Below are 224694 nucleotides of genomic sequence, written 5' to 3'. Positions count from 1 at the left end.
AGCCCGGCCGGGTGGACCGGGTCGCCCCCGACCTGCCGATGCGGCGCGGCGGGCAGCCGGAGGAGGTCGCCGAGGCGATCCTCTTCCTGCTCTCCCCGGCCTCCTCGTACATGACCGGCGGCTTCCTGGACGTCTCCGGCGGACGCTGAGGCCGGGCCCGGCCGGCGCCCACGGCAACCGGGGTGCGGGCCCGGTAGCGCCGACGGCAGCCGGGTGCGGGCGCGGGGACACGGACACCGAGACCTCGTGTTCCGTTTCCTTCCCGCGGCGCCGCTCCCGCCCGTACGGTGGAGCGCATGACCGACGCCTTGCCGGACCGTGAACCCGACCTGCCGTCCGCCTTCATCGACATCCCCGGTGTCCGCAACTTCCGTGACGCCGGCGGCGTCGGCACCCTGCGCAAGGGGGTGCTCTACCGCTCCGGGTCCTTCCACGCCCTCGCCCCGGAGGGCGCCCAGCGCCTCAAGGCGCTCGGCCTGCGCCTGGTGATCGACCTGCGCAGCCCGTTCGAGCTGGAGGTCTGGCCTGACCTGCGGCACGGCCTCGACCACGAGGCGGTCAACCTCCCCACCCTCCCGGCCAACCGGGAGGACACCGACCGCCCCTGGCCCGAGGACCAGGCCGAGCTCTACCCGTTCATGGCCCAGACGGGCGGCCCGTCCCTGGTCGCCGCCGTCCGCCGGCTCGGCGCCCCGGGAGGCGTCCCGGCGGTCGTCCACTGCGCCGTCGGCAAGGACCGCACCGGCCTGACCATCGCCGTCGTGCAGTCCCTCCTCGGTGCCTCCGACGCCGACGTCATGGCCGACTACCTGCTCTCCAACGCCGGCCTCGGCCTGCTCGACGGCCCGACGCCCTACATCGACGAGACCGGCGCCGAGCGGATCTCCCGCCCCATCTCCGCGCCGCTGCTGGCCTCCTCGCTCACGTGGATCCGGACCAACCACGGCTCCATCGCCGACTACCTCCGGGCCCACGGCACCACCGACGAGGACCTCGCCGCCCTCCGCGACAACCTCTCGGCCTGAGGTCCCGGGGTCGCCCCGGTCCCGGACCGGGGCGGCCCCCGACCCCTACCCCTGCGGCTCCAGGCGCCACCACTGCGCCGGGGAGTCCTGGTCCTCCCGCTGCTCGACCGGCTCGCCCTGGGCGTTGGCCGTCAGCGGCTTGCCGGCGATGAAGCTGACCAGGGTGTAGGTGCCGGGGGCGTCGAGGTGGTGTTCGAGCAGCCACTCCTGGGCGCCGAAGGCATTGGCCGACCACTGCTGGATCGGGACGCCGTCCTCCGTGGAGGCCCCGGTGACGTCGAGCCGCTTGCCACTGCCGGCGTTCTCGACGTGGAAGAGCGCCCCGCCCGCGTGGACGGCGGTGAAGCGCCAGAGCTGGGCGTCCGAGCCGTCGTCCACGCCCAGCCCGACCTTGGCACCGCTGCGGCGGCTCCCGTCGGCGACCTCCAGCAGCAGGTTGCTGCCGACGTTGCGCACCCGGTAGAGGCCGTCCTTGATCGCGTAGTCCGTCACGGTGCGAGTCTGCCACCGAGCACCGACCGGCCCCGGAGCCGCGCGGCCTCGTAGCCGAAGGCCCCGCCGAGCACGGCCGCCACGGCGGCCACCTCCGCCAGCGCCGACACCCCCGTACCCAGCGGGACGGCCGCCACCAGCAGACCGGCGGCGAGCAGCCGCGGCAGGTTGGGGGTCAGCGCGAAGCTGCGGCGGATCGCGGTGTTGACCGCGAGGAAGAGCGCGACCCCGCCGGCCAGGGCGCCGGCCTGCGCGGGGGTGATCGGCGCGCCCGGGTGGGCGACCGCGGACTTCACCCCGGTCGCGAAGAGCAGCACACCGAGCAGCAGCCCGTAGTGCCCCAGGTTGTAGACGCTGACCGCGAGCAGGTTGCGGCGGTCCGAGGGCAGCGCCGCCATGTGGTGCTCGGCGCGGCTGTCGTCGTCGTGGCCGAAGTACGCCCACCAGAGGCCCACGCAGACGGCCAGGCTGAGCACGGCGACTGCGACCAGCGCGGCGCCGAGGTCGGCGGTGCCCGCACCGACGCCGATGGCGATCACCGACTCGCCGAACGCGATGATCACGACGAGGCCGTGGCGCTCGACGAAGTGGTCGGCGCGGAGCTGGAAGCTCGGCAGGTCGACCAGCCTGGGTATCGCGAACTGCAGGGCGAAGGCGGCGGCCCAGAGGCCGAGTTGGGCGGTGCCGGTGAGGTAGCCGCCGGACACCACCAGGCCGGTGTTGACCAGGTTGAGCCCTCCCATCCGCAGCACCGGCCCGAGCGCCACCCCGGAGGCCGCGAACATCCCGGTGTGCACGGCGACCACCAACAGGTACGCCCAGCCGAAGGCGACGCCGCTGCCCTCGAAGGCGTGCGGGACGGCGAGCGAGATCACCAGGAAGCCGGCCATCGCCAGCAGCAGCAGGCCGCGGCGGCCGTGGCTGGTCGGCGGCATGGCGTTGGTCAGCCAGATGAACGCGTCGTACATCCACCAGATCACCGCCAGCATCACCACCACCTGGGCCAGGCCACCGGGGGTGAGGTGGTGGACCAGGCTCCCGGTGAGCTGGGTGATCGTGAAGACGAAGACGAGGTCGAGGAAGAGTTCGAGCGGGGCCACCCGCAGGGCGGGCTCCGCCTCGGCCGCCAGGGGGGCCGGCAGGGCACGGGGCACGGTCACCGCGCGAGTATGCGGCACGGCGACCGCTCCCCGCGGGTGTTTTCGACAGCCGGACGCACCGGCGACCCCGGCCGGACGATCCGTCAGGGTGGCCGCCTATGCTGCGGCGAATGGTGTCCGACCGAATTCCCTCGCCCGACGGGTCCGCGGATCCGTCCGACCGTCAGCAGCCGACCCTCGACAGCGCGATCGCCGCCCTGGAGGCCGCGAACGCGGTCGCCGACATGGAACGCTTCGATGCCGCGTTCCGGCTGGTGGGCGGGCTGCTCGGACCCGCCGGGGAGCGCGAGTCGGCGGCGGTCGGCCCGCGGCTGGCCGCCCTGCTGCCGGACTCCCCGCCCTTCGAACGGGCCCACCTGGCGATGATGGTGGGCGCCTGCGTGGAGCGCGGCGCCGACCCGGTGGCCTGCGCCGACCAGGTGCTGGCCGGCCTGCGCGAGGCGCTCACCGGCGCGCTGCTGCTGATCGAACGCTGGAAGGAGACCGGCGGCGGGGAGCTCCCCGACCCGGACGCCGACAATCCGGGGCACGCGCACGCCCGGATCGCCGACCCGGACGCCCCGGACGCCTGGCCGGCCCATCGCGCGGTGATCGGCTGGTGGACGCTGCACCTGTGGCAGCTGGCCTCGTTCGCGGTCTGCACGCACGCCGCCGTCCGCACCTCGGCCCGGGCCTCCGGCGTGACGGACGTCCTGGCCGAGCTGATCGAGCGGTACGGCGACGGCCACCACGACCTCAAGGGCCTGCTCTACCTGATGAAGATGCTGGACGACGAGCCGCTGCTGGTGCTCGACCGTCCGAGCGGCACCGGCTACCTGGTCCGGATGGACGGGCTGGCCGACAACTTCCAGCTGCACACGCTGCTCGCCGAACTGCTGATCGGCGGCGGCCACCTGCCGGGGACCCGCCCCGACCCGGAGGTGGTGGCGCTCAGCCGGACCGCGGAGGTCGACGGCCGGCGCCGGGTGACCGCGCTGGGCGCGTTCAACCTGCTCGCCCCGGACGGCTCGTGGATCTGGAACGAGGGCACGCCCGCCGACATCCCGGTGGTGGACGGCGTCCGCACCCTGGTGCTGGACCCGCAGCCGTACGAGCGGAGCTGGTCGGCCGGCCGGTTCGTCCAGCAGGTCCCGGGGGACCTCCGGCTGGACCGGGTGCTGGACCCCGCCGAGGCCGCGGCCAAGCTCGCCGCGGCGGCGCCCGCGCACCCCTTCGAGCAGGCATACCGCTGAACCCCGGCGCCGGGCGGGGCGGTCGGCCGGATCGTCCCGCCCGTCCCGGACCGGCCGGCCCGCCCGGCCCGGGTGAGCGGATCGGCCGGCCCGGCGGGCGGGTTATGGTCGGGGGACCGGAGGAGCCGGAGCGGCCGGCGGCCCCGGGCCGAACCCACAGGAGTGGAGTCGACCATGGCGAGGATCCCCGACGTGCTCTCGGCCGCGGCGCCCGCGGCGCTCACCGCGGCAGGCGGCCTGGTCGGCGGCTACGGCGTCGCCCGCTGGAGCGGCCGGCGTGAGCTGGGCGGCGCGGTCCTGGCCGCGGCCGGGGCCGGTGCCGCCGTGCAGTGGCACCGCCGCTCGGGCGCAGCCACCGCGGCCGCGCTGACCGGGCTGTACGTGGCCGCGTTCGGCGGCTCGCACCCGCTGGCGAAGAAGATCGGCGCCTGGCCGTCAGTCTTCGCGGTCACCGGGGTGGTCGCGGCCGCCTCGACCGCCGCCACCGCCCTCACCGCCCGCAGGGGCTGATCCGGCGGCCCGCCGGGGCCGTCGACGGACGCCCGGCCGTCAGCGGGTGGCCGGGCCGAACCGCGCCTCGAAGGCGGCCCGGTTCGCCGACACGGGCGTGCGGTCCCAGACCGCGAACACCACCCGCTCGAAGGCCGCGCCGTACTGCCCGAGCGCCCCCTCGAAAGCCTCGGCCACCTGCGCCGGGTCGTTGCCGAACACCCCGCAGCCCCACGCCCCCAGCACCAGCGTCCGGATCTCGTGCCGGGCGGCCGCCGCGAGCACCCGGACGGCCCGCTCGGCGAGCACGCCCCGGACGTCCGTCCCGGCCGAACGCCGTTCCAGCTGGCCCGCGTTGGGCGCGGGCGAGGTGAGGAAGGTCACCGGGTAGGGCCGCGCCAGCAGCTCGCCCCTCCCGTCCCGGATCACCGGCACGTCCGGCGAGACGATCACCCGGTGGCTGTACCGCAGGTCGGTGGAGGCGCGGTGCGCCTCGTAGTAGTCCGGCGCCTCCAGCAGGCAGGTGTACAACAGGGCGCTGCGGCAGAGGTCCTCCTCCTGCGCGCGGGCACCGCGCAGGTAGCCGCCCCCCGGGTTCCGCGCGGAGGCGAAGTTGAGCACCCCCACCCGGCCGGTGCCGGCCCCGACCAGCCGCCGGGCCGCCTCGATGCTGCCCTCGGCGGTCACCTCGACGGCCCCGGCCGCACCCGCCAGCGGGCCCGGCCCGCCCGTCCGGACCAGCGCGTCCAGCGCCTCCGGGGCGTACGACACCGTCCCCTCCCTGGCCGCGGCCAGTCGCTCCCCCACCTGCACGAGCTCGCCCCCGGTCGCCCGGTAGCTCCCCCGCGCGGCGATCTCCTCGTTCACCGCTGCCACGTGATGCAGTCTGCTGCTCATGACCGCGACCGTAGAGGACGCAGCCGCCTCCGCGCCACAGGTTATTCTCACCAGCAGAACAACCCCGCCCGAGCGGTCGGGAGCGCCCCGGAGCGCCCCGGCCCCGCCCCGGTCGCCCCGGGCGGACGGGTGCGGGAACGCGGACGGGCCCGCCCCACCGAAGTGGAGCGGGCCCGTCGAGCCGGTGCCGGCCGGGTCAGTTCTTCCAGCGCGGCTTGCGGTCGTCGCGGTTGAAGCCACCGGAGTTGAAGCCGCCGGAGCGGCCGCCGCGGTCGTCGCGGTCACGGTTGAAGCCACCGGAGGCCTGCGGGCGGCCACCGGAGCGGTGGTCGTCGCGGCGCGAGAACGGACGGCTGCTGCCGCCGCGCTCGTCGCGGTCCCGGCCGAAGGACGGGCGGTCGCCGAAGGAGCGGGCCGGACGGTCACCGAAGCCGCCGGAACGGCCGCCGCGGTCGTCACGGTCACGGTTGAAACCGCCGCGGTCACGGTCGCCGAAGGAACGGCCACCACGGTCGTCACGGTCACGGTTGAAGCCACCGCGGTCACGGTCACGGTCGCCGAAGGAGCGGGCCGGACGGTCACCGAAGCCGCCGGAACGGCCGCCGCGGTCGTCACGGTCACGGTTGAAGCCACCGCGGTCACGGTCGCCGAAGGAACGGCCGCCGCGGTCGTCACGGTCACGGTTGAAACCGCCGCGGTCACGGTCGCCGAAGGAACGGCCACCACGGTCGTCACGGTCACGGTTGAAGCCACCGCGGTCACGGTCACGGTCCCGGCCGAAGCCGCCGGAACGGCCGCCCCGGTCGTCACGGTCACGGTCGCGGGTGAACGCCGGGCGCTCGGTGCGGGCCTCGCGGTAGGACGGGGTGCGCTCCTCGGCCACCGGCGCGGCGGTCTCGGCCGGGGCCTGCGCGGCCTCGGCGGTCTCGCCCGCCTCGGCGTCGGCGGCCGGCGCCTCGTCCTCGATGCCCAGCTCGGCCCGCTCGCGCGCGGCCCGCGCGGCCAGGCGGTCGGCCTCCTCGCGCAGCTCGGTGGCGCGGCGCTGCGCGCGCTCCAGCTGGCGGGTCATGTCGGCCAGCTCGCGCTCGGCGGCACCGGCGATGCCGGCCGCGCTCTCGGCCTGGACCTCGATCAGCGAGCGGGCGCCGGTGATCCGGGCGACCTCGGCGTCGAAGGCGTGGTCGAGGATGTGGCGCGAGGCGTCGACGCCCGCGTCCTCCATCAGGCGGAAGACGCCGCGGCGCTGGTGCGGCAGCACCAGGGTGACGACGGTGCCGGAGCGGCCGGCACGCGCGGTGCGGCCGGAGCGGTGCAGGTAGTCCTTGTGGTCGCCGGCCGGGTCCACGTTGAGGACCAGGTCGATGCCGTCGACGTGGATGCCGCGGGCGGCGACGTCGGTGGCGACGACGACGTTGACGTAGCCGTCCTTGAAGTCGCCGAGGACGCGGGTGCGGGCGCCCTGGGTCATGCCGCCGTGCAGCGCGTCGGCCTTCACACCGGCCTCGATCAGCTGCTCGGCGACGCGGTCGGCGCCCATCTGGGTGCGGACGAAGATGATCGTGCGGCCCTTGCGGGCGGCGATCGCGTTGGTGATCGGCGCCTTGTCCTTGGGCTTCACCACGAGGATGTGGTGGGTCATGGTGGTGACCGCGCCGGCCGACGGGTCGACCTCGTGGGTGACCGGGCTGTTCAGGTAGCGCTTGACCAGGGTGTCGATCTCGTTCTCCAGGGTGGCGGAGAACAGCAGGCGCTGGCCGCCGGCCGGCACCTGGTCGAGGATCTCGGTGACCTCGGGCAGGAAGCCCATGTCGGCCATCTGGTCGGCCTCGTCGAGGACGGCGACCTGGACGTCGTCGAGCTTGGCGGAGCCGCGGTTGATCAGGTCGCGCAGGCGGCCGGGGGTGGCGACCAGGACGTCGACACCGCGCTCCAGCGCGTAGATCTGGTTGGACATCGAGGTACCGCCGCAGACGACCTTGAGGCGCAGGCCGAGCACCGAGCCGAACGGCTCCAGGGCGTCGGCGACCTGCATCGCCAGCTCGCGGGTCGGGACCAGGATCAGACCGCGGGGGTGCTTGGCGCGGGTGCGCTCGCCGTCGGCGAGGCGGGTCAGCAGCGGCAGGCCGAAGCTGAGGGTCTTGCCGGAGCCGGTACGGCCGCGGCCCAGGACGTCCTTGCCGGCCAGCGCGTCCGGGATGGTCGCGGCCTGGATCGGGAACGGGGTGGTCACACCGCGCTTGGCGAGGGCCCGGACGACGTCGTCCGGCAGGCCCAGGTCGCCGAAGGTGATGGTGGGCTCGGCGGGCTCCGCGGCCTCGTCGGCGGCGGCCTCGGTGATCTCGGCGGCCTCGGCGACGACCTCGGCGGCGTCCGCCTCGGTCAGTCGGGCGTCGGCCTCGGGGGTGGTGGCATCGGCGGCGGACTCGTTCGCGGGCATGGCGAAGCGGGCGTCGTCAATGAGAGACATCTAAAACCTTCCGGAAGTGGCACGCGCCAAAGTCCGGGGTTCTGTTTCACAACCGCCTCTATGCGGTCAGCCACGGATCGCCGGAACGCGCCAAGGGCGCCGATGGGAATAGGGCGCCAGTCAAATGGATCAAACGAACGATCTACCACCATAGAGGAACCTCGGGATCGGAGGCAAATGCCCTGGCCAGACTGCTAATGCCCACCCGGGCCGGCGGTCGGGGCCGAAGATCCGGAGCTTCCGGCGGAGGGTTCCGGGGTGCTCGGCGCGGGCGGGGCGGAGGTGGTGTGCCCGGGCTCCGGGGTGCTCGACGGCCGCGTGGTCGGGCTCGCCGCCGGGGTGGTGGCGGAGCCGCCGCCGGACCGGCCCTCGCCGGTGCCCGCGGTCCCGCCGGAGCCTCCGGTGCCCCCGGCGCCCCCGGCGCCTCCCGGGCCGGTGGCACCGCCGGTCCCGGCCGGGCCGCCGGTCGCGCCGCCGCCGGACGAGCCGGTGCCCGGACGAGGTGCGGTGCCGGCGCTCACGCCCCCGGCGGATCCGCTCGCTCCGGGCGCGGGCTCGCCCGTCACGGCGCCCGGGGCGGATCCCGCGCCCTCGGCCGACCCGTTCACATCGTTCGGACCGGCCGTGCCGCCCGTCCCGTCCGTGCCGCCGGTACCCGGGGAGGCCGCACCCGGCGTCGGGGTCAGGCCCGCCGTGCGCGCGCCGTCGGCCGATCCGCTCCCGGGACGCTCCGACTTCCCGGACGGCCCGCCCTGGTGACCGCCGCCCGGCGCGGCCGTACCGCCGGAACCACCCGCCCGGCCCGGCGTCCCGGCCTGTCCGACCGGCACGGTGCCGTGTTTCCCGTCCGCCGCACCCGGGCCCACCGACATGCAGCCCGTCAGGCCCAACCCGGCCACCGCCAGCACCGCGGCCGCCCGCACCACGCCACTGCGCACCGCCACCGCCCGCGGCTCGGCCCGCCGGACCGCCAACGCCCGCACCACCGCCGGACGGCCCTCCCGGGCGCCCACCTCGCGCACCGCACGCACCGAACGCATCGCCGCCACCGAGCCCCTCTTCCACAGCCCCACCCGGCCGCCCATGCGCACGGCCCACTCGTGGTGACCAACGCGCGCCCGGCCCGGCGGGACACGGTCGGCCCGTCAGGAAGCCCCGGACGCCAGCCGCCCGGCGCAACGGCGGCGGTTCAAACCTCCCGACCGGCCCGGCTCCGGGGCGGTCCCGGGGCGGTCCCGGGGCGGCTCCGCCCGATGCGCCGCCGGCCGGGGTTCCGGGGCGCCCCGGAACCGCTCAGCCCCAGAGCGCCGAGGCCAGCCCCGCCCCCGCGTAGACGGCCGCCAGCCCCACCGCGATGCTCCCGAACACATTGGCCAGCGCGTACCGCCCGGCACCGCTCTCGGCCAGCCGCAGCGTCTCGTACGAGAAGGTCGAGTACGTGGTCAGCGCACCGCAGAACCCCGTCCCGACGAGGAGTTGGACGTCCGAGGACGCCGCGCCGGCCGCCGCCGCACCGGTCAGCAGCCCGAGCACCAGACAGCCGCCCGCGTTCACGGCGAAGGTGCCCCAGGGGAACACCGAGTCGTGCCGGGACTGCACGGCACGGTCGGTCAGGTACCGCAGCGGCGCGCCGACCACCGCACCCACCACGACGAGCAACCAGTTCACTCCCCCGCCCCCCGCTCCTGCTCCGCGCCCCGCCCGCGGGCGCCCGGCCGGACCACCTCGCACGCGTCGAGCACCACCAGGCCGTCCGCCACCAGCCCGTCCAGTCGGGGCAGGAAGGCCCGCACCCGCTCCTCGGTGTCCACGACCACCACCGCCACCGGCAGGTCCTCGCTCAGCGAGAGCAGCCGCGCGGTGTGCACCAGCGAGGACGCCCCGAACCCCTCGATCCCCCGGAACACGCTCGCCCCGGCCAGCCCGGCGGCCCGCGCCCGGTGCACGATCTCGCTGTAGAGCGGGCGGTGGTGCCACCGGTCGCTCTCGCCCACCAGCACGGTGAGCCGCAGCGCCGGCCCGCTCAGCGCCGGCCCGTCCGGCGCCGGTCCGTCCGGCGCCGTCCCGCCCGATGCCGGTCCCCCGTCCGACCGCCCGGTCATCCCGACACCCCTTCCCCGCGCCGGGCCAGACGGCGGATCAGGCCGCGGGTCAGCCCGGCCGACGCCCACACCGCGGCCATCGCCGCCAGCAGCGTCAGCCCCAGGTAGAGCGCTCCGGCCCCCGGCCGCCCCTCGGCCAGCAGCCGCCGGATGTCCACCTCGTAGGTGGAGAAGGTGGTGAACCCGCCCAGCACCCCGGTCCCGAAGAACGGCCGCAGCAGCGGGTGCGCGGGCCGCCCCTCGGTGACGGCCACCAGGAACACCCCGATCACCGCGCAGCCCACCACGTTCACCGCCAGCGTGGTCCACGGGAACGCCGCCGGACCGGCCGGCCACAGCAGCCCGGCCCCGTACCTGGCCGCGGCGCCGACCGCCCCGCCCAGCGCCACCGCGGCCACCGCCCGCCCCTGCCCGCGCAGCACCGGCGGCCGCGCCGGCCGGACCGGCGCCGGCCCCCGCCGTTCCGCACGCTCCACCGCGCCGCCCGAGGTCGTCATAGGCCCATGAAACACCGGCGCCGACCGCCTGGCACACCGTCACCCCAGACCCGACAATGATCCGGTGGAGATGACCCGGGAAGAGTTCGAGACGCTGGTCGGCGACGCCCTCGACCAGATTCCCCCGCAGCTCGCGGCCATGATGGACAACGTCGCGGTCTTCGTCGAGGACGAACCCGACGCCTCCGACCCGGAGCTCCTCGGCCTCTACGAGGGCACCCCGCTCACCGAGCGCGGCGAGTGGTACGCGGGCGTCCTGCCCGACCGGATCATCATCTACCTGGGCCCGACCCTGCGGCACTGCGACACCCGCGAACAGGTGGTCGAGGAGGTCCGCACCACGGTGATCCACGAGGTCGCCCACCACTTCGGCTTCGACGACCACGAGCTCGACGAGCTCGGCTGGTCCTGACCGGTCCGCCCCATCCGTCCCGCCCGTCCCACCACTCGGCCGAAAGCCGTTTTGGCGTTCGGCTCGACATCCCATATGCTTCTCGACGTCCCCGAACGCTGGAAACAGCGGGACAGGCCGCAAGCCCTCATCGTCTAGTGGCCCAGGACGCCGCCCTTTCAAGGCGGTAGCACGGGTTCGAATCCCGTTGGGGGCACGCAGTACCGTAGTAAAGTGCAGTGCCGCAAGACCTAGTGGAGAAACACCACACAAGGTCCCGTGGAGCAGTTGGTTAGCTCGCCACCCTGTCAAGGTGGAGGTCGCGGGTTCAAGTCCCGTCGGGATCGCTCGTCTCGCAAGAGACGGTGCAGTACGGCCAGGTAGCTCAGTTGGTACGAGCGTCCGCCTGAAAAGCGGAAGGTCGCCGGTTCGACCCCGGCCCTGGCCACATCGCCTGAAAAGGCACGATGCCCTCGAAGCAGATCGCTTCGGGGGCATTTTTGTGTCTCTTGACACCAACGGCACAGCGGACGGTCGCACCCCGAGAGCAATAGCGCTGAATTCAAGGCTGAGCAGCGCTATTATGCATGCATGGCTACTGTGCAGATCAGGAACCTGAACGACGAGGCCTACGCGATACTGCGTCGGCGCGCAGACGAGTCGGGACGATCGCTGCAGGAGTACCTCCGGCTACGACTTGAGGAGGAGGCTGCGCAGCCCACCGTCGAGGAGGTGTTGACCACCGCCCGCGAGAACCTGTCGAGCAGCGTCTCCATGGCCGACATCCTCGCCGCACAGCGGGAGGGCCGGGGCGAGTGATCGTCGTCGACAACTCCGTGCTCGTGGCCGCGCTGGTTGATCGGGGTCCGGTCGGGAAGGCCTGCGCGAGCCGGATTTCCGGAGAACGCCTCGCCGCACAGCGGGAGGGCCGGGGCGAGTGATCGTCGTCGACAACTCCGTGCTCGTGGCCGCGCTGGTTGATCGGGGTCCGGTCGGGAAGGCCTGCGCGAGCCGGATTTCCGGAGAACGCCTCGCCGCTCCAGCGCTGATCGACATCGAGGCCACGAGTGCCATCCGAGGACTGCTGCTCGGCCGAAAGATCGAGTTCGCCGACGCGGATCGCGCACTTCGACTGTTGCCCTCATTGCCGATTCTGCGAGCCCAGCACACGGAGCTCCTGCCGCGGGTCTGGGAGCTCCGCGGCAACTTCACCGCATATGACGCCGCGTATGTAGCCCTTGCCGAGCATCTGGGCGTACCCCTGGTCACTGGCGACGCCAAGCTGCAGCGAGGCTCCGGGGCACGATGCGTCATCGAAGTGATCAACTGACGGACGGGCGTCAGCCCCGCAGGGCCCGGTCGTCGAGCCGGCGCAGCAGGCCGGGCAGGTGCCGGTACCGGTCGCGGAGCGCGGCCAGCCGCTGCCGGAACTCAAGGCCGCGCCCGACGTGGTCGCAGGCGTCACGGAGCTCGACCAGGAGGGCTGTGGCGGTGTCGTAGCGGGCCGTCTGCTTGCGGGCGACGTGGCTCTCGACCTCACGCCAGATCGCTTCCTCGTCGGCGGCCAGGGTAGTCAGCTTCTTTGCCCGCGTCTCGGCTCGGACCCGCTCGGCGCGCTGCCGGCGCTCGGTGGCGAGTGCGTGCGCGGCGTCCAGCAATTCGGCGGCGGAGCGCTGCCCCGGCACCGTCGCGACAGGCGGCTCGCCGCGCAGGCGGCGCAGAAGTTCGGCCCCCAGCTGAAGCTCATCGCCCAGTGCCAGGCGCAGCAGGAGGTCGTTCTTCTCCGTCTCGGGAAGTGCGGCGATCAGCGGGGCCAGCTCCTTCTTCCCGGGCCGCTCCCGAGGGGCGGGGGCGGGCGGGCTGGCCTGGGCGGCGACCGCCAACAGGTCGGCGTCGACGCGCAGGAAGTCCGCGAGCGCTCGCTGCGGCGCGGTGAGCCGGTCGAGCCCAGCCGGGACCGGGGGCTCGACCGTTGCCCGGTAAGCCTCCTCGTCGTCGTCCTGGAGTGCCCATGCGCCGATTCCGGACAGCCATGCGAGGTACAGGGCTCGATGGTCCCCGGAGGCCAGCTCGGCCCGTACCCCGGCGATGGCGCCGAGTGAGTCCTCGGCACTCTCGTCCCAGTCTCCGCTCTCGTCCTCACTGCGCAGGTCGAGGATGAGGTGGGTCTTGGTCGTCCATGCCTCGAAACACTCGTCGAAGCAGTACCGCTCCACCGCTCGCTGTGTGAGCTGTCCCTTGGGCACGCGCAGGATCACCTGGTGGGTGCCCCAGTTGGTCAGGTAGAGGTGAGCGTCGTAGTACCGCTCCACCATCCGCCTGGGGTCGCCTCGAAAGTTGCCCCACTGGTAGTCGTTGGTGAAGCTGGTCGCGGTGATCCGGGCCCGGGTCGACAGCGATCGCAGTTCTTCCTGTTCCTCGCGGGTCAGCGGGCGGTCGATCGCCAGGAACTCGTAGTACTGGTACTCGCTCATCGCCGCGACCCTAGCGGGTCTGCCGGTCCTCGATGATGGAATCCGTCAAGTCCAAGGCAGACAGGAACCGATGATGGAACCCGAGCAGCCACTCACCGTCGAGCAGATCCGAGGTCTCGTCAGCTGGATCGACGCGGGGCGCAAGCTCACCCAGACGGGCAAGGTCACCCTCGCCGACGCGCGGGCCCTGGTCGCGTTCCTGCGGACCGGCGACACCATCGACCCGGCCATCGGTGACAGGATCTTCAAGACCAAGTCCAGCCAGGAGCTGTACCACCTGAACCTGCTGGTGGAATGGGCCAAGGCGGCCCGGCTGCTTCGGGTCGCCAGCGGCCGCCTGGTGCCCGTCAAGAAGAACGTGCGCGCGCTGGAGGACCCCGAGCGCATCCTCGACGCTCTGTTCGAGGCCCTACCGCGCATCAGCGAAGCGGTGCTCCCCTCCGGGTGGCTCGGCTCGCTCTTCGCCGAGGAGTACCCCGCCGGGCTTCGGGTGCTGCTGATGAGCCTGTATGCCGCCGACGACCTGCTTCCCGAGCAGGAGCTTCAGGCTGCGGTGTGGGACAAGGTCTCCGGGTTCTACGTCCTCGACGATCTTCCCGAGGACCGCCTCCGGACGCTGCGCCAGAGCAACGACCGCGACGTGGACCGCCTGCTCGCGACGCTCCTCGGCCTCGGCTCGGTCCAGCGCGTCGGCGACGCCGTCGCCCTCACCTCGCGGGGCCGTCAAGCCATGGCCCGGCTGCGCCGGGAAGCACGCCCCGGCGATCCCGTCTACCAACTCCGCATCGAACTCGCCGATGTGGAACAGCCCGCCGTCTGGCGCCGCGTTCAGGTCCCGGCCGGATTCCGCCTCGACCGACTGCACCTGGTCATCCAGGCCGCCATGGGCTGGCAGAACTGCCACTTGCACGCGTTCGACGTGAAAGGCGTCGACTACGGCCATCCCTCCTCCGAACTCGACTTCGTCGACGAGACCGCCGCCGCCCTGGACGCCCTGGTCAAGGAGGGAGACTTCCTCGACTACACCTACGACTTCGGTGACTCGTGGGAGCACCGCATCCTCGTCGAGCGCCAAGTGCCTGCCGAGGCGGGCCACCACTACCCGCTGTGCGTCGACGGGGCAGGAGCCTGCCCGCCCGAGGACTGCGGCGGCGCGGGCGGATACGACGACCTCAAGCAGGCCCTCAGCGACCCCTCCCACCCCGAGCGCGAGGATCTGCTGTGCTGGCTCGGCCTCGAAACGGCGGCTGGCTTCGACCCGACCCGCTTCGACCTGCACCGGACGAACCACCGGCTTCGCGCTCTCGACTGGTGAGTCCAACCGGCTCATCCGTGCCGGTGGACGCCAACGCTGACGCCAACCGGCATGGACGACGAGGGCCGAAGGCGGCCTTCCGCGGACGACGGAATCACCCGAACCTGGGCATGTCGCGCCCCCAGGTTGGCCTGAAGAGCGGAAGGTCGCCGGTTCGACCCCGGCCCTGGCCACCGTTGGGAAAGGCCCCGGAGAGTTCACTCTCCGGGGCCTTTCGCGTTCCCCGGAGCTACGCTGAGGTGCCGCCGGTCCACCGTCAGGAGACGCCGCGCATGAACCCGGAGCACTTCGCCCTCCTCGACGAAGCCCGCAGAAGCCTGCCTGACGGGTTCAAGGTCGAGATCTCGGGCGACACCATCGTGATGATGGTCGGCCCCACGGGCATCCACCAGCGGAACCTCCTGGTGGTGCGCCGCCAGTTCGACGCCCGTGTGCCGGCCGAGCTGCTGCCGAGTGAGAACACGGACCTCGTGTCACCGAACGTCGGCAAGAGCCGCAACCCCGATCTGACCTACCTCCCCGCGGAGGCCCTGGAGAGCACCGAGAACCAGGTCCCCGCCGAGTTCGCCGCCATCGCCGTCGAACTCGTCGCCCCCTCCAACCCGGAGAACGACTGGGTCGGCAAGGTGCGTGACTACCCGCTGATGGGGATCCCGCTCTACCTGCTGGTCGATGCCCGGCAGAAGACGGTCACCCTGTTCAGCCGCCCCGACGGCACCAGGTACCACCGTCGTGAGGACATCGAGTTCGGCGAGACACTGCACCTCCCTGAACCGTTCGACTTCGAGCTGGTCACCGACGGGCTGCTCGGCTACTGAGGACCCGGCGGCCCGGTCACCGGGCTGACGGGGTGGCGAGGCGGGTGGTGAGCCAGTCGGCGGTGGCGGGGAGCCAGTCGGCGAGGGCGTTGCCCAGCAGGTGGTGGCCGTGCGGGACGAGCAGGAGCTCGGCGTGTGGGGCCCGCTCGGCGAGGACCTCGGCGTTGGTGACGCCGGGGATCCGGTCCTCGCCGCCCTCGACGACGAGGAGGGGGCCGGCGACCGCCGGGGCGAGGCCGGTCAGGTCGACGCGGGCGGCGAAGGCGCGGGCCGCCTCCGGGGTGCCGCAGCGCTGGATCAGGGTCGCGGTGACGAAGGGGACCAGGGCGTCCCAGTCCAGCCGGTACGGGCCGCTGACGACGGCCGTGGCGCGGATCCGGGGCTCGTGGGCGGCGGCGGTCACCGCGTAGTAGCCGCCCAGGCTGAGACCGATCACGCCGACCCGGTCGGTGTCCACGCCGCCGTGCGCGGTCAGGGCGTCGATCACCCGGCCGACCACGCGGTGGTAGTCCGGCTCGGGTGCGCTGGTCGCGGCGAGCACGCCCTGCCCCGGCCCGTCCATGGCGAGGACCGCGGTGCCGCGGGCCAGCAGCGCCTCGGCGACGGCGTGGAACTCCTCCTTGCCGGAGTCCATCCCCGGGACGACCAGCACCACCGGCGGGTGGGCGACACCGGCCGGGCGGCGGAGCCAGCCGGCGAAGGACCCTCCCTCGACCCGCTCGGCCGCCGGGTCGAGGTGGGTCAGCGCCCGGCGCATCGCCTCGTCCGCCTCGGCGGCCGCTTCGGCGGCGGCCGCCCGGTCGGGGTGCGGCAGCAGCCCCGCGGCGTGGAACCAACGGGCGGCCGCCCGGTACGCCTCGCCGGCCGACACCGTGCGTCCCTCGGCGGCGGCACGGTCGGCGGCGGCCAGGTGGCGGCGGCCGGCCGCGCGGCAGGCCCCGGGCCACTCGTGCAGGGAGCGCAGCGGGGCGGTGACCCGGGCGTACTCGTGCGGGTCCAGCCCGGCGCCGGTGGCGCGGGGGCGGTTCTCCTCGACGAAGGCCGGGAGCAGCGCCGGGTGGTCGAGGAAGGAGAGGTCGGGGAGGGCCGAGGCAGGGGACGGGGACGGGGTGCCGGTCATGGGTGCGGTTCGCTCCTCTGCGGGTTCGGGTACAGCCGGCGGTCCAGGCAGTGGGTCCAGCCGGTGGGTCCAGATGGTGGGTCCAGATGGTGGGCCGTTCGGGCGCACGGCCGGCGCGCGGGGTCAGGCCAGGGTGAGCACGGCCTTGCCGCGGATCCGGCGCTCCCGCAGGTCGGTGAGGACGGCGGCGGTCTCCGTCCAGGGCGCGACCCGGCCGATCTCCGGGGTCAGCCGCCCCTCCCCCACCAGGCGGACCAGGGTGGCGAGGTCCACGCCGTCGGGCACGTCGGAGTCGGCGTAGTGGAAGTGCCGCAGGGTGGCCGACTCCGGGCCGGCGAAGAAGCCGAAGAAGTCGAGCGTCGCGGGCGTCCGGGAGGCCTGGCCGAACCAGATCAGCGTGCCGCGCCGGGCCAGCCTGGCGAGCGCCAGCGGCAGGTTCGGGCCGCCGGTCGACTCCAGCACGAGGTCGTACGTCCCGCGCGCCGCGGCGAGCTCGTGCACCACCTCCGCCGCGCCCAGCTCGGCCAGGCGGCGGCCGCGCTCCGGCGAGGCGGTGACGGCGGTCAGCTCGGCGCCGGCGGCCGCGGCCAGCTCGGTGACGTAGTGGCCGACGCCCCCGGAGGCGCCGGTCAGCAGCACCCGGCGGCCGGCCAGGGCGCCGGCGGTGCGCAGCAGCCGGACGGCGGTCAGGCCGGCCAGCGGCAGGGCCGCGGCCCGGACGCTGTCCAGCTCGTCCGGGATCTCGGCCAGCGACGCGGTGGGGACGCAGACGTACTCGGCCCAGCCGCCGGCGGGCGGGTGGCCGACCACGCGGCGGCAGACGCCCGGGCCGGACCCGTCGGCGGCGGCCTGCACGACCAGTCCGGCGATGTCCTTGCCGGGACGCCAGCCGGGCCGGGGGGCCTCCAGCTGGAAGGTCTCGCCGCGGTTGACCGAGAACGCCTCGACCTTGACCAGGGCCTCGCCCGGGCCCGGCCGCGGCTGCTCGACCTCGGCGAACCCGACCGTGGCGTCGGCCCGTCCGGTCGGTGTCAGCGCCTTCATGGTCCTGCTCCCTCCCTCGGCCCCGCGCCGGGCGGTCCGGCGGCCGCGACGGCGGTCCCCGGGGCGGTTCCCAGCAGACCCCGGCCGTCCGGGCCCGGTCCAACAACCGCTCAGGTGGGAGGACAACCGATCGTTGTCGCCCCTACGCTGGGCGGCCATGGATCTCGATCTCGCCCAGGTCCGCGCCTTCACGGCGGCGGCCGAGGAGCTGCACTTCGGGCGCGCCGCCGCGCGGCTGGCGATCAGCCAGCAGGCGCTGTCCAAGCGGGTCGCCCGGTTGGAGGCCGCGCTCGGCGCCCGGCTGCTCGACCGCGACGCGCACGGGGTCGGACTGACCCCGGCGGGACGGCGGTTCCTGGAGCCGGCCCGCCGGCTGCTCGTCCACGGCGACCGGGCGGTGGCCGCGGTGGCCTGTGCTCGCCGGCCGCTGCGCATCGACGTGTGGGGGCACCTGTACGCGCCGATGCGGACGGTGGCGCGGGCCGTCGAGGGGGTGCCGGGGCTGGAGGTGGAGCCGGTGCCGGGACGGGACCTGCCGTCGGTGGCGGCGGCCGTGCTGCGGGGCGAGTCGGACGCCGGGTTCGGCCGGGTGCACCCGCTGCCGGACGGCCGGGACGCGGGGCTGGCGCACCGGCTGGTCCGGCTGGAGCCGGTGGACGCGCTGCTGAGCACCGACCACCCGCTGGCCGGGCGGGACGTGCTCCGCCCGGCCGACCTGCGCGCCGGCGTGCTGCGCTACCCGGCCGCGGTGGACCGGCTGGACTTCCTGACGCGCTTCGCCGACCGGTTCGGCGTCGACGACCGGACCGGCTCGACCAACCTGGGCCTGGAGCACTTCGTCGAGCGGGTCCGCACCGACCCGACCTGCTTCTCGCTCCTCCCCGCCGACTGCCCGCTGCCCGACCTCCCGGTGGCGACCGACGGTCGGCCCGGTGTGCGGACCGTCCCGCTGGTCGACCCCACCCCGCTCTACGCCTGGTCACTGGTCTGGCGCGAGGACGACGCCCAGCCGCACCCCGGGCTGGAGCGGCTGCTGGCGGCGTTCGGCGAGGAGGCGCGGCGCAGCCGCTGGCTGGAGTACGACCCGGCGCGGGACTGGCTGCCGGGCCCGGACGAGGACGCCCTGGGACGCTGAGCCCGGCGCGGCCCGCCCGCACCTGCCCGCCCGCACCGGCCTGCCCCGCACCTGCCCGCCCCGCGCCTGCCCCCGCTTGCCCCCGCCTGCCCCCGCCTGCCCCCGCCTGCCCGCCGTTCGAACGACCGCCCGCCCGGGGTTCGCGCGTCCGCACCGGCGGCTGTGACACTGGAGGGGCTCGAAAACCGGGGTGCACACCACCCCGCCTCCTTGCGAACCTAGAGGGATGCCCGCAGTGAGTTCTCCCGCAGTCCAGTCCGCCGACGCATCCGCCCAGGCACCCGACACGGGCCCGGGCATCGGCGAGCTGGCCGCCCGTCTCCCCGCGCTGACCCTCCGCGACGAGGTGCGGATCGGGCGCCGGCTGGAGGGCGCTCGCCGGGTCCGCAAGCCCGAGGCGCGCGCGCAGATCGCCGCCGAGATCGCCGGCGACATCGAGCGCGCCGAGCTGCTGGTCGAGCAGCGCCGAGCCGCCGTCCCGACCATCACCTATCCCGCCGAGCTCCCGGTCAGCCAGAAGAAGGACGAGATCCTGGCGGCCATCCGCGACCACCAGGTGGTGATCGTGGCGGGGGAGACCGGCTCCGGCAAGACCACCCAGATCCCGAAGATTTGCCTGGAGCTGGGCCGCGGCGTCCGCGGCCTGGTCGGCCACACCCAGCCCCGCCGGATCGCCGCCCGCACGGTGGCGGACCGGGTCGCCGAGGAGCTGCGCACCCCGCTCGGCGAGGCGGTCGGCTGGAAGGTCCGGTTCACCGACCAGGTCGGTCAGGACACCCTGGTCAAGCTGATGACGGACGGCATCCTGCTCGCGGAGATCCAGACCGACCGCGAGCTGCGCCAGTACGACACCCTGATCATCGACGAGGCGCACGAGCGCAGCCTCAACATCGACTTCATCCTGGGCTACGTCAAGCAGCTGCTGCCCCGCCGCCCGGACCTCAAGGTCGTCATCACCTCCGCGACCATCGACCCCGAGCGCTTCGCCCGCCACTTCGGCGACGCCCCGATCATCGAGGTGTCCGGCCGGACGTACCCGGTCGAGGTCCGCTACCGGCCGATCCTCGACGAGGACGCCGAGGACGACTCCACCGACGCCGACCGCGACCGCGACCAGATCCAGGCGATCTGCGACGCCGCCGAGGAGCTGCAGTCGGAGGGCCCCGGCGACATCTTGGTCTTCCTCTCCGGCGAGCGGGAGATCCGCGACACCGCCGACGCGCTCAACCGGATGAAACTGAAGTCCACCGAGGTCCTCCCGCTCTACGCCCGGCTGAGCTCCGCCGAGCAGCACAAGGTCTTCCAGCGCTCCAGCAGCCGCCGGATCGTGCTGGCGACCAACGTCGCCGAGACCTCGCTGACCGTCCCCGGCATCAAGTACGTGATCGACCCGGGCACCGCCCGGATCTCCCGCTACAGCCACCGCACCAAGGTGCAGCGACTCCCGATCGAGGCGATCAGCCAGGCCAGCGCCAACCAGCGCAAGGGCCGCTGCGGCCGCACCTCGGACGGTATCTGCATCCGGCTCTACTCGGAGGAGGACTTCCTCTCCCGCCCCGAGTTCACCGACGCCGAGATCCTGCGCACCAACCTGGCCTCGGTCATCCTCCAGATGACCGCCGCCGGACTCGGCGACATCGCCGCCTTCCCGTTCCTGGACCCGCCGGACTCCCGCAACATCAAGGACGGCGTCAACCTGCTGCACGAGCTCGGCGCGCTGGACCCGGACGAGAAGGACGCCCGCAAGCGCCTCACCCCGCTCGGCCGCAAGCTGGCCCAGCTCCCGGTGGACCCGCGGATGGCCCGGATGGTCCTGGAGGCCGACCGGAACGGCTGCGTCCGCGACGTCATGGTGATCGCCGCCGCGCTCTCCATCCAGGACCCGCGGGAGCGCCCGACCGAGAAGCGCCAGGCGGCCGACGACCGGCACCGCCGGTTCCAGTCGGAGACCTCCGACTTCCTCTCCTACCTGGCCATGTGGCGCTACGTCCGGGAGCAGCAGAAGGAGCTCTCCTCCTCCGCCTTCCGCCGGATGTGCAAGGCCGAGTTCCTCAACTACCTGCGGATACGGGAGTGGCAGGACATCTACTCCCAGCTGCGCACGGTCGCCAAGCAGCTCGGCGTGACCATCGAGGAGCCCCACCCCGACGCCGAGCCGGACGCCGACCGGATCCACCAGTCGCTGCTGGCCGGCCTGCTCTCCCACATCGGCCTGTTCGACGTGGAGAAGCGCGAGTACGGCGGCGCCCGCGGGGCGCGGTTCGCGGTCTTCCCGGGCTCCGGCCTGTTCAAGAAGCCGCCGCGCTGGGTGATGTCGGCCGAGCTGGTCGAGACGTCCCGGCTCTGGGCCCGGATCAACGCCAAGATCGAGCCCGAGTGGGTGGAGCCGCTGGCCGGCCACCTGATCAAGCGCAGCCACAGCGAGCCGCACTGGGAGAAGAAGGCCGGCGCGGTGATGGCCTTCGAGAAGGTCACCCTGTACGGGATGCCGGTCGTCGCCCAGCGCAAGGTCAACTACGGCCGGATCGACCCGGAGCTCTGCCGCGAGTTGTTCATCCGCAACGCGCTGGTGGAGGGCGACTGGGAGACCCACCACCGCTTCTTCGCCGAGAACCGCAAGCTGCTCGGCGAGGTCGAGGAGCTGGAGAACCGGGCCCGCCGCCGGGACATCCTGGTCGACGACCAGACCCTGTTCGACTTCTACGACAGCCGGCTGCCGGACGACGTCGTCTCCACCCGGCACTTCGACTCCTGGTGGAAGAAGGCCCGGCACGAGCAGCCGGACCTGCTCAGCTTCGAGAAGTCGATGCTCATCAACGACGCCGCCGACGGCGTCACCGAGGCCGACTACCCGGACTACTGGCAGCAGGGCAAGCTCCGCTTCAAGCTGACCTACCAGTTCGAACCGGGCAGCGACGCGGACGGCGTGACCGTCCACATCCCGCTCCCGGTGCTCAACCAGGTGACCGCGGAGGGCTTCGACTGGCAGATCCCGGGCCTGCGCGAGGAGCTGGTCACCGCCTGGATCAAGTCGCTCCCCAAGGCGGTCCGGCGCAACTTCGTCCCGGCCCCGGACTTCGCCAAGGCGGCGCTGCGCCAGGTGAGGGAGCGCCAGGCCGCGAACACCTTCGGGTCCGCCGAGCCGCTGCTGCCCACCCTGGAGCTCGTCCTCAAGCGGCTGACGGCGGTCACCGTGCCGCCGGAGGCCTGGGACGAGGAGCGGGTGCCGGACCACCTCAAGGTGACCTTCCGGGTGGTGGACGGCCGCCGCAACCTCGCCGAGTCGAAGGACCTGGAGGAGCTGCGGCTGAAGCTGAAGCCCAAGCTCAAGGAGACGCTCTCCTCGGCCGCCTCCGGGCGCGGCATCGAGCAGTCCGGGCTGACCGCCTGGCCGGCCTCGCTGCCCGTCCTGCAGCGGACCTTCGAGCAGCGCTCGCGCGGCCACTCGCTGCGCGCCTACCCGGCGCTGGTGGACGAGCAGGACGCGGTCGGCATCAAGCTGTTCGACACCCCCGAGGCGCAGGCCGCGGCGATGTGGTCCGGTACCCGGCGGCTGCTGATGCTCACCACCACCTCCCCGGCGAAGTCGATCCAGGGGCGCCTGGGCAACCAGGCGAAGCTCGCCCTGTCGTACAACCCGCACGGCTCGATCCCGGCGCTCTTCGAGGACGTGGTGGCCTGCGCCGCCGACCGGCTGATGGCCCTGGCCGGCGGACCGGCCTGGGACGAGGCCGCCTTCGGCAAGCTGCACGACAAGGTGCGGGCGGACCTGTACGACCTCTCGGCGGACACCACGCTGAAGACCGCCTCCGCGCTGATCGCCTTCCACAAGGCGTCGACCCGGCTGAAGTCGGTGAGCAGCCCGGTACTGCTCTCGGCGGTCAACGACGTCCGGCTGCACCTGGCCTCGCTGGTGCACCCGGGCTTCGTCACCCAGACCGGCTGGCAGCGGCTGCCGGACCTCAAGCGCTACCTGCTGGCGGTGGACCGCCGGCTGGAGGCGCTGCCCAACCACCCGCAGCGGGACGCCCAGCAGCTGCTGAAGGTCCAGCAGGTGCAGCAGGAGTACGGGGAGCTGCTGGCGGCGGTGCCGGCGGGCCGGCAGCCCTCGCCGGAGGTGCTGGCGATCCGCTGGATGATCGAGGAGCTGCGGGTCAGCTTCTTCGCCCAGTCGCTCGGTACGCCGACTCCCGTCTCGGAGAAGCGGATCACGAAGGCGATGGAGGCGGCCCGGGCGACGCTGTGAGGCCGCCCAGCTCAGCGGGCCGGGGGCCCTCAGGAGCCAGTTCGACCTGGGGGCCCCACATGGGCTACGATCTGTCTTGTTCGCAGCGCGGCAAGCAAAGCGAACGGATCAGAAATCTCTGGTCCCGTGGAGCAGTTGGTTAGCTCGCCACCCTGTCAAGGTGGAGGTCGCGGGTTCAAGTCCCGTCGGGATCGCCGTAGCCGAGAGGCCCGGAACCGTTTGGTTCCGGGCCTCTCGTCGTTTCACCGCCGGCCGCTTATACCCCGGGCCAGGTCTGGACCACAAGTGACTGTCCGTGTGATGGTCGCCACCCACCCTTCCCAGCGAACACACAGTCTTCACCCCCTCCGCGCGGCCACTAATTTAATATGTAAAATTGCACTGCTATTCACAGTAAATCCCCCCCGCCCCACGCCCCTCAAATCGTTATGTGGAGTTCAACATTCCGGCCGACCGGGATGCTCTCCGGCACCACTGCGCCGATCGCGCCGGGGCATGGCAAAGGGGCCGCTTACCGGACCCGGCGGAGTCCGGTAAGCAGCCCCTTTGAAAGAGCCTTCGGCCGTCAGGCCTCGGTGCGCTGGGCGGGAATACCGGCCAGCAGAGCGCGCACCTCCGCCTCGCGGTACCGGCGGTGGCCGCCGAGGGTGCGAATGGACGTGAGCTTGCCCGCCTTGGCCCAGCGGGTAACCGTCTTCGGGTCCACGCGGAACATGGTGGCTACCTCTGCCGGCGTCAGCAGGGGCTCAGCATCAGGGGTACGAGCGGTCATGAGCGGCCTCCTCGGGAGAACCGAACCAGGGCGGTTCTATCCTTCAAATTCTGCACCTTGGCCCGCGATGCCCGAAATGGCATAGACGGGCCGAGTCGGTTATAGGACGAACGGCTTGTCCTGGTGTCTACAACTACACCATCCGTCCAGCCCTATCGACCAAACCGCCAAAATTGACCCCTCACGGGTTCAAGGCCGACGGATGGCGATGGACCACCCCATAACGGGCAGTCACCTTATAGTGACATCTAGTTACGAGGGGACCAGGCCCGCCGTTTCCCCGCAAAGCACGCATCGATTCCAGAACCACCCAAAAGTGGGCACGCTCACGTGAAGTTGGGCTGGTTGTCCCATTTTTGCACATAGGGGTAAGTTCGCGTCAACGGTGAGTAGTGTCACGTTCGACAGCTATTGACCCGAACCAGGACCTTGGTCATACCACTCGGGCCGAAGGACCCGTTCAGTCTTACAAGTACCACCCACAGACCCCGGGCCCGCGGTGACGCCCGCTCAGGACCGCCGCTCAGGACCGCCGCACGGGCCCCGGAGCGCGGCTCAGTTCGCGTTCCGCAGCGCCAGCACCCGCCGCCAGCGGACCGTCAGCTCCTCGTACGCCCGCGCCGCCTCCGCCGCGTCCCCCGCCCGCAGCGCGCGCAGCCCGTCCTCCAGCTCCCCCGCCGAACGGTCCGCCAGCAACCGCTCCGGCCCCAGCAGGTGCACCAGCCCCCCGTAGTCCAGCTCCACCAGCGAGCGCGGGTGGAACTCCTCCAGCCACCGCCCGACCTGCTCCGCGCCGCGCACCAGCTCCCCCTCCGGCACCGCCTCGCGCAGCGCCCGGTACGCCCGGGCCACCCGCCGGCGGGCCTGCGCCATCGGCGTCAGGTAGAAGAGGGCCGGCCCCTCCCCCTTCCCCCCTCCGGCGGGAGCCCCGGCCGGTGCGGCCCCGCCCGGCCCCCCGCCCGGCCCCCCGCCCGGCCCCCCGGCCGGCTCCCCGGCCGGCACGAAGCAGCGGTCCTCCTCCCCGAACGGCAGGAACCAGCGGACCGGCACCTCCCACCGGCTGGTCAGGATCCACGGCCGCGCGTCCGGGTGCTCCGCCCGCCAGCGCTCCCGGTCCGCCTCCGCGGCCGCCCGGGAGGCCGGCGGCAGCGCGGTGTCCACCAGCGCCACCGGGGCGGCCCCCTCCAGCTCCTCCAGCGCCTGCCAGCTGCGCAGCCTGGTCGCCCACGGGCAGACGTACAGCACGCCGTCCAGCGCCCGGACGAAGGCCCGCTCGCTCTCCCGCTCGGGCAGCGGCCTGGGCGTGCGGCCCACCAGCTCCGCCAGCGCCGCCCGCTGCTCCTCCAGCGCCGCCGCGGCCACCGGACGCCCGGCCTCCGCCGCGTCCGGGCCGTGTTCGGCCGCGTAGGCCTGCCAGCGCACCCGCTCGGCCTCCGGGTACGCGGCCAGCGGCTCGTAGACCCGCAGGTGGGCTGCGTAGGGCGGCTGCACGGAAGTGCGTACGACGGTCACGGCTGCATCGTCGCACGCACCGGCCGCCCGCCGGGAGGGCTCCGGCCCCGAGCCGTTCGCGGACGCACTCCGCACGCCCCGGTCTCACCACTCGGACAAGTGGCCCGAGCTCGGACAAGGGGGCAGATCGCGGGCGCCCCCGCGACTACTCTTCGCCTTAGGCGCCCGCACCACAGCAGCGGGCCTCGAATACTGGAGTCACCACAGTGACCGACGTACAGACCTCCGCGACGCACCCCGCACCCGGCGTGCTCAGCAGGATCTTCCGCACCGAGCAGGACGGCGCCCCCGGCGACGGCCACGAGCAGGTCGTGCTCTGCCACGACCGCAGCTCCGGGCTCAAGGCGATCATCGCCATCCACTCCACCGCGCTGGGCCCCGCCCTCGGCGGCACCCGCTTCTTCCCGTACGCCTCCGAGGAGGCGGCGCTGGAGGACGCGCTGAACCTGTCGCGCGGCATGTCCTACAAGAACGCGCTGGCCGGGCTCGACCTCGGCGGCGGCAAGGCCGTCATCATCGGCGACCCCAACAAGGACAAGAACGAGGCGATGCTGCGCGCCTACGGGCGCTTCGTCGAGTCCCTGCGCGGCCGCTACATCACCGCCTGCGACGTCGGCACCTACGTCCAGGACATGGACGTGGTCGCGCGCGAGACCCAGTTCGTGACCGGCCGCTCCCCCGAGCACGGCGGCGCCGGCGACTCCTCCATCCTGACCGCCTTCGGCGTCTTCCAGGGCATGCGCGCGAGCGCCCAGGCCCGCTGGGGCCAGCCCACCCTGCGCGGCAAGCGGGTCGGCGTGGCCGGCGTCGGCAAGGTCGGCCACTACCTGGTCGGCCACCTGGTCGCGGACGGCGCCACCGTCGTCATCACCGACGTCTCGGAGGCCGCCGTCAACCGCGTGCGCGCCGCCCACCCGGAGGTGGAGGTCGTCGCCGACACCGCCGCCCTGCTCCAGGCCAAGCTGGACGTCTACGCCCCCTGCGCCCTCGGCGGCGCCCTCACCGACGCCTCGGTGGCCGCGCTCGGCGAGTTCGGCACCTCCGTGGTCTGTGGTGCGGCCAACAACCAGCTGGCCCACCCGGGCGTCGAGAAGGACCTCGCCGACCGCGGCATCCTCTACGCGCCGGACTACCTGGTGAACTCCGGCGGCGTCATCCAGGTCGCCGACGAGATCGAGGGCTTCAACTTCGAGCGGGCCAAGAACAAGGCCACGAAGATCTTCGACACCACCCTGGAGATCTTCACCCGGGCCGCCACCGACGGCGTCCCGCCGGCCGTCGCCGCCGACCGCCTGGCCGAGAAGCGGATGCGGGAGATCAGCGCGCTCCGCTCGGTGCTGCTGCCGGGCGCCCGCCGCGCCTGATCCGGCCGACCCGGCCGTGATGCGCGGGGGACGCTCGTCCCCCGCGCATCACAATGTGGAACCGGATTCTCACTTCTGCGCCCGATCGGGTGATCCGAGGTCCCCCTTGGGGGGATAATCAATCCGGGAACGACGGACCTCAGATACCTCCGGACAGCGTGCAAACTGCCGCAAAACCTCCCCTGACCTGGGAAGACCCGGTCGCGGGTGCTGTCGGTGCGCGCCACGTCACACCGACGACGTACCGTCCGGCGGCGGAAACAGGTACCGTTAATGCTCCAAGGGACGGTTCTCCCCATTCGGGCAGGCCGCTCTTGATCATAAACACGTGTCAGACTCGGGGCCGTGAGCCCCATCGTTGAGGGGGTCGACCCATGGGGCGCGGCCGGGCCAAGGCCAAGCAGACGAAGGTCGCCCGCGAGCTGAAGTACAACAGCGGCGGGTTCGACGCCAATCGTCTCTCCAGCGAGCTGGGCGTATCGCCCTCCACCGCCTCGATCGAGCCTGAGCCGATCGAGGAGGACGAGGACGACGACCCCTACGCGGAGTACGCGGCTCGCTACGCCGACGTCGACGAGGACGACGGCGCGGATTCCGACACCGGGCCCTCCCAGGCCCGCCGTCGCGCGTAGTCACCAGTCTGGCCTGACCGGTCCGGGCGCCCAGGGCGCCGGGCCGGTTTTCGGCGTTCCCGCGCACGGTCGGCCCGGGCGCGACGCTCGGTAGCGCGCGCGTGGGCCCGCGCACCGGTCCCGCGAGGAACCCCGCGAGGAACGCCGTCGGATGCACGGAAGGGCCTCCCCGCAGCTGCGGGGAGGCCCTTCGTCGTTGTTGCCGGCCGCGGCCCGGCGGCGGGTCGGCTCAGCCGGCCGTGAAGCCCTCGTACGCGTTGTAGAGCGCCGCGCCGCCGTCGTGCTCGTCCGTGCGCTCGACGATGTCGCCCAGCAGCCACGCCTCGACGCCGCGGTCCTCCAGGATCGACAGCACGACGTCCACCGAGTGCGGCGGGACGACCGCGACCATGCCGACGCCCATGTTCAGCGTCTTCTCGATCTCCAGGGTGGCGACCTTGCCGACCGAGGCGACGGTCTGGAAGACCGGCAGCGGGGTCCAGGTGCCGCGGTCCAGGCGGGCGTGCAGGCCGTCCGGGATGACTCGGGCCAGGTTGGCCGCCAGCCCGCCGCCGGTGACGTGCGAGAAGGCGTGGACCTCGGTGGCGCGGGTCAGCGCCAGGCAGTCCAGCGAGTAGATCCGGGTCGGCTCCAGCAGCTCCTCGCCGAGCGTGCGGCCGAACTCCTCGACCTTGCGGTCCAGCTTCCAGCCGGCCTCGTTCAGCAGCACGTGGCGGACGAGCGAGTAGCCGTTGGAGTGCAGGCCGGAGGCGGCCATGGCGATCACCACGTCGCCGGCGCGGACGCGGTCCGCCCCGAGCAGCGCGTCCGCCTCGACCACGCCGGTGCCGGCGCCCGCGACGTCGTACTCATCCGGGCCGAGCAGGCCCGGGTGCTCGGCGGTCTCGCCGCCGACCAGGGCGCAGCCGGCCAGGGCGCAGCCCTCCGCGATGCCCTTGACGATCGAGGCGACCCGCTCCGGGACGACCTTGCCGACGCAGATGTAGTCGGTCATGAACAGCGGCTCGGCACCGCACACCACCAGGTCGTCGACGACCATGCCGACCAGGTCGTGGCCGATCGTGTCGTGCTTGTCCATGGCGGCGGCGATGGCGACCTTGGTCCCCACACCGTCGGTGGCCGAGGCCAGCAGCGGCCGCTCGTAGCGCTTGAAGGCGGACGCGTCGAAGAGCCCGGCGAAGCCGCCGAGGCCGCCGACCACCTCGGGGCGGTTGGCCTTCTTGACCCACTGCTTCATGAGCTCGACGGCGCGGTCGCCCGCCTCGATGTCGACGCCGGCGGCGGCGTAGGTGGCGCCGTTCTGGTTCGTGGTCACTGCGGTGCGGCCCTTTCGGGTCGAGGTGGGGGGTTGGAACAGCGGTGGGGCCCCGGGTTCCGGGACCCCACCGAGAGGTACTACGGGCGGCGCAGGGCGTCGGCCGCGCCCGCTCCGCCGAGCAGCGACTGGACGCCGTCCAGGTCACTGCCGCTGGTCGGCTTGCCGCGGACCGCCGGCGGCTGCTGGCCGCCCTTGATCTCGGCCTCCAGCAGGAGCTTGCCGAGCAGCGCCGGGTCCGGCAGCTCCATCGGGTACTCACCGTCGAAGCAGGCCCGGCAGAGCCGGTCCTTCGGCTGCTTGGTGGCCTCGATCATGCCGTCGATCGAGATGTAGGCGAGCGAGTCGGCGCCCAGCGTGCGGCCGATCTCCTCGACCGTCATGCCGTTGGCGATCAGCTCCGCGCGGGTGGCGAAGTCGATGCCGAAGAAGCAGGGCCACTTCACCGGCGGCGAGGAGATCCGGATGTGGACCTCGGCGGCGCCGGCCTCGCGCAGCATCCGGACCAGCGCCCGCTGGGTGTTGCCGCGGACGATCGAGTCGTCCACGACCACCAGGCGCTTGCCCTCGATGACCTCGCGCAGCGGGTTCAGCTTGAGCCGGATGCCGAGCTGGCGGATGGTCTGGCTGGGCTGGATGAAGGTGCGGCCCACGTAGGCGTTCTTCACCAGGCCGGAGCCGTACGGGATGCCGCTGGCCTCGGCGTAGCCGATCGCGGCCGGGGTGCCCGACTCGGGGGTCGCTATCACCAGGTCGGCCTCGACCGGGGCCTCCTTCGCCAGGCGACGGCCCATCTCCACGCGGGAGAGGTGCACGTTGCGGCCGGCGATCGAGGTGTCGGGGCGGGCCAGGTAGACGTACTCGAAGACGCAGCCCTTGGGCTTGGCCTCGGCGAACCGGGAGGTGCGCATGCCGTTCTCGTCGATGGCGATGAGCTCGCCGGGCTCGACCTCACGGATGAACGAGGCGCCGCAGATGTCCAGCGCCGCCGTCTCGGAGGCGACCACCCAGCCGCGCTCCAGCCGGCCCAGCACCAGCGGGCGGATGCCCTGCGGGTCGCGGGCGGCGTAGAGCGTGTGCTCGTCCATGAAGACCAGCGAGAACGCGCCCTTGACCTTGGGCAGGACGACCTTGGCCGTCTCCTCGATGGAGAGGTCCGGGTGGCCTGCGAGCAGAGCGGTCACCAGGTCTGTGTCGTTGGTCGCGGCCGTCCGGCCCGAGCGGGAGACGTGCTCCTCGCCGGGGAGTTCGGCGACCATGGCCGCCAGTTCGGCGGTGTTCACCAGGTTTCCGTTGTGGCCGAGGGCCAGCGAACCGTTGACGGTCGCCCGGAAGGTCGGCTGGGCGTTCTCCCAGACCGAGGAACCGGTGGTCGAGTAGCGGGCGTGTCCGACGGCGATATGCCCGTGCAACGACCCCAGCGAGGCCTCGTCGAAGACCTGGGAGACGAGTCCCATGTCCTTGAAGACGAGAATCTGGGAGCCGTTGCTCACTGCGATGCCCGCGGATTCCTGACCGCGGTGCTGCAGGGCGTAAAGGCCGAAGAACGTGAGCTTGGCGACCTCCTCGCCGGGAGCCCAGACCCCGAAGACGCCACACGCGTCCTGGGGGCCTTTCTCACCGGGAAGAAGATCGTGGTTGAGTCTTCCGTCACCACGTGGCACGCCTTCGAGTCTAGGGCAGTTGGCACAGGCTTCCGGAACCCGGCCGGCCGGGTTTGCTGGGCGATCGCTCGGCAACGCGCGTAGACAAAACCCCTTACCGCGGCCGGATTTCGGGATGCCGGAATTCGGCGGAGGGGCGCTTGGCCTTGTGGTTCGCGCTTGTTGGGGCGTTCCGTGTGCGGACGGCGCTTCGCCCGGCGTTCGCCGGGCGTTCGGCCAACGTGAGCCTGCTCACCCGGGGCGAGCGGCTGGTCGGGCGGGGTGGGGGCGCGGCCGGTCGGGGCGGGGCCTCGCCGTCCCGGGCGGGGGGCCTCCCCCTTCCGGGCGGGCGGGCGGCGGGCGCCGCGGGGAGGCTACCCGGTGGGGCCGGCTACCCGGCCGGGAGCAGCAGACCCCAGGCGCTGGGGTGGACCGTCCAGGTGCGCGCCCGCACCGGCCCCACCGGGTGGCCGTCCACCTCGTAGCCGAACCCGCGCCCGGCCACCGAGACGGTCGCCGCCCGGGCGCGCACCAGGGCGCCCGGTGCGCGGACGACGATCTCCATCACGCCGGCGCCCGCCCCGTCGCCGGACGGCAGGGTCACCTGGACCACCCGCACCGGGCGGTGGACGTCGGCGAGCAGCCTGCCGTCCGCCTCGACCCGGAGTCGGGAGCCGTGCTCGGCCCGCCCGCCGGCGAGGTCCTGGCCCCCCCGGTCCCGGGCCGCGGACGTGAGTGAGGTCCCCTGCTCGGCCGCAGCCAGTTTCGCCCATAGCGAACGCCAGCCACTCGTGCGGCCCATCGTCCGGCGCACTCCGCCGCCCGCGATCCGCACGCCGCCGAGCGCCACGCCGCCCCCGTCGTCCACCAGCAGGTCCAGCTTGCGCGGCACACCGGAGAGCACCGCCCGCGCCGCCGCCACCGGAGCCCCCGGCACGCCCAGCGCGCGGGCCGCCGTCAGCTCGCTCGCACGGCCGACCGGAACCACGCCCACCGGATCCGAGCCCAGCTCACGCTGCCGGTACAGGGCTTGGAGCACTCGCTGGAGTGCGAGATCGGAACCGATCACGACCGGTCGCCGCCGACCCCGGTGCGAAAGGACCCGGTCAAGCTCGGACGGGGTCTCCGGATAGGCCACCTTGACGTCCGCCCCTCCGCAGAGGACGTCCTTCGCGATCCGCACCGACTCGCCGTCGGTCTGCCGGGCCGCCGGGTCGAGGAGCAGCAGGAGCGGCTCGGGGCCGCCGGATGCAGGCGTGGACAGGGACGACACGACCGGTCCTTCCTCAGGTAATCTCTCGGTGCAAGAGCCCCTTGCGCTATTGCGCCAGGGGCTTCGTCTATCTCGGGGCAGACTGCGGCCTACGCAGGATGCCCCAACCGGAAGGGGTGTACGCCTGTGCCGGCACTCGTGCTCGTTGGCGCTCAGTGGGGGGACGAGGGCAAGGGGAAGGCGACCGACCTCCTCGGTGGCTCCGTCGACTACGTCGTCCGCTACCAGGGTGGCAACAACGCCGGTCACACGGTGGTCATCGGCGACCAGAAGTATGCCCTGCACCTGCTGCCTTCCGGCATCCTCAGCCCGAATGTGACGCCGGTGATCGGCAACGGCGTCGTCATCGACCCGGGCGTACTGCTCTCCGAGCTCAACGGTCTCAACGAGCGCGGCATCGACACCTCCAAGCTGCTGATCTCGGGCAACGCCCACCTGATCACGCCGTACCACCGCACCCTGGACAAGGTCACCGAGCGCTTCCTCGGCAAGCGCCGGATCGGCACCACCGGCCGCGGCATCGGCCCGACCTACGCGGACAAGATCAACCGCGTCGGCATCCGCGTGCAGGACCTCTTCGACGAGTCGATCCTGCAGCAGAAGATCGAGGCCGCGCTCCACGACAAGAACCAGCTGCTGGTCAAGCTCTACAACCGCCGCGCCATCCCGGCCGAGCTGGTGCTGGAGGAGTACCTCGGCTACGCGGACAAGATCAAGCCCTTCCTGGCCGACACCACGCTGGTGCTGGACGAGGCGCTGAAGGCGAACAAGGTCGTCCTGCTGGAGGGCGGCCAGGGCACCCTGCTGGACGTCGACCACGGCACGTACCCCTTCGTGACCTCCAGCAACCCGACCGCGGGTGGCGCCTGCACCGGCGCCGGCATCGGCCCGACCAAGATCGACCGCGTCATCGGCATCCTGAAGGCGTACACCACCCGCGTCGGTTCGGGCCCGTTCCCGACCGAGCTGCTGGACGAGGACGGCGAGGCGCTGCGCCGGATCGGCGGCGAGCGCGGTGTCACCACCGGCCGCGACCGCCGCTGCGGCTGGTTCGACGCGGTGATCGCGCGCTACGCGACCCGGGTCAACGGCCTGACCGACTTCTTCCTCACCAAGCTCGACGTGCTGACCGGCTGGGAGCAGATCCCGGTCTGCGTCGCGTACGAGATCGACGGCCGCCGCGTCGAGGAGCTGCCGTACAACCAGTCGGACTTCCACCACGCCAAGCCGATCTACGAGACGCTGCCGGGCTGGAACGAGGACATCAGCAAGGCGAAGACCTTCGCCGAGCTGCCGAAGAACGCCCAGGCGTACGTGAAGGCGCTGGAGGAGATGTCCGGCGCGCCGATCTCGGCGATCGGCGTCGGCCCGGGCCGGGACGAGACGATCCAGATCAACTCGTTCATCTGAGCCGACCGAGGTTCGCGAAGGCCCTGCGGGATCCGTCCCGCAGGGCCTTCCCCTTGCCTGGACGCCTTTGCACTAGTGCAGAGATCCATTGCATCTAGTGCAGAGTCCCGCTACCTTCGGGATCATGACTGCGAAGCTGCCTGCATCCGTGACCCTGACCGGCCGCCACGTGCGACTGGAGCCGCTGAGCCGGGACCACCTGCCCGACCTCTGGGCCGCCGTCGGTCCGGACCCGGACGTCTGGCGCTGGATCCCGTTCCTCCCGCCGACCTCCGAGGAGGAGCTGGGCGCGGTCCTCGACATCCGACTGGCGGAGGTCGAGGCGGGGACGGCGGTGAAGTTCGCGGTGATCGACCTCGCGAGCGGGCGCGCCGTGGGCATCACCGGGTTCTACGACTTCAGCGCCGTCGACGAACTGGTCGAGATCGGCGGCACCTGGTACGCCCGGTCGGTCTGGCGGACGGCGGTGAACACCGAGTCCAAGCTGCTGCTGCTCACGTACGCCTTCGACGAGCTGGGCATGGGCCGGGTGATGTGGAAGACGGACGCGCTCAACGACCGCTCCCGCAACGCGATCCAGCGGCTGGGCGCGCAGTACGAGGGCACCCACCGACGGGAGAGGCTGCGGGCGAACGGCGTCTGGCGCGACACCGCGTACTTCTCGATGCTGGGGGACGAGTGGCCGGCCGCGCGCGAGCGACTGACCGAGCGCCTCGCTGCCGGCTGATCGCGCCTACTTCTCCCCGGAGGTGGACGAGCGTCTCGTCCGGGGCTGGGAGTTGACCACCCAGGCCAGCCAACCCATGAAGAGCAGCGAGACGAACAACCCGGCCAGCAGCAGGACGGCCATCAGACACTGACCGCCGAAATGGCCCAGACTGCCTTGCCATACGACCCGATGAGTTCCACACCCCATTCATCGGCAAGCGCGTCCACGAGGTCAAGCCCCCGGCCGCCGGTTCGTGCGTCGTCCGGGGCCCGGCGGACGACGGGGACGGGGGAGGCGTCCGAGACCGTGATGTAGAGCCTGCCGCCGCGGAGTTCGAGCACGACGGCCGGTGCGCCGCCACCGTGCACGAGGGCGTTCGTCACGAGCTCGGAGAGGATGAGGCAGGGCGCGTCGTGGTCGAGCCCGACGGAACCGAGCATGTCCCGCAGGAGCCGGCGGAGCACCCCCGCGACTTGCGGGGCGGTTGGCGGGAAGAGGTCGAGCCTGAACTCCCCGGCGGACTCGGCCGAGGGAGGGCGAAGGCAGGGAAGGGACATGGCAGTTCTCCAGTCCGGTTGAGGTGAAAACGCTTACGCGGGGCTGTCGCCCGTGGCCTGCCCCTGCCGACGACATGCGGGCAGGCGTCGGCCGCCTGCAACCACCAGTCCGGCGTGCGCTTCGGGATTCTCCGACGATGCGTCAGTAACCCTTGCCCGACCGACGATAGGTTCTTCAGTAGAAGATTTGCTACTGAGCTAGGTTCAGTTCACCCCATCGGGGGACCCCTCTCCAAGGGGGCCCCATTCCGGTGGACCCCCAGCGGCTCTGACGGCAGACTGCACCGGAACCATCGCCAGAAGGGAGAGAAGCGTGCCCCCACGCCTGTCACCGACCGTGCGCCAGCAGCGCCTCGGCATCGAGTTGCGCAAGATGCGCGAGCACGCAGGAATGACCCCCGCGGCCATGGCAACGGCTCTGGGCACCGACGCGCCCAAGATCTCGCAAATGGAGAACGGGAAGTCGGGGATCAGTGCCGATCGTCTCCGCTCGTGGGCAGTCGCGTGCAAATGCACCAATGTCTCGCTCATCGAGGCGCTCGGCTTGATGACACACGACCGCGGCAAGTACTGGTGGCACAGCTTTCGAGGCCGAGTCCCCCACGGGATGCTCGACATCGCGGAGCTGGAACACCACGCCGAGTCCCTGCTCGTCCTGAATACGACGTCGATCCCAGGGCTGCTTCAGACCGGCCGATACGCATCGTCCATGTTCGCGAGGCTCCGGCCGCCACTACCTCGCCATGATGCCGACGTCCGGACCGCCTTCCGCGTCGAGCGCCAGCAGATCATCGCCGACGGGCGGAAACCGCTCGTCGCGTTCGTTCACGAGGCCGCCCTGCGCATGCAGTTCGGTGGGCCCGAAGTCCTTCGCGACCAACTCGGGAGCCTGCTCGACGACAGCGACCGTCCCGGGGTCACCGTCCGCGCCATCCCGTTCAGCGTCGACACGTACCCCGGCTCCGGAGAGGACCTGTTCCTCGCGCAGGGGCCAGTGCCCGAACTGGACACCGTGCAGATCGACCTCACCCAGGGCCCTCAGTTCATCCACTCGGCAGCGGAGCTGGAGTCGTATCGGGCAGTCGTTGCGGAGTCCGATGCCACTGCCCTCAACTCCGAGGACTCCCGCGACTTCATCCACCGGATACTCACGGAGCTGAAAGGCTAGTACGACATGACCAACTGGCAGAAGTCGTCCATAAGCGGGAACAGCAATCAGTGCATCGAGGTCCGCGCCGCCGACGACGGCATGATCGAGATCCGTGAGTCGGACACCGCCGAGATCATCGTCCGCACCACCCCCCAGAAGTGGGACGCCTTCGTCAAGGGCGTCCAGGCCGGCGAGTTCGACCACTTCGTCGACCTCTAGCCGAATCATTCGGCGGCCCCTTGCGCCTCGCAAGGGGCCGCCGGCAGACAGAACCCGGCGTAACTGCCGACATTCGGGCCGTCCGCGCCGACCGCGGACGGCCCGGGTTCCTGCACTGAGGGGCAGCGGGTGGCCCTCCCGTACCGCTCCCGGTGTCCGAGACGCGAAATGGGCGGGAGCACCGCCCCCGGCCTCGATAGACTCGGGGCTGCCCACAGTGGACTTCCGCTCTGTGAGGCAGCCCGGGAGTCGGCGCGTGTGCCGGGCTCCCGTTGCGGCCCCCAGACCCTGCGCCTGTCACGGCACTCCGGGGTAGGGGTGCGTGCAGGAGAAATTGGAGCATCCGAGGATGGCTCGGCACCTGATCACCAGCGCCCTTCCGTACATCAACGGGATCAAGCACCTGGGCAACATGGTCGGGTCCATGCTCCCCGCGGACGTCTACTCCCGCTACCTGCGCCAGCGCGGGCACGACGTGCTCTACATCTGTGGCACCGACGAGCACGGGACGCCGGCCGAGCTGGCCGCGCAGGAGGCCGGGCTGCCGGTGGCGGAGTTCTGCGCGCAGGCGCACGACCAGCAGAAGGCGGTCTACGACGGCTTCCGGCTCTCGTTCGACTACTTCGGGCGCAGCTCGTCGCCGCAGAACCGGGAGATCACCCAGGAGATCGCCCGCGAGCTGCACGCCAACGGTTTCATCGAGGAGCGGGCGATCCGCCAGGTGTACTCGATCACCGACGGCCGCTTCCTGCCGGACCGCTACATCGTCGGCACCTGCCCGCACTGCGGCTACGACAAGGCGCGCGGCGACCAGTGCGAGAACTGCACCCGCGTGCTCGACCCGACGGACCTGCTGGAGCCCCGCTCGGCGATCAGCGGCAGCTCGGACCTCGAAGTCCGGGAGACCAAGCACCTGTTCCTGCTCCAGTCGAAGCTGACCGAGCAGGTGGAGGCGTGGGTCGGGGAGCACGGCGACCAGTGGCCGGTGCTCGCCTCCTCGATCGCCCGCAAGTGGCTGACCGAGGGCCTGCAGGACCGTGCGATCACCCGCGACCTGGAGTGGGGCGTGCCGGTGCCGGCCGACGTGTGGCCGGAGCTGGCGGCCGAGGGCAAGGTCTTCTACGTCTGGTTCGACGCCCCGATCGAGTACATCGGCGCCACCAAGGAGTGGGCGGACGCGGCGCCCGCCGGCGAGCTCCGGGACTGGAAGTCCTGGTGGTACGAGGCCGACGAGACCGTCCGCTACACCGAGTTCATGGCCAAGGACAACGTCCCGTTCCACACGGTGATGTTCCCGGCGACCATCCTGGGCTCGCGCCGGCCGTGGAAGAAGGTCGACTACGTCAAGGCCTTCAACTGGCTGACGTACTACGGCGGGAAGTTCTCCACCAGCCAGAAGCGGGGCATCTTCACCGACGTCGCGCTGGAGCTGCTGCCGGCCGACTACTGGCGCTACTTCCTGATGGCGCACGCCCCCGAGTCGGACGACTCCAGCTTCACCTGGGACCTCTTCGCCTCCGTCGTCAACAAGGACCTCGCCGACACCCTCGGCAACTTCGTCAACCGGGTGCTCTCGTTCAGCCGCAAGCGGTTCGGCGACGACGTCCCCGCCGGGCACGCGGCGGGCGAGGCCGAGGAGCGGCTGGGTGCGCAGATCGCCGAGCTGCTGGCCGAGTACGAGGCCCAGCTGGACGCGCTGAACTTCCGCAAGGCCGCGCAGAGCCTGCGCACGCTGTGGAGCGCGGGCAACTCGTACCTGGACGAGAAGGCGCCCTGGAAGCAGGTGAAGACGGACCCGGAGGCGGCCGCGCTGACCCTGCGGACGGCGATGAACCTGATCCACCTCTACGCGGTGGTCTCCGAGCCGTTCATCCCGACCGCGGCCGGCGCGATGCGCGACGCGTTCGCGCTCGCCGAGGACGCCCCGGCGCGGACCCGGCGGTGGGTGAGCGCGGACGAGGCCCGCGCGCTGGACGCCGTGCCGGCCGGGACGGCCTTCACCGTGCCGCCGGTGCTCTTCGCGAAGATCACCGACGAGGACCTGGCCGCCTGGACCGCCCGCTTCGGCGGCGGCGAGTAGGCCCGAACGGGGCCAGGCCCGAGAGCAGGGCTCCCGGAGGAACGAGAACGGCCCGGCCTCCCCGCCGTCGTGCACGGCGGGGAGGCCGGGCCGTTTCCGGTCGGTTCAGCCCGCAGCGGTCTCCGCGGCCACCCAGTCGAGGTAGGCCGGGCTGCCGGCGGTCACCGGGACGACGACGACCTCCGGGGTGTCGTAGTCGTGGTGCGCACCGATGAAGGCGGTGAGGCGGTCGGCGAGGTCGGCGCGGGTCTTGAGGTCCACGCGCCACTCGGGGCCGTCCTGCACCTCGCCGTCCCACCAGTAGAGCGAGCGGACCGGGTGGATCTGCGCACAGGCGGCCAGGCGCGCGCGGACGACGGCGGCGGCGAGGGCGCGCGCCTTGTCCTCGGTTTCGTGGGTGGTGGTCACCACGACGACGTCAGGGGTGGTTGCCGGCATGCCGCGACCGTACCGCGCGCCGGTCAGCCGAGGGAGCGGCGAGCGGTGTCGAGCAGCGGGGCGAGGTCGGGGGCGGCGGCGGCCGCCTCGTCGAGGGCCGTGCCGAGGGTCTCCTCGTAGGTCGCGCGGGCCTCCTGGCGGCGGGCGCGGCCTGGGTCGGTGATGACCGTGTAGACACCGCGCTTGTCGTCGGGGCACGCGTCCCGGTAGGTGAAGTCCGCCGCGTGCAGGCGGGCGACCAGGCGGGTGACGGAGCTCTGGTTGAGGCCGAGGCCGGCGGCGAGGTCCTGCATCCGCAGCTCGCCCCTGGGCGCCTCGGCGAGCAGGCCGAGGGCGCGGTACTCGGAGAGCCCGAGGCCGTGCCGGCGCTGCAGCGCGGCGGCGAGCCGGGTCTCCACCTGGGCGTGCAGCGCGGTCAGCCTGCTCCACATCCTGGCGTCCGAATCACCGCTGGTGGGGGTGGGTTCCGTGGGCATCGGGGCGGCTCCTGACGGCTGGGACGGTTGACACAGGTTACTTGTACATGCATGCTCTTGCCCAGTTCCAATCAATTTGCACATACATGCATGCAAGGACAGTGAACCCGGGGGGTTTCGTTCCATGGCCTGGATCCACCTGCTCATCGCCTCGGTCTTCGAGGTGGTCTTCGCCCTCGCCACCAACGCCACGCACGGCTTCACGGAGCTGGGCCCGTCCCTGCTGACGGCCGCGGCCGCCGCCGGCGGGATCTTCTTCCTCAGCCTCGCCCTCAAGACCCTCGACGTCGGCGTCGGCTACACCGTCTGGACCGGGATCGGCTCGGTGGGCACCGTCGTCCTGGGCACCGTGATCTTCGACGAGTCGATGAACGCCGGGAAGGTCGCCGCCTTCGTCCTGATCATCGGCGGAGTGCTCGGGCTGAAGCTCTCCGACCGGCTCGGCGCGAACGCCTGACCCGCCCCGTCACCCGCGACCCGCCACCCCACGCCCCACTCCACCAAGGAGCACGCCACCATGGCCTGGACCTTCCTCGCGATCGCCGTCGTCTTCGAGATCGCCTTCGCCCTCGGCACCAACGCCACGCAGGGCTTCACCAAGCTCTGGCCGTCCGTCCTCACGCTGCTCGCGGCCGCCGGCGGCATCTTCACGCTCAGCCTCGCGCTGCGGACGCTGGACGTCAGCGTCGGCTACACCATCTGGACCGGGCTCGGCTCGATCGGCACCGTGCTCTTCGGCGCCCTGATCTACAAGGAGCGGATCACCCTGCCCAAGCTGCTCTCGTTCGCCTCGATCATCGCCGGCGCCATCACCCTGAAGCTGGCGTCCGGCATCTGACCGGCCGTCGGTTTCACTCGATCGTGGACTCGACCCGCCCTCCCCCGTCGGCAAGACTGGCCGGGGCCGACGTGAGGGAGGTGGCGGTGAGCGCCGAGGACGAGCCCCTGGCCGAATGGTACGCACGGCGGGCGGGCCGCCGGCGCGCGCCCGGCACCCGGGACGCCATCACGCTCGCCACCGGGCCGCGCCGCGGGGCGCACGTCCACCTCGACGTACCGCGGCTGGTGGTCGAGTGGGACGGCTACGTGTGGCGGCCGGTCGGCGTCGCGGCGAACTACGCGGCGGCGTACGCGCTGATCACCCGCTCCGGGAGCGGTGCCGGGGCAGACGCCGGAGCCGACACCGACACCGACGCCGAGGCCGACGCCGGGGCGGACTCCAAGGACGACTCCGAGGACGGCAGAGCCCCCGGGGCCGACAGCGGCGCCCGGACCGGCAGCGCGGGCGCGATGCCGCAGGGCGACACCGTCCCGGTGGTGCCGGTCCCGCGCGAGGGCACCGGCCGGCACCGCAAACCGGAACGCTAGGCGCTCCCCCTCGGGCCCGGGTCCCGGACGCCCCGCGGCGTCAGGACGCCTCGCCCGCCCGGGCGGTGTGCACCGTGACGGCGACGAGGAAGAAGGCGTCCGGACGGGCGAGGATGCCGGCGGGCGCGTCGGGGTCCAGCAGGGCGTCCAGGGTCGCGAGGTCCTCCGCGTCCAGCTGCCCGGTGAGCTGGTCCCGGCGCCGGAGCAGGTGCCCGTGCAGGTGCTCGCGGGCCTGCCGGTCGAGCGGGGCCGGCCACTCGGCCAGGAAGGTCCGGCTGCCGGCCGGGACCAGGCCGGCCTCGGCCAGCATCGCCGGCCAGTCCTCCACCACGGGGGTGGTGTCGGGGAGTTCGGCGCGCATCAGGCTGAACGCGTCCTCGTGGGCCGCGTCCAACCGGGCCTGCAGACCGGGGCGGCCGAGTCCGATGTCCCGCGGCAGGAACCGCAGCGGCAGCCCGCGTTCGGCGACGGCCAGCAGACCGCCGGGGCGCAGCGAGCCGGCCAGCGCGGTCAACGCGGCCTGTTGGTCGCCCAGGTGGTGGACGGCCTGCGAGGACCAGATCAGGTCGGCCGCCCCGAGCAGACCGAAGTCGGCCGGGAGGTCGGCCTGCCGGGTGGCGACCCGACCGGACGAGCGGGCCCGGGCCCGCTCCAGCAGGGCGGCCGACCGGTCGACGGCGACCACCTCGGCGCCCGGGAAGGCGTCCGCCAGCAGGCCCGCGACCACGCCCGGGCCGCTGCCGACGTCCAGCACCCGCTCGACCACGGCGCCGCCCCGCAGCTCGTGCAGCCACCCGGCGGCCCGGGTGAACGCGGGAGCGTGCAGCTCGCCCTCACGCTCCAGGTGGGCGGCGAGGGCGTCCCAGTCCGGTTCGACGCCGGCCGCCCCGCGGCCGCAGGCATGGGTGTGTCCGTGGGCCTGCCCGTGGCCGTGGCCGTGGCCGTCGCGCTGCTCGTGGTTGGTCATGCCGTCCTCCCTCACGGTGGGTGGGGTGCCGCCCGTACCGGCCACCTCCACCGCCAGGCTGCGCCCGCCCCTGCACCAGCGGCAAGCACAGTTGCCACTTCCGCAAAACCGGCCCGACCCGGAGCCCCCGAGCGGCGGGCCTCAGCGCTCCCGGAACTCGGCCTCGAACCCGGGATCCTCCCGGAAACCGCGGCCGAGCAGCGCCGCCCGGCGCCGGGCCCGGTCGGCCCGGTCCGTCACGTGGAACCAGGCCAGCACCCCCGTCGCCAGGACCGCCAGTCCGGCCGGTGCGAAGGCCCACACGGTGTGGGAGTACAGCCAGAGCAGCAACGCGAGCGCGGCCGAGCCGAGGACCGCGTACGAGAGCCCGAGCCGGCTGCCCGGCAGGCTCCGGTGGATCTCCTCGATCTGCGCGGCCGCGTCCCCCTCGCCGCCGCTCCCGGTGAACTCCCCCGGGTCGAAGAAGTAGGGCTCGATGTCGCCCTCCTCCCAGTCCCGCTCCACCCGGACCGCCCGCCGGCGGAAGCCCCGCCGCCGCGGCCCGTCGGGCACCGCGTTGTAGCCGCTGCTCACACGCTCCTCCTCGCGGATCCGGCGTCGCCGGCCCCTCGTGGTCTCGGGTTCAACGGGCCAGCCCACCGGCGAGCAGATCGGCCAGCACCAGCAGCTGCCGGACGTTCTGGTCGCTGAACTCCTGCTGGTCTGGCTCGCTGAAGACGTCGCTCCAGGAGTCCGTCTTCGCGTCCACGGCGAGCACGCCGAGCGGCACGTTCCCCGCCTGCACCCGGACGATCACCACCGCGTCGTCGGCCGGAGTGCCGGGGACGTTGCCCCGGAAGTAGGACTTCGTGCGGGTGCGGCGGAACACCCGGCCGGTGGTGACGACCTTGCGCAGGGCGCCGATGCCGAAGTCACCGGGGCCGATCCGCTCCACGGGGGACGCCGAGTCGAGGGAGCGCCCGCGGCAGGTGAAGGTCGTGGTCGCCGGGTCCCACGAGTAGTAGGCCCCGCGGCAGGAGTGGTGGATCCGCGCGGCGGCCGCCGCGACGGCCTGGTCGAGCCGCCCGCGCTCGGCTCTCGGATCCCCCGAAGCGGCCAGGATGCCGCTGATGTTGGCGGTGAAGGTGGCTCCCGGAGCGAGCGCCGTCACCAGCTCGTTCAGACCGCGGGACGTCTCCCGGGCCAGCGCCTCGACCCGCCCGTGCACCGTCCGCGCGCGCCGTGCCTCCACCGATCCGACCAGCACGGTCAGGCCGGTGGTGGCGATGCCGTAGAGGATGAACTCCACCTGCCGCCCGCTGTTGGAGCCGGCCAGGGTGCTGAAGACGAACGCCCCGGAACCGAACACGAACGCGAAGAACTTCAATGTGCCGTCGACGATCCGCATCCGCTGAGTAGCCGTCACTCGCGCCCCTCGCCCTCGCCCCGCCCCACTGACCGCTCCGCGATCCTAGGCACGCCCGGGGGTGGGCTCAAGGGCTCGTGGCGGAAGGGGGCCGGTGGCGGTGCGGTGCCAGTAGGAGCGGGCGGCGGCGGCCAGGGCGACGCCGTAGACGGCGAAGGCGCCGAGGCCGATCCAGCAGACCAGTAGGACGTCGGCCTCGGTCGGGAAGTCGCCGAGCGGGACCGTCACCAGACCGGTGGTGGCCAGCGCCGCGTAGCCGATGCCGACGAGGCCGTACGGGGCGAGCGTGGCGGCGCCGAGCAGGGCGGGGGTGAGCGGGAGCCAGCGGGGGACGCGGCGCCCGTGCAGGAGCAGGGTCCAGCGCGGGAAGACCTGGCCCCACGGCCGGACCAGGCCCCAGAGCAGGAAGACGCCGAGCGCCGCCAGCAGGGCGGTGGCGTCCACGCCCCAGGACTCCAGGGTGAGCCAGAGGCCGGAGGCGCCGTTGCGTTCGGCGGCGGCCCGCATCTCGGCGCCGCTGACGCCCGCGAAGGTGCCGCCGAACGCCCAGGTCAGTTTCATCCCGACGTAGGGGACGAAGGCCAGGCTCGCGGCGAGTGCGGCCAGTTGGACCGGGCCGGAGGCCGCCGACGGCTGCGGCCGGCCGGTGCGGGCGGCCGCAGCGGCGGCACCGGCAGCCGCGGCACGGGCGTCGGCGGCACCGGCGGTGCGGGCCGGGTGGGCGGTGGCCGCCAGCAGCAGGGCGCCGAGTGCCGACAGGGCGTGCAGGGCCGCGCCGGGACCGCTGTCCACGGCCTGGCTGAAGAGCAGCGTGATCACGTCCATCAGCAGGCCGAACGCCGCCGCGCCGGCCAGGCCGCAGAGCGTCAGCAGGACCGGGCGCAGCACCCCGCGGTGGGCCGGGGCGGCGTGGGCCGAGCGGGACGCGACCGCCCCGGCCGCCGCCGCGGCCGCGCCCACCGCCGCGACCGCCCACCCCAGCCGGTCGGTGCCGAACAGCGGTGTCCCGGTCACCGCGCAGACCGTGCCGAACACCGCGTAGGCGACGCCCCACACGGCCACGCCCGTACCGCTGCCGGTCAGCCCGGTCCGCCCGGTCGCGCCCGGCTGCGCCGTCCGCCCCTCGATCGCTGTCATGCGCCCAAGCTCGCACCGGCCGCCCGCCGGCGCCCTCCCCCGGGGAGGGGAACCCGCTCCCCCGCCCGGGGGACGGCCCCACCGGAAACCCCTTGCGTTGGAGCGCACTCCAACTCCTATGGTCGGAGCCACCGGACGGCCCCGAGCGCTCCCACCGCGCGGGCACCGGCAGCGGCGGCGGACCGCTGCCGACGGGGCTGCCACCGGCGGACTCCGGACCTCGGGCTCCCGGCACCCCGGCTCCCGGCACCGGACTCCACTGAGCAGATTCCTGACTAGGGGGACTTGAACCATGCGATACCGCGTCCTCGGCGGCACCGGCATCGAGGTGAGCGCCTACTGCCTCGGAACCATGATGTTCGGCGCGATCGGCAACCCCGATCACGACGACTGCGCCCGGATCATCCACACCGCACTCGACCAGGGCGTCAACTTCGTCGACACCGCCGACATGTACTCGGCGGGCGAGTCCGAGGAGATCGTTGGCAAGGCGCTGCAGAGCCGCGGCAACCGCGACGACGTGGTGCTCGCGACCAAGGTGCACTTCCCGATGGGCGACGGCCGCAACCGCGGCGGCAACTCGCGGCGCTGGATCGTCCAGGAGGTGGAGGAGAGCCTGCGCCGGCTGCGCACCGACCGGATCGACCTCTACCAGGTGCACCGGCCCGACCACCGCACCGACATCGAGGAGACCCTCGGCGTGCTCGGGGACCTCGTCCGGGCCGGCAAGATCCGCGCCTTCGGCTGCTCGACCTTCCCCGCCGAACAGCTCGTCGAGGCCCACCACGTCGCCGAGAAGCGCGGCCTGCCGCGCTTCCGTACCGAGCAGCCGCCCTACTCGCTGCTCGCCCGGGGCATCGAGCGGGACGTGCTGCCGGTCGTCCAGCGGCTCGGGATGGGCGCGCTGACGTGGAGTCCGCTCGCCTCCGGCTTCCTCACCGGCCGCTACCGCAAGGGCCGCCCGATCGACCTCGGCACCGGCCGGGCCGCGCTGCACCCGGCCCGCTTCGACCCGGCGCTCCCCGGCACGGCCGCCAAGCTGGACGCGGTCGAGGGACTGGCCGCGATCGCCGAGGACCTCGGCCGCACCCTGCCCGAGCTGGCCCTGGCCTTCCCACTGGCGCACCCGGCGGTCACCTCGGTGATCATCGGCCCGCGCACCGCCGAGCAGCTGGCGGCCGCGCTCAAGGGCGCCGACCTGGTCCTCGACGACGCGGTGCTCGACCGCATCGACGCCGTCGTCCCGCCCGGCACCAACGTCTACCACCCGGACGGCGTCTGGCAGCCGCCCGCGCTGAACGACCCGGCCCTGCGCCGCCGCCCGGTCACCGACCGCGCCGCCGGCGACCCGGTGGTCGGGGAGACCGCCGCCGGGGAGACCGCGGCCGGCTGACGCGCCGGGGACGACCGGGGCGGCCGGGCGGCGGGGAGGCCGCGGCCGGGCCGCCGCCCGCCCGGCTACCGCCGCAGCAGGTCGACCACGCCCACGAGGTCCTCCTCCCCGCTGCCCGCGGCGAGCCGGCGCCGCATCAGCCGGAAGTACGGCTCCAGCAGCTCGGCGCTGACGCCCTGCTCCTCGGCGGTGCGCATGAAGGTCGGTGTGCCCGCCACCTGCATGGCGAGGTTGGAGACCACGCCGCTGGTGTAGTCGCCGCTCTCCAGCTGTTCGGCGGTCTTCGCCACCGACCCGGACATCGCCGTGAGCCAGGACGACAGCAGCGGGGCCAGCTCGGTCGGCGCGACCTTCTCCTCGCCGATCAGCGCGAAGGCGTGCGCGACCCCGGCGAACATCCCGTACATCGCGCTCAGCAGCGCCACGTCGTACAGCGCCGCGAAGCCCGGGTCCTCGCCGACCCAGGTGGTGCCGGCCGGGACGGCCAGGGTGTCGCGGTGCTCGGCGAACAGCCCGGGCGAGCCGCTGTAGAAGACGTACGGCCCCGCCGCCGGGATGCCGATCATCGGCGGGACGGCCATGATCCCGCCGTCGAGGTAGCGGGCGCCGCGCTCGCGGACCCACTCGGCCCGCGCCCGCGCCTGGGCGGGGGTGCTGGTGACGAGGTTGACCACGTCCCGGCCGGCCAGGGAGGCGCCGTCGAGCGCCTGCGCCACGGACGCGTCGTCGAGCAGGCAGACCACCACCAGCCGGCCGGCCGCGACCGCCTCGGCGGCCGTGGCGGCGACGGCGGCGCCCAGGGCGGCGAGCGGCTCGGCCCGGGCCGGGGTGCGGTTCCAGACGGTCAGCGGGTGGCCGGCGGCCAGCCAGGTCCGGGCCAGGGCGGCGCCCATCGCGCCGAGTCCGAGCAGGGTGACGGGGGTCTTCGCAGCGTGGTCAACGGTGTTCTCTGCCATGCCGATCAGCCTCGCCGCGGCCCGACCGGCCATCAAGTACCCACTTCGGAGTGGGTGGTTACCCTGGGGTGAGCGAGCAGGTCGGGAGGGTGGGGCATGGCGACGGTGCCGAGGCCGGGTGCGTACGTCTGCGGGATCGACGCCGCGATGGACGTCATCGGCGGCAAGTGGAAGGTGCTGATCCTGTGGGCGCTCGGGGAGCGGCCGGGCTGCCGCTTCGGCGAACTGCGGCGCCTGGTGCCGGGCATCACCGAGAAGGTGCTCGCCGCCCACCTGCGCGAGCTGGAGGCGGACGGCATCGTGCACCGCGAGGCGTACGACGAGGTGCCGCCGCGCGTGGAGTACACGCTGACGGGGGCCGGCCGGCAGCTCAACGAGGCGCTGGCCCCGCTGGGCGCCTGGGGCCGCGCGCACGTACGCGGCGTACCTGCGCACCCGGCCGAGGCCCGGGGCGCGGCGGCACGGGCCGCGGCGCCCCGGGCCGCGGAGGCGTAGCGCGCCCGGCCGGGCCGGACGCGCCGCCCGGGCCGGCTCAGGCGATCGAGGCCGCCACGATCGCCGCCACCGCGAGGTTGCAGCTGGCCGACACCCAGACCGCGGGGTGCGGCTCGGGGTCGACCAGGATGGCACCGAGCTTGCCCGGCGTCAGCAGGTCCACCACCCAGAACGCGACCGCCATCAGCACCAGTCCGAGCAGGCCGAAGCAGGCGGTGGAGACCAGGCCCTTCCCGAAGTCCTCGTAGGTGTAGAGGATCGCGGTGAAGACGATGCCCCCGATGCCGAGCAGCGCCGAGCTGAGCAGCACGGCGGCGTTGCGGTTGCGCTCGGTCCAGATCTGGTGGCCGAGCTTGCCCGGCGTCAGCACGTCCACCAGGACGATGCCGAGGAGCAGCAGCACCACGCCGACGGCGCCGAAGGCGGCGGCCGCACCGAGGCCGTGCAGGATGTCGTTCATGGGTGTCTGACCCCCCGGGTCCAACGGTCAAGGATCGGCAAAAGATATCCCATGCCCCCCGGATCCGGTCAGGGGACCGGGGCCCCTGCCGTACCATCCCACCCCACGCGTACCATCGAGCGCCATGACGCCGCCACCGCCCGCCACCACGGCCACCCGGGCCACCCCGACCGCCGCGACCACCGCCGGAGCCGGCGATCCGGCGCCGCTGGCCCGCCGCCGCTCGGGATTCGTCACCCTCGGCATGGTCGGCACCCTCGCCCTGGCCCTCTCCGGCTGCGCCTCCTCCGGCGGCGGCAATCCGCCGAGCCGCTGCGTCGACCCCTCCACGCTGAAGGTGCTGGACAGCCACTCCTGCACGGGCGGCGGCACGAGCGCGGCGGCCGGCCGCTGGTACTACTGCGGCTCCGGCGGCACCACCGCGATCGGCGGCACCTTCGACAAGGCCGCGACCAAGCGCGGCGGCTTCGGCTGCCCGTCCGGCTCCAGCGGCTCGGGCGGGGGCTGACCGCGATGCGCCGACGCACCGTCCCGCCGCGCCCGGACTGGCTGGCCACGGTCGAGTCCCAGGGCCTGATCTACGCCATGTGCTCGGACCCGTGCAACCAGGGCGGCCCGCACGCCTACTGGGACGAGAGCGCGTACTACGAGTTCTCGCTGCCCGAGGTGGAGGCGCTGGAGGAGGTGGTCGAGGAGCTGCACGGGATGTGCCTGGCCGCCGCCGACCACGTGGTCCGCACCGGCCGCTTCGCCGACTACGGCATCACCGACCCCCGGCTGGCCGCGGCGGTCGCCGAGTCCTGGCGGCGGCGCGCCGAACAGCCCTCCCTCTACGGACGGTTCGACCTCGCGTACGACGGCACCGGCCCGGCCAAGCTGTTCGAGTACAACGCCGACACCCCGACCTCGCTCATCGAGGCGGCCGGTCCGCAGTGGTTCTGGATGGAGGAGCGGTTCCCGCACGCCGACCAGTGGAACTCGCTGCACGAGCGGCTGGTGGAGTCCTGGGCGCGGCAGAAGCACCTGCTGCCGCCCGGCCCGGTGCACTTCGCGCACTCGCGCGGCGACACCGAGGGCGAGGACTGGATGACCACCCTCTACCTCCAGGAGTGCGCCGAGCAGGCCGGCATCGAGACGGTCGGCATCGCCATGGAGGACATCGGCTGGGACGGCCTCTCCGGCCGCTTCGTCGACCTCGAACACCGCTTCGTCCGCGCCGCGTTCAAGCTGTACCCGTGGGAGTGGCTGGCCTCGGACGAGTTCGGCGAGCAACTGCTGGACGTCCTCGACCACGGCGGCCGGACCGGCTCCACCCTGTGGATCGAGCCGGCCTGGAAGATGCTGCTCTCCAACAAGGCGCTGCTGGCGGTGCTCTGGGAGCTCTACCCCGGCCACCCCAACCTGCTGCCCGCCTACCTGGACGGCCCGCGCGAACTCGCCGACCCGGGCGGCCCCGGCTACGCGGCCAAGCCGCTGCTCGGCCGCGAGGGCGCGGGCGTCCGGATCGTCGAGCCGGGCGGCCGGGAGACCCGGCTCGCCGACTGGGCCGGCGACCCGGACCGCTACGGCGCCGAGGGCCACTGCTACCAGCAGCTCCACCCGCTGCCCGACTTCGACGGCAACCGCCCGGTGCTCGGCACGTGGGTGGTCGACGGCGAGGCGGCGGGCCTGGGCATCCGCGAGACGGACGACAGCCCGATCACCCACCAGGGTGCCCGCTTCCTGCCGCACATCATCGTCTGAGGCCGGGGTGCCGGGGGGGCCGGGGGCCGGGGCCCGGGGCACCGCCTCCGGCGCCCCACCGGGGTCAGTCCTCCTCGGCCAGGTGGTCCACGCAGGCGGCGACCGCCAGCAGTAGCGCCGTGTCGGCCCCGTCCGCGATCTCCACCCCGTAGCTGTCCCGGATCCGGAACCACTTACGGGAGATCCGGGCGAGCTCGGCTCCGTGCTCGTCCTCGATCCGGTAGTCCTTGTCGATCAGGTCCCCGTGGATCTCCAGCTCGCCGCCGCCGGCCAGCTCCACCCGGTACTTGTCGCGGAACGGCGTGAACAGCTTCTCCCGCACGGTGGCCACGGTGTCGCCGTCGGCGTTCTCGATCCGCATCGCGTCCCGGACGGTGAAGGCCTTCTCCCGCACCACCGCGACCACCCGGCCGTCGGCGTCCTTCAGCTCGAAGGTGTGCCGCAGCCGCAGCACCTTGCCGTCCACCAGGAACGCCTTGTTCCCGCGCTCGTCCTCGATCCAGTAGTCGTCGCCGATCGCGAACAGCTTCTCCCTGACCAGGTACCGCACAGTGCCTCCTCGGGCGTGGACGTGCCCCCGCCCGCCATTCGACCCGATCCACCCCGATCCGGGAAGCACCGCCGCGCGCGTCAGCTACGGGCGGGCCGCCTTGATGCGGGTATGGCCGGAGACCTCGACGAGTTGCCCGATGTCTCCGAGATCGTCGGTGAGGATCGGCGCGTCGAGATGCTCGATGGCTGCCACGACGACACTCGCGTCCACCACGTCGCGGCTGCCCGCACGGTGACAGAGTTCGGCTGCCGCCTTGGCCCGCTCCTCTGTCAGTGCAAGGACCTCACAGCCCCGCAGCACCCGGTGGAGGACCGCCGAGGACGGCCTGGCGCTCCACACCTGAGCCAGGACGCCCGCTGGCACCAACGGCCGGACACGGGCGGAGAGAAAGGTCTCGTGCAGGGCCACGAAAGCCCGGTCGTTCTTCTCCGCGGCGATCAATGCCCCGGAGTCATAGACGATCGCGTTCACGCGCTTTGCCGCTCCGATGTGGCGGTCCAGCCCATCAGCTCGTCGACCCGTTCTGAAGCGGCTCGGCGCTCCTCGGTGGTGAAAGCCCCGTACTCGTGCTGGTACTCGGCCATGGCCGCCAAGCCGTCCAGTCGACGTTCCTCATTGGTGAAGTAGTCCACCAGGGCGTGAGTCACCACGGTGGAGATCTGCTCTTGGCGCTGCGCGGCGACGGCCCGCAGTCTCGCCCCGAGCTCCTCTTCGAGGCTGATGCTCAGCTTGGCCTTCTCACTCATATTCCAACCGTAATACAGCCCCGGACCGCGGTCCACCCACTTCACTCGGAATGCTGACCCGAATCGTGGGGTTGGATGTGTCCATGGCTTCTCGTGCACGTGTCCGCGCCCCTGAACTGGTCGGCGCCGGTGGATGGCTCAACACCGGCGGCAAGAACCTCACCCTTGCCGACCTTCGAGGTCGCATTTTGGTACTGGACTTCTGGACGTTCTGCTGCATCAACTGCCTGCACGTCCTGGACGAGCTGCGCGAGCTGGAGGAGAAGCACCGCGACACCGTGGTGATCGTCGGCGTCCACTCGCCCAAGTTCGTCCACGAGGCCGACCACCAGGCCGTGGTGGACGCCGTGGCGCGGTACGAGGTGCACCACCCGGTGCTGGACGACCCGGCACTGGCGACCTGGAAGCAGTACGCGGTGCGGGCCTGGCCGACGCTGGTGGTGATCGACCCGGAGGGCTACGTGGTCGCCCAGCACGCCGGCGAGGGGCACGCGCACGCGATCGCCCGGCTGGTGGAGGAGCTGGAGGCCGAGCACGCCGCCAAGGGCACGCTGCGGCGCGGCGACGGCCCGTACGTGGCTCCGGAGCCCACCGCGGGCGACCTCAAGTTCCCCGGCAAGGCCGTCCGGCTGCCGAACGGGCACTTCCTGGTCGCCGACTCCGGCCACCACTCGCTGGTCGAGCTGGCCGAGGACGGCGAGACCGTCGTCCGCCGGATCGGCGACGGCGTGCGCGGCCTGGTCGACGGCACCAGCCCGCGGTTCAGCGAGCCGCAGGGCCTGGTCCTGGTGCCGGCCGGCGCCGGACTCGACCACGACGTGATCGTGGCCGACACCGTCAACCACGCGCTGCGCGGCGTCCGGCTGAGCGACGGCCGCACCACCACCCTGGCCGGCACCGGCCGGCAGTGGTGGCAGGGCTCGGCCACCGAGGGGCCGGCCCGCGAGGTGGACCTCTCCTCGCCCTGGGACGTCGCGTGGTTCGACGGCAGGGTCTGGATCGCCATGGCCGGCGTCCACCAGCTCTGGGCCTTCGACCCCGCCGCCGGCACCGTCGCGGTCGCCGCCGGCACCACCAACGAGGGCCTGGTCGACGGCCCGGTCGACGAGGCGTGGTTCGCCCAGCCGTCCGGCCTCGCCGTCTCGGCGGACGGCGAGCGGCTCTGGGTGGCCGACTCGGAGACCTCCGCGCTGCGGTGGGTTTCACGTGAAACCAGGACCGTCCACAGCGCCGTCGGCACCGGTCTGTTCGACTTCGGCCACCGGGACGGCGCCGCCGACCAGGCGCTGCTCCAGCACCCGCTGGGCGTCACCGTGCTGCCCGACGGCTCGGTGGCCGTCAGCGACACCTACAACCACGCGCTGCGCCGCTTCGACCCGGCGAGCGGCGAGGTGACCACGCTGGCCACCGACCTGCGCGAGCCCTCCGGCGCCCTGCTGGTGGACGACGACATCGTGGTGGTGGAGTCGGCCCGCCACCGGCTGACCAGGCTGCGGCTGCCCGAGGAGGCCGTCCGGGTCAAGTCGGTCGCGCACCGCACCCAGCGGGCCGCCACCGAGGTCGCACCCGGCGCGTTCACGCTGGACGTGGTCTTCCGGGCGCCCACCGGCCAGAAGCTGGACGAGCGCTACGGCCCCTCCACCCGGCTGCTGGTCAGCTCCACCCCGCCCGAGCTGCTGGTCTCCGGCGCGGGCGCCGACACGGCGCTCACCCGCGAGCTGGTGCTCTCCGACGAGGTGGCCGAGGGCGTGCTGCACGTCTCGGCGATGGCCGCGTCCTGCGACGACGACCCGGAGATCGAGTACCCGTCCTGCCACGTCCACCAGCAGGACTGGGGCGTGCCGGTGAAGCTGGTCGCCGACGGCGCGAGCCGGCTGCCGCTGGTCCTGGCCGGCATGGAGTAGGCACCGGACGAAGCACGTCGAAGGGCCCGGCGGAGGTTCTCCCCTCCGCCGGGCCCTTCGGCACGGAGCGTCCGGCGCCGTCAGCCCTCCAGGAAGGCCTTGATCGCGCTCGCCAGCAGGTACGGGTCCTCCGCGCCGCACAGCTCGCGGGCCGAGTGCATGGAGAGCGCGGCGATGCCGCAGTCCACCGTGGCGATCCCCAGCCGCGCCGCGGTGATCGGGCCGATCGTGGTACCGCAGGGCATGGCGTTGTTGGAGACGAAGGTCTGCCACGGCACGCCGGCCTTCTCGCAGGCCGCCGCGAACACCGCCCGGCCGACGCCGTCGGTGGCGTACCGGTTGTTGACGTTGACCTTCAGGATCGGGCCGCCGTTGGGCATCGGGTGGTGCCCCGGCTCGTGCCGCTCGCTGTAGTTGGGGTGGACGGCGTGGCCCATGTCGGAGGAGAGGCAGACGGTGCCGGCCAGCGCCCGGGCGCGGTCCTCGCGGCTGCCGCCGCGGGCGTGCACGGTGCGCTCCAGCACGTTGCCGAGCAGCGGGCTCTGGGCGCCGGTGTCGGACTCGCTGCCGGTCTCCTCGTGGTCGAAGGCGGCGAGCACCGGGATGTACGGCAGCTCGGCACCGGCGGCCGCGGCGGTGGCGACGGCGGCCAGCGCGGCGGTGGCGGCGTGCACCGAGAGCAGGTTGTCCAGCCGCGGACCGGCCAGCAGCTCGCGGTCCCGGCCGAGGTAGGAGGCGGGCTGCACGTCGTGGGTCATCAGGTCCCAGCCGGCCACGTCGGCGGCCTCGACGCCGGCGCGCTGCGCGACGTACGCGATCAGGCCGCCCTCGTCGACCGGGCCGAGGCCCCAGATCGGGGTGAGGTGGCGCTGCTTGTCGAGCTTCATGCCCTCGTTGACCTGGCGGTCCAGGTGGATGGCCAGCTGCGGCACCCGCAGCAGCGGTTCGTCCAGCTGCACCAGCCGCACGCTGCCGTCCCGCAGCGCCAGCCGCCCGGAGAGGCCGAGGTCGCGGTCGAGCCAGGTGTTCAGCGGCACGCCGCCGTAGATCTCCACCGCGACCTGCCGCCAGCCCGCCGCGCCGGTGTCCGGCAGCGGCTTGACCCGCAGGTTGGGCGAGTCGGTGTGGGTGCCGACCACCCGGAACGGCGTCTCCGGCCCGGCGCCCTCCGGCACGTACCAGGCGATCAGCGCGCCGCCGCGGACCAGGTACCGGCCCCCGGCCGAGGCGTCCCAGGCGTCCGTTTCGGCGACCTGCCGGAAGCCCGCCTTCTCCAGCCGCTCCGCGGCGCTGGCGACCGCGTGGTACGGCGACGGTGAGGTACCGAGGAAGGCGATCAGATCATCGGTGTGCTTCCGGTCGAAGTAGGCCTGACGGGCGGCGGTCGACATGCTGCTCCTGAGTCGAGGGAGGGCCGGAGCCGGATGGGGGGTCGGCTTCGCACCTTGAGCATATGCCCGTACACGGACATGACACTCGGAACGTCCCAACGGATGCAGAACACAGACAGAAACGTGAACTGACACCGCGCCGGGAGCCGGGCACCCAAGGGCACCGCCCGGTCGCGGACGGTCGCCCCGGGGGCTCGCCGGCGGGGAACGACGAAGGGCCCGGTGCGGTACCGGGCCCTTCGTCGTGAGGGTTGGTCAGGCGGTCAGTGGGGTGCGCGGCGTCAGAACGCCTCCTCCGCCAGCTCCATGATCTCGTTGTCGATGCCCTCGGCGATCAGGCGCTGCGGGGCGACGGTCGGCAGCACGTTCTTGGCGAAGAAGCGGGCCGCGGCCACCTTGCCCTGGTAGAACGCGACGTCCTTCTCGGAGGCGCCGGCCTCAAGCTTGGCCAGGGCCACCGCGGCCTGGCGCAGCAGCAGCCAGCCGACCACGACGTCGCCGGAGACCAGCAGCAGGCGGGTGGTGTTGAGGCCCACCTTGTACATGTTCTTGACGTCCTGCTCGACCGAGGAGAGGTCCGCCAGCAGCTTGCCGACGATGGCCTCCAGGTCGCCGGCGGCCTTGGCGAGCAGCTCGCGCTCGGTGGCCAGGGCGTCGCCGCCCTCGGCGGTGGCGAGGAACTTCTGGATCTGCTCGGACAGCGCGGTCAGCGCCTGGCCGCCGTCCTTGACGATCTTGCGGAAGAAGAAGTCCTGGCCCTGGATCGCGGTGGTGCCCTCGTAGAGGGTGTCGATCTTGGCGTCCCGGATGTACTGCTCGATCGGGTACTCCTGCAGGTAGCCGGAGCCACCGAAGGTCTGCAGGGACTGGGCGAGCTGCTCGTAGGACTTCTCCGAGCCGTAGCCCTTGACGATCGGCAGGAGCAGGTCGTTCAGGCGCTCGGCGGCCTCGTCGCGCTCACCGCGCAGGCGGGCGGCCAGCATGTCGTCCTGGGTGGACGCGGTGAACAGGACCAGCGCGCGCATGCCCTCGGCGTAGGCCTTCTGGGTCAGCAGCGAGCGGCGCACGTCCGGGTGGTGCGTGATGGTGACGCGCGGGGCGGTCTTGTCCAGGAACTGCGAGATGTCGGCGCCCTGCACGCGCTCCTTGGCGTACTCCAGCGCGTTCAGGTAGCCGGTGGAGAGGGTGGCGATGGCCTTCGTGCCGACCATCATGCGGGCGAACTCGATGATCTTGAACATCTGGCGGATGCCGTCGACGGTCTCGCCCAGCAGCCAGCCCTTGGCCGGGTGCTTGGCACCGAAGGTCATCTCGCAGGTGTTGGAGGCCTTGAGGCCCATCTTGTGCTCGACGTTGGTGGCGTAGGCGCCGTTGCGCTCGCCGAGCTCACCGGTCTCCCAGTCGAAGTCGAACTTCGGGACGATGTAGAGGCCCAGGCCCTTGGTGCCCGGCTTGCCGCCCTCGGGGCGGGCCAGCACCAGGTGGATGATGTTCTCGGACATGTCGTGCTCGCCCGAGGTGATGAAGCGCTTCACACCCTCGATGTGCCAGGAGCCGTCCTCCTGCTTGATCGCCTTGGTGCGGCCGGCGCCCACGTCGGAGCCGGCGTCCGGCTCGGTGAGGACCATGGTGGCGCCCCAGAGGCGCTCGGTCATCAGCTGGGCGACCTTCTTCTGCTCCTCGGTGCCCTCGTCGTGGACGACGCCCGCGAAGGCCGGGCCGGAGGAGTACATCCAGATGGCGGGGTTGGAGCCCAGGACCTGCTCGGCGTAGGCCCAGATCAGCGACGACGGGGTGACCTGGCCGCCGATCTCCTCCGGGATGCCCAGACGCCACCACTCGGCGTCCATGTAGGCCTGGTAGCTCTTCTTGAAGGTGGCCGGGACCGGCGCGGTGTTGGTCTCGGGGTCGAAGACCGGCGGGTTGCGGTCGGCGTCGGTGAAGGACGCGGCGAGGTCGTTCTCGGCAAGGCGCGTGATCTCGCTGAGGATGTTCTTCGCGGTCTCGACGTCCATGTCCGCGAACGGTCCGGTGCCGTAGACCTGCTCGCGGCCGAACACCTCGAAGAGGTTGAACTCCACGTCCCGCAGGTTGGACTTGTAGTGACCCATGGCCGTTTTCTCCGGTTCGTCGCTTCCGGGAGACCGCCGCGTTCGGGCGCCCCGTACCCACCAGTAGGCATCATGATGCTACCCAGCGGTAACTTGTTCAAGCCCCCGGCAGTGAATCCGCTATGAACGTGGTCACGTCCCACAAGGCGGGACGACCACTCCTTGTCAGGATCGACGCCAGCACGGGTGGCGGCGCTCCCGATAGCCTGTCCGTGTGTACGGCTATGACCAGAACGCATACCCGGGCGGCTCCTACCAGCAACAGGCGGGACCGCAGCCGGGCATGAGCGGCATGCCCGGCCCCGGCCCGTACGGCGAGCAGCCGCAGGGCCAGCAGTCCCTCTACCCGGAACCGTCCCCGCCGTCGCTGGCGGACGCGGTCCGGGCCTTCACCACCGGGTCGATGGCCGTGGAGGACTTCCAGGCCATCTTCATCACCTCCAAGGTGCACTGCCCGCGCGGCGACCGGCCCGGCTTCCTGGCGCTGCACAACACGCCGACGCCGGTGATCCCGATGTTCAGCTCGCTGAAGGAGCTGCGCCGCTACGCCGGCAAGGACTCCAAGCACTTCACCGTCACCGGCGCGGAGGTCCTCGACCTGCTGCCCACCGGCTACGGCTTCGCGCTGGACATGGAGGGCGAGCACCGGATGGTGTTCGACGCCAAGGCCGTCGAGCAGATGGTCGACTTCACCATGCGCCGGATGTACGGCTAGGAGCCGCCGGGACCCCGTCCCGGCGGGCGGCCGGCCCGCCGGGCAACCCCCGGCCGACCCGTCGACACATAGTTCAATCTTCAACTTGCTTCTTGTTGAGGATTGAACTATTCTCGTGGACGTAGGCCAGAGGAACCCCCGAAGGAGGCCGACATGCCCGCCGTGACCGTCGAGAACCCGCTGACCCTCCCGCGCGTCGCCACCCCCGACCCCGCCGCCACCGGCGCCCGGCCGGTGCTCACGGTGGTCACCGCCCCCGAGGGCTTCGAGGGCGAGGGCTTCCCCGTCCGCCGCGCCTTCGCCAAGATCAACACCAAGTACCTCGACCCGTTCATCATGATGGACCAGATGGGCGAGGTGGACTACGCGGCCGGTGAGCCGAAGGGAACCCCCTGGCATCCGCACCGCGGCTTCGAGACGGTCACCTACCTGATCGACGGCGAGTTCATCCACAAGGACTCGCACGGCGGCGGCGGCCACCTCGGCGGCGGCGACACCCAGTGGATGACCGCCGGCTCGGGCATCCTGCACATCGAGACCCCGCCCGAGTCGCTGGTGATGACCGGCGGCCTGTTCCACGGCATCCAGCTCTGGGTCAACCTGCCGGCCGCCGACAAGATGACCGCGCCGCGGTACCAGGACATCCACGGCGGCCACGTCAAGCTGCTCTCCTCCCCGGACGGCGGCGCGGTGCTGCGGCTGATCGCCGGCGAGCTGGACGGCCACGAGGGCCCGGGCATCACCCACACCCCGATCACCCTGCTGCACGCCAGCATCACCCCGGGCGCGCAGGTCACCATCCCGTGGCGGCCGGACTTCAACGCGCTGGCCTACGTCCTCAACGGCGACGGCAAGGTCGGCGCCGAGGGCCGGCCGATCCACGGCGGGCAGGCCGCGGTGTTCGGCGAGGGCGACACCCTCACCGTCTCCGCCGACGCCAAGCAGGACTCCCGGCACCCCAACCTGGACGTGATCATCCTGGGCGGGCAGCCGATCCGGGAGCCGGTCGCCTGGTACGGGCCGTTCGTGATGAACAGCCACCGCGAGCTGGAACAGGCGATGCGGGACTTCCAGTCCGGCTCGTTCGGCCACCCGATCGACTGACCGCTCGGCAGCCGGGTGCAGGGGCGAGGCGCGGCCCCACCCCTGCACCCGGCAGCCGGGGCGCCACGACGCCTCGGTCCGCTGCGCCTGCGCTACAGCAGTGCGTAGAGGGCCGAGGCGTCGTCGTGCGCCTTGCCCCGCGGCCAGCGCTCGCAGTCGGCGTCCGTGCGCTCGACCGCCCGCACCTGGGCGATCAGCTCGCCCGGCCCCGACTCGGCGAGCAGCCGCAGGGCGTCGCCCCAGCTGCCCAGGCCGAACCGCTCGGTGTAGCGCGAGGCGCCGTCGGTCAGCGCGGCCACCGCGTGCAGCCGGTCCAGGCCGACGAAGCCGGTCTCGGCGTGCTGGGCCGCCTTCGGGCTGGCCGCGGCGATCCACGGCCCGCCGCCGTTGTTCCGGGCGGCCCGGACCGCCAGCGCGTACTCCAGGTGCAGCGCGGCGCGCTCGGCCGAGCCGGGCACCGTCGACCAGACCTGCCGGCGCAGCCCCTCCCCGCCGGGGAAGCGCTGGTTGTCGCCGATCACCCTGGGCGGGCCGTCCTTGAACTCCAGCACCAGCAGCGAGTCGCCGAGCACCAGGTACTCCAGCGCGGTGCCGTGCCGGCGGGCCGCGACGACCATGGCGGCCGGCGTGTTGGGGTGGGCGAGGTCGCACCGGCCGCCGTGCAGCGCGGCGGTCTCCACGATGGCGTCGGCCAGGCACTCGGCGATCGAGCGGTCCGCGCGGTCGGTGAGCCGGGCCAGCAGATGCACCCCCAGCCGCCGTACGTACCAAGGGGTGCCGTGGCGGCATCCGGACTCCAGGCCGGTCGGCGAGCTCGAACCGTCCAGGAGGACGAGCGCCTCCGGCGAGGCCGCCGCGAAGTCCTCGCTCTCGCGGCCCGGCCGCCGTGCTTCTCCTGCGAGCTGTACCTGCATCCCGACAGTGTGGCCGCCGGGCCGGGCGCAGGCCCAGACCCCTGCACGCGGCACGCTGCGCCGTCCGGTGGCAGCGGGGGCAATTCGGCCATACCGTCGGATAGCGAGTGGACAATTCGGCCAATCGGGGCCCGCCGGGTTTGGGATTCCCGTTCGGGTGCCCGAGCCTCCCGGGGCTGACGGGGCGCCACGGGCGGGACGACCGACGAGGACGAGGAGCGACGGATGTTCTGGCAATTCATCGTGCTGCTGGCCGCCTCGATCGGCTTTCCGATCGCCGCGCTGTTCTACCTGATCGGCGGGCCGCGGTTCCCCGACGAGCCGCGCGACGACGGCTGAGCGGCCCGAGCCGCGGCTGAGCGGCCCGGCCCGGGCCCGCCGCCGTACCGCACGCGGGCCGGTTCGGGCCGGGCCTGCGCGGGCGCTACCGCGCGGGCAGCGTCCAGGCCGGGTCGCGGCCCAGCAGGGCGAGCACGCGGTCGAACGGCCCGGCGGCGTCGCCGGGCTCCCGGCGTTCGCGGAAGGCGCGCCCCGGCGCCCGGTCCGCGGGCCCGGCGGGCACCCGCTCGGCCACCGCCAGCAGGGCGTCGGCGAGCCGCGGCTCGCCGTCCACGGCCGCGGCGACGCCGGCGCCGACACCCAGCGCGGCCGCGGCGTCCCAGGTGTGCACCAGGGTGTCCAGCAGGTGGAAGCCGATCGCCAGGCGCAGCGGGAAGGCCCCGTCCGGGCGGATCTCCGGCAGCCGGAGCCGCCGTTCGCCGTCGGCCGCCGCCTCGGCGAAGGCGGCCGCCAGCTCCATGGCCGAGCGCCGGAACGCACCGGCCGGGTCGTTGCCGACCGGCACGGCCGCGAACAGGGCGAGGTCCGGCCCTGCACCGCGCGCCGCGGCGGCGAAGCCCCGGTGCTGGCCGACCGTGTGCGCCAGCAGTTCCCGCAGCGTCCAGCCGGCGCACGGCGTCGCCAGCACCAGCTGCTCCGGCTGCACGGTGTCGACCAGCCGGGCCGCCGACTCCAGCGAGCGGGCATGCAGGTCGAGCAGGTCGGGGAGGTCGGGGAGGCCCGCGACTCCGGGGCGGCCGGCGGGCTTCACGCGGCACCCGCCGTGCGGTCGGCGGCGGCCAGGAAGCCGACCGCGTTGTCGAGGACGGCGGGCTCGCCGAGGATCCGCCGGTGGCCCAGCCCACGGGTGACCAGCAGCTCCAGCCGGTCTCCGTACGCGGCCTTGAGCCGGTGGGCGTGGTCCAGCGGGACGACGTCGTCGCCCTCGTCGTGCGCCACCAGGATCGGCAGGTCGATCTCCTCGGGACGGCGGGTGGCGTCGAAGTACTCCGCGACGTCCGCGACGCCGGGGAACATCTCCCGCTCCACCAGCCACCGCAGCCGCCGCTCGATCCGGGTGTTCAGGCCGGCCCCGGCGCAGAAGGCGGCGGGCATGAAGGAGACCTCGGCCGCCCCGGCGACGGCCACCAGCCGCCCGGCCTTCAGGCCCCCGCGCAGCGCGAGGAAGGCCGCGTTGACGCCGAGCGAGTGCGCCACCACGGCTTCGAAGTCGCCGTACCGCTCCTGCAGCCGGAAGGCCAGCTCGCGGTACTCCAGCACGTCGGTGGTACGGCCGCCGGACTCGCCGTGGCCCGGGGCGTCGAAGGCGACCGGGGTCAGGCCCAGCGCCCGCAGCCGCGGCACGAGCGGGGCGAACCGCGAGGCGCGGGACCGCCAGCCGTGCAGCAGCAGGACGGGCCGGGTGCCGTCGCCCCACCGGTAGACCACCACGGGCTTGCCGCGGACGGCCAGCCGCTCGGTGACGGCCTGTGCGTGGACGTGCCGCTCGTGCGGGCGCAGCCGGCCGCGCCGGAGCGGGTGGCGGAACAGCGCGAACGCGGCGCGGCCGGCCGGGCCGGGCGCGAGCAGCGAGGCGGTGTTGAGGGTGGTGCGGATCAGTGCGACGGCCGGGTCCATCGGGGTCTCCCTGTCGGTGCTGACGGGTCTGCCTGGGTGCGGGGGCCGAACTCGCCGAGATATTAGCACGATCGTTCGTGCAGTTTTCTGGTCCGGGGAAGGTCCGGACGGAGCAAGGTGGCGCGGCGAGGTGGCGCGGCGAGGTGGCGCGGCGAGGTGGCGCGGCGAGGTGGAGCGAGGTGGACCGGGGCGGCGGGACGGCCGGGTGGGTCGGTGGCGGAACGGCGCAGCTGCCGGGCGGGGCGGGCCGGTCAGCCCTCCGGCAGCAGGTCCGGGTCGCTCGCCTCGGCCCGCAGCAGGCCCCGAGCCGCCCTGGCCGCCCGGTCGTACGGGGCGTCCTCGTCGAACAGCAGCGCCTGCGAGTTCGCCGTCTCCATGAAGCTGGTCAGGGCGAAGACCAGCTGGTCCGGATCGGCGTCGGCACGCAGCTCACCGACGTCCCGGGCGCCCTCCAGCCGGTCGCGCACCGTCTGCTGCCACTCCCGGGCGCTGGTCGCCAGCAGGTCGCGCACCGGCCCCGGCCGGGCGTCGAACTCGGCGGTGACGCCGTAGAAGAAGCAGCCGCCGGGGAACACCCGGGCCCGCGAGTAGGCGATCCAGGACTCGAAGAGCCGCCAGACCGCGGCCAGGCCGGGGCGATCGCCCTCGACCGGGGCGATCACCGCGTCGTAGTAGATCCGCCGGGCGGCCCGGACGGTGGCGAGCTGCAGTTCCTCCTTGGAGCCGAAGCCCGCGAACACCCCGCTCTTGCTCAGGCCGAGGTCGGTGGCGAGCCGGCCGATCGAGAGCGCGTCGAGCCCCTCCACCGAGGCGATCTCGACCGCCCGGCGGAGCACCGCCCGGCGGGTCTCCTCGCCGCGCTGGACCCGGCCGTCGACGCGGCCGCCCGCCTGGCCGCCCTGGCCGCCGGTGCGTCGGTCGGTCGCGGAGCCGGTCACGGTGCACCTCAGCTGTCGATCGGGACGGCGGCGCCGTCGTCACCAAAGGGCGGCGGGCGGTCCACAGTCGTGAGCCGCCCGCCGCGTCTGCGTCCCGCCAGGGTATCGCCGCCCGCCCGCCGGGCGGAGGTCCCGCGGGCCGGGCGCTACCCCCGGGCCGTTCCCCCCGAGGCCGTTACCCCCGGGCCGCGAGCGCCGGGCCGCGCAGGGCCGCCCGGCCCGGCAGCGCCGTCGCGGCCAGGGCCAGCACCGCCGTCACCGCCAGCACCCCGGCGTAGTCCGCCCACGGCCAGGCGGGCTCGGCCGAACCGGTCATCCCCACGCTGAAGGCGGTCAGCACCGCGCCCGCGATCGCCGTGCCGAGCACCGCCCCGGTGACCGCCACCGCCACCGCCTCCAGGCGCAGCATCCGCAGGATCTGGCGCCGGGTGGTGCCCGCCAGCCGGAGCAGGGCGAACTCCCGCCGCCGGTCGGCGGTGGCCATCGCCAGCGTGTTGACCACGGAGATCCCGGCGAAGCCCAGGACCAGGCCCATGCCCAGCAGGTTGACCTCGGCACCGGTGCGCCGGCCCTCGGCCGCGATCTCCCCGGCCTGCGCCCGGTCCAGCACCCGCACGTCGGGGTAGCCGGCCACCGCCGCGGTCAGCCGCTCCCGGGTGACGCCGCCGTCGGCGGCGACCAGGACGGCCGCGGCCAGCGGGTCGTCCACGTGCCGGGCCAGCAGCGCGTGCGAGAGGGTCAGGTCGCCGAAGCCGAGGCCGCGGGCGTAGACGGCCCGGACGGTCAGCTCCGCCGGGGTGCCGTCGCCGAGGGTCAGCCGGACCACCGAGCCCGGGTGCACCCCGAGCGCGCCGGCCGCCGTCTCGCTGACGGCGAGGTCGCCGTCGCCGAAGCCGGTGAGCGTGCCGGCCGTCACCCGCGGGTCCCACGCCGCGGTCAGGCCCGCGGTGGTGACGCCCTGCGCGGAGTACTTCTCCAGGTCGATCCGGACCGAGCTGCGGACCACCTCGGTCACCGCCGCCACCCCGGGCAGCGCCCGGACCGCCTGCGCCGCCTCACCGGGCACGCCCGGGGCGCTCGCGGCCAGCGTCCACGGGGCCCGGACGCCCTCCTCGGCCTGCCGGCCGGCGGCACCGTCGAGCGTGGCCTGGGTGAACAGCACCGTGCAGACCATCGCGGTCAGCAGGGCCAGCGGCGCGGCGACGGCACCCGTCCGGCGGGCCTCGGCGCGCAGGTTGGCGGCGGCCAGGTGCCCGCTCACCCGGGAGAGCCGCAGCACCCCGCCGATGACCGCGGCGGCCACCCGGGCCAGCACCGGGCCGAGCAGCGACACCGCGATCGCCAGCACCAGCACGGTGGCGAAGGTGACCGGGGTGGAGGCCTTCTCGGTGTCCAGCGCCGACAGGACGGCGACCAGGGTGACGCCGCCGGCCAGGGCCACCAGGCCGGCGGCCGTACGGATCCCGCCGCCGGTGCGCACCTCCACGGCCGCCTCCGCCAGCGCCTGGCCGGGGCGGATCCGGGACGCCCGGCGGGCGGAGATCCGGGCGGCGGCCCAGCCGCCGAACAGCGCCGCCAGCACGCCGACGGCCATCGGGAAGACGCTCTGCGCGAGGTTCAGCGTGCCCGGGACCGCGCCGAGGTCGACGAAGCCCTCGTGGAGCAGGCGTCCGGCCGGCAGGCCGGCGAGCGAGCCCAGCACCCCGCCGGCCATGCCGAGCAGCAGCGCCTCCCGGCCGATCAGCCGCCGCACCTGGGCCGGCGTCGCCGCCACCGCCCGGAGCAGCGCGATCTCGCGGCTCCGCTGCTGGATCGTCAGGGCGAAGGTGCCGCTGACCACCAGCACGGCGACCAGCAGCGCGGTGCCGCCGATCGCGCCGCCCATGCTGACCAGCTTCACCCGGGCGTTCGCGGCATCCGGGAACTCCGCCAGGCCGCGGTCGGCACCGCGGTGGACGACGGCGCCGCTGCCGGCCAGCACCGGTCCCAGCCGGCCGGCCAGCGCGGCGGCGTCGGTGCCGGGTGCGGGGAGGACGCCGATCGCGCTGACCCGGCCGGGGTGGTCGGCCAGCCGGCGCGCCTCGGCCGGACTGAAGAACAGTGCGTTCTGCTCGGCGAGTTCGACGCCACGCGGAACGGCGAGGCCGGTGATCCGGTACTCGACGGGGGCGCGGGTGGCGCGGACGGTCACCCGGTCACCGACACGCAGGCCCGCCCGGGCCGCCGCACCGGTGTCCAGCACCAACTCGTCGGCCGCGACCGGCTCCCGGCCCTCGGCCAGGGTGAACGGGGTCAGCGCGGCGGACTCCCAGGAGTGCCCGTACGAGGGGCGGTCGTCGCCGGGCCGCCCACCGGCGGCCACCGTGCGGGCCGGGAAGTCGAGCTCGGGCACGGCCGCCCGCACGCCCGGCACCGCGGCGATCCGGGCGGTCAACTCCTCCGGCAGCCAGACCCGTTCGGCGAGCGGCTTGGCCTTCTCCTTGGTCTTGGTCTTCCCGTTGCCCTTGTCCTTGACGATGGTCTTGTGCACCTGCTGGTCGCCGGCCACCACGATCGGTGTGCCGGCGAACCGCTCGGCGCGGACCTCGCCGCGCAGGCCGGTCTCCAGCAGGGTGCCGCAGGCGGTGACGGTGAGGGCGGCGAAGAACAGCGCGACGAAGGCGCCCGCGAAGCTCGCCCGGCGGGTGCGCAGGCTCTGGAGCGCGTAGGAGAGCAGCATCAGAGCCACGCTCCCCGGCGGGAGTCGGGGCGGGTGGTGGAGCCGGGGACGGTGCGGAGCGCGGACCGGTGGGAGGGCCGGTGCGCGGGGCGGCCGGGGCGGTCCGGGCGGCCGGCGGCGGGCGGATTCGTCATGCCCCCAGGCTTCCGCTCCGAGGGGGTCCGGCGCAGTGCGGCGGCCCGGCCGGTCCGGACGGGGGTTATCCCCCGGCGCACCGTCCGGCTGCCCTACTCCGCTGCGCCCAACGCCGTTTCCAGCAGGGCCGCCTGGGCCAGCAGCCGCTCGTCGGCGCCGGCGGCGCCGACCACCTGCAGGCCCAGCGGCAGGCCGTCCGCCGTCACCCCGGCCGGCAGGCTGAGCGCGGGCAGCCCGAGGTGGCTCCACGGCAGCGACATCACCGCGTCCCCGGTGGCGGCCAGTCCGGACGGGGCTGGCCCGGTCGCTGACGGCGCCACCAGCAGGTCCACCCCGGCCCGTTCGCGCTCCTCGGCGACGCGGTCGCGCAGGTGCTCACGGGCGCGCAGCGCCGCCGCGTAGTCCTCCGGGGCCACCGCCTGGCCCTGCCGGATGCCGGCCGCCGTCTCCGGCCGGTAGAGGCCGGCGAAGCGGGCGAACCAGTCGGCGTGGGTGCGGGCCTGCTCGTACCGGTTGATCGTGTGCACCTGCCGCAGGACCGACTCGAAGTCGGGCAGCAGGTCGATCCGGCGCACCGTCAGACCGGCCGCCGCCAGCCGTGCCAGCTGTTCCTCGAAGGCCTGCACCGCCTCCGGCCGGGCCCGCTCCAGGTAACGGCCGACCGGCACGCCGAGGACGGGTGCCGGGCCCGCCGGGCCGACCGTTCCGGTCGTTCCGGTCGCTTCGGCCGCTTCGGCGCGCCAGTCGTCGCAGAGCAGGGGTGCCGCCAGCGCCGCACCGGCCAGGTCGGCGGTGAACAGGCCCAGGGTGTCGTAGCTCGGCGCGTTCGGGACCACCCCGTCCACCGGAATCCGCCCGAAGGTCGGCCGGAAGCCCACCACGCCGCAGTAGGCGGCGGGCCGGACCACCGAGCCGATGGTCTGGGTGCCGATCGCCAGCGGCACCAGCCCGGCCGCGACGGCCGCGGCCGAGCCGCTGCTGGAGCCGCCCGGGGTGTGGCCGGGGTGGTGCGGGTTGCGGGTCGGGCCCGGGGCGCTGCCCGCGAACTCGGCGGTGACCGTCTTGCCGGCCACCAGCGCGCCCGCGGCCCGCAGCCGGTCGACCACCACGGCCTGCGGTCCGGCCAGCACGCCGGGGGGCAGCGCCGAGCCGGCGTGGGTGGGCAGGCCGTCGACGTGGACGATGTCCTTGACGCCGACCGCCACGCCGTAGAGCGGCGGTGCGGCGGCCGGGTCGGGGTACCGCGCGGCCAGCGCCCGGGCCTCGGCGTGCAGCCGGGCGGGCCGGCCGGGCTCGGGCACGAAGGCGTGGATCAACGGGTCGACCCGTTCGATCCGGGTGCAGAGCCGGTCGACGTGGCCGGCCAGGTCGGGGCCGGCGGCCCGCAGCGCGGCGGCCTCACGGGTCAACGACCGCGGGCCGACCAGGGGTTCCTCCATACCGGCCACGGTAGCCCGGCTCACGGACTGCCGGCGGCTGCCCGCGCCGCCCGGCGACCGGTGTCCGGGTGCGGGTGTGCGCGGGTGCCGGTGTCCGGGTGCGGGCGTCCGGGGGTGCCGGTGTCCGGGGGCGTGGCTGTTCAGGGGTGCTCGGTGGCCAGGTACGGCGTCTCGCGCAGGTAGTACGCGCCGCAGGTGTGGCAGCAGAGCTCGGCGGTCTTGCCCCAGTCCGACGCCTCCCGCACCGGCGCGTCGCCCCCCAGCTCGCGGCCGCACATGGCGACGGCCTCGGTGCCGCGGACCATGTGCCAGAGCTTCACCCCGGCGGCCGGGCCGCCGTCGCCGTACTCGGCTCGCATCTGGTGCATCATCCCCCCATCGTCCGGCCGCCCTCCGGCCGCGGCAACCGGAGGGCGGCGGGGCGGCCGGGCCGTTCCGGCGGACCGGCCGGGCCCGCCCGCGGAGGCGGGCCTCAGACCAGGCTGCCGTGCAGCCGCAGCCGGGCGACGCCGCCGTCGGGGAAGACGTCCAGCCGGACGTGGGTGGCCGGCCGGGGCGCGTCCAGGACCAGGCGGTGGACGGCGTCGGGCTGCAGCCGGGTGCGCGGGACCAGCTCGAACCACTCCTCCGGGTCGGCGGCCTGCTCGTCCCGCCCGTACAGGGCCGCCCAGCCGGCCGCGTTGCCGACGTAGTAACCGGTGTCGATCTCGACGGCCCGGATCGCGCCGCGCCCGGCCAGCCGCAGCCGGACCCAGTCGTGGCCGTCGTCGCGCCGCCGCCGGTTCTCCCACCCGTCGCCCATCGCCCGGGACCTGCCGGGCAGTGCGAGGTTGGCCGGGGGCGAGAAGAAGCGGTCGGAGGCGTCCTCGACCGCGCCGCCGTTCTCGATCGCCGCCAGGTCGAAGGTGCCGAGCGCGGCCAGCCAGGCGGCGTCCGGCCGGGCCTCGCCGTGCACCCGGAGGCGGGCGATGCCGCCGTCGGGGTACTGGCTGAGCCGCAGGTGGGTGAAGCGGCGGGCGTCCTCGACGGTGAAGCCGTTGGCGGCGTGGCCGCGTACCGGCGAGCGGGGCACCAGCGGGTGCCAGACGGTGGAGTCGGCGAGCAGTTCCCCCGGCCCCGGGGTGCCGGGGAGCTCGGCGCCCTCGACCGCGATCTGCTGCGGGTAGTTGCCCCGGAAGTGCGCGGTGTCGACGATCACGCCGCGGACGACGCCGGGCACCCCGAGCCGGATCAGCGCCCAGTCGTGGTCGGCGGCCGCCGGGTGCGGGTGGCCGGTGCCGGCCCCGCGCCGCCGGCGGGTCTCCCAGCCGTCCATGATCTGGCCCTTGTTGCCGAAGGTGTGCGGGCGGAACTCGGCGGGCTCGGGGAGCAGCAGGTTCTCCCGCTCGGCGAACAACTCGTCGTTGGCGGCGATCACGGCGCCGCCGAGCCGGCGGTCGGCCAGGTCGGTCAGCGCGGCGAAGGCGAAGTCGCCGGAGCGGTAGTCGGCGTACGGATTGCCGCCCGCGTAGGGCAGGGCGTCTGCGTCGGAGAGCGTCTCGAAGGCCATGCCTCCACGATGACTCCGCCCGATCGGTCAGGTCCATCACAAAGAATTGAGCAAAACGTTCAGTCGGGCTGAACAGTCGCGGCCACCTCCGCCAGCGCGTCCAGCACCCGGCGCAGCGGCGGCGTCCCCTGCGTCCCGGTCCGGACCGCCGCCACCACCCGGCGGGTCGGCAGGTCGGCGGGCAGCGCCCGCACCACCGCGCCGCCCCCGCGCCGCGCCGAGGCCAGCCGGGGCACCAGCGCCACCCCGAGGCCCGCCCCGACCATCGCCAGGATCGCCGTCCAGTCCGCCGCGGTGTGGGCCCGCTCCGGCACGAAGCCGGCGTCCGCACAGGCCGCCAGGGTGATCTCCCGCCACGGCCCGGCGGCGCCGTAGATCCACGGCTCGGCGGCGAGGTCGGCCAGCCGCAGCCCCGGCGCGCCGGCCAGCGGGTGGCCCGGCGGCAGCGCGACGTCCAGCGGGTCGCTGAGCAGCACCGACTGGACGAAGCGCGGATCGCCGCCGCCCGGCTGCACGGCCAGCGACAGCGCCAGGTCGACCTCGCCCGCCGCCAGCAGCCCGTACGCCCCGGCCGCCTCGGCCTCCACCACCCGGACCGCCAGCCGCGGTGCGGACTCCCGCAGCCGGGCGATCGCCGGGACGAGCAGTCCGGCGATCGCGGTGGCGAACGCGCCCACCCGCACCTCGCCAGCCTCGCCGTGCAGGTAGCCGGCCAGTTCGGCCTCGGCCCGCTCCAACTGCCCGAACACCAGCTCCGCGTGGCGCAGCACCAGACGTGCCGCCGGGGTCAGCCGGACCCGCCGCCCGTACGGCTCCAGCATCGGCGCGCCCAACTGCCTCGCCAGCGCCGACACCTGCTGGGAGACCGCCGACGGCGAGAGGCGGAGCCGCTCGGCCGCGCCGGTCACCGTGCCGCACTCGTCCACCGCCCGCAGCACCCGCAGCCGCCGCAGATCCCACTCGCCCACACCCATCGCGCCAGCGTAGGACCGTCACCGACCCGTCTCGGCCACCCCGGCCGAAACCCGTCGCCGGCACCCCGATAAGGTGCCGCTCTTGCGACCGCCGGTGATCACACCGGGCATCAAGTCGCCCGTATCTAGACAGAATTCACCTAATGGGGGCAAAGATCGTGCGTACTTCCCGCCTGCTGGCCGCGTCCTCGCTGCTCGCGCTCTCCCTCGGCGCGACCGTCGGCACGGCCACCGCCGGCGCGGCCGCTGTCTCGCCGACCCCGACGGCCACCAGCTCGGCCACCGCCACCCCCTCGGGCACGCCGTCCGCCACCCCGTCGGCGACCGGCTCCGCCTCCCCGTCGGCCAGCGCCACGGCCAAGCCCACCACGGCCTCCCCGAGCGCGTCGGCCTCCGCCACCACGGCCAAGCCGACCGTCCGTCCGACCGTGCCGGTTCCGAGCCCGAGCGTGGGCGGCAACTGCCCGGGCGGCTTCCGCGAGACCGAGATCAAGGCCACCGGCTCCGGCCTGGCGGGTACCACCCTGGTCAAGGGCGGACCGGCCCAGGAGCTCTCGGTGACCTTCGAGAACACCAGCCCGGTCGACCTGGAGAAGTTCAACGCCTTCCTCTTCGCCACCGACATCGCGGAGGAGGGGGCGGCGGCCCCGACCACCTCGATCAAGGAGGCCTTCACCGTCGAGGCGAAGCTGCCGGGCGCCGACTGGAAGGCCGTCGAGCAGTCCAACCCGTCCTACATGCTGGTGAACCTCGGCGACTTCAAGATCGCCAAGGGTGCGAAGCTCACCCTCCAGGTGCGCATCAAGGCGACCGGCAAGGCCCGCAGCGCCGACTACTTCGCCGAGCTGCGCGGCACCTCCGAGACCATCCCCAGCAAGAACGTGCCGGGCAGCACCCTGACCAACGGCTGCCACGAGTACTTCGGCGACCACCGGGTCGACGACCTCTTCAAGGTCTCCGACGCGGCTCCGTCCACCACCGCCAAGGCCTCCGCCTCCACCTCGCCGGCGGCGGGGCCGCACCTGGCGGAGACCGGTAGCAGCTCCAACACCCTCCCGATCGCGGTCGGCGGCGCCGCCGTGCTCGCCGCGGGTGCCGGGACGCTCGTCGTCCTGCGCCGCCGCAAGGCCGGTTCGCACAGCTGAGACCGGTAGCGGTCGGCTGAACAGGGGGTACGGGCGGCGCGCCCGTACCCCCTGCCGTTTCAGCAGGCCCGCAGCAGGGCGCCGTCCTGCCACTTGAGGACCTTGTCGAAGCTGACGATCGCACCGCGCAGCGGGTGGTTGCGCAGCTGCACGTGGTCGGTGAGGGCGTGGATCAGGAAGAGGCCCCGACCGGACTCCGCGGTGAGGTCGGGCAGGGTGTCGAGGTCCACCGGGCGCAGCGTGGGGGCCGGCGGGCGGCACGGCAGCACGTGGGTGTCGTACGGGCGGCCCTCGCGGCGCGGCCGGTGGCCGGTGAGCACCGGTGCGGGGACGCTGGCGCGGCCGCGCCGGCTGCGGCGCGGTCGGTGCCCGGCCACCGCGGGGCGGGCCGGCGGGGCGGGCGGGCGGCGCAGCGACGGCACGGCCGGGGCGGCGGGCACGGCGAGCCCGGGGCCGGAGTCGGTCACCTCGATCCGCAGGAGGTCGCCGCTGATCGACGCGCTGACCTGGAAGCCCTCGTCCGGCCGACCGCCGGCGCCGTGCTCCACGGCGTTGGCGCAGGCCTCACTGAGGGCGAGGCCGAGGTCGTGGGCGACCTGCGGGTCGACGCCCGCCGTCGCCATCGCACCGAGCAGGATGCGCCGGGCCAGCGGGACGCTGGCCGGGTCGCGCTTGAGGTGCAGAGTCCACCAGATGTCCACGGGAGGTCCCTCCTGGCTGCGGCTCCACATATAGCGAGGTATCTCCGGGCGATTCCGGGATGAACCGTGCCGGAGGCCGGCTACCGCTCGTTCGGCGGATGGACTGGGGCCGTGCTCTGTGCCGAGCGGCGCACACGCGCAACCACGCGCCGGGGCCGAACGGGGCATTCGTCGGACAAGCCCGCGCATTTCCCACCCTGCCCGTTCCGGCCCGGTAGGCGATGAGATGATGGGCCCCGCCATGACTGCCCACGCCGCCGCCCCGCACCCGGGCGCCCCCGCACCGGACGCGCCGGTGGGGGCCGCCGCCTGGGACCTGCGGCTTGCGCGGGCCGTGCCGTTCGCACTGGTCTGCACGCTGATCGCGGCCGCCGGGCACGCGCTGGCCGGGGGCGGGAACGTCGCCCCGACCGCGCTGGCGGCGGGCTTCGCGGCCGTCCTGGTGCTCGCGGTGACCCTCGGCGGGCGGGAGCGCTCGCTCGGCGCCATCGCCGGCGCGCTCGGCGTCGGCCAGCTCGGCATGCACTGCCTCTTCCACGCTCTCGGCGGCCACGGTGCCACGGTGGCCGGGATGCACCACGGCGTCGCGGGCCCCGGCCCGCTGACCCTGCCCGAGGTGGCCGGCCGGCTGATCTGCAACGAGGCCAACCCCGGCACGCTGGCCGGGCTGTCCGGCGGCCCGACCGCCGAGCAGCTGGTCGCCGGCGCGGGCCTGGACCCGCGCGCCTTCGCCGCCGCGCCCTGGTGGCAGGGCGGCCTGTTCGGCCTGACGCCGTCCATGCTCGCGGGCCACCTGGCCGCCGCCCTGGTGGCCGGCTGGTGGCTGCGGCGCGGCGAGGCCGCGCTCTGGCGGCTGGTCGGGATCGCCGCCACCGCCGCCCGGGAGCACTGGGCGGCTCCGTTGCGGACCGCGTTCGCCCTGGCCGCCGCCCTGCTCGGCGGCCTGCTCGGCACGCCCGGACCGGTCCGCCGGTTCGGCGCGCGCGGCGGGGAGGGCCCGCTGCCGGCCGGTGCCGCGCTGCGGCACAGCGTGGTGCGGCGGGGGCCGCCGTTCGGGGCGCTCGCGTACTGACCCGCCTCCCGGTTCCCCACGGACCGGGCTCCGGGCGTACGCGGCAGCCGGGCCGTCGCCGCGCACCCGCGCGGTCCACGGCCGTACCCCTCCTCATCCCCGCGCTGCCCGGCCCCGCCGGGGCACGGACCACCCGTGCCCGGGAGCGGGCCCGCCGCCGAGCCTCCGAACGGAGACCCAGAAACCATGCGTTCCCTTCCCACCCGCCGTATCGCCGCCGTCGCCCTCACCGCCGCCGCCTCCCTCGTGCTGCTGGCCGGTCCCGCCTCCGCGCACGTGACCGTCCAGCCGGGCAACGCCCAGCAGGGCGGCTACACCGCCGTCGACTTCCGGGTGCCGAACGAGAACGACACCGCCTCCACGGTGAAGCTGGAGGTCAACCTCCCGCTGGACCACCCGCTGGCCTCGGTCCGCACCCTGCCGATGCCGGGCTGGACCGCGACCGTCGAGAAGTCCAAGCTCGACAAGCCGATCAAGGTGCACGGCAACGACGTCAACGAGGCCGTCTCCAAGATCACCTGGACCGCCGACGCGGGCACCAAGATCGCCCCCGGCCAGTTCCAGGAGTTCCGCGTCTCGCTCGGCCCGCTGCCGACCGACACCGACAAGCTGATCTTCAAGGCGCTGCAGAGCTACGACAACGGCGACGTCGTCCGCTGGATCGACGAGGCCAAGGACGGCCAGCCCGAGCCCGCCAAGCCCGCCCCCGTGCTGACCCTCGCCAAGGCCACCTCCGCCGACGGCCACGGCGTCTCCGCCTCCGCCTCCGCCTCGCCCGCCGCCGACGGCCACGGCCACGGCGACGCCAAGGAGCAGGCCGCCGACTCCTCCGCCAAGACGAGCGACTCGACCGCCCGCGTCCTCGGCGTGGTCGGCATCGTGGTCGGCGTGATCGGCACCGCCGTCGGCGTCCTCGGCCTGCGCCGCCGCAACGCCTCCTGACCCTCCGCACCGGCGGGGCCGTACCCGCCGCCGTACCCGTGCCCGGGTACGGCCCCGCCGGTGGTCCACCGCGCACGATCGGATCTCCCATGCCCCGCACCGCCCGTACCGCCCGCCTGGCCGGCGCCGCCGCCGTCGCGCTCGCCGCCGCCCTGACGCTGACCGCCTGCGGCTCCGGCGGTGGCAGCGGCAGCCCGGCCAAGGTCACCCAGCAGAAGGCCGACTCGCCGTACGACGGCACCGTGCTCAGCAAGCACTTCGACAAGCCCGAGCTGCAGCTGACCGACACCTCCGGCCAGCCCTTCGACCTGCGCCAGAAGACCAAGGGCAGGTCCACCCTGCTGTTCTTCGGCTACACCAGCTGCCCGGACGTCTGCCCCACCACGATGGGCGACATCGGCGTGGCGATGAAGAAGCTCTCCCCCGAGGAGCGGCAGAAGGTCGACGTCGTCTTCGTCTCCACCGACCCGCAGCGCGACACCCCGCAGGTGCTGCGCACCTGGCTGGACTCGATGGGCGGCGACTTCATAGGCCTCACCGGCGACCTCGCCAAGGTGAAGGCCGCCGCCAAGTCGCTCGGCATCATGATCGAGGACCCGGTGGTCAACGCCGACGGCACCGTCACCTCCACCCACGGCGCGCAGGTGCTGGCCTTCCTCCCGTCCGACGACAAGGCGCACGTCCTCTACCTCAGCGGCACCGAGGAGAAGACCTACGAGCACGACCTGCCGCTGCTCGCCAAGGGGGTCGCGGCGTGAAGCGCACCGGCGGGCCCGTCGCCTTCCGCCGGGCCGCGCTCGCGGGGGCGGTGCTGGCGACGGCACTGGGCGGCGGCGCCATCCTGGTCGCCTGCGGTGCGGGCGGCCAGGACGGCGCCGCCGACGGGCCGGCCCGGCTGACCGTCGCGGACTCCTACATCCCGCTCCCGCCCGCCGGCGGCATGGCGGCCGGCTACCTGACCGTGCGCAACGACGGCGGCCGGGACGAGCTGGTCGGCGTCTCCAGCCCCGGCGCCGGCTCGATCACCATGCACCGCTCCACCGCCTCCTCCATGGAACAGGTCGCCCGGCTGGACGTCCCGGCGCACGGCGCGTTGCAGCTCGCCCGCGGCGGCAACCACCTCATGATCATGGGATGGCAGAAGGCCCCCGCCCTCGGTGACGAGGTCGAGCTGGACCTGACCTTCGCGAAGGCCGGCACCATCTCGGTCAAGGTGCCGGTCAAGGAGCTCACCTACCGCCCCGGCCAGCAGTAAGGATCCGCCAGATGCTGAAGGCCGCGTTGCCGCAGACCACCCGCCGCCGACTCGCCGGGCTGCTCGGCGTCCTCGGCGCCGTGCTCGCACTGATGCTCGCCGGCGCCGGACCGGCCGCCGCGCACGCCACCCTGCAGTCCACCGACCCGGCGCAGAACTCCGTCCTCGCCACCGCGCCGCAGGCCGTCACGCTGACCTTCAGCGAGGCGGTCTCGCTCTCCGGCGACTCGGTGCGGGTGCTCGACCCGGCCGGCAAGGCCGTCGACACCGGCAACCCGGCGCACGCGGACGGCAAGGACAACACCGCCCGGGTCGGACTGAACCCCGGGCTCGCGGGCGGCACCTACACGGTGGCCTGGCGCGCCGTCTCCGAGGACTCGCACCCGATCGGCGGCGCCTTCACCTTCTCGGTCGGCGCACCCTCGGACACCTCGGTCTCCGCCACCGCGCTGAGCGGCGCCGAGGCCGACGACGTGGTCGCCGCGCTCTACGGCACCGGCCGCGCGGTGGCGTACGGGGCGTTCGCGCTGCTGGCCGGCACCGCCGCGTTCGTGCTGATCTGCTGGCCCGGCGGGGCGGCGCGGCGCCCGGTGCAGCGGCTGCTGATGACCGGGTGGGTGGCCCTGCTGGTCTCCACCGTCGCGGTGCTGATGCTGCGCGGCCCGTACGAGCGCGGCTCGGGTGTGGGGCAGGCCTTCGACCTGTCGCTGGTGCGCACCACCCTGGACGAGCGGATCGGCACGGCGCTCGCGGCGCGGCTGCTGCTGCTCGCGGCGAGCGGGGTCTTCCTCTCCCTGCTGGTCGGCCAGCTCGGACAGCCGGTGCGGCCGACGGCCCCGGACACCGGGTCGGAGCCGGGCCCGGCGGCGGAGCCCTCGAAGGCGAAGGCGGAGCCCGCGAAGGCGAAGACGAAGGCGGAGGCCACGGACGCGGAGGAGGCCGAGGAGGCCGAGGAGGCCGAGCTGCGCGAGCTGGAGCGGCGCGCCGCCGACCGGCCGCAGCGCGAGGCCCGGCTCGGCCTCGGCGTGGCCGGCGTGGTGCTGGCCACCGCCCTGTCGGCGACCTGGGCCGGCGCCGACCACGCCTCGGTGGGCATCCAGGTCTGGCTGGCGCTGCCGCTCGGCATGCTGCACCTGATCGCCATGGCGCTCTGGCTGGGCGGCCTGGCCACGATGCTGGTCGGCCTGCGGCACGGGATCGGCGCGGAGGTCGCCGACCGCTTCTCCAAGGTCGCCTTCGGCGCGGTCGCGGTGCTCACCGCCACCGGCCTCTACCAGTCCTGGCGCGGCCTCGGCAGCTGGGGCGCGCTGACCGGCACCGAGTACGGGCGGCTGCTGCTGGTGAAGACCGGCTGCGTGGTCGCGATGCTCGGCGTCGCCTGGGTCTCCCGCTCCCGGCTGGCCCGGCTGCGGTCCGCCCCGGACGAGGCGGCCGAGGTCGAGCCGGTCGAGGTCGCGGCGCCGCAGCCGGCCGCCGTCGCCGCGCGGCACGCCGACGACCCGGTCCGGCAGGCCCAGCTGGCCCGCCAGCAGACCGCCCGGGCGAACGCCGGCCGCGACCGCGGACTCACCCCGACCCGGGCCGGGCTGCGCCGCTCGGTGCTGGTCGAGGCGGTGGCCGCGGTGGCCGTGCTGGTGGTCACCACGATGCTCACCAACTCCCCGCCCGGGCGGGTGGCGGACGAGGTCTCGGCGGGGGCGCCGGCCGGTCCGGCCGCCGGCGCACCGGCCGCGGGCGGGCCCGCGCCGCAGACGGTGCCCGGCCAGACCCTGGAGCTCAAGCTCCCGTACGACACCAAGGGCCGCACCCCGAACGCCAGGGGCACCGCGACGGTGACCCTCAACCCGGCCCGGACCGGCCCCAACGAGGTGCACCTGAAGCTGGACGGGGCCGACGGCCGGCCGGTCGACGTGCCCGAGGTGCAGCTCGCCTTCACCCTGCCGGACCGGGACCTCGGGCCGCTGCCGGTCACGCTGGCTGCCGAGGGCACCGGCCGCTGGACCGGCACCGCGCAGCTGCCGCTGCCCGGCAACTGGGTGGTCTCGGTGGTCGTCCGCTCCTCGGACATCGACCAGGCCACCGAGATCAAGCCGCTGAAGATCGGGTGACCGCGATGGAGCGCACGGAGCAGCCGTCGCGGCCGGAACGGCCGTCGCAGTCGGAGCAGTCGGAGCAGCCGGGGCGTACGGACCGGTCGGCGGCCGCCGGGGGCGGCCGGCCCCGCGGGGTCACCCGGCGGGCGTTGCTGGGCACCGCCGGGGCGGGTCTGGTGGTCGGCGCGAGCGCGGGCGCGGCCGGGGCGGTCGCCCTGGACCGCTCCCCCGCGCCCGGGCCCGCCGCCGGTCCGGGCGGCGGCCTCGGCGCGGCCCGGGTGCCGTTCCACGGCGAGCACCAGGCCGGCATCCTCGAACCGCAGCAGGCCCGGGTCCAGCTGGCCGCCTTCGACCTGGCGGACGGCGCCGGCCGGGAGGGTCTGCGGTCGTTGCTGCGGCGCTGGTCGCGCACCGCCGCCCGGCTGGCCGCCGGCGAGCCGGCCGACGAGTTCGAGAACCAGGTCGCGCTGGACGCCGGCCCCTGCTCGCTGACCGTCACCTTCGGCTTCGGCGCCACCCTCTTCGACAAGGCCGGCCTGGCCGACCGCCGCCCGGTCGCGCTGGAGCCGCTGCCCTCCTTCCCGGCGGACGCCCTCGACCCGGCCCGCGGCGACGGCGACCTGTTCCTCCAGATCGGCGCCGACGACGCGCTGGTCGCCGTGCACGCCCTGCGGGTGCTCCAGCGGCAGGCGGCCGGCACGGCGGCGCTGCGCTGGCAGGCGGCCGGCTTCGCCCGGACGCCGGGCGCCACCGCGCACCCCGTGACCGGGCGCAACCTGATGGGCCAGATCGACGGCACCAACAACCCCCGGCCCGGTGAGGAGGGCTTCGCCGACAAGGTGTTCTGCGCCGCCGGGGGCGACCGGCCGGCCTGGCTGGCGGGCGGCTCGTACCTGGTGTTCCGGCGGATCCGGATGCTGCTGGACAACTGGGAGGCGCTGGCGACGGACCGCCAGGAGCGGGTGATCGGGCGGCGGAAGTCCGACGGCTCGCCGCTCTCCGCACCCGCCGGCGCCGGCGAGTCCACCCCGGTGGACCTCGCGGCGCAGGGCCCGGACGGCGCGCTGGCGATCCCGGCCGACGCCCACGTCCGGGTCGCGGCCCCGGCCGCCAACGGCGGGGCGGCGATGCTGCGGCGCGGCTTCTCGTACCACGACGGCCTGCTGCCCGACGGCGCGCCGGACGCCGGGCTGCTCTTCCTCGCCTTCCAGGCCGACCCGCGCCGGGGCTTCACCCCGGTGCAGCGCAAGCTCTCCCGGGGCGACGGCCTCTCCCGCTTCCTCCGGCACGAGGCGAGCGGCCTGTACGCCGTCCCGCCGGGCGCCCCGGAGGGCGGGTACGTGGGGCAGACGCTGCTGGAGTCGTAGCGGCCGGCGGCGGCGCGCGGCCAGGGCGATCGGCGGGGGCGATCGGCGGGGGCGGTCCGGGAGCCCCTACCACGCGCCGGCCGGGCGCTGCCCACGGGCCGGAACACCGCCGTGGGCGGCGGGTGAAAGTGGTTAAGGTGGCTTGCCCGGTTACCCATTCGCATGGAGGCGCGGAATGTCGGCCACCCGCTACACCTACCTCGGCCCGGCGGGCACCTTCACCGAGGCCGCCCTGCGCACCCTGCCCGAGGCGGCGACCCGGGAGCTGGTGCCGCTGGCCTCCGTCCCGCTGGTGCTGGACGCGGTGCGCGGCGGCGAGGCCGCGGGCGCGTTCGTGCCGATCGAGAACTCCGTCGAGGGCGCCGTCACCGCGACCAACGACGAACTCGCCTCCGGCACCCCGCTGATGATCTACCGCGAGGTGCTGCTGCCGATCGCGTTCGCGCTGCTCGTCCGGCCGGGGACGGAGCTGGCCGACATCAGGACCGTCACCAGCCACCCGGTGGCCCAGCCGCAGGTGCGCCGCTGGCTGGCCGCCAACCTGCCGGAGGCCCGGTGGGAGTCCGCCGCCTCCAACGCCGACGGAGCCCGGCTGGTCGCCGAGGGGCGGTTCGACGGCGCCTTCGCGGGCGAGTTCGCCGCGCCGATCTACGGGCTGGACCCGCTGGTCAAGGAGATCGCCGACGCGCAGAACGCCACCACCCGGTTCATCCTGGTCGGCCGGCCCGGGCGGGTCTCCTCGCCGACCGGCGCGGACAAGACCTCGATGGTGGTCTGGCTGCCGGACGACCACCCGGGCGCGCTGCTGGAGCTGCTGCAGGAGTTCGCGGTGCGCGGGGTCAACCTGATGCGGATCGAGTCCCGGCCGACCGGCGAGGGGCTCGGCAGCTACTGCTTCCTGATCGACTGCGAGGGGCACCTCGCCGACCGCCGGGTGAGCGAGGCGCTGATGGGGCTCAAGCGGATCTGCCCGCAGGTGCGCTTCCTCGGCTCCTATCCGCGCGCGGACCAGCAGGCCTCCGAGCACCAGCGGCCGGGGACGTCGGACGCCGATTTCACCGCGGCCGCCGACTGGCTCTCCCGCTGCCTCGACGGGCGCGGCGACATCTGACCGTCGCCATTTGTCCTTCTGACCTTTTCCGACCGTTTTCGACCGCGCCCGCCGGGGCGGGCGGGTCACCGCACCCGTCGTCCACAGGGGCGGCGGCACGGGGAAGCGGCTGTCCACAGGGGCGCCGGCTGTCCACAGCCGGGAGTTATCCACAGGCCTGGGGGCGAGTCGACAAAACGGTATAGCTACTGCCGGGTTTGGTCGGATCATCGGTTAGCGTCGCAGAGATGACTTATCGCACCAGAGTCACCCGCGTGCCGGCAAATCACCCGTCCGAGTGCTTCAATTCCCTCACCCGGGAAGGTCAAATGAGGTTTGAAACCTCAATTCCTTGGTTGTGAGTACGGCCCGCCGGCCCGCCCCGGCCGTCCACAGGCCACCGGCCCCGGCTGTGGATAACCTCCGGGCGCCCGATTGCCCACAGGAGTTATCCACAGGCGCGGGGGAGTTATCCCCAGGGGAAATCCGGTACCGGTGGACAGGCCCCCGCCCGGTAGGCTTGGGCCCGTGATTGACCTTCGCCTGCTTCGTGAGGACCCTGACCGAGTGCGCGCCTCGCAGCGCGTCCGTGGCGAGGACGTCGACCTGGTCGACGCCCTCCTCTCCGCCGACGAGCGGCGCCGGTCCTCGGGCAGTCGCTTCGACGAGCTGCGCAACGAGCAGAAGTCGCTCGGCAAGCTCGTCGCCAAGGCCCAGGGCGACGAGAAGACCGCCCTGCTCCAGCGCACCAAGGAGCTGGCCGCCGAGGTCAAGGCCGCCGACGCCGAACAGGGCGCGGCCAAGGAGGAGGCCGAGCGCCTGCTCCGCTCCCTGGCGAACCTCATCGACCCGGCCGCCCCGGTCGGCGGCGAGGAGGACTTCGTCACCCTGGAGGAGATCGGCACCCCGCGCGACTTCGCCGCCGAGGGCTTCGAGCCCCGCGACCACGTCGAGCTGGGCCAGATCCTGGGGGCGATCGACACCGAGCGCGGTGCCAAGGTGGCCGGCGCGCGGTCCTACTACCTGACCGGCGTCGGCGCGCTGCTGGAGCTCGCCCTGGTCAACATGGCGATCGCCCAGGCCACCGCGGCCGGCTTCATCCCGATGATCACCCCGGCCCTGGTCCGCCCGGCCGCCATGGACGGCACCGGCTTCCTCGGCCAGGCCGCCGAGAACGTGTACTTCCTCGAAGAGGAGGAGCGCTACCTCGTCGGCACCAGCGAGGTCCCGCTCGCGGCGTACCACATGGACGAGATCATCGACGCCGAGAAGCTGCCGCTGCGGTACGCCGGCTACTCGTCCTGCTTCCGCCGCGAGGCCGGCACCTACGGCAAGGACACCCGCGGCATCATCCGCGTCCACCAGTTCGAGAAGGTGGAGATGTTCGTCTACACCTCGCCCGAGGACGCCGAGGCCGAGCACCGCCGCCTGCTGCAGTGGGAGAAGGACTTCCTGAACGCGCTGGAGCTGCCGTACCGGGTGATCGACGTCGCCTCCGGCGACCTCGGCTCCTCGGCCGCCCGCAAGTTCGACATCGAGGCGTGGATCCCCACCCAGGGCAAGTACCGCGAGGTCACCTCGACCTCGAACACCACCGAGTACCAGTCCCGCCGGCTCTCCATCCGGATGCGCGAGGAGGGCAAGGTCCGCCCGCTGGCCACGCTGAACGGCACCCTGGTCGCCGTCCCGCGCACCATCGTGGCGATCCTGGAGAACCACCAGCAGGCCGACGGCTCGGTGGTCGTGCCGGAGGCGCTGCGGCCGTTCCTCGGCGGGCGCACCGTCCTCGAACCCGTCAAGTAACGTCCCACCACCCGCAGGCAGCACCCGGGAGACGCACGGCCCATGAGCAGGACAAGCCCCAGCCCCGTCTCCCCCGTCGACGGTGGCGACCTGCCCTTCCGGCTGGTCGCCACCGACCTCGACGGCACCCTGCTGACCAGCGAGGAGACCGTCTCCGACCGGACCAGGGCGGCGCTCGCCGCCGCCACCGGCGCCGGGGCCCTGCACATCATCGTCACCGGCCGCTCGGCCGCCTGGGCCCGGCCGGTCTTCGACGAGATCGGCTACCGCGGGATAGCGGTCTGCGGCCAGGGCGCCCAGGTCTACGACGCGGGCGCGCACAAGCTGCTCACCTCGCTCACCCTGGACCGCCGGCTCGCCGCGCTGGCGATCGCCAAGATCGAGGCGGAGACCGGTCCGCTGGCGGTGGCCGCCAACCAGGACGGTCTGGAGGGCGAGGTGCTGGCCGGCCCCGGCTACGAGCTGCTCATCGGCTCCGACCTTCCGGTGGTCCGGGTCGCCAAGGACGAGCTGTTCCTGAGCCCGCTCAGCAAGCTCTACATCCAGCACCCCCGGCTCACCGACGACGGCCTCGCCGAGGCCGCCCGCCGGGTGGCCGGCGACCTGGTCGGCGTCGTGATGGCCGGCCCCGGCATCGTCGAGCTGCTGCCGCTCGGCCTCTCCAAGGCCACCGGCCTGGCCGTGGCGGCCCGCCGGCTGGGGGTGAAGGGCGCCGAGACCATCGCCTTCGGTGACATGCCCAACGACGTGCCGATGTTCGCCTGGGCCGGGTACGGCGTCGCGATGGCCAACGCGCACCAGGAACTGCTCGCGGTCGCCGACGAGGTCACCGCCGGCAACGACGAGGACGGCGTCGCCGCCGTGCTGGAGCGGCTCTACCCGACGCGGTGAGCGCGCTGAGCGGGCCGGGGTCGGCACCCGGATGCTGACCGGTCCGGAAAGAGTTTGTATGCTCCGCTGAAGCTCCGTGCCTCCTGGTGCGGTGCTCCTGTGCGGTGTTCCTGGCCGGGCCCGGGCCGTGCCCGCCGGAAACGCGCAGGATTGCTGCTTCCGCCGGTGAGAGGTACGCGCATGTCAGGCCAGAGGGACGAGAACCCGTCGGGGGCGGACGGGCGTCGGCGTGCCGAGGGCGCCTCGCGCGGCGGCGTACGCACCGAGCGGCCGGGCGAGGGCGGCCGCGTCCCCGCACCCCGCCCCGGCGGCCGGGCCGAGGCCCGGCGGGCCGCCCAGGGCAAGGACGGCCGCGGCCGGACGGACGGCGCACGGGCCGAGGGCGCGCGGAAGGACGGCGGGCGCGCGGACGGCGCGCGGGCCGAGGGCGGGCGGGCCGAGGCGCGCCGGGCCGCCGGGGGACGCCGGGCCGAGGCAGCCCCGACCGGTGGTCGGGCGGCGGCGCGCAACAGCCGCAAGCCCAAGCGCAACGTCAAGAAGACCGTCGCGTGGTCGGTGGCCGGTGTGATGGTCGTGCTGGCCGGGTGCGGTGGCGCGATCTACTACAAGCTGAACGGCAACATCAAGTCCTTCGACGCCGGGGCCGTCTCCACCGACCGCCCGCCGGAGGCCACCGCCGACGCCAACGGCAACAAGCCGGTGAACGTCCTGCTCATCGGCTCGGACTCGCGCGCCGGCAAGAACAGCGACCTCGGCGGCGGCGACGAGGACGGCGCCCGCTCGGACACCACGATCCTGTTGCACGTCTACGCCGACCACAAGCACGCCGTCGGCATCTCGATCCCGCGCGACGCCCTGGTCACCATCCCGAAGTGCAAGCTGCCGAACGGGAAGTGGACCGAGGAGAAGCCCGGACAGATGTTCAACTCCGCGTTCTCGGTGGGCAACACCGAGACCGGCAACCCGGCCTGCACCCAGAACACGGTGGAGAAGCTCACCGGCATCCGGGTCGACCACACCATCGAGGTGAACTTCGAGGGCTTCTCGGCGATGACCCAGGCCGTCGACGGCGTCGACGTCTGCCTGCCCAACGACATCTACGAGGGGAACATCAACCCCAACCTGGGCAAGAAGGGCAAGATCGTCCTGCCCAAGGGCAAGCAGAAGGTCTCCGGCCAGAAGGCGCTGGACTACGTCCGGCTGCGGCACGGCATCGGCGACGACTCCGACGTCGGCCGGATGAAGCGCCAGCAGGCCTTCCTCTCGTCGATGATGGCCAAGGTCAAGGGCGAGGGCCTCAACCCGACCACGCTGCTGCCGCTCGCGGACGCGGCCACCAAGTCCATGACGGTCGACCCCGGGCTGGACTCGGCCAAGAAGCTGATGGACTTCGCGCTGTCGATGAAGAACATCGACCTGCACGACGTCAAGTTCCTCACCGCGCCGTGGCGCTACAACGGCCCCCGGATCGACCTGGTCCACCCGGCCGTCGACAACCTGTGGAAGACCCTCCAGGCCGACCGGACGATCGACGGCCAGGACGCCACCGGCAAGCAGGAGGACGCCCCGGCGAGCCCGACGGCCGCGCCGGAGACCACCTCGGCGGCGCCGACGCCGGCCGCCGTGGAGACCCCGATCAAGGTCGCGGTCTACAACGGGACCACCGCCAACGGGCTGGCGGCCAAGGCCGCCGAGACGCTGAAGGCCGCCAAGGTCACCGTCACCACCGTCACCGGCGCGAAGAGCACCAACAAGGCGACCACCACGGTCGAGTACGGCAGCGGGCAGAAGGCCAACGCGGAGCGGGTGGCGGCACTGTTCCCCGGTGCCACCCTGACGCCCACCTCGGCGGCCGGGATCAGCCTCGTCCTCGGCAAGGACTACGCCGCCGCCAACGCCGGCGCGGCCGCCCCCGCGGCCGGCACGCCGAGCGTCCCGGCGCCGCTGCCCTCGGAGGTGGTCAGCGAGGCCCGGTCGGCCGACGACGACATCTGCAGCAACGTCTCCTACGGCTGAGCCGGCCGCGCCGCGGGGTCCCGTCCGGACGGACGGGACCCCGCAGGCGTCGCCTAGAGCGCCGCGCGGATCCAGCCGTCGACCAGGCCGGTGAGGTCCTGGTCGGCCTGGCCGTGCTCCACCACGTGGGTGCGGATCACGTCGTGCCCGCCGCCGAACAGGCCGCCGCGCTTGTCCGCCTCCAGCACCACCTCGACCCGGTGCGGGGTGGTGACGAAGCTGACCTCCAGCGAGTTGCAGGCGTGGGCGTACTGCGGCGCCGAGGAGAACTCGATCTCCTGGTAGAACGGCAGCGTCTGCCCGGTCCCGTGGATGCGGCCGGCCTCCAGGTCGGCCGAACGGAAGTGGAAGCCGAGCTGCAGCAGGGTGTCGAGGACGCGGCGCTGCACCGGCAGCGGCTCGACCTCCAGCGGGTCGGAGTCGCCCTTGTCGAGCGCGCCCGCGATGTCCACCTCGGTCCGGACGCCGAGCTGCATGCCGTGCAGGCGCTGACCGGCGACGGTGGTGACCGGCGTCTCCCAGGGCACCTGCACCGCGAACGGGATCGAGCGGTTCTCGCCGGGCGCCAGCACCAGCGGCTGGGCGACCGAGAAGCGGGCGAACGGGTACAGCCCGGTGCTCTCGCCCTCCTCGTGCTCGATCTCGACCCGGGCGACCAGCGTCAGCGTGATCCCGCGGATGTCCGCCTCGACCGTCCCCCCGGTCAGTTCGACCGTCCCGTGCATGGTCCCGCCGGGCTGGACCACCGGCGTGGTCAGGACGGTGTCGACGCCGGGACCGCCGACGCCCAGGGCACCGAGCAGCTTCTTGAACACCATGGGGCGCTCTCCTCGAAATAGGGGTGGACCGAAGTCGTCGGGTGGAACGCCAGGAGGGTCCCGACGGTTCCCGAGCTGTTCAGCGGCGGTTGTAGGATGACCGGGCAATCGGTTGTAGGATGACCGACGACCACCCAGGACCGACCCGCCCGCACCGAGGGGAGCCCCGCCATGAGCGTGCCCGGCCACAGCCAGGACACCCTGCAGGCCGCCGGCCGGCGCTCCCTGGTGGACACCGCCATCGACGCGCTGCGCGAGCAGCTCGCCGCCGGCGCCTGGCCGGTCGGCTCCCGGATCCCCACCGAGCACGAGCTGGCCGAGCGCCTGCAGGTCGGGCGGAACACCGTGCGGGAGGCGATCCGGGTGCTGGTGCACGCCGGGATGCTGGTCTCCCGCCAGGGCGAGGGCACCTTCGTGCGCAGCACCAGTGACCCGGCCGCCGTCCTGCGGGGCGTGCAGCGCTCCGGCGTGCGGGACGTGCTGGAGGTCCGCGCGGCGCTGGAGGCCGAGGGCGCCCGGCTCGCCGCGCTGCGGCACACCCCCGAGGACATCGTCCGGATGCGGGCCGCGCTGGCCCGCGAGGTCGAGGTGATCGCGGCGCACCCCGAGCGGGCCGGCCGCGAGGCCACCGTCGAGCACGACCTGGAGTTCCACACCGCCGTCGTCGAGGCCGCGCACAACCCGGCCCTGGCCGAGGTCTACCGGTACTTCGGCGCCTCGGTGCGCGAGTCGATGCGCACGGCGTTCGGCGACCACGACATGCCCGAGGTGGTCGTGGCCACCCACGAGGCGCTGGTGGACGCGATCGAGAGCGGCGACCCGGACCGTGCGGAGGCCGCCTGTCGGGCGCTGCTCGCCGAGCCGATCGCGGCCGTCGAGCAGCTCCTCGCGGCCATCGCGGCCCGGAAGTGACGGGGCCCACGCCCCCTTCCGCCGTCCGCACCCCCTGAGTTCACGAAAGAGCAGCACGTCCCATGGCCGTCACCCGTGCCCACCAGCCGGTCGCCACCCCACCCGCACTCCCCGTCCGTACCCGGCTGGCGCACCCCGCCCTGCTGCTGACCGGCATCCTGCTGGTCGCCCTCAACATGCGCGCCTGCCTCGCGGCGATCTCGCCGATGGTCGGGGAGATCCAGCACGCCTTCGGCCTCTCCGCCACCGCGAGCGGCCTGATCACCACCGTCCCGGTGCTCTTCCAGGGCGTCGGCGCCCCGCTCACCCCCCGGCTGACCCGCCGGTTCGGCACCGAGCGGGTGGTGCTGGGCGCGGTGCTGGTGCTCGGCGCCGGCGTGCTGCTGCGGGTGCTGCCCTCGGTGGCGGCGCTGTACGCGGGGTGCGTGGTCATCGGGGTCGCCATCGCGGTGCTGAACGTGTCGATGCCGGGCCTGGTCAAGCGCGAGTTCCCGGGCCGGGCCGCGGCCATGACCGGCGTGTACTCGACCACCATGCTGGTCGGCGCGACGCTCGCGGCCGGGACGTCGGTACCGCTGGAGCACGTGCTCGGCGGCGGCTGGCAGGCCTCGCTCGGCGCCTGGTCGCTGCTGGCGCTGGTCGCCGCGGTGGCCTGGCTGCCGCAGGTGCTCCGCTCCCGGCAGGACCGGGCGGCGGCGCCGGCCGCGTCCACCCCGGCCGCGGCGGCGGCCCGGCCCGTCCCGGGGATCTGGCGCTCGCCGCTGGCCTGGCAGATCAGCCTCTTCATGGGCATCTCGTCGCTGCTGGTCTACACCCTGGTGGCGTGGATGCCGACCATCCTGGCCGACCACGGGATGGACCGCGGCGAGGCCGGCCTGGTCTTCGCCTTCTCCAACCTGGTCCAGGTGGCCGGTGCCTTCCTGGTGCCGCTGATGGCCGGACGGATGACCAGCCAGCGGGCGCTGGCCGTGGTGATGGCCGCGCTGAACGGCGTCGGCATCGCCGTCCTGCTGGCCGCGCCGGTCTCCGGCGCCTGGGTGGCGGCCGCCGTCCTCGGCGTCGCCCAGGGCGGTTCGCTGGGCCTCGGCCTCGCCTTCATCGTGCTGCGCACCGACAGCGCCGCGGGTGCCGCCCGGCTGGGCGGCATGTCGCAGGCGGTCGGCTACCTGGTGGCCGCGGCCGGGCCGGTCGGCGCCGGGGCGCTGCACCAGCTGACCGGCGGCTGGACGACCCCGCTGATGCTGATGCTGGTGCTGGTCGGCGTCGTCGGCGCGGCCGGCTGGGGCGCGGGCCGCAACCGGACGCTCTGAGCCAGGGCCGACCGCGCCGCCGGGGAGTCGTAACCACCCCGCAGGGCGCCGGCGACTCCCCCGCGGGGTGGTTACGACTCCTCGGCGGCCAGGGTGAGACCGGCCAGCTTCACCGAGGCCAGCACCGTCGCCCCGGCCGTCACCGCGAGCAGCAGCGGGACGGCCACGCCGAGCGCGACGTACGTGGTGATCGCGCCGTCCGCGGCCACCGTCCCGGCCACCGAGAGGCCCCACTGCTGGATGCTCAGCGTCCGGGCGCCGTTGACGAAGTTGCCGACCAGCGCCTCCCAGACCAGCGCGTACGCCAGACCCGCCACCACCGCGTGCCGGGTGGCCACGCCGAGCAGCAGGAACAGCGCGCTGTACGCGGCCCCGGCCAGCAGGACGGCCACGGTGTAGCCGAGCGCCAGGCCGTCCTCGGTCCCGTAGAGCATGAGGCCGCAGAGCAGGGTCGGGATCGCCGAGAGCACCCAGGTGGTGGTGACGGCGACGGCCAGCTTGGTGGTGACGATCTTCCACCGGGGCAGCGGCTTCGCCAGCAGGTAGACGATCGAGCCGTCGTCGATCTCGGTGGCGATGGCGCCGGTGCCGACGACCAGGCCGAGGATCGGCAGCAGGGTGCCCAGGCCCAGCTGGCCGAGGATCTTGACGGTCAGGTCGTGCTTGTCCCCGCTGGAGCCGCTCGCGATCGCCGAGACGAGCAGCAGCAGGGCGGGCACCACCAGCAGCAGGATGCCGCGGCGGCGGCCCAGCAGGCCGCGCAGCGTCAGCCTGGCGACGGTCGGGTTCATGGTGGGTCGGCCTTCCTGGGTCCGGTTCCGGGGTGGGTGCCGCGGGTGCTGTGGCTACTGGGTGCTTGGGTGCCGGGTGCTCGTGCCGGGTGCCGGCTGCGGGGTGGTCCGGTTCGTGCGCCCGGCAAGATCGGCCGGACAGGACCTAGGCGGAGACGAGGTAGGAGAAGACGCTCTCCAGCGACTCGTCCGCCGGTGCGACGGTGAACAGCCGGATGCCGGCCTCCCGGGCGACCTTCGGCAGCAGGGTGGTGAAGCCCTGGAAGTCGACCGCCTGGATGCTCAGCCCCTGCTCCTGCCGGTCCAGCGCGATGCCGGCCGTCGACGGGTCGGCGATCAGCGCCGCCGCCAGCCTGCGGTCGTCGCTGGAGCGGACCAGGTAGCGGTGCGGCCGGTCGGTCATCAGCCGGCGGATCCGGCGGAAGTCCCCCGAGGCGGCGTGCCGGCCGGCCACCACGACCTCGATGTGCCGGGCCAGCTGCTCGACCTCCTCCAGGATGTGCGAGGAGAAGAGCACCGTCCGGCCGTCGGCGCCGAACCGGCGCAGCAGCTCCATCAGCTGCAGCCGCTGGCGCGGGTCCATGCCGTTGAACGGCTCGTCGAGCAGCAGCACCGCCGGGTCGTGGACCAGCGCGGAGGCCATCTTGACCCGCTGCTTCATGCCCTTGGAGTAGGTGCCGGTCCGCCGCTCCTGGGCGTACTCCATCTCGACCAGGGCCAGCGCCCGCCGGGCCGCGGCGCCTGGGTCGGCGAGGCCGTGCAGTTCGGCGTTGGCGAGCACGAACTCCCAGCCGGTCAGGTAGTCGTACATCGACTCCCGCTCGGGGACCATGCCGATCTGCCGGTACACCTCCTGGTTGCGCCAGATCGGCGCGCCGTCCAGGGTGACCGCGCCGGTCGAGGGCGCGAGGAAGCCGCTCATCATGTGGATGAGGGTGGACTTCCCCGCCCCGTTCGGCCCCAGCAGGCCGGTGACGCCCGGCCCGATCGCCATGCTGACGTCGTTGACGGCGACCACGTTCCCGAACCAGCGGGAGACCTTGTCGATGGTGATGGTGGCCATGACGCCCTCTCAGATCCTGCGGTGGGTCGGTGGTGGTCAGATGCCGCGGTAGCGGCGCAGCAGCAGCGCGTAGGAGCCGGCCACCATCGCGGCCGCGGTGGCGGCGAAGACGACCGCGCCGAACGCGCCGGGCGCGTGCAGCCGGACGACGGCGGAGCCGACGTCGAACACCTGGTTGGACAGGCTCTCCACCAGTGCGTTGGGCGACAGCAGCGCCACCCACTGGGCGGAGTCCGGGACGGTCGACTTGGGGCCGCTGGCGATGCCGACGACGATCCCCACGACCGCCGTGCTGACCGCGAGCCAGCCCATGATCGCGGCCACCCCGAAGCCCCGGCGCGGCGTGGCCGCGGCGATCACCAGCGCGACCGAGGTCGGCACCAGGGCGTAGAGCACGGCGGTGACCAGCCCGTACAGGAAGTGCGCGGTCTGGTGACCGAAGCTCATCCCGCCGAGCAGCGCACCGGCGTAGAGCACCAGCAGCGGTGCGGTCATCAGCAGCAGCTGGGCGCAGACCATGGCGGCGAACTTGGCCCGCACGTAGTCGGCCCGGGTGATCGGGCGGGAGAAGTAGAGCGGGACGGTCTGGTGGCGGAGGTCCCGGGAGAGCAGGACGGGCGCCTGCGCGGCGAGGAAGATCGAGACCACCAGGTCGAGGTTGGCGAGGTAGTTCGGGTAGTCCGTCGGCAGGTCGTCGGCCTGCTGGACGATCGCGATCGCCACCAGCAGCGCGGCGGGCGCGGTGACCGCGCCGAGCACCAGCATCGGCAGCACCTTGGACTTCGCGGAGCGCCCGAGCCCGTACGCGGCGCGCAGGCTCTGCACGAAGAGCGAGCGGGTGGCGTACGACCGGCCGAGCCGGGGGCCGGCGTAGCCGCGGTAGCCGATGTCGTGGATGACGCCGGTGTCGGCCGATCCGGTCTCAGGAGACGGCGGCATCTGCGGTACCTCCCTGCGGTGTGCCGGTGCTGCCCGCCCCGGTGTCGGTGAAGAGTTCGGCGACCCGGTGGCGGCGCTGCTCCAGCCGGACCAGCCCGAGGCCGAGGTCCGCGACCGCGTCGCGGATGGCGTCGTACGTCCCGTCGCCGGCCAGCCGGACGAGCAGCAGCCGCGGGCCGTCGCTCTCCACCGTCAGGCCCACCGCGGCCAGCCGCTCGCGCACGGCGGTGCTCGCGTCGGGGGCGTGGCCGTCACCCCGGCCGTCGGGGAAGTCCGTCACCTCGACGGCCAGGGTGGCGGTCGCCCCGGTGAAGGAGGCGGTGGAGGAGGAGCGCAGCAGCCGGCCGCCGTCGATCACCACCAGGTGGTCGCAGGTCCGCTCCAGCTCGCCGAGCAGGTGGGTGGTGACCAGCACCGAGATCCCGAAGTCGGTGTACACCCGGCGGATCAGCGCCAGCATGTCGTCCCGGCCGGCCGGGTCCAGCCCGTTGGTGGGCTCGTCCAGCAGCACCAGCTTGGGATCGTGCACCAGCGCCTGGGCCAGCTTCACCCGCTGCTTCATGCCGGTCGAGTACCCGCCCATCGGCCGGTACCGCTCCTCGTAGAGCCCGACGTGCCGCAGCGTGTCGGCGGTCCGCTCGCGGGCGGCGGCCGCCGGCAGCCCGGACATCCGGGCCATGTGGACCACGAACTCGGTCGCCGAGACGTCCGGCGGCAGACAGTCGTGCTCGGGCATGTAGCCGACCTGCTCGCGGATCCGCGACCCCTCGGTGGCGACGTCCAGACCGAGGACCTGCCCGCTGCCCGAGGTGGCCGGGGCCAGCCCCAGCAGGATCTTGATGAGTGTGGACTTGCCCGCGCCGTTCGCACCGACCAGGCCGACCACCCCGGGCCGCACCTCAACGGTGAGCCGGTCGAGGGCGGTGACCCGGGGGAACCTCTTGGTGAGGCCGTCCGTCTTGATGACAGTGGACACGTCGACCAACGTAGTGTGCGCGTTCCGTGCGGGCCATGAGCTCGAATGACGAGCCGTCCTGGTGCTGCGGTATGACACCGGACCAGCAGCCCCCTAGGGGTCGGCAGAAACGATCTCCCCTTGTACTCTTGTCGGATTCTTGACGGGGGCCTGCCGGGCACACGCCCGGACGGGGGAGGAGCGAAGAGGCATGACCGACCGCGCGACCGAGTTCGACCGGATGATGAACCCCTGGGCGTACGACGCCTCGGGGAACCTGACCGCCAAGGCCCAGGCCCAGGAGACCGCCCGCACCAGGCTGAACTCCTCCAACGCGCCGGGCGACGGCGGCGGGACCGTCACGGTCGACCACGCCGCCCTGGACGGCGCCGCCAACGCGTCCGACCAGATCCACGGCCGGGTGGGCGGAGAGGGCCTCGCGGCCGACGACGAGACCTCCACGGTCGCCACCTCGCTGTCCAACTGGAGCACCGGCAAGGCCGCCGGCGACACCCGCTCCACCTGGGACCAGCAGATCGCCGCGCTGAACACCACGATCGGCGAGATCACCCAGGCGCTGCGGCAGACCGCGGCGAACTACCGGAACAACGAGACCGCGGTCAAGCACGACATGAAGGCCTGAGGGGGACGGACGACATGGTCGACTTCCACGAACTGAGCACCGCCAAGCTGGACGTCCTGGGCACCGCCGCCACCGCCTGGGACGACGTGGTCAAGAAGCTCCAGGCGATGGACCGGGACTGGGACGGCGAGGTGATCGGCAAGGTCAACTCCGCCAACTGGACCGGCCCCTCGGCCGACGCGGCCCGGCCCAAGCTGCAGCGCGTCAACGAGCAGCTCACCGCGGCCGTCACCCAGGCGACCGCGATCGCCTCCGTCCTCAGGGACGCCGGCAACGACTTCCAGAGCGCCAAGGGCAAGCTCGACAAGGCGGTGGCCGACGCCCGGTCCGGCGGACTCACCGTCACCTCCGACGGCACCGTCTCCTGGCCGCCGGCCGACAACGCCACCCGGCACGACCCGGAGGCCAACCAGGCCTACCAGGCCGAGTACCGGGGCAAGGCCGAGGCGGCCCGCAAGGCGATCGACGCGGCCGTCCAGGAGGCCACCGCGGCCGACGAGCGCGCCGCCTGGGCGATGCGCTCGGACACCACCACCGACAACCTGAAGTCCTTCAACGCCAAGGCGGTCGGTGCCGGGTCGGACGCGGACGGGATCCGCGCGGCCCAGCTCGCGGGCAAGGGCGGCAAGATCACCGACGCCGAACTCACCGAGCTGAACTCGCTGTTGGCCGCCAACCAGAACGACCCGCTGTTCTCCACCCGCTTCTACCAGGACCTCGGCCCGAAGGGGACGCTGCAGGCCTGGAACAGCATGGTCGGCGAGGAGCAGCAGTTCAACGGCGCCAGCGACGCCCGGTGGAAGCAGTACCAGGAGCTGCAGAAGAACCTCGGCCTCAACCTGGCCACGGCCACCCGTCCCAGCAACGTGCCGCACCTGCCCGACCAGTGGGCCGCCGACCTGCGCAAGGCCGGCGCCGAGCCGCTCTGGGACAAGCCGTACCGACAGAGCGGCCTGGACTACGCGCCCTACGGCTACCAGGTGCTCTCCGGCATCCTGCGCACCGGCAACTACGACCCGCACTTCCTCAACCCGATCGCCGAGCACATCACCCAGCTCGACACCGACGAGAAGTACTGGCCGGCCCCGGTGTACGGCCCGCGCAGCGACCGGCGCGGCTACAACCTGCTGGGCGCGGAGGGCGGTTCGGGATTCGAGCCGACCACGGCCGTGCTGGAGGCGCTGGGCCACAGCCCCGAGGCCGCCACCAAGTTCTTCCACGACGCGCCGACCGCGTACAACACCGACGGCACCGTCAACCCGAACGGCAAGGTCAAGCCGGCGGACTACCTGAACTACTTCACGCACGACAAGGAGTACACGCCGGACACCGTGTCGCAGAAGAACGAGCTGCGCCAGACCGGCATGAAGAGCGGCCCCGACGCGCTCGGCCACGCGCTGGAGGCGGCCACCACCGGGCGGCCCTACGACGACCACTCGGGCACGCCGCCCAAGCACACCGCCGACCAGGCCGACGTCATGAACAAGGTCGTCCAGACCTTCGGCACCCACGGCAACGGCGGCGTGCTCGACGACCTCAAGGGCGAGGACGCCAAGTTCGCCCCGCTCCGGGACAGCCTCGGGCACATGAGCGCCGACTACATCGGCGACGTCCAGCGCGCCCTCTCCCCGCACAAGGACGACCTTCCGGTCAACGGCGCCGCGGCCAACCTCAAGGAGTCCCCGGTCCGCGGCCTGCTGGACGCGCTCGGCCGCGACCCGGACGCCTACGGCGCCGTGGCCAACGCCAACCAGGCCTACTCCACCGCGCTGGTCCGCGGCCACATCGAGAACGGGGTCGACTTCTCCCGGCTGGAGGCGGACATCGACTCCACCTCGCGGGCCGGCGGCGTCATCAGCGGCATCCTCAACGAGGCCCGGATCAACGAGGTCCACCAGGAGCACGCCACCTCCGACAAGGAGTACAACGAGGCGCTGGAGAAGAACGCCGGCTACGCCAAGACGGCTTTCACCACCACCATCGGCGCCGTCACCGAGAAGGTCCCGGTCGCGGGCGAGGTGGCCAACTTCCTGGTCGAGGAGATCACCGACAGCGTGGTCGAGGCCAACCAGCGCGACACCACCGAGGACGGCCGCCAGGAGGGCCGCGACTTCGTCGCCGAGGGCCGGGAGGGCGCCGCGCTCGGCGCCAAGCAGGCCGTCATCGACGCCGCCAACGGCACCAAGCTGAGCCCGGAGGACATCCGGCGGCTGGCGGACAGCGCCGGCGACCGGGCGCTGGACGGGTACACCGACGGCTCCGGCGGCAGCCAGAGCTCCAACGGGAAGGTCTCCGGATGACCGGGGCGGGAACCCGTGCCGCGGTGGCCGGCGTCGCGCTGGCCGCGGTGCTCGGCCTGGCCGGGTGCGGCAGCGACGGCTCCGCCGGGGCCGGCGGGGCGACCGGGAAGGCCGGCGGCCAGGCCGCCGGCGGCGGGAGCGCGGCCTGCGAGGGGGTGGTCGGCACCGACCGCGCCGGCGCGGTGCTGGACGACACCGCGCCGACGTACCGGCTCGACAAGCAGCTCGACGCGGCCAAGCAGGCCGGGCTGCAGCTGCTGGACTGCACGGCCGAGGTCAAGCAGGGCTTCGGGATCGGCGTGCGGCTCACCGGTAGCGAGACCCCGGACGGCGGCCTGCAGGCCCCGGCCCCGCCGGCCGGCGAGCCGGTGTCCGCGCTCGGCTTCGGCGACCGCAGCAGCGTCACCCGCTGGGGCGCCCGGCTGACCTTCCGGTGCGACGGCCCGTTCGCGAAGTCCGGCAAGCCGCTCTACTTCACCGTCCAGGCCGCGCCGTCCTGGACCTCGGGCGAGGCGCCGAGGACGCCCGCCGCGAAGTGGACCGCCCAGGCCTGGGCCGGGCTCGCCACCGACAGCGCCCGGCGGGCGGCCCAGGGCGTGCTCGGCTGCACGGCCCCGGTGGCCTGGCCCGCCGGCGACCCGGTGCTCACCGCGGCCTCCGCCGCCGCGAGCCCGTCCGGGACCGCCGGTTGACCGGCCGGGGCGACGGGGCTCCGGGCCGGAGCCGCGGGGTGACCCGCCGGCCCGCACCGGGGCGGACGTGACCGTCGCCCCGCGGCCGCGGAGCCGCCTGCTGCTCGCCGCCCTCGGTCTCGCCGTAGTCGGCACCGGCGTGCTCGGGTACGTGGACCGGCACGAGCACCGGCCGGCCGAGCCGGCCGGCCGGGCGGCGGCCCTCTGCGACCTGCCCACCGGAGCCGGGACGCCGCTCGGACGGCTGCTGCCGGACGGCGCGCAGGACACCGAGGAGCGCGCCTTCCGCTGGGTGCGCGCCGACGGCCGGCCGAAGGGCTGCTCGATCCGGGTCGACGGCCGGTCGGCGCTCACCGTGACGGCCACCCCGAAGGAGGGCACGATCGACGCCCTCCCGGACGGCGGCGTCCCGGCGTCCGCGCTGCACACCTTCGGCACCGGCTCGCGCTCGGCCTCCTGGCCCACCGGCGCCGCGGCGGCCGAGTACTGCCCCGGGGCGGCCCTGCCCGTCCGGCACGTGGTGCTGGAGGTCTCCCCCGGTGAGGCCGCGCGGACCGGACGGCCGGACGCCGACCGGGCGGACTACGAATCCATCGCCCGGGACCTGTTCGACCGCTACCTGAAGGCGGTGTGCGCGTGAAGGCGTCCCCGACCACGGTCCGGCGGGCCGGCGTCGCCGCGGGCGTCCTCGCCCTGCTCGGCGGTGGCCTGGCCGGCTGGCACGCGTACCTGGAGGCCGCGGACCGACCCCCCTCTGCGGCGCTGACCCACGGCGAGTGCCGGGGCGCCCTGGCGGACGAGCGGGTCGGCCGGCTGCTCGGCCCGGTCCGCACGGTGACGGTGGAGACCGACTACTGGCCGGCCGAGGACGGCAGGCCGCCCCGGCTGCGATGCTTCGCCGCCGGGCCGGGGGAGCGCGCGCTCTCCTTCGAGGTCGAGGCGTCCCGCTCGGCCGAGGAGCGCGCCAACGCCCTCGCGCGGGCCCTCCCGGCGGGGGCGCGGCGGTTCGAGACCGGCGGGTCCGACCGGCGCGCGGCCGCCGTCCGTTTCGACTGCACGGTCAGGGCGCCGGGGGACGGGGCGGAGCGCCCCGCGTACTTCGTGGCCACCGCGAAGGCCGGACCGCGCAACGGGCACCCTGTGGAGGGGCCCGGCGAGCAGGAGATGGCCGACCTCGCCGTGGTGCTCGCCCGGCAGGCGGCGGAGCAGGTCCTGGGCTGCACCGGGCCGGTCGACTGGCCGAGCACGCCGGTGCGGTTCGCCTAGAAGCCTGATGAAGATCTTGCTGTTGGAGGGGTTGTCCTGTCTGGGACAGCCCCTCCAGCGCTATGTGGTTGCGGGGGCGATGGTCCAGGTGTGGCCGGTGCGGGTGAGTCCGAGGTTGATGAGGCGGCGGAGGTTGAGGGCGGCGGCGCGGTTGTGGAGCCAGGTGTTGTTCTTCAGGACGCCTCGGTAGGGGACGCGGCGGTTGCCCCGGGCGGTGAGCCATGCGATGGCGCGTTCCACCGGTGGCCGCCAGCGGCGGTATTCGGCCTGCCAGGTGGGGTCGGAGGCTTGGTCGCGGGCGGCTTTCAAACGGTCGTAGTGGGCGTGGACCTGGAGGGCGCGGCCGGTCTTGGAACGGGTGCACCGCTCGCGCAGGGGGCAGTGGGTGCAGAGCTTCTTGAACTGGGCGGTGCGGGCGCCGGCCGCGTCAGGGCGGCCGAGGGCCTTGGTGTGGCCGGCCGGGCAGGTGACGGTGGCGGCCCGGGTGTCGACGTGGAAGTCGTCACTGGTGAAGCCGCCGGGGACGGCGGGCCGCTGCGGCGGTGGCTTGACGACCGGGGTGTGGCCGTCGGTTTCGAGGGCTTCGCGCAGGTCGCCGGTGCCGTAGGCGGTGTCGCCGAGGATGGTCAGCGTCTCGCTCTCGTCGGCGAGCAGGTCCTGGGCGACGGCGGCCTCGTGGTTCTGCGCTCCGGTGCCGGCGGTGAGCTCGACTTCGGTGAGCAGGCCGGTCTCGGGCTCGAACGCGGCGTGGGCGCGGAAGCCCTCCTGGTGGCGGGTGCGGGTCTTGTGGATGTGCCGGGCCTCGGGGTCGACGGTGGACACGATGCGGTCGTGAGCGGTGCCACGGGCGATCCGCCAACGGCCGTCGCGACCGTCGGAGCCGTCGGCGACCTCCACGTCCTGACCGGCGACCAGGGCCAGCAGCCCGACCGCGTTGGCGGCCTTCTCGTCCAGCTGGCGTTCGGGCAGGCGGCCGAGCAGGTTGAGGGCATCGGTGACCAGGGCGTCGACCAGGTCGGCGCGGGCCCGCTCGTCGTTCCAGGCGATGCGGGGCTTGCCCGGGTCGGTGTAATCGTGGGCGGTGCACCAGGTGGCGGCGGTCCGCCCGGCGTCGGGGACGTCCCGGATCACCCGGCGGATCGCGGCGATCAGCTGGGTGACGGTGTCCTGGGTGGCCACCGCGTCGTCCAGCACGGTGGAGTCCAGCGCCCGCCGCTGCCTGCCCTTGAGGACGCCGGTCGCCGCCACTACCTGCCTGACCCTGGTGAACAACCGGTTCGGATCCGGCGAGCGCTGCAGCCGGCGGCGGAAGTAGGCCAGCAGCGACGGGTCGAACGCGGTGTCGTACAGGCCGAGCCCGCACGCGGCCTTCCACCGCAGGTCACACCGCAGCTGTTGGACCGTCTCGAAGTCCGACAACCCGTGCAGGCTCTGCAGGACCACGGTCGCCGCCAGGACCTGCGGCGGCATGCTCGGCCGTCCGTTCCGAGACGGGTACATGTCCGCGAACATCGAACCCGGGAACAGCGCCTCCCGGTGCTCGGCCAGGAACGCGAAGACACTCCCCGCCGGGATCAACTCCCGGCAGGTCTCCCACACATCCGGCCCGACCAGCTCCCCGGCCCATTCCCCCATCGCCACAGAGACGAGTCTGGCCCCACCACACGGACGGTGGGGCCAGAACCCAACATCTTCATCAGACTTCTAGGGCCGCTTCTTCGGACCTCGCCGGGCGGGCCGCCGCGTCGTACGGCGCGGCGGCCCGCCCGGAGCCGGCGTCAGGCCAGCAGGTCGGACTGGAGGGTGACGACCTGGCGGAAGGCGGCCGTGGGAACGCCCTTGGGGTTGGTCATCGTGACGACACCGAGGACGTCACCGGCCGACAGGTAGGCCAACCGGCCGGTGGGACCGGCCGGTGCGCTGCCGGCCGGGGTCTCGTGGATGGAGAGGTCGACACCGGAGACGGTGTCCCAGCCCTGGGCGGAGCCGACCCGCAGCCCCGGGACGTCCTTCGGATCGGCGTTGGCGCGCAGGTCGGCGAAGACGTCCCAGGCCTCGCTGGAGGAGCCGAAGCCGAGCAGCCGGATCTGGGTGCGGGTGCCGTCGGCCGCGGTCCACTCGCGGACGGTGGCCGTGCGGCAGGCGTCCTGCAGCAGCAGGATGCGCAGCTTGGCGGCCTCCTTCTGCTCGTCGGCGATGGCGTCGCAGGGCACCCACGCCGCAGCCGGGGCCGTCGTCGCGGCGCCGGAGGCGGACGGGGAGCCGGCCGGGCCGCCGCTCGGGCTCGCCGACGCGGTCGCGGACGGCGTCCCCGACGGGCTCGCCGAGGCGGCGCCGGAGGCGCTCGGGCCCGCCGCGGACGCCGTGGCGGTCGGCGACGGGAAGACCACGGGGGCGAGCGAACCGCCCGCCTCCTTGGGCGCGGGCAGGAGCAGGAACCGCAGGTCGGCGGCGTGCCGGCTCTTGCTGTCGCGCGGCGCCGCCTTGCCGGACGGCAGCGGCGGCAGGACCGGCGCCGGGAAGGTGTAGCGGCCGTCGTTCTTGGTGGCCAGGCCCGGCAGGTCGGTGCGCTCCGGTGCGGTGACGCCCAGCGCGGCGCCCGTACCGGCCAGGGCGAACACCAGGACGGCCGCGCTCCAGCGCACCGCCGCCCGGCGCCGTCGGGTGCGGCGGGCCGCCAGCTCCTCGGGGCTCGGCTGCGGGGCCAGCGGCGGCAGCGCCGTGGCGTCCGGGGCGCCCCAGGGGTTGTGCTCGGGCGCCACCGGGGCGCCGGGGGCCGGGGCCGCGGCGGTCGGCGGCGCGAACGGCGCCGCCGGGGCCGGGGTGGCCGGCGCCTCGGCGGCGGTCGCGGCCGGCGTCGCGTCGGCCGGGGCCGCCGCGGCGTCGTGCGGGGTGGCGTGGTCGGTCATGCGGACGCTCCCGGGCTGGCGAGGCGGTCGAGCTGCTGGGTGAAGAGGGCGACGATCCTGTCCTTGGGCAGCGGCGCCACGCCCTCGGCGTTCATGATCACGAGGAGGTCGCCCTCGGCCGCCGAGCACTCCAGGTAGTCGATCGGCGCGGACGGCGGAGCCGGCATCAGGTAGCAGTGCGCCTCGGGGTGCCCGGGGATCGTCGGGCCGATGCGGAAGAGGCCGGTGTCGCCGGTGAAGACGGCCGTGTACTCGTTCTGCTTCTGCACCTCCTGCTGGTTGAACTGGCGCAGCTTCATCCCGATGACCAGGTCGTCGCCCTTGGCCTTGTAGGTGCGCACGCCGGTGGCCTTGACGTGCAGGCCCTCCCAGTACTGGCGGAGCTTGTCCCGCTTGTCCTTGGGGATCTGCTGGAGCCCGTCGTCCAGCTCGGCGGAGAGCAGGTCGGCGCCCAGCTCGACGTCGTTGCCGTAGCCGCCCTCGTCCGGCCCGAGCGCGTAGCCGGCCGGCACGGGCAGCAGCAGGTCGCGCAGCGAGCCGAAGTGGTTGCCGTTGGACTTGGCGCCGAAGGGGGTCGCACTGGCGGTCGGCGCCAGCGCGGCCGTCGGCGCGGCGACGACCGCGGCGGGTGCGGGGTCGTCGTACCGGGTCTTGATGACGCCGATGCCGATCACCACGCCGACCAGGGCGGCCGCGACGACCGCGCCGGTGACCCGGAGGAGCCGGCGGCCGGAGACGGCCGGGGCGGCGACGGGCGCGGGCGCGGGTGCGGGTGCGGGCGCGAGTGCGGGTGCGGCGAACGGCTCGGGGGCCGGGGTCGGCTCCGGCGAGGCCGCCCCGGTCACGGTGCTGTCGGTCATACCAGCCGCTCCCACTGCTGCTTGGCGATGCCCTTCACGACATCGGGGTTCACCGACTCCGTGCCGAAGACCTTGATCTCCATCACCACGGTGCCGCGCTGGGCGTGCGCCGTCCCGAGGTAGTACTTCTCGGTGGTCTCGGCCCAGTACGAGGCCTCGGAGTCGACGTGGTAGCCGCCGTTGGCGTCGTCCGCGAACGGCTTGAGGTTGTAGCCGGTGGCCCGGGACTTCGCCTCGGCGGCGCGGTCCGCCGAGAACTGGATCAGCGAGACCCGGACCTTCAGCCCGTCCTGCTTCCAGTCGACCTCGACGGCCCGCCGGAACTCCTTGGCGTTCAGGGTCTTGAAGACCTCCGCCGACCGGCCGCTGCGCTCGGCGAGTTCGCCGACGGTGATCCAGGTCGGGGTGTCCGGGTAGTCGGCCCACGGGGTGGCACCGGCCGGGGCCGACATCAGCAGCTTCCGCAGGTCGCCGTCGATGGCGAGCGGCTTCGGCGCCGCCGCCGCGGCCGCACCCGGGTCCACCGCGGCGGCCGGGTACGACGGCAGGGCGACCTGGATCGGCGGCAGCGGCGTCGGCGGGCGGCCGGCCTGGATCGCGTAGCCGACGGCACCGCCGACCACGGCCCCGAGCAGCAGGCCGGAGACCAGCAGCAGCACCGGCCGCGGCCGGCGGGGCCGGCCCACGGGCAGCGGGGCGGCGGCCGGCGGGAACCCGGACGGCTCGGCGGGCGGGAAGGCGGGGGCTTCAGCCGGCGGGAAGGCGGCTGCGGCGGGCGTCTCGGCGGGCGCGGCCGCGGCGGGCGAGGACGGCGCACCCGGTGCGGCCGGTGCGGCCGGCTCCACGGGCTCGGGCGGCGCGACGGGCGCGGCCTGCGTGGGCGCGTCGGCGGCCGACGGCTCCACGGATTCGGTGGTCACGGAGTGGCTCCAGGAGGCGGGAAGGGTGACGTGGGACGGGACGGCGGTGGGCTCAGCCGCCGTTGGACAGCCACTCGCGCTGGCGCTTCATCAGTTCGCTCAGCAGGGCCTTGTCCGGGGCGCCCTTCACGTCGACGTCGATCGTGTACTGCACGTCGCCCTGGCTGGAGATGCCGGCCATCGAGCCGGTGTAGGCCTGCTGCTTGGGCTTGTCCAGGTAGCCGTGCGCCGCGGGGTCCCCGTCGATGTCGATCGGGTCCAGCTTCATGGTGTGGTTCTTGGCGAAGTCGCTCGCCCCGCCGGTCGTGGCGAACCGCATCAGGGTGACGGTGACCTCGGCCTTGCCGTCGGCGGTGCGGTACGTCCGGGTCGCGGCGTCCTTGTAGCCGTAGCTGCCGAGGATCCGCATGATGCCGTCCTGGTTGCCGAAGATGTCGGCCACCGCTTCGTCGTCCATCGTCATGCCGTCGACCGGCCCGTACGACTCGCCGCCGTCCGGGATCGGGAGCAGGAAGTAGCGCAGGTCGCCCTCGTGCTTGCCGCCCTTGACGGTGCCCTTGACCGTGCTCGTCGGCTTCGGCTCGGGGGCGGGCGGGGCCGTGGTCGGCGCGGTGCTCGGCGCCGCCGGGGAGGGCGGGGCGGACGCGCTCGGGCTCGACGTGGCGGTGGTCGGCGCGGCGGCGGGTGCGGTGACCGCGGCGGGCCGGGGATCCGGCTTGCCGACGGCCACCGTGACGACGGCGCTGGTCGCGGTGACGGCGAGCAGGCCCACGGTGGCGAGCGCGACACCGACCGCACGCGGCAGCCCGCGCGCCGGCGCGGCCGGCTCGGCGGAAACGAGCGTCGCGGCCGGTTCGGCGGCAATGGGCAGCACGGCCGGCTCGGCGGGAACGGCCGGAACAGCCTGGGTTGCTGACGCCCCCACCGTCGCCGGATCGGCGGCAGGCGGAACGTTTTCGGGCGCGGACAAGGAACTCCCCCGGAGGCATGTGGAATGTCGCGCGCGGGCCCCTCGCGGGCCACCCCCCGTGGCTCTTCGGGCCGACCGTCACGCGTCTCAGCTGGAATTATGAGAGCCGGTCCACACCACTGCCAATAAAATCAATCACCGCACTCCGCCACAATGATCAACTAATCGGACACGCCGTGATCGAACCGCAATGGGCGGATCGGCACCGTCCGCCGACCCGCCCCTCGGCGGATCAGGAGTGGGCGCGCTCGGTCAGCTCGACGACCTTGCCGGCGGAGTCGATCGCGACCTTGTAGTCCCCGCCCGAGCAGGGGTAGAAGCCCTTGCTGCTGGTCGGGTCGGCGAGGCACTCGCTGATGTGCTTCACCAGGTCGGCGAGGTTGACGTCCTTCGACGGGACCATCACGGAGTTGAGGTGACCCTTGACGGTGGGCGCGAACGGCGCGGTCTTGTCGGCGCCGGTCGGCTCGAAGACCACGTCGTTGACGCCGCACGCGGTCTTGGTGTCCTTGTAGACCAGCGTGGTGGTGCTGGTCCCCTTCACCGGGTAGATCCACTTCTGCCCGGCGGGCAGCGGCGCGGCGTCGCAGAAGCCCTCGGGCTCGTCGCTCGCGCCGGCCGAGGGCTTGCCCGTGCCGCTGGGCTTGGCAGCGCCACCGGGCTTGGCCGTGCCGGTCGCGCCCGGCTTGCCCGTCGGCGCGGCACCGGTCGGGGCGGCACCGGTCGGCGCGGCCGTGGCCGGGGTCGTGGCCGCGGGCTTGTCGGCGCCGCCGCCCCCGGCCTGGTCCGAGGAGTTGTCGGGACCGCAGGCGGTCAGCGCGGCCAGCGCGGCGGTGGCGGCCAGTCCGGCGCCGAGCATTCTCCGGAAAGCGGGCATGACGAAGGAACCCCCGTTGGTGACGCATGATCAGATGGTGAGGTGCGGCGGACAGACTAGCGTCTGCCGCCGACACCCCTCCCGGGCCCGGCCACCGCTCAGCCCAGCTGCGCCAGGCCCTCGGTGGCGATCCGCTCGAAGACGGCGAGGTCGTTGGCGAAGATCGAGTCCGGCACCGGCCAGTGGATCACCAGCTCGGTGACGCCCAGCTCCCGGTACGTGCCGGCCCAGTCGACGAAGGCGTCCAGCGACGCCAGCGGCTTCTCCGCGGTCGAGCCCTGGAGCAGCACCTTCTCCAGCGTCGCCACGTCCCGGCCGGTCGCCTCGCAGGCGGCCGTCAGCTTCTCGATCTGGCTCTTGACCACCGAGGGCGCCTGCTCCACCGGCACGTCGGCCGGCCCGCGAGGGTCGCCGTACGTCACCCAGCCCTGCCCGTACTCGGCGGCCAGCTTCAGCCCGCGCGGACCGGTCGCCGCCACGTAGAACGGCACCCGGGGCGTCTGCACGCAGCCGGGGATGTTCCGCGCCTCGACGGCCGAGTAGTAGGTGCCGGTCTCGGTGGTCGCGTCCTGGCGCAGCAGCTTGTCCAGCAGCGGCAGGAACTCCCCGAACCGGTCCGCCCGCTCCCTGGGCGACCACGCCTCCTGGCCCATCGCCGTCGCGTCGAAGCCCGTCCCCCCGGCCCCGATCCCCACAGTCAGCCGCCCGCCGGACACGTCGTCGACGGAGACCAGCTCCTTCGCGAGCGTCACCGGGTGCCGGAAGTTCGGCGAGGTCACCAGGGTGCCCAGCCGGATCCGCTCGGTCGCCGCGGCCGCCGCCGTCAGCGTCGGGACCGCCCCGAACCACGGCGCGTCCCGGAACGACCGCCAGGACAGGTGGTCGTAGGTGTACGCGGCGTGGAAGCCGAGGTCCTCGGCCCGTCGCCAGATCTTCTGCCCCTCGCTCCACCGGTGGATGGGGAGGATCACCGTGCTCAGTCGCATACCCGCGACCCTACGGTAGCCGTCGGCGGCCGGCGCCCTCCGACCTGACGAGGCACTACGGTGCGGAGCGGCCCCCCGTCGGATTCAACGCTGCAGCCAGGTGAGCAGGGTCGTCGCCGCGAACACCGTGGCCGCCGCCAGACAGACCGCGCGCGGGGTCAGCCACCCGGGGCCTCCCGGGACGGGCCCCGGGGGCCGGGACTGCGGGACCGGAGCCAGCAGCGCGTCCGCGAAGGCCTGGGCGGTCGACGGCCGGTCCGCCGGATCGACGGACATCGCGGCCCGCAGCAGCAGGACGACGTTCGCCGGGAGCTCCGTTCCGGCCGGGAGCGCCGGCAGCGTCCAGGCGGCCGGCTGGTCGGTCATCAGGGCCGTGGCGCGCCCGCCCGGGCCGAACGGCTTCTGCCCGGTCAGCAGTTCGTAGGCCACGACGGCCAGCGCGTACACGTCGGCCCTCCCGTCGAACCCGCCGGTCTGGAAGGCCTGTTCCGGCGCCATGTACGCGGGCGTGCCGGTGGTCACCGTCAGCCCGGACGCGTCGGCCAGTTGCTTCGCGCTGCCCAGATCCGCCACCAGCACCGCGGCGGGCGCGGCGTCGGTGGCGAGCAGCAGGTTGGACGGCTTGACGTCGCGGTGCACCACGCCCGCCTCGTGCAGGACCTGGACCGCGTAGCCCGCCTCCGCGGCCAGCCGCAGCGCCTCCTGCGGGTCGCACTGCCCGACCCGGTCCGCCAGGGTGCCGCCGCGTACGTAGTCCATGACGAAGTAGGGCCGGTCCTCCTGCACCCCGACGTCGTGCACCCGGACCACGCGCGGGCTGGCGATCCGGCGCAGCAGCCTCGCCTCCGCCAGGAACCGCTCGCGCACATCGGCGTTGACGGCCCAGTTCTCGGCCAGCACCTTCACCGCGACCTCGGTGTCGAGCTCCGGATCGTAGGCCTTCCAGACCGTCGCGAAGGAGCCGGCTCCGAGCCGCTCCATGAGGAGGTAACGGCCGAGCTTGCGCATGTGGCAGCATTCTGCCGGAGTCGGGGGGAGTGCGGAACTCCCCTCCGACGAGTGGGGTTCCGGGCGGGACGAAACGGGGGGATCCGGGTGTTCGAGGAAGGCGAGCTGGAACGGCTCGTGGCGGCTGCTCAGGCAGGTGACCCGGGGTCGATGGAGTACCTGCTGGCCAAGCTGCGGCCGGTGGTGCTGCGCCGCTGCTCGCGCTTCCTGCCCCACCACGCCGACGCGGAGGAGGCCGCACAGGACGCGCTGCTGTCCATCAGCACGCACCTGGGCGGGTACGGCGGCCGCGGCTCGTTCCTGGGCTGGGTGACGGTGATCGCCTCGAACGCCGCCCGGTCCACCTACCGCTCGATGCGCCGGCGCGCCGAGGACAGCCACGCCGACCTCCCCGAGTCCGTCGACCCGCGCACCACCAGCGTCATCGCCGGGACCCGGCTCGACCTGATGGAGGCGCTGGCCGCGCTGGAACAGCAGCACCCCACCCTGGTGGAGTCCTTCGTGCTGCGCGACCTGGGCGACCTGACCTACGTCCAGGTGGCCGAGGAGCTGGACGCCCCGTTGGGCACGGTCAAGGACCGCATCCACCAGGCCCGCCGCTTCATGCGCGAGCGCCTGGTCACCGGTCTGTGAGCGGCGGTCCCGCGGCGGGCGGCGGCCGCGTCGTCGTCCGGCGCCGGTCCGTCGTCGCCGCCCTGGTGGCAGCCGCCGTGCTCGGGCTGGCGACCGGCCGGTTCGTCCTGCCACCGCCCCCCGGCGCCACCGCGCACCCGGCAGCGCGGTCGGGTGCCGCGGTCGGCGGGGCGTCCCAGGGCGCGTCCGCTGCCGCGACGCCCGGCGGGTCCGGCCCGACTCCTTCGTCCTCGTCCTCCGCCTCCGCCTCCGCCTCCGCCTCGCCGACCGGTGCGACCGGGCCGGTGACGACCGCGAACCTCCTGGGACCCGCGGCGTTCGGCCCGGAGTTCGGCACCGGGAAGATCCACGTCACCGACCGGTACGGCGACGGGGCTTACGCCAACGCGGCCTGCACCGGCGAGAAGACCCTCACCCAGACCCTGGGCGGGCGGGGCGCCCACTTCCGCGGACTGACGACCAGCTCCCGCACCAGCCCCGACGACCCCACGGTGTCCGCCGAGCGCGACGGCCAGGTCGCCCGCGAGGTCGCCGCCGAGACCCCGAGCCCTTCCCGGGCGCAGAACTTCGCCGAGCGCCTGCTGCTGGAGGAGGTGCCCTGCCAGGAGGCGGTGCCGGGGCACTGGGTCTACGGCAGGACCACGACGGTGCAGCTCGCCCCGGACGTCACCGCGAGCTGGATGGGCACCTACCAGGGATCCCTCAACACCACCGGCACAGCGCCCGAGGGCAAGGAGCCCTGCGGCGGCATCGCCGTGCTGCGCAGCGGCACCCATTACGGGGTGCTGGAGGTCGATGCCTGCCTGGGAACGGCCGCGATGGACCGCGTCGTCAGGGCCGCTCTGTCACAGCTGTGAAACAGCGGGTCAGGGCTCCAACTTTCGCTCCACCGGCGGCATCTCCCCGGTTGTACGAGGACGCAGCAGGCGTCCCGACCAGCAGGGGGACCAGATGACCGAGAACGCCGTCCAGCAGAAGTCCGTCCGCCGCAACCGGCTCGCCGCCGCGGCCTGCTTCGCCGCCGCACTGATCACGGTCAGCGTCGTCGGCACCCAGTCGGCCACCGCCGACGGGGCCGCGCACAACGCCGCCGGCCGCACCCCGGTCGCCGCCCAGCCGGTGACCGCCGCCCAGCCGGCTGCGGCCGCGCCCCGAGTCGGCTCCGCCGGCCTCGTCCAGAGCGAGGACTTCCAGCAGGGCCTGAACCCGGTCGGCGCGACCGTTGCGCTGACCGGACGCCAGGCGCTGTCCGCGTGCTCCGGCGAGGAGACGATGCGCGACCTGACCAAGGACAAGGCCACCGCGTACGCGTCCGTGAACTGGAGCCTCGACACCCACGGCATGCTGACCGAGTCGGCCGCGAGCGCCCCCACCAAGGCCGCGGCCGACACCTGGGAGAAGCAGCTCGTCGGGCTCGTCGAGGGCTGCCAGGACGAGCCCGCCGGCCACTGGCACTACGGCGCGGCCCACACCCTGACCGTCGCCGGCGGCACCGCCCGCTGGTACCCGGCCTACAACGGCGACGGCGCCGTCAGCGGCGGGGTCGCGGTCCTGCGCAGCGGCACCCGGGTCGCCGTGGTCGAGCTCACCGGCCAGCCCACCAGCGCCCCGACCTACGTCGAAGGCATCGCCACCGCAGCGCTGAAGCGCCTTTCCTCCTGAACGCCGCCCGGCTCCGCCCGCCCCACCGGGCGGAGCCGGCCCCGGACACGAGCGCGGAGGCGGCACCCCGCACCGTACGCCGGGCCGCGGGGCGGAGCTCGCGGCCGGTGTCGCGCCGTCCGGCCGGTGGGCCTCAGGCACCGTCGCCGTGTGAGGACCAGACGCGAACGGCCGCCGGCGGTAGCACCCGGCCGAAGACGTTCCCGGCGAAGTGACCACCGGCCAGCAGGGTGTTCCCGTCCTCCAGGTCCTTGAGCAGCTGTTCGCGGGTGCGTACGCCCTGCTCGGGATCGACGTCGAAGACGAAGGCCCAGTGGCTCTCGGCGACCTGGACCTGGCAATGCATCACATCGCCGAGGATGATCAGCCGCCGGTCGCTCTCGCCGCCGGGGTCGGTGACGACCAGGCTGGTGTGGCCGGGGGTGTGCCCGGGCGTGGCCAGGGCGCGCACGCCGGGAGCGATTTCGTCCCCGTCGGCGACGAAGGCGATCCGGTCGGCGAGCGGGACCTGCACCGCAGCGGCGTCCGGGCCGGGGAACGCGCCCTTGCCCGCCCAGTACCGCCACTCGGCCTCGCACACGAGGTGCCGGGCCCCGGCGAACGTGAGGCCGGTGAGCCGTGCGTCGGCGGGACAGTCGGGTGCCGGCGCGACATTGCTGGTCCACCCCACGTGGTCGTGGTGGAGGTGGGTGTAGACGACGGTGTCGACGTCCTGCGGTGTGAGCCCCTCTCCGGCGAGGGACTCCAGCAGCCGGCCGCCCTTGAACTCCGCGATCCCGGGAACCGCGAAGTCGACGGCGCCCAGACCGAGGTCGACCAGGATGACCCGCTCCCCGGTGCGGATCAGGAACGAGCCGATGCTGACCGGGAACCGGCCGTCGCCGTCGAGGAACTCGGCGTGGGTGGCCCAGCCACCCGGGAGGCTGTCCGGGAAGAACGCGGCCGGATCGAGCCATCCGTGGCCGTCCGGCAGGTAGGTGACCGTCGTGGCGCCGATGGCGGTCTTCGCACGGGGTGCGGGCAGAACCATGGTGGTACTCCACATCCTTGGGCTTGGGCTTGGACTTGGGCTCGGGCTCGGGCTTGGACTCGGGCTCGGGTTCGGGCGAGAGCGGGGGGACCGCGCCTTGAGCGGTCCGCCGGACGGGGCCGGGGCCTACAGGCCCTGGAGCGCGGAGCGCGTCGGCTCGAACTCGATCACGTCGTAGGTGACGGCGCCGGTGCGGAGGAACGGGTCCTCGGCGATGACCTTCTCGATCGTCTCCCGGCTGTCGGCCCGGGCCAGGATCACGCCTCCGGTCCTCGGCACCCGGCGCCCCGTCAGGAGGAAGACACCGGCGGCGATGTTCCGGTCGACGTACTCGTAGTGCTCCGGCAGCAGTGCGTCGAGCCGGTCCAGGACCCCGTCCTGGTAGGTCAGCAGCAGAACGAACATGCCTGCAGGTAACGCCTGTTCGCCGTGGGCCGTCCACGAGGCGGAGCCTCACGCGGCTGAGCCGCTGCCTAACACGCCAGCATGCGGGCGATCGCGCGCAGCCCCGAGTGGGCCACGTCACTCGTCCAGGCGAGCGCCAGGCGCAGCCGGGGCGGGTCCTGCGCAAGCGGGCGCCACGTCAGTCCCGGTTCCGCCACGACGGGTCGGGGCCGCAGCGCGACCACCTGGTCGCCGGAGATCAACTCGGCCAGCAGCAGCGCACGGCGCGGAGCCACGGCACGCACGGCGGGCCGCCATCCGGCGGCGTGACAGGCGGCCAGTACGGCATCGTGGTAGCCCGGGGCCAGCTCCCGGCGGAACCAGAGCAGTTCCTGCCCTTCCAGATCGGCCCAGTCGACCGCGTCGCACGCGGCCAGCGGATGCTTGGGGCACAGCAGCACGCCCAGCGGTTCGTCGTGGATCACCACCGACTCGAGCCCGTCCGCGTCGACCGGAAGCGTCAGCACGCAGCAGTCCAGTTCCCGGCGACGCAGACGCACGAGCTGCTCGGCGGAGCCCGCGTCCTCGAACACCAGCGCCACGCCGGCCTCCCGGGCGACCGTGCGGAACCGTCGCGGCAGTTCGGGCGGCACGCCCGGCGGTACCCCGACCGTCCACACCCGCGCGGCCGAGGCCGCCGCCGCCACCGCGCGCATGCCGCGTTCCGCCGCCGCCAGCGTCGCCCGCGCCTCGGGCAGCAGTGCCGCGCCCGCAGCCGTGAGCGTCATCCCGGCCGGAGAGCGCGCGAACAGGGGCACGCCGAACTCCGCTTCCAGCGAGCGGATCTGCTGGCTCAACGACGGGGACCTCAAGCCGAGCCGCTGCGCCGCCCGCCCGAGGTTCTCCTCCTCGGCAACGGCGCAGAAGTACCTGAGCTGCCGCAGCTCCATGGGCCACCTCCCCGCCCACCATCATCCCAAGCCGCCCTGCCTCCCGGCCGACGGACGCCATGAGCAGGGCTGCTCCCGAAGCACCCGCGACCCTGCGTTCCGGCTGTCCGGGCCGCTGTCACTGCAGGTGGGAGCGGGTGCGGGTGGGGGTGGGCGGGGCGGATAGGGGCCGGATAGGCGGGTGGTAGCGGCGCCGGTTCGAACGGATAGGCGGGGCCGGGAGAGTGGTTCTCACCAAGGCGAGCTCCGCCGAATCGTGAGGACTCGGAAAGATGATCGATTACCAGACCCGCCCGGCGTCGAGGGGGGCGACGTCCCCCGATGCCGCTGTGCTCAGCACGGTCGTCAAGCGCTTCACCAGCGCGAAGGGCGAGGAGTTCACCGCCGTGAACGGCCTGGATCTGCGGATCCGGCGCGGCGAGATCGTGGCGTTCCTCGGACCCAACGGCGCCGGCAAGTCGACCACCATCGACATGCTGCTGGGGCTGACCCGGCCCGACTCGGGAACGGTCGAGCTGTTCGGTCTGCCGCCGCAGCAGGCGGTGCGCGACGGACGGGTGGCTGCGGTCCTGCAGTCGGGGGGCCTGCTCCCGGACCTGACCGTGGGCGCGACGGTCCACATGCTGGCCTCGCTCCACCCCGCCGCCGACGCCGAGCAGTGCATGCACCGGGCCGGCGTCGCCGAGCTGCGCGACCGCCGGGTCTCCGCCTGTTCGGGCGGTGAGCAGCAGCGGCTCCGGTTCGCCCTCGCACTGCTGTCGGACCCCGAGTTCCTGGTCCTGGACGAGCCGACCGCCGGGATGGACGTGTCGGCCCGCCGGGAGTTCTGGGCGGCCGTCCGCGAGGACGCCGGGCGCGGTATGACGGTCATGTTCGCCACGCACTACATGGAGGAGGCGGACCAGTTCGCCGACCGCGTGGTGATGATCGACAAGGGCTCGGTGGTGGCCGACGGTTCGGCCTCGTCGATCCGCGCCGCGATCAGCGGGCGCACGGTCTCCGCGGTGCTCGGCCTGTACGAGGCGGAGTTGGTGGCCCGGGCGGCCGGCGTCCGCTCCAGCACCGTCCGCGGCGAGCGCCACTACTTCAACTGCACCGACTCGGACTCCCTGCTGCGCGTGCTGGTCAACGAGACGTCGGCCACCGGGATCGAAGTGGCCCCCCGCAGTCTCGAAGAGGCCTTCGTGGCCATCACCACCAACGGCCGCACCGTCCAGAAGGGGATCTGATGGCCTCCCTCACCGCGTCGGGCGCCCGCCCCGGCACCTCCGCGTTCAGCGGGGTGAACCCCACCTTCATCCGCTACGAGCTCCGCCGGCGGTTCAACCGCCAGACCACGATCTTCACCGTCCTGCTGCCGGCGGTGCTGTACCTCGCCCTGTTCCGCACCAGCCCGAACGGCGCGACGCTCCCGCACGGGAACTTCGCCGCCTGGATGATGATCGGCCTGGCGGTGTACGGCGCCGCGACGGCCGCCACCAGCTCCGCCGCGACCATCTCGGTCGAGCGCGCGTCGGGCTGGATGCGCACGATCGCGCTGAGCCCGCTCACCCCGCCCGGGTACCTGCTCGTCAAGGTGGTCTGCTCGGTCCTGATGGCCGGCGTCCCGGTGGCCATCGTCGGTGTGCTCGGCACCCTCACCGGCGCCGAGGCCGACGCCGGCGTCTGGGTGACGTCGCTGCTGGTGGCCTGGCTCGGGGCGGCGGTGTTCGCCGCGCTCGGCATCGCGATGGGTCTGGCGCTCAAGCCCGACGTCGTGATGCACATGCCCGGCCTGACCATGACCGCGCTCGCCTTCCTGGGCAACCTGTTCATCCCGCTCAGCGGGACCATGCTGGAGATCTCGCGGTTCACCCCGATGTACGGGGTCGCGACCCTCGCCCGCTACTCGCTCACCGACGGCTACTCGTTCAGCGGCGAGCACTCCAGCCTGGCGGGCGCCGTCTTCAACATCGTCGCCTGGTTCGCCGGCTTCTCGTTCATGGCGATCCGCCGGTTCGCCAAGAGCACCGGCCGCCAGTAGCCCGGCCGCCGGTCGGACCCGGCCGCCAGGAGCCCGGCGGGTGCCGGCCCACCCCGGACGGCCGGCACCCGCCGCCGGGCACCGCACCACCACCCGGACCGCACCACCACCACTACCTGGACCGCACCGGGCGCCTGGCGCCGTGCGAAGGGCACCACACGAAAGGGGGATAGAACACATGTTCGCAATTCTTGCGCCGGGCCAGGGCTCCCAGACCCCTGGCATGCTGGCCGGCTGGCTGCGCGACCCGCTCCACGCCGAACGCATCCGCGACTGGTCCGAGGCCGCCGACTGCGACCTGGCCCACCTGGGCACCAAGGCCTCCGCCGCGGAGATCGCCCGCACCGAGAACACCCAGCCCTTGCTGGTCGCCCAGGGCCTGCTGGCCCACGGCGTGCTGGCCCGGACGGCGCCCGAGGGAAGCACGGTGGCAGCCGGCCATTCCGTCGGCGAGCTCACCGCGGCCGCCTTCGCCGGGGTGCTGAGCCCCGCCGACGCCGTCCGGCTGGCCGCGATCCGTGGCCGCGCCATGGCCGCGGCCTGCGCCGAGGCACCCACCTCGATGGCGGCGGTGGTCGGCGGGGACGAGCCGCAGGTGCTGGCCCGGATCGCCGAACTCGGCCTCACCGCGGCCACGTTCAACGGCCCCGGCCAGATCGTGGCCGCCGGGCTCACCGAGCGCCTGGAGCAGCTGGCCGCCGCGCCGCCGCCCTCCGCGACGGTCAAGCCGCTGCCGGTCGCCGGCGCCTTCCACACCCCGTACATGGAGTCGGCGCGCCGGGCCGTCGCGGCCGCCGCCGCCACGATGCGCTTCGAGCGGCCGGACCAGCTCCTGCTCTCGAACGCGGACGGCGCGGTGCTCACCGAGCCGGAGGAGATCCGCCGGCGGCTGGTCGACCAGGTGGTCCGGCCGGTGCGCTGGGACCTCTGCCTGCGCACCCTGGCCGAGCCGGCGCCGGAGCTCGCGGTCTCGCTGCCGCCGGCCCGCACCCTGGCCAACATCCTCAAGCGCCAGTTCCCCGGCCTGGAGGTGCTGTCCGTCAACTCGCCCCGGGAGCTCACCCGGGCCCACGAGCGGCTCGGTGCCGCGATCGGCAGAGGAGAGCCCGCCCGTGCTGGTGTCTGACCTGCTCACCCGCCCGCGCGCCGAGCGCGCCGACCACCCCGCCGTCATCGACGCCGACGGCTCCCTCGACTACCGCGGGCTCGGCACCGCCGTGGACCGCGCGGCCGGCTGGCTGCGGGGCCGGGGCGTCACCACCGGCGACCGGGTGGTGTACACCGGCGGCAACGACCGCGCCTTCCTCGCCCTCTTCTACGCCACGCTCCGGATCGGCGCCGTCTTCGTGCCGGTGCACCCGGAACTGACGGACGCCCAGGTCGGCCACATCGTCGAGGACTGCAGCGCCGCGCTGGCGCTCTGCCCGCCCGCCGCGGGCCGCGCCGCCGGCCGCACCGTCGAGGTGGCGCAGGCCTGGCAGGAGATCCTGGCGACGCCCGCCGACGACTTCGCCGCCGACGTCCCGGACGACAGCACGGCGATGCTGATCTACACCTCCGGCACCACCGGCCGGCCGAAGGGCGTCGTCTGCCCGCACCGGCAGATGGTCGCGGCGGTCGGGGCGGTCAACGCCCGGCTGCAGTACCGCGCGGACGACGTGGTGCTCTGCCGGCTGCCGCTCTCCTTCGACTACGGGCTCTACCAGGCCCTGTTCTGCGCGCTCACCGGCAGCACGCTCGTCCTCGCCCAGCGCGGCCACGACGTCGGCCTGCTGCGCGTCATCGAGCGGCACGGCGTGACGGTCGTCCCGCTGGTGCCGTCGCTGGCGCAGATGCTGGCCCTGCTCCAGGGCAAGCTGCGCCGGCCGACCGGGGTCCGGCTGTTCACCAACACCGGTGCCCGGCCCGGCCGGGCGGTGATGTCCGAGCTGCTGGAGCTCTTCCCCGGCTCGGCCTTCGCGTCGATGTACGGGATGACCGAGTGCAAGCGCATCTCGATCCTCGACCCGGCCGAGTACGCCGCGCACCCCGACTCCGTCGGGCCGCCGATCCCCGGCGACCGGGTGCGGATCGTGGACGCCGAGGGGCGGACGGTCGCCCCCGGCACGATCGGCGAGATCGTGGTCTGGGGCCCGACCGTGATGGCCGGCTACTGGGGGATCCCGCTCGACGAGCAGAACCGTTTCGTCCGCCGCACCGACGGCACCCTGGAGCTGCACACCGGCGACCGCGGCCACCTCGACGAGGACGGCCGGCTCTACTTCGCCGGCCGCGACGACGACGTGATCAAGCGCCGCGGCATCCGGCTCGCCCTGACCGAGATCGAGGACGCCGCCGAGCGGATCCCCGGGGTGACCGCGGCCGTGGCCCTGAAGCCCGAGCCCGAGGACGGGCCGCTGCACCTCGCGGTGCGGAGCCCGCTGGCGCCGGAGGAGATCCGCGCCCAGCTGGCCCGGCAGCTCGACCACGCCCGGATGCCCGACCTGATCGTCCCGATCGACGCCGTACCGCTGACCGCCAACGGCAAGCCCGACCGCGCCGCCGCCAGGCGCCTGATCGACCCGCCGGCCGCCGCGCCCGCCACCACGACCCCCTTCGCACAGACGAGGACCACCCATGAACCAGTCGCAGTTTGACCAGCTCGTCGAGCGCGTCTGCGCCGTCCGGGTCACCGACCCGCAGACCCCGCTCGTGGACCTGGGCGTGGACTCGCTCCACACCATCGCCCTGGTGATGGCCGTCGAGGAGGAGTTCGGGATCGAGGTCGACCCCGACGCGCTCGCCGACCCCGCCCTCGCCTCGCCCGCCGGCCTGCTGCAGTACGCGCAGGCGCAGGCCGGCGCCGCGGCCCCGGCCGCGGTCTAGGGACCTGGACACCGATACCCATGTGGACCGACACCAGACCCGCGGCCGAGATGCCACGGCTCTTCGAGCGGGGCGGGGACCTGATCTCCTTCGCGGGGGGCCTGCCCGACCTGGACGTCCTCCCGCTGGAGGCGATCTCCGGTCAGCTCTCCCGCCTCGTCCGCCTCGGCGGGAAGCTCGCCTTCCAGTACACGACCCCGCACGTGGCCAAGGCCCTCGTCCCGGCCGTCACCGACCTGATGGCCCGTGAGGACGGCCGCGCCACGGCCGAGACCCTCGTCCCCACCAGCGGCTCCCAGATGGGCCTGATGGCCGTCGGCCTCGGGCTCGCCTCGCCCGGCGAGACCGTCCTGGTCCAGACGCCCGCCTACCCGGGCGCCACCGCCGCCTTCCGCACCGCCGGCCTCGACCTGAGCGCCGTGCCGTCCGACCGGGACGGCCTGGACCTCGACGGGCTGCGCCGCACCGTCCTCGCCCTCCGGGCCGACGGGCGCACCGCGCGGCTGCTCTACTGCAACCCGACGCACCAGAACCCGACCGGGGCCACCATGCCGGTCGAACGCCGCAAGGAGCTGCTGGCGGTCTGCCGGGAGCTGGACCTCCTCGTCATCGAGGACAACCCCTACGGCCTGCTCTCCTTCGACGGCAGCACCACCACCGCCCTCCAGGCCCTCGACCCGCAGAACGTGGTCTACCTGGGCACCTTCTCCAAGATCTTCGCCCCGGGCCTGCGCTGCGGCTGGATCGCCGCACCGGAGCACCTGGTGCCGGCGCTCAGCCGCACCACCGAGGTGATCGCCCTCTCGCCGTCCGCCCTCGCCCAGGCCGCGCTCGCCGCGTTCCACACCCGGGGCGGCTGGAGCGACCTGATCGACGGTTACCGGGCGAGCTACCGCGAGCGCTGCGCCCTGATGGCCGACGCGCTGGAGCGCGAGCTCGGCACCGACGGCCCCTGGCAGTGGGAGCGCCCGGACGGCGGCTTCTACATCTGGCTGCGCCACCGCGACGGCGTGGACACCGGCCGGTTCACCGCGGCCGCCGCCGAGCGGGGCGTCTCCTTCGTCCCCGGCAGCCACTTCGGGATCGGCGGCGAGCACGCCGACGGGCTGCGGCTCTGCTTCAGCCACGTGCCGCGCGGCCGCATCGCCGAGGGCGTCGCCCGGTTGGCCGGGGCGCTCGCCGCGCCGGCCGCTCCCCCGGAGGGCGGGTCCCGATGACCGACACGCTCGCGGCCGCCCGCGCGGTCGACTGGTCGGAGTTCGGCCCGTCCCGGCCGCTCGGCGACTCGCACTGGCGGGTCTGGGGCGTCGGCCTGCTGCGCAACGCCGGCTTCCCGGTCTCCGGGCTGGACCGCCTCGGCGGACGGCACGCGGTGCGCGCGGCCGCGCTCCTGGACGGCGGCGCGGCCGACCACGACGCCTTCGAGGCGGCCTACCGGGCCGACTGCGACGCCGAGACGGAGCGGCTGGCCCGGCTCGCCACCGACGGCAAGGTCCGCCGGGCCATCGCCTGGCAGAACCGCACCGTCTACCAGGTCCTCGACTCCCTGGCGTCCGGCCGGGGCAAGGAGTCCAAGCGCCGCCAGCGCGAGCGCACCCTGGCCATGTACTGGCTGCGGTACTGCGCCAAGGCCGAGACCATCGGCTTCTTCGGCCCGGGGGCGTGGATCTCCGTCGGCCGGGGCCGGCGCGCCATCGACTTCGAGCCCGGCCCGGCGCTCACCTCGGCGAGCCGGACGTCCTTCGAGCGCTGGACGATCGCCGCCCTGGGCGAGTGGATGTCCGAGCAGCCCGGCGCGCGCTGGTGGTTCCCGCCGGTGCTGCGGCCCGACGTCCACCTCGACGGCGACCGGCTGGTGATGCCGGGCCGCAAGGTGGTCCGGCTGCGCGGGGACGACGTCCAGGTGCTGCGCCGCGCCGACGGCGACCGCAACGGCGAGGCCATCGCCGACGTGCTGGCGGCCGAGGAGCAGTGGGATGCCGCGACCGCCCGCACCCGGGTGGAGAAGGTGCTGGGCCGGCTGCTGAAGCAACGGCTGATCGCCTGGGACGCGAACGTCCCGGTCGACGTCCGCGCCGAGGAGGTGCTGCGCCGCCGGGTGGCCGCCATCGGCGACCCGGAGCTGTTCGTCCGGTACGACGCCGTGCTCGCCGAGCTCGGCCGGCTGCGGGACGGGATCGACCGCGCGACCACCGCCGAGGAGCTGGTCGAGGCGCTCGACCTGCTCGACGGCTTCTTCGTCCGGACCACCGGGCAGGCGGCCTCCCGCGAGGAGGGCAAGGCGTACGCCGGCCGGACGCTCTGCTACCAGGACTCCCTCCGGGACTGCCGGATGGACCTCGGGCAGGACTTCCTCGACGGCATCGCCCGCCCGCTGGCGCTGGTCGCCGACGCGGCGGACTGGTTCGGCAACCGGCTCGCGGAGCTCGTGGAGGCGGAGGTCGCGGCGCTGGTCCGGGCCGCCGCCGAGCGCCACGGCACGGTGACGCTGGCCGACGTCTGGCCGCAGGTGCTGGCCCTGTTCTGGGGCGAGAACGCCGCCCCGGTGCACGCGGCGACCCGCGAGCTGGCGCTGAAGTGGCGCGAGGTCATCGCGCTGGACCCGGACGCCCCGGCGTCCGAGCCGGTCCGGCTCTCGGTGGCCGGGATCGAGGAGCGGGCCCGCGCGGTCTTCGCCACCGGCCCGGTGCGCTCGCCGCACCTGGCGGTGCACAGCCCGGACCTGCAGGTGGTCGCCCCGTCCGTGGACGCGGTCAACGCCGGCGACTACACCGTGGTGCTGGGCGAGCTGCACGCCTGCCTGGCCACGCTGGACCTGCCCTTCCTGGACTGGACCGCCGACCGCGGGTCGCTGCGCGACAAGGTCAACGCGGCGATCGGCGCCCCGCGGCTGGTGCCGCTGCTGCCGGTCGGCTGGAAGCGCAACAGCGGCCGGATGGTGCCCGCGCCGATCGGCGCCGGGGACCGGCTGATCGGCTTCACCCGGGCACCGTTCGACGAGCGGGACCGGATCGACCCGGCCGCCGCGATCACGCTGGCGGAGGCGGACGGCACCGTCACCGCCACCACCCCGGACGGGCGCGGCTGGAGCCTCCCGGAGCTGCTCGCGGTGCTGATCTCGATCATCGCCTGCGACGCCTTCAAGATCGGCCTGGACCGCCCGCACGCCCCGCGGGTGACCCTCGACGACCTGGTCCTGTTCCGCGAGACCTGGCGGCTGCGGGCCGAGGAGGTCGGGCTGCCGGCCAAGGCGGACCGGCACCGCGACTACCTGGCGGTGCGCCGCTGGGTCACCCGGCACCGGCTGCCCGAGCAGGCCTTCGTGAAGTTCCCCGAGGAGACCAAGCCGTCCCTGGTCGACTTCACCAGCCCGACGCTGGTGCTCTCCTTCGCCAACCTCGTCCGCCGGGCGCGGCAGGCCGACCCCGGGGCCGTCGTGACCGTCAGCGAGCCGCTGCCGGCCCCCGAGGACTCCTGGCTGCCGGACGCCGACGGCGAGCGCTACGTGAGTGAGCTGCGGCTCCAGATCAGCAGGAAGGTGCCGGAATGACCGTCCTCGTCCCCGACGACGCGGCACTGCGGGTCCGCCCGACCCGCCCGCCGCGCCCGTCGGACCCCGACATCGTCGCCACGATCGGCGGGACCCCGCTGATCGCCCTGGACCGGCTCTTCCCGCCCAACCGGTTCCAGGTGTACGCCAAGTGCGAGCGCTTCAACCCCGGCGGGAGCATCAAGGACCGCGCCGCCAAGTCGATGATCGAGCACGCCATCGGCACCGGCCGGCTGGTGCCGGGGGTGTCCACGGTGGTGGAGTCCTCCTCCGGCAACCTCGGCATCGCGCTCGCGCAGCTCTGCAACTTCTACCGGCTCAAGCTGGTCTGCGTGGTCGATCCCCGGACCACCGCGCAGAACCTGTCCATCATGCGGGCCTACGGGGCCCGGGTGGAGGTCGTGGAGCACCGCGACCCGGCCACCGGCGAGTTCCTGCCGGCCCGGATCGCCCGGGTCCGGTCGCTGCTGGAGAGCGTCCCCGACGCCTACTGGCCGAACCAGTACGCCAACGAGTACAACGCCCGGGCGCACCACACCACGATGAGCGAGATCTGCGAGGCCCTGCCGGGCGGACCGGACTACCTCTTCCTCGCGGCCGGCACCTGCGGCACGCTGCGCGGCTGCGCCGAGTACATCCGGGACAACGGCCTGGCCACCCGGGTCGTCGCGGTGGACGCCGTGGGCAGTGTGATCTTCGGCCCGCCGGAGCCGTGGGAGAACTCGCACAAGCGGACCATCCCGGGCCACGGGGCGGCGGTGGTCCCGCCGCTGCTGCTGCCGGGGCTGGCGGACCGGGTGGTCAAGGTGACCGACTCCGAGTGCATCCGCGGCTGCCGCCGGCTGCTGGCCCAGGAGTCGATCCTGGCCGGCGGGTCCTCCGGCGCGGTGATCTCCGCGCTGCTGGGCGCCCCCGACTGGATCGAGCCCGGCGCCACCTGCGTCGCGGTGCTGCCGGACGGCGGCGACCGCTACCTCGACACCATCTACGACGACCAGTGGGTGGAGTCCTACCTCCGGCAGTACCTGCCGGACCACGACCAAGAAAGGAGTGAGTCATGAGGATCCTCGGTCGCGACGACGTCCGCGCCGCGCTGGCGGGTCTGGACTCCACCGTCCTCGACTCCGTGCGGACCGCCTACGTCCTGCACAGCCAGGGCCAGTCGGACCTGCCGTTCTCCACCTTCCTGCGCCCGCTGGGCCGCCCGGACTCGCGCATCATCGCCCTGCCCGCCTACCTGGGCGGACCGGCCCCGGTGATGGGCCTCAAGTGGATCTCGTCCTTCCCGGAGAACGTGAACCGGGGCATGCAGCGGGCCTCCTCGCTCTGCATCCTGAACGACCTGGAGTCCGGCTACCCGGTGGCCCTGATGGAGGGCAGCCAGATCTCCGCGGTGCGGACCGCGGCCAGTGCCGCGCTCGCCGGCGGTCTGCTGTCCGCCGGCCGCCCGGTGCGCACCGTCGGCCTGATCGGCTGCGGCACCATCAACCACCGCGTCATGTCCTGCCTGGCGCAGGTCCACCCGGACATCGAGACCGTGCTGCTCCAGGACGCGTTCCCGGAGCGGGCCAAGGTCTTCGCGGCCGAACTGGCCGCGGAGTACCCGGGGATCGCCTTCCGGGCCGTCGACGTGGCCACCGCGCTCGGCGCCGAGACCGTCAGCATCGCCACCACCGACTCCAGCTACTGGCTCGACCTGGCCGACTACCCGGACCGGCCGCACGGCCAGGTGATCCTGCACCTGTCGCTGCGCGACCTGAGCCCCTCCTCGGTGCTCGCCGCCCACAACGTGGTGGACGACACGCAGCACGCCGTCCGCGAGCAGACCTCCCTGCACCGCGCCGAACAGCAGGTCGGTCACCGGGAGTTCGTGCACGCCGAGATCGGCGCGCTGCTGGACGGGCGGACCGGTCCGGCCACCCTCGCCCGCACGGTCGTCTTCTCCCCCTTCGGCCTGGGCGTGCTGGACCTCGCCGTCGCCGAGGCGGTGCTGAACGCCGCCGTCGCGGCCGGCCTCGGCACCGAGGTCGAGGGCTTCGACCCGGGCAGCCACAAGGTCACCTCGACGCTCACCGGGAGCGCGGCATGAGCGCCCCGGGACGCCTCTTCGCCGAGGGCACCAGGGCCCTGGTCACCGGCGCCTCGCGCGGGATCGGCGCGGCGATCGCGATCGCCCTGGCCGAGCACGGCTGCGACGTCGCCCTCAACTACCGCAACAGCGCCGGGAAGGCCGAGGAGGTCGCGGAGCGGATCCGCGCCCTCGGCCGGCGGGCCCTGCCGGTCAGGGCCGACGTCTCGGACGAGGCGCAGGTCGCCGCGATGTACAAGGAGATCCGCGGCGCCTGGGGCAACGTCGAGGTCGCCGTCCTCAACTCCGGGGTGACCGCCGACGGCCACATGGCCGCGATGAGCTCCGCGAAGTGGCAGGAGGTCATCGGCACCAACCTGACCGGCGCCTTCCTGACCGCCCGCGAGGCGACCAAGCAGATGTACGCCTCCGGCGGGGCGATCGTCATGATCGCCTCCACCAGCGGCATCGCCGGCCGGGTGGGCCAGGCCAACTACGCCGCCAGCAAGGGCGGGGTGATCTCGATGGCCAAGACCCTGGCGTACGAGACCGCCGGCCGCGGCATCCGGGTCAACGTCGTGGCGCCCGGGTTCATCGACACCGACATGGTGAAGAAGGTGCCGCCGGCGCAGCTCAAGGAGGCCGCCCGGGCGATCCCGCTCGGACGCATGGGGACCGCGGAGGAGGTGGCCCAGGCGGCCGTCTTCCTGGCCAGCCCCGCCGCTTCGTACATCACCGCCAAGGTCCTCACGGTCGACGGCGGAATGCTCTACAGCTGACCGATCAGCCGGTCACGAAACCGACCTGACGATCCATCACCCAACCCGGAAAGGGACCACCATGTCCGTCGCCACCTTCGAGGACGTCCGCGCCCAGGCCGAGCAGCGCCTGGAGAAGAACATGAAGATCAAGTCGATGATCATCGACCGCCTCGGCCTGGACGCCGAGCCCGAGGTCGTCTCCGACAACCAGCCGCTGTTCGGCCGCGGCCTGGAGATGGACTCGCTGGACACCCTGGAGATCGTCGTCATGATCAACAACGAGCACGACGTGCTGATCAGCGACGACGACTTCGAGGCCTTCGGCTCGATCAACGCCCTGGTCGACTTCATCGAAGCCCGCGAGGTCTGATCATGACGATCGCGCCGGAGACCGCGCCCGCGCGCCGGGCCGCAGCGGCCGGGGAACCGAAGCAGACCTTCAGCTACTCCTCGGACGACATCAAGCGGATGCTGCCGCACCGCTGGCCGATGCTGATGATCGACCGCGCCTACGACGTCGTGCCCGGCGTCTCCGGCCGCGGCATCAAGAGCGTCTCGGTGAACGAGCCGTTCTTCGCCGGCCACTACCCGGACCACTCGATCATGCCCGGCGTGATGATCGTCGAGGCGATGGCCCAGCTGGTCGCCGTCGTGTACGTGGCCGAGCTGCTGGAGGCGGAGAACCCCGGCACCGGCGACCCCTCGGCCAGCGTCGGCTACCTCGGCTCCATCAGCTCGATGAAGTTCTCCCGGCTGGTCGTCCCCGGCGACCAGCTCCGGCTGGAGGCCAAGCTCGGCCAGAAGCTCGGCGGGCTCCGCTCGGTCTCGGTCCGGGCCAGCGTCGGCACCGAGCCGGCCGCCGCCGGCTCCCTGATCGTCACCACCGAGCGCAAGGGCTGACCGCCCGCCGGGCCGGACCCCCACCCATCGGAACCAGAAGACAAGGAGGTGTGGAATGTCCATCACGATCCGCCCGTACCAGGAGGGCGACGCGCACGACATCGCCGAGCTCTACAACCGTCACCGCGACAACCCCAACCCGGTGGCCGGCGGGATCGGCGGCGACGAGCTGGAGCGCGAGCTGACCGAGCGCGACACGGCGACGTTCCTGGTGGCCGTCGACGACGGGCGGGTGGTGGGCACGTTCGGGCTGTTCCACAGCACCGGACGGCGGTCCGCACGGGCCGGCGAGCTCATCGCGGACATGTTCTTCGTCGCCCCCGCCTACCGCAACGGCGTGATCACCGGACGGTTGTTCACCGAGGCGGTCGAGTGGATGATGAAGTGCGGCTGCCTCGTGCTCCGACTGACCGTCAACCCGGCCAACACCGTGGCCTTCCGGCTGTACCGCCGGGTCGGCTGCGTCTCCGTAGGCGAGACCGTGCCCGGCGAGGACGGCAACGTCGAGCTGCACAACTACATCCCGCTGATCCTCCGGAGCGTCTTCGCCGACCTCGACCCCGAGGCCGTCGCCGCCCTGGGCGGACTCAGCAGCTTCGCCAACGTCGCCGGCGGCCGGGACGACGAACTCCGTTCCGACGTCCGGGTGGTGGACGGCGTCCGCACCATCGCCTACGCTCTGGCCCTCGGCGGGTTCCGGATCGACGCGAGCATCGACGTGGACCGCGGGCTGATGCTCGACGCGCGGCTCACCGCCCCCGACGGCACCGCCCGGCCGCTGCGGATCGCCGAGCCGCCGTACCGGGTGAAGACCGCCCGGCAGGTCCCGCCGCACCGCTTCGAGTCCGGTGGCCTGGTCTGCGAGGTGGACGGCGGCGACGGCACGGTGACCGTCACCGCCGCCGGGCACCACGGGCCGCTGCTCGTCTCCACCTGGCCCAGCTGCGAGGCGGACCGGTCGGCGGGCTGGCGCGAGGGGCAGCCCCGCGACCTGGACGTCGTCCCGGTCGAGAACGGGGTCCGGGTCGCCGAGCGGTCCGGGGAGGACGAGGTCGTCGGCACCATCACCCTCGACGGGGGTGTGCTCGGCCAGGACTTCACCTTCACCCGCCGGCCCGGCCGGATCTTCCAGACCATCGGGCTGCGGCAGGGCACCTTCGCCCTGTCCGACCCGGCGGCCGGCACCGCCGCGGAGCACCTGCTCGGCACCGGCATCGGCGTCCGCGACGCCTCCGAGGTGGTCGCCGCCGCGCAGGTCGCCCCGGCCGGCAGCGAGCTGGTCTGGAACGACGGCCCGACCCGGATCGAGCTGCCGGCCACCCGGCCGGTCCGGTTGATCCACACCGGCCTGGTCGAACGGCACCTGGAGCAGGACGAGGACGGCGTGGCCCGGCTGCGCACCGTGTTCCGCACCGGTGCCGACGCCCGGCCCGCGGCCCGCTCCGCCGCGGCGCCGCAGCCGGTCGCCGGCACCCGGGCGGTCAAGGTGCAGGCCGCCGCCGCGGGGGTCACCTCGTGGACGGAGGGCGGCACCAAGGTCCTGCGCAGCCCCCACCCCCGCACCCGCGCCTTCGGCTGCAACCCGCGCTGGACGGCCGGGATGTGGGTGACCCGCGAGCACGGCCGGTTCAGCCTCGCCACCGGCCTCGGCTGGGGCGTCCCGACGGCCGGCGGGTGGGAGCAGAAGCACCCCCTCGGCCTGGCCGCCCCGCACGAGCGGATCGACTGGGAGGTCACCGCGCCCGAGTCGGCCGCCGAGCCGGTCCGGGTCGACGTCCGGGCCCCCGGGGCCGAGGAGGAGGTCGTCCTCTGGATCACCCCGAACACGCCGTCCCGCACCGCCGTGGTGCTCGACTCGGCCGGCACCCGCCGGGAGCTGGACTCGTCGATGTTCCGCCAGGTCTGGGCCGCGGCCGCCGCGGTCCGGCTGGCCGACGGCAGCTGGCTCGACTGCCGGCCCGCCGGCGAGGGGGCCGGCGCGGCGGAGGTCGTCCTGCGCACCACCGCCTCCGGCCTGCTCATCGGCTGCGTCGCGGCCGCCGGGCCGGACGGCGCCGAGGCCTCCTGGCAGCTGGCCGTGCACCGCGAGCCGGTCGTCTGACCCGCCGCCGCACCGCGCCGCGAGCACCGCAAGCACGTCGCACCGCAAGCACCACAAGCACCGCACAGACACCGCGCACCGTCACCCGGGAAAGGACCCGATCCATCATGACCACGACCGTTGCCGTGCCGCGCACCGCGCAGGACGACTACACCACCGTTCGCACCGCCACCGGCGCCTACCGGATCACCGCCCCGCTGGTCCGGGTCTCCGGCGGCGACCGCTACACCCTGCTCGACGGCTTCCTGGCCAAGTCGAGCGAGTACGTCGAGCCGGACACCGTCCGCGAGGCCCTCGCCCTGAACGCCGACGGCACCCCGTTCGCGATCGTCCTGCACTTCGAGATCGGCGACGACTCCTGGCTGCTGCCGCGCACCCCGGTCACCACCGAGGCGCTGCGCGGGTACCTCGACGCGCTGGACGCCCCCGGGGACGTCACCGTCGAGGTCGAGCCCGAGGGCTGGGGCGCCAGCGCCTTCGAGGGCCCGCAGGCCTGGTCGGTGGCCGCGCAGTTCGTCGACTTCGACATCTCCGGCCTGACCCTGCACGGCGTCACCGAGTCCTCGGTGCCGTCCGACCCGACCGCCCTGGCCCACCTGGCCCGGGTCGGCACCACCGGTGAGTACGGCTACCTGCTCCTCTCCAACGCCCCCGAGGCCGCCCACGAGTCGGTGCTCGCCGCGGTGGCCGGGAAGGGCGGCGCCGAGGTCGGCCCGGAGGGCCTGGCCCGCGTCCAGGCCGAGGCCGGCATGGCCGTCTACGCGGCCGGCTTCGCCGGCCTGCCGGTCCACGAGGCCGACCTCGCCTGGATGGTCGACTGGAACCGGATCGGCGAGTTCACCGGCTCGGAGGAGCTGGTCAAGCCCACCACCGAGCTGGCCCGGCTGACCGCCCTGGCCGCCCCCGCGGACACCCGCTTCGCCGCCGGCACCGAGGTGAGGGCCGGCGAGCACACGATCGGCAAGGTGCTCTGGCAGGCCCCGTCCGCCAACCCGGACGAGGAGCTGGTCTTCGCCCTCCTGGAGGCCCCGTTCTGGGTCCCCGGCCTCGAACTGGCCGGCACCGCCGAGCACGGCGCCGAGACCCCGCTGCGCACCGTCACCCTGCCCCGCGTCATCGCCCGCTCGCTCACCACGAGGATCTCCTGATGACCACGCCGCGCATCGCCCTCACCGGCCTGGGGCTGATCACCGGGGCCGGGGACGACACCGAGAAGAGCTGGTCGTCCATCTCCCAGGGGATCTCGGGCATCAAGACCAACACCCTGTTCGACACCACCGAGCTGCTCACCGAGTGGGCCGGCATGGTCACCAGCGAGCAGCCAGCCGACCTCGACCGCTGCTACGCCCTGGCCGCCACCGCGATCCGGGAGGCCCTGCGCACCAGCGGGCTCGACCTGGACACGGTCGACCGGGACCGGGTCGCCGTGGTGGTCGGCTCCAGCCTCGGCGCGATGCCCACGCTGGAGAGCGTCCACCGGGACCTGGTCCGCGAGGGCCGGCTCGACGCCGCCCAGGCCGCCGCCTCCCAGCTGCCCTGCGTGGGCGACTACATCGCGGCCGAGTTCGACCTCCGCGGCCCCCGGATCGTGCTCTCCAACGCCTGCGCCGCCAGCGCGGTGGCGCTCGGGTACGCGGCGGAGCTGCTCTGGAAGGGCGAGGTCGACCACGTGATCTGCGGCGGCGTCGACCCGCTGGCCGAGCTCTCGGCCTACGGGTTCAGCGCCCTCGGCGCCCTCGACCCCGAGCCCTGCGCGCCGATGTCGGCCTCCACCGGGCTGACCCTCGGCGAGGGGGCCGGGTTCATGGTCCTCGAATCGGCGGACCGGGCGGCCGAGCGCGGCGCCCGCGCCCTGGCCGAACTGGGCGGCTACGGCCTCTCCTGCGACGGCTACCACCAGACCGCGCCGGACCCGAGCGGCAAGGGCGCCGCGGCCGCCATGGCGCAGGCCCTGGCCACCGCCGGCCTCGGCCCCGAGGACGTCGACTACGTCAACCTGCACGGCACCGGCACCCCGGCCAACGACGTCTCCGAGCCCAAGGCGGTCAAGCTGCTCTTCGGCTCCGACGTCCCGCCGGCCAGCTCCACCAAGTCGATGCTCGGCCACACCCTCGGCGCCGCCGGGGCGGTCGAGGCGATCGTCAGCACGCTGGCGATCGACCGCGGGACCATCCCGCCGACCGTCAACACCCGGGGCGTGCCCTCCCCGTTCGGGCTGGACATCGTCCCCGGCACCGGCCGCCCGGCCGAGCTGGAGGTCGTCGCCTCCAACTCGTTCGCCTTCGGCGGCAACAACGCGACGGTCGTCCTGAACAAGCCCGGCCGGGCGACCAGGGCCCCGCGGCGCACCGCGGCGGTGCACGACGTCGTGGTCACCGGCGTGGCCGGCCTGGCCGGCTCGGCCGGCAGCACCGCCGAGCTCACCGCCGCCCTGGCGGAGGGCCGGCCCGGGTTCACCGACCTGGAGCACGTCGAGGGCATCGGCGAGCTGCCGGTCGGCCGGGTGGACGTCCGCTCCGCGTCCCGCAAGCTCAACCCGAGCCGGGCCCGCCGGATGGACCCGCTGGGCCTGCTGGCCGCCGCCGCGGTCGGCGACCTCTACGAGCGGCACGGCAAGCCCTCGCGGGCCGAGGCCGAGAACACCGGCATCGTCTTCGCCACCGGCTACGGCCCGGTGACCTCGGTGCTCCAGTTCCACAAGGGCGTCCTGCAGCAGGGCATCACCGGCGCCAACCCGTCGATGTTCGCCAACACCGTGGTGAACGCCGCGGCCGGCCACGTCGCGATGCTGCACCGGTACCGCGGTTACACGGCGACCATCGCCAACGGCGGCACCAGTTCGGTCCTGGCGCTCCAGCTCGCGGCCCGGGTCATCGCCCGCGGCGCCGCCGACCGGATCATGGTCGTGGTCGCCGACGAGTTCCCCGAACAGGCCCTGGCCACCCAGGCCCGGCTGCCCGGCTACGCGCGGACCGCGCAGGTGGTCCCGGGCGGCCGGAGCGGGATGGTGCTCAGCGAGGGCGCCGCCGCGATCCTGCTGGAGAGCGCGGAGTCGGCCGCCGGCCGCGGCGCGGACGTCCTGGCCTCGGTCAAGGGCTTCGGCGCCTCGGGCGAGTCGGTGGGCATCGGCCGGATCGGCCGCGACGGCGAGGCCTGGGCCCGCGCGCTGCGCGCCGCGATGGCCGAGGCCGGAACGGCCCCGGAGGAGATCGGCACCGTGGTGTCGGCCGCGTCCGGCTACAGCCTGGTCGACGTCGCGCAGACCCGGGCGCTCCGCCTGGCCGGACTGGCCGACCGCCCCACCGTGGCGCCCAAGGCGCTGCTCGGCGAGACCTACGGCAGCGCCGGTGCGCTCGGTCTGGTGGCCGCGCTCGGCGGCGGGGCCCCGCAGGGAACGCTGCTGCTGTCCAGCTTCGCCTACGGCGGCAGCTACGCCGCGGCAGTGCTCGACGCGAGGTCCTGATGGGCCCGGCGCTGATGGGCGCGGCACCGACGGACGCCGCGCGGCGGACCACCGCGGCAGGGGAGGACCGGGCCGGCGGGGCGGCGATCGACTGCCTCGTCACCCGCCACCCGCACCTGCCGCGGGACCGGATGGGCCACCGGCTGAACGACGCCGGCCGGTGGCTGATCACCGAGGCGGTCGCCCGGCTGTACGGGTGCACCGTCACCCCCCGGGACCTCGCCCGGGACGAGCACCGCCGGTGGAGCCTGCCGGCGCTCGGCCTGACCGCCTCGGTGGCGCACTGCGCCGGGTTCAGCACCGTCGCCCTCGCCACCGGCCCGCAGGTGGGCGTGGACCTTCAGGACCACCGCGACCGCCCGTACGCCATGCAGTGGCTCGGCGACCTGCTCGGCAAACCGGCCGGGCAGCCCGCCACCATGCGGGACTTCGCCGAGTGCGAGGCGCTGATCAAGGCCTCGCACCTCCGCAAGGAGACCTTCGCCGGCGTGCGGCTGCCCGCCTGGCGGCCGGGCTGGCGCCCGACCAACACCGGCCACCTGGTGCGGTCGGCCGGCCTCGGCCGGGGCCTGCACCTGGCGCTCGCCACCGATGCGGCCGCCCCGGTGCGGTGGTGGTGGCAGTCCCGCCCCACCGAGCCCGCCGTCCGTACGGACGCCCTGACCCTGGAGCCAGCAGCATGAGCCCGACCGCGACGGCGACCGAGACCCCGGCCGCGTCGGCCCCGACCCCGCCGGCCGCCCCCCGCCCGTACACCCGCCGGATCTCGCAGATCGAGCGCGGCTACCTGAACGCCGCCGCCACCGGGACGCCCCAGCTGATCCAGATGTTGATCGAGGGCGAGGGCCGGATCGGGCCGGACGAGCTCCGCGCGGCGGTCCGCGCCGCCACCCTGGCCGGCCCCGGCCTCGCGGTCCGCCGCCGCGGCGCCGCCTGGCGCGCCGACGGCTCCGTGCCGCCGGTCGTCGAACTGCCGGCCGCGGTCGGCTTCGACCACCCGTTCTTCCACGGCGACCTCGACGTCGTGGCCGGCCCGGTCTGCGAGGTCGGCCTCGCGGAGGGGCCGGTGACCCGGCTGGTGTTCCGGGCCAGCCACATCGTCACCGACGGCCGGGGGCTCCGGCACTGGATCGAGGACGTGTTCCGGGTACTGCGCGGCGAGGAGCCGGTCGGCGCCGCCGCCACCGTCGACGACACGCACTTCCGCACCGCCGCCGGCACCGTGCCGCCCGCCCCGGCGCCCGCCCGGGTCGAGGGCTTCCCCGCCGTCCTCGGCCACGGCGCCGCCGACAGCACCCCGCTCTGGCTCCGCCGCTCCGTCCCGGCCTGCCCGTCCGCGGTCACCGCCCGGGTCGCCGCCGCGGTCTCCCGCCGGCTGGGCACCGGGTCGGGCCGGCTGATCGTCCCGGTGGACCTGCGCCGGCACGACCGCTCGGTGCGCTCCACCGCCAACCTGACCTCCCAGCTGGTGCTCGACCTGCGCCGGAACGACCGCTGGAACCGGCTGCACGGCCAGTTGCTCGGCGCCATGCTGCGCAAGCGCGAAGTCGCCGTGCTGGACCGGGACTTCCTGCGCAGCAACCCGTTCGCCAACTCGCTCCGCGAGGCCCGGGAGCTGGACGGCAGCCGGTTCCCCTGCACGGCGATCCTGACCGACCACGGCCGGATCGACACCGAGCTCTACCGCACCGACCGGTTCCGTCCCACCGAGTACTTCACCCTGCCGATGCTCGTGCCCTACGCCGAGATGTTCCTCAGCACCTGCCAGATCGGCGACCGGACCGAACTGACCCTCTCCTGCCGCAACCGCCCCGGCGCTGCCGAGGCGGCCGAGGAGGTCCTCGACGAGGTCGAGCGCGGCCTCCTCGACGCGGACTGACCTGGCTCGCCCCCCTGTTGACGACGAAGGACGTTCGAACATGCCGACGACAACCAAGCCGAGCACCGAGGAAGCGCCGAGCCCACCGGAGGCGGAGGCCGTGGTGGACGCCGCGCCGGTCGCACCGGACGCCGACGCCGCGCCCGTGGGCGACACGGCGTCCCCGGCCGACGCCGAGCCCCGGGCCGACGCCGAGCCCGAGCAGGCCCCCGCGACCGGCGGCGATCAGTCCGGGCCGTCCGCCTCCGCCCTCCTGACGATGGCCGCCGCCATCACCGGCGGCTTCCTCGCCCTGCTCGACACCACCATCGTGAACGTGTCGATCGAGGACACCACCGCCCGGTTCGGCGGGATCAACCAGGTCCAGTGGGTGGTCACCGCCTACCTGATCGCCCTCGCCGCCGTCATGCCGGCCACCGGCTGGCTGGCCACCCGCTTCGGTGTGAAGCGCGTCTTCGCCGCCGCGACCGCCGTCTTCGCCCTCGGCTCCGCGGGCTGCGCCTTCAGCCAGACCCTCACCGAGCTGGTCGCCGCCCGCGGCCTGTCGGGCGCCGCCGCCGGCGTGCTCACCCCGGTGTCGACGATCCTGCTCACCCGCGGCGTCCCGCGCGAGCACCTGGGCCGGGTCCAGGCGCTGAACGGCAGCGTGATGCTGATCAGCCCGCTGCTGGGCCCGACCATCGGTGGCCTCCTGGTCGAGGCCGGCGGCTGGTCGGCGGTCTACCTGATCAACATCCCGCTCTGCGCGGCGCTGTTCGCGGTCACCCTGCGCTGGGTGAAGAAGGACGCCCCCGCCGAGCGGATCGCCAAGCCGCTCGACGTGGTGGGCCTGCTCTCCTCCGCCACCTGCACGGTCTGCACGGTGCTGGCCATCCACGAGTTCGCCGACCAGGGCGTGCGGGCGAGCGTCGCCCTCCTGGCGCCGCTGGGCCTCGCCGTGCTGAGCGGCGCCGTCTTCGTCGTCCGCGAGCTGCGCGCCCGCTTCCCGCTGCTCGACCTGCGGCTGTTCCGCAACCGCGTCTACGCGACCGCCGTGGTCAACGTGTTCTGCCTCGGCTTCGTCCTCTACTCGCCGATGATGCTCATCCCGCTGTACTTCCAGAGCGCCCGCGGCGAGACCGCCGTGACCACCGGGCTGCTGATGTCCACCGGCGGCCTCGGCGTGGTCACCGCGGCCTGGCTCTCCCGCGTCCTGCTCAAGAAGCTGGGCGGCGGCGCGACCGTCGTCATCGGCATCACGCTGACCATGCTCGCGACCGTGCCGCTCACCACCCTCTCCGGCGACACCTCCTACCTGCTGCTCTGCGCCAGCCTGGTGGTCCGCGGCCTGGGCACCGGGCTGACCATCGTGCCGACCATGACCCGGGCCTTCCAGTCGATCCGTCAGGAGTCCATCCCGGACGCCTCCTCCCAGCTCAACCTGACCCAGCGGATCGGCGGCGCGCTGGCCATCGCCGTGGTGACGGTGGTGCTGGAGCAGGCCGCGCAGGAGCGCCACGGCCTGGTGCCGGGCGCCTTCGCCCACTCCTTCGGCTGGCTGCTCGGCGTCTACGCCCTCACCCTGCTGCCCGCCCTGGCACTGCTCGCGGCGGACCGCCGCGAGGCACGCCAGAGCGGCCCGGCGGCGGTGTGACGCCCACTGCCCGAAAGCGTCCCGACGCCCGCCCGGAGTCAGCGCGTGGCGGGGAGCCAGCCGTCCTGGACGGCGTGCACCCCGGCCTCGAACCGGCTCCGGGCGTCCAGCTTCTCCATCAGGTTGGCGGCGAAGCGCCGGGCGGTGCGCGGCGAGACGCCCATCCGCTTGGCGATGGCCTCGTCGGTGTAGCCCTGGGCGAGCATCTTGAGGACGGCGTGCTCCTGCGGCGGCATGCCCTTGGCGTCGCACTTCGGGGTGTCCCCGACCGGGATCGCGACGTTCCAGACGCTCTCGAACAGGGCGCACAGCGCCGCGACCGTCCCGGCTCCGTGCAGCACCACCGCGCCGGCCCGGGCGTCCTCGGTGTCGATCGGCAGCACCGCCTGGCGCTGGTCGAAGATGATCATCCGGATGGGCAGGTCCGGCACGGTGCGGACCTGCCCGCCGTGGCAGTTCAGCCAGGTGACGTGGTCCAGCGTCGGGCGGTGGTTGCGGACGCTGTCCAGGTAGACGGTCCGCATCTGCACCCCGCGCTCCAGCAGCGCCGCGTTGGGCGTTCGGCTGGCCCGCAGGTCCTCCTCGGAGTGGGCGCCGCCCGGGGCGAAGGTGGCGACCTCGGTCCGCGCGGAACCGGCCAGGTCCGCCAGCCGCTCGCGGATCGACTCCGGTCCGATCAGCTGCTCCGAGTCGGCGTCGGTGGCCGCCGGCCGCAATGCCGAGCACTCGGCGATCAGCTGGGCCGCCGCCGCCCGGGAGGCCTCGACCCGCATCTGCTGGGCCGCCAGTTCGGCCTGCTGGCGGGCCAGCAGGACCTCCATCGCGGTCTCCGGGCCGATCGCCCGGAAACCTATGCCCTCCCGCGCCGAGGGCTGGATCAGCGCGAGTTCGCTGAGTCTGTCCAGGCAGCTGCGGACTCTCTCCTCGGTCATGCCCAACCCGGCCGCGAGCGCGGCGACACCGCTCTGCGGGTTGCCGAGCATCCCGCGGTAGACGGCCTCCGATTCGGCGTCGAGCCCCAAAACATCCAGCATTGATGCGATCCCCCTCGATCAGCGCTATCTGCTTGTTTATGGGGAGCTTACTGACCTTGGGTAGACGGCCACTGACCCGAACGTTCCGGAAAGATGTCCGGAGAGCAGGCCCGGCCGACCGGCCGGGGCCGATCGGCGGGGAAGAGCGGGTGCGGGGGGGCGAAGGGGCCGGCCGGACGGGTCCCGGCAGACCTCAGGCCGCGTCGAGGGAGACCAGCCGGCCGACCGGTTCGGCCTCCGGCACGAGGGCGTCGAGCGCCCGGCCCTCGGGGGTGAACCCCTCGGGCACGAACCCCTCGGGGGTGAACCCCTCCGGCGCGAAGCCGGCCGCCGCGCACTCGACCAGCAGGTCGCGGGTGCAGTCCCTGATCAGGCGGTGGAACGAGAACCGGGCCGGCGCGTCCAGCCGGACGAGGTTGTTCTCGAAGAGCACGTCGACGTAGCACTCGACCTCGTCGGCGGGCAGGCCGGTCACGGCGGCCGCGTGGTCGATGTCGAAGGACGGGGACGGGTGCAGGCTGATCAGCCGGCTGAACCGCCGCTGCTCCCGGTCCAGGTGCTGGTACGAGGCGCGCAGCAGCGCCATCAGGTCCCGCTCGGCGGTCTGCAGGCAGCGCGCCCGCTGCGGCGTGGTGGAGAGCCGGTCCACGAGGTCGGCGACCGCCCACGCCGGGCGGTCGCGCAGTCTGGTCGCGGCGATCCGGACCGCGAGCGGCAGGTACCCGCAGAGGTCGACCGCCTCGGCGACCTTCGCCGGCTCCCGGCCCGCGCGCTGCTCGCCGACGATCCGGCCGAAGAGGCCCGCCGCGTCCGCGGGCGGCAGGACGTCCAGGCAGACCGGCAGCGCGCCGTCCAGGGCGGTGAGCTTGCGTCTACTGGTCACCAGCACCAGCGTGCCGCCGGTGCCCGGCAGCAGCGGTCTGACCTGGGCGGTGTCCGCCGCGTCGTCGAGGACCACCAGGCAGCGCCGGCCGGCCAGGGTGGACCGCCACAGGGCGCTGCGCTCCTCCAGGCTGCCGGGGATCGACTTCGGCGGGACGCCGGCGGCCAGCAGCAGCGCGCCGAGCGCCTGCTCGGGCGGCAGCGGCGGCCGCGACTCGCTGAAGCCGTGCAGGCCGACGAAGTACTGGCCGTCCGGGTAGTCCGGCGTGACCCGGTGGGCGACGTGCACCGCCAGGGTCGTCTTGCCCACCCCGCCCATGCCGTCGACGGCGACCATCAGCGGGGCGCCGGCCGGCGCCTGCGCCACCGCGCCCAGCACGGCGGCCAGTTCGGCGGTGCGGCCGGTGAAGTCGGTGAGGTCGTGCGGCAGGTAGTTCCGGTGGCTGTCGGCCGCGGGCGCCGGGGCCGCCGGGGCGGCGGGCAGCGCGTGCCGGCCGTCCGGGCCGGGGGAGCCCGGCGACGGCGCGTTCCGGGAGCCGGCCTCCGCGGCGGGGCCGGCGAGCGCGGGAACGGCACCGGGAGCGCGGTCATCGAAGGCACGGGCACCGGAGCTGCGGACGGCGGCGCCGTGGACGCCCGGGGCGTCGGCGAGGATCTCCGCCTGCAGCTCCCGGAGTCGCGGACCCGGCTCCAGACCGAGCTCGTTCGCGAGGAAGCGTCTGCCCTCGTCGTAGACGGCGAGCGCGTCGGCCTGCCGTCCGCTGCGGCACAGGGCCGTCATCAGGCTGCCGCGCAGCGAGTCGCGCAACGGGTACTCGGCCAGCAGGGCGTGCAACTCGCCGACCAGCGAGCTGGATTCACCGGCCTTCAGGCGCAGCGCCATGAGGTCCTCGGTGGCGGTCAGCCGCTGCTCGTTGAGCTTGACGGCGGCACCGGTGACGGCGGGGCAGTGGATGCCGGCGAAGGCGTCGCCGCGCCAGAGGTCCACCGCGGACTGCAGCAGCCGGACCGTGTCGGCGAGCCGGCCCTCCCGCTCGGCCGTCCGGGCCTCGCGGACCCGGCTGGTGAAGTTGTGCGCGTCGAGGGCGCCCTCGGGGACGACCAGGCGGTAGCCGACGTCGACGGTGACCAGTCGGCACTCGTGGGCGCCCGACAGGATCCGGCGCAGGTCGCGGATCGCGTTGTGCACCTGCGGACGGGCCGACAGCGGCGGGTCCTCCCACAGCTCGTCCACCAGCACGTCCATCGGAACCACCCGGTTGGCGTTGAGGAGCAGCAGGGCCAGCAGCCGCTGCTGCCGCATGCCCCGGACGTCCACCGGCTCGCCCGCCCGGCGCGCCTCCAGCGCACCCAGCACCAGGAATTCCATCGTCTTCGCCCCCGTCGTGCATCGCCCGAATCACAGCGCCTGTTCCAGGAACTGCCGGTTCATTCCGTGACATCCGGCCGTCGGCATCGCTGCCGGTCGTTCATCGCGCCGCGCTGCGGTCCGTCCGCCGCGGCCACCGCGCCTTCGGGATCAGGAGCCCCAGGTGACGTCGTCCAGGCGGTCGTTGTCCTGGGTGATGTTCACGTCCGCCGCCGTGGTCGTGATGGAGCCGGAGGCGCCGAACGCGGATTCCGAAACGGCCGCCTGGATCGTGATTCCGCCGAAGACGATGAGCGCGAGAGCGGCGAACTTGGAGACACGGGTGGCCAGCATGGGTTTCTCCCGAATGGTTTCGCGAATGATTTCCCGGGTTCTTCCCGGGCTCCTGCGCGGCGCTCGTTCCCGCCGACATCTCCACTCTGCTCGACGGCCGGGCCGGTGGGAACAGATGGCGGCTGGACGGAACATGCACTGTCCTAAGCCGTCCACGCCGGCCCGTTCAGGACAGGTCCCACCAGGGGCCCGGCACCAGCGCCGCACCGACCGACCCGACGGCGAAACCGGCCAGGTCGGGGTGGTCGGACACGGCCCGCCCGGCCACCCGGGCGGCGCTCTCCTCGGCCTCGGCCAGGCCCTCGGCCAGGCTGAAGAAGCCGACCGTGACCTCGCCCGGGAGGGTCCGGTGCACGGAGACGTGTTCGAGCCGGTCGCGGTCCTCCGCGAAGGAACCGATGATTCCGGCCAGGTCGGCCGGAGTTGTCGATCCACCAGGGGCCCGGAGGCGCACGTGTATGAGGTACATACTTCCATCTTCAGCGCCGGAATTCGGTGCCCGGCCCTGCCCGGCTAGACGCTTTATGCCATGGCATAAAGCGTCTGGCCGGGGAATACCGCGACAAAGCGGCGTGAACCGGCCGGGGCGATCCGGTGGCCGGCGGCATTCCCGCAGGTCGGGGCGGAGTGGACGGAAGCGGCCGCCCGGCCCGGGAACGGCCGACCGGCCCGGGAACCGCTTCGGGGCACGCCCGGGCAATCCCCCGGCGCGGGCTCGGCGAGGGGTCGGGTCGGGGCGCCAGGAGGGGTTTCGGGACAGGGCCCGGGTCCTGGCCGGACAGGGCCTACGGGTGGGCGCGGGTGCGCTGGCCGGGGAAGGGCGGGGGCGCTTCCGCGGTGCCGCGGCCGACGAGCTCGGCGAGGGCCTCGAACAGGATGTCGCCGATCAGTACCGGCTCGCGCGAGGCGTCCCGGGGGCTCGGGGTGGTCGGAGGACACTCGTCCTGGAGCGGGCGGACCTGCAGCTGGCGAGGTGGCATGGCTCTTCCTGCCGTCGGGGTGGCCGCTCCGGTTCCTGCCCATCCGCACCCGGCGGGATCCGCCACCAGGGCGAATCGGCCGGAAAACGGTGGCTCGGGGGCCGAAACTTACGAGGAATACATACCTGCCCGGGGTATCGTCTCCCCCGTGAAGGCAGGCGGACGGTGGAGCGGCGGGCGGGGCGGTGGGCGGACGGCCGCCCGGCTGCTGGCCGTCTGCGCCCTGCTGGCCGGACTGTTCCTGATGCACGGCTCGCCGACCTCGGCCGGAGGCTGTCACGAACCGGCCGCCCCCGCGCCCGCCACGGCGCCGCACCACACCGCGGCCGACCCGGCCGCCCCGCAGCACGCCGCCGCGCCGCCCACGGCTCCGGGCCCGCGCCTGGACGGCCTGCGGACGGCCGGCGGCGAGCAGCAGGCCGCCTCCTGCGTGTCGACCCGGGACCGGGACGCCGCCGAGCTCTCCCCGCCCGCCGCGCAGGCCCTCGCCCCGGCCGCCGCCCTGTTCGCCGCCCTCGGCGTGCCGTACCGGCGGCGGACCGACGGCCCGCGGGCGCCGCCGGCGGCCGGCCGCCGACTCCTCCTCCGGGTGTGCGTCGCACGGACGTGACTGAGCCCGCGCCGGACCTCTCGCACGAGGTCCGGGCGCGCCGCGTCCTGCCCGAACACACCGGAAGAGAACCGACCAGATGTCCCACACCACCCGCACCCGCCGTACCCGCAACCGCTCGCTGGCGCTCGCCGCCGGGGCCGCCGTCCTCGCACTCACCCTCACCGCCTGCGGCTCCGACGCGATGGGCGGCATGGACCACGGCACGGCCGGCGCCGCCGGCACCGCGACCGGCACCGCCGACACGGCTTCCGGCACCCCGGCCGGCGGCCACCAGGGCCACCGGATGCCCGGTGCCGACGCCGCCACGGCCACCGCCACCGCGGCGCCCGGCATCGCCGCCACCGCGGCGGACGCCCCCGGCCTGGCATCGGAGCGGAACGGCTACCGCCTCACCTCGGCCACCGAGTCGCTGCCCGCCGGCGCGCCCACCGAGTACCGGTTCACCGTCACCGGCCCGGACGGCAGGCCGCTGACCGCCTTCGAGCCCGACCAGACCAAGCGGATGCACTTCTACGCGATCCGCTCCGACCTCACCGGCTTCCAGCACCTGCACCCCGAGATGGCCGACGACGGCACCTGGACCGCCCCGCTGGCCGCGCTCACCGCCGGCAGCTGGCGGCTCTTCGCCTCCTTCGTGCCGGACGGCGGCCCCGGGAAGGGCACCGGCCTGGTGCTCAGCCGGACGGTGACCGTCCCCGGCGAGGGCGCGGCGGCGGCCGCGGAGCTGCCCGCCGCGACCGGCACCGCCACCGTCGACGGCTACACCGTCGCCGTCGAGGGCACCCCGGTCGCCGGGCAGGCGGGCGAGCTGAAGGTCACCGTCAGCAAGGACGGCAGGCCGGTCACCGACCTGCAGCCGTACCTGGAGACCTTCGCCCACCTGACCGCCTTCCGCTCCGGCGACCAGGCCTTCGCCCACCTGCACCCCGAGGCCAAGGCCGCGGCCGGCGCCACCGGCGGCCCGACCCTGCCGTTCCACGCCGAGCTGCCGGCCGGCGGCGACTGGCGGCTGTTCCTCCAGTTCCAGACCGGCGGGCGGCTGCACACCGTGGGCCTGACCCTCAAGGTCGGCTGACGCCCCGGGCCCGGCCGCACGCCACCGGCCGGGCGTCGCCGGGCCCGTCGGGAGGTCACCGCCGCGGCGGTGACCTCCCGACGGCGGTAGGCGAAGATGGTCCGGTGACCACACCCCGCACCACCCCCCGCCTGATCGCCACCGACCTGGACGGCACCCTGCTCTGCGCCGGCGGCACGGTCAGCGCCCGCACCGCCGCGGCCCTCGCGGCCGCGGAGGCCGCCGGCGTCCAGGTGGTGTTCGTGACCGGCCGGCCGCCGCGCTGGATGCAGCAGGTGAGCGCGCACATCGGCGGCCACGGCGTGGCGATCTGCTCCAACGGCGGCGCGGTGGTGGACGTGCGGCGCGGCGAGCTGCTGGAGTCCTCCCCGCTCGGCGCCGAGGCCGCGCTCGCCGTGGTGGCGGCGCTGCGGGCGAAGCTGCCCGGGACGGCGTTCGCCTTCGAGTACCCGGCCGGGTTCGCCCGCGAGCCCGGGTACGAGCTGCGGATGTGGGGCGAGGACGAGAGCCACCCGGTCGGCCCGGCGGAGGAGCTGCTCGGCACCGGCGGACCGGTGAAGGGCCTGTTCAAGCTGCTGGCCAAGCACCCGGACCTCGACCCGGACAAGCTGCTCACCGAGGCCCGTGCGGTGGCCGGCCACCTGGCCGAGATCACCCGCTCGGCGCCGGTCCCGCTGCTGGAGATCAGCGCGCCCGGCGTCACCAAGGCCAGCACGCTGGCCCGCTGGTGCGCCGGGCGCGGGATCGACCGGAGCGAGGTGGTGGCCTTCGGCGACATGCCGAACGACCTGGAGATGCTGGCCTGGGCCGGCACCGCGTACGCCGTCGCCAACGCGCACCCGCAGGTACTGGCGGCGGTGCCGCTGCACACCGTGAGCAACGAGCAGGACGGCGTCGCGGCGGTGCTGGAGCGGCTCCTCGTCCACTGACCGCGGAGCCGTCCACCGGCCGGCTAACCGAAGCGGCCGTTGACGTAGTCCGCGGTCCGCCGGTCGCGCGGGGCGCCGAACAGCTGCTCGGTCGGCCCGGCCTCGACGATCCGGCCCGGGGTGTCGTGGGTGGCCAGGAAGAACGCGCAGGACTGCGAGACCCGCTGCGCCTGCTGCATGTTGTGGGTGACGATCACGATGGTCAGCCGCCCGCGCAGCTCCGCGATGGTCTCCTCGACCCGCCGGGTCGAGGTCGGGTCGAGCGCCGAGCACGGCTCGTCCATCAGCAGGATGTCCGGCGAGACGGCCAGCGACCGGGCGATGCAGAGCCGCTGCTGCTGGCCGCCGGAGAGCGAGCCGCCGGGGGTCTGCAGCCGGCTGGAGACCTCGTCCCAGAGCCCGGCCCGGCGCAGGCTGGTCTCCACCAGGTGCTCGCGCTCCTCCCGGGACACCTTGATGCCGGCCAGCTTCAGCCCGCTGGAGACGTTGTCCCGGATGGACATCGCCGGGAACGGGTTCGGCCGCTGGAACACCATCCCGATCCGGCGGCGCACCTCCGCGGGCCGCCGGCCGGGCCGGTAGACGTCGTCGCCGTCCAGCAGCACCTCGCCGGAGAGCGCGGCGCCGCGCACCATCTCGTGCATCCGGTTGAGGATCCGCAGGTAGGTGGACTTGCCGCAGCCCGAGGGGCCGATCAGCGCGGTCACCTCCCCGGCGGTCATGGCCAGCGAGACCCGTTCCAGCACCTTGCGGGCGCCGAACCAGGCGGAGACCTCGCGGGTCTCCAGCGCGGCCAGCGGGACGCCGTCCGCGGGCGCCGCCGGGACCGGCGGCAGGGTGAGGGTCTCGGCCGCCGGGTCGACCGGTCCGGACCGGTCGAGCAGCGGGGCGTCGGTCATCGGTACATCCGTCATCGGTACGGTCCTCCGGGCGCGCTTCAGTAGAGGTTGGGCAGCAGGGCGGCGGCGTTCTCGTAGACCGCCCAGAGCAGCGCGCCGACCACCGGCGCGAGGCTGAGGTAGGCCGCGGAGCGGTGCCAGATCCGGGCCAGCACGGTGACGGCGACCACCGCGCCGAGCAGCCCGAGCGTCCACAGCTGCAGCGTGGCCAGCGCGCCCTTGTCGGCGGCCAGCGCCTTGTCGTACGGGACGGTGGCGGGCCGGCCGCCGGGGTTGACCTCCGGCTCGCCCTCCAGCCTGGCGCCGACCATCACCGTGGAGCCGGGGATCCAGTCGGAGTCGCCGGTGACCAGCACCAGGCGGTTGCGGGCCGGGTCGCTGATCGGGTGGTCGGCGTCGCCGTACACGTTGACGGTGTAGGTGAACCTGCCCTGGCCGGTGGTGGCCTCGATCCGGTCGCCGACCCGCAGCCTGCTGAGCTCGGCGAACGGCGCGCCGAAGGTCGCCCCGCGGCCGAACACCACCGCCACCCCGCTCTGGCCCGGCAGCGCAGTGTCCCGGCGGTGGCCGGGACCGCGCATGAGGTCCCGGCCGGTGGTGCCCTCCACCACGACGGCCTGGTGCAGGCCGATCGCCGGGATGTCGAGCAGCGCGACCGGCTCCCCGTCCCCGGCGGCGCCGGTCGGGGCGACCGCCCGGGCCAGCTGGTCCCGGAAGGTCTTGTGGGCGGTGGACTGGAAGTGCCGCTCCTGGAGGTGCGAGAGCGTGAACAGGTAGCCGACGAAGCCCGTGATCAGCGCGGCCAGCAGGGAGACCGCCCAGGCCGCCTGGAGGAACCGCCGGCGTCCGGGCGCCGCGGCAGGCCGCCGCCCGGCCGCCCCGCGCTCGCGGGCGGGCGCCCGCTGCGCACCGGGCCCGGCCGGCGCCGCGGGCTGCGCGGTGGCGGCCGGCTTCTCCAGCGCCGGGGCCGTCACGACCGGCCGCCGGCGGAGTTGCGGCGGCGCAGCAGGCGGCGGCCGAGCAGCGGCGGGACGGTCACCACGGCGAGCAGTTCGATCGCGGTGAGGACGGAGAGCGTCCAGTCCTCCGGGCGTCCGTCGACCGCGACCACGTTGGCCGGGACCTCCCCGGCGCCCGTGCCGCCGCGGCCGCGCGCGACCACCTGGCCGGTCTGCGGGTCGACGACCTCCTCGGCCGCCGGGTCGCCGCCGCCCGCCGCACCGCCGGCGTCCCCGCCGGCCGCGGGCTGTCCGGTGTCGCCGGTGCCGGTCCCGCCGGCGCCGGCGGAGCCACCCGCGGCGCCGCCGCTGCCGCCCGTGCCGCCGGAGGAGCCGCTGCCGGTGCCGGTCGCGCCGGGCGTCCGCCTGCCGCCCGCGGAGCCCGAGGACCCGCCGGATCCGCCGGAGCCGCTGCCGCCGGTCGCGGTCCCGCCGGTGCCGGAGCCGGAGCCGGAGCCGCCGGTGGCGGAGCCCGAGCCGCCGGAGCCCGAACCGCTCTTCACCGGCTGGCCGTTCTGCACCGTGCAGTCCAGCGGCGCACCCTGCTTGTCGCACGGGCTGGGCTGCGGGGCGTTCTTCAGGACGGTCAGCTCACCGGCCGAGTTGAAGGTCGGGTTGTTGCAGTTGGAGAGCGAGTTGGGGTCGACCGGGCTGGCGTTGCCGGGGATGTGCTGGGTCTGCAGCAGGCCGCCGCGGACCAGGTTGCGCGGGATCGGGGAGTAGCCGAGGCCGTCCGCCTCGCCCTGGCCCTCGCAGAGCACGTAGGCCAGGAACCGGCTGAGCGCACTGCCCTTGTCGTTGTTGAAGCGCGGCGGCGGCGGCAGCGCGGCCCCGGCCCGCGGCACGATCACGTAGCTGTAGCTGGACAGCGGGTAGGAGCGCGGGTCGTTCATGCTGTAGACGCCGTCGAGGTTCTGCTGCAGGTAGTCCGGGTCGTCGGGCGCCGTGCCGTCGTCGACCCCGCGGATCCTCGCGGCGGTGAGCGCGACGGCCACGTTCGAGGCGGTCGGCAGCGCGTAGTAGCCGGCCGGGTTGAGCACCTTCACGACCGGCCAGTTGCTGCGCTTGGCGAAGGCGTACTCGTCGTAGCCGATGGTGCCGAGGCCGGACGGCGCCTTGATGTAGCCGGCGACGACGTCGGAGCCGTTCTGCGCGGTCATCCGGCCGGAGGGCGGGAAGAACTCGGTGTACTCGCCGCAGGAGACGCCGTTGACGCCCTTGCAGTACTCCTCCCACTGGGCCCCGTGGGTGTGGCTCATCCAGCGGGTGAACTGCGCGGTGGCGCCGGAGCCGTCGGAGCGGACCACCGGGGTGATCGGCAGCGAGGGCAGGGCCTTGCCGTAGTCCGCGGTGATCTTGGGGTCGTTCCAGTTGGTGATCCTGTTGGTGAAGACGTCGACGATCGTCTGCGGGGAGAGCCGCAGGTCGCGCACCTGCTTGCCGGCGACGACCAGGTTGTACATGAAGGTCGTCCCGCCGGCGGTGATCGGCACGTAGGAGAACCCGTAGCGGGGGTTCTCTGGCTTGCCGCCGCCGCCGGCCTGGCCGGCCTGGCCGAGCCCGGTGTCCGACTTCGAGCGGAACGGCACGTCGGAGGCGGTGAAGTCGTCCTGGCCGATGCTCCACTGGTTGCGGCCGGCCGCCGACCCGATCGGGTTGAAGTTGATCTGGATGCCCTGCGGGGCGACGTCCTGGCGCCACTGGTCGATGGCCGGGCCGGCCCAGCTGGACCCGTCGGCGTTGAGTGCGGTCGCCGCGAACGCGGGGGTACTCTGCCCCAGCAGCAGGGAGCCCGCGGCGAGCATCAGGGACAGCAGCACGGCGAGCGGGCGTGCCACGGGGCGGCTTGCGGCCTCCCACGACATGGGAACTCCTCTGGTACTGAGGGTGGTTGGGTCGGACATCAGCGCGCCCCGAGGGCGGCTGCCTCGACGCGGCGGGCCGAACGGTCGATCCGGCGCACCTGCCGCCGGGTCAACCGGCCGGGCCCGCGGCCGCCGAGCACGCGCGCGGTGACGAACAGGATCAGGACGACGCCCATCAGGGTCAGGCCGGCCGCGAAGGCGCGCGAGATCATCTCCGGGTAGGGCTGCTTGACGTAGTTCCAGATGTACAGCGGCAGCGAGACCTGGTGCTCGCTGAACGGGTCGGCGTTGAACTGCGAGGTGAAGCCCGAGGTCAGCAGCACCGGGGAGGTCTCCCCGACGCCGCGCGCCATGCCGAGCACCACCGCGGTCACCAGACCGGGCCGGGCGGTGGGCAGCACGACGTTCCACACCGTGCGCCACTGGCTGCCGCCGAGTGCGTAGGAGGCCTCCCGCAGGGTGCCCGGCACCAGCCGGATGACCACCTCGGCGGCCCGGGTGACGATCGGCATCGTCATCACGGTGCAGGCGAGCGAGGCCGCCAGGCCGCTCTTCTCGAAGCCGAAGGTGATGATCACGACGCCGAGGATGAACAGCCCGGCGACGATCGACGGCAGCGCCGTCATCGCCTCGACCAGCGTTCGCACCGGCCGGGCCATCCGGCCGCCGACCTCGGACATGAAGACGGCCGCCGCGATGCCCAGCGGAACGGCGAACAGCGTGGTCAGGGCGAGCTGTTCGAGCGAGCCGACCATGGCGTTGAGCGCACCGCCCGAGGTGATCGGGGAGAGCGCGGCCGTGTGGTCCATCGACTCGGTGAAGAAGTTGAGGTGCCTGGCCGCGTCCAGGCCGCGGGCCAGCACGAAGCCGATCTGGTCGGCGATCAGACCGACCACCAGCAGGCCGGAGCTCCAGGCGACCACCGAGACCAGGCGGTCGCGGACCATCAGCGGGCCCCACTGGAGCCGGCCGATGGCGAAGTAGCCGAGCAGGAAGAGGACGTACCAGCAGAGCAGGAAGCCGAACGCACCGCTGAACGGCAGGATCCGCTCGTAGAGCATCCAGTTCAGGGCCAGCGAGCCGGTCAGGGCACCGGCCAGGGTCAGCACGTCCTCGGCGGTGACGCCGCCGAGCCGGACCCGCTTCTCGGGGCGGGGCGGTTCGGCGGCGGCATCCGCGGCGGCCGGTACGGCGGCCGCGGCCGGCGGCAGGTCGAGGGTGGTCATCGGTACGTCCCTTCACGGCGGGGCGGCAGCGGGCGGCGGGCGGCGGGGCAGGGCACGGTCAGTCCGCCGTCGAGGCGCCGGAGCGGGACCGATTGATCACGAAGCCGGCCGCCAGGTTGACCAGCAGGGTGAGCCCGAAGAGCACCAGCCCGGCCGCCATCAGCGCGGAGAGCGAGAGGTCGTCCGATTCGCCGAAGCGCAGCGCGATCAGCGCCGAGATCGAGTTGGCGCCGTTCTCCAGCACGTGGGTGATCGCCTTGAAGTTCGGCGAGATGATCAGCGCGACGGCGATGGTCTCGCCCATCGCCCGGCCGAAGCCGAGCATCACGGCGCCGATCACACCGCCGCGGCCGAACGGCAGCACCACCGTGCGGACCATCCCCCACCGGGTGGAGCCCAGCGCGTAGGCGCCCTCCCGCTCGCCCTGGGGGGCCTGCGAGAACACCTCCCGGCTGAGCGAGGTGACGATCGGGATGATCATCAGGGAGACGACCACCCCGGCGATGAAGGTGGAGGACGTGTACGACGTCCCGATGTCGCCGGTGCGCACCTTGAGGAAGGGGATCGCGTCCCCGAGGTGGTTGGCCGTCCAGCGGACGAAGCCGATGATCCGCGGCTGGAGGAAGAACAGCCCCCAGAGGCCGTAGACGATGCTGGGGATCGCCGCCATCAGGTCGACCAGCGAGACCAGCGTGGCGCGCAGCCGGACGGGCGCGTACTCGGAGATGAAGACCGCCGTGGCGAGCGACACCGGAACGGCGATGACCAGCGCGATCACGGCGATCAGCAGGCCGTTCGGCAGCACCGCGGCGATGCCGAAGTTGTGCGCCTGGGTCTGCCACTTCTGCTCGGTGAGGAAGGACCAGCCCACCTCGCTCAGCGCGCTCGCGCCGCGCAGGACCAGGAAGAAGGCGATCAGCCCCATGATCGCGAAGACCGAGAGCCCGGCCACCCGCAGCACCCCGCGGAACACCCGGTCTCCCGGGGTGGCTGGGGCGGTGATCACGCGGGGGACGTCGGGATCGGGTGGACGTGGAGCCCCGGCGTACGGTGCCGCGGGCTCGGCGGCGGCTGTCATGGTCTGCTCTCCGGCGCGCTCGGTACGGAAGTACTCGGTACAGGGAGTCCCCGGGCGGTCCGCCCGGGGAGGGGGACCCGGCGGGGCCGGGGACGGCGGCCCCGCCGGGTCGTCACTGCCGCTGCGGGCTCAGGGCCGGCGACGCACCCGCGCCCAGGCCCGGCCGGTGGCGGCCATCGCCCGCTCACCGGCGGGCGTGCCGCCGAGGAGGAGCGCCGCCGGGCCGCCGATCAGCAGCACCAGGCCCGCGATCACCGCGACCGGCAGCAGCAGCCGGGCCGTGCCGGCCCGGTCGGCCGCCGGGCTGCCGGCCGCCACCGGGGCGGCCGCGAGCGGGCCGGCCGGGGCGCTCGGCGAGGCGGCGGGCTTCGCCGCGGCCGGCGCCGGGGTGCCGCTCGCCGGGACGGCGCCGGTGCCACCGGTGCCGGCCGTGCCGCCCGTCGCACCGCCGGTGGCGCTCTCGGCGCCCAGGCCTCCGGTGCCGGCGGTGCCACCGGTGCCACCGGAGGAGGAACCTCCGTCCGAGCCGCCGGCCGTCGTGCCGTCGGCCACCGGGGCCGCGCCGCCGGTGCCCGCGGCGCCGGTCCCGGCCCCGCTCCCGGTGCCGTCGGTCGTGCCACCGGTCCCGCCCGTCGTCGCACCGCCGGTGCCGCCGGTGGTGCCGCCGTCGCCGCCGGTCGGCGGGACCGGCGGGGGCACCTGGTTGCCGGGCCACCTGCCGTCCTGGAGCTCCACGTGCTTCGCGGCGTCGAGGGCCTGCTGGCGCTGCGCCCCGGTCAGGCTCAGGAAGCCCGGGGCGAGCCTGCCCGGCTCCACCCCGTAGACCTGGCCGCTGCCGGCGACCGTGGTGAGGAGGCGGGCGATCGCCGCCGCCTTCTCGCCGGACACCCCGCCGGTGGGCACCATCGCGTACTGGACCGTGGTCAGCGGGTAGGCCTGCGCGTCCCGGGAGAACGCGGTGTCGGCCACGCCGTACGGGAGCTGCTGGGTGCCGGTCGCGGCGTCGGTCGGCATGTCGCCCACCGCCGCCTGGAAGCCGTTGGTGGTCGGCGAGACGAAGCCGCCGGCCGGGTTCTTCAGGGCCGCCTCGGGGAGCGAGAACGCCTTCGCCTGGGCGCTGTCCATGACGGCGAAGAGCTTGCGGTCACCGCGGGCCATCGGGTCGCACTTCGGGTGGTTGCCGGTTCCGTCGGGCATCCAGAGCTGGCAGGTGGAGCGGTTCTCCTGGATGGTCCGGAAGACCTGGGTGAGGCCGCCGAGCACCGGGTTCCACTCGTACTGCCGCATCTTCCTGGCGGCCTCGGAGGCACCGGTCGGCCCGGAGAAGTCCTGCGGCTGGACGGCGTCCACCGGGTAACCGGAGAAGGCGCCGCGCTGGTAGAAGGTGTTCACCCGCATGCCCCACGGGTCCTCCTCGCCGTCCAGGAACCGGGTCGCGTCCGGGTCTGCGGCGATCCACGAGGTCAGCTGGTGGACGAGGTCGGTGGTGCCGCCGACGATGGTCGGCTCGAACTCCGCCGGCGCGCAGGAGGACGGCCACTGCACGCCGCTCGCCTCGGGGAACTGGTTCAGCTGCTTGAACTCCGGGTCCTGGAAGATGCAGCTGGGGTTGCCGCTCACCGAGGCCACCGGCAGGCCCGGCGGCGCGTACGACTGGGTGAGGAGCTTGGCCACCAGGCGTGGCGTCAGCTTCATGTCCCTGAGCTGGCGGCCGGTCCTGGTGTCGTCGACGACGAAGACCACCGAGACCCCGCTGGTCGCCAGGGGCGCGTAGACGTACGGCCGGGCCGGGGTCGCGGTGTCGGGCCGCGCGGTCAGCGCGACGTCGAGTCCGGCCCCGCCCAGGAAGGCCTGCCGGGCCTGCGGCTCACCGCCGGAGGAGGAGTACTGGAAGGAGAGCGGCGAGTCGGCGAGGCAGAGGCCGGCCCGCCACTGCTGGACGGCGCGGTTCGCCATCTCCAGCCCGGCCGCCTTGAAGACCGCGGCCTGGTTCTCGCAGTCCGCCGCGGTGGGCGCGAAGTACAGCGGCATGACGGTGCGCTTCTCCCAGGCGCACTGCTCGCCGATCTGGAACCCGGCGTACTGGTTGCCCTCCCAGGACGCCGCGTAGGCCTCCAGGCCGCCGTCGCTCGCGGTGTTGAAGAAACCGTCGATGTCGCTGAGGTGGTCGGTGCAGTCGACCGCGCCGTTGCGCGCCTTGTTCGGGTCCTGGGTGTCGCCGCCGTAGTTCGGCTCGATCACCAGGGAGCACGGGTGGGTGGCGTCACAGCCGAGCGAGGGGCTCTGGGTCGCGGTCCACACCTCGATGCTGGTCGCCCCCGAGCCGTCCGCCCCGGTGGGCGCGATCGCCATGTTGGAGGGGAAGTCCGGCGTCGTGGTGCCCTGCGGCGGCGCCACCTGGTTGAACCCCTTCGCGGGGTCGGCGTTGTACAGCGTGCTGCCGTAGCAGTCGGTGATCTTCGGGTCGAGGCCGCGGCACTGGTAGACCCGGACCGCGTAGAGGACCTGCTTGTCGCCCTTGGTGACGACGGGCACCGACTCGCCCATGGTGTTGAGGGTCGGGGTGAACCCGCTCCAGGAGACCTGCAGCACCTGGTTGGAGAGGTCCTTGGTCTGGGCGACCGTCACGCTGCCCTCGGGGCCCTCGGTCCAGGTGTTCGGGTCCCACACCTTCGGCCCGGGCTTCGTCACGGCCGACGACACCGACGCCTGTGCCTGCGGCAGCGCGCCGAGGCCGATGGGGGCCACGCCGAGCGCCACCACCACCGACCAGAGGAGGGTGACCGCCGGCAGTCGCCGGCGCCACCTCCCGCGTCTCGGATCAGGTAGGAGTCGGAGTCTCATTGCGGGCACCTCCGTACGAACGCGCACCGCCCGTGGCGCGGCGCGAGAGGGGATCAGGCTGCGAGCGGGCCGACGGCTCCGGTTCGCATCCATTCGGCCAGCCGGAGATGGCCGGATCCGGTCGTGTCGATGTACGGGACCACAACGTGGCGACTCCGTAGCGGAGTTGGGAACTCCACCGCGAACCCGGCCGAGACCCTCCGAGACCTCCGTCGTGAACTCCGCCCGGCCGGCGCGGAGTTCCGTACGGTACGGCGGGCCCGTGCCGTCGCACGGACCCGCCGCAGTGCCGGGCGCCGGGAGCGGTCAGCTGCCGGAGGTGAAGGTCAGCGTGAAGTCGCCGACCGACTGGCCGCCCTTGAAGAAGGAGGTGTTCAGCTTGCCGTCCAGGGCCTGCGCACCCTCGGCGTCCACCTTGAGGTCGGTGGAGGTCACCTTCTGGGTGGCGCCGGAGCGGGTGATGTCCGTCATGCCGGCCGGGTCGAGCAGCGCCACCGGGGCGGCGCCGTCGGCCGCGACACCGGTGATCTGGAAGGTGTCCGCGCTGAACGCGAGGTGCTTGAAGAGCGCGCTCTTGCCGGTGAAGACGTTGATGAAGAGCAGGCTGCCGCCCAGCTCGACGTTGCCGTAGTAGCCCTGGAAGTTGGCGTCGCCACCGGTCACGGGGAAGGTGGTGGAGAAGCCGGTGGTGCTGTCGTACGACGGCGTGGCGGCGGGCAGCGGGATGACCACCACACCGCTGAGGGCCGCCTCCTTCAGGAACGCGGCGCTCTCGTGCACCACAGCGCTGCCGGTCGGCGCCGGGGCGGTGTCGGCGGCGGCCGCACCGATCGGGCCGGTCACGGTGAGGACGACGGCGGCACCGGCGGCGGCCAGGCGGGCGCGGGTACGGGACATGCTGAACTCCTAGGGAGAGGCGGGAGGTTGTGCGTGGTGCCGAGAGCGGGCGGTGCGGCGCGCGGGATGTGGCCGGCGGCCACGGGCCGGAGCCCGTGGCCGCCGGGTGGTGCGGCGTGATCAGCCGGTGAGCAGCGGGTGATCAGCTGTGGGTGGTGGTGCCGCAGGCGGCGGCCGAGAGCGGCAGGAAGCCGTAGCTCTTGATGTCGTTGGTGCCGTTGGTGCAGATCCAGCCCGAGGGGCCGAAGATGTTGCGCAGCGCGGCGCCGTGGGCGTCGGTCGCGGTCCACTCGGCGTTGCGGACCACGTTGTAGACCACGCGGCCGAAGGCGGAGGCGGCGAACGGCGCGTTGATGGTGTTGGTGGTGGTGTTGACCGGCACCAGGGTGCCGACGTTGCGCAGGGTCAGGCTGCCCGGGTTCGAGGTGGGCGTGCCGTGGCCGCCGACGGTCTGGCTCAGGTAGGCCGCGACCGAGTAGGGGAAGACGGTGTCGTCACCGGCGAGGCGGGAGTCGACGCCCTCGTTCTCCTCCGGGCCGTCCTGGACGCAGCTGCCCACGGTCGGGTTGCCGATCGCGGTCAGGAAGAAGGAGCGGGTGCCGGAGTTGGCCTGCGGCAGCCACGGCTTGATGGTGGCGTTCGGCAGGGTGGCGCTGATCTGCGTCCAGTTGGTGATGGAGCAGTCGTAGATGCCCTTGAGCTGGGCGGCGGTCAGGCTGGCCGGGGCGTGGCCACCGTTCTTGGCCGACCAGGTCACCGCGTCCTTGGCGAACGCGACGAAGATGTCGGAGGCCGGGTCGGTCGCCTTCGGGGCACGCGAGGAGCGGGCCACGTCGACCTTGGAGCCGGCCGTGTTCAGCTCGGTGATGCCCGCGCCCGAGCCGTTCGGACGGGTGATGGCGGAGGCGCCGGACTTCGGGGTGATGGTGGCGGAACCGGTCGCGTCCCAGCTGTAGTACCGCGGCGAGGTGGTGTCGCCGATGCTGGTCAGGTACGCGTTGTAGTCGGCGGAGAACTGGGTCGACACGGCCTGGGTCGTGTCGGAGCCCACGCTGACGATGTCGGCGGCGGCCGGGGTGACGGCCGGGTCGGCGACGGCGGCGCCGGCGGCGACGGTGGCGACCGAGGTGGCGATGGCGGCAACGGCGAGCAGCTTGGCAGCGGTCTTGCGCATGTTCCTGTTCCTCCGGTGGGAGAGACGTGCATCGCTGTACCCGCGCCCTGGTTGGGGCCCGGGGCCGGTGGGCCGCGTCCGCGGCGGCCGCTCCGGCAGAGCTGATCCTGTCCGCCGCGTCGGTTCCGCCGGAAGTGTGGTCGACGGCCGCCGGCGAATGTCGACTCATCGGTTCGGAGAGGTTTAGCGACTGGTCAGGGCGGCCGCGAAGGGTGGGAAATCCGCAGGTCGGAGGCCGGTGACGTTCTTCTCCAGGTGGCGGCTCGGGGTGTTGCCGGAAACCTGCGCTTCACCGGGGAGGAGGGGAACGGCAGCCGGGCGGGGGGCGGGCCGGGTGCCCACGGGAAGGCCGAACGGGGGTGGTCCGAGGTGGTCCGAGGTGCAGCGCGGTGAAGCGAGGTGCAGCACGGTGGAGCGGGCGCGGTGCGGGTCGCGGTGCGGACCGGTCACCAGGGCCGGCGGCCGCCGCCTCGCCGCAGCTCCTGGCCGATCCACTGCAGGCCCGTCAGGAACGCCTCCACGCCGGCCTGGCACTGGTCGCGCCGGAGGTATCCGCGGGCACTGCGGGCGACCGGGACGGCCTCGCCGGCGCCCGGGCGGGTGCTGCGCACGGGCAGGTGCGCGGTCCAGACCCACAGACGCCCGTCGGACTGGGCCACGGTGCACCGCAGGACCGCCCGCTCGATGATCAACTCACGTACCGCCTCGGCGAGTTCGTCCTCGCTGCGATAGGTGCGGACACCGGATCCGAGCTGCCGGCCGTTGGCGGCACGCAGGGTCCAGCCGACGCAGCGGTCGGCGGCGGGGAGGATCAGCAGACGGGGGCCCCGGCGTTCAGCGGGCGGCATCGGAGCGTCTCAACGGTGCTCTGCGGTCCGGGAGTTCGAGAGCCGGCTGCTTCGCCAGCAGCACCACGAAGCGCCGGAAGGCGTTCTGGCAGGTCGCGTACCGCTCGTACGCGCGGCTGGAGCGCACCTCGGGGAGGGTGCGCGAGCCGGGGACGACCCAGATCCAGCCGATGCCGTCCCGGACGTGCGTGATCCGGGCGACCAGGGTGTCGGCGCCGGCGCGTAAGCCGTCGAAGCCGCGTTCGGCCTCCCCGGCCGTCTCGTACGCGGCCGGGGTGACCGCCACCACGCGGCCGTTGGGCGCCTTGAGCTGCCAGCGGTAGCGTCCGTCCGGCGCCCGCTCGGCCCGGAACCCCCCTCGACTTGCCCCTGCTGCGGTGTGACCGCGGCCCGACGCGTCCACTGTCCCCCCAGTCCGGTACCTCTCCGAGACGGGAGTAAAGCTATGTGTGCACACGAGCGCGCCGGAAGGGCGGGAAATGCACAACTTGCTCCGTTGGCCGCGAAGTTCTCTCTCGTTAAACTTTCACCGACTGCACACCACTCACCCCTCTCGGCCCCCACTCCATCACCGGCCGTTCGAGAACGTGCGAGGCGTCGGGGCCCTCGGGAGCTCCCTGGAACCCCCGGAGCCCCCCGGAGCCCCCCCCCCCCCGGAGCCCCCGCGGACCGACTCGGAGCCGGGCCCGGTCGGCCGGCTCAGAGCCGGGCGGTCCAGCGCACCATCGTGCCCTTCCCGTACGGCCCCGGCTCGTGCCAGGCGTCGCCGCCGAGCACCTCCGCGCGCCGGGTCAGGTTGCTCAGCCCGCTGCGCCGGCCGTCCGGCGGGATGCCGACGCCGTCGTCCGTCACGGTGAGCAGCACCCCGGGCCGGCCCCCGCGGTCCAGCGACTCCGGGTCCCCGCCGACCGGGCGGCCCACGTCGTCCAGGTGGACGGTCGCGTCGACCTCCACGCCGACCCGCGAGGCCCGCGCGTGCCGGGCCGTGTTGGAGAGCATCTCCCGCAGTGCCGCGAGGAGTTGGCGGCCGGTCTTGTCGCCGACCATGCTCTCGACCGGGCCGATGAAGGTCACCGAGGGCTTGAAGCCGAGCGCCGCCGCGGCCTGGCTGCCCTCGCGCAGCACCCTGGTCCGCAGGGTGTCCGGTGCGTCGCCGTGGTTGTCGTGCTGGAGGGCGTAGATGGTGGTGCGGACCTCCTGGATGGTGGCGTCCAGCTCGTCCACCGCCTTGCCGATGCCCACCTTCACCTCGGGCACGACGGCGCGCCGGGCCGCGCTCTCCAGCATCATCCCGGTCGCGAACAGCCGCTGGATCACCAGGTCGTGGAGGTCCCGGGCGATCCGGTCGCGGTCCTGGAAGACGGCCAGCCGCTGCTGGTCCCGCTGCCCCTCGGCCAGCCGCAGGGCCAGCGCAGCCTGGGAGGCGAAGGTCTCGGCGAGCTGCTTCTCCGCGTCGGTGAACGCCACCGCTCCGCGCGCCCGCCAGACGCTGAGCCCGCCCAGCACCCGCCCGGCGGCGACCATCGGCACCGCCATCGACGGGCCGAAGCTGCGCGCCAGCCGCATCACCACGGTCGGGTCGCTGGACATGTCGTCCAGGTGGACGCTCTCGCCCTGCAGCAGCCGCGCGGCGAAGCTGTCCTTCGGCAGCAGCTCGCCCCGGACGAACTCGGCCGCCTCGCCGGAGGCGTGGGCCACCCGCATCTGCCCGCCCCCGTCACCGTCGCCGTCGCCGGTCGGCAGCAGGATCATGCCGAGCGCGGCGTCCGCCAGCTCCCGGACCTGCTCCGCCGCGATGGTCAGCGCGACCTGGGCCCCGTCGGTGGAGAGCAGCGCCGTGGTGACGGCCGCCGCGCCGGCGATCCAGCGCTCGCGGCGCCGGCCCTCCTCGTAGAGGCGGGAGTTCTCGATCGCGACGCCGGCCGCGGCGGCGAGCGCGTGCACCACCTGCTCGTCCTCGGGGGTGAAGGCGCCGCCGCCCTTCTTCTCGGTGAGGTAGAGGTTGCCGAACACCTCGTCGCGGATCCGGATCGGCTCGCCGAGGAAGGTGCGCATCTGCGGGTGGTGCGGCGGGAAGCCGGAGGACCGCGGGTCGGCACCGAGCTCGGTGAGCCGCAGCGGCTCGGGCCGGTCGATCAGTGCGCCGAGGATGCCCCGGCCGGCCGGCAGCTCGCCGATCTCGGCGGCGGTCCCGTCGTCGACCCCGACGTGGATGAAGTCGGCCAGGCCGTGGCCGCCCGGGGCGATCACCCCGAGGGCCGCGTACCGGGCGTCGACCAGCTCGGCCGCACCGGAGGCGATCCGGTGCAGCGTGGCGTGCAGGTCGAGCCCGGCGCCGACCGAGACCACCGCCTCAAGCAGCCGCTGCATCCGGTCGGTGACGGCGGCCGCGGACTGCAGCCGCTCGGCCACCTCGGTGACCAGGGTGTCCAGCCCGAGCGAGGAGATCTCGGGCACCCGATGGGGTGTCGGGTCCGGAGCGGCGTCGGGCAGGTCGGGCGAGGGGTCCATGAGACGAGCGTAGTTTGTACGGATTTCGGCCGAAGGGTGGCGCGGCGGGCGGGCTGAACGGGCAGCGGCGGGGCCGGTGCCGCCGGTCCGGCTCAGCGCGCGGCCGGCACCGCCGCCTCCTGCGCCGCACCGGCCGGGGCGGCCCCGTCCGCCTCCCGCTCGCGTTCCCACATCGCCCGCAGCCGGCCGCCCGGCTCCGCGACCAGCGCGGACCAGCGGCCGCGCTCGACCACGTGGCCGCCGTCCAGGACCAGCACCTCGTCGACGGTGGAGTCGTCCAGGCCGGCCAGCCGGTGGGTGATCAGGACGGTGGTCCGGCCGGCCGTGGCGGCCAGCAGGTCGGCGGTGAGCGCGTCGGCCGTCGGCAGGTCGAGGTGCTCGGCCGGCTCGTCCAGGACCAGCACCGGGAAGTCGGCCAGCAGGGCCCGGGCCAGCGCGAGCCGCCGGCGCTGGCCGCCCGAGAGCCGGGCGCCGTGCTCGCCGACCATGGTGTCCAGCCCCGCCGGGAGGGTGTCGGTCCAGTCCAGCAGCCGGGCGGCGGCCAGTGCGGCGCGCAGCTGCGCCTCGTCCGCGCCGGGCCTGGCCAGCCGCAGGTTCTCCCGCAGCGAGCTGTCGAAGACGTGGGCGTCCTGCGCGCAGAGTCCGATCACCCGGCGGACGTCGTCCCCCGCCAGCTCCCGGCTGTCCACAGCCTGTGGACGGCCGGCGGCGAGCGTGACGCTCCCCGCCACCGGGTCGAGGAAGCGCAGCAGGGCCTGGGCGAGCGTGGTCTTGCCGGAGCCGGACGGCCCGACGACGGCGATCCGCCGCCCGGGGGCGAGGTCGAGGTCGAGGCCGGCCAGCGCGTCCACCGGCTGCCCCGGGTGCCGGACGGTCAGCCCGCGCACCGCGATCGGCAGCGGCTGCTCGGGCAGCGCCGCCGGCTCGGCCGGCTCGGCGACCGGCGCGGGCGCGTTCAGCACCTCGTCGAGGCGCGCGGCGGCGGCCCGGCTGCGGCGGCGGGCCTGGACGGCGAGCGGCATCCCGGTGACGGCCTCGAAGGCGGCCAGCGGGGTGAGCACCACCACCGCCAGGCAGACCGGGGCGAGCGCCCCGCTGTGCACGCCCTGGACGCCGACCGCCGCGGCGGCGGTCACGGTCAGCCCGGTGAGCAGGGTGATCAGGCCGGTGCCGAGCGCCGCGGTGGCCGCCGAGCGGGCGGCCAGTCCGGTGAGCGCGGCGTCGGCGGCGCGCACGGCGGCCAGCCGGCCGGGCAGCGCCCCGGCGACGACGAGCTCGGCCGTCCCGGTGAAGGTGTCGACCACGGCGGTGGCCAGCCGGCCGCGGGCGGGGGCCTGCCGCCGCTCGGCGCCGGCCGACCAGCGCCCGGTCAGCGCGGGCACCGCCGCCCCGCCGAGCAGCAGGCCGAGGCCGAGCACCAGGCCGGCGGCGGGCAGGAAGGCGCCCAGCGCGACGGCGGAGCCCAGCGACACCACCGCGGCCACGGCGGCCGGCAGCCGCCAGCGCAGGTAGTGGTCCTGCACCGCGTCGACGTCGGCGACCAGCCGGGAGAGCAGGTCGCCGCGCCGGAAGGCGGGCAGCCCGGCCGGGGCGAGCACGGTGAGCCGGCGGTGGACGGCGGCCCGGAGGGTGCCGAGGGTCCGCAGGACGGCGTCGTGCGAGACGAGGCGCTCGGCGTAGCGGAAGACGCTCCGCCCGATGCCGAAGGCGCGCACCGAGGTGACGGCCATCATCAGGTAGAGGACGGGCGGCATCTCGGAGGCGCGGGAGATCAGGTAGCCGGAGGTGGCCATCAGCGCGACCGCGCAGCCGAGGGCGAGCGAGCCGAGCAGCACCGAGAGCGCCAGTCGGGGCTTCACCCCCTGCTTCCCGGCCGGCCCGTCGGCCGGGTAGGCGTCGGCGTCGGCGTCGGCGTCGGCGTCGGCCGGGGCGGGTACCGGCCGCCCGCTGTGGCCGAGCACCGGCACCGCAGCACCCGGCAGCGCACCACCCGCCGCCGCCGGCCCGGCGGCGTCCGGCGCCTCCAGCCGCACCCACCGGTCGGCGACCGCCAGCAGGGCGGGCCGGTGCGCGACCAGCAGCACCGTCCGCCGCGGATCGGCCGCCAGCGCCCGGACCGCCGCCACCACGGCCGCCTCCGACTCGCCGTCCAGGTTGGCGGTCGGCTCGTCCAGCAGCACCAGCGGCCGGTCGTCGGCGAGCAGCACCCGGGCGAGCGCCAGCCGCTGCCGCTGGCCGGCCGAGAGCCCGGCGCCGTCCTCCCCGAGCACGGTGTCGGGGCCCTGCGGCAGCCGCTGGACGAAGTCGAGCGCGTGCGCGGCCCGCAGCGCCGCGTGCAGCTCCGCCTCACCGGCGTCCGGCCGGTAGAGCCGGACGTTGTCGGCGACCGTCCCCGCGAACAGGTGCGGGTGCTGCGGCACCCAGGCGATCCGGGACCGCCAGCCGTCCGGGTCCAGCTCGGCCAGGTCGTACGTCCGGCCGTCGGCGGCGGTGATCCGGACGCTGCCGGCGTCCGGCGCGGTGAGCCCGAGCAGGACGGCGAGCAGGGTGGACTTGCCGGCCCCGCTCGGGCCGGTGAGCGCGACCGTCTCCCCCGGACGGAGCGTCAGGCAGGCCCCGGCCAACGCGGGCGCGGCCCGGCCGGGGAAGGCGACGGTGAGGCCCGCGGCCTCGACGGTGGCGCCGGCCGACGTGGGCGCCGGTACGGTGCCGGCCTTCGGCAGCGGCGTCTCCAGCACCCGGAAGAGCTCGTCGGCCGCGGTCAGCCCCTCGACGCTGGAGTGGTAGAGCGCGCCGACCTGGCGGATCGGGAAGTAGACCTCGGGCGCCAGGATCAGGATCAGCAGCCCGGTCTCCAGGTCCAGCGTGCCGTCCACCAGCCGGAAGCCGATGGAGACGGCGACCAGCGCCACCGAGAGCGTGGAGAGCAGTTCCAGCGCGAACGAGGAGATGAAGGCGATCCGCAGGGTGCGCAGGGTGGCCCGGCGGTAGTCGGCGGTGATCCGGGCGACGGTCGCGGCCTGGGCCCGGGCCCGGTTGAAGACCTTGAGCGTCGGCAGCCCGGCGACCACGTCCAGGAAGTGGTGCGAGAGCCGGGAGAGGGTGGCCCACTGCCGGTCCATCCGGGACTGGGTGGCCATCCCGATCAGCACCATGAAGAGCGGGATCAGCGGGAGCGTCCCGGCGATGATCGCGGCCGAGGCGAGGTCGGCGCCGAGGATCCGCAGCAGCACGACGACCGGGACGACCACCGCGAGCGCCAGCTGTGGCAGGTACCGGGCGAAGTAGTCGTCCAGCGCGTCGACCCCGCGGGTGGCGAGGGTGGTGAGTTCGCCGGTGCGCCGGCCCGCCAGGTAGGCCGGGCCGAGCGCGGTGGCGTGGTCGAGCAGCTTGCGCCGCAGGGTGGACTTCACCCGGGCGACCGACCGGTGGGCGACGAGCTCGGTGAGCCAGCCGACCAGCCCGCGCCCCACCGCCGTCAGCGCCAGCAGCAGCAGCGGGGTGGTGAGCCCGCCGAGCGCGGCCCGCTGCTGGAAGCCGCGGACCACGATCTCGGCGATCAGGCTCGCCTGGGCGACCACCAGGGCCGCGTTCACGGCGCCGAGCAGCACCGATCCGGCGAGGAAGGCCCTGGTGGTGCGCGCGTACCCGAGCAGGCGGGGGTCGACCGGCTTCACGGCTCAGCCCTGGTCGGTCGAGACGGCCGGGGCGTGCCCGGGGATGTGCTGGACGCCGATCCTCCTGCGGAACACCCAGTACGTCCAGCCCTGGTAGAGCAGCACCAGCGGGGTGAAGACGGCGGCCACGATCGTCATCAGCTTCAGCGTGTACGGCGAGGAGGCCGCGTTGTCCACGGTCAGGCTCCAGCCGTCGTTCAGGGTCGACGGCATCACGTCCGGGAAGAGCGCGAGGAAGAGCATCGCGACCGCGGCCACCACGGTCGCCCCGGAGAGGACGAACGCCCAGCCCTCCCGGCCCAGCCGGGTGGCCGCCAGCGAGCCGGCCAGCGCGAGCAGGGCCAGCACCAGCGCCACCAGGCTCCGGCCGTTGCCGTGGTCGGCCTGGGTCCGGAGCAGGAAGACCGCGGCCAGCACCGCCGTCGCCAGACCGAGCCGCAGGGCCATGGCCCGCGCCCGCTCCCGGATGTCACCGACCGTCTTGAGGGCGGCGAAGACCGCGCCGTGGAAGGTGAAGAGGCTGAGGGTGACCAGCCCGCCCAGCAGGGCGTAGGGGTTGAGCAGGTCCCAGAAGCCGCCGACGTAGTTCTTCTGCGCGTCGATGTCGACGCCGCGGACGATGTTGGCGAAGGCCACGCCCCAGAGGAAGGCCGGGATCAGCGAGGTCCAGAAGATGGCCTCCTCCCAGTTCCGCTGCCAGCGCGGCTCCGGGCGCTTGGCCCGGTACTCGAAGGCGACGCCGCGCACGATCAGGCAGACCAGGATCAGCAGCAGCGGGATGTAGAAGCCGCTGAACAGCGTGGCGTACCAGTCCGGGAAGGCCGCGAAGGTGGCGCCGCCGGCGGTGAGCAGCCAGACCTCGTTCCCGTCCCAGACCGGGCCGATGGTGTTGATCAGGACGCGCCGCTCGGCGGTGTCGCGGGCCAGCGGCTTGGTGAGGACGCCGATGCCGAAGTCGAAGCCCTCCAGGAAGAAGTAGCCGATCCAGAGGACGGCGATCAGGACGAACCAGACGTCGTGGAGTTGCATGGTCGATCGGTCCTATCCGTCGTCAGTAGGCGAAGGCGAGGGGCTTGTCGGCGTCGTCGCCCGCGGACGGGCCGCGCAGCGACGGGTCCACGGCCGGCGGCTGCTCGGACGTGACCGGGCCGGCCTTGGCGTACTTGACCAGCAGCCGGACCTCGATGACGGCGAGGACGGCGTACAACGCGGTGAAGGTGGCCAGCGCGCCGATCTGGGTGCCCACGCCCACGTTCGGCGAGACGGCGCTCGCGGTGGTCATCAGCCCGAAGACGGCCCACGGCTGGCGGCCCATCTCGGTGAAGACCCAGCCGAAGCTGTTGGCGATCAGCGGGAAGCCCATGGTGAGGATGCCGATCCGCCAGCTCCACTTGGTGAGGAAGGGGCCGAGCTCCCGGCTCGGGGTCAGCATCAGCCGCGGCACCTCGGTGTCGCCGGTGCGGAACCCGGGGGCCAGGAACCACTTCCTCCGGGTGGTCCAGAGCCCGACCACGCCGGCCATGAACGAGGTCATCCCGAACCCGATCATGAGGCGGAAGCCCCAGTAGGTGACGAAGATGCTCGGGATGTAGTCCTTGGGGTCGCCGCCGTACTTGGCGGCCTCCGCGTTGGCGGTGTCGTTGATGCCGGGGACGGACGAGCTGAAGTCGCTGTTGGCGAGGAAGGAGAGTATCCCCGGGACCTCCAGCTCCACCGAGTTGTGGCCCTTGCCGACGTCGCCGACCGCGAAGACCGAGAACGGCGCGGGCGCCTGGGTGTCCCACAGGGCCTCGGCGGCGGCCATCTTCATCGGCTGCTGGCGGAACATCACCTTGGCCAGCGAGTCGCCGCTGAGCGCGGTGCCCAGACCGAAGACGACCGCGAGGACGAGGCCCAGCCGGAGCGAGGTGCGCATCACGGCGACCTTCTTCGGGTCCGCGCCGCCGGGCCGGCGCTTGGCCTTCCAGAGGTGGAAGGAGGCGATGCCGACCATGAAGGCGGCGCCGGTGAGGAAGGCGGCGGTCAGGGTGTGCAGGACGACGGTCACGGTGGTGTCCTGGAACAGGACCCGGGTGATGTCGGTGAGCTGCGCCTTCCCGGTGGCCGGGTCGACGGTGTAGCCGACCGGGTGCTGCATCCAGGAGTTCGCCGCCAGGATGAAGTAGGCGGAGAGCACCGTGCCGAGCGCGACCATCCAGATGCAGGCGCAGTGCAGCTTCTTCGGCAGCTTGTCCCAGCCGAAGATCCACAGGCCGATGAAGGTCGATTCGAAGAAGAAGGCGATCAGCGCCTCCATCGCGAGCGGGGCGCCGAAGACGTCGCCGACGAAGCGGGAGTAGTCCGACCAGTTCATGCCGAACTGGAACTCCTGGACGATGCCGGTGACGACACCCATCGCGATGTTGATCAGGAAGAGCTTGCCCCAGAACTTGGTGGCGTGGAAGTACTTCTCCTTGTCCGTCCGCACCCAGGCGGTCTCCAGTCCGGCCACGACGGCGGCCAGGCTGATGGTGAGCGGGACGAAGAGGAAGTGGTAGACGGTGGTGATGCCGAATTGCCATCGCGCGATGGTCTCGTGAGCGATTGCCAGTTCCACGTCGCCCTCTCTCCAACCGACCTGGTGAAGGTCACTTACCGGACAAACTTCAGAAACGTCATCTCTAGCCGTAGACCGCTGCTCATCAGCGCAAGCTTGTCCGCTTGTGAACGTGAACACGTTCACAAGGGCCAGTATCCATCATGCTTACGGGCCGAATGCGGGCGGGGTGGGATCGAACCGGCCGCTGACCGGCAGCGATGCCGTGCGCACAGTCTGCGAAGTCGCCCGGGCACCCACAACGAGCGGCCGGGCGAACCCGGGGATGATCTTGTCCGATCCGGCGATTGACAGCCGTCGGCCCGGCCAAACCGTCCTACCGGCCGCCGGCGCGCGCCGACCGGGCGGTTCGGCGGCCCGGCCGCCGACCGGCGACCGCCCCGCGGCGGGCCGTGTCCGCCCGTGCCAGACTTCCTTCCCGTGCAGACGATGCGAACGATCATCGGGGAGATGGCCGGGAAGCTCGCGGGGGTACCGGGGGTGGTCGGGGTGGTGCTCGGCGGCAGCCGGGCACGCGGGGAGCACCGGCCCGGGTCGGACTGGGACCTCGGCCTCTACTACCGCGGCGAGCCGGGCCTCGACGCGCTGCGGTCCCTCGCCGGGCCCGGTGTCGACGTGGCCGGGCCGGGCGGCTGGGGGCCGTGGGTCGACGGCGGCGCGTGGCTCACCGTCGAGGGCGCCCCGGTGGACTGGATCCTGCGCGACCTCGACCGGGTCGAGCGGATCTGGGCGGACTGCCGGGCCGGCCGCTACGAGGTGGGCGTCCAGGCCGGGCACCCGCTCGGCTTCTGGTCCCCCTGCTACCCCGGCGAACTGGCGCTCGGCCAGGTCCTGGCCGACCCCACCGGGGAGTTGACGCGGCTTCGGGCCGAGCTGGGCGACTACCCCGAACCACTGCGGGCGGCGCTGACCGCCGGCGCCTGGGAGGCGGACTTCCTGCTCGCCGGCGCCGCGAAGAGCGCGGCCCGCGCCGACGTCCTCCACGTCTCGCTCTGCCTCTCCCGGGCCGTGGGCGTCCTGGTGCAGGCCCTGTACGCGGACGCCCGGCGCTGGTGCCTCAACGAGAAGGGCGCCTTCGACGTCGCCGCCGCCCTCCCCGGCGCCCCGGCCGGCTTCGGCCCCCGCGCCCGGGCCCTGCTCGCCGCGCCCGGCGCCACCGCGGAGGAACTGGCCGCCACCGTCGCGGCCGCGCGGCGGCTCGCCGCCGACACCGCCGCCGCCCTCCGGGACCGGGGGGCGCGGTAGGCGCTAGGGGCGGCCGAGGAGGTGGGCTCCGGCGGCGGAGGGGCTCCGGGCGGTGAAGTACTCCACGAAACCGGCCAGGAACTCCCGCTCGGTGATCCGGCCGTCCCCGTCCACGTCCAACTGTCGGAAACCGTGCGAGAGTTCGGCCGGGTGGACGCGGCGGCCGCCGAACACCGCGCGGTACTCGTCGGCGTCCAGGTAGCCACTGCCGTCGGTGTCGGCGGCCGCGAAGACGGCACGCAGGGCGCGGAGCAGGCCGGCCTCCAGGTAGCCCGGATCCCGGTCGCAGCCGGCCAGCGTGGCGGCGACGAACTCGGCCCGGTCCACCCTGCCGTCGCCGTCGGTGTCCATCGTCGAGCGGAGCTGCTCCCACCAGGCCTCGAAGCCGGCGTACACGGCGGCCTCGCCCTCCTCGGTCAGCTCCAGCTGCCAGCAGACGTTGTGCGCCATGGCCTGGAGGTCGCGGGCGGTGACGTAGCCGTCCCCGGTCTGGTCCAGGACCTCGTGGAAGAACCGGTCCACCCGCGGGCGCCGGGTGTCCTGCCGGGGCGGCCGGCGCACGGTGGGACGGCGGTCGGGCGAGCGGTACCGGACGCCGTCCGGCAGCCGCGTCGCCACCGCCCGGCCGCCGCGGTGCAGCAGCGCGGACAGGACGGCCGCCCGCCGGGTGGGCGTCAGGCCGAACCGCTCGCGGTAGGAGGCCGGCAGGTCGGCGACGGTGAGCGCGGTGACCACCCGGGCCGCGACCGCCCGGACCAGCCGCCAGCCGACCGGCCCCAGCCACCGGAGCCGGCGCGGCTGCGGCGCCTCGCGCAGGATCTCGTACAGCAGGTAGCGCGCCGAGCCGGTGAACTCCAGCTGCTCGCGCACCATCCGGTGGAAGTAGCGGGGCAGGTCGGCGACGCTCTTCGGCACCGCTCCCTCGGGGAGGCCGAACACCGCCGCGATCTGCCGGAACTCCGCGTAGACCGCCTCCAGTTCGGCGCCGGTGTAGCGGTCGCCGCCCAACCGGCGCATGGCCACGACCGATTCGAAGAGGGTGAGGAGCACCCAGGCCCGGGTGTCCGGGTCGTGCGCGTCGTACGGCCGGCCGTCCGGGGCGGTGCCGCGGATCCGGCGGTGGGCCCGGGCGAGGCGCTCGACCTCGCGGTACAGCGCCTCCTCGTCGGCCTGGAAGAGCCGCCGGCCGCTGCCGAGGGTGTGCTCGATCCGGCGCCACGGGTGGCCGCGGTAGGTGGAGTGCTCGTCCATCCCCGCCGCGACCACCGGGTGGGAGGCCTGCAGCACCAGCAACCGCCAGGCGACCAGTCCGACCCGCCACTCGCTGAGGTCGCGCCGGAAGGAGGCACCCCGCCTGGACGACACCGGCATCCGCATCCCCTTGAGTCCCGCTGTGCTCCGCCGCCTCCGGCCTCCCCCGCGGGTCGGTGACGGAAACACCGCCGGAATCAGTGTGATCGTCCTACTTTGCCAGCTCCCGGGCGACGGCACCGAGCTCCGCCAGGTCCTCGGCGCCGAGCCGGACCGAGGCGGCGGCGACGTTCTCCTCCAGGTGCGCCGGGGAGGAGGTGCCCGGGATCGCCAGCACCGTCGGGGCGGCGGCGAGCAGCCAGGCCAGCATCACCTGGGCGCGGGTCACGCCGTGCCGCTCGGCCACGGCCCGGAGCACCGGGTGGTCCGGCACGCCGGTGCCGCCCAGGGGGTAGAAGGGGACGAAGCCGATGCCGCGGTCGGCGCAGTCCGCGACCAGCGCCGCGTCGGCGGCGGAGTGCTCCAGCACGCTGAACTTGTTCTGCACCGCGACCACCGGGGCGATCGCCTCCGCCTCGGCGAGCTGGTCCGCGTCGACGTTGCTGACGCCGAGGTGCCGGATCAGCCCCTCCTCGCGCAGCTCGGCCAGCGCGGCGAAGGGCTCGGCGATCGAGCTCTGAGTGGGCATCCGCCGCAGGTAGACCAGGTCGAGCCGGTCCACGGCCAGCTCGCGCAGGTTGCGGTGGACGGCCTCGCGCAGCCCGGTGCGGTCGGCCGGGTTCATCCAGGTGCCGTCGGGGAAGCGGCCCGGACCGACCTTGGTGGCGATCACCAGGTTCTCGGGGTACGGGTGGAGGGCCTCACGGATCAGGACGTTGGCGAAGACGTCCTGGTAGAAGTAGAACCAGGCCGTGTCGATGTGGTCGATGCCGAGCTCCACGGCCCGGCGCAGCACCGCGCGGCTCTGCTCGGGGTCGCAGGCCGGGCCCTGCCAGTCCCGCATCGGCAGCTTCATCGCGCCGAAGCCCATCCGGGACACCGGCAGGTCGCCGCCGAGGAGGAGGGAGCCGGACGCGGTGACATGAGGTGAGGTCGTCATGGCATCAAGCCTCCGGCGGGCTCGCCAAGCCACCGACCGATCTGGCAGTTTGCTGCCATGAGTACCGATCGGATCATCACCCTGCACGGAGAACAGGAGCTCGTCCAGCGGGTCGGCCACCTGTTCGTCGCCTCGCGCGAGGAGTTCCTGGTCGCCGCCGCCGACCTGATGACCTGGTCGACCGGGGTCAACGCCGCCTTCCGCGAGGGCAAGCGCCCGCACGTCGTCCCCGGCCTCACCATGCGCAAGCTATACACCCGGCGCGCGCTCGCCGACCCCGAGTCGCACAGGCGGCTGCTGCGGATCGCCGCCTCCGGCATCGAGGTCCGGATCTCCGACGGGCCGCTGGCCCGCGAGGCGATCATCATCGACCGGCGCACCGCGATCCTGGCCGGTGCCCCGGTCCGCGGCGTGCGCACCTTCACCGTGGTGCAGGCGCCGGAGGTGGTCGACGGTGTGCGCTCGCTCTTCCGCGCCACCTGGGAGACGGCCACCGACCTCGCCGACTGCACCGCCGCCCCGCCGCTCATCTCCGACCAGGCCCGGCAGATCCTGCAGGCCCTCGCCGCCGGGCACACCGACGAGACCGGGGCCCGGCTGCTCGGCCTATCCCTGCGGACCTACCGCCGCCGGGTCGCCGAGCTGATGGTCACGCTCGGCGCCAACTCCCGCTTCCAGGCCGGCCTCCTCGCCCGGGACTTCCAGCCCGACGGCCCGCAGTGAAACGACGGCACCGGGCCTTCGCCGCCGGCGCCCGAGGCACACCGGAACGCCGCGGGGGAGGCCCGTGTTCGGACCTCCCCCGCGGCGCCGGGTCCGCGTCCGTCCCCCGATCGGGCGCGAACGCGGTGATCAGGCGGACTGACCCGCCTTGCGGCGGGAGACGTGGACGGCCGCGGCACCCAGGCTGATCGCCAGGCCGGCGCCCAGCGCGAGGTACGGGGTGGCCGGGTTCGAGCCGGTCTCGGCCAGCTCACCCACGGTGGCCGCGGAAGCGGTGGTGCCGGTGGCCGTGGTGCCGGTGGCCGTGGTGCCCGTGCCGGTCCTGGTGGTGGTGCCGGTCCTGGTGGCGCCGGTCTTGGCAGCGGCGGCCGCGCCGCCGGTGCCGGTCGAACCGCTGTCGTTCGACGTGCCGGTGCTCGTGCCCGTGACGCCCGTACCGGTCTCCGCGACCGGGGTCACCGCACCGGTGCCCGAGCCGGCACCCGCGTCCGTACCGGTGGCCGGCGCCGGCTCACCACCGGTGGTCGGGGTGGGGGTGGGAGTGGGTCGGGCCGCGGCCGCCCGGGCGTCGGCGAGCGCCTTGTCGGCGTCCGCCTTGGCCGTGGCAGCGGCCTTCTTGGCCTCGCCCAGCGTGTACACCTTCCGGAACTCGGCGATCCTGGCCTCGTCGAGCGCGTCGCCCGCCGCCCCGACCGCGGCGTCCGCCGTGGTCTTCGCCGCGGCCGCGGCCTTGGCGGCCTCGGTGGCCTTGTGCAGCCGGGTCAGGATGGCGACCCGCTCGTCCTCCGGCGTGGTCGGGTCGTCGAGCTTCGCGGTCTCGGCCTTGGCGTCGGCGAGCGCCTTGTCCGCGGCGGCCTTGGCCGCCGTCGCCTGCTTGGCGACGGCCTGCGCCGCCTCGAACCTGCCCAGGTAGGGCTGGGAGTCGGCCAAGAAGGCCTTGATCCTGGTCTGCTGGGCCGCCTCGGCGGCGACCGCCGCGTCGTACGCCTTCGCGGCCTCGGCGGCGGCCTGCTCCAGGGCGGCGACGGACGGGGTCTGGGTCTGGGCCGCCGGAGCCGATTCCGCGAAGGCGGGTGCCGCGGACAGGACCGCGGCGGGCGAGATCACGGCGGCGACGAGGGCGGCCGAGACCAGGGTACGGCGGAGCTTCACGATGACCTCTTCAAGGGTCGACAAGAAACGGCGGAAGCCGTTGTCGGAGCGGCGATTCCCGCTCGGCGGCCCGATCATAGGCATACGGATTCCGTACGCTCCATGCCGATTCCCGGCAACGGAACGACCGTCAGGTTTCCTGGATCAGACCCACCCTGACGTAATGTCAGGCCTCGGCTCAGCGCTGGCGGGGCAGCTCCAGGCGGAAGGTGGCCCCCCGGCCGGGAGCGGTGTGGAGGGTGAGGGTGCCGCCGTGGGCGTGGGTGAGGGCGGTCGCGATGGCGAGGCCCAGGCCGGCGCCGCCGCCGTCGTGACGGCTGCGCGAGGCGTCGACGCGGTAGAAGCGGTGGAAGACCATCCCGGCCTGCTCGGCGGTGAGCCCCGGACCGGAGTCGGCCACCTCCAGCAGGCAGAGGCCGTCCGGGTCGGTACCGACGCCGATCCGCACCGCGGTCCCGGGCGGGGTGTGCTTGACCGCGTTGCCGACCAGGTTGGTGACCACCTGGCGCAGCCGCGCCTCGTCCCCGAGGACCGGCGCCGGGCCGGGCGAGCCGTCGCCGGCCGGGCCGGTGAGGGCGACCGGACGGGACGGGTCCAGCGCGACGACGTCGTGCAGGGCGTCCGCGGCGAGGGTGCGCAGGTCCATCGGGGCGACGTCGAGCGGGCGCTCCTCGTCGATCCGGGCGAGCACCAGCAGGTCCTCGACCAGGGCGCCCATCCGGACGGCCTCGTTCTCGATCCGGGACATCGTCCGGGTGACGTCCGCCTCGGTGGGCAGCGCGCCCATCCGGTACAGCTCGGCGAAGCCGCGGATGCCGGCCAGCGGGGTGCGCAGCTCGTGCGAGGCGTCGGCGACGAACCGCCGCATCCGGGCCTCGGACTCGGCACGGGCGGCGAACGCGGCCTCGATCTGGGTGAGCATGCCGTTGAGCGCGATGGAGAGCCGGCCGACCTCGGTGCGCGGCGGGAGCGCGGGCATCCGGTGCGAGAGCTCGCCGGAGGCGATCAGCGCGGCCCCCTCCTCGATCCGGCGCAGCGGCCGCAGCCCGGCCCGGACGGCGAAGAAGCCGAGCGCCGCGATCAGCACCAGGACCGCGCCGCCGATCGCCAGGAAGGAGGTGCGCAGCCGGGCCACGGTGGCGTCGATGTCCTCGCGCGAGACGGCCACCATCAGGTACGCGGCGTTGGGCGCCGGGGTGGCGAAGGCGCTGGCCGGGGCGGCCTGCCGCTGGAGCGGCAGGACCACCACCCGCCAGGAGGTGCGGCCGCGCTGGTCGGGCAGGTCGAAGGGGGTGCCGGGGGAGATGTGGGCCGGGTCGAGCCCGGCCAGCTGCGGCGCCGGGTCGTTCTCGTTGACCGGCTGGCGGACGACCTGTTGCACCCGGCCGTCGGTCGAGAGGTACTGCACCAGGTACTGGCTGGGCAGCGCCGCCAGGTAGTTGGGGGCGGCCCGCTTGCCGGTGACCGACGGCTGCCGGTTGTCGGGCCAGGTGGTCCGGCCCGGGGCGCGCTTCGACAACGGCTCGCCGAAGCGCCGCAGCTGCTCGTCCAGCCGCTGCACCAGCTGCATCCGGACGGTGCCGAGCACCACGGTGTCGCTGACGGCGAGACCGGTGGTGACCAGCACGAGGGCGAGCACGAGCAGTCGGGCGCGCAGGGACAGCCGGGTGAGCATCGGGTCGGTCCGTCAGTTCTGGGGCGGCCGGCGCAGGGCGTAGCCGATGCCGCGCACGGTGTGGATCAGCTTGGGGCCGTGGGTCGGGCCGGAGTCGAGCTTGCGGCGCAGGTAGGAGATGTAGGACTCGACGATGGAGAGGTCGCCGCCGAAGTCGTACGCCCAGACGTGGTCGAGGATCTGCGCCTTGGAGACCACCCGGCCGACGTTGGCCATCAGGTAGTGCAGCAGCTTGAACTCGGTGGGGGAGAGCGCGACGGGGGTGCCGCCGCGGGTGACCTCGTGGGCGATCGGGTCGAGGGTGAGGTCGGCGACGACCAGCCGGCCGTCCTCGGCGGGGCCGCCGGCCCGGCGCAGGATGGCGCGGATCCGGGCGATCAGCTCCTCCAGGCTGAACGGCTTGGTGACGTAGTCGTCCGCGCCGGCCGCGAGGCCCTGGACCTTGTCGCCGACACCGTCCTTCGCGGTGAGGAAGAGCACCGGCAGGTGGTCGCCGGAGTGACCGTGCGCGGGGCCGGCGATCTGGCCGCGGCTGGTCTGCTCGCGCAGCCGCTCGACCACGGTGAAGCCGTCGAGGTCGGGCAGCATCACGTCGAGGACGACCAGGTCGGGGCGGTCGGCGGCGATGAGTTCGAGCGCCTCGGCGCCGGTGGCGGCGGAGGCGACCCGGAAGCCGGAGAAGCGCAGCGAGGCGGAGAGCAGCTCGCGGATGTTGGGTTCGTCGTCGACGACGAGGAGGAACGCCTCCCCAGGGCCGCCGGCCACCGCGGAGCCGCCTGGTGTGGACACAGTGCCTTGCACGGGGGTTCCGCCTCCCGGTCGGACGATGGCGTTCAGCTTGAGGCTAGCCCGGGGAGGCTATGCGCCATCGATGAATGTTGGATTAACACCTTATCGGGCGGTTTTGAGCGAACGAGCCCGCAGGGGCGGGTTCGGTGGTGTGCGCACGGGCGGCGGCCGTTCCGGGAGGGCCGCCCGCCCTGCCGCGGGCAGGGTCGCGCGGCCCGGCCGCCGGAAGGTTCGGCCGGGCCGCGCGGGCGTCCGGGGGCTGCGGGGTCAGCCGCCGGACGCGGTCCGGTTGCCCCCTCCGCCGCCGCCCGGGAAGCCGCCGCCGAAGCCGGTGCCGCCCTCGACGAGCTGGCTGGCCGCGTAACCACCGTTGGCGTCGGGGGTGCCGACGACGGTCACGCTCTGGCCGGGCTGCAGGTCGGCGACCTTGCCCTCCTTGTTGAGCTGGACCTTCGTCGCGTCGCCGGTGGTGACCTTGACGGTGTTGCCGTTGGCGTCGGTGAGGTAGACGGTGGTGCCGTCGACGGCCTTGACGGTGCCGCGGGTGAAGCCGCCCTGGCCGCCCTGGCCGTTGCCGGGGCCGCCCTGGCCGTTGCCCTGGCCGCCCCGGCGGCCGCCGTTCTGCCCGGGGGCGCCGGGGGTCGCGCCGGCCCCGCGGGGCTGCTGGCCGCCGGCCACCGCCCGGCCGGACCCGCCGGAGCCGTTGTCCTTCTCGTACCAGACGCCGCCCGCGAAGGCGGCCGTGGCGATCACCGCACCCCCCAGGGCGAGGCTCAGCCAGGGCAGCTTGCGGCGCGGGGGCCCGGCCAGTTCGGCGGTGACGTCCCGGGCGTCCGGCGCGGTGGAGAGCAGGACGACCTGCTCGGCCGGGGTGCTCGGCTCGATCTCGTTGCTCATGGGTGTCTCGTCCTACTCGTGGGCTACTCGGGGGCCGGGGCGCGTCGGACACGCCCGATGTGCGGGCTGCGCCGGATCACTCGTGCCGGAGGGCGTCGATCGGGCGCAGCGAGGCGGCCCGGTTGGCGGGGTAGCTGCCGAAGAACAGCCCGATCGCGACGGCGATGCCGAAGGCGCCGAGCACCGACTCGGGGATCACCACCGGCTTGATGCCGACGATGTCGAAGTGCGAGCCGGCGATCCCGACCAGCACGCCGAGCCCGGCGCCGATCACCGACAGCAGGGTGGACTCGGTCAGGAACTGCCCGAGGATCACCCCGCGCGGCGCGCCGAGCGCCTTGCGGATGCCGATCTCCCTGGTCCGCTCGGTGACGGTGACCAGCATGATGTTGGTGATGCCGATCCCGCCGACCAGCAGCGAGATCGCGGCCACCGCGCCCAGCAGCACGGTGAAGGTCTTCGTGGTGGACTCGCGGGCGGTGAGCAGCGAGGCCTGGTTGCTGATCCGGAAGTCCGCCTTGCTCGGGTCGGCGATCGCGTGGGTGCCGAGCAGCACCCGGGTGATCTCGGACTGCGCGGCGGTGGTGGTGTCCGCGGAGGTGGCCTGCACCAGGATCTGGTTGACCGAGCCGAAGCCGGTGAAGGCGTTCTGCACGGTCGGCAGCGGGGCGATCACCACGTCGTCCGGGTCGGTGAAGCCGGTGCCGCCCTTGGCCTGGAGCACGCCGACCACGGTGAGCGGCGTACCGCCGACGGTGATCTGCCTGCCGACCGGGTCGGCGGTGGCGAACAGCTGCTTGGCGGTGGTGGCGCCGAGCACGGCGACCTTGCGGGAGCCGAGCACGTCGTCGTTGGAGAAGTACTCGCCGTGGCCGATCTTCTGGTTGGCGGTCTCGAAGTAGGCGGGGTAGGTGCCGACGATCGATCCGGGCGTGTAGGAGATGTCCCCGTACAGCGCGGTGCCGGAGGCGGTGACGACCGGGGCGACCGACTTGATCGCCGTGCTGTCCGGGTCGCTCGCCAGCGCCTTGGCGTCGGCGACCGTGAGCTTCTTGGCGGCGGACGCCGTCCGCGCCCCGCCGAAGGAGGACCCGGAGCTGACGGTCAGCGAGTTGGTGCCGAGCGAGGTGATCGACTCCTTGACCGCCTCGGAGGAGCCGTTGCCGACCGCGAGCAGCAGGATCACCGAGGCGACGCCGATCAGCACCCCGAGCATGGTCAGGGCGGAGCGCACCTTGTTGGCCGCCAGGCCGCCGACGGCGAAGCGGAGCATCTGCCAGAGGATCACGCGAGCACCCCCCGGACGTCGGCCGCCGGGCGCAGCGCGGGCGGGGGACCGTCCACCGGGGCCTGCCGGACGTCGCTGGTGATCGCGCCGTCGACCAGCCGGATCACCCGCTTGGCGTGCAGCGCGACCTCGTCCTCGTGGGTGATCAGGACCACCGTGCGACCGGTCGCGTTGAGGCCGTCGATGATCGCGAGCACCTCCTCCGTGGAGCGGCTGTCCAGGTTGCCGGTGGGCTCGTCGGCGAGCAGCATCGCCGGCGCCGTGACCAGCGCCCGGGCCACCGCGACGCGCTGCTGCTGGCCGCCGGAGAGCTGGTTCGGGCGGTGCCCGGCGCGCTCGGCCAGACCGACCAGCGAGAGCGCGGCCAGCGCCCGGCGCCGCCGCTCCGCGGCCCGCACACCCGCGTAGGCGAGCGGCAGCTCGACCTGGGCGAGCGCGGTGGTGCGGGGGACGAGGTTGAAGGACTGGAAGATGAAGCCGATCTTGCGGTTGCGGACCAGGGAGAGCTGCTGCTCGTCCAGGTGTCCGACGTCGATGCCGTCCAGCAGGTAGCGGCCGGCGGTGGGGACGTCCAGGCAGCCGAGGATGTTCATCAGGGTGGACTTCCCGGAGCCGGAACTGCCCATCACCGCGACGTAGTCGCCCTGCTCGATGTCCAGGCTGACGCCCAGCGGCCCGCCGGTGGCCGGGTCGGCCGGCCCGTGCAGCGCGTGCACGGTGGCGTCGCCGTGCCCGTACGACTTGGTCAGGCTGCGGATCTGGATCACCGGCGGTGGCGCGGACCCCGTCTCGACGGTGTGGATCTGGCGGGCCATCAGCGATTACCGCCGGCCCGACCCGCGCCGCCACCGGCACCGCCGGCGCCCCCGGCACCGCCGAACCCGGCCACGCCCGCGCCGCCGCCGTTGCGGCCGCCCTGGCCGCCCGCTCCCGGGAAGGAGCCGTTGGGGAAGCCGTTGGTGCCGCTGGTGGAGGCGAGTTCGACCTTGTCGCCCTCCTTCAGCCCGGAGACCACCTGGACGGTGGTGTCGCCCTCGACGCCCACGCCGACGTCGACCCGCTCGGTGGTCCCGTCCGGGTGCACCACGGTGGCGGTCCGGCTGGCGCCGGTCCCGGCCAGCGCCGCGGTGGGCAGCGAGAGCGCGTTGTCGGCCTCGCCGGTGACCACCGAGACGGTCGCGCTGAGGCCGGTGCGGAGCTTGCTGGTGTCCCCGGTGATCTGCAGCGTCGCCGCGTACTGGACGGCGGCCGCGCCGCCGGTGCCGCCGCTGCTCACGGGGAGCGAACTGACCGACAGGACGGTGGCGTTGAGCTTGGTGTCGGACTGCGCGTTCAGGGTGACGGTGGCCGCCTCGCCCTTCTTCAGCTTGAGCGAGTCCAGCTCGGAGAAGTTGGCGGTGACCTGCATCCCGGTCGGGTTGGTCAGCACGATGAAGCCGCTCGGCGCGGCGGAGGCCGCGCCGGCGCCGGAGGACTTGCCCGCGGTCGAACCGCTGCCGGAGGTCGCGCCGCCCATGGTGTCGCCGACCTTGCCGGTGACCGACGCCACCGTGCCGTCCACCGAGGCGGTCAGCGTGGTCCCGGCCAGGGCGGCCTGGGCGTTGGAGAGGTTGGTCTGGGCGGTGGCCACCTGCTGCTGGGCCTGGGCGACGGCCGCCTCGTCGACCTTGGTGGTGGTGATGGTGGTGGTCTGCGGAGCGGGCGTGCTGCTCACGCCCGCTCCGCGCTCCCCACCTCCGGCGCCCCCGCCGGTGCCGCCGGTGCCGCCGTTGCCGCCCGCGCTACCGGACGGCTGGGCGGTGCCCGGGATCTGCTGGGTGGTCGTGGTGGTGACCCCGGCCTCCGCCTTGTCGAGATTGGCGTTGGCCGTGGTGAGGGCCGCCTTGGCCGCGTCCACCTGCTGCTGGGCCGCCGTGGTGTCGACCGTCGCCAGCACCTGGCCCTTGGTGACGGTGTCGCCCACCGCCACCTTGATCGCGGTCAGCTTGCCGCCGGTGGTGAAGTCCTGCGCCGCGTCGGTCGGCGAAGCCAGGGTTCCGGTTCCGGACACGGTGGCCAGGACCGTGCCCTTGGCCACGGTCGCGGTCCGGACCTGGGCCTTGCCGGCCGCCTTCTCGGTACCGCCGTCCAGCGTCGTGTACGCCAGAGCGGCGGCGCCCACCAGGGCCACGCCGAGCGCGGAGTTCAGGAGGACGGCACCACGCCGTCGCGGGAGCACCTTCATGCCGCACAGCTTCGCCGGACGCCCTTTCGAGCTCCTGGGCCCCGGCTGGGAGAAAGCTGACCACCTGAATCCGGTCATTTCGCCACGAGCCACCCCGCCCGGGCGCCTGGCTTGGCTGCGGCGAGGCCGACCGTTGGCGAACCTCCCAGCAGCCTCCCAGCGACCCCCAGCCATCCGGGAGGCGGCCGCCGGCCCACCTCGTCGGGACGGGCGGGCCACCGGGGTCCGTCGCGTGGACGACCCGCCCCGGTCGAGGAGGGGTCACGCCGCTCCGGGGCCGTGGGGCGGCGGGCTCAGCCGTTCTCCCCCACCCTGACCAGACCGCTCTCGTAGGCGAACACGATGGCCTGGGCCCGGTCCCTGGCCGCGACCTTGTCGAGGATCCGTGAGACGTGGGTCTTCACGGTCTGCTCGGCGAGGAACAGCTCCGCCGCGATCTCGCCGTTGGACCGGCCGCGGGCGACGTGGACGAGGACCTCGGTCTCCCGGGGGGTGAGGCCCTTCAGCCGCTCGGGCGCCTTCGACACCGCCGGACGGCTGCGGACGAAGCCCTCGATCAGGCGCCGGGTCACCCGGGGCGCCAGCAGCGCCTCGCCGGCCGCGACGACCCGCACGGCCTGGATCAGGTCGGCGGGCAGGGCGTCCTTGAGCAGGAACCCGCTGGCACCCGCGGCCAGCGCGTCGTACACGTAGTCGTCGATGTCGAAGGTGGTGAGCATCAGGACCCGGGGCCGGTACCCGGTACCGGACGGCGGGTTCATGAGGCGGCGGGTCGCCTCCAGGCCGTCCAGCACCGGCATGCGTACGTCCATGAGCACGACGTCGGGACGATGGGCGGCGCACAGGGCCACGGCCTCCTCGCCGTCGCCCGCCTCGGCGACCACCGCGATGTCGGGCTGCGCGTCGAGCAGGGCGCCGAAGCCGGCGCGGATCATGGCCTGGTCGTCGACGACGAGTACGTTGATGGTCACGGTGTTCCCGGCAGGGGCAGGACGGCGGCCATCCGGAAGCCGCCGTCGGGGAGGGGTTCGGCGGTGAACTCGCCGTCCAGCATGGCGACGCGCTCCCGCATGCCGACCAGGCCGTGTCCACCGGTGCGTGGCTCCACGGCCGGACGCACGTCCCGGGGAGGCGAGTTGACGACGCTGACGCGCAGGGCGCCGCCGGACCGCCGCACCTCGACGTCCGCCCGGGCGCCGGGAGCGTGGCGGACCACGTTGCTCAGCGCCTCCTGGACCAGGCGATACGCCGAGAGGGCGACGGCGGCCGGCATTCCCGCGGCCGACGGCACGTCGTCGGCCACGTCCAGGCGGGCGTCGACGCCGGCGCGGCGCGTCGTCTCCAGGAGCGCGGGCAGGTCGGACACGTCGGGCTGGGGGGCGCGTTCGCCGTCCGGGGAGTCCTCGTTGCGCAGCACGTGGAGCAGGCGCCGCATCTCCGCCAGTGAGCTGCGCGCCTCGGCGGCGATCGCGGCGAACTCCGCGGCGGCGCCCGGCGAGACGTCGGCGACGCGGTACGGGGCGCTGTCGGCCTGCACGGTGATCACCGACATGTGGTGGGCCACCACGTCGTGCAGCTCCCGGGCGATGCGGGCGCGTTCCGCGAGGAGCGCCGCCCTGGCCTGCTCGACCGCGCCCCGCTCCTCCGCCACTACCAGGCGGGCCTGGACGTCGCCCCGGCCGCGCACCGCGTTCACGGTGACCGCCGCGACCGCGAGGATCACCGTCGGCGGGAGCAACGCGGGCAGGCCCCCGCGGGCCGGGACCGTCAGGGCGAACACCGCCCCGACGACGAGCACCTCGCACCACATCGCCACGATCGCGCGGCGCGAGGCCCGCAGCCCCACCACGCTCAGCGTCGCCGCGAGCGTGAACACCGAGGTCACGGCCCAGGGCCAGGGCTCCGCCGGCGAGTAGGGCCCGGCCAGCGCGGCCGTCAGGGTCACCGCCGCCAACTGCGTCCACCAGGCGGCCCGGGGACGGCTCAGCGCCAGGACCAGCGGGACGGCGCGGGCGACGGTCAGCGCCATCGCCGGGCCGTAGCCGAGGCGGTAGTGCTGGGCCAGGTCCAGGGTGCCGGCGAAGTAGACCGCCACCGCCAGCAGCCACACCACCGCCGTCAGGATCCTGGCGCCCCGGCGGCCGCCGGGGAAGGCGATCGACGGCCGCGCCAGGTCGCTCCACACCGCCGTGCGTAAGACGGCCGGGAGGGAGCGCAGGGGGAGATCGACAGAGTGGATCTTCATCGCGGGCCATCGTACGGCCGGCACCACCGCGGCCCGCCGGTCGGTCGCGTCACAGCTGGTGGAGCCACGCGTTGACCAGCAGCGCACCGGCGCCCAGGGCCGCCGCGGTCGCCACGACGGGCCAGGCGCCGACCCGTCGGCCCCACATCCCGCCCGCCAGACGTGCGTGCAGCCGGTGCAGCAGCCACAGCACCCCCAGCCCGGCGGCCGCCGTCGGCAGGCCCACCCCGAAGTGCGCCAGCCACGCCCCGGCCGTCGAAGGACCGCCCCACGCGTTGGTGTACGGGCCCGGCTGGACCAGCGGGTACAGCACCCCGCGCAGCACGAACAGCACCTCCGCCCCGATCGGGATCAGGGTGAGCAACCCCAGCGGCACCGCCAGCAGCCCGTGCGCCAGCAGCCGCGCCGCGCCGGGGCGGCGCTCCGTCGTCCCCGCGGGCCCCTGCTCGGCGATCCGGGCCCACCAGCGGCGCGCCGCGTCCGGGCGGCCCACGGCGATCGCGCCGACCGCCGCGACCGACACGGGCAGGAGCGTGGCGGCCTGCCCGATCCTGCGCACGAACCCGAACCTCGGGAGGCCCGTGCCGGACCCGGCGGCGGTGCCGGTGCGGTGCGATGCGATGACGGTCATTGGTCTCTTCTCACTTTCCGGCCGGCCCGTGTGCCGACACTCGGAAAGCTACGAGCCGGACCCCACCCGGCACGTCCCGCCGCAGAGCCAAAACGACCCCCTACGGCGGTAGGGGGTCGGCGGTCGTCAGTCGGCGGTCGGCGGTCGGCGGTCGTCAGTCGGCGGTCGTCAGTCGCGGGACGACGAGGTGCGAGCCGCCCGGAACGCCGACGGGCGGCGTGCGCCGACCCGGTGTCGGAGTACGCCGCCCTGGGGCGGAGCGGGGTGCGGGAGCCTGCCCGCGTTGTCACGGCGGCTACTTCGGGTCGCGGTTGAACGTGGCGGTCGACCAGCGGTAGCCGAGGACGGTGAGGCCCAGGCACCAGGCGAGGGCGATCCACCCGTTGTTGCCGATCCCGGTGCCGAGCAGCAGCCCGCGCAGGGTCTCGATGGCGGGGGTGAAGGGCTGGTACTCGGCGATCGGCTGGAACCAGCCGGGCATCGAGTGGACCGGGACGAAGGTGCTGGAGATGAGCGGCAGGAAGATCAGCGGCATGGCGTTGTTGCTGGCGGCCTCGGCGTTCGGGCTGACCAGGCCCATGCCGACGGCGATCCAGGTGAGCGCCAGGGCGAACAGGACGAGCAGGCCGAAGGCGGCGAGCCACTCCAGCGGCGTGGCGTCCACGGGCCGGAAGCCGATGGCGAGGCCGACGGCGCCGACGAGGACCACGCTCATGACCGCCTGCAGGACGCTGCCGACGACGTGTCCGACGAGCACGGAGCCACGGTGGATGGCCATGGTGCGGAAGCGGGCGATGATGCCCTCGGTCATGTCGTTGGAGACGGAGACCGCGGTGCCGATGGTGGTGCTGCCGATGGTCATCAGCAGGATGCCCGGGACGAGGTAGGCGATGTAGGCGGAGCGGTCGCCGCCGCCGATGCCCGCGCTCATGGCGTCGCCGAAGATGTAGACGAAGAGCAGCAGCAGCATGACCGGCGTGAGCAGCAGGTTCAGGGTCAGCGAGGGGTAGCGGCGGGCGTGCAGGAGGTTGCGCCGCAGCATCGTGGACGAGTCGCGGACGGCGAGGGCGAGGGTGCTCATCGGGCGTTCTCCTTGGACTGGTGGGGGACGGCGGCGGTGGCGGTGAGGGCGAAGAACACGTCGTCGAGGTCGGGGGTGTGGACGGTCAGCTCGTCGGCCTCGATGCCGGCGGTGTCCAGGCGGTCGAGGACGGTGCGCAGGTCGCGCTGGCTGCCGTCGCTGGGGATCTGCAGGGCGAGGGTCTCGTCGTCGGAGGTGGCCTCGGACAGGGCGGTGGCGGCGGCCCGGTAGGCGGCCGGGTCGGTGAAGCGGAGGCGGACGTGGCCGCCGGGGACGAGTCGCTTCAGCTCGTCGGCGGTGCCTTCGGCGGCGATCCTGCCGTCGTTGAGGACGGCGATGCGGTCGGCGAGCTGGTCGGCCTCCTCCAGGTACTGGGTGGTGAGGAAGACGGTGACGCCGCCGGTGACCAGTTCGCGGATGATCTGCCACATGTTGTGGCGGGAGCGGGGGTCGAGGCCGGTGGTGGGCTCGTCGAGGAAGATGATCCGGGGGTCGCCGACCAGGGTCATGGCGATGTCGAGGCGGCGCTTCATGCCGCCGGAGTAGGTGGAGGCGGGCTTCTTCGCGGCGTCGGTGAGGTCGAAGCGCTCCAGCAGTTCGGCGGCCACCCGGCGGCCCTCGCGCCGGGACAGGTGGTGCAGGTCCGCCATGAGGAGCATGTTCTCCTCGCCGGTGATCAGGCCGTCGACGGCGGAGAACTGCCCGGTGACGCCGATCGCGGCGCGCACCGCCTGGGGATTGGTGGCCGGATTGTGGCCGCCGACCTGCAGGTCGCCGGCGTCGGCGGTGATGAGGGTGGAGAGGATCTTCACGGCGGTGGTCTTGCCGGCACCGTTCGGACCGAGCAGGGAGAAGATCGTTCCTTCGGGGACGGCCAGGTCGACGCCGTCGAGCACGGTCTTGTCGCCGTACGCCTTGCGCAGCCCGTTCGCCGCGATGGCCAGGTTGGTCATGATGGGTGCTCCTCGGTGGCTGCGGGTCAGAGGCTGCGGGCGGTGATGTCGCCGTAGGCGGTGGTCGCGCGGATGGTCAGGTCGGCGGTGCCGTCGTTCTTCAGGGAGTTGCTGACGCGGCCGTAGCCGGTGCCGGCGTCCAGGGCGGCGGAGACGCCCGCGGCGGCGCCGACGGTGATGTCGCCGGACTGGGTGCTGAGGACGACCGCGCCGCGGACGGCCTCGGCGATCCGGATGTCGCCCCGCTGGGTGCTGATCTCGGCGGGGCCGCCCAGCCGGCCGATCTCGACGTCGCCGTCGGTCGCGGTGAGGCGGGCGCTCGCGGCCTCGTCGATCTTGATCTGGCGGTACGCACCGTCGAAGGCGATGTCCCCGAGGCGGCCGACGCCGCGCAGTTCGGAGGCGGCGGTCCGGGCCTCGACGCTGGAGCCGGCGGGCAGCTTGACGGCGATCTCCACGGACCCGGAGGAACCGAGGATCTGGTTCTTCCCGCCCGGGGTCTCGATCCGCAGGACGCCGTCGCGGTACTCGACGGTGGTCTGCTCCGCGGCCTTCACGTCGCGGCCCTTCGAGGCGTCCGCGGGCCGGACCTCGACGACGGTGTCGGCGCGGTCGCCGGCGATCAGCTGGATGCGCCCGGCGGGGATGTCCAGGACGGCGGCGATCGGGGCGGGGGTGTGGAACTTCTGCATTGTTCTCTCCTGCTTGCTGCGCTGGTCGTTTCTGACTCCGCAAAAGCTACGTTGCGTTCGATGATCAGGCAACAGGTCCGTTGCGCACTATCCGCATCGCTGCAGCTCAAAGCCACAATATTGTTGCAACCGTTCTGTTTCTAACGCAACGACAGATACCTTGGTCGTTGCATCCGGTTGAAAATGAACGCTACGCCGGGGCATCAGGGAAGCATGAAGAGATCGCCTTGCCGGAGCGGGTGACCGCCCCACCGCGACCTGCCCTGCGAGCCGGTGTGGGTACCCCGCCACGATCGGGGCATTACAAACCACGAAGCCGCTGTCCGCGTCCCCTGCGGACGATCCCGATCTTGAGGAAGGCGTGCGATGACGCAGAACGTGCCGGACTTTTCCGCCCTGCTGAGGGGAGCGCAGCGGACCGCCGTGCACCTGGAGATGCGCGACACCTACGGCGTGGCAGACGAAGCTGAGGAGTTCAACGAGTTCAGGCATTCAGGCAAGGTCGATCTCGACCCCGAATCGGAGGGTTGGGCCGGTTGGGTGCCGCTCGTGCGGGAGACCGTCGGCCGGGGTGTGGTCATGCGCCGCGCAAGGATCGTGTCCGAGCCGGTGACCGACTACATCAGGTGGGAGCACGCGCTGACCCCGGTGAACGTCGCGGCCGGCGAACAAGTCCGCTGGCTGCCCCGCCGACTCGCCTCCGACATCGCGTTGCCGGGTAACGATCTCTGGCTGATTGACGATCGCCTGGTTCTCTTCCACTGGTTCACCGGTGACGGTGACTGGGCCGGACACGAGTACACCGAGGACCCGGCCACGGTGAAGCTGGTGTCCGCTGCCTTCGAGACGGTGTGGGAGCGTGCCGTCCCGCACGACCACTACGCCGTCTGAGGTCTGAGAATCACCGGCAGACAGCTTCTGTCCACGTCACCGCCGGGAGGATGCTGCGGCGGCACCACCGACCTTGATCTTTAGTCCGACACCGGAATACAGCCATGCCGGCATGGACACCCAACTAATGCCCTCCCTACCTTCGTATCTGACGGTCCGACCGGGCCGATTCGAAGGGGGCGGCATGACCGAGAACCCGAGCCTGACGCGGCTGACTGGTAGGCCCAACGGCCCCAACTGCGATGACGACGACTGCCCGAACGTCTACGCGACCGATCGCGACACGTTCGTGGTCCAGGGCGATCATTTCGCCGCCCTCCAGGTACCGGAAGGTGAGTCCGCGGTGGAGATCCCCCGGGGTGTCCTGGAGGAGGCCGTCCGTGCTCTTGGATGGTGACCGGTGGCGCGACCACTTCGACGCGTACGAGCGCGATGCGTTCCGGTTCGAAGCCCAGCCGACCTACTCCATGCCGCGCGAGGCCGAGAACCTGGCGCGGTTCCTGCGTGGTGAGCCGAAGCCGGACGGGCACAACGCGGCCTGGCACCGACGGGTTCAGGGGTTCGTTTCCTCCGGAAGGACGATCGGACGCGTCCGCGTGGTGCGCCGGCCGTTGACCGACTACCAGCGGTACCAGTTCGCCTGGGGGATTCCCGGCAACATCGCGGCCGGGGAAGACATCCGGATCCTGGACGCCACCGATCAGGACTTCGGGATTCCCTCCCAGGACTGGTGGATGTTCGACGAATCCTCGGTCGTGCATCTGAACTTCCGGCCGGACGGCACGCAGATCAACCGCGAGCTAGTCGACGATCGGGCAGCAGAGTGCCGGGAGTTGAAGAGGATTGCGATCGCGAACTCGGTGCCCTTCGTTGACTACCTGAAAGCCCACGGGTGACGCTCGATCCCGATCAGCTCGGACGGTCGAAGCAGGATCTGGCCGAGTTGCTCAGGAACCTACGCCTGCAAGCCGGTCTCACTGGAGACCGGCTTGCAGCGCGTTGTGGCATCAGTCAGAGCAAGATCAGCAAGATCGAAAGAGGGAAGGCCACACCGAGCGTCGTTGACGTGGAGCGGATCCTCGGCGCGCTCGACGCACCGAGGGACATCATCCGGGAGACCACCTCACTGGCACGGATCGCGAACACCGAATGGCAGGACAAACGCTCCTCGTGGCGCCGCGGTATCGAGAAGCGGCAGGCCGAACTATCCAGTCTGGAGGCCGCCGCATCCGAGCTGCGGTACTTTCTTCCCGCGATGATCACCGGCCTGCTCGCCACGCCGGAGTACATGCACGCCAGCCTGGCAAACACAACGGGAGACAGAACAGCGGTAGTCAACCGGAAGATCGAAAGACAAGCCCTGCTCTATGACGAATCCAAGTCATTCACGTTCATCCTGACCGAACAGGCCGTCAGATGGGCGATGCTCCCACCTCTGGCCATGGCCATGCAGATCGACCGGCTCGCCTCACTCTCCCACCATCCATCCGTACGCCTCGGACTGTTGCCTATCGGCACACCGCTGACGCGTGGCCCGATGAACACGTTCACGATCTACGACGACCGGCTGGCCACCGTGGAGACCTTCACCGGCCGGATAGTCTTCCGCGATTCGAAAGACATTTGCCAGCACCTGGAGATCTTCACATTGTTTGAGGAGAATGCAGTCTTCGGAGAAGCCGCCCGAGGCCTACTCGCCGAATGGTCTGCCGCTTATCGCACATGAAGCCGACTTCACCCGCTGGACGATTATTTCGGAACGGGAATCGCATTGATTGACCGTTCCTCCTTCCCTAGCTTGATTCCCGTGCGACGGACCAGCGGAGCGCCGTCGGTCCGGGAGATGACGACGAAGGGGAAGCACATGTCCAGGCCCACGTTCGACGGAAAGCACGGCGGCGGCACCGGATCGGGTACCGGCGGCGGCCAGCAGGACGACAGCAGCAGCGGCAACAAGCACGGTGGCGGCGGTTCCTCCGAGGGTGGCAACACCTCGGACGGCAAGGGCCCGGCGGACGGTAAGTAGCCGGTGATCGAGCAGCACGAAGCGGAGGCCGGCCGAGCCAGGCTGGCCTCCGCTCTCATCGCGAACGGGTCACTGACGTCAGACTGGCTACCGGGCTACGACGCCGTGCCCCGCCACCTGTTCGTACCGGACACTGTCTGGCCCGGTCGGGCTGACGGCGTGCGACAGGGCGAAGCGGTCAACCGGGACGCCGACCGGGCCGCATGGTGGGAGGCCGTCCATTCAGATGTGCCGCTCACCACGCAGTGGGACGACGGGGCGCACGCCGGGACCGGCCGGGGCACCATGCCGACGTCGTCCAACTCCATGCCGACCATGGTGTTCTCCATGCTCGCCGCGCTGAACGTCGAGGACGGCAACCGCGTGCTGGAGATCGGCACGGGGACGGGTTGGAACGCCGCGCTCCTGGCACACCGGCTCGGGCCTGGAAACGTCGTCACGGTGGAGGTGGACCAGTACAGCGCGGCCGGCGCACGACAACGGCTCGCGAAGGCCGGGTACGCCCCGACGTCCGTGGTCGGCGATGGGGCAGATGGCTATGCGAAGGGCGCGCCGTACAACCGGGTGATCGCCACGTGTTCGGTCGGCCGGATTCCACAGGCGTGGGTCGAGCAGGCACGACCCGGTGGGGTGATCGTCGCGCCATGGGGGCCCGAGTACGGCGGAGAGGCGGTGGTCCGGCTCACGGTCGGCGACGACGGCACGGCGAGCGGAAGGTTCATCGGATCGTCCGCGTTCATGCGGCTCCGGCAGCAACGAGCCGAGCGGCCGGACAGCCTGGCCTACCTCTCGGGGCCCTGGCCGGCGGACGGGGCACGGTCGTCAACGCCGCTGTCACCGGAAGACGTTGGTGGGTGGCTGGAGATGTTCGCCATCGGTGTGCAGGTGCCAGGGGCTTTCCCCCTGATCGAGCGCTATCAGGACGGCACCTACACGCTGTGGCTGCACGACACTGCCGTCACGTCATGGGCGACCGTCGACTGGGAGCCCGATCGGGGCGACTACGAGGTGATGCAGTCCGGCCGGCGACGGCTCTGGGACGAGGTGGCAGCGGCCTGGCGCTGGTGGGACTCCCGGGGTCGGCCCGGCTTCGACCGGTTCGGGCTCACCGTGGCAGGGGCGAGCCATTCGGTGTGGCTGGACAGCCCGGACAACCCGGTAGCCGTCAGCGGCTGATGGCCCGAACGGAGTGGGAAGTCGGAAGGACCGACTTCCCACTCCGAGGCACGGCACCTACACGCGGCGGCCCTTCGCTCACTTGGAGCGAAGGGCCGCCGGAGCGATTTGCTACGCGTCGGCGGCGAAGCGGTCGAACTCGCCGGCCTTGACTCCCTGGAGGAACTTGGCGAACTTGAGGGGAGTGGTGCGGACGATCACATCGCCTTCGTCGGACTCACGAAGCTCGACCAACCCTTCGATGTTGCGAACCTCAAGACAGTCGCCACCGGAACCACTGAACGAAGACTTCTGCCATTCGATGTCGGTCATGTTCGGCCTCTCACAACTCTCGTTCGACCTTGCGAATCAGGTCGCGGGATTTGCTCTCGCTCAGGGCTGTCGCTTCGGTGCGCTCGAAGATCGAGCGGTAGCTGACGAGCTCGCTTGCAGCATCGACGAAGATAGGCCCTCCTGACGACTCCAGCTCGATGGTGTCCAGTTCCGACACAGAGCCGAACGCATAGGTGAGGTTCTCGACCGCACCTGGGAAGGTTTCGACGTCGAACGGGACGACTCGGATGGTCATCCACGACTGCTCCGAGTCTTCGAGGAGGGAGCCGAGCTGCTCCTTCAGGACCTGTGGGCCGCCAAACCTCGTCCACAGGGCGGACTCATACACGAAGGCCGTGAGTGGCTTCCGGTCGCGCCGGAGGTCCGTCTTCCGCTGCATCCGGAATGCCGTTCGTGCCTCCAGCTCGTGGCGCGGGAGCTGGGGAATCAATCGCCCGAACACCGCTGATGCATAGCTGATGGTCTGGCACGGACCAGGGATGTGGGTGAGCACCCACATCATCAACTCGCGCGAGCCCTTCTCCAACTCCGCGTTCTCAAGGAAGCCGTCCGGGATGGTTCCGCGGTACTCCTCCCACCAGCCCTTCGAGCGCTCCTGGATCATCACTTCAAGCGCTTCGATCAGAGGGTGGTTCATGCACTTGCAGGCCGCAGCGAACGACTGCAGGCGCTCCCGGCTCAAGCCGACCTTCCCCGACTCCATCTGGCTGACCTGGGTTCTGTCGATGCCCAGAGCGCGACTCAGACTTGGCGCAGAGAGGCCCGCAGCCTCCCGCATCTTTCGCAGCTCAGCGCCGATGCGGCGCTGACGGAGTGTGGGGTTTGGTCGTGGCGGCATAGCTTCCTTCCTTGCCCAATGTGGCCCAAGTCTGCCGCGATGATCCGGCATGGGTCCACCTGGCGATGAGTGGGCACTCAAGGGTGAATCTATCCAATCACGGGATCACAGGTGATACCAATGCTGTAGGGTCACCCTCAGATCGATCCGATGGATCGTCAGTAATGCCTATCTATAAGGCAGTAGGCGCCTGCTGCCTGTGCACCGCAGAGCAGCCGCGCGTGGCATCAACCAGCCCCGCGCCGGCCTGGCTCACGGCGACGATTCCGCCGGTCGAACCCGAATCCACCACTCCACCTCTCACCCGGAGGTTCCCCATGTGTGCCTTCAACCCGCCCGACTGGTCCGCCGCCCGTGAGGCGCTGCGCGACGCCCTGACCGCCGCCGGCTGGCCGCCCGACCTCATCGGCGACGCCGAACTCGCCCTGCACGAGCTCTTCGTCAACGCCTGGAAGCACGGGGGCAACCCCGCGCCGACCGTGGTCGTCGTCCTGCTCGCCGACCGCACCGTCCGCGTCTCCGTCGCGGACGACAACCCGGCGCTCCCCGAACCCCGCACCCCCGCCGACCCCTACGAACTCTCCGGCCGGGGCCTGTTCCTCGTCCGCTCGCTCACCCACCGCTTCGGCGCCGCCCCGCGCGAGCGCGGCAAGGGCAAGTTCGTCTGGTTCGAGCTGGACGCCGCCGCGTGAACCGCGACCACCAGGCCACCGAGGAGCAGCCGTGGACGTCCTGAGCCCCCACGTCGAGCGCACCACCGCCGCCTACCTCGCCGTCGAGCGCGTCCCCGACGCCGCCCTCCAACTCCGCTTCGCCGTCGATCTCGACGTCCACGCCGCCCCCGGCGAGCACGTCGCGCTGCCCCTCACCCGCGACCAGGCCCACGACCTCCTCCACGCCCTCGCCGCCCACCTCGGCCACCGCGTCCTCGGGATCCGCCGATGAGAACCGGCACCGCCGCCTTCCTGATCGGCGCGGCCTTCGCCGTCCTCCTCGCCCTGGCGATCGCCACGGTCGCCCTCGGCGTCGTCACCGCCCTCAGGGTCAACGACGACCGCCCCCCGCCCCCGATCACCCGCCACGGCCGCTGGGAGCTGCGCCGACTTCCCGACGGCACCCACGAGTACGCCTGGATCGCCCGCCAGGCCGGCCGCTTCGGCCCCGAAACCGACCGCCCGCCCACCCCTCGCGGACGACACCGCATACCCGCCTGACCGACCACACGCGGAGGCCCTCGCCCACTCGGGGCGAGGGCCTCGCGGTTGCGCGTCAGGCGAGGGCGGTGGCCGTCAGGGCCAGGGCCGCGGCGCCGAAGACGATGACGTGGCGGACGTTCTGGACGACCCACACCCAGCGGGGGAAGCCACCCTCCGCGGCCTTGAGCAGCGCGGCGACGTCGATCCGGGCCAGCTCCGGGTCGCCCTTGCGGGCGAAGGCCGCCCGGACGGAGCCGGTGGCGGTCAGGTTGCTGTAGAGGATCACGATGTTGATCGCCAGGACGAGGCCGAGCACGACCCAGTTCACCACGCCCGCCCAGGAGACGCCGGCCAGGTTGAGTCCGGCGGTGGCGGCCAGCACCGTCGCGATCGACACCGGCGCCCAGGTCTCGTGGCCGCCCGCGTCGAAGCGCATCCCGTTCTCCTCCAGCACCGTGGTCCGCACGTCCTGACGGCGCAGCTCGGCGTGGGCGGCCTCGGTGGCGACGGCACCGAAGCGGGCCCGGACCAACGGGATGCTGACGAAGGCGGCGGCGACGGACAGCTGCATGGCGGTGATGAAGGCGTTCACGGTCTGGTCCCCCTCGGAAGGCGCGCCGCGCTCGGCGCCCCGGTCGGTGTCACTTGAACTAAGTGCAAGTAGAAGGTAGCCCGAGACTTGAACACTGTGCAAGTGGTCTCCTGAACTTTGTGCAAGTCGACTCCGCCGCCCTATCGTGAGCCCCATGGCACGCGACACCCTGACCCGCGAACAGATCGTCCGGACCGCCGTCGACCTCCTCGACGAGGAAGGCCTGGAGGGCCTGAACATGCGCAGCCTCGGCAAGCGCCTGGGCAGCGCCGCCACCGCGGTGTACTGGCACGTCAAGAACAAGGACGACCTCGTCGTCCTCGCCGGGGACCACGTCTGGCACGAGATCGACCTGCCCGACCGGGAACCGGCCGACTGGCGCACGGCGGCCGTCGCGCTCGCCGTCGAGCTGCACGCGATGTTCGGGCGGCACCCCTGGCTGGTGCAGGCCTTCGGCTCCCACCTCTTCTACGGCCCCGGCAAGGCCCGCTTCGACGACCACACCCTGGCCCTCTACGAGCGGGCCGGCTTCGCCCCCGCCGCCGCGGACGCCGTCGCCGCCGCCGTCTTCACCTACGTGCTCGGCAACGCCCTCGGCGACGCGGCGATGACTTCGCTCAACCGCCGGCTGACCCGCGACGGCAAGGACCCGGACGAGGCGTTCGGGGAGACCATGGCCAAGGCGAGCGAGGTCGCCGGCGCGTTCCCCCGACTGCGCGCCCGGCTGGAGGAACCCTCCGCCGCCGACTACGCCGGGGCCCCCGGGCAGACCCTCGAACTCGGCCTCCGCGCCCTCCTCACCGGGCTGGAGGCCGAACTGGTACGGACCTGACGTCCGCAACACCCGCCCCGGCGGTCGTTACGCAGCCGATGGACGGCCGTGATGCGACCGGCCGGGGACCGCGACACGGCGCTCCTAACGTCACTGACGAAGCCCCGGCCGACCCGGCCGGGGCGGCGTCCCGACGAAGGAGTGACACCGCATGACCAGGAGCCGTACCCACCGCTCGCCCGCCCGCCGTGCGCTGGCCGTCTGTGCCCTGACCGGCGCCGCGCTGCTGGCCTCCCTCTCCGGCGGGCAGGCGTGGGCCGACGGGGCTCCGAAGCCCGCGCCGGCCGCCCCCAGCGCCAGCCAGCCCGCCGGCTCGGGCGCGGCGCCGAGCGCCGTCCCCCAGCCCAAGGTCTCCCGCCCGGCCTCCGCCCCGACCGCGTGGGCCGCCGACGGCTCCCCCGCCCCGGCCCCGGCGAACGCCGGCTCCGGTTCCGGCACCGGCTCCGGCCCCGCTCCCGTCCCCGCGCCCGCCACGGCGAGCCCGCAGGTCCGCGAGGTGCCCAAGGGCGCCGCCCAGGCCGGCGACGGCTCCGGCGCGAGCGACTCGTCCGGCCTCAAGCTCGCCGGCGGCGGTGCCGTCGCGGCCGTCGGCGCCGGCGTCCTGGGCTTCGCCCTCCTGCGCCGCCGTTCCGGTGCGCGCGGCTGACACCGGCCCCCGGCCCCCGCGGCCTCCCGTCGCCCCCGCTGCGTACGGGCCCGTACGCAGCGGGGGCGAGGGGGGTCCGGACCGGATCGGGCAACCGGGGACCGGGGACGCGACCAACCACCACCGGGCCGAGGAGGCCCCTGCCCGCCACCGGGCCGACCGGACCTCCGGCCGTCGCGGCACCCGTGCCCGGAGCCACCGCCGGGCCCGGACCGGGCGTCCGGTCCCGGCCGCGCTGCGCCGGACCGCCTTCGGCGCAGCCGGCGTGCTCTGCCTGGTGCTCGGCGCCTCCGTGGCACTGTCGAGCCGGCAGACCCCGGTGGTCCGGATCGAGGCCTCGGCGCACCAGCCCGGCAGCATCACGACCACCGCTCCCCAGCAGCCGACGGGAGCCGGCACCGGAACCGGCAAGACCGGCACCGGCACCGCGGGCACGACCCCTGGCACGACCCCGGCCGGCGCGCCGCGACCGTTCGCGGCCTCGCCACCGACCCGTCTGCTCGTCCCGGCCGCCGGGGTGGACGCGCCGGTCACCGGCCTCGGCCTGAACGCCGACGGCACGGTCGAGGTCCCGACCGTCGACCGGGCCCAGGAGGTCGGCTGGTACCGCAACGGCCCGACGCCGGGGGAGACCGGGCCGGCCGTCCTGATCGGGCACTACGACACCGCCCACGGCCCGGCGGTCTTCCGCGGCCTGCCGAAGCTGCAGCCCGGCGACCGGATCCAGGTCAAGCGGGCGGACGGCAGCACGGTGGACTTCAAGGTCCGCTCGCTGCTCCAGGCCGCCAAGGACCGGTTCCCGACCGAGGCGGTGTACGGCGACACGGCCGCGGCCGAACTGCGGCTGATCACCTGCGGGGGCCGGATCGGCGCGGACGGCCACTGGACGGACAACATCATCGTCCTGGCCGACCTGGCCGCCCCGACGGGCTGAGGACGGACGGCGTGGCCGGGCCGGCGGCCCGCCGTCCGGGCGGCCCCGACCGACGGAACCACCGGCCGCCGTCCGGGCGACCTACCCACCGGGGACGAACCGGCACGCCGCCGCAGGCCAGAATCACACCGACCGGAACCAGGCGGGCCGGAAGCGCCGCCGCAGACCAGGAGGACGAGCACCAGCCGTGGCAGCATCACCCCCGCCCCGCCGCCGGGCCGGCGCCGCGCCCCCGCGGGCGGTCCGGGCCGCCACCACCGCGCCGGCCACCACCGCGACCCCCACCGCCGCGCCGGCGGCCACCGCGCCCGTCACCACCGCTCTCTCCACTCTCCTCGCCGCGCTGGCCGCCCTGGCCGCCTTCCTGCTGACCGCCTGCGGCGCGCCCGGTGAGCTCCGCGACCACGGCCCCGCGCGGCAGGTGACGCCGCCGACGGTGCCCCAGCCGCTCTGGTCCGGCCTCGCCGTCGCACCCCCACCGACCTCACCTGCGCCCGGCCGCTCCTCCGAGCCCCCTCCGCAGCCCGTCCCCGACGTGACCTTCCCGGGGCCGGACCTCACCGCCGTGGACGTCCGCGCCGTCCTGGCGAAGGACCCCGGGGTGAGCCAGGACGAACGGCGTGCGCTCGACGGCTGCCCGGGGTGCGAGGTCCGCGCCCCGGAGTTCCGCGACCTCACCGGTGACGGCCGACCCGAGCTGATCGCCGCCGTCGGCACCGTCGGGCCGGTCGTCCTGCACGTCTACACCGCGGTCGGCGACCGCCTGCTGCCCGTCCTGCGGGTGCAGGTGCTGAAGGGGTTCGGCGCGGAGACCGTCGGGGCGGACCTGTGGCTGCACGAACCCACCACCGTGACCACCCGGACCAGCAGCCACTACCAGTGGGACGGCACGCGTCTGGGCCTGCTGGAGCAGCGGGTCGAGGGCATCGGCCCGATCCCCGGCCCGGGCCCGGGGACCACCGCGGAGCCGGAGGCCACGCCCGCCGGCACGCCGGGGCCCAAGGTCAGCCGGCCGTCGGACCCGCCCGTCACGGGCCGGCCCCAGCCCAGCCCGGTCCCGGGCGGCACGGGCTGGGCCGCGACGCCCCAGCCGCAGAGCGGTGCGGGGGTCGGCGCCCCGCGCCCCGCCGCTTCCCAGCCCGTCCGTCCGACCGCGGCTCCCCCGGAGGCCAAGCCATGAACCCCACCGTGCCCGCGACCGCGCCGGCCGCCCAGCCGCACATCCTCATCGTCGAGGACGACGAGGTGATCCGGGAGGCGACCCGGATGGCCCTGGAGCGCTACGGGTTCCCGGTCTCCACCGCCGCCGACGGCCTGGAGGGGCTGGAGGCCTTCCGCGCCGCCCGCCCCGACCTGATGCTGCTGGACGTGATGCTGCCGCTCCTCGACGGGGTCGGCCTCTGCCGGCGGATCCGCGAGGAGAGCCAGCTGCCGATCCTGATGATGTCGGCGCGCACCGATCCGATCGACGTGGTGTCCGGTCTGGAGGCGGGGGCGGACGACTACGTGGTGAAGCCCTTCGAGAGCGCGGTGCTGGTGGCCCGGATCCGGACGGTGCTGCGCCGGGTCCGCACCGTCCCGGCCGCCGAGGCCCCGGCACCCGCGCCCGCACCCGCACCCGTACCCGTCGACCGCGCCGAACCGGCCCCCACCGCACCGCCTCTCCCCGAGCACGTCCCCACCGCACCGGCCCCCACCGCACCGGCACCGCGCAGCGTCCGCAGCTTCGACGGCATGGAGGTGGACACCGAGAGCATGGAGGTCCGGGTGCACGGCCGGCTCGTCCCGCTGACCCCGACCGAGCTGCGGCTCCTGCTGGAGTTCACCGCCGCGCCCGGCATCGTGCTGGAGCGCTCCACCCTGCTGGAGCGGGTCTGGGACTACGAGTGGGGCGCCGACACCCGGGTGGTGGACGTCCACGTGCAGCGGCTGCGCGCCAAGATCGGCAGCGGGCGGATCGAGACCGTCCGCGGCTTCGGCTACAAGCTGCGGCGCCCGGCATGACAGCGGGGACCACGACACCCGGGACCGCCACGCCGGGGACCGCCACGCCGGGAGCACCCGGGAGCACGACGCCGCCGCGCGCACCGCGGCGCCGCCTCACGCTGCGCCGGATGACCCTGCGCCGCCAGATCGCCACCGCCGTCGCCGCCATCTCCGTCCTGGTCGCGGTGGCGGTCGGCCTGCTCGTCCACCAGGCGATGATCCGCCAGCACGTCGACCAGGCCCGCGAGTCGGCGCTCACCGCGCTCGACTCCGCAGCGGCCGCCTACGGGCGCGGCGAGAAGGTCCCCCTGGACGACCCGGCACTGCCGCCGCGGCTGCGAGCCCTCGCGGCGGACGGCCGGCAGGGGTCGTTGCTGGCGGGCGGACCCGAGGACGAGGCGATGTGGGCGGCCGGCGCCGTCCAGGGCGGGGTGCTCTCCGTCCGGGTCGACTTCACGCAGGACCGGACGGCGATCGCCGACCTGGACCGGATCATCCTGATCACCGTCGCCGCCTCAGTCTTCACGACGGTGCTGGTCGGCGTGCTGGTCGCGGACCGGATCAGCCGGCGGCTGCGGACGGCGGCGACGGCCGCCCGGGGGATCGCCGCCGGCCGGACGGACGCCCGGATCGGCGAGCTGGTCGACGGGCGGGACGAGGTCGCCGACCTCGCGACCGCCGTCGACCAGATGTCCCGGGCGCTGCACCGCCGGCTGGCGGACGAGCAGCAGTTCACCGCCGACGTCGCCCACGAGCTGCGCACCCCGCTGACCGGGCTGGTCACCGCGGCCGAGCTGCTGCCGCCGGGCCGGCCCACCCAGCTCGTGCAGAACCGGGTGCAGGCTCTGCGCTCGCTGGTCGAGGACCTGCTGGAGGTCTCCCGGCTGGACGCCGACGCCGAGACGCCGTACCTGTCCGCGGTGCCGCTGGAGCGCGCGGTGCGCCGGACCGTCGGGCTGACCGGGCTGGAGGTGGAGGTCGACGTCCGGCCGTCCGCGGCCGACGCCTCGGTGCGCACCGACCTGCGGCGGCTGGACCGCATCCTGGGGAACCTGCTGCTCAACGCCGACCGGCACGGTGGCGGCCCGGTCCGGCTGGAGGTGGACGGCCTGCGGATCACCGTCCGCGACCACGGGCCCGGCTTCCCGGACGACCTGCTGCGGCACGGGCCGCAGCGGTTCCGGACGAGCGTGCGCGAACGCGGGCGCGGCCACGGGCTCGGCCTGACGATCGCCCAGGGCCACGCACGGGTGATCGGCGCGGCCCTGACCTTCGCCAACCACCCGGACGGCGGCGCGGTGGCGACCCTGGAGCTGCCGCCCGACCAGGCGGAGGGCCCGGCCCGGGCCACCGCCGACCAAGCCCCGTCCGACTAGGCCACGCCCGGCCTAGTCGGCGACGACCTGCCGGACCCGGCCCACCTCGTAGATCTTCGCGATCCTGCCCGAGGAGTCCAGCACGAGCTCGACGGTGTGGCGGTCGTAGCAGGGGTCGGTGTCGGGGGCCGAGGTGTGGTTGAGGCAGAAGTCGCTGTGCGCGGCGAACCGGGCGAGCGGGACCGGGTGCAGCATGTTGTTCAGGTCGCTGAGCTTGGCGGTGGCGCCCACGGCGAAGGTGTAGGTCTTCGCCTCACCCGCCGCGTCGGCCCAGTTGCCGACGGGATCGTTGCAGAGGTACGTGGTGTCCTTCGCGTGGACGGTGGTCTCGGTCGCCGCCTTGGCGAGATTCACGATCCGGTGGTTCGACGGGACGCTCGGCGGGATGCAGCCGCCCGTCGCACCGTCGCCGGGCTTTGCGGTGGCACCGCCGGTCGGCGCGGGGGCGGCGGTGCCGCCCGCGGTCGGCCCGGCGCCGGTGGCGGCCGGCTCCGGGTCACCCGGACCGCACGCGGTCAGGGTGACGGCGGCGGCAACGGCCACGAGGGCCAGTGGAAGGCTGCGGATGGGCATGGTGGTTCGTTCCCCCGTGTGTGACGGGCGGTCGGCCGACCGCCCGGAGTGACGGTCGCACAGACTAGCGACTCGACGGCCCCCACCGGCCCAGGATGATCATCCGATACCGAATCACGACGATGTCCGGACATCCGGCCGTGCCCGGGAGAGTGCCCGGTCCCCAGGCGGCGCCCGTGCCTCAGCCGGTGCCCGCGCCTCAGTCGGTGGCCGGGCCCACGGCCCACTGGCGCTCGCCTCCCGCCACCCGGTCGGCGGCCGCGGCCGCACTCGCGGCCAGCAGTCGCAGCCCGGCCTCCGCGGACGAGCCCGGCGCCGCGCTGTAGAGCAGCATCCGGTGGCCGGCCTCCGGCAGCGGCAGCGCCTCGAACGCCAGCGCCAGTCCGCCCACCACCGGGTGCCGGAGCTCCTTGGTGCCGAACAGGCAGTCGTGCACCGGGTGGCCCGACCAGAGTGCCGCGAACTCCGCGCTCTTCATCGACAACTCGCCTATCAGTTCGGCCAGTTGCCGGTCGTTCGGGTGCCGCCCGGCGGCCAGCCGGAGGAACGCCACCTGGGCCCGGGCCTCGGTCTCCCACCGCGGGTACAGCGCCCGGGTCCGCGGGTCGAGGAAGAGCAGCCGGGAGAGGTTGGGGCGGTCCGCCGGGCGGTCCGGCGCGGCCGGGTCGAGGTGGCCGGCCAGCAGGGCGTGGCCGAGCGGGTTCCAGGCCAGCACCTCGTTGCGCCGCCCGACCACCACCGCCGGGACGTCCGCCATCGCGCCGATGAGCTGCCGCACCGCCGGCCGGACGCGCTCGAACCGCTCGGCGCCCCGCCCCTTCGCGGCGCGCGCCGGGCGGGCCAGGTTGCGCAGGTGGGCGTGCTCGTCGGCGTCCAGCCGCAGCGCCCGGGCGACGGCGTCCAGCACCTCGTCGGAGACGTTCCGGCTCTGCCCCTGCTCCAGCCGGGTGTAGTAGGTGATGCTGACGCCCGCCAGCTGCGCCAGCTCCTCGCGCCGCAGCCCGGGCACCCGGCGGCGGGTCCCGTACGCGACCAGCCCGACGTCCTCGGGCCGCAGCCGGGCCCGGCGGGTGCGCAGGAACTCGCCCAGGCCGCCCGGGCCGGACGGGCCACCCGTGCCGCCCAGGTCGCCCAGGTCGCCCAGGCCGGTCGTGCCGATCGAGCCGTTCGGAATCTCGAGTGCGCTCATGACCCCCAGTCAACACCGGCGGGCGCCGCCGAGCCTGCCCCTGCCAGTGCCACCCTCCGCGGGGGGCTGGGTGGGCGGTCCGGCGCCGCGCAGGCTGCTGCCGTAACCGGATCCAACCGGAGACCCGGACCTCCCGGACTCCCCCGTCGAAAGGCAGCGGACCGATGACCGCCACCCTGTCCGAGGCACCAGAGGCACCAGAGGCACCACCCGCCCGACCGGCCGCCGCCGGCACGACCCGCCGGCAGCGGCTCGTCCTGGTCGTCCTGCTGGCCGCCCAGTTCATGCTGGCCGTGGACTTCTCGATCCTGAACGTCGCCCTGCCGGTGATCGGCCAGGGCCTCGGCTTCCCGCTCGGCGGCCTGCAGTGGATCGCCACCTCGTTCGCGCTCTGCGCGGCCGGCTTCACCCTGGTGTTCGGCCGGGTGGCCGACCTGCTCGGGCGGCGCCGGGTCTTCCTGGCCGGGCTGGCCGTGCTCGCCGTCGCCTCGCTGGCCGGCGGCCTGGCCACCACGCCCGGCGTCCTGCTGGCGGCCCGGGTCGCGCAGGGCCTGGCCACCGCCGCCGTCACCCCGGCGGGGTTGGCGCTGCTCACCACGGCGTTCCCCGAGGGGCCGCTGCGCGAGCGGGCACTCGGCCTGAACGGCGCGCTGATGTCGGCCGGGTTCACCTCCGGGGCGGTGCTCGGCGGCCTGCTCACCGACCTGTTGAGCTGGCGCTGGGCGTTCTTCGTCAACGTGCCGGTGGCGCTGGCCGTGCTGCTCGCCGCGCCCCGGCTGATCGCCGAGAGCCGCCCCCGCCCGTCGACCGGGGGGCCGGCCGGCGCGGGCCGGCCGCGGATGGACCTGCCGGGCGCGGTCACCGTCACCGGCGGCCTGCTCGCCCTGGTCCACGGCCTGACGACGGCCGGCGAGCACGGCTGGGGCGACCCGGTGGCGCTGTCAGCGCTGGCCCTGGCCGCCGTGCTGCTGGTGGCGTTCTGGCTGGTGGAGCGGCGCGCCGCCGCGCCGCTGGTGCCGGTCCGGGTGCTGCGGCGGCGCACGGTGGTCTGGGGGAACGCGGCCGGGCTGCTGGCCTTCGCCACCGAGACCTCGCTGGTCTTCCTGCTGACCCTCTACCTCCAGCGGGTGCTCGGCTTCTCCGCCCTGGCCACCGGCCTCGCCTTCGGCGTGCTGGGTGCGGGCACCGTGCTGGGCGGCCTGCTGGCTCCCCGGGTGCTGGGCCGGCTCGGCAACCGGGGCGCCCTGCTCGCCGGCTTCCTCGTCCAGGCGGTGGCCACCGCCGCACTGCTGCTGCTCGGCGCGGACCGGGCCTGGCTCGGGCTGCTGCTGGCGGCCACCTTCGTCGGCGGCGTGGGCAACATGGTGGCGATCGTCGGCTTCATGGTGACGGCCACCTCGGGCCTGCCGGACGAGGAGCAGGGCCTGGCCACCGGGGTCGCGACGATGACCCAGCAGGTCGGCATCACCCTGGGCACGCCGGTGATGAGCGCGGTCACCACCGCGACGGCGGCCGGCGGCACCGTGCTCACCGGCGTCACCTGGGCGATCGGCGTCAACACCGCCCTGGTGCTGCTCGCCGGGGCGGCCGTGGCGCTCTTCCTCCGGCGCGGGTGAGCGGCCCGCGCCACGGGCGGACGCCGGTGGCGTCGCCGCCGCCGGCGGGCAACGGCACAGGGGCGCACCGCCGAGCGGTGCGCCCCTGTGGTCCGCCGTGCGGACGGATCAGCCGTCGATCGTCTTGCGGAAGGCCTCGGCCACCGAGAGGAAGATCGTGTTGCCCTCGGCCTCGCCGATCGAGATCCGCACGCCCTCCGGGAACGGGCGGACGATCACGCCGGCCGCGGCACAGGCGGCCGCGAACTCCTGGGAGCGCTCGCCCAGCCCGAGCCAGACGAAGTTCGCCTGCGAGTCCGGGATCTCCCAGCCCTGGGCGCGCAGCCCGGCGACCACCCGGGCGCGCTCCTCGACCAGCGCGTCCACCCGGACCATCAGGGCCTCCTCGGCCCGCAGCGAGGCGACGGCGGCGTCCTGGGCGATCTGGGTGACGCCGAACGGCACCGCGGTCTTGCGCAGCGCGTTGGCCACCGGCTCGTGCGCGACCGCGAAGCCGACCCGCAGGCCCGCCAGGCCGTAGGCCTTGGAGAAGGTCCGCAGCACGCAGACGTTCGGGCGGTCGCGGTAGAGGTCGATGCCGTTGGGGACCTCGGGGTCGCGGATGAACTCGATGTACGCCTCGTCGACGACGACCAGGACCTCGGCGGGCACCGCGTCCAGGAAGCGCTCCAGCTCGGCGCGGTGGATCACGTTGCCGGTGGGGTTGTTGGGGTTGCAGACGAAGATCAGCCGGGTCCGCTCGGTGACCGCGGCCAGCATCGCGTCCAGGTCGTGGTCGCCGCCCGCGGTGAGCGGGACCGGCACCGGGGTCGCGCCGGCGACCTGGGTGATGATCGGGTACGCCTCGAACGAGCGCCAGGCGAAGATCACCTCGTCGCCGGGGCCGGCGGTGGAGAGGACGAGCGACTGGGCCACGCCGACCGAGCCGGTGCCGGTGGCGATGTGCTCGACCGGGACGTCGAAGCGCCGGGCGAGCTCGGCGGTCAGCTCACTGACGCCCATGTCCGGGTAGCGGTTGAACGAGCCGGCCGCCTTGACCGCCGCCTCCAGCACGCCGGGCAGCGGGTCGTAGGGGTTCTCGTTGGAGGACAGCTTGTAGGCGTCGGCGCCGGCCGGCTTGCCGGGCTTGTAGGTGGGGATGCCGTCCAGGGTCGGCCTCAGCCGGGGCCCCTGCGGTGCCGTTCCACTCACGGTCCTGCTCCTTCTCTTCATTCCGTCGGGCCGCGCGGCCCTCGCCGCGCCGAGCCGCCTCCGGTGCGTTCGCGCCCGTCCGGGCGGGATCACCGCCGGACCCGGGAACCCGCGACGCGTCCGGACCACCCCGGTCGGGTGCCCTGAACGATACCGACCCGCGCTCACCCGTAGGAGTGAGATGCCCGGTCGGGTTACAGGCGCAGATCAGCCATTCTGCAGGGTTCCTATGGCACATGTCAGAGGTAAGACGGCTGGTTTCGTGCGGGTATCGAAGGGGCGCGCACGGGCTCACTCATGGAGAAACGTATCTCCAAGGGCCCCCGATGCGCCGGTCACAGACCCTTGTCAGGAGCCATACGATCGGTCCGCCATGACAGCAGCAGCCAACCAGAGCGGTCGGCGACCCACCACCTCACGGCGTCTGGAGCGGGCCGGCATCCGGGATGTGGCAGCAGCCGCCGGAGTGTCGATCACCACCGTCTCCGACGCGCTGAACGGTAAGGGCCGCCTGCCCGACGAGACCAGAAGCCGGGTGCGCGAGGTCGCCGAGCGCCTCGGCTACCGCCCCTCCGCCGCCGCCCGCACCCTGCGGACCGGCCGGTCCGGCCTGATCGGGCTGACCGTCACGACCTACGGCGAAGAGCCGTTCACCTTCACCGAGTTCGCCTACTTCGCCGAGATGGCCCGGGCCGCCACCAGCGCCGCCCTCGGCCGCGGCTACGCGCTGGTGGTGCTGCCCGCCTCCTCCCGGCACGACGTCTGGGGCAACATCGCCCTCGACGGCACCGTGGTGATCGACCCGCCGGACCAGGACCCGCTGGTCAGCGAGCTGTACCGGTCCGGCGTGCCGGTGGTCAGCGACGGCAAACCGGGGAACTGTCCGGTCACCGCCTGGGTCGACAACGACCACGAGGCGGCCGTGCTCGGCATCCTCGACCACCTCTCCGAGGCCGGCGCCCGTCGGATCGGCCTGCTCACCGGCACCAGCACCGACACCTACACCCGGCTCTCCACCGAGGCCTACCTCGGCTGGTGCGCCAAGGTCGGCCAGGAGCCGGTCTACGAGGCCTACCCCGCGCACGACCCGGCCGCCGGGGCCGTCGCCGCCGACCGGCTGCTCGCCCGCCCGGACCGGCCGGACGCCGTCTACGGCCTGTTCGACCCGAACGGCACCGACCTGCTCGCCGCCGCCCGCCGGTACGGCCTGCGGGTGCCGGACGACCTGCTGCTGGTCTGCTGCAGCGAGAGCGACGTCTACGCGGCCACCGAGCCGCCGATCACCACGCTCTCGCTCAAGCCGCGGCGGATCGGCACCACCGTGGTCAACCTGCTGATCGACGCCATCGAGGGCGTGGACTCCGGGACGGGCGTCGACATCGCCCGGCTCTTCCCGCCACGCTTCCGCACCGCCGGCACCGGCCCGCCGCCCGGCACCCTGATGCCGACCGAGCTGATCGTCCGCGCGTCCTCCCAGCGCCGGAACCCGCGCACCACGGTCAGCCCGCCGCGCCCGCCGGGCGAGATGTAGCGGCGGGCCGCCGGGCCTGCCGGCTTTACGCCCCGCCCGGGGACGGGCGGGGCCGGCGACGGACCCCGGCCCCGCCGGGGCCGGTCTGGACCATGCCTAGCCGGGACAAATCGGACCTGACGGCCCGCCCGGCTGACGCTCCGGAGGATTGGATACCCACCAGGTGACGACGCCGGGAGAGTGGTCTTCCTATGATGGGCGAATGACACCCGAGGACCGCTTCCCCGGGCCTGAACACCCGGACTCAGGCCCCCGCCACCAGCCGGACCTCGACGTGCTGCCCTACGGCACCTACTACGAACCCGAGCCCACCGGGTACGCCGAGGCGGCGTACGAGTCGGAGACGTACAGCGGCTACGGCGGCGCCCGCTGGCTCGAACAGCACTGGCCGGCCGGCGGCCACGACCCGCAGGGCCAGGCCCAGCACGGTCAGCACGACCACCAGGCGCAGGCCCAGGCCCAGGCGGCCCAGCACGGCGGGCACACCCCGCAGGCCGCACACCCCGGGTACGAGCCGACCCTGGTGGACCACCCGTCGCCCGCCCACGGCGGCGAGGACCCGCCGACCATCGAGCTCGGCCCGCCGCTGCCCGAGCCCGGCGTGCCGTACCACCCGTACCCCGCGCCCGCCCCCAACGAGCCGCCCGGCCCGCTCTACGTCGTCGGCGACGTGCACGGCTACCTCGACGAGCTGCTCGCCGAGCTGCGCCACCAGGGCCTGATCGACGCCGACGGCCACTGGGCGGCCGGCCGTTCCCGGATCTGGTTCCTCGGCGACTTCACCGACCGCGGCCCCGACGGCATCGGCGTGATCGACCTGGTCATGCAGCTCGCCGCCGAGGCGGCCGCCGCCGGCGGCTACTGCCGGGCCCTGATGGGCAATCACGAACTGCTCTTCCTCGGCGCCGCCAAGTACGGCGACGAGCCCGTCCAGTCCACCGCCGGCACCGCCTCCTTCCTCGCCGCCTGGCGGCTCAACGGCGGCCAGCAGCACGACCTGGACCGGCTGGAGGCGCACCACATCAGCTGGCTCTCCCGCCTGCCCGCCATCGGGCTGGAGGACGGCCACCTGCTGCTGCACTCGGACACCACCGCGTACCTGGAGTACGGCGACTCGATCGCCGAGGTCAACGACGCCGTCCACGACCTGCTCGCGGACGAGGGCGTGGACGAGTGGTGGGACTGCTTCCGCCGCTTCACCAAGCGCTTCGCCTTCCGCGGCGACGGCGGGCCGATGGCCGTGCACGAGCTGCTCGACACCTACGGCGGCACGCGCATCGTGCACGGGCACAGCCCGATCCCGTACCTCACCGGTGCGGTGCACGCCGACGACGGCCAGCCGCCGCACATCCCAGGCCCGTACGTCTACGCGGACGACCTCGCGGTGGCCATGGACGGCGGCGTCACGATGGAAGGCCGGCTGCTCATCGCCCGGCTGCCGATCTGACGGACCGTCTCCGGACCGCCACTCGAACGGCAGTTCCCGGCGCCCGCCCCGGACCGCACGCGCGGCCCGGGGCGCGAAATTCCGGAAACCTACTGTCAGCGCGGCCGCACCCGCCCCTACCATCGAGGCACACCACACCCGGCCGCCCGTGTGGCGCCCCTCTCCGTGCGCACGGCACCGCGGAGCGACCGGGACCTGCTGAACGGGGTCCCCATGAACAACGCCCCGCATCTGCTCGCCGAGGACCGCCCGGACTTCGAGCGCCTCCTCGACGACGCACTGCGCGACGGCACCGTCCTCACCGCACTGCGCGCACCCGGCGCCCTCACCACCGCGGAGCTGCGTGCCCAGGCCCTGCTCGACGCCGACGGCCTCGCGGCCGCGGCCGGCACCGAGTACGAGCACTACACCCGGCTGCGCGCGAACCTGCGCAGCATGCCCGCACCACCAGGCCCGGACGGCGAGCCCGCCGCACCGGGCCTCCTCGCCCAGCTGCGCTCGGCGGACGGCGGCGCCGGGCTGTTCCCCGTCCTCACCGTGCTCACACCGATCCTGGCCTGGGCGGCCGCCCTCGTCCTGCTGCTGCTCGGGTACACGCTGCGCGCCGCCGATCCCGGGGCGGCACTGAGCCGGTCGATCCTCACGGCCGGCTGGGTGGCCCTGGCGGCGGGCGTGGTCGCGATGGCGGTCGGCATCGTCGGACTGATCCTCACCGCGGTCCGCGACGGCTCCACACCGTCCGTCCCGGCCGGCACCGACCCGGAGCTCGCCGCCGAACTCGGCGAGGCCCACCGGGAGTGGCAGCGGGCGCTGCGCGACCGGGCGCTGCTGCCCTACCTGCACGCCGCCCTGCGCGGCGACGCCGGGCCGGCGGCGGCGATGTCGACGGCGTCGGCATCGGCATCGGCATCGGCATCGGCGTCGGCGTCGGCGGGCACCGGAACGGCGCAGTCCGCCGCCATACCCGGGCAGGGCGGCCGCCCGAAGCGGGACCGCCCCGGCGCCCGCGGCAGCGACTCCGCCGGCTCCGGCACCGGCAGGCCCGACGGCGGCGGCCCGGACTTCAGCAGCCCCGGCTACACCGGTCCGGGCTTCAGCAGCCCCGGGGTGGAGGGGCTCACCGACCCGCAGGGCCGGGAGCCACGCACGGCCGCCTTCACCCCGCCGGACTTCACCGGCCCCGGCTACACGCCCCCGGCCTTCACCGGCCCCGACGACGTCTGAGCCTCCGGCGGCGTCTGAGGCCGCGACGACGTCTGAGCCCCCGGCGCCGGCCGGGCCCGGGGCGACGGCCGGTCCACCGACGGCCTCCGAGCGTCCGCGGGCCGGGCGCGACCCGCCGCCGGGCTCACACCGCGGCCTTGAGCACCCGCAACTCCGGCGGGCCGTCCAGCAGTTCCGATGTGAGCTCGACCGAGCGGGCCAGGTGCGGGCTGGTCAGGTGCTTCTCGAACGCCTCGCGCGACGCCCACTCCTCCACCACCACCCAGGACCGCGGGTCGTCCGGGTCCACGTAGTTGCGGTAGGAGATGCAGCCCGGCTCCGCCAGGCTCGCCGCGGCCATCACGGCGGCCTGCGCCCGCACGTCCGCCTCCCGTCCGGCCTTGGCGCGCAGCACCGCGACCGCCGTGATCCGCCGCGACATCGTTCCCCCTCGATCTGAGTCGTCTCCGGTCCGAACCGACCGGTCGTCCCAAGATCTTCCCGCACCGCCCCTTCCCGGCCGGTGGTCGGGAAGGGAACGGCGGGGAAGGAACCGGAGGTCCGGGGCCGGCCGGCCGGCTCAGCTGCGCCGGGCGCGCCTCGCCACGGTGATCGCGGCCGCGCCGACGGCCAGCAGGCCGGCGCCCAGGACGGTCGGCACCGTGACGTCCGGAGCACCGGTGTCGGCGAGCTCGGTGCGGCCGGTGGTCCCGGCGTTCCCGGTGGCGGCGCGCGGCGCCGCGGAAGCGGTCGCGGTGGGCGAGGCGGTGACGGCGGCGGCCGGGGCCACCGACGGCGCGGCGGTGGCGGGCGCCGGGGCGGTCGGGGCCGGGGTGGTCGCGGTCGGCTTCGGGGCGGGCGCGTTCGGGTCCACGCAGGCGGGGGCGCCCGCGACCGCCGTGGCGGCGAGCTTCTGCTCGGCCCAGAAGAGCACCGGCCCGGCACCGGGGAACTGGCCGAAGCCGAGGCGGGCGTCGGCCGACGTCTTGAAGTTGGCGCCCAGCGTGAGCCGCGCGTTGATCACCCGGTTGTCCACCGGGCCGGTGCCGTACCTGGCCAGGTCGACGTCCCGCCCCTCCAGACCCCTGGCGGCCAGGCCCACCTGGTGCCAGCTGCCGTCCTTCGGGTCCTGGAGCTCCAGCTGGGCGTCACAGGCGGCGGGGCCCTCCGTCGAGCCGACGCCCTGCCCGGCCCAGAGGAAGAAGAGCGCCCGGTCGAGGTGCCAGTCGAACTTGTTGGCGGTCTTGATGGAGACGGTGAACGGGTGCGCCTTGCCGTCGGCCGGGACCGAGCCGGGCAGGCCGTTGACCGCCGTGGTGAGGCCGGTGGTCCCGACCTGCTTGGACGCCTGCGCCGTCCAGTCCCTGGCCAGGCCGTCCCTGCCGAACGTCGGGGCCAGGTAGGCGTCCAGGCTGACGTCGATCTCCGGGCCGGTGTGCGCGGACTGCAGCAGCTTGAACCGGAGCTTGAAGGTGTGCACCGAGTGCGGCTGCAGCTCCACCTCCGCGCCGGTCAGGTCGGCGGCCACGCCCTGGTGGCCGCCGGGCTTGGCCCCGAGGTCCTGGTCGACGAGCTTCACGGGCTGCCAGGTGCCGGCCGCACCGTCCGCGTACTCCGCGGCGACCTGGTCCAGCCCGAGCATCCGGCTGCCGAAGTAGAGCACGAGGTGCTGGCCGGTGACGGCCGCATCCGCGTCGTTCCTGACCGTCACCGTGCCCTCGGACCAGCCGCCCCCGGCCTCGACGGTGGAGAACCCGTCGATCTGGACCCCGGGCTCGGCGTCGCTCCCGGCCGCCTGGGCGGGCAGGGCGAGCACCAGCGGGGAGGCCACCAGCGTCGCGGCCAGCAGTGCGTGACGAAGTCTCAAGTCAACCCCAAAGGTCATGAATTGCCGCGAATCTCCGGGCGGCAGCACGTGGATTCCCCCCACCGCGCGGGGCGCAGACTATCCGATCTTCATCTCGGATTGTCAACCAACTAATTCCGAAGGCCGGACCACTTCCCGGCGGAGCGGAGCGGGAAATCGGCGGAGGGAGAATTCCGGGGGGATTCGCCCCGGGCGGCGTCCGGGGCGGCCCGGACGGACTCACGGACGCGATCGTTGAGCCTGGCTCAACGATCGAAGGACGGTTCGGCATTGATCGTCCGGGCTGGACGGCGGATCGTGGAGGACGTCACCACGCACACCACCACCCCGGGAGCCACCATGGCCGCCGTCCACGTCAAGGCCTTCGACCACCTCGTCCTCAACGTCCGGGACATCGAGCGCTCGCTGGAGTTCTACCTCGGCCTGCTCGGCCTGGAGCCGGTCCGGGTCGAGGAGTGGCGCGCGGGCAAGGTCTCGTTCCCCTCGGTCCGGATCGACGAGCAGACCATCATCGACCTGTTCGCCCGTCCCCGCGGCGAGTCCAACGTCGACCACCTCTGCCTCACCGTCGACCCGCTGGACTGGCAGGAGGTCGTCGACTCCGGCGTCTTCACCGTCCTCGACGGCCCCGGCCCGCGCTACGGCGCCCGCGGCACCGGCACCTCGCTCTACGTCGCGGACCCGGACGGCAACACCGTCGAGCTCCGCTGGTACGCCGAGGACGCGGAGGGCACCGAGGACGCGGAGGGCACCGCGGCCGCGTAGGGCCCCGGCGCCGGATGGCGTACACCGGCATGCCGACCTCTCGACCCTGTCCGTAATGTCCGACTCGGACCAGTGGACCGATTCGAGAGGTGACCGGTGGCCCTCCACAACGCACAGGAACCGGCGGCCGACGCGGCCGTCGACATCTTCGCCTCGCCGCTGAGCGAGCACCCACTTCCCAAGCGGGCCATGCCGGACTTCCCGGCACCGCCGACGGTGGTCTTCCAACTGCTGCGCAACGAGCTGCTGCTGGACGGCAACGCCGCGCAGAACCTCGCCACCTTCTGCACCACCTGGACGGACGACGAGGTCCGCCGCCTGATGGACCTCTGCCTCGACAAGAACATCGTCGACAAGGACGAGTACCCGCAGACCGCGGAGATCGAGTCGCGCTGCGTGAACATCCTCGCCGATCTCTGGCACGCCCCGGCCGGCGCCGGCGACACCAACGCGATCGGCTGCTCCACCACCGGCTCCAGCGAGGCCGCCATGCTCTGCGGTCTCGCCCTGAAGTGGCGGTGGCGCAACCGCCGGCAGGCCGCGGGGCAGTCGACCGAACGGCCGAACCTGGTGTGCGGGCCGGTACAGGTGTGCTGGGAGAAGTTCGCCCGGTACTTCGACGTCGAGCTGCGGCAGGTGCCGGTGGAGCCCGGGGCGACCGGGCTCCAGCCGCACCAGCTGCGCGAGTACGTCGACGAGAACACCATCGGCGTGGTCGCGATCCTCGGGGTGACCTACACCTGCACGTACGAGCCGGTGGCGGAGATCGCGGCCGAGCTGGACCGCCTGCAGGTGGAGACCGGCCTCGACGTCCCGCTGCACGTCGACGCGGCGTCGGGCGGCTTCATCGCGCCCTTCCTCCACCGCGACCTGGTCTGGGACTTCCGGCTGCCGCGGGTCTCCTCGATCAACGCCTCCGGCCACAAGTACGGGATGGCGCCGCTCGGCGTCGGCTGGGCCCTCTGGCGCGACCAGGACGCCCTGCCGGACGGGCTGGTCTTCCACGTCGACTACCTCGGCGGCGACATGCCCACCCTCGCCCTGAACTTCTCCCGCCCCGGCGGCCAGGTGGTCACCCAGTACTTCATGTTCCTGCGGCTCGGCCGCGAGGGGTACCGCCGGGTCTACCAGGCGTGCGCCGACACCGCGCAGCACCTCGGCCGGCAGATCGCCGAGATGGGCCCCTTCACCCTGCTCTACGACGGCGTCGGCGCGCTGCCCGCCGTCTCGTACACCCTCACCGACCCCGACTCGGTCGCGTGGAGCCTGTACGACCTCTCCGACCAGCTCCGCATGCGCGGCTGGCAGGTCCCCTCCTACCCGCTCCCGCCGGACCGCCAGGAGACGGTCATCCAGCGCGTCCTGGTCCGCCACGGCGTCGACCGCGACGAGATCGAACTCCTCGCCGACGACATGCGCCGGGCGATCAAGCACCTCGACGAGGGCCGCCCCCACGACGCGGACCGCGTCGGCTTCCACCACTGAGGCGTGGCGGAGCGCTGCTCTGGGAAGCCCCCTCCTCCTCCCAGAGCAGCGCGGTCAACAGGCTGACGTCAGTCGGCCATGGGCAGGTAGACCCGGTTGCCCTGGGCGGCGAACTCCTCGGACTTGGCCTGCATGCCGGCCAGCGCCTCGGCGTCGTAGCCCGACTGCACGGCCGTGGACCCGTCGCCGTGCTCGTCGCGGATCTTCTGGGAGATCTTCATCGAGCAGAACTTCGGGCCGAGACAGCACCTTGGCTCTGAACCGGCGCCCCGATCGGCCCGCCCACACGGCTCAGTACCAGCGGGCGAACGCGGAGACGCCCAGGCCGGGGCGCGAGGAGGGTCTCCCCGTCGCAGTCCCGCCGCCACCACGCGAGAGTCTCCGTGTAGCCCGTCGGCTTGCGGAAGTCGTCGGCCGTGACGAGGTGCGCGAACCTCCCCGGCAGCGCCGCAGCCTCCTGGTCGGGCACGGCCCCGATGACCCATGCGCCGGTCGAGCCCACCGTTACTTCCGCCTCGCCGCCGCGACGGACAGTACCGGGTCAGGCGGATCAGCCCGCGCACGAGGCCGGGAACACCGATCCGACCGCCGTTGCGGCCAAGGGCGTGGCGCTGTCTCGGAACGGCCTTCCGGCTGTCCGGGACAGCGCCACGTGGTCGAGCGTCAGTCCGTCGGCGGGAAGTGCACCCGCTCCGGACGCGCGCCGCCCATCACGGCGAGGGCTAGTGCCGACGGCGAGCTGCGGCTCGTCCGTTGCGCCTCACGAGGATGAGGATCGAGCCTCCCAGCACGACGGCGGCCGCCGAGCCGACCGCCATGGCGATCGACTTGCCGGAGCCGGTGGCAGCGAGTGCCTGCCCCGACTCGTGCGGACGCACGACCGGCACACCCTGTTCGTGACCGCCCTTGCCGTTGCCGTGGTCGGCCGGAGCGTTGCCGTGGTTGCCTTGGTCCTGCCCGTGTTCACCTTGCTCGTGGCCGCCGTGACCCTGACCGCCGTGACCGCCCGGAGACTGGGGCGGTCCGGCAGGGCCGGGAGGACCGGCAGGACCCGATGGGCCGGCCGGACCAGCAGGACCAGCAGGACCGGCAGGGCCGGGCGAGCCGTTCGCACCGGGCGAGCCGTTGGCGCCCGGCGATCCATTGGCGCCCGGCGAACCGTTGGCACCAGGCAAGCCGTTAGCGCCCGGCGAACCGTTGGCACCAGGCAAACCGTTGGCGCCCGGCGAACCGTTGGCACCAGGAGCACCCGGAGCACCGTTGGGGCCAGGAGCCCCGGGAGCGCCGGGCGAACCGTTGGCACCGGGAGCGCCGGGAGCGCCGTTGGGACCGGGAGCGCCCGGAGCGCCCGGGGAGCCCGCCACGCCCGGAGCGCCGTTGGGGCCGGGTGCACCGGGGGAACCGGGAGCACCGGGAGCACCGTTGGGGCCAGGAGCCCCGGGAGCGCCGGGCGAACCGTTGGCACCGGGAGCACCGTTGGGACCGGGGGCGCCCGGAGCGCCCGGGGAGCCCGCCACGCCCGGAGCGCCGTTGGGGCCGGGTGCACCGGGGGAACCGGCGGCACCGGGAGGACCGGCGGGGCCACTCGGTCCAGGGGGCCCACTCGGTCCGGGCGGGCCGCTCGGACCGGGCGGGCCGCTCGGTCCGGGCGGGCCGACGGTGCAGGCCGCCCTCGTGATGGTGTTGTCGTCGAGAGTGACGGCTCCGTTGCGCGCCAGGGCGCGGCCTTCGATCACCGAGGCGTGGTTCACGCTGATGGACGTGAGAGCCAGGATGTTGCCCTTGAAGAAGGAGTCGACGTCGATGGTGGCGGAGCTACCGACCTGCCAGAACACATTGCAGGGCTGTGCTCCGTTGACCAGGCTGACGACGCTCGACGGAGCCGTGATGAGGGTGGAGCCGATCTGGAAGATGAAGACGGCGTTCGGGTCGCCCATCGCGTCGAGGGTGACGGTCCCGGTGAGGTTCAGCGACGAACTCGCCTTGTAGACGCCGGGCGTCAGCGTCAGCCCTCCGATGTCGCCGGGCGAGGTCAGGATGGCCGTGGGGGCCCGGCCGGCAGCATCGTTGTAGGCGATGACGAGGTCGGACTGGGCCTGCGCCGCCTGCGCGTCGTTGACGTGCTGAACCCCGTTCACGGTTCCGGGGGGGAAACCCGTCACGCTGGTGCCCGGGAAGAGCCCCAGGTCGCCGTTGATGACGCTGGGTCCGGTGTTGGTGACGGTCGAGCCCGCCAGGATCGCATAGCTGGTGTCAGTCCCCAGCCCCACCGGTGCGGTTGCTGCGTGCGCTGGGCTGGCGACCAGGCCGGCCGCCGCGAGCAATGTCAGTCCGGACAGCAGGACGGACGCCCCCGCGAGTCGAGCGCGTCTACGCCCTCGCCCCGGTGGAGCGGACAACATGGCATCGACTGCCATAGGACAGGACCTTTCTTGTCACGTTGAACTCCGTCACCCGAAGTGGGCATTCGGAGCGCTACTGGTGGTTTCCGGTCAGACCTCACGCCCTCGCACTCGCGCCGGAGGGCTTTCGACGAGCGGAGCCGACCAGGACAGGTGATGGAGAGTCACCAACTCACTACACCGTGCAACAACAACATGAAAAGAAGAGAGTGATAAAGATGCAATGGAGTGACACACCAGCGCCGATCGAGGAACGCCCCCACCCCCGCAGCATCGTTCGCCTACGCACTAAATGCCCGGATCTGCCCTCCCCTGGCAGCCGCCGGCCGCCGCCAGCGCCGTAGCAGTACCGTTTTTCCTCGTGGCCGCGTCCAGGCCGGTGAATCACGTATCGCCCCGTGATCCCAATCGTTGGCCCGATCATGAACGACCTAACGAATCCGCTGGAAGAGGCGCTCACTGCGGCCACCGGTGACGTCGGCACGGTGGCCGAGCGCTGCCGCGCCGCAGGCGGCCTGCTCAGGGTCACCCTGGGTGAACTGCGCGCGGAAGTCGGCTACCGAAGACTCGGCAAGTACGTCCTGGAAGAACTGCCCGAGCGTCTCACCGAAGAGGGGCTCGGCTGGTTCCCGACGTGGCGGCTCTCCCCGAGGGACAACGGCGAGCCGCGGAAGGATCACGACGTGTGGGTGTTCATCCGGGACGGCGGCCTGCGCTGCCAGATCATCGATGCCATCCAGGCCCCCGACGGTTCCGACGTCCCAGCGGTCCTGAACGGCCTGCTCAAAGGCCGTCCCCAGGATCTCTCCCCGGAGCGCAAGCTCGGCCTCATTCGCGAAATCCTCGGGCTCTGACCCACACCCGGGAATCCGCCGACCGGATTCCACCTGCGCACCCGAACGTTCGCAGCGCTGCGCCGGACACCCTTTCGGGACCCCGGCGCAGCGCCGGGACACCTGCCGTCAGTCCGCCAGCGGGAGGTAGACCCGGTTGCCCTGGGCCTTGAACTCCTCGGACTTGACCTTCATGCCTTCCAGCGCCTCAGCGTCAACGTCGCTGGTCACGACCGCCTTGTCGCCGTACAGCTCTGTGATGCTTTTGCTGATCTTCATCGAGCAGAACTTCGGGCCGCACATCGAGCAGAAGTGGGCCGTCTTCGCCGGCTCGGCGGGCAGCGTCTCGTCGTGGAACTCGCGGGCCGTCTCCGGGTCGAGGGCCAGGTTGAACTGGTCCTCCCAGCGGAACTCGAAGCGGGCGTCGGAGAGCGCGTCGTCCCACTCCTGGGCCCCGGGGTGGCCCTTGGCCAGGTCGGCGGCGTGCGCGGCGATCTTGTAGGTGATGACGCCGGTCTTCACGTCGTCCCGGTTGGGCAGGCCCAGGTGCTCCTTGGGCGTGACGTAGCAGAGCATCGCGGTGCCCCACCAGGCGATCATCGCGGCGCCGATGCCCGAGGTGATGTGGTCGTAGCCGGGGGCGACGTCCGTGGTGAGCGGGCCGAGGGTGTAGAACGGCGCCTCGTCGCAGATCTCCTTCTGGAGATCCATGTTCTCCTTGATCTTGTGCATCGGGACGTGGCCCGGCCCCTCGATCATCACCTGGACGTCCCTGGCGCGGGCGATCCGGCCCAGCTCGCCCAGGGTCTGCAGCTCGGCGAACTGCGCCTCGTCGTTGGCGTCGGCGATCGACCCCGGGCGCAGGCCGTCACCCAGCGAGAAGGTGACGTCGTAGCTCGCGAGGATGTCGCAGAGCTCCTCGAAGTTGGTGTAGAGGAAGTTCTCCCGGTGGTGCGCCAGGCACCAGGCGGCCATGATCGAGCCGCCGCGCGAGACGATGCCGGTCTTGCGACGGGCGGTCAGCGGCACGTAGCGCAGCAGCACGCCGGCGTGCACGGTCATGTAGTCGACGCCCTGCTCGCACTGCTCGATGATGGTGTCGCGGTAGACGTCCCAGCTCAGCTCCTCGGCCCTGCCGTCGACCTTCTCCAGCGCCTGGTAGAGCGGCACGGTGCCGATCGGCACGGGGGAGTTGCGCAGGATCCACTCGCGGGTGGTGTGGATGTTGCGGCCGGTGGAGAGGTCCATGACGGTGTCGGCACCCCAGCGGGTGGCCCAGGTCATCTTCTCCACCTCCTCCTCGATCGAGGAGGTGACGGCCGAGTTGCCGATGTTGGCGTTGATCTTCACCAGGAAGTTGGTGCCGATGACGGCCGGCTCGACCTCGGGGTGGTTCACGTTGACCGGGATGACGGCGCGGCCGCGGGCCACCTCGTCCCGCACGAACTCGGGTGCGAGGCCCTCGCGCAGGGCCACGAACTCCATCTCCGGGGTGACGACCCCCCGCTTGGCGTAGGCCAGCTGGGTGACGGCGGCACCGGCACGGCCGCGCAGCGGGCGCCGCGGGCGGCCGGGGAAGACGGCGTCGAGGTTGCGCAGGTTCCCGCCGCGCGGCGAGGTGTGCTTGATCCCGTCGTCCTCGGGGCGGGCCTCGCGGCCGTCGTACTCCTCGACGTCGCCGCGCTGGCGGATCCAGGCGTCGCGCAGCGGCGGCAGCCCGCGCCGCACGTCGGGCTCGTACGCGGGGTCGGTGTACGGGCCGGAGGTGTCGTACAGCGGCACGGTCCGGTCGTTGGTGAGCAGGACCTCGCGGTACGGGACGCGCAGGTCGGGACGGGACCCCTCGCGGTAGGCCTTGCGCCAGGCCGGGGTCGGGTAGCCGGTGGCGGCGCTGGCGACCGCGGCGCCGCTCGTCCCGGTGCTGCGGGCAGAGTTCGGCTGTGCATCAAAGGTGGTCATCAGACCCTCTACTCCCTACGCCGGCATTACCCGGTCAGGTTCCTGCGGTCGACGCAGCGGTCGGCACGTCCGTCGACGTACCGGTCAGCGTCCTCTCAGCCCGGTGCTCCGAGCTCCCGTGTCCACAGGCGGTGTTGCCTGCGCATGACGTCCAACACCGTAGCGAGCCGATCGCCGCTGGTCCAGAGGGGGGTCCGAGGAGAGAGACGCCGGGGCCCGGCCGCCGGCGGGATTCCCCGGTGGGCCGTCTGCTTCCGGCGGGGGCGGGCAGACTGGCAGTCACAGGGCGGGGCAGTCGCGGGCGGTCGGGCACCCCGGGGGTGCGGAAGGGGAGGGCCGAGTGGTCGGGAGCGCGGGTCGGGTCAGCGGAACGGTGGGGGCGGGACTGGTCGGCGAGGTGATGGTGCACGTCCCGGAGCGCCAGGGGACGGAGGCGTTCCTCGCCTACCTCGCCGTGCCGGGCGAGCGGCTGCCGGTGGGGACGCCGGTGGTGGTCGTCGAGTACCACCCGCCGCGGACCGTCTACGTGGCCCCGGTGCTGCCGTGACGGGACCGCCACGACACGGCCGTGACGGCGTGACGAGGTTGTGATAGGACGTCACGTCCGCTCCCTTCCGCTGCGGTTGACCCGGGCGGAGAATCCCAATCGGTGCATCTCATGTGCCGAAAGGGGGAGTTGAACCATGCTGTACGCCATCATCGGGGCGGCCGCCGCGGTGCTGCTCGTGGGGATCACGCTCTTCAAACTCATGTGGCGGGTGGCGGAGCCGAACGAGGCTCTGATCATCTCCGGCTCCAAGCACCGGACCGAGGGGGTCGGCGACGGGCTCGGGTTCCGGATCGTCACCGGCCGCGGCACCTTCGTCACCCCGGGCCTGCAGGGCGTCCGACGGCTCTCGCTGGACCTCAACGAGGCCGAGCTGAACGTCGAGTGCGTCACCACCCAGGGCATCCCGGTCCGGGTGAAGGGCGTGGTGATCTTCAAGGTCGGCGACGACCAGGTCTCGATCGCCAACGCCGCCCGGCGCTTCCTCGACCAGCAGAAGCTGATCAGCCAGCGGGTGCACAACGTCTTCGCCGGCCACCTGCGCTCGATCGTCGGCGGGCTCACCGTCGAGGACATGATCCGCGACCGCGAGCGGCTCACCGGGGAGACCAGGGCCGCCTCCGGGCTGGAGATGGAGAAGCTCGGGCTGATCATCGACACCCTGCAGATCCAGGAGATCATCGACCCGACCGGCTACATCAAGAACCTCGCCATCCCGCACGCGGCCGCCGTCCAGCGGGACGCCCGGATCGCCCAGGCCGAGGCCGACCGGATGGCCACCGAGGCCGAGCAGGAGGCGGCCGCCCGCAAGGCCGAGGCGACCCGCAACAGCGAGATCCAGCAGGCCGCCTACCAGGCCGAACGGGACACCGCCAGCGCCCGCGCCCTGCAGGCCGGGCCGCTCGCCGAGGCCGCCGCCCGGCAGGAGGTCGTGGTCCAGGAGACCAGGGTCGCCCAGCTGGAGGCCCAGCGGAAGGAACAGCAGCTGCAGATCGACGTCCGCAAGCCGGCCGACGCCAAGGCGTACGAGACCCGCACCCGGGCCGAGGCCGACCGCGACGCCCGGATCTCGGCCGCGCAGGCGCAGGCCCGGGAGACCGAGCTGAAGGCGGCCGCCGAGGCCAGCCAGGTCAAGATCGCGGCGGAGGCCGAGGCCGAGGCCACCAAGGTGCGCGGGCTGGCGGCCGCCGAGGCGACCAGGGCGACCGGGCAGGCGGAGGCCTCGGCCACCGAGGCCCGCGGTCTGGCGGACGCGTCGGCGGCCCGGGCCATCGGGCTCGCCAAGGCGGAGGGGCTCAAGGCCCGGGCGGCGGCGCTGACGGCGAACCCGGACGCCGTGGTGGCCCAGGAACTGGCCGAGAAGTGGCCGGACATCGTGCTGGCCGCCTCGGAGTCCTTCGGCAACGTCGAGCACATGGTGCTGCTCAACGGCGCCGAGGGCGTGGGGGACCTCTTCACCAAGGCGCTCACCATGGGCGGGACGGGGCTCGGGCTCGCCCGGCAGCTGCTCACCACCCTGCAGGGGCCGGCGCAGCCCGCCGAGGCCGCCCGGGCCGTGCCCGCGGCCGCCGCGGGGCCGGCCGGGCAGGTGCCGGTCCAGCAGGTGCCGATCGAGGAGTGACGGCGGCGCGCCGGTCGGCCCGGGCCGACCAGGCCGACCGGGCCGACCCGATTGGGTAGGCCGCCGCGCCCGGCTGAGTACCCGTACTCAGGTGGGCGCGGTGCGCTCCGCCGCAGCATGGGGGCATGCACCCTGCAGCCACCGCGCGGATCGGCATCACGGCCGTCGGATCCCAGCTCCCCGCCCGCCGCCTGACCTCCCAGCAGCTCCAGGACGAGGTCACCGCCGGCGGCCGGCTCCGCCTGCCGGAGCGGATGTTCGAGAAGGCGACCGGCATCGCCACCCGGCACTTCGCCGCCGACGGCGAGTACGCCTCCACCCTGGGGATCGGCGCCGCCCGGCGCGCCCTGGACGCCCGTGGCCTGGACCCGGCCGACGTGGACCTGCTGCTCTGGGCCTCCGCCACCCGGGACGTCTGCGAACCCGCCACCGCCCACCTCGTCCAGGCCGAACTCGGCTCCCGCGCGCACGCCCTGGACGTCAGCAACGCCTGCAACAGCTTCCTCAACGGGATCGACCTGGCCCGCGCGATGATCCTGGCCGGCCGGGCCCGGCGCGCCCTCGTCGTCACCGGCGAGACGCCCAGCCGGGCGATGCGCCGCGACCCGAGCGGCCTGGCCGACTTCCGGGACGGCTTCGCCGGCTACACCTTCGGCGACGCCGGGGCGGCCGTCGTGGTGGAGGCCGTCGAGCGCGGCGGCATCCTGGACGTCGAGACCGAGACCGCCTCCGAGCACTGGGAGGTCGGCGGCATCCCGGGCGGCGGCTCGCGCCACCCGCGCGGTGACGAGTACAGCTACTTCCGGGGCGGCGGCAAGGAGTTGCGCGGCGTCTTCGAGCGGATCGGCGGCGACATCCTGACCCGGGTGGCCGCCCGCACCGGCCTCGGCTGGGACGACTACGCCCGGGTCCTGGTGCACCAGGTGACCGTCCCCTACCTGGAGCGGTTCGTCGAGCTGACCGGGGTGCCGGCCGGGAAGCTGGTGCTCACCGTGCCGGAGCTCGGCAACATCGCCAGCGCCACCCTCGGCGTCCAACTCTCACGAATACAGCACGAGTTGAACCCGGGAGACAAGGTGCTGCTGATCGGCCTCGGCGGCGGCGTCAGCCTGATGACCATGGTCTGGGAGGCATCGTGACCGCACCCCGCGCGCCGCGGACGCACCCGCTCTGGGTGGTCGTCCCGGCGTACCAGGAGGAGGCCCGGATCGACGCCACCCTGGCCGCCCTCGCCGCCCAGCGGGACCGCGACTTCACCCTGCTGGTGGCCGACAACGGCTCCACCGACGGCACCGTGGCGAAGGTCCGGGCCTTCGCCGAGCGGGCGCCGTTCCCGGTCGAGGTGCTGGTCGAGCCGGAGAAGGGCGTCGGCTCGGCGATCGACACCGGCTTCCGGCACGCCATCGCGCACGGCGCCGAGCTGCTCGCCCGCACCGACGCCGACTGCCTGCCCGAGCCCGGCTGGACGGCCGCCGCCCGGGCCGGACTGCTCGCCTCCCGCGGGCTGGTCTGCGGCCGGGTCACCGCCCGCCGGGACGAGCACGGCCCGGCCGGCCGCGCGGTGTTCCTGGTCCTGGTCGCCCTCGGCGCCCTCTTCGGCCGGATCCGGCCCGCGCACCACCGCCGGCACGGCTACCTCACCCCGTACCGGATGCACGCGGGCAACAACATGGCGATCACCGCCGAGCTGTACGCGGCCGTCGGCGGCATGCCGCGCCGGCCCTCGCCCACCGACCGGACGTTCATCAACCGGGTGCGCCGGCACACCACCGCGATCGTCCACCGCCGCGACATGGTGGTGCAGAACTCCACCCGCCGGATCCGCGCCTACGGCGTGATCGGCACCGCCCGCTGGTACCTGGAGCGCGGCGCCGGCCGGCGCTCCGTCGACGTGCGCTGACCCGCGGCCGCGCCGCGAACGCCGCCCCGCGCCTCCCGCCACCGCGGCCCTCCTGCCGTCCGGCCGCCCTGCCGGCCCCTCCCCGTCCGCTCCCGGCCCTCCCGCCGGCCCCTGCGGCACCACCCCGCGACCACCTCCCGGTGAGGACACCCATGCTCGACCGGCTCGCCCACGCCCTGCGCACCGTCCACCCCGACCGCCCCGCCGTGCTGCACCACACCCGCACCGGCGCCGCCCGGGTCCGGATCCGCCGCGGCGAACTCGCCGACCTCGCCGACGCCTACGCCGCCGCCCTGCACGCCCGCGGCCTCACCGGCGGCGCCACCCTCGGGGTCGCCGTCCGTCCCGGCCCGCGCGCGCTGGCCGTGATGCTCGCCGCCCACCGGCTCGCCCTGCGGATCGCCGTGCTCGACCCGACCGCGGGGCCGGACGTGCTCGCCGCCCGCCTCGCCCAGGCCCGGCCCGACCTGGTGCTCGCCGACGCCGCCGCCCAGGCGGTGGCCGGCTGGGCCCGCCCGCTGGCCCGCCGCGCCGACCTCGCCCTGCCCCGGCTCGACGCACTCGGCCCGGTCGCCACCCTCGGCCGCCGGCTCCCCGGCTGCGCTCCCCGGCTGCGGGCCGCCACCGGCGCCGCCCCCGCGGCCCGGACCGGCACCCGGGACACCGACGCCGTGATCGTCTTCACCTCCGGCACCACCGCCCGCCCGCGCGCCGTCGTACACACCCGGGAAGGGCTGGCGGCCGGCCTGCGGACCGTCACCGAGCTGGTCGACCCGCGCCCCGGCACCGTCGTGCTGGGCGGCACCTTCTTCGTCCTGGTCCCCGCCCTGGCAGCGGGCGCCACCGTCGCCCTCCCGGCCCGCACCCCGCACGCGCTGGCCCGCCAGCTCGCCCGCTCGGCCCCGGCCCACACCTACCTGACCCCGCCCGGGCTGCGCGCCGCGCTGGCCGCCGGCGCCCGCTTCTCCGGCCGGGTCTGGACCGGCTCGGCACCCGCCGACGCCGCCCTGCTGCGCCGGGTCAAGGAGGCCGGCGCCGAGCAGGCCTGGGGCGTGTACGCGCTCACCGAACTGTTCCCCGCGGCCGCCGTCGAGGAGGCCGAGAAGAGCGCCCGCACCGGCCCCGGCGACCTGGTCGGCGCCCCGCTGCCGGGCGTGCGCACCGGCCTCACCGAGGCGGGCGAGCTGCTGCTCACCGGCCCCGGCGCCCGCCACCGCTACCTCGGCGAGGAGCCCGACCCCTGGGTCCGCACCGGCGACCGCGCCACCCTCGCCCCGGACGGCCGGATCGTGCTCGCCGGGCGGCTCAAGGACATGGTGCTGCGGCGCGCCGAGAACATCTACCCCGGCCTGTACGAGCCCTCGCTGCACCTGCCGGGCGTCGAACTCGCCGTCCTGGTCGGCGTGCCGGCCGGGGACGGCGACGAGCGGCTGGTCGCGCTGGTCCAGCCCCGCCCCGGCACCGACCCGGAGCGGCTGCGCACCGAGCTGCGCGGCCCGCTGGACCGGATGGGCGGTGCCCGCCCGGACGCCGTACTGTTCGGCGACGTCCCGCTGGCCGGCCGCTCCCGCAAGCCCGACCGGGCCGCCGCCTCGGCCCACTGCGCACGGGAGTTGAACCGATGACGACGGCCCCCGGCACCACCGCCGGCTCCTCGCCGGCCCGGCTGTCACCGCCCGCCGCCGCCCGGGCCGCCAGGCGCCGGGACCGCCGGGTCTACCTGCGCAGCCACCCCGTCCTGTTCGCGCTGCTCTGCGCCACCCGCCACCGCCCGGTGGTCCGGCTCGGCCGGACCGTCCTGGTGCACGGCACCGACGCCTACCGCGAGGCGCTCACCCGCGTCCCGCTGGACCGCACCGCCCCCGGCACCACCGGCGGCGCCGCCGCCGAACTCACCGACGGCGGGCTGCTGTTCGACCAGGACGGCGCCGCGCACCGGACCGCCCGACGGGCCCTGGCCACCGACCTCGGCAGCGCCGCACTGGCCCGGATCCGCCCGCACTGGCAGGCCGTCCTCGCCGCCCGGATCCCTGCCCTCACCGCCCATGGATCGCTCGAAATCGTCGACCTCGCCGAGGAGTTGGCGGGGGTGACGGCCGCCGCGCTGACCGGCTCCACGGCCGACCCGCGCCGCCTCGCCCGGGCCGCCGCCGCAGCCGCCGCGAGCGCCGCCGCCGACCACCTTCCCGGCCCGCGCCCGCGCCGCCGGCGCGCCGCCACCGCCGGGGCCGCGGCGCGGGCCGCCGCCGAGCTCACCGCCCTGCTCCCCGACCCGCTCGACGCCATGCTCACCGTCGCCGCCGTCAACACCACCGTCGCCGCCCTCCCCCGGGCCGCCGCCTGGTGCGCCGACGCCGGCCTCTGGCCCACCGTGGACGCCGCCACCGCCCCCGGGCTGGCCGCCGAACTGCTCCGGCTGACCGCCCCCTCCCCACTGCTCCCCCGGGTGGCCGCCGCCGACGCGACGGTGGCCGGCTGCCCGGTCCGCTCCGGCGACCGGCTCGTCCTCGTGGCCCGGCACGCCGCCCAGGCCCACCGGTCCGGTCCGGCCTCCGGACCGGCCGCCGCCCAGGCCGTGTTCGGCGCCGGCCCGCACGCCTGCCCCGGCGCCGGCCTGGCCCGCGCCCAGCTCGCCGACGTGCTGCTCGCGCTTGCCCCGCACCGCCCGGTGGTCACCCGCGCCCGGGTCGACCGCCGCTCCGCCCTGCCCGGGTACGCCCGCCTCACCGTCCGTCCGACCGCCCCGGCAGCCGGCGCCCGTCCGGGCAGCTGAGCCCGCCACCCCCGGCCGGCCACCCCGGCCGGAGAGAACCAGGAGACCCCGATGCGGATCGCCGTGACCGGTGCCGGCGGCTTCTGCGGCTCGCACCTCGCCCGCGCCGCCGACGCCCTCGGCCTCGACGTGCACTGCTACGGCCGCACCCCCGGCCCGGTCGGCCGGCACGTCCGCTGGGACGCCACCGAGGGGGAGCCGGACCTCACCGGCGTCGACGCGGTCGTGCACTGCGCCGCCGCCGTCGCCGACCTGCCGCCGGGCTCGCCCGCCGAGGCGCTCCAGTACGCCGTCAACGTCACCGGCACCGAGCGGCTGCTCCGCGCCGCCGCCGGCCGCCCGGTCGTCCAGGTCTCCAGCGCCAGCGTCTACGACCCCCGGCTCTCCCGCACGTCCCTCACCGAGCGGCACCCCACCGACGGCGGCCACCTCAACGCCTACGGGCGCACCAAGGCGGCCGGCGAACGGCTCGCGCTGGCGGCCGGCGCCGTGGTGCTGCGCCCGCGCGCCGTCTACGGACCGGGCGATCCGCACCTCGCCCCGCAGCTGCTGGCCCGGGTCCGGCGCGGACTGCTGCTCCTGCCGGGCGGCGACGTCCCGCTCAGCCTCACCGCGGTGCAGAACCTCGCCGACGCCTGCCTGGCCGCCCTCGGGGCGACCGGCCCGGCCTGGCCGTCCGGCGCGTACAACATCGCCGACGCGCGGCCCTACCGGCGGGACGCGGCCGTCCGCGCGGTGCTCGCCGCCCACGGCGTCCGGGCCCGGATCGGCCACGTGCCCGTCCCGCTGGCCCGGCTGGCCGCCCGCACCGGCCGCGTCCCGGGCCTGACCCCGTACGCGGTCGACCAGCTCGCCGCCCCGGTCACCCTCGACACCGGCCGGGCCCGCGCCCTGGGCTGGCGGCCGGCCTGGGACCTCGACGCCGTGCTGCGGCTCGGCCCGACGGCGTCCGGAAACGCCTGACGCCCGCACCCCCGGCGGGGTACGGGCGTCGGTCGGGGCACTCGGCCGGTCAGGGCACTCGCTAGCTCTTGGCGGCCTTCTTCACCAGGACCACCACGGCGGCGGCGATGCCGACCACGACCAGCAGCTTGAGGACCAGGCTCAGCAGGGCGCCGACCACGCCGAACACGAAGCCGACGACGTTCCAGGCCAGGATCAGCACGATCACCGGGACAACGATGTTGCGCACCCAGGAGGGCAGCGACTTCCAGAACTCAGCCATGTCCGTTCCTTCTCTCCCCTCGGGCCGGCTGCCGTCCGGTGCCGCATCCCGCTTGCTTTCGTACTTCGATCGTACGGTGGCGCACCGGGCGGAACGAGGGCCAACGGCCCGGAGAGAACCCGGAGATCACCCCTACCCCGGTACCGGGGGGAACCCCTGGCCCGGAGGGTCCGGCGACGGCCCGGACAGCGTCGGGGCGGCCCGGCACGGGCCCGGTCGGACGGCTCAGACCGGCCAGGTCTCCCCGCGCCAGGCGGCGTCCCAGAACATCCACTCGTACCGGGAGGTGGTGGTGAAGTGCTCCACCACGCGGCGGCGTTCGGCCGGGGAGATCTCCTCGCCGAGCCGGTCGGCGAGCGCCAGGACGCGGCGCACCACGGCCTGGAAGGCCTCGTCGCCGTAGGTGGCGATCCACTTGGCGTACAGCGGGTCGGGGGAGCCCTTGGCGAGCAGCTCGTCCCCGACCCGGGCGTAGATCCAGTAGCAGGGCAGCACCGCGCCGACGGCCTCCGCGAAGGAGCCGCCGTAGACGGTGGCCAGCAGGTAGCTGGTGTACGCGCGGGTGGTGGGCAGCACCGGCTCGGCCGCGGCCTCCTCGGCGCTGCCGCCGAAGGCCGTCATGAACTCGGCGTGCATGCCCTGCTCGGCCGCCAGCGCGCCGACCGCGTCGTCGGCGAAGGCCCGCACGTCCTCCTCGCCGGGCGCCTTGGCGGCGCACACGGCGAGCGCGCGGGCGTAGTCGCGCAGGTAGTGCGAGTCCTGGACGACGAAGTGGCGGAAGGCCTCGCGCGGCAGGGTGCCGTCGGTGAGGCCGCCGATGAAGGGGTGGTCGAGGATCTCGGCGTAGACCGGCTCGATCGCCGCCCAGAGTTCTTCGGTCAGGCTCAGGCTCATACCCCGACCCTAGCCAACCGGCCCCCGCCGACCGCGGGGCCGTCCACGGGCCGGGCCACCGGAGCGGACGGTCCCGCTGGGTAGGCCCGCCCCCGGGGCCGGTCAGTCCTCCGGCGGGGAGAACACCACCAGCACCCGCAGCTCCTCGGTGACGTGGTGGAACCGGTGCGGCACCCCGGCCGGGACGTAGACCACGGTGCCGCGGGCCACCGTCGTGGTCTCGTCGCCTACGGTCAGCTCGGCGCGGCCGCTGACCACCTGGTAGATCTCGTCCTGGGCGTGCGCGGTCTGCGGGTCGGTGTCGCCGGGCGAGAGCGCGTAGAGGCCGGCGGACATCCGCGGCTCGCGCAGGAAGCGCAGGTAGGCACCGTCGTTGGCGGCGCGCTCGGCGTCGAGTTCGTCCAGCCGGAACAGCTTCATCGGGGCCTCCTCCTCGTCCGGGGCCCTGGTCCCGAGTCCCCGGTCCCGGGCATTCAACACCACCGCCTCCGCCGACGGCCCACCAGCACCGCGGCCCCGCCCGTCCACCGGCACAACAAGGGGAACAGGAGCTTCCCCGCCCCGGTGAACCCTGCCACGCTGGCCCCATGAAGGGTTTCGTCATCAAGACACTTATCAATGCGGCCGCCATCTGGGTGGCCGCCTGGATCGTCGCCGGCATCACGCTCACCGGTGACGACTGGCAGCACAAGAGCCTGACGGTGATCGCCGTGGCGCTGCTCTTCGGGGTGGTGAACTGGCTGATCAAGCCGGTGGTGAAGCTGTTCTCGATCCCGCTGTTCATCCTCACCCTGGGACTGATCACCTTCGTGATCAACGCCCTGATGCTCTGGCTGACCTCCTGGGCGTCGGAGAAGCTGAACCTGGACTTCCACGTGGACGGCTTCTGGGCCGCGCTGTTCGGCGCACTGATCATCAGCCTGGTGTCCTGGGGCCTCAACCTCGCGCTGGGCGACGAGGACTGAGCACCCGCCGCGCGCCCGCCCGCGGCGCGGAGGCCACCGAGGACACCGCGGGCGAGGGGCCCGCACCCGGTCCCGTCACCGGGTGCGGGCCCCTGTCGTCGGCCGACCGCGCGACCGGAGACCCCGGGACGGTCGTGGATCGGCCCGGGGCCGGGCCGATCCACACGACCGTCCCCAATTCCCCCGAACCGCGCGTTTCGGGCGCCGTGGCCTGCGGGAGACTCCCGCACAACGCTCCAGCCCCGGAGGTGGCCATGCGCACCCCGCCCCGCCCCGTCGTCAAACGCACCGCGCGGGCGATCCTGCTGGAACTCGACCCGGAGGACCCTCAGGGCCCGGCCTCGATCGTGCTGATCAAACGGACCCGGCCCGGCTCGCCGCACCCGTACTGGATCACGCCGGGCGGCGGGGTCGAGCGCGGTGACCGCACCGTGGTCGAGGCCCTGCACCGCGAGGTCGACGAGGAGCTCGGCGGCAAGGTGGTGGACGTCGTCCCCGCCTTCGTCGACACCGTCAGCCACACCCACCACCACGACGGCACCCTGCTCCACCCGCACGGGATCAAGGTGCAGCACTTCTTCGTCTGCCGGCTGACCTCGATGGACCTCGCCCGCCGGCACGGGCCCGAGGTGGACGAGCCCAACGGCGAGTACGAGGTGGTCCGGCTGCCCTTCACCCGGGAGGGCGTCACCTCGGTCAACGTCGTCCCGCCCCGCCTGCGGGCGTACCTGGCGGCGAACATCGAGGGCGTCCGCGCCCTGCTCGCGCCCGACCTGGGCTGAAGCGGCGCCGGGCCGGGCCGGGCCCACCCCGGCCCGGCCACGGTCGCCCCGCCCCGGCCACCCCGCCCTCTCCGCCCCGGCGCCCCGGCCCCCATCGGCCCGGCACCGGTCCGGGGCGCTCACCCCGCCGCGAGGTCCCCCACCAGGTCGTGCCGGATCCGCTCCGGCGCCACCCCGGCCCGCAGCAGCACGCCGACCCCGCGCCGGACCATCGCGGGCGGCCCGCTGAGGTACGCGTCGCGGCCCGCCCACGGGCCGAACCGGCCGACCACCTCGGGGAGCTCGCCCGCGAGCGCGCCGCTGCCGGAGGCGCCCGGGCCGCACAGCACCGGCCGGACGGTCAGCCAGCCGTGGCGCGCGGCGAGCGCCGCCAGCGCCTCCAGCTCGTACAGCTCGGCGGCCTGCCGGGCACCGTAGAACACCTCCACCGAGCGGCCGCCCGCGCCGTACTCGGCCACCTCCTCGACCAGCGCCCGGATCGGGGCGATCCCGGTGCCACCGCCCAGGCAGAGCAGGTCGGCGCCGGAGGTGTGGTCGAGGGTCATCCCACCGGTCGGCGGGCCCAGCCGCAGCACGTCGCCGGGTGCGGCCCGGTGCACCAGGGCGTTGCTCACCCAACCGGCCTGGACGGCCTTGACGTGGAAGGTCAGCAGACCGTCCGGCCGGGGCGCGGTGGCGAACGAGAAGTGCCGCCAGACCCGCGGCCACCAGGGCGTCTCCAGGCTGGTGTACTGCCCCGCCCGGTACGGATAGGCCTGGTCCGGGCGGACGGTGAGCACCGCGACGTCCGGGGTGCGGCGCTCGTGCGCGACCACCTCGCCCTGCCACCAGGGCGGCGAGGTGCGGGCGGCCTCCTCGGCCGCCTCGATCATGATCGAGGAGACCAGCCCGTACACCCGCCGCCAGGCCAGCTCGGTCTCGCCGTCCCAGCGGCTGCCCGAGTACCGGGCGAGCGCCGCCACCAGGCACTCGCCCACCGGGCCGTAGTGGCCGGTCAGCGTGCCGTACCGGCGGTGGCCGCGGCCGAGCGCGCTCAGGTACGCGCGCAGGCCGTCCGGGTCGCCGGCGCTGCGGGCGGCCATCAGCAGGGCGCGGAACAGCCGGTCGCGCTGGACGTCCATGGCGGCCGGGAAGAGCGCCCGGACCTCGGGGTGGTGCAGGAAGATCAGCGCGTAGAAGTGCGCGGTGGCCCGGTCGGCGACCGGCTCGACGACGGCCAGGCTGGCCCGGATCAGCTCGACGTCCCGCGCGGTGGGCGGCTGGTCGGCGGCGGTGCGCAGGTCGGCCGCGGTGCGAACGTCGGCCGCGGGCAGTGCGACGGGCGCGGCGGGCACCGGGGCCGGGCGGGAGTCGCCGACCGTCTGCAGGGCCCAGGCGCGGCTCCAGCTGTCCCCGGGGCCGGCCCAGTTGAGGCCGGGGGCGTCGGGGAAGAGCGGCCCGGTCGCGGGGCCGGCGGTCGGCCGCGCGCCCTCCGACCGGCTCGGCGCCGGCGCGGCGGGGACCGGGGGCGCGGTCGGCGGGGCGGGCATCACCGAGGGCACGGCCGGCCGGGCCGGGGGAGCGGGCGGCGCGGGGACCGCCGGGGGCTCGCTCGGCGGTGCGGGGACGGCTGGCCGCACCTGCGCCGCGGCGGCCAGGACGGCCAGGGTCGCCGGGACGGGCGGCTCGGGCGCGGACACCGGCGGAAGGTCCGGCGGGTCCAGCGGCATCGGCGGGAGGAGCACCGTCTCCTCCGCGGCGCCGGCCGGCAGGGCGGCGGCACCGGCGGCGGGCGGCAGAGCCGACCCGCCCGCCGGCCGGGAGTCGGGCGTGCGGTCCGGCATCCCCGGCACTGCCGCGACGCCCGCCGAACCGTGCCCCGTGCGGACCAGAAGTGTTCTGCGGGACTTCACCGCAACGTTTCGAGTACCCAAGAGAATCGTTTCGCCTCCGGCCGGCCTGCGCCACCACCTGGCTTGTCTCTGTTGACGCCTAGGCAGCGTGGCACGCCCGAAGTACTCATCCGACAAATCGCGCGAAGCCCGGACACCCGCCCCCGGGACGCGCTACTCTCACTCGATCTGCGGTCGCCTTGCGTGGCCACCCGGCCACGCAAGGCGATCCTCCGCAGGTCACAGCTGCCGCAGCAGCATCCCGGGCTGCTCGACACAGTCGGCCACGAACCGCAGGAAGCCGCCCGCCGTGCCGCCGTCACAGACCCGGTGGTCGAAGGTGAACGACAGCTGGGTCACCTCGCGGACCGCCAACCCACCCTGGTGCACCCAGGGTTTGGCGACGATCCGGCCGACGCCGAGCATCGCCGCCTCGGGGTGGTTGAGGATCGGCGTCGAGCCGTCCACGCCGAACACACCGTAGTTGTTCAACGTGAACGTCCCGCCGGTGAGTTCGGCGGGCGTCAGCGCGCCGGTCCGGGCCCCCTCGGTCAACCTGCCCAGCTCGGCGCCGAGTTGCTCGGTGGAGAGCGCCTGCGCGTCCCGCACCACCGGCACCACCAAGCCGCGCTCGCCCTGCGCGGCGAACCCGAGGTGCACCGCAGGGTGCCGCCGGATTCCGGAACCGTCCTCCGTGACACTGGAGTTGAGCTCGGGGAAGCGCGCCAGGGCGACCGTGCAGATCCGTGCCAGCAGCGCCAGCACACTCACCTTCGGCCCCGGCGTGGCATTCAACTGCCGCCGCAGTGCCATCAGTTCGGTAGCGTCCGCGTCCACCCAGCAGGTCGCCGCGGGAATCTCGTGGTGGCTGCGGGAGAGCTTCTCGGCCACCGCCCGGCGCAGCCCGCGCAGCGGCACGACCTCGCCGTCCGCGACGGCCGCCGGCGGTGCCGGCGGGGCGGTCCTCGCTGCGATCGCCCGTTCGACGTCCGACCGCATGATCAGACCGTCCGGGCCGCTCCCGGCCAGCGCCGCGAGGTCGATCCCGTGCTCCCGGGCGGACCGGCGGACCAGCGGCGAGATCACCGGCACCACCGCCGGCACCGCCGCCACCGCCGGCGCGACCGACACCACCGCCGGCACCACAGCGGCGGGCGCGGCAGCCGTCGGTGCGGGAGTCGGCGCCGGAGCGGAACCGGCCGACCCGCCGACCCGCCGACGGCGCCCGCCGCGGGACGGCTCGGCCACCCCGTAGCCGACCAGCGGCCGCTCCACCTCCGCGACGACCGGCCGCTCGCCCTCGCCGGGCGCCACCGCGACCGTCACCAGCGGGGCACCGACCGCGACCTCCTCGCCCGGCTCGCCGAACAGGGCGGTGACCACCCCGCCGTACGGGCAGGGCACCTCGACCACGGCCTTGGCGGTCTCCACCTCGACCACCGGCTGGTCGACGGCGATCACCTCGCCGACCTCGACCATCCAGCGCACCACCTCCGCCCCGGTGAGACCCTCACCGAGGTCGGGCAGGGTGAACTCGCGTACGACGGGCATCATCCTCAGTCCTCCCACTGCAGCCGGGCGACCGCGTCCAGGATCCGGTCCACCCCGGGCAGGTGGTGGTGCTCCAGCATCGGCGGCGGGTACGGGATGTCGAAGCCGGTGACCCGCAGCACCGGGGCGGCCAGGTGGTGGAAGCAGCGCTCGGTGACCCGGGCCGCGATCTCCGCGCCGGTGCCGCCGAAGCCGCTCGCCTCGTGCACCACCACGGCCCGGCCGACCGAGCGCACCACCCGGGCGACCGTCTCGTCGTCGAACGGCACCAGGGTGCGCAGGTCCAGCACCGCGAGGTCCCAGCCCTCGGCCTTCGCCGCCTCGGCCGCCTCCAGGCAGACCGGCAGCGAGGGGCCGTAGGTGATCAGGACCGCCGACGTGCCGGCGCGGCGCACGACCGCCCGCCCGATCGGCTCGACCGGCGCGGCCGGGTCGAACTCCGACTTGCCCCAGTAGAGCCGCTTCGGCTCCAGGAAGACCACCGGGTCGTCCGAGGCGATCGAGGCGCGCAGCAACCCGTAGGCGTCGGCCACCGTGGCCGGGGTGACCACGTGCAGGCCGGGGGTCGAGGTGTAGTACGCCTCGGAGGCGTCGCTGTGGTGCTCGACGCCGCCGATGCCGCCGCCGTACGGGATCCGGACGGTGATCGGCAGCGGGAGCCGGCCGGCGGTCCGGTTGCGCATCTTGGCGACGTGCGAGAAGAGCTGCTCCAGCGCCGGGTAGGCGAAGGCGTCGAACTGCATCTCCACGACCGGGCGCAGCCCGTACATCGCCATGCCGATCGCGGTGCCGAGGATGCCCGCCTCGGCGAGCGGGGTGTCCAGGCAGCGGTCCGCGCCGAACTCGGCGGTCAGCCCGTCGGTGATCCGGAAGACGCCGCCGAGGGCGCCGACGTCCTCGCCGAGCACGTGCACGGCCGGGTCCTCGCGCATGGCGTCGCGCAGCGCGGAGTTGAGCGCCTGGGCCATGGTGGCGGTGCGCGCGGGGGCGGCGGAGACAGCGGTGTTGCTCATCGGTCCTGCACCTCGGCCTCGGCGGCCAGCTCGGCGGACAACTGGGCGGCCTGCTCGCGCAGTTGGGGGGTGGGTTCGGCGTAGACGTGGGCGAAGAGCGCCATCGGGTCCAGCTCGGCGTCGGCGTGGAACTCGGCCCGCATCCGGGCCGCCAGCGCCTCGGCCTCCTCGGCCGCCTCCTGCACCAGGGTGTCGTCCAGCACGCCGAGTTCGCGCAGGTGCCGCTCCATCAGCAGGATCGGGTCGTGCTCCCGCCAGGCGGCCACCTCGGTCTCGTCCCGGTAGCGGGTGGCGTCGTCGGCGTTGGTGTGCGCCTCGATCCGGTAGGTGAGGGCCTCGACCAGGGTCGGGCCGCCGCCGGTCCGGGCCCGCTCGACCGCCTCGGCCAGCACGCTGTGCACGGCGGGCGCGTCGTTGCCGTCCACCAGCCGGCCCTGGATGCCGTAGCCCACGGCCTTGTGCGCCAGGCTGGGCGCGGCCGACTGCGCGGTGAGCGGGACGGAGATCGCGTACCCGTTGTTCTGGACCAGGAAGACCACCGGGGCGTTGAGCACCGCGGCGAAGTTCAGCGCCTCGTGGAAGTCGCCCTCGCTGGTGCCGCCGTCGCCGAGCAGCGCCAGCGCGACCACCGGCTCGCCGCTCAGCCGTGCGGCGTGCGCCAGCCCGACGGCGTGCGGGGCCTGGGTGGCCAGCGGGGTGCAGAGCGGGGCGGTGCGGGTGGCGCGCGGGTCGTAGCCGGTGTGGGCGTTGCCGCGCAGCAGGGTCAGCGCCTCCAGCGGGTCGACGCCGCGGGAGACCACCGCGAGGGTGTCGCGGTAGCTGGGGAAGAGCCAGTCGTGCTCGCCGATCGCCAGCGCGGCGGCGACCTGGCAGGCCTCCTGGCCGGTGGAGGCCGGGTAGACGGCGAGCCGGCCCTGCTTGGTCAGGGTGGTGGCCTGCTGGTTGTAGCGGCGGCCGACCACCAGGCGGCGGTACAGCTCGCGCAGCAGCACGGGGTCGCACTTCTCCAGTGCGGGGGTGCCGAGCAGTCGGACCGGCGAGGCGTCCGGGAGCAGCGGCGCCGGGTCGGTGCGCGGGGCCGTGGCCCCGGGCAGCCATCCGGGCACCGCGGTGTGGTGTCTGTGGTCGAGAACGGTCATCTCGGGGCACCTCCTGGGGTGGCGGGGGCTCCCTACCGATTGTTCGGTCGTCTGTTCATCTTGACCAGAAGCGTGACAAGGTGGTGGACAATCGGCCCGGGCGGGGGTCGACTGGTGTCAGTGCGTCCAATCAGTGAGGGTGGGGGGTCATGTCGGCTGAACAGACGTCCAGACTCGACCGGGTCGACCGGGCGATCCTGCGGCTGCTGCAGCAGGACGGTCGCGCCTCGATCCGCTCGGTCGCCGAGCGGGTGCACGTGTCCCGGGCGAACGCGTACGCCCGGATCTCCAGGATGGTCGAGGACGGCGTCATTCGCGGCTTCACGGCCCGCGTCGACCACGAAAAGGCAGGTCAGGGCGCATCCGCGTACGTCACCCTGAAGATCGTGCAGAACTCCTGGCGATCGGTGCGCGAGCAGCTCCTGGAACTCCCCGGGGTCGCGCACATCGCGCTGGTCGGCGGCGACTTCGACGTCCTGCTGCTGGTGCACACCGCCGACAACCACGCCCTGCGGGAGCTGGTGCTCAACCGCATCCAGTCCATCCCGCAGGTCCTCGGCACCCGGACCATGCTGGTATTCGAGGAGACCGACCAGGTCCCGCCGGACAGCTTCTGAAAGGCGCCCTTCGCCAGGGGTGCCTCAGGGCGCGGGGGCGGGCGGCGGGGGCGGGCGGCGGGGCGGAGCGGGGGCGGGCGGTCCTACCGCGCCCGGAGGCCGTCGAAGGCCAGGTGGACGACCGCGTCCGCGACGCCGTCCGCCGCCTTGAGGCCCGGCCGGTACCACTCCACGATCGAGTTGATCATGCCGAAGAGCAGCCGGGTGGCCAGCCGCGGCTCGACGTCCGCCCGCAGTGCGCCGTCCGCGACGGCCGCCCGCAGCAGCTCGGCGACCTGGTGGTCGAAGTCCCGCCGCCGCTCCAGCGCCCACAGCTCGGTGGCCGTGTTCCCGCGCACCCGCAGCAGCAGCGTGACGTACGGCAGCTCCGCCAGCAGCACCTCGGCGGTCCGCCGGACGACGTGCTCCAGCCGGTCCACCGCCGCGCCCTCGACCGCGCCCGGCTCGGCGAGGATCGCGAAGAGCCCGTCCAGCGCCCGACCCACGGCGAGCCGGAGCAGCTCCTCCTTGCCGCGCACGTGGTGGTAGATCGACGACTTCGAGATACCGGCGGCCCGGGACAGGTCCTCCATCGAGGTGCCGTCGTAGCCGCGCTCGTTGAAGACGTCGACGGTCACCGCGAGCAGCGACTCCACGGTGTAGGCGGTGCGCGTGGTGTGATCGGCCATCCTCCGAGTATCCCCGGCGCCCCGCGACGCGATGCGATCGGGTCCGATGGTCCGCACCGGCACGACCAGCGACCGCCTAGACTCTCCGGACGATCGTCCACGGCCAGCAGGGTGGGGTCCAGAGCATGAGCGCAATACCGGCAGTCGCCTCCGACGCGCCCGAGCGGCGCAGCGAAGAGCCGGGCACCGCACCCGGGGCCGGCTGGCGCGGACGGGCCCGCGCGCTGGTGCTGCGGTTCGGGCCGGCCGTCTGGTGCTACGCGGTGCTCAAGCTGCTCGGCTTCACCGTCTTCATGAAGCTGCTCTCGTTCTCCGGCGAGTACCTGAAGAAGCACCCCCGCTTCGGCGGCGGCGCCAACCCCTGGGACGTGGTCGCCAGCTGGGACGGCTGGTGGTACCAGCAGGTCGCCGAGTTCGGCTACCACCCGGCGCTGGTGCCCGTCGCCAACGGCGTGCCCGGCTTCACCGTCGAGCAGAACTCGGCCGCGTTCTTCCCGCTCTACCCGGGTCTGATGCGGCTGGTCTCGGACACCACCGGGCTCGGCCTTTACGGGGCCGGGATGCTGGTCTCGGTGGTGGCCTCGCTGTTCGCCGCCGCCGGCATCTACGCCGTGGTGGACCGGCTGGCCGGCACCCGGGCGGGCGTGATCGCGGCCGGCCTCTGGGCGATCGCCCCGGGTTCCGGCGCCGAGTGGGCGCTCTACTCCGACTCGCTGTTCGTCGCGCTGGCCGCCTGGGCCTGCTACTGCGTGATGACCAAGCAGTGGGTCGCCGCCGGCGTGATCACCCTGGTCGCCGGGCTCAACCGGCCCACCTCGGCGGCGCTGATCGGCGCGGTCGGCCTGGCCGCGCTGGTCGAGCTGTACCGGCGCGAGAGCGGCGTCGTCCGCCCGCTGACCGCGATGCTGCTGGCCCCGGTCGGCCTGCTCGGCTACGTCGGCTGGGTCGGCTGGCGGGCCGGCGAGTGGGGCGCCTACTTCACCCTCCAGCGCGACGCCTGGCTGCACTACTTCGACTACGGCCAGGGCACCTTCTACGCCGTCCGCGGTGTGCTGCTCGGCCGCAGCGACTACCCCTTCGCCTATCCGGTCGCCGACCTGCTGGCCACCCTGATCGTCTTCTCGCTGCCGGCGCTGATCGTGCTGCTGGTCCGGCTGCGCCCGCCGCTGGTGCTGACCGCCTACACCCTGGCCACCATCGTCTCGGTGCTCGGCAGCCTGGGCATCTTCGGCAACACCTCGCGCTACCTGCTCCCGGCGTTCCCGCTGCTGATCGCGCTGGCGGTGGCCATGCGCAAGCTCAGCTGGCCGGTGCTGGCCGCGGTGCTCGGCAGCGGCGCGATCGCCTCCGGCTGGTACGGCGGGTACGTGATCTTCGAGCTCGGCATCCCGTAACCTGCCCGGCCGCGCCCCGCTGGGGCAGCCCGCCGCCCCGGGGGGCGCGTCCACCACGGACGCGCCCCCTCCGGCATTTCCGGCCACTCCCCGACACCGCTTCCGCACACCCTCTTGAGCCGACCGATCGTTCGGTTACTCTGTGACGTGTCCCGTCCTCCCCTCTGAGGAGCGCACGCCATGTCCGCAGCGGTCACCCACCCCCTCGTCACCGAGCTGGTCGAACGCCACCAGGCCACCCTGGACGCCGCGCTCGCCGCCGCCTCCTCGCGCGACTACTGGTCGCCGTACCCCGAGTTCCCGAAGGCCTACGGCGAGACCGGCGCCGCGGACGGCAAGGCCGCCTTCGACGCCCTGCTGAACAGCCCCTTCGCCCTCGACGGCCACCCCGCCGACGGCGACCTGGTCGGCGGCGAGGCCTCCCCGTACGGCATCGAGCTGGGCGTCGGCTACCCGCACGCCGGGCCGGACGCCCTGATCGCCGCGATGCGCGCCGCCCAGCCCGGCTGGGCCGCGGCCACGCCGCTCGACCGCGCCGCGGTCTGCCTGGAGATCCTGGCCCGGATCAACGCCCGCTCGCACGAGTTCGCGCACGCCGTGATGCACACCACCGGCCAGGCCTACGGCATGGCCTTCCAGGCCGGCGGCCCGCACGCCCAGGACCGCGGCCTGGAGGCCGTCGCCTACGCGTACGCCGAGCAGATCCGGCTGCCCCGGCAGGCCGGCTGGACCAAGCCCCAGGGCAAGCGCGACCCGCTGGTGATGACCAAGGAGTTCACCGTCGTCCCGCGCGGCCTCGCGCTGCTGGTCGGCTGCAACACCTTCCCGACCTGGAACGGCTACCCCGGCCTGTTCGCCTCGCTGGCCACCGGCAACCCGGTGCTGGTCAAGCCGCACCCGCGGGCCGTGCTGCCGCTCGCGCTCACCGTCCGGATCGCCCGCGAGGTGCTCGCCGAGGCCGGCTTCGACCCCAACCTGGTCTGCCTGGCCGCCGAGCACGAGGGCGGCACCGCCGCCAAGACGCTGGCCGTCCGCCCCGAGATCAGGCTGAT

The 224694-nt window shown here is 73.9% G+C and carries 216 protein-coding genes, 4 tRNA genes and 1 riboswitch (2 of these 221 running past the window's edge); of the genes, 111 read left to right on the top strand and 109 right to left on the bottom strand.

The genetic code is table 11. The features are described from left to right. Both RMN57_RS21440 and RMN57_RS21435 read left to right on the top strand, forming a co-directional pair. Positions 1-149, top strand: the final stretch of a protein-coding gene (locus RMN57_RS21440) for an SDR family oxidoreductase (protein WP_313764965.1). The gene continues 622 nt to the left of window position 1, outside the view; the window shows 149 of its 771 coding nt (coding positions 623-771); its start codon lies beyond the left edge, outside the window; the stop codon is at positions 147-149. Positions 150-296: 147 nt separating this feature from the next. After that, positions 297-1025, top strand: coding sequence for a tyrosine-protein phosphatase (locus RMN57_RS21435; protein ID WP_313764964.1), 729 nt, complete (start codon positions 297-299; stop codon positions 1023-1025). Positions 1026-1070: 45 nt separating this feature from the next. Here RMN57_RS21435 and RMN57_RS21430 read toward each other — a convergent pair whose 3' ends face one another. Both RMN57_RS21430 and RMN57_RS21425 read right to left on the bottom strand, forming a co-directional pair. Then, on the bottom strand, positions 1071-1517 hold the full coding sequence (locus RMN57_RS21430; RefSeq protein WP_313764963.1) for an RICIN domain-containing protein: 447 nt from the start codon (positions 1515-1517) through the stop codon (positions 1071-1073). Beyond that, on the bottom strand, positions 1514-2677 hold the full coding sequence (locus RMN57_RS21425) for a low temperature requirement protein A (protein WP_313764962.1): 1164 nt from the start codon (positions 2675-2677) through the stop codon (positions 1514-1516). The genes RMN57_RS21430 and RMN57_RS21425 overlap by 4 nt, the downstream gene beginning before the upstream one ends. A gap of 110 nt (positions 2678-2787) precedes the next feature. Here RMN57_RS21425 and RMN57_RS21420 point away from each other — a divergent pair, with 110 nt between their 5' ends. Both RMN57_RS21420 and RMN57_RS21415 read left to right on the top strand, forming a co-directional pair. Next, the gene (locus RMN57_RS21420) at positions 2788-3909 is read left to right on the top strand and encodes a hypothetical protein (protein WP_313764961.1); all 1122 of its coding nucleotides are present in this window, start codon (positions 2788-2790) and stop codon (positions 3907-3909) included. Positions 3910-4083: 174 nt separating this feature from the next. Further along, positions 4084-4419: a hypothetical protein gene (locus RMN57_RS21415; RefSeq protein ID WP_313764960.1), complete on the top strand. Its 336-nt coding sequence runs from the start codon at positions 4084-4086 to the stop codon at positions 4417-4419. 39 nt (positions 4420-4458) lie between these two features. Here the strand turns inward: RMN57_RS21415 and RMN57_RS21410 are convergent, their stop codons facing one another. Together RMN57_RS21410 and RMN57_RS21405 are read right to left on the bottom strand one after the other, a co-directional pair. Continuing rightward, on the bottom strand, positions 4459-5295 hold the full coding sequence (locus RMN57_RS21410; RefSeq protein ID WP_313764959.1) for a TIGR02452 family protein: 837 nt from the start codon (positions 5293-5295) through the stop codon (positions 4459-4461). Positions 5296-5491: 196 nt separating this feature from the next. Next, positions 5492-7762, bottom strand: a complete 2271-nt coding sequence (locus RMN57_RS21405) for a DEAD/DEAH box helicase (protein WP_313764958.1) — start codon at positions 7760-7762, stop codon at positions 5492-5494. A gap of 870 nt (positions 7763-8632) precedes the next feature. Here RMN57_RS21405 and RMN57_RS21400 point away from each other — a divergent pair. Next, the gene (locus tag RMN57_RS21400; RefSeq protein WP_313764957.1) at positions 8633-8869 is read left to right on the top strand and encodes a hypothetical protein; all 237 of its coding nucleotides are present in this window, start codon (positions 8633-8635) and stop codon (positions 8867-8869) included. Positions 8870-9055: 186 nt separating this feature from the next. Here RMN57_RS21400 and crcB (RMN57_RS21395) read toward each other — a convergent pair whose 3' ends face one another. Genes crcB (RMN57_RS21395) through crcB (RMN57_RS21385) form a run of 3 tightly spaced genes read right to left on the bottom strand, consistent with a single transcriptional unit; the run spans position 9056 to position 10361 of the window. After that, positions 9056-9430, bottom strand: coding sequence for a fluoride efflux transporter CrcB (gene crcB, locus RMN57_RS21395; protein ID WP_313764956.1), 375 nt, complete (start codon positions 9428-9430; stop codon positions 9056-9058). After that, positions 9427-9864 carry a DUF190 domain-containing protein gene (locus RMN57_RS21390; RefSeq protein WP_313764955.1) on the bottom strand — a complete coding sequence of 146 codons (438 nt, stop codon included), beginning with the start codon at positions 9862-9864 and terminating at the stop codon, positions 9427-9429. Before RMN57_RS21390 ends, crcB (RMN57_RS21395) begins: the two co-directional genes overlap by 4 nt. Further along, entirely contained in the window at positions 9861-10361 is a 501-nt protein-coding gene (gene crcB, locus RMN57_RS21385) for a fluoride efflux transporter CrcB (RefSeq protein WP_313764954.1), read from the bottom strand. Before crcB (RMN57_RS21385) ends, RMN57_RS21390 begins: the two co-directional genes overlap by 4 nt. 70 nt (positions 10362-10431) lie before the next feature. Between crcB (RMN57_RS21385) and RMN57_RS21380 the strand changes: the two genes are divergently transcribed. The 6 genes from RMN57_RS21380 to RMN57_RS21355 all read left to right on the top strand — a co-directional run bounded on the left by RMN57_RS21380 (position 10432) and on the right by RMN57_RS21355 (position 12082). After that, a complete protein-coding gene (locus RMN57_RS21380; protein WP_313767903.1) occupies positions 10432-10773 on the top strand; it encodes a metallopeptidase family protein in 342 nt (113 codons plus the stop codon). A gap of 123 nt (positions 10774-10896) precedes the next feature. Then, positions 10897-10969: transfer RNA gene (locus tag RMN57_RS21375), tRNA-Glu, on the top strand. 56 nt (positions 10970-11025) lie between these two features. Beyond that, positions 11026-11099: transfer RNA gene (locus RMN57_RS21370), tRNA-Asp, on the top strand. Between the two features lie 27 nt (positions 11100-11126). Next, a tRNA-Phe gene (locus RMN57_RS21365) sits at positions 11127-11200 on the top strand. Positions 11201-11343: 143 nt separating this feature from the next. After that, positions 11344-11571 carry a FitA-like ribbon-helix-helix domain-containing protein gene (locus RMN57_RS21360; RefSeq protein ID WP_195911043.1) on the top strand — a complete coding sequence of 76 codons (228 nt, stop codon included), beginning with the start codon at positions 11344-11346 and terminating at the stop codon, positions 11569-11571. A gap of 118 nt (positions 11572-11689) precedes the next feature. Next, positions 11690-12082, top strand: a complete 393-nt coding sequence (locus RMN57_RS21355; RefSeq protein ID WP_313764953.1) for a type II toxin-antitoxin system VapC family toxin — start codon at positions 11690-11692, stop codon at positions 12080-12082. Positions 12083-12092: 10 nt separating this feature from the next. On the opposite strand, the gene RMN57_RS21350 is transcribed toward RMN57_RS21355, so the two are convergent. Next, positions 12093-13226, bottom strand: a complete 1134-nt coding sequence (locus RMN57_RS21350) for a hypothetical protein (protein WP_313764952.1) — start codon at positions 13224-13226, stop codon at positions 12093-12095. A gap of 73 nt (positions 13227-13299) precedes the next feature. Between RMN57_RS21350 and RMN57_RS21345 the strand changes: the two genes are divergently transcribed. Continuing rightward, positions 13300-14541 (top strand): plasmid pRiA4b ORF-3 family protein, encoded by a 1242-nt coding sequence (locus tag RMN57_RS21345; RefSeq protein ID WP_313764951.1) that lies wholly within the window; start codon positions 13300-13302, stop codon positions 14539-14541. Between the two features lie 272 nt (positions 14542-14813). Further along, positions 14814-15359 carry a Uma2 family endonuclease gene (locus RMN57_RS21340; RefSeq protein WP_313764950.1) on the top strand — a complete coding sequence of 182 codons (546 nt, stop codon included), beginning with the start codon at positions 14814-14816 and terminating at the stop codon, positions 15357-15359. 16 nt (positions 15360-15375) lie between these two features. Here RMN57_RS21340 and RMN57_RS21335 read toward each other — a convergent pair whose 3' ends face one another. Both RMN57_RS21335 and RMN57_RS21330 read right to left on the bottom strand, forming a co-directional pair. After that, positions 15376-16479, bottom strand: a complete 1104-nt coding sequence (locus RMN57_RS21335; RefSeq protein ID WP_313764949.1) for an alpha/beta fold hydrolase — start codon at positions 16477-16479, stop codon at positions 15376-15378. 123 nt (positions 16480-16602) lie between these two features. Next, entirely contained in the window at positions 16603-17523 is a 921-nt protein-coding gene (locus RMN57_RS21330) for a zinc-binding dehydrogenase (protein WP_313764948.1), read from the bottom strand. Between the two features lie 157 nt (positions 17524-17680). On the opposite strand from RMN57_RS21330, the gene RMN57_RS21325 reads away from it, so the two are divergent. From RMN57_RS21325 to RMN57_RS21315, 3 genes are all read left to right on the top strand, one after another. Continuing rightward, complete coding sequence (locus RMN57_RS21325; protein ID WP_313764947.1) at positions 17681-18658, top strand: LysR family transcriptional regulator; 978 nt, start codon at positions 17681-17683, stop codon at positions 18656-18658. Between the two features lie 298 nt (positions 18659-18956). Beyond that, complete coding sequence (hrpA, locus tag RMN57_RS21320) at positions 18957-22904, top strand: ATP-dependent RNA helicase HrpA (RefSeq protein ID WP_313767902.1); 3948 nt, start codon at positions 18957-18959, stop codon at positions 22902-22904. Between the two features lie 120 nt (positions 22905-23024). Continuing rightward, positions 23025-23098, top strand: a tRNA-Asp gene (locus RMN57_RS21315). Positions 23099-23469: 371 nt separating this feature from the next. On the opposite strand, the gene bldC is transcribed toward RMN57_RS21315, so the two are convergent. Beyond that, positions 23470-23676, bottom strand: a complete 207-nt coding sequence (gene bldC / locus RMN57_RS21310; RefSeq protein ID WP_014137253.1) for a developmental transcriptional regulator BldC — start codon at positions 23674-23676, stop codon at positions 23470-23472. A 555-nt stretch (positions 23677-24231) separates the two neighbouring features. Continuing rightward, positions 24232-25188, bottom strand: coding sequence for a hypothetical protein (locus RMN57_RS21305; RefSeq protein WP_313764946.1), 957 nt, complete (start codon positions 25186-25188; stop codon positions 24232-24234). Positions 25189-25394: 206 nt separating this feature from the next. Here RMN57_RS21305 and RMN57_RS21300 point away from each other — a divergent pair, with 206 nt between their 5' ends. Together RMN57_RS21300 and RMN57_RS21295 are read left to right on the top strand one after the other, a co-directional pair. Then, complete coding sequence (locus RMN57_RS21300) at positions 25395-26552, top strand: Glu/Leu/Phe/Val dehydrogenase dimerization domain-containing protein (RefSeq protein ID WP_313764945.1); 1158 nt, start codon at positions 25395-25397, stop codon at positions 26550-26552. A 374-nt stretch (positions 26553-26926) separates the two neighbouring features. Further along, entirely contained in the window at positions 26927-27184 is a 258-nt protein-coding gene (locus tag RMN57_RS21295) for a DUF3073 family protein (RefSeq protein WP_313764944.1), read from the top strand. A gap of 229 nt (positions 27185-27413) precedes the next feature. Here the strand turns inward: RMN57_RS21295 and purM are convergent, their stop codons facing one another. The 3 genes from purM to RMN57_RS21280 form a co-directional block, all read right to left on the bottom strand. Continuing rightward, a complete protein-coding gene (gene purM / locus RMN57_RS21290; RefSeq protein ID WP_313764943.1) occupies positions 27414-28499 on the bottom strand; it encodes a phosphoribosylformylglycinamidine cyclo-ligase in 1086 nt (361 codons plus the stop codon). An 80-nt stretch (positions 28500-28579) separates the two neighbouring features. Then, positions 28580-30163 (bottom strand): amidophosphoribosyltransferase, encoded by a 1584-nt coding sequence (gene purF, locus RMN57_RS21285; RefSeq protein WP_313764942.1) that lies wholly within the window; start codon positions 30161-30163, stop codon positions 28580-28582. Positions 30164-30533: 370 nt separating this feature from the next. Then, a complete protein-coding gene (locus tag RMN57_RS21280; RefSeq protein ID WP_313764941.1) occupies positions 30534-31415 on the bottom strand; it encodes a diacylglycerol kinase in 882 nt (293 codons plus the stop codon). Positions 31416-31541: 126 nt separating this feature from the next. On the opposite strand from RMN57_RS21280, the gene RMN57_RS21275 reads away from it, so the two are divergent. Continuing rightward, on the top strand, positions 31542-32825 hold the full coding sequence (locus RMN57_RS21275) for an adenylosuccinate synthase (protein ID WP_313764940.1): 1284 nt from the start codon (positions 31542-31544) through the stop codon (positions 32823-32825). Positions 32826-32949: 124 nt separating this feature from the next. After that, complete coding sequence (locus RMN57_RS21270) at positions 32950-33552, top strand: GNAT family protein (protein WP_313764939.1); 603 nt, start codon at positions 32950-32952, stop codon at positions 33550-33552. Positions 33553-33674: 122 nt separating this feature from the next. Here RMN57_RS21270 and RMN57_RS21265 read toward each other — a convergent pair whose 3' ends face one another. Next, positions 33675-34091: an ATP-binding protein gene (locus RMN57_RS21265; protein ID WP_345328637.1), complete on the bottom strand. Its 417-nt coding sequence runs from the start codon at positions 34089-34091 to the stop codon at positions 33675-33677. Positions 34092-34404: 313 nt separating this feature from the next. Between RMN57_RS21265 and RMN57_RS21260 the strand changes: the two genes are divergently transcribed. The 3 genes from RMN57_RS21260 to metG all read left to right on the top strand — a co-directional run bounded on the left by RMN57_RS21260 (position 34405) and on the right by metG (position 37540). Then, the gene (locus tag RMN57_RS21260) at positions 34405-35259 is read left to right on the top strand and encodes a helix-turn-helix transcriptional regulator (protein WP_313764937.1); all 855 of its coding nucleotides are present in this window, start codon (positions 34405-34407) and stop codon (positions 35257-35259) included. A gap of 6 nt (positions 35260-35265) precedes the next feature. Continuing rightward, a complete protein-coding gene (locus RMN57_RS21255) occupies positions 35266-35460 on the top strand; it encodes a DUF397 domain-containing protein (protein ID WP_313764936.1) in 195 nt (64 codons plus the stop codon). 349 nt (positions 35461-35809) lie between these two features. Further along, positions 35810-37540, top strand: a complete 1731-nt coding sequence (gene metG, locus RMN57_RS21250; protein WP_313764935.1) for a methionine--tRNA ligase — start codon at positions 35810-35812, stop codon at positions 37538-37540. 105 nt (positions 37541-37645) lie between these two features. Here the strand turns inward: metG and cutA are convergent, their stop codons facing one another. Together cutA and RMN57_RS21240 are read right to left on the bottom strand one after the other, a co-directional pair. Beyond that, complete coding sequence (gene cutA, locus RMN57_RS21245) at positions 37646-37978, bottom strand: divalent-cation tolerance protein CutA (RefSeq protein WP_313764934.1); 333 nt, start codon at positions 37976-37978, stop codon at positions 37646-37648. A gap of 23 nt (positions 37979-38001) precedes the next feature. Next, positions 38002-38454, bottom strand: coding sequence for a MarR family transcriptional regulator (locus RMN57_RS21240; RefSeq protein WP_313764933.1), 453 nt, complete (start codon positions 38452-38454; stop codon positions 38002-38004). A gap of 124 nt (positions 38455-38578) precedes the next feature. Here RMN57_RS21240 and RMN57_RS21235 point away from each other — a divergent pair, with 124 nt between their 5' ends. The 3 genes from RMN57_RS21235 (at position 38579) to RMN57_RS21225 (ending at position 39822) form a co-directional block, all read left to right on the top strand. Further along, complete coding sequence (locus tag RMN57_RS21235) at positions 38579-38911, top strand: multidrug efflux SMR transporter (protein ID WP_313764932.1); 333 nt, start codon at positions 38579-38581, stop codon at positions 38909-38911. Positions 38912-38971: 60 nt separating this feature from the next. Further along, entirely contained in the window at positions 38972-39292 is a 321-nt protein-coding gene (locus RMN57_RS21230; RefSeq protein WP_313764931.1) for a multidrug efflux SMR transporter, read from the top strand. Positions 39293-39378: 86 nt separating this feature from the next. After that, positions 39379-39822, top strand: a complete 444-nt coding sequence (locus RMN57_RS21225) for a DUF6087 family protein (protein ID WP_313764930.1) — start codon at positions 39379-39381, stop codon at positions 39820-39822. A gap of 40 nt (positions 39823-39862) precedes the next feature. Here RMN57_RS21225 and RMN57_RS21220 read toward each other — a convergent pair whose 3' ends face one another. From RMN57_RS21220 to RMN57_RS21205, 4 genes are all read right to left on the bottom strand, one after another. Then, complete coding sequence (locus RMN57_RS21220; RefSeq protein ID WP_313764929.1) at positions 39863-40789, bottom strand: class I SAM-dependent methyltransferase; 927 nt, start codon at positions 40787-40789, stop codon at positions 39863-39865. Positions 40790-40930: 141 nt separating this feature from the next. After that, complete coding sequence (locus RMN57_RS21215; RefSeq protein WP_313764928.1) at positions 40931-41362, bottom strand: hypothetical protein; 432 nt, start codon at positions 41360-41362, stop codon at positions 40931-40933. A 49-nt stretch (positions 41363-41411) separates the two neighbouring features. Continuing rightward, positions 41412-42194: a hypothetical protein gene (locus RMN57_RS21210; RefSeq protein ID WP_313764927.1), complete on the bottom strand. Its 783-nt coding sequence runs from the start codon at positions 42192-42194 to the stop codon at positions 41412-41414. 45 nt (positions 42195-42239) lie between these two features. After that, on the bottom strand, positions 42240-43331 hold the full coding sequence (locus RMN57_RS21205; protein WP_313764926.1) for a hypothetical protein: 1092 nt from the start codon (positions 43329-43331) through the stop codon (positions 42240-42242). 292 nt (positions 43332-43623) lie between these two features. Between RMN57_RS21205 and RMN57_RS21200 the strand changes: the two genes are divergently transcribed. Next, a complete protein-coding gene (locus RMN57_RS21200; RefSeq protein WP_313764925.1) occupies positions 43624-44724 on the top strand; it encodes an aldo/keto reductase in 1101 nt (366 codons plus the stop codon). Between the two features lie 65 nt (positions 44725-44789). Here the strand turns inward: RMN57_RS21200 and RMN57_RS21195 are convergent, their stop codons facing one another. Beyond that, complete coding sequence (locus RMN57_RS21195; protein ID WP_313764924.1) at positions 44790-45680, bottom strand: NAD(P)-binding domain-containing protein; 891 nt, start codon at positions 45678-45680, stop codon at positions 44790-44792. Between the two features lie 96 nt (positions 45681-45776). Between RMN57_RS21195 and RMN57_RS21190 the strand changes: the two genes are divergently transcribed. Beyond that, positions 45777-46175, top strand: a complete 399-nt coding sequence (locus tag RMN57_RS21190; protein WP_313764923.1) for a helix-turn-helix domain-containing protein — start codon at positions 45777-45779, stop codon at positions 46173-46175. A gap of 37 nt (positions 46176-46212) precedes the next feature. On the opposite strand, the gene RMN57_RS21185 is transcribed toward RMN57_RS21190, so the two are convergent. Then, positions 46213-46635, bottom strand: a complete 423-nt coding sequence (locus tag RMN57_RS21185; protein WP_313764922.1) for a DUF350 domain-containing protein — start codon at positions 46633-46635, stop codon at positions 46213-46215. 124 nt (positions 46636-46759) lie between these two features. On the opposite strand from RMN57_RS21185, the gene RMN57_RS21180 reads away from it, so the two are divergent. Both RMN57_RS21180 and RMN57_RS21175 read left to right on the top strand, forming a co-directional pair. Beyond that, entirely contained in the window at positions 46760-47143 is a 384-nt protein-coding gene (locus RMN57_RS21180) for a hypothetical protein (RefSeq protein ID WP_313764921.1), read from the top strand. Positions 47144-47148: 5 nt separating this feature from the next. Continuing rightward, on the top strand, positions 47149-48378 hold the full coding sequence (locus tag RMN57_RS21175) for a glutathionylspermidine synthase family protein (protein ID WP_313764920.1): 1230 nt from the start codon (positions 47149-47151) through the stop codon (positions 48376-48378). 64 nt (positions 48379-48442) lie between these two features. Here RMN57_RS21175 and RMN57_RS21170 read toward each other — a convergent pair whose 3' ends face one another. From RMN57_RS21170 to RMN57_RS21160, 3 genes are all read right to left on the bottom strand, one after another. After that, positions 48443-48928 carry an LURP-one-related family protein gene (locus RMN57_RS21170; RefSeq protein ID WP_313764919.1) on the bottom strand — a complete coding sequence of 162 codons (486 nt, stop codon included), beginning with the start codon at positions 48926-48928 and terminating at the stop codon, positions 48443-48445. A gap of 84 nt (positions 48929-49012) precedes the next feature. Continuing rightward, positions 49013-49402, bottom strand: a complete 390-nt coding sequence (locus RMN57_RS21165) for a twitching motility protein PilT (protein ID WP_313764918.1) — start codon at positions 49400-49402, stop codon at positions 49013-49015. Further along, positions 49399-49677 (bottom strand): hypothetical protein, encoded by a 279-nt coding sequence (locus RMN57_RS21160; protein WP_313764917.1) that lies wholly within the window; start codon positions 49675-49677, stop codon positions 49399-49401. The genes RMN57_RS21165 and RMN57_RS21160 overlap by 4 nt, the downstream gene beginning before the upstream one ends. A gap of 83 nt (positions 49678-49760) precedes the next feature. Between RMN57_RS21160 and RMN57_RS21155 the strand changes: the two genes are divergently transcribed. Then, positions 49761-51581, top strand: coding sequence for an NHL domain-containing thioredoxin family protein (locus tag RMN57_RS21155; protein WP_313764916.1), 1821 nt, complete (start codon positions 49761-49763; stop codon positions 51579-51581). Between the two features lie 80 nt (positions 51582-51661). Here RMN57_RS21155 and RMN57_RS21150 read toward each other — a convergent pair whose 3' ends face one another. Further along, a complete protein-coding gene (locus RMN57_RS21150; protein ID WP_313764915.1) occupies positions 51662-52972 on the bottom strand; it encodes a M18 family aminopeptidase in 1311 nt (436 codons plus the stop codon). Positions 52973-53253: 281 nt separating this feature from the next. Beyond that, complete coding sequence (locus RMN57_RS21145; protein ID WP_313764914.1) at positions 53254-55083, bottom strand: acyl-CoA dehydrogenase; 1830 nt, start codon at positions 55081-55083, stop codon at positions 53254-53256. A gap of 214 nt (positions 55084-55297) precedes the next feature. Here RMN57_RS21145 and RMN57_RS21140 point away from each other — a divergent pair, with 214 nt between their 5' ends. Then, a complete protein-coding gene (locus RMN57_RS21140) occupies positions 55298-55798 on the top strand; it encodes an SseB family protein (RefSeq protein ID WP_238860851.1) in 501 nt (166 codons plus the stop codon). Positions 55799-55951: 153 nt separating this feature from the next. Next, positions 55952-56902 carry a pirin family protein gene (locus RMN57_RS21135; protein ID WP_313764913.1) on the top strand — a complete coding sequence of 317 codons (951 nt, stop codon included), beginning with the start codon at positions 55952-55954 and terminating at the stop codon, positions 56900-56902. A gap of 92 nt (positions 56903-56994) precedes the next feature. Here RMN57_RS21135 and RMN57_RS21130 read toward each other — a convergent pair whose 3' ends face one another. The 10 genes from RMN57_RS21130 to RMN57_RS21085 form a co-directional block, all read right to left on the bottom strand. Then, a complete protein-coding gene (locus RMN57_RS21130; protein WP_313764912.1) occupies positions 56995-57816 on the bottom strand; it encodes an integrase in 822 nt (273 codons plus the stop codon). A gap of 424 nt (positions 57817-58240) precedes the next feature. After that, positions 58241-58906 carry a TIGR03086 family metal-binding protein gene (locus RMN57_RS21125; RefSeq protein WP_313764911.1) on the bottom strand — a complete coding sequence of 222 codons (666 nt, stop codon included), beginning with the start codon at positions 58904-58906 and terminating at the stop codon, positions 58241-58243. Then, positions 58903-59772 carry an alpha/beta hydrolase gene (locus RMN57_RS21120; protein ID WP_313764910.1) on the bottom strand — a complete coding sequence of 290 codons (870 nt, stop codon included), beginning with the start codon at positions 59770-59772 and terminating at the stop codon, positions 58903-58905. Before RMN57_RS21120 ends, RMN57_RS21125 begins: the two co-directional genes overlap by 4 nt. 251 nt (positions 59773-60023) lie before the next feature. Next, positions 60024-60710: a TetR/AcrR family transcriptional regulator gene (locus RMN57_RS21115; RefSeq protein WP_313764909.1), complete on the bottom strand. Its 687-nt coding sequence runs from the start codon at positions 60708-60710 to the stop codon at positions 60024-60026. 175 nt (positions 60711-60885) lie between these two features. Beyond that, the gene (locus RMN57_RS21110; protein ID WP_313764908.1) at positions 60886-63429 is read right to left on the bottom strand and encodes an ABC transporter permease; all 2544 of its coding nucleotides are present in this window, start codon (positions 63427-63429) and stop codon (positions 60886-60888) included. After that, positions 63429-63563: a hypothetical protein gene (locus RMN57_RS21105; RefSeq protein ID WP_313764907.1), complete on the bottom strand. Its 135-nt coding sequence runs from the start codon at positions 63561-63563 to the stop codon at positions 63429-63431. Before RMN57_RS21105 ends, RMN57_RS21110 begins: the two co-directional genes overlap by 1 nt. 93 nt (positions 63564-63656) lie before the next feature. Continuing rightward, a complete protein-coding gene (locus RMN57_RS21100; RefSeq protein WP_313764906.1) occupies positions 63657-65003 on the bottom strand; it encodes an amidase in 1347 nt (448 codons plus the stop codon). Between the two features lie 140 nt (positions 65004-65143). Next, entirely contained in the window at positions 65144-65362 is a 219-nt protein-coding gene (locus tag RMN57_RS21095) for a hypothetical protein (RefSeq protein WP_380235253.1), read from the bottom strand. Between the two features lie 113 nt (positions 65363-65475). Further along, the gene (alc, locus tag RMN57_RS21090) at positions 65476-66552 is read right to left on the bottom strand and encodes an allantoicase (protein ID WP_313764904.1); all 1077 of its coding nucleotides are present in this window, start codon (positions 66550-66552) and stop codon (positions 65476-65478) included. Positions 66553-66611: 59 nt separating this feature from the next. Further along, the gene (locus tag RMN57_RS21085; RefSeq protein ID WP_313767901.1) at positions 66612-67520 is read right to left on the bottom strand and encodes a LysR family transcriptional regulator; all 909 of its coding nucleotides are present in this window, start codon (positions 67518-67520) and stop codon (positions 66612-66614) included. A 164-nt stretch (positions 67521-67684) separates the two neighbouring features. Here RMN57_RS21085 and RMN57_RS21080 point away from each other — a divergent pair, with 164 nt between their 5' ends. Then, positions 67685-68671 carry an LAETG motif-containing sortase-dependent surface protein gene (locus RMN57_RS21080; protein WP_313764903.1) on the top strand — a complete coding sequence of 329 codons (987 nt, stop codon included), beginning with the start codon at positions 67685-67687 and terminating at the stop codon, positions 68669-68671. 59 nt (positions 68672-68730) lie between these two features. Here RMN57_RS21080 and RMN57_RS21075 read toward each other — a convergent pair whose 3' ends face one another. After that, the gene (locus tag RMN57_RS21075; protein ID WP_313764902.1) at positions 68731-69372 is read right to left on the bottom strand and encodes an ATP-binding protein; all 642 of its coding nucleotides are present in this window, start codon (positions 69370-69372) and stop codon (positions 68731-68733) included. Positions 69373-69613: 241 nt separating this feature from the next. Between RMN57_RS21075 and RMN57_RS21070 the strand changes: the two genes are divergently transcribed. From RMN57_RS21070 to RMN57_RS21025, 10 genes are all read left to right on the top strand, one after another. After that, positions 69614-70444, top strand: coding sequence for a hypothetical protein (locus RMN57_RS21070; RefSeq protein ID WP_313764901.1), 831 nt, complete (start codon positions 69614-69616; stop codon positions 70442-70444). A gap of 186 nt (positions 70445-70630) precedes the next feature. Beyond that, on the top strand, positions 70631-71386 hold the full coding sequence (locus RMN57_RS21065) for a YcnI family protein (protein ID WP_313764900.1): 756 nt from the start codon (positions 70631-70633) through the stop codon (positions 71384-71386). A gap of 89 nt (positions 71387-71475) precedes the next feature. Next, positions 71476-72144, top strand: coding sequence for an SCO family protein (locus RMN57_RS21060; RefSeq protein WP_313764899.1), 669 nt, complete (start codon positions 71476-71478; stop codon positions 72142-72144). Then, on the top strand, positions 72141-72641 hold the full coding sequence (locus RMN57_RS21055; RefSeq protein ID WP_313764898.1) for a copper chaperone PCu(A)C: 501 nt from the start codon (positions 72141-72143) through the stop codon (positions 72639-72641). The genes RMN57_RS21060 and RMN57_RS21055 overlap by 4 nt, the downstream gene beginning before the upstream one ends. An 11-nt stretch (positions 72642-72652) precedes the next feature. Beyond that, positions 72653-74749: a FixH family protein gene (locus RMN57_RS21050; protein ID WP_313764897.1), complete on the top strand. Its 2097-nt coding sequence runs from the start codon at positions 72653-72655 to the stop codon at positions 74747-74749. Positions 74750-74754: 5 nt separating this feature from the next. Then, positions 74755-76101, top strand: a complete 1347-nt coding sequence (gene efeB, locus RMN57_RS21045; protein ID WP_313764896.1) for an iron uptake transporter deferrochelatase/peroxidase subunit — start codon at positions 74755-74757, stop codon at positions 76099-76101. A 175-nt stretch (positions 76102-76276) separates the two neighbouring features. After that, positions 76277-77212, top strand: coding sequence for a prephenate dehydratase (gene pheA / locus RMN57_RS21040; RefSeq protein ID WP_313764895.1), 936 nt, complete (start codon positions 76277-76279; stop codon positions 77210-77212). A gap of 507 nt (positions 77213-77719) precedes the next feature. Beyond that, positions 77720-78994: a serine--tRNA ligase gene (gene serS / locus RMN57_RS21035; RefSeq protein ID WP_313764894.1), complete on the top strand. Its 1275-nt coding sequence runs from the start codon at positions 77720-77722 to the stop codon at positions 78992-78994. A 42-nt stretch (positions 78995-79036) separates the two neighbouring features. Further along, positions 79037-79885, top strand: a complete 849-nt coding sequence (locus RMN57_RS21030; RefSeq protein WP_313764893.1) for an HAD family hydrolase — start codon at positions 79037-79039, stop codon at positions 79883-79885. Between the two features lie 180 nt (positions 79886-80065). Then, positions 80066-81901: an LCP family protein gene (locus tag RMN57_RS21025; RefSeq protein WP_313764892.1), complete on the top strand. Its 1836-nt coding sequence runs from the start codon at positions 80066-80068 to the stop codon at positions 81899-81901. A 53-nt stretch (positions 81902-81954) separates the two neighbouring features. On the opposite strand, the gene RMN57_RS21020 is transcribed toward RMN57_RS21025, so the two are convergent. Next, positions 81955-82719 carry a sporulation protein gene (locus tag RMN57_RS21020; protein ID WP_313764891.1) on the bottom strand — a complete coding sequence of 255 codons (765 nt, stop codon included), beginning with the start codon at positions 82717-82719 and terminating at the stop codon, positions 81955-81957. 171 nt (positions 82720-82890) lie between these two features. Between RMN57_RS21020 and RMN57_RS21015 the strand changes: the two genes are divergently transcribed. Beyond that, positions 82891-83631: a FadR/GntR family transcriptional regulator gene (locus RMN57_RS21015; protein WP_313764890.1), complete on the top strand. Its 741-nt coding sequence runs from the start codon at positions 82891-82893 to the stop codon at positions 83629-83631. Positions 83632-83693: 62 nt separating this feature from the next. Next, positions 83694-84941, top strand: coding sequence for an MFS transporter (locus RMN57_RS21010; protein ID WP_313764889.1), 1248 nt, complete (start codon positions 83694-83696; stop codon positions 84939-84941). 71 nt (positions 84942-85012) lie between these two features. Here RMN57_RS21010 and RMN57_RS21005 read toward each other — a convergent pair whose 3' ends face one another. From RMN57_RS21005 to RMN57_RS20990, 4 genes are all read right to left on the bottom strand, one after another. Further along, on the bottom strand, positions 85013-85732 hold the full coding sequence (locus tag RMN57_RS21005) for an ABC transporter permease subunit (protein WP_313764888.1): 720 nt from the start codon (positions 85730-85732) through the stop codon (positions 85013-85015). A gap of 145 nt (positions 85733-85877) precedes the next feature. After that, positions 85878-86795 carry an ABC transporter ATP-binding protein gene (locus RMN57_RS21000; RefSeq protein ID WP_313764887.1) on the bottom strand — a complete coding sequence of 306 codons (918 nt, stop codon included), beginning with the start codon at positions 86793-86795 and terminating at the stop codon, positions 85878-85880. A gap of 36 nt (positions 86796-86831) precedes the next feature. Then, positions 86832-87734, bottom strand: coding sequence for an ABC transporter permease (locus RMN57_RS20995; protein ID WP_313764886.1), 903 nt, complete (start codon positions 87732-87734; stop codon positions 86832-86834). After that, entirely contained in the window at positions 87718-88710 is a 993-nt protein-coding gene (locus RMN57_RS20990) for an ABC transporter ATP-binding protein (RefSeq protein ID WP_313764885.1), read from the bottom strand. Before RMN57_RS20990 ends, RMN57_RS20995 begins: the two co-directional genes overlap by 17 nt. A 190-nt stretch (positions 88711-88900) precedes the next feature. Here RMN57_RS20990 and RMN57_RS20985 point away from each other — a divergent pair, with 190 nt between their 5' ends. The 5 genes from RMN57_RS20985 (at position 88901) to RMN57_RS20965 (ending at position 93590) form a co-directional block, all read left to right on the top strand. Further along, complete coding sequence (locus RMN57_RS20985; protein ID WP_313764884.1) at positions 88901-89332, top strand: hypothetical protein; 432 nt, start codon at positions 88901-88903, stop codon at positions 89330-89332. Positions 89333-89346: 14 nt separating this feature from the next. Beyond that, on the top strand, positions 89347-91632 hold the full coding sequence (locus RMN57_RS20980) for a hypothetical protein (protein ID WP_313764883.1): 2286 nt from the start codon (positions 89347-89349) through the stop codon (positions 91630-91632). Beyond that, on the top strand, positions 91629-92324 hold the full coding sequence (locus RMN57_RS20975) for a hypothetical protein (RefSeq protein WP_313764882.1): 696 nt from the start codon (positions 91629-91631) through the stop codon (positions 92322-92324). The genes RMN57_RS20980 and RMN57_RS20975 overlap by 4 nt, the downstream gene beginning before the upstream one ends. 67 nt (positions 92325-92391) lie before the next feature. After that, the gene (locus tag RMN57_RS20970) at positions 92392-92964 is read left to right on the top strand and encodes a hypothetical protein (protein ID WP_313764881.1); all 573 of its coding nucleotides are present in this window, start codon (positions 92392-92394) and stop codon (positions 92962-92964) included. Beyond that, a complete protein-coding gene (locus tag RMN57_RS20965) occupies positions 92961-93590 on the top strand; it encodes a hypothetical protein (RefSeq protein WP_313764880.1) in 630 nt (209 codons plus the stop codon). The genes RMN57_RS20970 and RMN57_RS20965 overlap by 4 nt, the downstream gene beginning before the upstream one ends. Before the next feature lie 60 nt (positions 93591-93650). Here the strand turns inward: RMN57_RS20965 and RMN57_RS20960 are convergent, their stop codons facing one another. The 8 genes from RMN57_RS20960 to RMN57_RS20925 form a co-directional block, all read right to left on the bottom strand. Then, positions 93651-95225, bottom strand: coding sequence for an IS1182 family transposase (locus RMN57_RS20960; RefSeq protein ID WP_313767715.1), 1575 nt, complete (start codon positions 95223-95225; stop codon positions 93651-93653). Positions 95226-95368: 143 nt separating this feature from the next. Beyond that, complete coding sequence (locus tag RMN57_RS20955) at positions 95369-96499, bottom strand: hypothetical protein (RefSeq protein ID WP_313764879.1); 1131 nt, start codon at positions 96497-96499, stop codon at positions 95369-95371. Next, positions 96496-97359, bottom strand: a complete 864-nt coding sequence (locus RMN57_RS20950; protein ID WP_313764878.1) for a hypothetical protein — start codon at positions 97357-97359, stop codon at positions 96496-96498. Before RMN57_RS20950 ends, RMN57_RS20955 begins: the two co-directional genes overlap by 4 nt. Further along, positions 97356-98279 (bottom strand): hypothetical protein, encoded by a 924-nt coding sequence (locus tag RMN57_RS20945; RefSeq protein WP_313764877.1) that lies wholly within the window; start codon positions 98277-98279, stop codon positions 97356-97358. The genes RMN57_RS20950 and RMN57_RS20945 overlap by 4 nt, the downstream gene beginning before the upstream one ends. Before the next feature lie 52 nt (positions 98280-98331). Continuing rightward, on the bottom strand, positions 98332-99204 hold the full coding sequence (locus RMN57_RS20940; RefSeq protein ID WP_313764876.1) for a hypothetical protein: 873 nt from the start codon (positions 99202-99204) through the stop codon (positions 98332-98334). A gap of 277 nt (positions 99205-99481) precedes the next feature. Beyond that, entirely contained in the window at positions 99482-100126 is a 645-nt protein-coding gene (locus tag RMN57_RS20935) for a hypothetical protein (protein WP_313764875.1), read from the bottom strand. A 98-nt stretch (positions 100127-100224) separates the two neighbouring features. After that, entirely contained in the window at positions 100225-101112 is an 888-nt protein-coding gene (locus RMN57_RS20930) for an LLM class flavin-dependent oxidoreductase (RefSeq protein ID WP_313764874.1), read from the bottom strand. An 84-nt stretch (positions 101113-101196) separates the two neighbouring features. After that, positions 101197-102120, bottom strand: a complete 924-nt coding sequence (locus RMN57_RS20925) for a serine/threonine-protein kinase (RefSeq protein ID WP_313764873.1) — start codon at positions 102118-102120, stop codon at positions 101197-101199. Between the two features lie 87 nt (positions 102121-102207). On the opposite strand from RMN57_RS20925, the gene RMN57_RS20920 reads away from it, so the two are divergent. From RMN57_RS20920 to RMN57_RS20910, 3 genes are all read left to right on the top strand, one after another. Further along, the gene (locus tag RMN57_RS20920) at positions 102208-102753 is read left to right on the top strand and encodes an RNA polymerase sigma factor (protein WP_313764872.1); all 546 of its coding nucleotides are present in this window, start codon (positions 102208-102210) and stop codon (positions 102751-102753) included. Then, positions 102750-103610, top strand: a complete 861-nt coding sequence (locus tag RMN57_RS20915) for a hypothetical protein (RefSeq protein ID WP_313764871.1) — start codon at positions 102750-102752, stop codon at positions 103608-103610. Before RMN57_RS20920 ends, RMN57_RS20915 begins: the two co-directional genes overlap by 4 nt. Before the next feature lie 94 nt (positions 103611-103704). Beyond that, on the top strand, positions 103705-104415 hold the full coding sequence (locus RMN57_RS20910; protein WP_313764870.1) for a hypothetical protein: 711 nt from the start codon (positions 103705-103707) through the stop codon (positions 104413-104415). Positions 104416-104548: 133 nt separating this feature from the next. Here the strand turns inward: RMN57_RS20910 and RMN57_RS20905 are convergent, their stop codons facing one another. The 3 genes from RMN57_RS20905 to RMN57_RS20895 form a co-directional block, all read right to left on the bottom strand. Continuing rightward, positions 104549-105445, bottom strand: a complete 897-nt coding sequence (locus RMN57_RS20905; RefSeq protein ID WP_313764869.1) for an MBL fold metallo-hydrolase — start codon at positions 105443-105445, stop codon at positions 104549-104551. Positions 105446-105571: 126 nt separating this feature from the next. Then, positions 105572-105850: a YciI family protein gene (locus RMN57_RS20900; protein ID WP_313764868.1), complete on the bottom strand. Its 279-nt coding sequence runs from the start codon at positions 105848-105850 to the stop codon at positions 105572-105574. 68 nt (positions 105851-105918) lie between these two features. Continuing rightward, positions 105919-106779, bottom strand: a complete 861-nt coding sequence (locus RMN57_RS20895) for a LysR family transcriptional regulator (RefSeq protein WP_313764867.1) — start codon at positions 106777-106779, stop codon at positions 105919-105921. 272 nt (positions 106780-107051) lie between these two features. Between RMN57_RS20895 and RMN57_RS20890 the strand changes: the two genes are divergently transcribed. The 18 genes from RMN57_RS20890 to RMN57_RS20805 all read left to right on the top strand — a co-directional run bounded on the left by RMN57_RS20890 (position 107052) and on the right by RMN57_RS20805 (position 128022). Further along, positions 107052-108008 (top strand): ABC transporter ATP-binding protein, encoded by a 957-nt coding sequence (locus tag RMN57_RS20890; RefSeq protein WP_313764866.1) that lies wholly within the window; start codon positions 107052-107054, stop codon positions 108006-108008. Beyond that, positions 108008-108802, top strand: a complete 795-nt coding sequence (locus RMN57_RS20885) for an ABC transporter permease (RefSeq protein ID WP_313764865.1) — start codon at positions 108008-108010, stop codon at positions 108800-108802. Before RMN57_RS20890 ends, RMN57_RS20885 begins: the two co-directional genes overlap by 1 nt. Positions 108803-108980: 178 nt before the next feature. Then, a complete protein-coding gene (locus RMN57_RS20880) occupies positions 108981-109928 on the top strand; it encodes an ACP S-malonyltransferase (RefSeq protein ID WP_313764864.1) in 948 nt (315 codons plus the stop codon). Further along, complete coding sequence (locus tag RMN57_RS20875; RefSeq protein ID WP_313764863.1) at positions 109915-111438, top strand: class I adenylate-forming enzyme family protein; 1524 nt, start codon at positions 109915-109917, stop codon at positions 111436-111438. The genes RMN57_RS20880 and RMN57_RS20875 overlap by 14 nt, the downstream gene beginning before the upstream one ends. Then, positions 111419-111667 (top strand): acyl carrier protein, encoded by a 249-nt coding sequence (locus RMN57_RS20870; protein ID WP_238860728.1) that lies wholly within the window; start codon positions 111419-111421, stop codon positions 111665-111667. The genes RMN57_RS20875 and RMN57_RS20870 overlap by 20 nt, the downstream gene beginning before the upstream one ends. A gap of 20 nt (positions 111668-111687) precedes the next feature. Continuing rightward, the gene (locus RMN57_RS20865) at positions 111688-112884 is read left to right on the top strand and encodes a PLP-dependent aminotransferase family protein (RefSeq protein ID WP_313764862.1); all 1197 of its coding nucleotides are present in this window, start codon (positions 111688-111690) and stop codon (positions 112882-112884) included. Next, positions 112881-115217: a lantibiotic dehydratase gene (locus RMN57_RS20860; RefSeq protein ID WP_313764861.1), complete on the top strand. Its 2337-nt coding sequence runs from the start codon at positions 112881-112883 to the stop codon at positions 115215-115217. The genes RMN57_RS20865 and RMN57_RS20860 overlap by 4 nt, the downstream gene beginning before the upstream one ends. Then, the gene (gene sbnA, locus RMN57_RS20855; protein WP_313764860.1) at positions 115214-116278 is read left to right on the top strand and encodes a 2,3-diaminopropionate biosynthesis protein SbnA; all 1065 of its coding nucleotides are present in this window, start codon (positions 115214-115216) and stop codon (positions 116276-116278) included. Before RMN57_RS20860 ends, sbnA begins: the two co-directional genes overlap by 4 nt. Further along, positions 116275-117306, top strand: coding sequence for a 2,3-diaminopropionate biosynthesis protein SbnB (sbnB, locus tag RMN57_RS20850; RefSeq protein ID WP_313764859.1), 1032 nt, complete (start codon positions 116275-116277; stop codon positions 117304-117306). Before sbnA ends, sbnB begins: the two co-directional genes overlap by 4 nt. Next, positions 117303-118064 carry a 3-oxoacyl-ACP reductase FabG gene (gene fabG / locus RMN57_RS20845; RefSeq protein WP_313764858.1) on the top strand — a complete coding sequence of 254 codons (762 nt, stop codon included), beginning with the start codon at positions 117303-117305 and terminating at the stop codon, positions 118062-118064. The genes sbnB and fabG overlap by 4 nt, the downstream gene beginning before the upstream one ends. 61 nt (positions 118065-118125) lie before the next feature. Next, the gene (locus tag RMN57_RS20840) at positions 118126-118416 is read left to right on the top strand and encodes an acyl carrier protein (protein ID WP_238860716.1); all 291 of its coding nucleotides are present in this window, start codon (positions 118126-118128) and stop codon (positions 118414-118416) included. A gap of 2 nt (positions 118417-118418) precedes the next feature. Further along, positions 118419-118946 (top strand): 3-hydroxyacyl-ACP dehydratase FabZ, encoded by a 528-nt coding sequence (gene fabZ, locus RMN57_RS20835; protein WP_313764857.1) that lies wholly within the window; start codon positions 118419-118421, stop codon positions 118944-118946. A gap of 55 nt (positions 118947-119001) precedes the next feature. Beyond that, positions 119002-121047: a GNAT family N-acetyltransferase gene (locus RMN57_RS20830; RefSeq protein ID WP_313764856.1), complete on the top strand. Its 2046-nt coding sequence runs from the start codon at positions 119002-119004 to the stop codon at positions 121045-121047. Positions 121048-121154: 107 nt separating this feature from the next. Further along, complete coding sequence (locus tag RMN57_RS20825; RefSeq protein WP_313764855.1) at positions 121155-122195, top strand: aminomethyl transferase family protein; 1041 nt, start codon at positions 121155-121157, stop codon at positions 122193-122195. Next, positions 122195-124510, top strand: coding sequence for a beta-ketoacyl-[acyl-carrier-protein] synthase family protein (locus RMN57_RS20820; protein WP_313764854.1), 2316 nt, complete (start codon positions 122195-122197; stop codon positions 124508-124510). The genes RMN57_RS20825 and RMN57_RS20820 overlap by 1 nt, the downstream gene beginning before the upstream one ends. Next, positions 124510-125193 (top strand): hypothetical protein, encoded by a 684-nt coding sequence (locus RMN57_RS20815; RefSeq protein ID WP_313764853.1) that lies wholly within the window; start codon positions 124510-124512, stop codon positions 125191-125193. Before RMN57_RS20820 ends, RMN57_RS20815 begins: the two co-directional genes overlap by 1 nt. Continuing rightward, complete coding sequence (locus tag RMN57_RS20810; RefSeq protein WP_313764852.1) at positions 125190-126389, top strand: hypothetical protein; 1200 nt, start codon at positions 125190-125192, stop codon at positions 126387-126389. The genes RMN57_RS20815 and RMN57_RS20810 overlap by 4 nt, the downstream gene beginning before the upstream one ends. 40 nt (positions 126390-126429) lie before the next feature. Next, complete coding sequence (locus RMN57_RS20805) at positions 126430-128022, top strand: DHA2 family efflux MFS transporter permease subunit (RefSeq protein ID WP_313764851.1); 1593 nt, start codon at positions 126430-126432, stop codon at positions 128020-128022. A 38-nt stretch (positions 128023-128060) separates the two neighbouring features. Here the strand turns inward: RMN57_RS20805 and RMN57_RS20800 are convergent, their stop codons facing one another. The 5 genes from RMN57_RS20800 to RMN57_RS20780 form a co-directional block, all read right to left on the bottom strand. Continuing rightward, positions 128061-129056 carry a LuxR C-terminal-related transcriptional regulator gene (locus RMN57_RS20800; protein ID WP_313764850.1) on the bottom strand — a complete coding sequence of 332 codons (996 nt, stop codon included), beginning with the start codon at positions 129054-129056 and terminating at the stop codon, positions 128061-128063. 193 nt (positions 129057-129249) lie between these two features. After that, positions 129250-131307: a BTAD domain-containing putative transcriptional regulator gene (locus RMN57_RS20795; RefSeq protein ID WP_313764849.1), complete on the bottom strand. Its 2058-nt coding sequence runs from the start codon at positions 131305-131307 to the stop codon at positions 129250-129252. A 150-nt stretch (positions 131308-131457) separates the two neighbouring features. Continuing rightward, on the bottom strand, positions 131458-131640 hold the full coding sequence (locus RMN57_RS20790; RefSeq protein ID WP_313764848.1) for a hypothetical protein: 183 nt from the start codon (positions 131638-131640) through the stop codon (positions 131458-131460). Positions 131641-131806: 166 nt separating this feature from the next. Further along, positions 131807-132109 (bottom strand): hypothetical protein, encoded by a 303-nt coding sequence (locus RMN57_RS20785; protein ID WP_313764847.1) that lies wholly within the window; start codon positions 132107-132109, stop codon positions 131807-131809. 316 nt (positions 132110-132425) lie between these two features. Further along, positions 132426-132620: a hypothetical protein gene (locus RMN57_RS20780; protein ID WP_313764846.1), complete on the bottom strand. Its 195-nt coding sequence runs from the start codon at positions 132618-132620 to the stop codon at positions 132426-132428. 148 nt (positions 132621-132768) lie between these two features. Here RMN57_RS20780 and RMN57_RS20775 point away from each other — a divergent pair, with 148 nt between their 5' ends. The 3 genes from RMN57_RS20775 (at position 132769) to RMN57_RS20765 (ending at position 135237) form a co-directional block, all read left to right on the top strand. Continuing rightward, positions 132769-133230, top strand: coding sequence for a hypothetical protein (locus RMN57_RS20775; RefSeq protein WP_313764845.1), 462 nt, complete (start codon positions 132769-132771; stop codon positions 133228-133230). A 79-nt stretch (positions 133231-133309) separates the two neighbouring features. Then, entirely contained in the window at positions 133310-134308 is a 999-nt protein-coding gene (locus tag RMN57_RS20770; protein ID WP_313764844.1) for a hypothetical protein, read from the top strand. Between the two features lie 104 nt (positions 134309-134412). Continuing rightward, positions 134413-135237: an HAD-IIB family hydrolase gene (locus RMN57_RS20765; RefSeq protein WP_313764843.1), complete on the top strand. Its 825-nt coding sequence runs from the start codon at positions 134413-134415 to the stop codon at positions 135235-135237. Positions 135238-135260: 23 nt separating this feature from the next. Here the strand turns inward: RMN57_RS20765 and RMN57_RS20760 are convergent, their stop codons facing one another. The 14 genes from RMN57_RS20760 to RMN57_RS20695 all read right to left on the bottom strand — a co-directional run bounded on the left by RMN57_RS20760 (position 135261) and on the right by RMN57_RS20695 (position 155850). After that, positions 135261-136151, bottom strand: coding sequence for a phosphate ABC transporter ATP-binding protein (locus RMN57_RS20760; protein ID WP_313764842.1), 891 nt, complete (start codon positions 136149-136151; stop codon positions 135261-135263). A 23-nt stretch (positions 136152-136174) separates the two neighbouring features. Next, positions 136175-137110, bottom strand: coding sequence for a class E sortase (locus RMN57_RS20755; RefSeq protein ID WP_313764841.1), 936 nt, complete (start codon positions 137108-137110; stop codon positions 136175-136177). Continuing rightward, positions 137107-138999 carry a substrate-binding domain-containing protein gene (locus RMN57_RS20750; RefSeq protein ID WP_313764840.1) on the bottom strand — a complete coding sequence of 631 codons (1893 nt, stop codon included), beginning with the start codon at positions 138997-138999 and terminating at the stop codon, positions 137107-137109. Before RMN57_RS20750 ends, RMN57_RS20755 begins: the two co-directional genes overlap by 4 nt. Before the next feature lie 38 nt (positions 139000-139037). Next, positions 139038-140225: a phosphate ABC transporter permease PstA gene (gene pstA / locus RMN57_RS20745; RefSeq protein ID WP_313764839.1), complete on the bottom strand. Its 1188-nt coding sequence runs from the start codon at positions 140223-140225 to the stop codon at positions 139038-139040. Positions 140226-140283: 58 nt separating this feature from the next. After that, the gene (pstC, locus tag RMN57_RS20740) at positions 140284-141231 is read right to left on the bottom strand and encodes a phosphate ABC transporter permease subunit PstC (RefSeq protein WP_313764838.1); all 948 of its coding nucleotides are present in this window, start codon (positions 141229-141231) and stop codon (positions 140284-140286) included. Between the two features lie 201 nt (positions 141232-141432). After that, positions 141433-144147, bottom strand: a complete 2715-nt coding sequence (locus RMN57_RS20735) for a hypothetical protein (protein ID WP_313764837.1) — start codon at positions 144145-144147, stop codon at positions 141433-141435. Between the two features lie 306 nt (positions 144148-144453). After that, positions 144454-145044, bottom strand: a complete 591-nt coding sequence (locus RMN57_RS20730; RefSeq protein WP_313764836.1) for a hypothetical protein — start codon at positions 145042-145044, stop codon at positions 144454-144456. 142 nt (positions 145045-145186) lie between these two features. After that, entirely contained in the window at positions 145187-146218 is a 1032-nt protein-coding gene (locus RMN57_RS20725; RefSeq protein ID WP_313764835.1) for a substrate-binding domain-containing protein, read from the bottom strand. Between the two features lie 446 nt (positions 146219-146664). Next, complete coding sequence (locus RMN57_RS20720; protein WP_313764834.1) at positions 146665-147066, bottom strand: hypothetical protein; 402 nt, start codon at positions 147064-147066, stop codon at positions 146665-146667. After that, a complete protein-coding gene (locus RMN57_RS20715; protein ID WP_380236522.1) occupies positions 147053-147355 on the bottom strand; it encodes a hypothetical protein in 303 nt (100 codons plus the stop codon). The genes RMN57_RS20720 and RMN57_RS20715 overlap by 14 nt, the downstream gene beginning before the upstream one ends. Before the next feature lie 410 nt (positions 147356-147765). Further along, positions 147766-149577, bottom strand: a complete 1812-nt coding sequence (locus RMN57_RS20710) for a GAF domain-containing protein (RefSeq protein ID WP_313764832.1) — start codon at positions 149575-149577, stop codon at positions 147766-147768. A gap of 92 nt (positions 149578-149669) precedes the next feature. After that, positions 149670-153254, bottom strand: a complete 3585-nt coding sequence (gene cydD, locus RMN57_RS20705) for a thiol reductant ABC exporter subunit CydD (protein ID WP_313764831.1) — start codon at positions 153252-153254, stop codon at positions 149670-149672. Between the two features lie 3 nt (positions 153255-153257). After that, positions 153258-154283, bottom strand: coding sequence for a cytochrome d ubiquinol oxidase subunit II (gene cydB, locus RMN57_RS20700; RefSeq protein ID WP_313764830.1), 1026 nt, complete (start codon positions 154281-154283; stop codon positions 153258-153260). A 22-nt stretch (positions 154284-154305) separates the two neighbouring features. Then, entirely contained in the window at positions 154306-155850 is a 1545-nt protein-coding gene (locus RMN57_RS20695) for a cytochrome ubiquinol oxidase subunit I (protein ID WP_313764829.1), read from the bottom strand. Between the two features lie 429 nt (positions 155851-156279). Between RMN57_RS20695 and RMN57_RS20690 the strand changes: the two genes are divergently transcribed. Continuing rightward, the gene (locus RMN57_RS20690; RefSeq protein ID WP_313767900.1) at positions 156280-157095 is read left to right on the top strand and encodes a nucleotidyltransferase domain-containing protein; all 816 of its coding nucleotides are present in this window, start codon (positions 156280-156282) and stop codon (positions 157093-157095) included. A gap of 3 nt (positions 157096-157098) precedes the next feature. On the opposite strand, the gene RMN57_RS20685 is transcribed toward RMN57_RS20690, so the two are convergent. Next, entirely contained in the window at positions 157099-158466 is a 1368-nt protein-coding gene (locus tag RMN57_RS20685; RefSeq protein ID WP_313764828.1) for an EF-hand domain-containing protein, read from the bottom strand. 91 nt (positions 158467-158557) lie between these two features. Continuing rightward, a complete protein-coding gene (locus RMN57_RS20680) occupies positions 158558-159445 on the bottom strand; it encodes an oxidoreductase (RefSeq protein ID WP_313764827.1) in 888 nt (295 codons plus the stop codon). 57 nt (positions 159446-159502) lie between these two features. Between RMN57_RS20680 and RMN57_RS20675 the strand changes: the two genes are divergently transcribed. Continuing rightward, positions 159503-160168 (top strand): DNA-binding response regulator, encoded by a 666-nt coding sequence (locus tag RMN57_RS20675; RefSeq protein WP_313764826.1) that lies wholly within the window; start codon positions 159503-159505, stop codon positions 160166-160168. A 129-nt stretch (positions 160169-160297) separates the two neighbouring features. Here RMN57_RS20675 and RMN57_RS20670 read toward each other — a convergent pair whose 3' ends face one another. From RMN57_RS20670 to RMN57_RS20610, 13 genes are all read right to left on the bottom strand, one after another. After that, positions 160298-161320 (bottom strand): LAETG motif-containing sortase-dependent surface protein, encoded by a 1023-nt coding sequence (locus tag RMN57_RS20670; protein ID WP_313764825.1) that lies wholly within the window; start codon positions 161318-161320, stop codon positions 160298-160300. A 178-nt stretch (positions 161321-161498) separates the two neighbouring features. Further along, positions 161499-162995, bottom strand: coding sequence for a HAMP domain-containing sensor histidine kinase (locus RMN57_RS20665; protein ID WP_313764824.1), 1497 nt, complete (start codon positions 162993-162995; stop codon positions 161499-161501). Between the two features lie 12 nt (positions 162996-163007). After that, positions 163008-163784 carry a response regulator transcription factor gene (locus RMN57_RS20660; protein WP_380236532.1) on the bottom strand — a complete coding sequence of 259 codons (777 nt, stop codon included), beginning with the start codon at positions 163782-163784 and terminating at the stop codon, positions 163008-163010. A 267-nt stretch (positions 163785-164051) separates the two neighbouring features. Continuing rightward, complete coding sequence (locus tag RMN57_RS20655; protein ID WP_313764823.1) at positions 164052-164681, bottom strand: DUF5666 domain-containing protein; 630 nt, start codon at positions 164679-164681, stop codon at positions 164052-164054. A 76-nt stretch (positions 164682-164757) separates the two neighbouring features. Further along, positions 164758-165969 (bottom strand): ABC transporter permease, encoded by a 1212-nt coding sequence (locus RMN57_RS20650; protein WP_313764822.1) that lies wholly within the window; start codon positions 165967-165969, stop codon positions 164758-164760. After that, positions 165966-166784 carry an ABC transporter ATP-binding protein gene (locus RMN57_RS20645; RefSeq protein WP_313764821.1) on the bottom strand — a complete coding sequence of 273 codons (819 nt, stop codon included), beginning with the start codon at positions 166782-166784 and terminating at the stop codon, positions 165966-165968. The genes RMN57_RS20650 and RMN57_RS20645 overlap by 4 nt, the downstream gene beginning before the upstream one ends. Continuing rightward, positions 166784-168193 (bottom strand): biotin/lipoyl-binding protein, encoded by a 1410-nt coding sequence (locus RMN57_RS20640; RefSeq protein WP_313764820.1) that lies wholly within the window; start codon positions 168191-168193, stop codon positions 166784-166786. Before RMN57_RS20640 ends, RMN57_RS20645 begins: the two co-directional genes overlap by 1 nt. A gap of 293 nt (positions 168194-168486) precedes the next feature. Continuing rightward, the gene (locus tag RMN57_RS20635; protein WP_313764819.1) at positions 168487-169164 is read right to left on the bottom strand and encodes a response regulator transcription factor; all 678 of its coding nucleotides are present in this window, start codon (positions 169162-169164) and stop codon (positions 168487-168489) included. After that, complete coding sequence (locus tag RMN57_RS20630) at positions 169161-170438, bottom strand: histidine kinase (RefSeq protein WP_313764818.1); 1278 nt, start codon at positions 170436-170438, stop codon at positions 169161-169163. The genes RMN57_RS20635 and RMN57_RS20630 overlap by 4 nt, the downstream gene beginning before the upstream one ends. Positions 170439-170487: 49 nt before the next feature. Further along, positions 170488-171069: a hypothetical protein gene (locus RMN57_RS20625; protein WP_313764817.1), complete on the bottom strand. Its 582-nt coding sequence runs from the start codon at positions 171067-171069 to the stop codon at positions 170488-170490. A gap of 295 nt (positions 171070-171364) precedes the next feature. After that, positions 171365-172150, bottom strand: coding sequence for an ABC transporter permease (locus RMN57_RS20620; RefSeq protein WP_313764816.1), 786 nt, complete (start codon positions 172148-172150; stop codon positions 171365-171367). Continuing rightward, positions 172147-173103: an ATP-binding cassette domain-containing protein gene (locus RMN57_RS20615; RefSeq protein ID WP_313764815.1), complete on the bottom strand. Its 957-nt coding sequence runs from the start codon at positions 173101-173103 to the stop codon at positions 172147-172149. Before RMN57_RS20615 ends, RMN57_RS20620 begins: the two co-directional genes overlap by 4 nt. A gap of 26 nt (positions 173104-173129) precedes the next feature. Continuing rightward, entirely contained in the window at positions 173130-173795 is a 666-nt protein-coding gene (locus RMN57_RS20610) for a DUF4097 family beta strand repeat-containing protein (RefSeq protein WP_313764814.1), read from the bottom strand. 366 nt (positions 173796-174161) lie between these two features. Between RMN57_RS20610 and RMN57_RS20605 the strand changes: the two genes are divergently transcribed. The 6 genes from RMN57_RS20605 (at position 174162) to RMN57_RS20580 (ending at position 177888) form a co-directional block, all read left to right on the top strand. Then, complete coding sequence (locus RMN57_RS20605; RefSeq protein WP_313764813.1) at positions 174162-174686, top strand: DUF6879 family protein; 525 nt, start codon at positions 174162-174164, stop codon at positions 174684-174686. Positions 174687-174870: 184 nt separating this feature from the next. Then, positions 174871-175083 (top strand): hypothetical protein, encoded by a 213-nt coding sequence (locus RMN57_RS20600; RefSeq protein ID WP_313764812.1) that lies wholly within the window; start codon positions 174871-174873, stop codon positions 175081-175083. Next, a complete protein-coding gene (locus RMN57_RS20595) occupies positions 175067-175582 on the top strand; it encodes a DUF6879 family protein (RefSeq protein WP_313764811.1) in 516 nt (171 codons plus the stop codon). Before RMN57_RS20600 ends, RMN57_RS20595 begins: the two co-directional genes overlap by 17 nt. Next, positions 175579-176412 (top strand): helix-turn-helix transcriptional regulator, encoded by an 834-nt coding sequence (locus tag RMN57_RS20590; protein WP_313764810.1) that lies wholly within the window; start codon positions 175579-175581, stop codon positions 176410-176412. The genes RMN57_RS20595 and RMN57_RS20590 overlap by 4 nt, the downstream gene beginning before the upstream one ends. Positions 176413-176550: 138 nt before the next feature. After that, on the top strand, positions 176551-176712 hold the full coding sequence (locus RMN57_RS20585) for a hypothetical protein (protein ID WP_238860623.1): 162 nt from the start codon (positions 176551-176553) through the stop codon (positions 176710-176712). 3 nt (positions 176713-176715) lie between these two features. Further along, positions 176716-177888, top strand: a complete 1173-nt coding sequence (locus tag RMN57_RS20580; protein WP_313764809.1) for a methyltransferase domain-containing protein — start codon at positions 176716-176718, stop codon at positions 177886-177888. A 111-nt stretch (positions 177889-177999) separates the two neighbouring features. On the opposite strand, the gene RMN57_RS20575 is transcribed toward RMN57_RS20580, so the two are convergent. Both RMN57_RS20575 and RMN57_RS20570 read right to left on the bottom strand, forming a co-directional pair. Next, the gene (locus RMN57_RS20575; RefSeq protein ID WP_313764808.1) at positions 178000-178200 is read right to left on the bottom strand and encodes a DUF397 domain-containing protein; all 201 of its coding nucleotides are present in this window, start codon (positions 178198-178200) and stop codon (positions 178000-178002) included. A 10-nt stretch (positions 178201-178210) separates the two neighbouring features. After that, complete coding sequence (locus RMN57_RS20570; protein WP_313764807.1) at positions 178211-179059, bottom strand: helix-turn-helix transcriptional regulator; 849 nt, start codon at positions 179057-179059, stop codon at positions 178211-178213. Positions 179060-179376: 317 nt separating this feature from the next. On the opposite strand from RMN57_RS20570, the gene RMN57_RS20565 reads away from it, so the two are divergent. Genes RMN57_RS20565 through RMN57_RS20555 form a run of 3 tightly spaced genes read left to right on the top strand, consistent with a single transcriptional unit; the run spans position 179377 to position 180273 of the window. After that, a complete protein-coding gene (locus tag RMN57_RS20565) occupies positions 179377-179751 on the top strand; it encodes an ATP-binding protein (RefSeq protein ID WP_313764806.1) in 375 nt (124 codons plus the stop codon). Between the two features lie 31 nt (positions 179752-179782). Then, positions 179783-180004: a hypothetical protein gene (locus tag RMN57_RS20560; RefSeq protein WP_313764805.1), complete on the top strand. Its 222-nt coding sequence runs from the start codon at positions 179783-179785 to the stop codon at positions 180002-180004. Next, positions 180001-180273: a hypothetical protein gene (locus RMN57_RS20555; protein WP_313764804.1), complete on the top strand. Its 273-nt coding sequence runs from the start codon at positions 180001-180003 to the stop codon at positions 180271-180273. The genes RMN57_RS20560 and RMN57_RS20555 overlap by 4 nt, the downstream gene beginning before the upstream one ends. A 55-nt stretch (positions 180274-180328) precedes the next feature. Here RMN57_RS20555 and RMN57_RS20550 read toward each other — a convergent pair whose 3' ends face one another. Then, positions 180329-180847, bottom strand: coding sequence for a hypothetical protein (locus RMN57_RS20550; RefSeq protein ID WP_313764803.1), 519 nt, complete (start codon positions 180845-180847; stop codon positions 180329-180331). 154 nt (positions 180848-181001) lie between these two features. Here RMN57_RS20550 and RMN57_RS20545 point away from each other — a divergent pair, with 154 nt between their 5' ends. From RMN57_RS20545 to RMN57_RS20520, 6 genes are all read left to right on the top strand, one after another. Then, positions 181002-181679 carry a TetR/AcrR family transcriptional regulator C-terminal domain-containing protein gene (locus RMN57_RS20545; protein WP_313764802.1) on the top strand — a complete coding sequence of 226 codons (678 nt, stop codon included), beginning with the start codon at positions 181002-181004 and terminating at the stop codon, positions 181677-181679. Positions 181680-181830: 151 nt separating this feature from the next. Then, positions 181831-182325, top strand: coding sequence for a hypothetical protein (locus RMN57_RS20540; RefSeq protein WP_313764801.1), 495 nt, complete (start codon positions 181831-181833; stop codon positions 182323-182325). Between the two features lie 292 nt (positions 182326-182617). Further along, positions 182618-183259, top strand: coding sequence for a class F sortase (locus RMN57_RS20535; RefSeq protein WP_313764800.1), 642 nt, complete (start codon positions 182618-182620; stop codon positions 183257-183259). A gap of 187 nt (positions 183260-183446) precedes the next feature. Beyond that, entirely contained in the window at positions 183447-184439 is a 993-nt protein-coding gene (locus RMN57_RS20530; RefSeq protein WP_313764799.1) for a hypothetical protein, read from the top strand. After that, positions 184436-185263 carry a response regulator transcription factor gene (locus RMN57_RS20525; RefSeq protein ID WP_313764798.1) on the top strand — a complete coding sequence of 276 codons (828 nt, stop codon included), beginning with the start codon at positions 184436-184438 and terminating at the stop codon, positions 185261-185263. The genes RMN57_RS20530 and RMN57_RS20525 overlap by 4 nt, the downstream gene beginning before the upstream one ends. Before the next feature lie 110 nt (positions 185264-185373). After that, the gene (locus tag RMN57_RS20520; RefSeq protein WP_313764797.1) at positions 185374-186621 is read left to right on the top strand and encodes a HAMP domain-containing sensor histidine kinase; all 1248 of its coding nucleotides are present in this window, start codon (positions 185374-185376) and stop codon (positions 186619-186621) included. A 12-nt stretch (positions 186622-186633) separates the two neighbouring features. On the opposite strand, the gene RMN57_RS20515 is transcribed toward RMN57_RS20520, so the two are convergent. Together RMN57_RS20515 and RMN57_RS20510 are read right to left on the bottom strand one after the other, a co-directional pair. Then, positions 186634-187194 (bottom strand): hypothetical protein, encoded by a 561-nt coding sequence (locus RMN57_RS20515; protein WP_313764796.1) that lies wholly within the window; start codon positions 187192-187194, stop codon positions 186634-186636. Positions 187195-187393: 199 nt separating this feature from the next. Next, positions 187394-188383, bottom strand: a complete 990-nt coding sequence (locus tag RMN57_RS20510) for a helix-turn-helix transcriptional regulator (RefSeq protein ID WP_313764795.1) — start codon at positions 188381-188383, stop codon at positions 187394-187396. 164 nt (positions 188384-188547) lie between these two features. On the opposite strand from RMN57_RS20510, the gene RMN57_RS20505 reads away from it, so the two are divergent. After that, a complete protein-coding gene (locus tag RMN57_RS20505; RefSeq protein ID WP_313764794.1) occupies positions 188548-189999 on the top strand; it encodes an MFS transporter in 1452 nt (483 codons plus the stop codon). A gap of 108 nt (positions 190000-190107) precedes the next feature. On the opposite strand, the gene hisC is transcribed toward RMN57_RS20505, so the two are convergent. Then, positions 190108-191211, bottom strand: a complete 1104-nt coding sequence (gene hisC, locus RMN57_RS20500; RefSeq protein WP_380236500.1) for a histidinol-phosphate transaminase — start codon at positions 191209-191211, stop codon at positions 190108-190110. Positions 191212-191563: 352 nt separating this feature from the next. Between hisC and RMN57_RS20495 the strand changes: the two genes are divergently transcribed. The 3 genes from RMN57_RS20495 to RMN57_RS20485 all read left to right on the top strand — a co-directional run bounded on the left by RMN57_RS20495 (position 191564) and on the right by RMN57_RS20485 (position 195392). Then, complete coding sequence (locus RMN57_RS20495) at positions 191564-192721, top strand: LacI family DNA-binding transcriptional regulator (RefSeq protein ID WP_313764792.1); 1158 nt, start codon at positions 191564-191566, stop codon at positions 192719-192721. Between the two features lie 202 nt (positions 192722-192923). After that, a complete protein-coding gene (locus RMN57_RS20490) occupies positions 192924-194168 on the top strand; it encodes a metallophosphoesterase (RefSeq protein ID WP_313764791.1) in 1245 nt (414 codons plus the stop codon). 213 nt (positions 194169-194381) lie between these two features. Next, a complete protein-coding gene (locus tag RMN57_RS20485; RefSeq protein WP_313764790.1) occupies positions 194382-195392 on the top strand; it encodes a hypothetical protein in 1011 nt (336 codons plus the stop codon). 124 nt (positions 195393-195516) lie between these two features. On the opposite strand, the gene RMN57_RS20480 is transcribed toward RMN57_RS20485, so the two are convergent. Beyond that, positions 195517-195813, bottom strand: a complete 297-nt coding sequence (locus tag RMN57_RS20480) for a putative quinol monooxygenase (protein ID WP_238860588.1) — start codon at positions 195811-195813, stop codon at positions 195517-195519. A gap of 138 nt (positions 195814-195951) precedes the next feature. Continuing rightward, complete coding sequence (locus RMN57_RS20475; protein WP_313764789.1) at positions 195952-197238, bottom strand: hypothetical protein; 1287 nt, start codon at positions 197236-197238, stop codon at positions 195952-195954. A gap of 339 nt (positions 197239-197577) precedes the next feature. Between RMN57_RS20475 and RMN57_RS20470 the strand changes: the two genes are divergently transcribed. Next, the gene (locus RMN57_RS20470; protein WP_313767898.1) at positions 197578-198003 is read left to right on the top strand and encodes a VOC family protein; all 426 of its coding nucleotides are present in this window, start codon (positions 197578-197580) and stop codon (positions 198001-198003) included. Positions 198004-198099: 96 nt separating this feature from the next. Continuing rightward, positions 198100-199488, top strand: coding sequence for a glutamate decarboxylase (locus RMN57_RS20465; protein WP_313764788.1), 1389 nt, complete (start codon positions 198100-198102; stop codon positions 199486-199488). 68 nt (positions 199489-199556) lie between these two features. Here RMN57_RS20465 and RMN57_RS20460 read toward each other — a convergent pair whose 3' ends face one another. Next, positions 199557-199709 carry a thiamine biosynthesis protein ThiC gene (locus RMN57_RS20460; RefSeq protein WP_380236535.1) on the bottom strand — a complete coding sequence of 51 codons (153 nt, stop codon included), beginning with the start codon at positions 199707-199709 and terminating at the stop codon, positions 199557-199559. Positions 199710-200210: 501 nt separating this feature from the next. Then, positions 200211-201905: an ice-binding family protein gene (locus RMN57_RS20455; RefSeq protein ID WP_313764787.1), complete on the bottom strand. Its 1695-nt coding sequence runs from the start codon at positions 201903-201905 to the stop codon at positions 200211-200213. Positions 201906-202312: 407 nt separating this feature from the next. Here RMN57_RS20455 and RMN57_RS20450 point away from each other — a divergent pair, with 407 nt between their 5' ends. Beyond that, the gene (locus tag RMN57_RS20450) at positions 202313-202744 is read left to right on the top strand and encodes a hypothetical protein (RefSeq protein ID WP_313764786.1); all 432 of its coding nucleotides are present in this window, start codon (positions 202313-202315) and stop codon (positions 202742-202744) included. Between the two features lie 108 nt (positions 202745-202852). Here RMN57_RS20450 and thiC read toward each other — a convergent pair whose 3' ends face one another. Next, positions 202853-204682, bottom strand: a complete 1830-nt coding sequence (gene thiC / locus RMN57_RS20445) for a phosphomethylpyrimidine synthase ThiC (protein WP_313764785.1) — start codon at positions 204680-204682, stop codon at positions 202853-202855. Further along, positions 204678-204812: riboswitch (TPP riboswitch) on the bottom strand. Its footprint overlaps the gene before it by 5 nt. Before the next feature lie 210 nt (positions 204813-205022). On the opposite strand from thiC, the gene RMN57_RS20440 reads away from it, so the two are divergent. From RMN57_RS20440 to RMN57_RS20410, 7 genes are all read left to right on the top strand, one after another. Next, positions 205023-205229, top strand: a complete 207-nt coding sequence (locus RMN57_RS20440; protein ID WP_313764784.1) for a hypothetical protein — start codon at positions 205023-205025, stop codon at positions 205227-205229. Positions 205230-205365: 136 nt separating this feature from the next. Then, positions 205366-206850 carry an SPFH domain-containing protein gene (locus tag RMN57_RS20435; RefSeq protein WP_313764783.1) on the top strand — a complete coding sequence of 495 codons (1485 nt, stop codon included), beginning with the start codon at positions 205366-205368 and terminating at the stop codon, positions 206848-206850. A 125-nt stretch (positions 206851-206975) separates the two neighbouring features. Further along, positions 206976-207989 (top strand): ketoacyl-ACP synthase III, encoded by a 1014-nt coding sequence (locus RMN57_RS20430; protein ID WP_313764782.1) that lies wholly within the window; start codon positions 206976-206978, stop codon positions 207987-207989. After that, a complete protein-coding gene (locus RMN57_RS20425; RefSeq protein WP_313764781.1) occupies positions 207986-208750 on the top strand; it encodes a glycosyltransferase family A protein in 765 nt (254 codons plus the stop codon). The genes RMN57_RS20430 and RMN57_RS20425 overlap by 4 nt, the downstream gene beginning before the upstream one ends. Positions 208751-208890: 140 nt before the next feature. Continuing rightward, positions 208891-210375: a class I adenylate-forming enzyme family protein gene (locus tag RMN57_RS20420; protein WP_313764780.1), complete on the top strand. Its 1485-nt coding sequence runs from the start codon at positions 208891-208893 to the stop codon at positions 210373-210375. Further along, entirely contained in the window at positions 210372-211523 is a 1152-nt protein-coding gene (locus tag RMN57_RS20415; RefSeq protein ID WP_313764779.1) for a cytochrome P450, read from the top strand. The genes RMN57_RS20420 and RMN57_RS20415 overlap by 4 nt, the downstream gene beginning before the upstream one ends. A gap of 51 nt (positions 211524-211574) precedes the next feature. Continuing rightward, positions 211575-212486 carry an NAD(P)-dependent oxidoreductase gene (locus RMN57_RS20410; RefSeq protein ID WP_313764778.1) on the top strand — a complete coding sequence of 304 codons (912 nt, stop codon included), beginning with the start codon at positions 211575-211577 and terminating at the stop codon, positions 212484-212486. A gap of 61 nt (positions 212487-212547) precedes the next feature. Here the strand turns inward: RMN57_RS20410 and RMN57_RS20405 are convergent, their stop codons facing one another. The 3 genes from RMN57_RS20405 to RMN57_RS20395 all read right to left on the bottom strand — a co-directional run bounded on the left by RMN57_RS20405 (position 212548) and on the right by RMN57_RS20395 (position 214062). Then, positions 212548-212748 carry a DUF5326 family protein gene (locus RMN57_RS20405; protein ID WP_313764777.1) on the bottom strand — a complete coding sequence of 67 codons (201 nt, stop codon included), beginning with the start codon at positions 212746-212748 and terminating at the stop codon, positions 212548-212550. A 225-nt stretch (positions 212749-212973) separates the two neighbouring features. Next, positions 212974-213642, bottom strand: a complete 669-nt coding sequence (gene tenA, locus RMN57_RS20400) for a thiaminase II (protein ID WP_313764776.1) — start codon at positions 213640-213642, stop codon at positions 212974-212976. Positions 213643-213744: 102 nt separating this feature from the next. Next, on the bottom strand, positions 213745-214062 hold the full coding sequence (locus RMN57_RS20395; protein ID WP_148644877.1) for a cupin domain-containing protein: 318 nt from the start codon (positions 214060-214062) through the stop codon (positions 213745-213747). Positions 214063-214229: 167 nt separating this feature from the next. Between RMN57_RS20395 and RMN57_RS20390 the strand changes: the two genes are divergently transcribed. Then, positions 214230-214607: a phage holin family protein gene (locus tag RMN57_RS20390; protein WP_313764775.1), complete on the top strand. Its 378-nt coding sequence runs from the start codon at positions 214230-214232 to the stop codon at positions 214605-214607. A 254-nt stretch (positions 214608-214861) separates the two neighbouring features. Further along, complete coding sequence (locus RMN57_RS20385; RefSeq protein ID WP_313764774.1) at positions 214862-215389, top strand: NUDIX domain-containing protein; 528 nt, start codon at positions 214862-214864, stop codon at positions 215387-215389. 119 nt (positions 215390-215508) lie between these two features. On the opposite strand, the gene RMN57_RS20380 is transcribed toward RMN57_RS20385, so the two are convergent. The 4 genes from RMN57_RS20380 to pdhA all read right to left on the bottom strand — a co-directional run bounded on the left by RMN57_RS20380 (position 215509) and on the right by pdhA (position 220963). Further along, a complete protein-coding gene (locus RMN57_RS20380) occupies positions 215509-217212 on the bottom strand; it encodes a globin domain-containing protein (RefSeq protein ID WP_313764773.1) in 1704 nt (567 codons plus the stop codon). 288 nt (positions 217213-217500) lie between these two features. Beyond that, complete coding sequence (locus RMN57_RS20375) at positions 217501-218811, bottom strand: dihydrolipoamide acetyltransferase family protein (protein WP_313767897.1); 1311 nt, start codon at positions 218809-218811, stop codon at positions 217501-217503. Positions 218812-218816: 5 nt separating this feature from the next. After that, the gene (locus RMN57_RS20370; protein WP_313764772.1) at positions 218817-219824 is read right to left on the bottom strand and encodes an alpha-ketoacid dehydrogenase subunit beta; all 1008 of its coding nucleotides are present in this window, start codon (positions 219822-219824) and stop codon (positions 218817-218819) included. Then, the gene (gene pdhA, locus RMN57_RS20365; RefSeq protein WP_313764771.1) at positions 219821-220963 is read right to left on the bottom strand and encodes a pyruvate dehydrogenase (acetyl-transferring) E1 component subunit alpha; all 1143 of its coding nucleotides are present in this window, start codon (positions 220961-220963) and stop codon (positions 219821-219823) included. The genes RMN57_RS20370 and pdhA overlap by 4 nt, the downstream gene beginning before the upstream one ends. A gap of 149 nt (positions 220964-221112) precedes the next feature. Between pdhA and RMN57_RS20360 the strand changes: the two genes are divergently transcribed. Continuing rightward, entirely contained in the window at positions 221113-221580 is a 468-nt protein-coding gene (locus tag RMN57_RS20360; protein ID WP_313764770.1) for an Lrp/AsnC family transcriptional regulator, read from the top strand. An 83-nt stretch (positions 221581-221663) separates the two neighbouring features. Here RMN57_RS20360 and RMN57_RS20355 read toward each other — a convergent pair whose 3' ends face one another. Then, positions 221664-222248, bottom strand: coding sequence for a TetR/AcrR family transcriptional regulator (locus tag RMN57_RS20355; protein WP_313764769.1), 585 nt, complete (start codon positions 222246-222248; stop codon positions 221664-221666). Positions 222249-222373: 125 nt separating this feature from the next. Between RMN57_RS20355 and RMN57_RS20350 the strand changes: the two genes are divergently transcribed. Continuing rightward, on the top strand, positions 222374-223642 hold the full coding sequence (locus RMN57_RS20350) for a glycosyltransferase family 39 protein (protein ID WP_313764768.1): 1269 nt from the start codon (positions 222374-222376) through the stop codon (positions 223640-223642). Between the two features lie 180 nt (positions 223643-223822). Further along, positions 223823-224694, top strand: the 5' portion of a protein-coding gene (gene paaN, locus RMN57_RS20345) for a phenylacetic acid degradation protein PaaN (protein ID WP_313764767.1). Its footprint extends 829 nt past the window's final position; only the first 872 of its 1701 coding nucleotides appear in the window; its start codon is at positions 223823-223825; the stop codon falls past the right edge of the window.

The organism is Kitasatospora sp. CM 4170 (assembly GCF_032110285.1).
In the GTDB taxonomy this organism is placed as follows: Bacteria; Actinomycetota; Actinomycetes; order Streptomycetales; family Streptomycetaceae; genus Kitasatospora; species Kitasatospora aburaviensis.
The sequence above is the reverse complement of the archived record's forward strand: the minus strand, read 5'-3'. Positions and strand labels throughout refer to the sequence as shown.

Bases quoted from the DNA above. Each gene is read 5' to 3' on its own strand.
- RMN57_RS21435 (WP_313764964.1), top strand. From the start codon at position 297: ATGACCGACGCCTTGCCGGACCGTGAACCCGACCTGCCGTCCGCCTTC.
- RMN57_RS21420 (WP_313764961.1), top strand. From the start codon at position 2,788: ATGGTGTCCGACCGAATTCCCTCGCCCGACGGGTCCGCGGATCCGTCC.
- RMN57_RS21415 (WP_313764960.1), top strand. From the start codon at position 4,084: ATGGCGAGGATCCCCGACGTGCTCTCGGCCGCGGCGCCCGCGGCGCTC.
- RMN57_RS21410 (WP_313764959.1), bottom strand. From the start codon at position 5,295: ATGAGCAGCAGACTGCATCACGTGGCAGCGGTGAACGAGGAGATCGCC.
- RMN57_RS21405 (WP_313764958.1), bottom strand. From the start codon at position 7,762: ATGTCTCTCATTGACGACGCCCGCTTCGCCATGCCCGCGAACGAGTCC.
- RMN57_RS21400 (WP_313764957.1), top strand. From the start codon at position 8,633: ATGCAGCCCGTCAGGCCCAACCCGGCCACCGCCAGCACCGCGGCCGCC.
- RMN57_RS21390 (WP_313764955.1), bottom strand. From the start codon at position 9,864: ATGACCGGGCGGTCGGACGGGGGACCGGCATCGGGCGGGACGGCGCCG.
- crcB (WP_313764954.1), bottom strand. From the start codon at position 10,361: ATGACGACCTCGGGCGGCGCGGTGGAGCGTGCGGAACGGCGGGGGCCG.
- RMN57_RS21380 (WP_313767903.1), top strand. From the start codon at position 10,432: ATGACCCGGGAAGAGTTCGAGACGCTGGTCGGCGACGCCCTCGACCAG.
- RMN57_RS21360 (WP_195911043.1), top strand. From the start codon at position 11,344: ATGGCTACTGTGCAGATCAGGAACCTGAACGACGAGGCCTACGCGATA.
- RMN57_RS21350 (WP_313764952.1), bottom strand. From the start codon at position 13,226: ATGAGCGAGTACCAGTACTACGAGTTCCTGGCGATCGACCGCCCGCTG.
- RMN57_RS21345 (WP_313764951.1), top strand. From the start codon at position 13,300: ATGGAACCCGAGCAGCCACTCACCGTCGAGCAGATCCGAGGTCTCGTC.
- RMN57_RS21340 (WP_313764950.1), top strand. From the start codon at position 14,814: ATGAACCCGGAGCACTTCGCCCTCCTCGACGAAGCCCGCAGAAGCCTG.
- RMN57_RS21335 (WP_313764949.1), bottom strand. From the start codon at position 16,479: ATGACCGGCACCCCGTCCCCGTCCCCTGCCTCGGCCCTCCCCGACCTC.
- RMN57_RS21330 (WP_313764948.1), bottom strand. From the start codon at position 17,523: ATGAAGGCGCTGACACCGACCGGACGGGCCGACGCCACGGTCGGGTTC.
- RMN57_RS21325 (WP_313764947.1), top strand. From the start codon at position 17,681: ATGGATCTCGATCTCGCCCAGGTCCGCGCCTTCACGGCGGCGGCCGAG.
- bldC (WP_014137253.1), bottom strand. From the start codon at position 23,676: ATGACCGCTCGTACCCCTGATGCTGAGCCCCTGCTGACGCCGGCAGAG.
- RMN57_RS21295 (WP_313764944.1), top strand. From the start codon at position 26,927: ATGGGGCGCGGCCGGGCCAAGGCCAAGCAGACGAAGGTCGCCCGCGAG.
- RMN57_RS21270 (WP_313764939.1), top strand. From the start codon at position 32,950: ATGACTGCGAAGCTGCCTGCATCCGTGACCCTGACCGGCCGCCACGTG.
- RMN57_RS21265 (WP_345328637.1), bottom strand. From the start codon at position 34,091: ATGTCCCTTCCCTGCCTTCGCCCTCCCTCGGCCGAGTCCGCCGGGGAG.
- RMN57_RS21255 (WP_313764936.1), top strand. From the start codon at position 35,266: ATGACCAACTGGCAGAAGTCGTCCATAAGCGGGAACAGCAATCAGTGC.
- metG (WP_313764935.1), top strand. From the start codon at position 35,810: ATGGCTCGGCACCTGATCACCAGCGCCCTTCCGTACATCAACGGGATC.
- cutA (WP_313764934.1), bottom strand. From the start codon at position 37,978: ATGCCGGCAACCACCCCTGACGTCGTCGTGGTGACCACCACCCACGAA.
- RMN57_RS21240 (WP_313764933.1), bottom strand. From the start codon at position 38,454: ATGCCCACGGAACCCACCCCCACCAGCGGTGATTCGGACGCCAGGATG.
- RMN57_RS21235 (WP_313764932.1), top strand. From the start codon at position 38,579: ATGGCCTGGATCCACCTGCTCATCGCCTCGGTCTTCGAGGTGGTCTTC.
- RMN57_RS21230 (WP_313764931.1), top strand. From the start codon at position 38,972: ATGGCCTGGACCTTCCTCGCGATCGCCGTCGTCTTCGAGATCGCCTTC.
- RMN57_RS21220 (WP_313764929.1), bottom strand. From the start codon at position 40,789: ATGACCAACCACGAGCAGCGCGACGGCCACGGCCACGGCCACGGGCAG.
- RMN57_RS21205 (WP_313764926.1), bottom strand. From the start codon at position 43,331: ATGACAGCGATCGAGGGGCGGACGGCGCAGCCGGGCGCGACCGGGCGG.
- RMN57_RS21200 (WP_313764925.1), top strand. From the start codon at position 43,624: ATGCGATACCGCGTCCTCGGCGGCACCGGCATCGAGGTGAGCGCCTAC.
- RMN57_RS21195 (WP_313764924.1), bottom strand. From the start codon at position 45,680: ATGGCAGAGAACACCGTTGACCACGCTGCGAAGACCCCCGTCACCCTG.
- RMN57_RS21190 (WP_313764923.1), top strand. From the start codon at position 45,777: ATGGCGACGGTGCCGAGGCCGGGTGCGTACGTCTGCGGGATCGACGCC.
- RMN57_RS21185 (WP_313764922.1), bottom strand. From the start codon at position 46,635: ATGAACGACATCCTGCACGGCCTCGGTGCGGCCGCCGCCTTCGGCGCC.
- RMN57_RS21180 (WP_313764921.1), top strand. From the start codon at position 46,760: ATGACGCCGCCACCGCCCGCCACCACGGCCACCCGGGCCACCCCGACC.
- RMN57_RS21175 (WP_313764920.1), top strand. From the start codon at position 47,149: ATGCGCCGACGCACCGTCCCGCCGCGCCCGGACTGGCTGGCCACGGTC.
- RMN57_RS21160 (WP_313764917.1), bottom strand. From the start codon at position 49,677: ATGAGTGAGAAGGCCAAGCTGAGCATCAGCCTCGAAGAGGAGCTCGGG.
- RMN57_RS21155 (WP_313764916.1), top strand. From the start codon at position 49,761: ATGGCTTCTCGTGCACGTGTCCGCGCCCCTGAACTGGTCGGCGCCGGT.
- RMN57_RS21150 (WP_313764915.1), bottom strand. From the start codon at position 52,972: ATGTCGACCGCCGCCCGTCAGGCCTACTTCGACCGGAAGCACACCGAT.
- RMN57_RS21145 (WP_313764914.1), bottom strand. From the start codon at position 55,083: ATGGGTCACTACAAGTCCAACCTGCGGGACGTGGAGTTCAACCTCTTC.
- RMN57_RS21135 (WP_313764913.1), top strand. From the start codon at position 55,952: ATGCCCGCCGTGACCGTCGAGAACCCGCTGACCCTCCCGCGCGTCGCC.
- RMN57_RS21130 (WP_313764912.1), bottom strand. From the start codon at position 57,816: ATGCAGGTACAGCTCGCAGGAGAAGCACGGCGGCCGGGCCGCGAGAGC.
- RMN57_RS21120 (WP_313764910.1), bottom strand. From the start codon at position 59,772: ATGGACCCGGCCGTCGCACTGATCCGCACCACCCTCAACACCGCCTCG.
- RMN57_RS21110 (WP_313764908.1), bottom strand. From the start codon at position 63,429: ATGCTGCTCTCCTACGCGCTCCAGAGCCTGCGCACCCGCCGGGCGAGC.
- RMN57_RS21105 (WP_313764907.1), bottom strand. From the start codon at position 63,563: ATGACGAATCCGCCCGCCGCCGGCCGCCCGGACCGCCCCGGCCGCCCC.
- RMN57_RS21100 (WP_313764906.1), bottom strand. From the start codon at position 65,003: ATGGAGGAACCCCTGGTCGGCCCGCGGTCGTTGACCCGTGAGGCCGCC.
- RMN57_RS21095 (WP_380235253.1), bottom strand. From the start codon at position 65,362: ATGCGAGCCGAGTACGGCGACGGCGGCCCGGCCGCCGGGGTGAAGCTC.
- alc (WP_313764904.1), bottom strand. From the start codon at position 66,552: ATGGCCTTCGAGACGCTCTCCGACGCAGACGCCCTGCCCTACGCGGGC.
- RMN57_RS21070 (WP_313764901.1), top strand. From the start codon at position 69,614: ATGACTGCCCACGCCGCCGCCCCGCACCCGGGCGCCCCCGCACCGGAC.
- RMN57_RS21065 (WP_313764900.1), top strand. From the start codon at position 70,631: ATGCGTTCCCTTCCCACCCGCCGTATCGCCGCCGTCGCCCTCACCGCC.
- RMN57_RS21060 (WP_313764899.1), top strand. From the start codon at position 71,476: ATGCCCCGCACCGCCCGTACCGCCCGCCTGGCCGGCGCCGCCGCCGTC.
- RMN57_RS21050 (WP_313764897.1), top strand. From the start codon at position 72,653: ATGCTGAAGGCCGCGTTGCCGCAGACCACCCGCCGCCGACTCGCCGGG.
- efeB (WP_313764896.1), top strand. From the start codon at position 74,755: ATGGAGCGCACGGAGCAGCCGTCGCGGCCGGAACGGCCGTCGCAGTCG.
- pheA (WP_313764895.1), top strand. From the start codon at position 76,277: ATGTCGGCCACCCGCTACACCTACCTCGGCCCGGCGGGCACCTTCACC.
- RMN57_RS21030 (WP_313764893.1), top strand. From the start codon at position 79,037: ATGAGCAGGACAAGCCCCAGCCCCGTCTCCCCCGTCGACGGTGGCGAC.
- RMN57_RS21025 (WP_313764892.1), top strand. From the start codon at position 80,066: ATGTCAGGCCAGAGGGACGAGAACCCGTCGGGGGCGGACGGGCGTCGG.
- RMN57_RS21020 (WP_313764891.1), bottom strand. From the start codon at position 82,719: ATGGTGTTCAAGAAGCTGCTCGGTGCCCTGGGCGTCGGCGGTCCCGGC.
- RMN57_RS21015 (WP_313764890.1), top strand. From the start codon at position 82,891: ATGAGCGTGCCCGGCCACAGCCAGGACACCCTGCAGGCCGCCGGCCGG.
- RMN57_RS21010 (WP_313764889.1), top strand. From the start codon at position 83,694: ATGGCCGTCACCCGTGCCCACCAGCCGGTCGCCACCCCACCCGCACTC.
- RMN57_RS21005 (WP_313764888.1), bottom strand. From the start codon at position 85,732: ATGAACCCGACCGTCGCCAGGCTGACGCTGCGCGGCCTGCTGGGCCGC.
- RMN57_RS21000 (WP_313764887.1), bottom strand. From the start codon at position 86,795: ATGGCCACCATCACCATCGACAAGGTCTCCCGCTGGTTCGGGAACGTG.
- RMN57_RS20995 (WP_313764886.1), bottom strand. From the start codon at position 87,734: ATGCCGCCGTCTCCTGAGACCGGATCGGCCGACACCGGCGTCATCCAC.
- RMN57_RS20985 (WP_313764884.1), top strand. From the start codon at position 88,901: ATGACCGACCGCGCGACCGAGTTCGACCGGATGATGAACCCCTGGGCG.
- RMN57_RS20980 (WP_313764883.1), top strand. From the start codon at position 89,347: ATGGTCGACTTCCACGAACTGAGCACCGCCAAGCTGGACGTCCTGGGC.
- RMN57_RS20975 (WP_313764882.1), top strand. From the start codon at position 91,629: ATGACCGGGGCGGGAACCCGTGCCGCGGTGGCCGGCGTCGCGCTGGCC.
- RMN57_RS20960 (WP_313767715.1), bottom strand. From the start codon at position 95,225: ATGGGGGAATGGGCCGGGGAGCTGGTCGGGCCGGATGTGTGGGAGACC.
- RMN57_RS20955 (WP_313764879.1), bottom strand. From the start codon at position 96,499: ATGACCGACCACGCCACCCCGCACGACGCCGCGGCGGCCCCGGCCGAC.
- RMN57_RS20950 (WP_313764878.1), bottom strand. From the start codon at position 97,359: ATGACCGACAGCACCGTGACCGGGGCGGCCTCGCCGGAGCCGACCCCG.
- RMN57_RS20935 (WP_313764875.1), bottom strand. From the start codon at position 100,126: ATGCCCGCTTTCCGGAGAATGCTCGGCGCCGGACTGGCCGCCACCGCC.
- RMN57_RS20930 (WP_313764874.1), bottom strand. From the start codon at position 101,112: ATGCGACTGAGCACGGTGATCCTCCCCATCCACCGGTGGAGCGAGGGG.
- RMN57_RS20925 (WP_313764873.1), bottom strand. From the start codon at position 102,120: ATGCGCAAGCTCGGCCGTTACCTCCTCATGGAGCGGCTCGGAGCCGGC.
- RMN57_RS20910 (WP_313764870.1), top strand. From the start codon at position 103,705: ATGACCGAGAACGCCGTCCAGCAGAAGTCCGTCCGCCGCAACCGGCTC.
- RMN57_RS20905 (WP_313764869.1), bottom strand. From the start codon at position 105,445: ATGGTTCTGCCCGCACCCCGTGCGAAGACCGCCATCGGCGCCACGACG.
- RMN57_RS20900 (WP_313764868.1), bottom strand. From the start codon at position 105,850: ATGTTCGTTCTGCTGCTGACCTACCAGGACGGGGTCCTGGACCGGCTC.
- RMN57_RS20895 (WP_313764867.1), bottom strand. From the start codon at position 106,779: ATGGAGCTGCGGCAGCTCAGGTACTTCTGCGCCGTTGCCGAGGAGGAG.
- RMN57_RS20890 (WP_313764866.1), top strand. From the start codon at position 107,052: ATGATCGATTACCAGACCCGCCCGGCGTCGAGGGGGGCGACGTCCCCC.
- RMN57_RS20885 (WP_313764865.1), top strand. From the start codon at position 108,008: ATGGCCTCCCTCACCGCGTCGGGCGCCCGCCCCGGCACCTCCGCGTTC.
- RMN57_RS20880 (WP_313764864.1), top strand. From the start codon at position 108,981: ATGTTCGCAATTCTTGCGCCGGGCCAGGGCTCCCAGACCCCTGGCATG.
- RMN57_RS20870 (WP_238860728.1), top strand. From the start codon at position 111,419: ATGAACCAGTCGCAGTTTGACCAGCTCGTCGAGCGCGTCTGCGCCGTC.
- RMN57_RS20865 (WP_313764862.1), top strand. From the start codon at position 111,688: ATGTGGACCGACACCAGACCCGCGGCCGAGATGCCACGGCTCTTCGAG.
- RMN57_RS20860 (WP_313764861.1), top strand. From the start codon at position 112,881: ATGACCGACACGCTCGCGGCCGCCCGCGCGGTCGACTGGTCGGAGTTC.
- sbnA (WP_313764860.1), top strand. From the start codon at position 115,214: ATGACCGTCCTCGTCCCCGACGACGCGGCACTGCGGGTCCGCCCGACC.
- sbnB (WP_313764859.1), top strand. From the start codon at position 116,275: ATGAGGATCCTCGGTCGCGACGACGTCCGCGCCGCGCTGGCGGGTCTG.
- fabG (WP_313764858.1), top strand. From the start codon at position 117,303: ATGAGCGCCCCGGGACGCCTCTTCGCCGAGGGCACCAGGGCCCTGGTC.
- RMN57_RS20840 (WP_238860716.1), top strand. From the start codon at position 118,126: ATGTCCGTCGCCACCTTCGAGGACGTCCGCGCCCAGGCCGAGCAGCGC.
- fabZ (WP_313764857.1), top strand. From the start codon at position 118,419: ATGACGATCGCGCCGGAGACCGCGCCCGCGCGCCGGGCCGCAGCGGCC.
- RMN57_RS20830 (WP_313764856.1), top strand. From the start codon at position 119,002: ATGTCCATCACGATCCGCCCGTACCAGGAGGGCGACGCGCACGACATC.
- RMN57_RS20825 (WP_313764855.1), top strand. From the start codon at position 121,155: ATGACCACGACCGTTGCCGTGCCGCGCACCGCGCAGGACGACTACACC.
- RMN57_RS20820 (WP_313764854.1), top strand. From the start codon at position 122,195: ATGACCACGCCGCGCATCGCCCTCACCGGCCTGGGGCTGATCACCGGG.
- RMN57_RS20815 (WP_313764853.1), top strand. From the start codon at position 124,510: ATGGGCCCGGCGCTGATGGGCGCGGCACCGACGGACGCCGCGCGGCGG.
- RMN57_RS20810 (WP_313764852.1), top strand. From the start codon at position 125,190: ATGAGCCCGACCGCGACGGCGACCGAGACCCCGGCCGCGTCGGCCCCG.
- RMN57_RS20805 (WP_313764851.1), top strand. From the start codon at position 126,430: ATGCCGACGACAACCAAGCCGAGCACCGAGGAAGCGCCGAGCCCACCG.
- RMN57_RS20800 (WP_313764850.1), bottom strand. From the start codon at position 129,056: ATGCTGGATGTTTTGGGGCTCGACGCCGAATCGGAGGCCGTCTACCGC.
- RMN57_RS20795 (WP_313764849.1), bottom strand. From the start codon at position 131,307: ATGGAATTCCTGGTGCTGGGTGCGCTGGAGGCGCGCCGGGCGGGCGAG.
- RMN57_RS20790 (WP_313764848.1), bottom strand. From the start codon at position 131,640: ATGCTGGCCACCCGTGTCTCCAAGTTCGCCGCTCTCGCGCTCATCGTC.
- RMN57_RS20785 (WP_313764847.1), bottom strand. From the start codon at position 132,109: ATGTACCTCATACACGTGCGCCTCCGGGCCCCTGGTGGATCGACAACT.
- RMN57_RS20780 (WP_313764846.1), bottom strand. From the start codon at position 132,620: ATGCCACCTCGCCAGCTGCAGGTCCGCCCGCTCCAGGACGAGTGTCCT.
- RMN57_RS20770 (WP_313764844.1), top strand. From the start codon at position 133,310: ATGTCCCACACCACCCGCACCCGCCGTACCCGCAACCGCTCGCTGGCG.
- RMN57_RS20760 (WP_313764842.1), bottom strand. From the start codon at position 136,151: ATGACGGATGTACCGATGACCGACGCCCCGCTGCTCGACCGGTCCGGA.
- RMN57_RS20750 (WP_313764840.1), bottom strand. From the start codon at position 138,999: ATGTCGTGGGAGGCCGCAAGCCGCCCCGTGGCACGCCCGCTCGCCGTG.
- pstA (WP_313764839.1), bottom strand. From the start codon at position 140,225: ATGACCACCCTCGACCTGCCGCCGGCCGCGGCCGCCGTACCGGCCGCC.
- RMN57_RS20735 (WP_313764837.1), bottom strand. From the start codon at position 144,147: ATGAGACTCCGACTCCTACCTGATCCGAGACGCGGGAGGTGGCGCCGG.
- RMN57_RS20730 (WP_313764836.1), bottom strand. From the start codon at position 145,044: ATGTCCCGTACCCGCGCCCGCCTGGCCGCCGCCGGTGCCGCCGTCGTC.
- RMN57_RS20725 (WP_313764835.1), bottom strand. From the start codon at position 146,218: ATGCGCAAGACCGCTGCCAAGCTGCTCGCCGTTGCCGCCATCGCCACC.
- RMN57_RS20720 (WP_313764834.1), bottom strand. From the start codon at position 147,066: ATGCCGCCCGCTGAACGCCGGGGCCCCCGTCTGCTGATCCTCCCCGCC.
- RMN57_RS20710 (WP_313764832.1), bottom strand. From the start codon at position 149,577: ATGGACCCCTCGCCCGACCTGCCCGACGCCGCTCCGGACCCGACACCC.
- cydB (WP_313764830.1), bottom strand. From the start codon at position 154,283: ATGCAACTCCACGACGTCTGGTTCGTCCTGATCGCCGTCCTCTGGATC.
- RMN57_RS20690 (WP_313767900.1), top strand. From the start codon at position 156,280: ATGCGAACGATCATCGGGGAGATGGCCGGGAAGCTCGCGGGGGTACCG.
- RMN57_RS20685 (WP_313764828.1), bottom strand. From the start codon at position 158,466: ATGCCGGTGTCGTCCAGGCGGGGTGCCTCCTTCCGGCGCGACCTCAGC.
- RMN57_RS20680 (WP_313764827.1), bottom strand. From the start codon at position 159,445: ATGACGACCTCACCTCATGTCACCGCGTCCGGCTCCCTCCTCCTCGGC.
- RMN57_RS20675 (WP_313764826.1), top strand. From the start codon at position 159,503: ATGAGTACCGATCGGATCATCACCCTGCACGGAGAACAGGAGCTCGTC.
- RMN57_RS20665 (WP_313764824.1), bottom strand. From the start codon at position 162,995: ATGCTCACCCGGCTGTCCCTGCGCGCCCGACTGCTCGTGCTCGCCCTC.
- RMN57_RS20655 (WP_313764823.1), bottom strand. From the start codon at position 164,681: ATGAGCAACGAGATCGAGCCGAGCACCCCGGCCGAGCAGGTCGTCCTG.
- RMN57_RS20645 (WP_313764821.1), bottom strand. From the start codon at position 166,784: ATGGCCCGCCAGATCCACACCGTCGAGACGGGGTCCGCGCCACCGCCG.
- RMN57_RS20640 (WP_313764820.1), bottom strand. From the start codon at position 168,193: ATGAAGGTGCTCCCGCGACGGCGTGGTGCCGTCCTCCTGAACTCCGCG.
- RMN57_RS20630 (WP_313764818.1), bottom strand. From the start codon at position 170,438: ATGAAGATCCACTCTGTCGATCTCCCCCTGCGCTCCCTCCCGGCCGTC.
- RMN57_RS20625 (WP_313764817.1), bottom strand. From the start codon at position 171,069: ATGACCGTCATCGCATCGCACCGCACCGGCACCGCCGCCGGGTCCGGC.
- RMN57_RS20620 (WP_313764816.1), bottom strand. From the start codon at position 172,150: ATGAGCACCCTCGCCCTCGCCGTCCGCGACTCGTCCACGATGCTGCGG.
- RMN57_RS20615 (WP_313764815.1), bottom strand. From the start codon at position 173,103: ATGACCAACCTGGCCATCGCGGCGAACGGGCTGCGCAAGGCGTACGGC.
- RMN57_RS20610 (WP_313764814.1), bottom strand. From the start codon at position 173,795: ATGCAGAAGTTCCACACCCCCGCCCCGATCGCCGCCGTCCTGGACATC.
- RMN57_RS20605 (WP_313764813.1), top strand. From the start codon at position 174,162: ATGACGCAGAACGTGCCGGACTTTTCCGCCCTGCTGAGGGGAGCGCAG.
- RMN57_RS20600 (WP_313764812.1), top strand. From the start codon at position 174,871: ATGACCGAGAACCCGAGCCTGACGCGGCTGACTGGTAGGCCCAACGGC.
- RMN57_RS20585 (WP_238860623.1), top strand. From the start codon at position 176,551: ATGTCCAGGCCCACGTTCGACGGAAAGCACGGCGGCGGCACCGGATCG.
- RMN57_RS20575 (WP_313764808.1), bottom strand. From the start codon at position 178,200: ATGACCGACATCGAATGGCAGAAGTCTTCGTTCAGTGGTTCCGGTGGC.
- RMN57_RS20570 (WP_313764807.1), bottom strand. From the start codon at position 179,059: ATGCCGCCACGACCAAACCCCACACTCCGTCAGCGCCGCATCGGCGCT.
- RMN57_RS20565 (WP_313764806.1), top strand. From the start codon at position 179,377: ATGTGTGCCTTCAACCCGCCCGACTGGTCCGCCGCCCGTGAGGCGCTG.
- RMN57_RS20555 (WP_313764804.1), top strand. From the start codon at position 180,001: ATGAGAACCGGCACCGCCGCCTTCCTGATCGGCGCGGCCTTCGCCGTC.
- RMN57_RS20545 (WP_313764802.1), top strand. From the start codon at position 181,002: ATGGCACGCGACACCCTGACCCGCGAACAGATCGTCCGGACCGCCGTC.
- RMN57_RS20540 (WP_313764801.1), top strand. From the start codon at position 181,831: ATGACCAGGAGCCGTACCCACCGCTCGCCCGCCCGCCGTGCGCTGGCC.
- RMN57_RS20525 (WP_313764798.1), top strand. From the start codon at position 184,436: ATGAACCCCACCGTGCCCGCGACCGCGCCGGCCGCCCAGCCGCACATC.
- RMN57_RS20520 (WP_313764797.1), top strand. From the start codon at position 185,374: ATGACCCTGCGCCGCCAGATCGCCACCGCCGTCGCCGCCATCTCCGTC.
- RMN57_RS20515 (WP_313764796.1), bottom strand. From the start codon at position 187,194: ATGCCCATCCGCAGCCTTCCACTGGCCCTCGTGGCCGTTGCCGCCGCC.
- RMN57_RS20510 (WP_313764795.1), bottom strand. From the start codon at position 188,383: ATGAGCGCACTCGAGATTCCGAACGGCTCGATCGGCACGACCGGCCTG.
- RMN57_RS20505 (WP_313764794.1), top strand. From the start codon at position 188,548: ATGACCGCCACCCTGTCCGAGGCACCAGAGGCACCAGAGGCACCACCC.
- hisC (WP_380236500.1), bottom strand. From the start codon at position 191,211: ATGAAGAGAAGGAGCAGGACCGTGAGTGGAACGGCACCGCAGGGGCCC.
- RMN57_RS20495 (WP_313764792.1), top strand. From the start codon at position 191,564: ATGACAGCAGCAGCCAACCAGAGCGGTCGGCGACCCACCACCTCACGG.
- RMN57_RS20490 (WP_313764791.1), top strand. From the start codon at position 192,924: ATGACACCCGAGGACCGCTTCCCCGGGCCTGAACACCCGGACTCAGGC.
- RMN57_RS20485 (WP_313764790.1), top strand. From the start codon at position 194,382: ATGAACAACGCCCCGCATCTGCTCGCCGAGGACCGCCCGGACTTCGAG.
- RMN57_RS20480 (WP_238860588.1), bottom strand. From the start codon at position 195,813: ATGTCGCGGCGGATCACGGCGGTCGCGGTGCTGCGCGCCAAGGCCGGA.
- RMN57_RS20470 (WP_313767898.1), top strand. From the start codon at position 197,578: ATGGCCGCCGTCCACGTCAAGGCCTTCGACCACCTCGTCCTCAACGTC.
- RMN57_RS20460 (WP_380236535.1), bottom strand. From the start codon at position 199,709: ATGAAGATCTCCCAGAAGATCCGCGACGAGCACGGCGACGGGTCCACG.
- RMN57_RS20455 (WP_313764787.1), bottom strand. From the start codon at position 201,905: ATGGCAGTCGATGCCATGTTGTCCGCTCCACCGGGGCGAGGGCGTAGA.
- RMN57_RS20450 (WP_313764786.1), top strand. From the start codon at position 202,313: ATGAACGACCTAACGAATCCGCTGGAAGAGGCGCTCACTGCGGCCACC.
- thiC (WP_313764785.1), bottom strand. From the start codon at position 204,682: ATGACCACCTTTGATGCACAGCCGAACTCTGCCCGCAGCACCGGGACG.
- RMN57_RS20435 (WP_313764783.1), top strand. From the start codon at position 205,366: ATGCTGTACGCCATCATCGGGGCGGCCGCCGCGGTGCTGCTCGTGGGG.
- RMN57_RS20430 (WP_313764782.1), top strand. From the start codon at position 206,976: ATGCACCCTGCAGCCACCGCGCGGATCGGCATCACGGCCGTCGGATCC.
- RMN57_RS20415 (WP_313764779.1), top strand. From the start codon at position 210,372: ATGACGACGGCCCCCGGCACCACCGCCGGCTCCTCGCCGGCCCGGCTG.
- RMN57_RS20410 (WP_313764778.1), top strand. From the start codon at position 211,575: ATGCGGATCGCCGTGACCGGTGCCGGCGGCTTCTGCGGCTCGCACCTC.
- RMN57_RS20405 (WP_313764777.1), bottom strand. From the start codon at position 212,748: ATGGCTGAGTTCTGGAAGTCGCTGCCCTCCTGGGTGCGCAACATCGTT.
- tenA (WP_313764776.1), bottom strand. From the start codon at position 213,642: ATGAGCCTGAGCCTGACCGAAGAACTCTGGGCGGCGATCGAGCCGGTC.
- RMN57_RS20395 (WP_148644877.1), bottom strand. From the start codon at position 214,062: ATGAAGCTGTTCCGGCTGGACGAACTCGACGCCGAGCGCGCCGCCAAC.
- RMN57_RS20390 (WP_313764775.1), top strand. From the start codon at position 214,230: ATGAAGGGTTTCGTCATCAAGACACTTATCAATGCGGCCGCCATCTGG.
- RMN57_RS20385 (WP_313764774.1), top strand. From the start codon at position 214,862: ATGCGCACCCCGCCCCGCCCCGTCGTCAAACGCACCGCGCGGGCGATC.
- RMN57_RS20380 (WP_313764773.1), bottom strand. From the start codon at position 217,212: ATGCCGGACCGCACGCCCGACTCCCGGCCGGCGGGCGGGTCGGCTCTG.
- RMN57_RS20375 (WP_313767897.1), bottom strand. From the start codon at position 218,811: ATGCCCGTCGTACGCGAGTTCACCCTGCCCGACCTCGGTGAGGGTCTC.
- RMN57_RS20370 (WP_313764772.1), bottom strand. From the start codon at position 219,824: ATGAGCAACACCGCTGTCTCCGCCGCCCCCGCGCGCACCGCCACCATG.
- pdhA (WP_313764771.1), bottom strand. From the start codon at position 220,963: ATGACCGTTCTCGACCACAGACACCACACCGCGGTGCCCGGATGGCTG.
- RMN57_RS20360 (WP_313764770.1), top strand. From the start codon at position 221,113: ATGTCGGCTGAACAGACGTCCAGACTCGACCGGGTCGACCGGGCGATC.
- RMN57_RS20355 (WP_313764769.1), bottom strand. From the start codon at position 222,248: ATGGCCGATCACACCACGCGCACCGCCTACACCGTGGAGTCGCTGCTC.
- RMN57_RS20350 (WP_313764768.1), top strand. From the start codon at position 222,374: ATGAGCGCAATACCGGCAGTCGCCTCCGACGCGCCCGAGCGGCGCAGC.